This window comes from Mesorhizobium sp. UC74_2 (assembly GCF_042701485.1).
Lineage (GTDB): Bacteria > Pseudomonadota > Alphaproteobacteria > Rhizobiales > Rhizobiaceae > Mesorhizobium.
On the sequence record NZ_CP170562.1, the window covers coordinates 906,396 to 1,133,552 of the forward strand.

202 protein-coding genes, 1 tRNA gene and 9 pseudogenes (2 of these 212 running past the window's edge) are annotated in these 227,157 nt (G+C 62.2%); 138 read left to right on the forward strand and 74 right to left on the reverse strand.

Annotation, left to right across the window (positions count from 1 at the left end; all coding sequences use genetic code 11):
• On the forward strand, nt 1–689 hold the 3' portion of the coding sequence (locus tag ACFJIU_RS04260) for a LysR family transcriptional regulator (RefSeq protein ID WP_101937785.1). Its footprint begins 208 nt before the window's first position; only the last 689 of its 897 coding nucleotides appear in the window; the start codon falls outside the window, past its left edge; its stop codon occupies nt 687–689.
• A gap of 58 nt (nt 690–747) precedes the next feature.
• Here ACFJIU_RS04260 and ACFJIU_RS04265 read toward each other — a convergent pair whose 3' ends face one another.
• Together ACFJIU_RS04265 and ACFJIU_RS04270 are read right to left on the reverse strand one after the other, a co-directional pair.
• A complete protein-coding gene (locus ACFJIU_RS04265) occupies nt 748–1,251 on the reverse strand; it encodes a methyltransferase family protein (protein WP_379067815.1) in 504 nt (167 codons plus the stop codon).
• A 762-nt stretch (nt 1,252–2,013) separates the two neighbouring features.
• Nucleotides 2,014–4,065: an elongation factor G gene (locus ACFJIU_RS04270; RefSeq protein WP_379067818.1), complete on the reverse strand. Its 2,052-nt coding sequence runs from the start codon at nt 4,063–4,065 to the stop codon at nt 2,014–2,016.
• A 189-nt stretch (nt 4,066–4,254) separates the two neighbouring features.
• Between ACFJIU_RS04270 and ACFJIU_RS04275 the strand changes: the two genes are divergently transcribed.
• The gene (locus ACFJIU_RS04275; protein ID WP_379067821.1) at nt 4,255–4,650 is read left to right on the forward strand and encodes a cupin domain-containing protein; all 396 of its coding nucleotides are present in this window, start codon (nt 4,255–4,257) and stop codon (nt 4,648–4,650) included.
• Between the two features lie 68 nt (nt 4,651–4,718).
• On the opposite strand, the gene ACFJIU_RS04280 is transcribed toward ACFJIU_RS04275, so the two are convergent.
• Entirely contained in the window at nt 4,719–5,921 is a 1,203-nt protein-coding gene (locus tag ACFJIU_RS04280) for a pyridoxal phosphate-dependent aminotransferase (protein WP_379067824.1), read from the reverse strand.
• A 194-nt stretch (nt 5,922–6,115) separates the two neighbouring features.
• On the opposite strand from ACFJIU_RS04280, the gene ACFJIU_RS04285 reads away from it, so the two are divergent.
• The 3 genes from ACFJIU_RS04285 (at nt 6,116) to ACFJIU_RS04295 (ending at nt 8,510) form a co-directional block, all read left to right on the forward strand.
• Entirely contained in the window at nt 6,116–7,018 is a 903-nt protein-coding gene (locus ACFJIU_RS04285; protein WP_379067827.1) for an EAL domain-containing protein, read from the forward strand.
• A 209-nt stretch (nt 7,019–7,227) separates the two neighbouring features.
• Nucleotides 7,228–7,839: a glutathione S-transferase family protein gene (locus tag ACFJIU_RS04290; RefSeq protein WP_379067830.1), complete on the forward strand. Its 612-nt coding sequence runs from the start codon at nt 7,228–7,230 to the stop codon at nt 7,837–7,839.
• Nucleotides 7,840–7,883: 44 nt separating this feature from the next.
• A complete protein-coding gene (locus ACFJIU_RS04295) occupies nt 7,884–8,510 on the forward strand; it encodes a glutathione S-transferase family protein (protein WP_379067832.1) in 627 nt (208 codons plus the stop codon).
• Between the two features lie 234 nt (nt 8,511–8,744).
• Here the strand turns inward: ACFJIU_RS04295 and ACFJIU_RS04300 are convergent, their stop codons facing one another.
• Complete coding sequence (locus ACFJIU_RS04300) at nt 8,745–8,954, reverse strand: cold-shock protein (RefSeq protein ID WP_024925349.1); 210 nt, start codon at nt 8,952–8,954, stop codon at nt 8,745–8,747.
• Between the two features lie 270 nt (nt 8,955–9,224).
• On the opposite strand from ACFJIU_RS04300, the gene ACFJIU_RS04305 reads away from it, so the two are divergent.
• Nucleotides 9,225–9,551 (forward strand): hypothetical protein, encoded by a 327-nt coding sequence (locus tag ACFJIU_RS04305; protein ID WP_379067835.1) that lies wholly within the window; start codon nt 9,225–9,227, stop codon nt 9,549–9,551.
• 39 nt (nt 9,552–9,590) lie between these two features.
• Here ACFJIU_RS04305 and ACFJIU_RS04310 read toward each other — a convergent pair whose 3' ends face one another.
• Complete coding sequence (locus ACFJIU_RS04310) at nt 9,591–10,112, reverse strand: methylated-DNA--[protein]-cysteine S-methyltransferase (RefSeq protein ID WP_379072952.1); 522 nt, start codon at nt 10,110–10,112, stop codon at nt 9,591–9,593.
• Nucleotides 10,113–10,381: 269 nt separating this feature from the next.
• On the opposite strand from ACFJIU_RS04310, the gene ACFJIU_RS04315 reads away from it, so the two are divergent.
• The 4 genes from ACFJIU_RS04315 (at nt 10,382) to ACFJIU_RS04330 (ending at nt 14,121) form a co-directional block, all read left to right on the forward strand.
• Entirely contained in the window at nt 10,382–11,521 is a 1,140-nt protein-coding gene (locus ACFJIU_RS04315) for a transglycosylase SLT domain-containing protein (RefSeq protein WP_379067838.1), read from the forward strand.
• A 31-nt stretch (nt 11,522–11,552) separates the two neighbouring features.
• Entirely contained in the window at nt 11,553–12,044 is a 492-nt protein-coding gene (locus ACFJIU_RS04320) for a GNAT family N-acetyltransferase (RefSeq protein ID WP_379067842.1), read from the forward strand.
• Nucleotides 12,045–12,083: 39 nt separating this feature from the next.
• Nucleotides 12,084–13,484: an alanine/glycine:cation symporter family protein gene (locus ACFJIU_RS04325; RefSeq protein WP_379072954.1), complete on the forward strand. Its 1,401-nt coding sequence runs from the start codon at nt 12,084–12,086 to the stop codon at nt 13,482–13,484.
• Between the two features lie 184 nt (nt 13,485–13,668).
• Nucleotides 13,669–14,121, forward strand: a complete 453-nt coding sequence (locus tag ACFJIU_RS04330; RefSeq protein ID WP_379067845.1) for a GFA family protein — start codon at nt 13,669–13,671, stop codon at nt 14,119–14,121.
• 56 nt (nt 14,122–14,177) lie between these two features.
• Here the strand turns inward: ACFJIU_RS04330 and carB are convergent, their stop codons facing one another.
• Entirely contained in the window at nt 14,178–17,666 is a 3,489-nt protein-coding gene (gene carB / locus ACFJIU_RS04335) for a carbamoyl-phosphate synthase large subunit (RefSeq protein ID WP_379067848.1), read from the reverse strand.
• A gap of 477 nt (nt 17,667–18,143) precedes the next feature.
• Here carB and ACFJIU_RS04340 point away from each other — a divergent pair, with 477 nt between their 5' ends.
• Both ACFJIU_RS04340 and ACFJIU_RS04345 read left to right on the forward strand, forming a co-directional pair.
• Complete coding sequence (locus ACFJIU_RS04340) at nt 18,144–19,355, forward strand: S8 family serine peptidase (RefSeq protein WP_379067851.1); 1,212 nt, start codon at nt 18,144–18,146, stop codon at nt 19,353–19,355.
• Between the two features lie 99 nt (nt 19,356–19,454).
• The gene (locus ACFJIU_RS04345; RefSeq protein WP_379067854.1) at nt 19,455–19,721 is read left to right on the forward strand and encodes a hypothetical protein; all 267 of its coding nucleotides are present in this window, start codon (nt 19,455–19,457) and stop codon (nt 19,719–19,721) included.
• Nucleotides 19,722–19,788: 67 nt separating this feature from the next.
• Here ACFJIU_RS04345 and ACFJIU_RS04350 read toward each other — a convergent pair whose 3' ends face one another.
• The 4 genes and pseudogenes from ACFJIU_RS04350 to ACFJIU_RS04365 all read right to left on the reverse strand — a co-directional run.
• Entirely contained in the window at nt 19,789–21,096 is a 1,308-nt protein-coding gene (locus ACFJIU_RS04350) for a tetratricopeptide repeat protein (RefSeq protein ID WP_379067856.1), read from the reverse strand.
• Nucleotides 21,097–21,292: 196 nt separating this feature from the next.
• Entirely contained in the window at nt 21,293–21,955 is a 663-nt protein-coding gene (locus ACFJIU_RS04355; protein WP_379067859.1) for a dihydrofolate reductase family protein, read from the reverse strand.
• A 151-nt stretch (nt 21,956–22,106) separates the two neighbouring features.
• A complete protein-coding gene (locus tag ACFJIU_RS04360) occupies nt 22,107–22,634 on the reverse strand; it encodes a zinc-binding dehydrogenase (protein WP_379067862.1) in 528 nt (175 codons plus the stop codon).
• Between the two features lie 203 nt (nt 22,635–22,837).
• Nucleotides 22,838–23,116 (reverse strand): annotated as a pseudogene (locus tag ACFJIU_RS04365) (NADP-dependent oxidoreductase); the annotation flags it as partial.
• Nucleotides 23,117–23,227: 111 nt separating this feature from the next.
• Here ACFJIU_RS04365 and ACFJIU_RS04370 point away from each other — a divergent pair.
• The 4 genes from ACFJIU_RS04370 (at nt 23,228) to ACFJIU_RS04385 (ending at nt 25,169) form a co-directional block, all read left to right on the forward strand.
• Nucleotides 23,228–23,824: a TetR/AcrR family transcriptional regulator gene (locus ACFJIU_RS04370; RefSeq protein ID WP_379067865.1), complete on the forward strand. Its 597-nt coding sequence runs from the start codon at nt 23,228–23,230 to the stop codon at nt 23,822–23,824.
• A 115-nt stretch (nt 23,825–23,939) separates the two neighbouring features.
• Nucleotides 23,940–24,371 (forward strand): hypothetical protein, encoded by a 432-nt coding sequence (locus ACFJIU_RS04375; RefSeq protein WP_379067868.1) that lies wholly within the window; start codon nt 23,940–23,942, stop codon nt 24,369–24,371.
• A gap of 131 nt (nt 24,372–24,502) precedes the next feature.
• Nucleotides 24,503–24,784 (forward strand): DUF982 domain-containing protein, encoded by a 282-nt coding sequence (locus ACFJIU_RS04380; RefSeq protein ID WP_379067871.1) that lies wholly within the window; start codon nt 24,503–24,505, stop codon nt 24,782–24,784.
• Between the two features lie 133 nt (nt 24,785–24,917).
• Complete coding sequence (locus tag ACFJIU_RS04385) at nt 24,918–25,169, forward strand: hypothetical protein (RefSeq protein WP_379067873.1); 252 nt, start codon at nt 24,918–24,920, stop codon at nt 25,167–25,169.
• Between the two features lie 223 nt (nt 25,170–25,392).
• On the opposite strand, the gene ACFJIU_RS04390 is transcribed toward ACFJIU_RS04385, so the two are convergent.
• From ACFJIU_RS04390 to ACFJIU_RS04405, 4 genes are all read right to left on the reverse strand, one after another.
• Nucleotides 25,393–25,689 carry a hypothetical protein gene (locus ACFJIU_RS04390; RefSeq protein ID WP_379067875.1) on the reverse strand — a complete coding sequence of 99 codons (297 nt, stop codon included), beginning with the start codon at nt 25,687–25,689 and terminating at the stop codon, nt 25,393–25,395.
• Between the two features lie 177 nt (nt 25,690–25,866).
• On the reverse strand, nt 25,867–26,502 hold the full coding sequence (locus ACFJIU_RS04395; protein WP_379067878.1) for a hypothetical protein: 636 nt from the start codon (nt 26,500–26,502) through the stop codon (nt 25,867–25,869).
• A gap of 35 nt (nt 26,503–26,537) precedes the next feature.
• Nucleotides 26,538–27,188, reverse strand: coding sequence for a hypothetical protein (locus tag ACFJIU_RS04400; RefSeq protein ID WP_379067879.1), 651 nt, complete (start codon nt 27,186–27,188; stop codon nt 26,538–26,540).
• 204 nt (nt 27,189–27,392) lie between these two features.
• Complete coding sequence (locus ACFJIU_RS04405; protein WP_379067880.1) at nt 27,393–28,466, reverse strand: ABC transporter substrate-binding protein; 1,074 nt, start codon at nt 28,464–28,466, stop codon at nt 27,393–27,395.
• A 194-nt stretch (nt 28,467–28,660) separates the two neighbouring features.
• On the opposite strand from ACFJIU_RS04405, the gene ACFJIU_RS04410 reads away from it, so the two are divergent.
• The 5 genes from ACFJIU_RS04410 to ACFJIU_RS04430 all read left to right on the forward strand — a co-directional run bounded on the left by ACFJIU_RS04410 (nt 28,661) and on the right by ACFJIU_RS04430 (nt 31,354).
• Entirely contained in the window at nt 28,661–29,026 is a 366-nt protein-coding gene (locus ACFJIU_RS04410) for a hypothetical protein (RefSeq protein WP_379067882.1), read from the forward strand.
• Between the two features lie 110 nt (nt 29,027–29,136).
• A complete protein-coding gene (locus ACFJIU_RS04415) occupies nt 29,137–30,243 on the forward strand; it encodes an OmpA family protein (protein WP_379067884.1) in 1,107 nt (368 codons plus the stop codon).
• Nucleotides 30,244–30,310: 67 nt separating this feature from the next.
• Complete coding sequence (locus tag ACFJIU_RS04420; RefSeq protein WP_379067887.1) at nt 30,311–30,745, forward strand: tetratricopeptide repeat protein; 435 nt, start codon at nt 30,311–30,313, stop codon at nt 30,743–30,745.
• Between the two features lie 95 nt (nt 30,746–30,840).
• Nucleotides 30,841–31,038, forward strand: coding sequence for a hypothetical protein (locus tag ACFJIU_RS04425; protein ID WP_379067890.1), 198 nt, complete (start codon nt 30,841–30,843; stop codon nt 31,036–31,038).
• A gap of 46 nt (nt 31,039–31,084) precedes the next feature.
• The gene (locus ACFJIU_RS04430) at nt 31,085–31,354 is read left to right on the forward strand and encodes a hypothetical protein (protein ID WP_379067893.1); all 270 of its coding nucleotides are present in this window, start codon (nt 31,085–31,087) and stop codon (nt 31,352–31,354) included.
• Between the two features lie 184 nt (nt 31,355–31,538).
• Here the strand turns inward: ACFJIU_RS04430 and ACFJIU_RS04435 are convergent, their stop codons facing one another.
• Nucleotides 31,539–31,892: an ArsR/SmtB family transcription factor gene (locus ACFJIU_RS04435; protein ID WP_379067896.1), complete on the reverse strand. Its 354-nt coding sequence runs from the start codon at nt 31,890–31,892 to the stop codon at nt 31,539–31,541.
• A 234-nt stretch (nt 31,893–32,126) separates the two neighbouring features.
• Here ACFJIU_RS04435 and ACFJIU_RS04440 point away from each other — a divergent pair, with 234 nt between their 5' ends.
• On the forward strand, nt 32,127–33,302 hold the full coding sequence (locus ACFJIU_RS04440; protein WP_379067898.1) for an MFS transporter: 1,176 nt from the start codon (nt 32,127–32,129) through the stop codon (nt 33,300–33,302).
• A 2-nt stretch (nt 33,303–33,304) separates the two neighbouring features.
• Here ACFJIU_RS04440 and ACFJIU_RS04445 read toward each other — a convergent pair whose 3' ends face one another.
• Both ACFJIU_RS04445 and ACFJIU_RS04450 read right to left on the reverse strand, forming a co-directional pair.
• Entirely contained in the window at nt 33,305–34,171 is an 867-nt protein-coding gene (locus ACFJIU_RS04445; RefSeq protein ID WP_379067900.1) for a protein-L-isoaspartate O-methyltransferase, read from the reverse strand.
• A 92-nt stretch (nt 34,172–34,263) separates the two neighbouring features.
• Nucleotides 34,264–35,631, reverse strand: coding sequence for an Nramp family divalent metal transporter (locus ACFJIU_RS04450; RefSeq protein WP_379067903.1), 1,368 nt, complete (start codon nt 35,629–35,631; stop codon nt 34,264–34,266).
• A 280-nt stretch (nt 35,632–35,911) separates the two neighbouring features.
• Here ACFJIU_RS04450 and mntR point away from each other — a divergent pair, with 280 nt between their 5' ends.
• From mntR to ACFJIU_RS04475, 5 genes are all read left to right on the forward strand, one after another.
• A complete protein-coding gene (gene mntR / locus ACFJIU_RS04455) occupies nt 35,912–36,367 on the forward strand; it encodes a manganese-binding transcriptional regulator MntR (protein ID WP_379067905.1) in 456 nt (151 codons plus the stop codon).
• 83 nt (nt 36,368–36,450) lie between these two features.
• Entirely contained in the window at nt 36,451–37,656 is a 1,206-nt protein-coding gene (locus tag ACFJIU_RS04460; protein WP_379067908.1) for an MFS transporter, read from the forward strand.
• A gap of 117 nt (nt 37,657–37,773) precedes the next feature.
• Nucleotides 37,774–38,709, forward strand: coding sequence for a neutral zinc metallopeptidase (locus tag ACFJIU_RS04465; RefSeq protein ID WP_379067911.1), 936 nt, complete (start codon nt 37,774–37,776; stop codon nt 38,707–38,709).
• A gap of 12 nt (nt 38,710–38,721) precedes the next feature.
• Complete coding sequence (locus tag ACFJIU_RS04470; protein WP_379067914.1) at nt 38,722–39,639, forward strand: aldo/keto reductase family oxidoreductase; 918 nt, start codon at nt 38,722–38,724, stop codon at nt 39,637–39,639.
• A 186-nt stretch (nt 39,640–39,825) separates the two neighbouring features.
• Nucleotides 39,826–41,094, forward strand: coding sequence for a TCR/Tet family MFS transporter (locus tag ACFJIU_RS04475; protein WP_379067917.1), 1,269 nt, complete (start codon nt 39,826–39,828; stop codon nt 41,092–41,094).
• Between the two features lie 50 nt (nt 41,095–41,144).
• Here ACFJIU_RS04475 and carA read toward each other — a convergent pair whose 3' ends face one another.
• On the reverse strand, nt 41,145–42,347 hold the full coding sequence (gene carA, locus ACFJIU_RS04480; protein ID WP_379067920.1) for a glutamine-hydrolyzing carbamoyl-phosphate synthase small subunit: 1,203 nt from the start codon (nt 42,345–42,347) through the stop codon (nt 41,145–41,147).
• Between the two features lie 238 nt (nt 42,348–42,585).
• Here carA and ACFJIU_RS04485 point away from each other — a divergent pair, with 238 nt between their 5' ends.
• From ACFJIU_RS04485 to ACFJIU_RS04495, 3 genes are all read left to right on the forward strand, one after another.
• On the forward strand, nt 42,586–43,038 hold the full coding sequence (locus ACFJIU_RS04485; protein WP_379067923.1) for a GatB/YqeY domain-containing protein: 453 nt from the start codon (nt 42,586–42,588) through the stop codon (nt 43,036–43,038).
• A 145-nt stretch (nt 43,039–43,183) separates the two neighbouring features.
• Complete coding sequence (locus ACFJIU_RS04490) at nt 43,184–43,558, forward strand: YciI family protein (RefSeq protein WP_379067926.1); 375 nt, start codon at nt 43,184–43,186, stop codon at nt 43,556–43,558.
• Nucleotides 43,559–44,797: an RNA polymerase sigma factor gene (locus tag ACFJIU_RS04495; RefSeq protein WP_379067928.1), complete on the forward strand. Its 1,239-nt coding sequence runs from the start codon at nt 43,559–43,561 to the stop codon at nt 44,795–44,797.
• An 82-nt stretch (nt 44,798–44,879) separates the two neighbouring features.
• On the opposite strand, the gene ACFJIU_RS04500 is transcribed toward ACFJIU_RS04495, so the two are convergent.
• Nucleotides 44,880–45,884 carry a polysaccharide deacetylase family protein gene (locus ACFJIU_RS04500; RefSeq protein WP_379067931.1) on the reverse strand — a complete coding sequence of 335 codons (1,005 nt, stop codon included), beginning with the start codon at nt 45,882–45,884 and terminating at the stop codon, nt 44,880–44,882.
• Between the two features lie 88 nt (nt 45,885–45,972).
• On the opposite strand from ACFJIU_RS04500, the gene ACFJIU_RS04505 reads away from it, so the two are divergent.
• The 5 genes from ACFJIU_RS04505 to ACFJIU_RS04525 all read left to right on the forward strand — a co-directional run bounded on the left by ACFJIU_RS04505 (nt 45,973) and on the right by ACFJIU_RS04525 (nt 50,567).
• Nucleotides 45,973–46,443 carry a GNAT family N-acetyltransferase gene (locus tag ACFJIU_RS04505; RefSeq protein ID WP_379067935.1) on the forward strand — a complete coding sequence of 157 codons (471 nt, stop codon included), beginning with the start codon at nt 45,973–45,975 and terminating at the stop codon, nt 46,441–46,443.
• 186 nt (nt 46,444–46,629) lie between these two features.
• Complete coding sequence (locus ACFJIU_RS04510; protein ID WP_379067938.1) at nt 46,630–47,685, forward strand: TRAP transporter substrate-binding protein; 1,056 nt, start codon at nt 46,630–46,632, stop codon at nt 47,683–47,685.
• A 145-nt stretch (nt 47,686–47,830) separates the two neighbouring features.
• Nucleotides 47,831–48,334, forward strand: a complete 504-nt coding sequence (locus ACFJIU_RS04515; protein ID WP_379067941.1) for a TRAP transporter small permease — start codon at nt 47,831–47,833, stop codon at nt 48,332–48,334.
• Nucleotides 48,331–49,770: a TRAP transporter large permease gene (locus ACFJIU_RS04520; protein ID WP_379067944.1), complete on the forward strand. Its 1,440-nt coding sequence runs from the start codon at nt 48,331–48,333 to the stop codon at nt 49,768–49,770. The genes ACFJIU_RS04515 and ACFJIU_RS04520 overlap by 4 nt, the downstream gene beginning before the upstream one ends.
• A gap of 128 nt (nt 49,771–49,898) precedes the next feature.
• Nucleotides 49,899–50,567, forward strand: coding sequence for a methyltransferase family protein (locus ACFJIU_RS04525; protein ID WP_379067947.1), 669 nt, complete (start codon nt 49,899–49,901; stop codon nt 50,565–50,567).
• A gap of 17 nt (nt 50,568–50,584) precedes the next feature.
• Here ACFJIU_RS04525 and ACFJIU_RS04530 read toward each other — a convergent pair whose 3' ends face one another.
• Nucleotides 50,585–51,772: an MFS transporter gene (locus tag ACFJIU_RS04530; protein ID WP_379072956.1), complete on the reverse strand. Its 1,188-nt coding sequence runs from the start codon at nt 51,770–51,772 to the stop codon at nt 50,585–50,587.
• Nucleotides 51,773–51,882: 110 nt separating this feature from the next.
• Nucleotides 51,883–53,547: a Na/Pi cotransporter family protein gene (locus tag ACFJIU_RS04535; protein WP_379067950.1), complete on the reverse strand. Its 1,665-nt coding sequence runs from the start codon at nt 53,545–53,547 to the stop codon at nt 51,883–51,885.
• A 438-nt stretch (nt 53,548–53,985) separates the two neighbouring features.
• On the opposite strand from ACFJIU_RS04535, the gene ACFJIU_RS04540 reads away from it, so the two are divergent.
• From ACFJIU_RS04540 to ACFJIU_RS04555, 4 genes are all read left to right on the forward strand, one after another.
• A complete protein-coding gene (locus tag ACFJIU_RS04540) occupies nt 53,986–54,414 on the forward strand; it encodes an RcnB family protein (RefSeq protein WP_379067953.1) in 429 nt (142 codons plus the stop codon).
• 131 nt (nt 54,415–54,545) lie between these two features.
• Complete coding sequence (gene dnaG / locus ACFJIU_RS04545; RefSeq protein ID WP_379072958.1) at nt 54,546–56,486, forward strand: DNA primase; 1,941 nt, start codon at nt 54,546–54,548, stop codon at nt 56,484–56,486.
• A gap of 299 nt (nt 56,487–56,785) precedes the next feature.
• Nucleotides 56,786–58,813 carry an RNA polymerase sigma factor RpoD gene (rpoD, locus tag ACFJIU_RS04550; RefSeq protein ID WP_379067956.1) on the forward strand — a complete coding sequence of 676 codons (2,028 nt, stop codon included), beginning with the start codon at nt 56,786–56,788 and terminating at the stop codon, nt 58,811–58,813.
• Nucleotides 58,814–58,923: 110 nt separating this feature from the next.
• Entirely contained in the window at nt 58,924–59,175 is a 252-nt protein-coding gene (locus ACFJIU_RS04555; protein ID WP_379067959.1) for a DUF333 domain-containing protein, read from the forward strand.
• A 38-nt stretch (nt 59,176–59,213) separates the two neighbouring features.
• Here the strand turns inward: ACFJIU_RS04555 and ACFJIU_RS04560 are convergent, their stop codons facing one another.
• From ACFJIU_RS04560 to ACFJIU_RS04570, 3 genes are all read right to left on the reverse strand, one after another.
• Nucleotides 59,214–61,382 (reverse strand): right-handed parallel beta-helix repeat-containing protein, encoded by a 2,169-nt coding sequence (locus ACFJIU_RS04560; protein ID WP_379067962.1) that lies wholly within the window; start codon nt 61,380–61,382, stop codon nt 59,214–59,216.
• Nucleotides 61,383–61,552: 170 nt separating this feature from the next.
• Complete coding sequence (locus ACFJIU_RS04565) at nt 61,553–62,299, reverse strand: DUF930 domain-containing protein (RefSeq protein WP_379067964.1); 747 nt, start codon at nt 62,297–62,299, stop codon at nt 61,553–61,555.
• A 210-nt stretch (nt 62,300–62,509) separates the two neighbouring features.
• On the reverse strand, nt 62,510–63,340 hold the full coding sequence (locus ACFJIU_RS04570) for an N-acyl homoserine lactonase family protein (protein WP_379067967.1): 831 nt from the start codon (nt 63,338–63,340) through the stop codon (nt 62,510–62,512).
• A gap of 137 nt (nt 63,341–63,477) precedes the next feature.
• Here ACFJIU_RS04570 and ACFJIU_RS04575 point away from each other — a divergent pair, with 137 nt between their 5' ends.
• From ACFJIU_RS04575 to ACFJIU_RS04585, 3 genes are read left to right on the forward strand one after another with little or no spacing between them, the layout of a single operon-like run.
• Nucleotides 63,478–64,371 (forward strand): helix-turn-helix domain-containing protein, encoded by an 894-nt coding sequence (locus tag ACFJIU_RS04575; RefSeq protein ID WP_379067970.1) that lies wholly within the window; start codon nt 63,478–63,480, stop codon nt 64,369–64,371.
• 9 nt (nt 64,372–64,380) lie between these two features.
• Nucleotides 64,381–64,995, forward strand: coding sequence for a LysE family translocator (locus tag ACFJIU_RS04580; protein ID WP_379067972.1), 615 nt, complete (start codon nt 64,381–64,383; stop codon nt 64,993–64,995).
• 14 nt (nt 64,996–65,009) lie between these two features.
• Nucleotides 65,010–65,435, forward strand: a complete 426-nt coding sequence (locus ACFJIU_RS04585) for a secondary thiamine-phosphate synthase enzyme YjbQ (RefSeq protein WP_379072960.1) — start codon at nt 65,010–65,012, stop codon at nt 65,433–65,435.
• A gap of 27 nt (nt 65,436–65,462) precedes the next feature.
• Here the strand turns inward: ACFJIU_RS04585 and ACFJIU_RS04590 are convergent, their stop codons facing one another.
• Nucleotides 65,463–65,720, reverse strand: a complete 258-nt coding sequence (locus tag ACFJIU_RS04590) for a DUF2798 domain-containing protein (RefSeq protein WP_379067975.1) — start codon at nt 65,718–65,720, stop codon at nt 65,463–65,465.
• Between the two features lie 264 nt (nt 65,721–65,984).
• On the opposite strand from ACFJIU_RS04590, the gene ACFJIU_RS04595 reads away from it, so the two are divergent.
• Together ACFJIU_RS04595 and ACFJIU_RS04600 are read left to right on the forward strand one after the other, a co-directional pair.
• A complete protein-coding gene (locus tag ACFJIU_RS04595) occupies nt 65,985–66,641 on the forward strand; it encodes a PadR family transcriptional regulator (RefSeq protein WP_379067978.1) in 657 nt (218 codons plus the stop codon).
• Nucleotides 66,642–66,780: 139 nt separating this feature from the next.
• Entirely contained in the window at nt 66,781–67,077 is a 297-nt protein-coding gene (locus tag ACFJIU_RS04600) for an HlyU family transcriptional regulator (protein WP_379067980.1), read from the forward strand.
• A gap of 71 nt (nt 67,078–67,148) precedes the next feature.
• Here ACFJIU_RS04600 and ACFJIU_RS04605 read toward each other — a convergent pair whose 3' ends face one another.
• Complete coding sequence (locus ACFJIU_RS04605; RefSeq protein ID WP_379067983.1) at nt 67,149–67,796, reverse strand: FMN-dependent NADH-azoreductase; 648 nt, start codon at nt 67,794–67,796, stop codon at nt 67,149–67,151.
• 120 nt (nt 67,797–67,916) lie between these two features.
• Here ACFJIU_RS04605 and ACFJIU_RS04610 point away from each other — a divergent pair, with 120 nt between their 5' ends.
• Nucleotides 67,917–68,918, forward strand: a complete 1,002-nt coding sequence (locus ACFJIU_RS04610) for a LysR family transcriptional regulator (RefSeq protein ID WP_379067986.1) — start codon at nt 67,917–67,919, stop codon at nt 68,916–68,918.
• Here the strand turns inward: ACFJIU_RS04610 and ACFJIU_RS04615 are convergent.
• Nucleotides 68,861–69,463 carry a TetR/AcrR family transcriptional regulator gene (locus ACFJIU_RS04615; protein WP_379067989.1) on the reverse strand — a complete coding sequence of 201 codons (603 nt, stop codon included), beginning with the start codon at nt 69,461–69,463 and terminating at the stop codon, nt 68,861–68,863. The two genes, ACFJIU_RS04610 and ACFJIU_RS04615, sit on opposite strands and share 58 nt — an antisense overlap.
• 68 nt (nt 69,464–69,531) lie before the next feature.
• On the opposite strand from ACFJIU_RS04615, the gene ACFJIU_RS04620 reads away from it, so the two are divergent.
• Together ACFJIU_RS04620 and ACFJIU_RS04625 are read left to right on the forward strand one after the other, a co-directional pair.
• On the forward strand, nt 69,532–69,957 hold the full coding sequence (locus tag ACFJIU_RS04620; RefSeq protein WP_379067992.1) for a VOC family protein: 426 nt from the start codon (nt 69,532–69,534) through the stop codon (nt 69,955–69,957).
• Nucleotides 69,958–70,069: 112 nt separating this feature from the next.
• Nucleotides 70,070–70,978 (forward strand): arginase family protein, encoded by a 909-nt coding sequence (locus ACFJIU_RS04625; protein WP_379067995.1) that lies wholly within the window; start codon nt 70,070–70,072, stop codon nt 70,976–70,978.
• A 24-nt stretch (nt 70,979–71,002) separates the two neighbouring features.
• Here the strand turns inward: ACFJIU_RS04625 and ACFJIU_RS04630 are convergent, their stop codons facing one another.
• Entirely contained in the window at nt 71,003–71,386 is a 384-nt protein-coding gene (locus ACFJIU_RS04630; RefSeq protein ID WP_379067998.1) for a winged helix-turn-helix transcriptional regulator, read from the reverse strand.
• An 87-nt stretch (nt 71,387–71,473) separates the two neighbouring features.
• Here ACFJIU_RS04630 and ACFJIU_RS04635 point away from each other — a divergent pair, with 87 nt between their 5' ends.
• A complete protein-coding gene (locus tag ACFJIU_RS04635; protein ID WP_379068001.1) occupies nt 71,474–72,487 on the forward strand; it encodes a zinc-binding alcohol dehydrogenase family protein in 1,014 nt (337 codons plus the stop codon).
• Nucleotides 72,488–72,489: 2 nt separating this feature from the next.
• On the opposite strand, the gene ACFJIU_RS04640 is transcribed toward ACFJIU_RS04635, so the two are convergent.
• Complete coding sequence (locus tag ACFJIU_RS04640) at nt 72,490–73,443, reverse strand: S1C family serine protease (RefSeq protein ID WP_379068004.1); 954 nt, start codon at nt 73,441–73,443, stop codon at nt 72,490–72,492.
• A 168-nt stretch (nt 73,444–73,611) separates the two neighbouring features.
• Here ACFJIU_RS04640 and ACFJIU_RS04645 point away from each other — a divergent pair, with 168 nt between their 5' ends.
• From ACFJIU_RS04645 to ACFJIU_RS04655, 3 genes are all read left to right on the forward strand, one after another.
• A complete protein-coding gene (locus ACFJIU_RS04645) occupies nt 73,612–74,481 on the forward strand; it encodes a S1C family serine protease (RefSeq protein WP_379068007.1) in 870 nt (289 codons plus the stop codon).
• An 8-nt stretch (nt 74,482–74,489) separates the two neighbouring features.
• Nucleotides 74,490–75,074 (forward strand): response regulator transcription factor, encoded by a 585-nt coding sequence (locus ACFJIU_RS04650; RefSeq protein WP_379068010.1) that lies wholly within the window; start codon nt 74,490–74,492, stop codon nt 75,072–75,074.
• A 102-nt stretch (nt 75,075–75,176) separates the two neighbouring features.
• A complete protein-coding gene (locus ACFJIU_RS04655) occupies nt 75,177–76,043 on the forward strand; it encodes an SDR family oxidoreductase (protein WP_379068013.1) in 867 nt (288 codons plus the stop codon).
• Nucleotides 76,044–76,069: 26 nt separating this feature from the next.
• Here ACFJIU_RS04655 and ACFJIU_RS04660 read toward each other — a convergent pair whose 3' ends face one another.
• The gene (locus ACFJIU_RS04660) at nt 76,070–76,585 is read right to left on the reverse strand and encodes a TIGR00645 family protein (RefSeq protein WP_379068016.1); all 516 of its coding nucleotides are present in this window, start codon (nt 76,583–76,585) and stop codon (nt 76,070–76,072) included.
• A gap of 338 nt (nt 76,586–76,923) precedes the next feature.
• The gene (locus tag ACFJIU_RS04665; RefSeq protein ID WP_379068019.1) at nt 76,924–79,209 is read right to left on the reverse strand and encodes an OmpA family protein; all 2,286 of its coding nucleotides are present in this window, start codon (nt 79,207–79,209) and stop codon (nt 76,924–76,926) included.
• A 149-nt stretch (nt 79,210–79,358) separates the two neighbouring features.
• On the opposite strand from ACFJIU_RS04665, the gene ACFJIU_RS04670 reads away from it, so the two are divergent.
• Both ACFJIU_RS04670 and ACFJIU_RS04675 read left to right on the forward strand, forming a co-directional pair.
• Entirely contained in the window at nt 79,359–79,817 is a 459-nt protein-coding gene (locus tag ACFJIU_RS04670) for a YcgN family cysteine cluster protein (protein ID WP_379068022.1), read from the forward strand.
• A 195-nt stretch (nt 79,818–80,012) separates the two neighbouring features.
• Nucleotides 80,013–80,393: a hypothetical protein gene (locus ACFJIU_RS04675; protein ID WP_379068025.1), complete on the forward strand. Its 381-nt coding sequence runs from the start codon at nt 80,013–80,015 to the stop codon at nt 80,391–80,393.
• A gap of 115 nt (nt 80,394–80,508) precedes the next feature.
• On the opposite strand, the gene ACFJIU_RS04680 is transcribed toward ACFJIU_RS04675, so the two are convergent.
• Nucleotides 80,509–81,219 (reverse strand): SIMPL domain-containing protein, encoded by a 711-nt coding sequence (locus ACFJIU_RS04680; protein WP_379068028.1) that lies wholly within the window; start codon nt 81,217–81,219, stop codon nt 80,509–80,511.
• 131 nt (nt 81,220–81,350) lie between these two features.
• Between ACFJIU_RS04680 and ACFJIU_RS04685 the strand changes: the two genes are divergently transcribed.
• A tRNA-Ile gene (locus ACFJIU_RS04685) sits at nt 81,351–81,426 on the forward strand.
• Between the two features lie 748 nt (nt 81,427–82,174).
• On the opposite strand, the gene ACFJIU_RS04690 is transcribed toward ACFJIU_RS04685, so the two are convergent.
• Nucleotides 82,175–82,594, reverse strand: coding sequence for an Imm26 family immunity protein (locus ACFJIU_RS04690; RefSeq protein ID WP_379068031.1), 420 nt, complete (start codon nt 82,592–82,594; stop codon nt 82,175–82,177).
• Between the two features lie 308 nt (nt 82,595–82,902).
• Between ACFJIU_RS04690 and ftsZ the strand changes: the two genes are divergently transcribed.
• The 3 genes and pseudogenes from ftsZ to ACFJIU_RS04705 all read left to right on the forward strand — a co-directional run bounded on the left by ftsZ (nt 82,903) and on the right by ACFJIU_RS04705 (nt 86,332).
• Entirely contained in the window at nt 82,903–83,895 is a 993-nt protein-coding gene (gene ftsZ / locus ACFJIU_RS04695) for a cell division protein FtsZ (protein WP_379068034.1), read from the forward strand.
• Nucleotides 83,896–84,082: 187 nt separating this feature from the next.
• Nucleotides 84,083–85,015, forward strand: a complete 933-nt coding sequence (locus ACFJIU_RS04700; RefSeq protein ID WP_379068037.1) for a DMT family transporter — start codon at nt 84,083–84,085, stop codon at nt 85,013–85,015.
• Between the two features lie 65 nt (nt 85,016–85,080).
• Nucleotides 85,081–86,332 (forward strand): annotated as a pseudogene (locus ACFJIU_RS04705) (flavin-dependent oxidoreductase).
• Here the strand turns inward: ACFJIU_RS04705 and ACFJIU_RS04710 are convergent.
• Nucleotides 86,333–87,013 (reverse strand): GntR family transcriptional regulator, encoded by a 681-nt coding sequence (locus ACFJIU_RS04710; protein WP_379068040.1) that lies wholly within the window; start codon nt 87,011–87,013, stop codon nt 86,333–86,335. It lies immediately after the preceding pseudogene.
• A 136-nt stretch (nt 87,014–87,149) separates the two neighbouring features.
• Here ACFJIU_RS04710 and ACFJIU_RS04715 point away from each other — a divergent pair, with 136 nt between their 5' ends.
• From ACFJIU_RS04715 to ACFJIU_RS04765, 11 genes are all read left to right on the forward strand, one after another.
• The gene (locus ACFJIU_RS04715) at nt 87,150–88,271 is read left to right on the forward strand and encodes a cupin domain-containing protein (RefSeq protein WP_379068042.1); all 1,122 of its coding nucleotides are present in this window, start codon (nt 87,150–87,152) and stop codon (nt 88,269–88,271) included.
• 10 nt (nt 88,272–88,281) lie between these two features.
• On the forward strand, nt 88,282–89,202 hold the full coding sequence (locus tag ACFJIU_RS04720) for a fumarylacetoacetate hydrolase family protein (protein WP_379068045.1): 921 nt from the start codon (nt 88,282–88,284) through the stop codon (nt 89,200–89,202).
• A 6-nt stretch (nt 89,203–89,208) separates the two neighbouring features.
• Entirely contained in the window at nt 89,209–90,138 is a 930-nt protein-coding gene (locus ACFJIU_RS04725) for a carbon-nitrogen hydrolase family protein (RefSeq protein ID WP_379068046.1), read from the forward strand.
• On the forward strand, nt 90,138–90,791 hold the full coding sequence (locus ACFJIU_RS04730) for a flavin reductase family protein (RefSeq protein WP_379068049.1): 654 nt from the start codon (nt 90,138–90,140) through the stop codon (nt 90,789–90,791). The genes ACFJIU_RS04725 and ACFJIU_RS04730 overlap by 1 nt, the downstream gene beginning before the upstream one ends.
• 99 nt (nt 90,792–90,890) lie before the next feature.
• On the forward strand, nt 90,891–91,943 hold the full coding sequence (locus ACFJIU_RS04735) for a peptidase M29 (protein ID WP_379068052.1): 1,053 nt from the start codon (nt 90,891–90,893) through the stop codon (nt 91,941–91,943).
• A gap of 22 nt (nt 91,944–91,965) precedes the next feature.
• Nucleotides 91,966–93,279, forward strand: a complete 1,314-nt coding sequence (locus ACFJIU_RS04740; RefSeq protein WP_379068055.1) for an acyl-CoA dehydrogenase family protein — start codon at nt 91,966–91,968, stop codon at nt 93,277–93,279.
• A gap of 5 nt (nt 93,280–93,284) precedes the next feature.
• On the forward strand, nt 93,285–94,577 hold the full coding sequence (locus ACFJIU_RS04745; protein ID WP_379068057.1) for an alpha/beta fold hydrolase: 1,293 nt from the start codon (nt 93,285–93,287) through the stop codon (nt 94,575–94,577).
• The gene (locus ACFJIU_RS04750) at nt 94,574–95,263 is read left to right on the forward strand and encodes a TetR/AcrR family transcriptional regulator (protein WP_379068060.1); all 690 of its coding nucleotides are present in this window, start codon (nt 94,574–94,576) and stop codon (nt 95,261–95,263) included. The genes ACFJIU_RS04745 and ACFJIU_RS04750 overlap by 4 nt, the downstream gene beginning before the upstream one ends.
• On the forward strand, nt 95,253–96,593 hold the full coding sequence (locus ACFJIU_RS04755; protein WP_379068062.1) for a glutamine synthetase family protein: 1,341 nt from the start codon (nt 95,253–95,255) through the stop codon (nt 96,591–96,593). Before ACFJIU_RS04750 ends, ACFJIU_RS04755 begins: the two co-directional genes overlap by 11 nt.
• Nucleotides 96,594–96,598: 5 nt before the next feature.
• Nucleotides 96,599–97,789, forward strand: coding sequence for a LysR substrate-binding domain-containing protein (locus ACFJIU_RS04760; protein WP_379068065.1), 1,191 nt, complete (start codon nt 96,599–96,601; stop codon nt 97,787–97,789).
• Nucleotide 97,790: 1 nt separating this feature from the next.
• Nucleotides 97,791–99,248, forward strand: a complete 1,458-nt coding sequence (locus tag ACFJIU_RS04765; RefSeq protein ID WP_379068068.1) for an APC family permease — start codon at nt 97,791–97,793, stop codon at nt 99,246–99,248.
• A gap of 52 nt (nt 99,249–99,300) precedes the next feature.
• Here the strand turns inward: ACFJIU_RS04765 and ACFJIU_RS04770 are convergent, their stop codons facing one another.
• Nucleotides 99,301–99,759, reverse strand: a complete 459-nt coding sequence (locus ACFJIU_RS04770; RefSeq protein WP_379068071.1) for a MarR family winged helix-turn-helix transcriptional regulator — start codon at nt 99,757–99,759, stop codon at nt 99,301–99,303.
• A gap of 125 nt (nt 99,760–99,884) precedes the next feature.
• Between ACFJIU_RS04770 and ACFJIU_RS04775 the strand changes: the two genes are divergently transcribed.
• The 5 genes from ACFJIU_RS04775 to ACFJIU_RS04795 are packed head-to-tail and all read left to right on the forward strand — an operon-like array spanning nt 99,885 to nt 104,919.
• Complete coding sequence (locus ACFJIU_RS04775; protein WP_379068074.1) at nt 99,885–100,871, forward strand: ABC transporter substrate-binding protein; 987 nt, start codon at nt 99,885–99,887, stop codon at nt 100,869–100,871.
• Nucleotides 100,872–100,913: 42 nt separating this feature from the next.
• Nucleotides 100,914–101,702 (forward strand): ABC transporter ATP-binding protein, encoded by a 789-nt coding sequence (locus ACFJIU_RS04780; RefSeq protein WP_379072962.1) that lies wholly within the window; start codon nt 100,914–100,916, stop codon nt 101,700–101,702.
• A 29-nt stretch (nt 101,703–101,731) separates the two neighbouring features.
• Complete coding sequence (locus ACFJIU_RS04785) at nt 101,732–102,493, forward strand: ABC transporter permease (protein ID WP_379068077.1); 762 nt, start codon at nt 101,732–101,734, stop codon at nt 102,491–102,493.
• On the forward strand, nt 102,490–103,260 hold the full coding sequence (locus tag ACFJIU_RS04790) for an ABC transporter permease (RefSeq protein WP_379068080.1): 771 nt from the start codon (nt 102,490–102,492) through the stop codon (nt 103,258–103,260). Before ACFJIU_RS04785 ends, ACFJIU_RS04790 begins: the two co-directional genes overlap by 4 nt.
• A gap of 3 nt (nt 103,261–103,263) precedes the next feature.
• Complete coding sequence (locus ACFJIU_RS04795) at nt 103,264–104,919, forward strand: alkaline phosphatase family protein (protein ID WP_379068083.1); 1,656 nt, start codon at nt 103,264–103,266, stop codon at nt 104,917–104,919.
• 121 nt (nt 104,920–105,040) lie between these two features.
• Here ACFJIU_RS04795 and ACFJIU_RS04800 read toward each other — a convergent pair whose 3' ends face one another.
• Complete coding sequence (locus tag ACFJIU_RS04800; protein WP_379068086.1) at nt 105,041–106,795, reverse strand: amidohydrolase; 1,755 nt, start codon at nt 106,793–106,795, stop codon at nt 105,041–105,043.
• 220 nt (nt 106,796–107,015) lie between these two features.
• The gene (locus tag ACFJIU_RS04805) at nt 107,016–107,768 is read right to left on the reverse strand and encodes an IclR family transcriptional regulator (protein ID WP_379068088.1); all 753 of its coding nucleotides are present in this window, start codon (nt 107,766–107,768) and stop codon (nt 107,016–107,018) included.
• A 109-nt stretch (nt 107,769–107,877) separates the two neighbouring features.
• On the opposite strand from ACFJIU_RS04805, the gene ACFJIU_RS04810 reads away from it, so the two are divergent.
• From ACFJIU_RS04810 to ACFJIU_RS04895, 18 genes are all read left to right on the forward strand, one after another.
• Nucleotides 107,878–108,912: a cupin domain-containing protein gene (locus ACFJIU_RS04810; protein ID WP_379068091.1), complete on the forward strand. Its 1,035-nt coding sequence runs from the start codon at nt 107,878–107,880 to the stop codon at nt 108,910–108,912.
• A 2-nt stretch (nt 108,913–108,914) separates the two neighbouring features.
• The gene (locus ACFJIU_RS04815; RefSeq protein WP_379068094.1) at nt 108,915–109,637 is read left to right on the forward strand and encodes a fumarylacetoacetate hydrolase family protein; all 723 of its coding nucleotides are present in this window, start codon (nt 108,915–108,917) and stop codon (nt 109,635–109,637) included.
• 23 nt (nt 109,638–109,660) lie between these two features.
• Complete coding sequence (gene maiA, locus ACFJIU_RS04820; RefSeq protein WP_379068097.1) at nt 109,661–110,353, forward strand: maleylacetoacetate isomerase; 693 nt, start codon at nt 109,661–109,663, stop codon at nt 110,351–110,353.
• 42 nt (nt 110,354–110,395) lie between these two features.
• Nucleotides 110,396–111,421 (forward strand): TRAP transporter substrate-binding protein, encoded by a 1,026-nt coding sequence (locus ACFJIU_RS04825; RefSeq protein WP_379068100.1) that lies wholly within the window; start codon nt 110,396–110,398, stop codon nt 111,419–111,421.
• A gap of 13 nt (nt 111,422–111,434) precedes the next feature.
• Entirely contained in the window at nt 111,435–111,977 is a 543-nt protein-coding gene (locus ACFJIU_RS04830; RefSeq protein ID WP_379068103.1) for a TRAP transporter small permease, read from the forward strand.
• Nucleotides 111,977–113,278, forward strand: coding sequence for a TRAP transporter large permease (locus ACFJIU_RS04835; protein ID WP_379068106.1), 1,302 nt, complete (start codon nt 111,977–111,979; stop codon nt 113,276–113,278). The genes ACFJIU_RS04830 and ACFJIU_RS04835 overlap by 1 nt, the downstream gene beginning before the upstream one ends.
• Nucleotides 113,279–113,566: 288 nt before the next feature.
• The gene (locus ACFJIU_RS04840; RefSeq protein ID WP_379068109.1) at nt 113,567–114,106 is read left to right on the forward strand and encodes a sigma-70 family RNA polymerase sigma factor; all 540 of its coding nucleotides are present in this window, start codon (nt 113,567–113,569) and stop codon (nt 114,104–114,106) included.
• Nucleotides 114,103–114,957, forward strand: coding sequence for an anti-sigma factor family protein (locus ACFJIU_RS04845; RefSeq protein ID WP_379068112.1), 855 nt, complete (start codon nt 114,103–114,105; stop codon nt 114,955–114,957). The genes ACFJIU_RS04840 and ACFJIU_RS04845 overlap by 4 nt, the downstream gene beginning before the upstream one ends.
• 246 nt (nt 114,958–115,203) lie before the next feature.
• Nucleotides 115,204–115,434, forward strand: coding sequence for a hypothetical protein (locus tag ACFJIU_RS04850; protein WP_379068114.1), 231 nt, complete (start codon nt 115,204–115,206; stop codon nt 115,432–115,434).
• 199 nt (nt 115,435–115,633) lie between these two features.
• The gene (locus ACFJIU_RS04855) at nt 115,634–116,608 is read left to right on the forward strand and encodes an MBL fold metallo-hydrolase (RefSeq protein ID WP_379068116.1); all 975 of its coding nucleotides are present in this window, start codon (nt 115,634–115,636) and stop codon (nt 116,606–116,608) included.
• Between the two features lie 24 nt (nt 116,609–116,632).
• Nucleotides 116,633–117,091: a tetratricopeptide repeat protein gene (locus ACFJIU_RS04860; RefSeq protein WP_379068119.1), complete on the forward strand. Its 459-nt coding sequence runs from the start codon at nt 116,633–116,635 to the stop codon at nt 117,089–117,091.
• Nucleotides 117,092–117,138: 47 nt separating this feature from the next.
• Nucleotides 117,139–117,600, forward strand: a complete 462-nt coding sequence (locus tag ACFJIU_RS04865; protein WP_379068121.1) for a DoxX family protein — start codon at nt 117,139–117,141, stop codon at nt 117,598–117,600.
• A gap of 191 nt (nt 117,601–117,791) precedes the next feature.
• The gene (locus tag ACFJIU_RS04870) at nt 117,792–118,778 is read left to right on the forward strand and encodes a helix-turn-helix domain-containing protein (protein WP_379068124.1); all 987 of its coding nucleotides are present in this window, start codon (nt 117,792–117,794) and stop codon (nt 118,776–118,778) included.
• 305 nt (nt 118,779–119,083) lie between these two features.
• Complete coding sequence (locus ACFJIU_RS04875) at nt 119,084–120,580, forward strand: ABC transporter substrate-binding protein (protein ID WP_379068127.1); 1,497 nt, start codon at nt 119,084–119,086, stop codon at nt 120,578–120,580.
• Between the two features lie 49 nt (nt 120,581–120,629).
• Nucleotides 120,630–121,634: an ABC transporter permease gene (locus tag ACFJIU_RS04880; RefSeq protein WP_379068130.1), complete on the forward strand. Its 1,005-nt coding sequence runs from the start codon at nt 120,630–120,632 to the stop codon at nt 121,632–121,634.
• A complete protein-coding gene (locus ACFJIU_RS04885; RefSeq protein WP_379068133.1) occupies nt 121,631–122,515 on the forward strand; it encodes an ABC transporter permease in 885 nt (294 codons plus the stop codon). The genes ACFJIU_RS04880 and ACFJIU_RS04885 overlap by 4 nt, the downstream gene beginning before the upstream one ends.
• A complete protein-coding gene (locus tag ACFJIU_RS04890; RefSeq protein ID WP_379068136.1) occupies nt 122,512–124,320 on the forward strand; it encodes an ABC transporter ATP-binding protein in 1,809 nt (602 codons plus the stop codon). Before ACFJIU_RS04885 ends, ACFJIU_RS04890 begins: the two co-directional genes overlap by 4 nt.
• 26 nt (nt 124,321–124,346) lie before the next feature.
• Nucleotides 124,347–124,802, forward strand: coding sequence for a hypothetical protein (locus tag ACFJIU_RS04895; protein ID WP_379068139.1), 456 nt, complete (start codon nt 124,347–124,349; stop codon nt 124,800–124,802).
• A 55-nt stretch (nt 124,803–124,857) separates the two neighbouring features.
• Here ACFJIU_RS04895 and ACFJIU_RS04900 read toward each other — a convergent pair whose 3' ends face one another.
• From ACFJIU_RS04900 to ACFJIU_RS04910, 3 genes are all read right to left on the reverse strand, one after another.
• On the reverse strand, nt 124,858–125,343 hold the full coding sequence (locus ACFJIU_RS04900; RefSeq protein WP_379068142.1) for a heme-binding protein: 486 nt from the start codon (nt 125,341–125,343) through the stop codon (nt 124,858–124,860).
• A gap of 87 nt (nt 125,344–125,430) precedes the next feature.
• Nucleotides 125,431–126,039, reverse strand: a complete 609-nt coding sequence (locus tag ACFJIU_RS04905; RefSeq protein WP_379068144.1) for a response regulator transcription factor — start codon at nt 126,037–126,039, stop codon at nt 125,431–125,433.
• A complete protein-coding gene (locus ACFJIU_RS04910) occupies nt 126,036–127,577 on the reverse strand; it encodes a sensor histidine kinase (protein ID WP_379068147.1) in 1,542 nt (513 codons plus the stop codon). The genes ACFJIU_RS04905 and ACFJIU_RS04910 overlap by 4 nt, the downstream gene beginning before the upstream one ends.
• A 203-nt stretch (nt 127,578–127,780) precedes the next feature.
• Here ACFJIU_RS04910 and ACFJIU_RS04915 point away from each other — a divergent pair, with 203 nt between their 5' ends.
• The 4 genes from ACFJIU_RS04915 (at nt 127,781) to ACFJIU_RS04930 (ending at nt 132,564) form a co-directional block, all read left to right on the forward strand.
• A complete protein-coding gene (locus tag ACFJIU_RS04915; protein WP_379068150.1) occupies nt 127,781–128,809 on the forward strand; it encodes an amino acid ABC transporter substrate-binding protein in 1,029 nt (342 codons plus the stop codon).
• Between the two features lie 77 nt (nt 128,810–128,886).
• Nucleotides 128,887–130,050 carry an amino acid ABC transporter permease gene (locus ACFJIU_RS04920; RefSeq protein ID WP_379068153.1) on the forward strand — a complete coding sequence of 388 codons (1,164 nt, stop codon included), beginning with the start codon at nt 128,887–128,889 and terminating at the stop codon, nt 130,048–130,050.
• Nucleotides 130,047–131,129, forward strand: coding sequence for an amino acid ABC transporter permease (locus ACFJIU_RS04925; protein WP_379068156.1), 1,083 nt, complete (start codon nt 130,047–130,049; stop codon nt 131,127–131,129). Before ACFJIU_RS04920 ends, ACFJIU_RS04925 begins: the two co-directional genes overlap by 4 nt.
• The gene (locus ACFJIU_RS04930) at nt 131,122–132,564 is read left to right on the forward strand and encodes an amidohydrolase family protein (RefSeq protein WP_379068159.1); all 1,443 of its coding nucleotides are present in this window, start codon (nt 131,122–131,124) and stop codon (nt 132,562–132,564) included. The genes ACFJIU_RS04925 and ACFJIU_RS04930 overlap by 8 nt, the downstream gene beginning before the upstream one ends.
• A gap of 256 nt (nt 132,565–132,820) precedes the next feature.
• On the opposite strand, the gene ACFJIU_RS04935 is transcribed toward ACFJIU_RS04930, so the two are convergent.
• Complete coding sequence (locus tag ACFJIU_RS04935) at nt 132,821–134,386, reverse strand: ABC transporter substrate-binding protein (RefSeq protein ID WP_379068162.1); 1,566 nt, start codon at nt 134,384–134,386, stop codon at nt 132,821–132,823.
• Nucleotides 134,387–134,519: 133 nt separating this feature from the next.
• Here ACFJIU_RS04935 and ACFJIU_RS04940 point away from each other — a divergent pair, with 133 nt between their 5' ends.
• Entirely contained in the window at nt 134,520–135,992 is a 1,473-nt protein-coding gene (locus tag ACFJIU_RS04940; RefSeq protein ID WP_379068164.1) for an amidohydrolase family protein, read from the forward strand.
• Between the two features lie 145 nt (nt 135,993–136,137).
• Here ACFJIU_RS04940 and ACFJIU_RS04945 read toward each other — a convergent pair whose 3' ends face one another.
• On the reverse strand, nt 136,138–136,884 hold the full coding sequence (locus ACFJIU_RS04945) for an aspartate/glutamate racemase family protein (RefSeq protein WP_379068167.1): 747 nt from the start codon (nt 136,882–136,884) through the stop codon (nt 136,138–136,140).
• A gap of 1 nt (nt 136,885) precedes the next feature.
• Entirely contained in the window at nt 136,886–137,524 is a 639-nt protein-coding gene (locus ACFJIU_RS04950) for a flavin reductase family protein (protein ID WP_379068169.1), read from the reverse strand.
• A gap of 136 nt (nt 137,525–137,660) precedes the next feature.
• Between ACFJIU_RS04950 and ACFJIU_RS04955 the strand changes: the two genes are divergently transcribed.
• Entirely contained in the window at nt 137,661–138,338 is a 678-nt protein-coding gene (locus ACFJIU_RS04955) for a GntR family transcriptional regulator (RefSeq protein ID WP_379068172.1), read from the forward strand.
• A gap of 10 nt (nt 138,339–138,348) precedes the next feature.
• On the opposite strand, the pseudogene ACFJIU_RS04960 reads toward ACFJIU_RS04955, so the two are convergent.
• The 7 genes and pseudogenes from ACFJIU_RS04960 to ACFJIU_RS04990 all read right to left on the reverse strand — a co-directional run bounded on the left by ACFJIU_RS04960 (nt 138,349) and on the right by ACFJIU_RS04990 (nt 146,144).
• A pseudogene (locus ACFJIU_RS04960) lies at nt 138,349–139,322 on the reverse strand (ABC transporter ATP-binding protein).
• Nucleotides 139,319–140,302, reverse strand: coding sequence for an ABC transporter ATP-binding protein (locus ACFJIU_RS04965; RefSeq protein WP_379068174.1), 984 nt, complete (start codon nt 140,300–140,302; stop codon nt 139,319–139,321). Before ACFJIU_RS04965 ends, ACFJIU_RS04960 begins: the two are co-directional and overlap by 4 nt.
• The gene (locus tag ACFJIU_RS04970) at nt 140,295–141,791 is read right to left on the reverse strand and encodes an amidohydrolase family protein (protein ID WP_379068177.1); all 1,497 of its coding nucleotides are present in this window, start codon (nt 141,789–141,791) and stop codon (nt 140,295–140,297) included. Before ACFJIU_RS04970 ends, ACFJIU_RS04965 begins: the two co-directional genes overlap by 8 nt.
• Nucleotides 141,788–142,981, reverse strand: coding sequence for an amidohydrolase family protein (locus ACFJIU_RS04975; protein ID WP_379068180.1), 1,194 nt, complete (start codon nt 142,979–142,981; stop codon nt 141,788–141,790). The genes ACFJIU_RS04970 and ACFJIU_RS04975 overlap by 4 nt, the downstream gene beginning before the upstream one ends.
• A gap of 4 nt (nt 142,982–142,985) precedes the next feature.
• A complete protein-coding gene (locus ACFJIU_RS04980) occupies nt 142,986–143,936 on the reverse strand; it encodes an ABC transporter permease (protein WP_379068183.1) in 951 nt (316 codons plus the stop codon).
• 12 nt (nt 143,937–143,948) lie between these two features.
• A pseudogene (locus ACFJIU_RS04985) lies at nt 143,949–144,918 on the reverse strand (ABC transporter permease).
• Between the two features lie 398 nt (nt 144,919–145,316).
• Nucleotides 145,317–146,144 carry an AraC family transcriptional regulator gene (locus ACFJIU_RS04990; protein WP_379068186.1) on the reverse strand — a complete coding sequence of 276 codons (828 nt, stop codon included), beginning with the start codon at nt 146,142–146,144 and terminating at the stop codon, nt 145,317–145,319.
• A 111-nt stretch (nt 146,145–146,255) separates the two neighbouring features.
• On the opposite strand from ACFJIU_RS04990, the gene ACFJIU_RS04995 reads away from it, so the two are divergent.
• The 5 genes from ACFJIU_RS04995 (at nt 146,256) to ACFJIU_RS05015 (ending at nt 151,837) form a co-directional block, all read left to right on the forward strand.
• On the forward strand, nt 146,256–147,431 hold the full coding sequence (locus ACFJIU_RS04995) for an amidohydrolase (protein WP_379068188.1): 1,176 nt from the start codon (nt 146,256–146,258) through the stop codon (nt 147,429–147,431).
• 219 nt (nt 147,432–147,650) lie between these two features.
• Entirely contained in the window at nt 147,651–148,907 is a 1,257-nt protein-coding gene (locus ACFJIU_RS05000) for an ABC transporter substrate-binding protein (protein WP_379072964.1), read from the forward strand.
• A 65-nt stretch (nt 148,908–148,972) separates the two neighbouring features.
• Complete coding sequence (locus ACFJIU_RS05005; RefSeq protein ID WP_379068191.1) at nt 148,973–149,884, forward strand: carbohydrate ABC transporter permease; 912 nt, start codon at nt 148,973–148,975, stop codon at nt 149,882–149,884.
• 4 nt (nt 149,885–149,888) lie between these two features.
• On the forward strand, nt 149,889–150,731 hold the full coding sequence (locus tag ACFJIU_RS05010) for a carbohydrate ABC transporter permease (protein ID WP_379068194.1): 843 nt from the start codon (nt 149,889–149,891) through the stop codon (nt 150,729–150,731).
• 20 nt (nt 150,732–150,751) lie between these two features.
• Complete coding sequence (locus tag ACFJIU_RS05015; protein WP_379068197.1) at nt 150,752–151,837, forward strand: ABC transporter ATP-binding protein; 1,086 nt, start codon at nt 150,752–150,754, stop codon at nt 151,835–151,837.
• 73 nt (nt 151,838–151,910) lie between these two features.
• On the opposite strand, the gene ACFJIU_RS05020 is transcribed toward ACFJIU_RS05015, so the two are convergent.
• The 4 genes from ACFJIU_RS05020 to ACFJIU_RS05035 all read right to left on the reverse strand — a co-directional run bounded on the left by ACFJIU_RS05020 (nt 151,911) and on the right by ACFJIU_RS05035 (nt 154,114).
• Nucleotides 151,911–152,315 carry a VOC family protein gene (locus ACFJIU_RS05020; RefSeq protein ID WP_379068200.1) on the reverse strand — a complete coding sequence of 135 codons (405 nt, stop codon included), beginning with the start codon at nt 152,313–152,315 and terminating at the stop codon, nt 151,911–151,913.
• A gap of 51 nt (nt 152,316–152,366) precedes the next feature.
• Nucleotides 152,367–152,750: a RidA family protein gene (locus tag ACFJIU_RS05025; protein WP_379068203.1), complete on the reverse strand. Its 384-nt coding sequence runs from the start codon at nt 152,748–152,750 to the stop codon at nt 152,367–152,369.
• Nucleotides 152,751–152,819: 69 nt separating this feature from the next.
• A complete protein-coding gene (locus ACFJIU_RS05030; RefSeq protein ID WP_379068206.1) occupies nt 152,820–153,515 on the reverse strand; it encodes a GntR family transcriptional regulator in 696 nt (231 codons plus the stop codon).
• 191 nt (nt 153,516–153,706) lie between these two features.
• Nucleotides 153,707–154,114 carry a VOC family protein gene (locus ACFJIU_RS05035; protein ID WP_379068209.1) on the reverse strand — a complete coding sequence of 136 codons (408 nt, stop codon included), beginning with the start codon at nt 154,112–154,114 and terminating at the stop codon, nt 153,707–153,709.
• Nucleotides 154,115–154,312: 198 nt separating this feature from the next.
• Between ACFJIU_RS05035 and ACFJIU_RS05040 the strand changes: the two genes are divergently transcribed.
• Together ACFJIU_RS05040 and iaaH are read left to right on the forward strand one after the other, a co-directional pair.
• Complete coding sequence (locus ACFJIU_RS05040; protein WP_379068212.1) at nt 154,313–155,038, forward strand: LuxR C-terminal-related transcriptional regulator; 726 nt, start codon at nt 154,313–154,315, stop codon at nt 155,036–155,038.
• Between the two features lie 86 nt (nt 155,039–155,124).
• A complete protein-coding gene (gene iaaH / locus ACFJIU_RS05045; protein WP_379068215.1) occupies nt 155,125–156,561 on the forward strand; it encodes an indoleacetamide hydrolase in 1,437 nt (478 codons plus the stop codon).
• A gap of 24 nt (nt 156,562–156,585) precedes the next feature.
• Here iaaH and ACFJIU_RS05050 read toward each other — a convergent pair whose 3' ends face one another.
• From ACFJIU_RS05050 to pcaD, 5 genes are read right to left on the reverse strand one after another with little or no spacing between them, the layout of a single operon-like run.
• The gene (locus ACFJIU_RS05050) at nt 156,586–157,644 is read right to left on the reverse strand and encodes a 3-carboxy-cis,cis-muconate cycloisomerase (protein WP_379068218.1); all 1,059 of its coding nucleotides are present in this window, start codon (nt 157,642–157,644) and stop codon (nt 156,586–156,588) included.
• Between the two features lie 5 nt (nt 157,645–157,649).
• Nucleotides 157,650–158,267, reverse strand: coding sequence for a protocatechuate 3,4-dioxygenase subunit alpha (pcaG, locus tag ACFJIU_RS05055; protein ID WP_379072965.1), 618 nt, complete (start codon nt 158,265–158,267; stop codon nt 157,650–157,652).
• Between the two features lie 56 nt (nt 158,268–158,323).
• On the reverse strand, nt 158,324–159,064 hold the full coding sequence (pcaH, locus tag ACFJIU_RS05060; RefSeq protein ID WP_379068221.1) for a protocatechuate 3,4-dioxygenase subunit beta: 741 nt from the start codon (nt 159,062–159,064) through the stop codon (nt 158,324–158,326).
• Nucleotides 159,061–159,471, reverse strand: coding sequence for a 4-carboxymuconolactone decarboxylase (gene pcaC, locus ACFJIU_RS05065; RefSeq protein ID WP_379068224.1), 411 nt, complete (start codon nt 159,469–159,471; stop codon nt 159,061–159,063). Before pcaC ends, pcaH begins: the two co-directional genes overlap by 4 nt.
• A gap of 1 nt (nt 159,472) precedes the next feature.
• Nucleotides 159,473–160,273, reverse strand: coding sequence for a 3-oxoadipate enol-lactonase (pcaD, locus tag ACFJIU_RS05070; RefSeq protein WP_379068227.1), 801 nt, complete (start codon nt 160,271–160,273; stop codon nt 159,473–159,475).
• An 89-nt stretch (nt 160,274–160,362) separates the two neighbouring features.
• On the opposite strand from pcaD, the gene pcaQ reads away from it, so the two are divergent.
• Entirely contained in the window at nt 160,363–161,283 is a 921-nt protein-coding gene (pcaQ, locus tag ACFJIU_RS05075; protein ID WP_379068230.1) for a pca operon transcription factor PcaQ, read from the forward strand.
• Between the two features lie 31 nt (nt 161,284–161,314).
• Here the strand turns inward: pcaQ and pobA are convergent, their stop codons facing one another.
• A complete protein-coding gene (gene pobA / locus ACFJIU_RS05080) occupies nt 161,315–162,484 on the reverse strand; it encodes a 4-hydroxybenzoate 3-monooxygenase (protein ID WP_379068233.1) in 1,170 nt (389 codons plus the stop codon).
• Nucleotides 162,485–163,052: 568 nt separating this feature from the next.
• Here pobA and ACFJIU_RS05085 point away from each other — a divergent pair.
• The 14 genes and pseudogenes from ACFJIU_RS05085 to ACFJIU_RS05150 all read left to right on the forward strand — a co-directional run bounded on the left by ACFJIU_RS05085 (nt 163,053) and on the right by ACFJIU_RS05150 (nt 179,403).
• On the forward strand, nt 163,053–163,937 hold the full coding sequence (locus tag ACFJIU_RS05085) for a helix-turn-helix domain-containing protein (protein ID WP_379068236.1): 885 nt from the start codon (nt 163,053–163,055) through the stop codon (nt 163,935–163,937).
• A gap of 234 nt (nt 163,938–164,171) precedes the next feature.
• Nucleotides 164,172–165,233: a sugar ABC transporter substrate-binding protein gene (locus ACFJIU_RS05090; protein WP_379068239.1), complete on the forward strand. Its 1,062-nt coding sequence runs from the start codon at nt 164,172–164,174 to the stop codon at nt 165,231–165,233.
• 80 nt (nt 165,234–165,313) lie between these two features.
• A complete protein-coding gene (locus ACFJIU_RS05095; protein WP_379068242.1) occupies nt 165,314–166,123 on the forward strand; it encodes an ATP-binding cassette domain-containing protein in 810 nt (269 codons plus the stop codon).
• The gene (locus ACFJIU_RS05100; RefSeq protein WP_379068245.1) at nt 166,120–167,379 is read left to right on the forward strand and encodes a sugar ABC transporter permease; all 1,260 of its coding nucleotides are present in this window, start codon (nt 166,120–166,122) and stop codon (nt 167,377–167,379) included. The genes ACFJIU_RS05095 and ACFJIU_RS05100 overlap by 4 nt, the downstream gene beginning before the upstream one ends.
• Nucleotides 167,380–167,517: 138 nt before the next feature.
• The gene (locus tag ACFJIU_RS05105; protein WP_379068248.1) at nt 167,518–168,246 is read left to right on the forward strand and encodes an SDR family oxidoreductase; all 729 of its coding nucleotides are present in this window, start codon (nt 167,518–167,520) and stop codon (nt 168,244–168,246) included.
• Nucleotides 168,247–168,310: 64 nt separating this feature from the next.
• A complete protein-coding gene (locus ACFJIU_RS05110; protein ID WP_379068251.1) occupies nt 168,311–169,927 on the forward strand; it encodes an FGGY-family carbohydrate kinase in 1,617 nt (538 codons plus the stop codon).
• A 178-nt stretch (nt 169,928–170,105) separates the two neighbouring features.
• Entirely contained in the window at nt 170,106–170,891 is a 786-nt protein-coding gene (locus ACFJIU_RS05115; protein WP_379068254.1) for a SapC family protein, read from the forward strand.
• Between the two features lie 538 nt (nt 170,892–171,429).
• Nucleotides 171,430–172,997, forward strand: a pseudogene (locus ACFJIU_RS05120) (ABC transporter substrate-binding protein).
• A gap of 30 nt (nt 172,998–173,027) precedes the next feature.
• The gene (locus tag ACFJIU_RS05125) at nt 173,028–174,011 is read left to right on the forward strand and encodes an ABC transporter permease (RefSeq protein WP_379068257.1); all 984 of its coding nucleotides are present in this window, start codon (nt 173,028–173,030) and stop codon (nt 174,009–174,011) included.
• Nucleotides 174,008–174,910, forward strand: coding sequence for an ABC transporter permease (locus ACFJIU_RS05130; RefSeq protein ID WP_379068260.1), 903 nt, complete (start codon nt 174,008–174,010; stop codon nt 174,908–174,910). Before ACFJIU_RS05125 ends, ACFJIU_RS05130 begins: the two co-directional genes overlap by 4 nt.
• Nucleotides 174,907–175,710, forward strand: a complete 804-nt coding sequence (locus ACFJIU_RS05135; protein WP_379068263.1) for an ABC transporter ATP-binding protein — start codon at nt 174,907–174,909, stop codon at nt 175,708–175,710. The genes ACFJIU_RS05130 and ACFJIU_RS05135 overlap by 4 nt, the downstream gene beginning before the upstream one ends.
• Nucleotides 175,707–176,645, forward strand: coding sequence for an ABC transporter ATP-binding protein (locus ACFJIU_RS05140; protein ID WP_379068266.1), 939 nt, complete (start codon nt 175,707–175,709; stop codon nt 176,643–176,645). Before ACFJIU_RS05135 ends, ACFJIU_RS05140 begins: the two co-directional genes overlap by 4 nt.
• A gap of 120 nt (nt 176,646–176,765) precedes the next feature.
• Nucleotides 176,766–177,251, forward strand: coding sequence for a GNAT family N-acetyltransferase (locus tag ACFJIU_RS05145; protein WP_379068269.1), 486 nt, complete (start codon nt 176,766–176,768; stop codon nt 177,249–177,251).
• 127 nt (nt 177,252–177,378) lie between these two features.
• Entirely contained in the window at nt 177,379–179,403 is a 2,025-nt protein-coding gene (locus ACFJIU_RS05150) for a beta-N-acetylhexosaminidase (protein ID WP_379072967.1), read from the forward strand.
• A 53-nt stretch (nt 179,404–179,456) separates the two neighbouring features.
• On the opposite strand, the gene ACFJIU_RS05155 is transcribed toward ACFJIU_RS05150, so the two are convergent.
• From ACFJIU_RS05155 to ACFJIU_RS05170, 4 genes are all read right to left on the reverse strand, one after another.
• Nucleotides 179,457–180,392, reverse strand: coding sequence for a cyclase family protein (locus tag ACFJIU_RS05155; protein ID WP_379068272.1), 936 nt, complete (start codon nt 180,390–180,392; stop codon nt 179,457–179,459).
• Between the two features lie 423 nt (nt 180,393–180,815).
• Nucleotides 180,816–181,121, reverse strand: coding sequence for a hypothetical protein (locus tag ACFJIU_RS05160; protein ID WP_379068275.1), 306 nt, complete (start codon nt 181,119–181,121; stop codon nt 180,816–180,818).
• Nucleotides 181,118–181,303: a hypothetical protein gene (locus tag ACFJIU_RS05165; RefSeq protein WP_379068278.1), complete on the reverse strand. Its 186-nt coding sequence runs from the start codon at nt 181,301–181,303 to the stop codon at nt 181,118–181,120. The genes ACFJIU_RS05160 and ACFJIU_RS05165 overlap by 4 nt, the downstream gene beginning before the upstream one ends.
• Complete coding sequence (locus tag ACFJIU_RS05170; protein WP_379068281.1) at nt 181,300–182,505, reverse strand: ROK family transcriptional regulator; 1,206 nt, start codon at nt 182,503–182,505, stop codon at nt 181,300–181,302. Before ACFJIU_RS05170 ends, ACFJIU_RS05165 begins: the two co-directional genes overlap by 4 nt.
• Before the next feature lie 137 nt (nt 182,506–182,642).
• Here ACFJIU_RS05170 and ACFJIU_RS05175 point away from each other — a divergent pair, with 137 nt between their 5' ends.
• The 8 genes from ACFJIU_RS05175 to ACFJIU_RS05210 all read left to right on the forward strand — a co-directional run bounded on the left by ACFJIU_RS05175 (nt 182,643) and on the right by ACFJIU_RS05210 (nt 191,378).
• Nucleotides 182,643–183,890 (forward strand): extracellular solute-binding protein, encoded by a 1,248-nt coding sequence (locus ACFJIU_RS05175; RefSeq protein ID WP_379068284.1) that lies wholly within the window; start codon nt 182,643–182,645, stop codon nt 183,888–183,890.
• A 34-nt stretch (nt 183,891–183,924) separates the two neighbouring features.
• Nucleotides 183,925–184,812, forward strand: coding sequence for a carbohydrate ABC transporter permease (locus tag ACFJIU_RS05180; protein ID WP_379068287.1), 888 nt, complete (start codon nt 183,925–183,927; stop codon nt 184,810–184,812).
• Nucleotides 184,809–185,651 carry a carbohydrate ABC transporter permease gene (locus tag ACFJIU_RS05185; RefSeq protein WP_379068289.1) on the forward strand — a complete coding sequence of 281 codons (843 nt, stop codon included), beginning with the start codon at nt 184,809–184,811 and terminating at the stop codon, nt 185,649–185,651. The genes ACFJIU_RS05180 and ACFJIU_RS05185 overlap by 4 nt, the downstream gene beginning before the upstream one ends.
• Nucleotides 185,652–185,653: 2 nt before the next feature.
• Nucleotides 185,654–186,682, forward strand: coding sequence for an SIS domain-containing protein (locus ACFJIU_RS05190; protein ID WP_379068292.1), 1,029 nt, complete (start codon nt 185,654–185,656; stop codon nt 186,680–186,682).
• A complete protein-coding gene (locus ACFJIU_RS05195) occupies nt 186,672–187,619 on the forward strand; it encodes a carbohydrate kinase family protein (protein WP_379068295.1) in 948 nt (315 codons plus the stop codon). Before ACFJIU_RS05190 ends, ACFJIU_RS05195 begins: the two co-directional genes overlap by 11 nt.
• Before the next feature lie 83 nt (nt 187,620–187,702).
• Nucleotides 187,703–188,476, forward strand: a complete 774-nt coding sequence (locus ACFJIU_RS05200) for a FadR/GntR family transcriptional regulator (protein WP_379068298.1) — start codon at nt 187,703–187,705, stop codon at nt 188,474–188,476.
• Nucleotides 188,477–188,486: 10 nt separating this feature from the next.
• Nucleotides 188,487–190,034, forward strand: a complete 1,548-nt coding sequence (locus tag ACFJIU_RS05205; RefSeq protein WP_379068301.1) for an alkaline phosphatase family protein — start codon at nt 188,487–188,489, stop codon at nt 190,032–190,034.
• 102 nt (nt 190,035–190,136) lie between these two features.
• Nucleotides 190,137–191,378, forward strand: a complete 1,242-nt coding sequence (locus ACFJIU_RS05210; RefSeq protein WP_379068304.1) for an MFS transporter — start codon at nt 190,137–190,139, stop codon at nt 191,376–191,378.
• Nucleotides 191,379–191,412: 34 nt separating this feature from the next.
• On the opposite strand, the gene ACFJIU_RS05215 is transcribed toward ACFJIU_RS05210, so the two are convergent.
• The 8 genes and pseudogenes from ACFJIU_RS05215 to ACFJIU_RS05250 form a co-directional block, all read right to left on the reverse strand.
• Nucleotides 191,413–191,865 (reverse strand): RrF2 family transcriptional regulator, encoded by a 453-nt coding sequence (locus ACFJIU_RS05215; protein WP_379068307.1) that lies wholly within the window; start codon nt 191,863–191,865, stop codon nt 191,413–191,415.
• A 253-nt stretch (nt 191,866–192,118) separates the two neighbouring features.
• Nucleotides 192,119–193,105, reverse strand: coding sequence for a sulfate ABC transporter substrate-binding protein (locus ACFJIU_RS05220; RefSeq protein WP_379068310.1), 987 nt, complete (start codon nt 193,103–193,105; stop codon nt 192,119–192,121).
• A gap of 170 nt (nt 193,106–193,275) precedes the next feature.
• Nucleotides 193,276–194,328: a sulfate/molybdate ABC transporter ATP-binding protein gene (locus ACFJIU_RS05225; protein WP_379068312.1), complete on the reverse strand. Its 1,053-nt coding sequence runs from the start codon at nt 194,326–194,328 to the stop codon at nt 193,276–193,278.
• A gap of 13 nt (nt 194,329–194,341) precedes the next feature.
• Entirely contained in the window at nt 194,342–195,226 is an 885-nt protein-coding gene (gene cysW / locus ACFJIU_RS05230) for a sulfate ABC transporter permease subunit CysW (protein ID WP_379068315.1), read from the reverse strand.
• A complete protein-coding gene (cysT, locus tag ACFJIU_RS05235) occupies nt 195,219–196,070 on the reverse strand; it encodes a sulfate ABC transporter permease subunit CysT (RefSeq protein WP_326896004.1) in 852 nt (283 codons plus the stop codon). The genes cysW and cysT overlap by 8 nt, the downstream gene beginning before the upstream one ends.
• 159 nt (nt 196,071–196,229) lie before the next feature.
• Nucleotides 196,230–197,258 (reverse strand): sulfate ABC transporter substrate-binding protein, encoded by a 1,029-nt coding sequence (locus tag ACFJIU_RS05240; protein WP_379068318.1) that lies wholly within the window; start codon nt 197,256–197,258, stop codon nt 196,230–196,232.
• A gap of 174 nt (nt 197,259–197,432) precedes the next feature.
• Nucleotides 197,433–199,491, reverse strand: a pseudogene (gene pbpC, locus ACFJIU_RS05245) (penicillin-binding protein 1C).
• Between the two features lie 75 nt (nt 199,492–199,566).
• Nucleotides 199,567–205,041: an alpha-2-macroglobulin family protein gene (locus ACFJIU_RS05250; protein ID WP_379068321.1), complete on the reverse strand. Its 5,475-nt coding sequence runs from the start codon at nt 205,039–205,041 to the stop codon at nt 199,567–199,569.
• Nucleotides 205,042–205,362: 321 nt separating this feature from the next.
• Between ACFJIU_RS05250 and ACFJIU_RS05255 the strand changes: the two genes are divergently transcribed.
• From ACFJIU_RS05255 to ACFJIU_RS05280, 6 genes and pseudogenes are all read left to right on the forward strand, one after another.
• Nucleotides 205,363–207,291 carry an autotransporter assembly complex family protein gene (locus ACFJIU_RS05255; RefSeq protein WP_379068324.1) on the forward strand — a complete coding sequence of 643 codons (1,929 nt, stop codon included), beginning with the start codon at nt 205,363–205,365 and terminating at the stop codon, nt 207,289–207,291.
• A gap of 4 nt (nt 207,292–207,295) precedes the next feature.
• Nucleotides 207,296–211,480: a translocation/assembly module TamB domain-containing protein gene (locus ACFJIU_RS05260; protein ID WP_379068327.1), complete on the forward strand. Its 4,185-nt coding sequence runs from the start codon at nt 207,296–207,298 to the stop codon at nt 211,478–211,480.
• 290 nt (nt 211,481–211,770) lie between these two features.
• Nucleotides 211,771–213,426, forward strand: coding sequence for an ABC transporter substrate-binding protein (locus tag ACFJIU_RS05265; protein WP_379068330.1), 1,656 nt, complete (start codon nt 211,771–211,773; stop codon nt 213,424–213,426).
• A gap of 152 nt (nt 213,427–213,578) precedes the next feature.
• The gene (locus ACFJIU_RS05270; protein WP_379068333.1) at nt 213,579–214,613 is read left to right on the forward strand and encodes an ABC transporter permease; all 1,035 of its coding nucleotides are present in this window, start codon (nt 213,579–213,581) and stop codon (nt 214,611–214,613) included.
• Between the two features lie 12 nt (nt 214,614–214,625).
• Nucleotides 214,626–215,783, forward strand: coding sequence for an ABC transporter permease (locus tag ACFJIU_RS05275; protein ID WP_379068336.1), 1,158 nt, complete (start codon nt 214,626–214,628; stop codon nt 215,781–215,783).
• A 14-nt stretch (nt 215,784–215,797) separates the two neighbouring features.
• Nucleotides 215,798–217,942: pseudogene (locus tag ACFJIU_RS05280) on the forward strand (dipeptide ABC transporter ATP-binding protein); the annotation flags it as partial.
• A gap of 599 nt (nt 217,943–218,541) precedes the next feature.
• On the opposite strand, the gene ACFJIU_RS05285 reads toward ACFJIU_RS05280, so the two are convergent.
• Nucleotides 218,542–219,132 carry a transglycosylase SLT domain-containing protein gene (locus ACFJIU_RS05285; protein WP_379068339.1) on the reverse strand — a complete coding sequence of 197 codons (591 nt, stop codon included), beginning with the start codon at nt 219,130–219,132 and terminating at the stop codon, nt 218,542–218,544.
• Nucleotides 219,133–219,348: 216 nt separating this feature from the next.
• Here ACFJIU_RS05285 and ACFJIU_RS05290 point away from each other — a divergent pair, with 216 nt between their 5' ends.
• Both ACFJIU_RS05290 and ACFJIU_RS05295 read left to right on the forward strand, forming a co-directional pair.
• Entirely contained in the window at nt 219,349–220,887 is a 1,539-nt protein-coding gene (locus tag ACFJIU_RS05290) for a trimethylamine methyltransferase family protein (protein ID WP_379068342.1), read from the forward strand.
• Between the two features lie 87 nt (nt 220,888–220,974).
• Nucleotides 220,975–223,417, forward strand: a pseudogene (locus ACFJIU_RS05295) (FAD-dependent oxidoreductase).
• Nucleotides 223,418–223,462: 45 nt separating this feature from the next.
• Here the strand turns inward: ACFJIU_RS05295 and ACFJIU_RS05300 are convergent.
• Nucleotides 223,463–224,239 (reverse strand): annotated as a pseudogene (locus ACFJIU_RS05300) (VOC family protein).
• A gap of 265 nt (nt 224,240–224,504) precedes the next feature.
• Here ACFJIU_RS05300 and ACFJIU_RS05305 point away from each other — a divergent pair.
• The 3 genes in view from ACFJIU_RS05305 to preA are tightly spaced (at most 6 nt apart) and all read left to right on the forward strand, a layout consistent with a single transcriptional unit that may run on beyond the window.
• Nucleotides 224,505–225,860: an NAD(P)-dependent oxidoreductase gene (locus tag ACFJIU_RS05305; protein WP_379068345.1), complete on the forward strand. Its 1,356-nt coding sequence runs from the start codon at nt 224,505–224,507 to the stop codon at nt 225,858–225,860.
• Between the two features lie 2 nt (nt 225,861–225,862).
• Nucleotides 225,863–226,168, forward strand: coding sequence for a hypothetical protein (locus ACFJIU_RS05310; protein WP_379068348.1), 306 nt, complete (start codon nt 225,863–225,865; stop codon nt 226,166–226,168).
• Nucleotides 226,169–226,174: 6 nt separating this feature from the next.
• On the forward strand, nt 226,175–227,157 hold the 5' portion of the coding sequence (gene preA, locus ACFJIU_RS05315) for an NAD-dependent dihydropyrimidine dehydrogenase subunit PreA (protein WP_379068351.1). The gene runs 331 nt beyond the window's last position; only the first 983 of its 1,314 coding nucleotides appear in the window; its start codon is at nt 226,175–226,177; its stop codon lies off the right edge, out of view.

Below are 227,157 nucleotides of genomic sequence, written 5' to 3' on the forward strand. Positions count from 1 at the left end.
CGCATGACGTGCTGATGAAACTGGAGTCGATCAAGACGCGGCTGGCCGAATCCAAGGATCGGCCGTCGGGCATCCTGCGCGTGACGACCACGGTGGGCCTTGGCGCTGGCTGGCTGACCGATCGGGTACAGGAGTTCATCGACCTCTATCCTGAAATCCATCTGCAGCTCATCCTCGCCAATGAGGAACTGGACCTCACCATGCGCCAGGCCGACTGCGCGATCCGGTTGAGGCAGCCGCAACAGCCGGATCTGATCCAGCGTCGTCTGTTCACGGTGCACTTCCACCTCTATGCGTCGCCCGCCTATGTGAACAAGTTCGGCAAGCCGGCGACGGTGGCTGAACTGAAGAACCATCGCATCGTGACGTTCGGCGTGCCGGTACCGACGCATCTGTCGGAGCTCAACTGGCTGGAGACGGTTGGCGATTTCGAAAGCGGGCAGCGCGTGCCGACCCTGCAGATCAATGACATCCTGTCGATCAAGCGCGCAGTTCAGGGGGGCGCCGGCATCGCCATGCTGCCCGACTATGTCGTCGGCAAGGATGCCGGCCTGGTGCAGCTTCTGCCGGAAACCGAGGTACCGTCCTTCGACACCTACTTCGCTTATCCCGACGCAATGAAGAACCAGGCGAAGCTGCACGTCTTCCGCGACTTCATCATCGCCAAGGCTCGCAACTGGTCATATTGACCCTTGCGCTCACGGAGCTGGCACGGCGCTCGTTCCCAACCGTGATCGCGTGCTGCGGCTATGCGCCGTGCCATGGCGTCAGCCGCGGCAGCCAGCCCGGCACGGCGCGCCGATAGGTTTCATACTCGACGCCATAGCGCCGCACGAGCGTCGGCTCTTCGTAGAAGTGTACGAACGCTGCCATGGCGACGCCCATTACCACCCCGTAGAGAAGTACCGCCCAGCTCGCGAACAGCAGCGCCTGGCCGGCGATGATCGAAAGCACCGCGACATACATCGGGTTGCGGACATGGCGATAGATGCCGCCCACCACAAGCTTCTCGGTGGGTGCAACCGGTGCCGGAGTGCCCAGTCCCTCGAGCGCGAAGCGGGCAAAGGAATGCAGGAGAACCAGGACCGCCACCGCGATCAGGATGCAGCCGATCACGATACACGCCAAAGACATCGAGAGGGGGAGACGGTAACGATCCAGGATCAGCCAGGGCAGCAGGCCCGCGACGACGCAGGGTGCCATCAGGAAGAAAACCGCGCTGCCGAGAATTGCCGAGGTCCTGGTCTTCATGGCGATCCCTCAATCGTCCCGTTGAAGAAAATGGGTGCCGCCCCTTGCCTTGTTTGTCGGCAGGCCTTGATCCTTCGTCCGCCTATGAATGCATCGATTTGCGGTGCAGCATGCCGGCTCCGGGGCAATATGCCTGCTTTTCTGGCCCTATGGCCAAGAAATGTACGTTGGACCACAGCCTATGCCTTTTTGCATGTGTGCGTTGCAAAATAGGTGCTTGTTTGTTGGGCAGGATGCGCCCATATATCAGTCATCTCCTGGGCGCGTTCTCCTCCCATTAGCGCCCTCGAGTGTTCCCCTCTGGAGGTTTAGCCCTAACGGGCACTTCCATTCAACTTAGCCGGGTCTTCTTGATCCGGCTTTTTTGTTGCCTTTTCGTGAGGCGGCCGGGTGGCTTGAGAGATCATTCGGAACCGTGGGCCATCTGTCTGAAAATGGGTGTTCGTGACGCCACCGTCCGTACCGTCGAACGTTAGCTTTCCATCATGTAACGGTCACGTGTAACCCTAAGTAACATGCAGAACGCCCGAATTAGCGCGTATGCATTTGATCAGGACGCGGTCAGAATCGTTCGAGGGATGGGGGCATCTCACGCTCGATCGGGCTCTGGCAACGACCGCGTCCAGCCTTATTCTTCCGGTTGAGGTGACGACACCTGGATTGGATACATGCGGCGGACCTGAGCTCTTTTCTCCCAAGAAAGCGGTCCGCGAAAACGGCGTCCGGTGAACCGGACGCCGTTTTGCTTTTTGCCATCAGCCGTCAGGCAGCCTTGCCATTGGCGTTCATCACGTCGTCGGCGAGACGGCCGGTCAATTCCGCCATGTGATCGAAACTTGCCCGGTAGCTGGCAACACCCGCCGTCGCCGACCGCAGCTCGATGATCAGGTCGCTGATCTCGGCTTGCGGCATGGTTGCCTCGACGACGTCCCAACCCGGCCAATCGGTGCGGGCGTCATAACCAAGGATCTGTCCGCGCCTTTGTGGAATGAGCGCGATGATCCTGGCGGTCGCGTCGGACGGGGTGACGATCTCGACCTTCATCACCGGCTCCAGAAGTACCGGCGAACAGGTTGCCATGCCTTCCTTCATGGCGAGCTTGGCCGCCATCTGGAACGCCATGTCGGATGAATCGACCGAATGGTAGGAGCCGTCTGACAGATTGACGGCGACGTCGACGACGGGGAAGCCGAGCGGGCCGCATTTCAGATAATCCCGAGCGCCTGTCTCCACCGACTGGATATAGGTCTTTGGCACGACGCCGCCGGTGATGGTGTCGGTGAACTGGAAGCCGGTGCCGCGTGGCAGCGGCTTGATCTCCAGAACGACGTCGCCGAACTGGCCGTGACCGCCGGACTGTTTCTTGTGGCGGCCGCGTTGCTGCACCGATTTGCGGATGGTCTCGCGATAGGGCACCGCTGGCGCATGTCCTTCCACCGGGATCTGGTTCTTGCCCTCCAGCCGCTCGCGTACCACGCGCAGATGCATCTCGCCGTGACCCGACAGCACGGTCTCGGCCGAGTCCTGGTTGTGCTTGAGGCTGAGCGAAGGATCCTCCTCGGCAAGGCGCTGGATGGCTGCCGACATCTTGACGTCGTCCTTGCGTTCTTTCGGCCGCAAGGCAAAAGCGAACACCGGTTGCGGCGGAGCGAGATCGGCGAGTGGCTCGATGCCTCCTTTTGCCGACGTCAGGGTCTGGCCGGTGCGGACCTCGTCCAGCTTGCCGAGCGCGACGGTCTCACCGACCTTTGCCGTGGCGAGCTTCGACTGGTCCTTGCCGAGCATGCGGTAGATGCCGGACACCTTCGCGCTGTTGCCGTCGGGCAGGAACAGCTCGGTGCCGTCGTTGATCTGGCCTGAAAGAATGCGGGAAACCGAAAGCTTGCCGCCATGCGGCGTGTGGATGGTCTTCATCACCTGCACGACGGTGGTCGAGCCAGCTGGTGCACCTAGGCGCTTGCGCGTGGCTTCAATGTCGGGTGCATCGTGGCGGATCGTCTTCAGGAGACGGAGTACGCCGTTGCCTTTCTCGGCCGTGCCGATGAGCACCGGCGTCACCGTGCCGGCACGCAGGTCAGCCGCAAGGTCGTCGAAGATGGCGTCCTTCGGCGGCTCGATCTCCTCCAGCAACTGTTCCATGAGCTGGTCGTCATGATCGGCAAGAGTTTCCAGCATCGAGAACCGTGCCTCGATCTCGCGCGCCTTGTCGTCGCCCGGTATTTCGGCGACTTCGCTCTCGGCGTATTCGCGGTAGATGTAGGCGCGCTCGAGCGCGAGGTCGATCGAGCCGATGACGACGCCATCCTTGCGCAGCGGGATCTGGCGCAGCAGCAGCGGCACGGAGCTGGTCGGCTGCAACATCTTCAGTGTCTCACGCACACCGGCGATTGCCTTGTCGACCTTGTTGAGAAACAGGATGCGCGGCACGCCGAGATCGTCCAGCTTGCGCATGATCAGCTGCAGCGCGGGAATCTTCTTCTCATCCGCCTCCGCCACCACGACGGCCATGTCGCAACCCGCCAGGACAGGTTCCGCCTCGAAGGCGAATTCGATGGAGCCGGGACAATCGATGAAGGTGAATTCGTCACCCATGAATTCGGTAGTGGCAATGGTTGCTTCCACGCTCATGGCGTGGGCGCGGGCTTCCGCGGAATGGTCCGATACGGTGTTGCCGGACGAAACCGGGTTTTGTCGAGGAATGGCGCCCGTCCGGGCGAGAATGGCTTCGAGAAGTGTCGTCTTACCGCTTGCGAAGGGACCGACTATGGCAATGCATTTCGGTCCCGAGCGTCGTCCTCCGGCGCGATTACCCATGCTGACCTCCACTCAGGCATTCCGCTGAGAGCGGCGGCCGGCCTGTTCGGCCGTCGCGGGTCGAAAGCGTTTGCCAGCAACCCGGAAACATCGAAACATGGGTTCGAAAGCAGGGCAAGGAAAATAGATGACGAGCGCCAAAGCTTGGTCGACAAAGGGCTCGATTTGCAGAAACGGAAGGAGAATTCGATGAAGATCATCGCCTGCGGCAGCGTGCCGACCATCATCGCCTCGGACGCCTATTTCACCGGACGGGTGACGCAGAACCCGATCATCGAGGCGGAGTCGCCGGCACGGCTGAGAGCCACTTCGGTAAGCTTCGAGGCGGGCGCGCGTACGCATTGGCATACACATCCGCTCGGCCAGACGATCCATGTCGTCTCGGGCGCCGGGCTGGCGCAGAGCTGGGGCGGACCGATCCAGGAGATCAGGGCCGGGGACACCGTCTGGTTCGAGCCCGACGAAAAGCACTGGCATGGTGCTGCCCAAAAGACGGCGATGACCCATATCGCCATGCAGGAGGCGCTCAACGGTTCGCCCGTCGACTGGCTGGAGCCGGTCAGCGACGAACAGTATCAGGGATGAACGGAGCCGCCTTCCGACGAAAAAAGCCCGGTCTCGACCGGGCTTTTTTGTGCGAGATTCTCTGCGGATCAGCTGAGACTTCCCGTGAAGCGCTGGATGCGGGTGCAGGCTTCCTCCAGAAGCTTCTCGGACGTCGCGTAGGAAATGCGGAAGTTCGGGCCGAGGCCAAAAGCCGAACCGAACACCACCGCCACGCCTTCGGCTTCGAGCAGTTCGGAGCAGAAGGTCTCGTCGGAATCGATCACCTTGCCGCCCTGCGTCTTCTTTCCGATCAGCTGGGCGCAGGACGGATAGACATAGAAGGCGCCCTCGGGCGACGGGCAGGTGATACCGCGCGCCTGGTTCAGCATCGATACGACGAGGTCGCGGCGGGCCTGGAAGATCGCCTTGTTCTTCTTCACGAAGTCCTGCGGGCCGTTCAGCGCTTCCACCGATGCCCATTGCGCGATCGTGCAGGCGCCGGAGGTCTGCTGGCCCTGGATCATGTCCATGGCCTTGATCAGCGGCAGCGGGCCGGCGGCATAGCCGATGCGCCAGCCGGTCATGGCATAGGCCTTGGACACGCCGTTCATGGTGAGCGTGCGCTCATAGAGGCGCGGCTCAACCTCGGCGATCGTCCTGAAGACGAAGTCGCCATAGGTGAGGTGTTCATACATGTCGTCGGTCAGGATCCAGACCTGGGGGTGTTTCAGCAGCACCTCGGCCAGCGCCTTGAGCTCGGCCTCCGTATAAGCGGCGCCGGACGGGTTGGACGGCGAGTTCATCACCAGCCATTTGGTCTTCGGCGTGATGACTTTCTCCAGGCCTTCCGCCGTCAGCTTGAAGCCATTGTCGATGCTGGTCTCGGCAAAGGTCGCCGTGCCGCCGCAGATCGCCACCATCTCCGGGTAGCTCACCCAATAGGGGCGGGGGATGACGACTTCGTCGCCGGGGTTCAGCGTTGCCATGAAGGCGTTGAACAGGATCTGCTTGCCGCCGGTGCCGACGATGGTCTGCTCCGGCTTGTAGTCGAGATTGTTCTCGCGCTTGAATTTTTTGGCGATGGCGTCGCGCAGCGGGGCGATGCCGGAGACGGGCGGATACTTGGTTTCGCCGCGACGGATCGCTTCGATGGCCGCGTTCTTGACATTGTCCGGCGTATCGAAATCCGGCTCGCCGGCGCCGAGGCCGATGATGTCACGGCCGGCATTTTTCAGCTCGCGCGCTTTCTGCGTGACCGCGATGGTCGCGGAAGGCTTTACGCGGGAAAGGGCGTCGGCGAGGAAGGCCATGACAAATCTCCATAGAGGCAGCTGCCAAACCCGGCAGCGGCGTCTCTATTGTCGTATCGGCAAAACAAGCGCAAGCTTCGTTTGCTGAGCCAGTGGCTCGGTTTTGGCTCCGCAGGGCCAATCGGATCATTAACGCGCGGTAAAACCTTGGCCGATAGATTTGCCTGGTTTAGCACGCGACGAAGCGAGGGACAGTGTCGCGCAGCATCGGGCTCGCCCATATCATCCGTCACGATGATGGCACCTCGACCGGGGTGTGGGGCCTGTACACGCTGAAGAGCGCGTTTCAGCCGATCTTCGCCTTTCAGGACGGCAAGCTCTCCATTGCGGCTTTCGAGGGACTGATCCGGCCGTTTCGCGATGGCGAACCGCAACCGCCGGGCCAGTTCTTCGCCACCTGTCCGCCGGCCGACAGATTGCATATCGAGGCGCTGACGCGAACGCTGCATCTGCTCAATGCAGGCGCCTGCCTGCCGGAGGACGCCAGCATCTTCATCAATTTCGATCCGTCCGTCTTCATCGACCGGGCCGTGTCGGACAATGCATTGCGCGAAATGCGCCTGGTGCTGCACGAGGCTGGCATCGATCCGAAGCGGGTAGTCTGCGAAGTGACGGAACAACGCTCGGCCTCCAAGGCTGCACTCAGCGATTTCGTCGAGGCGCTGAGGGCAAACGGGTTCCGGATCGCGGTCGATGACTACGGTGCCGATGAGTCCGACATCAACCGGATCAAGGAGCTGAAGCCGGACATCGTGAAGTTCGACGCCCACTGGATCACCCAGCTGATGGAGTCCGGTGCCGGTTTCGCCTTGCTGATGACAATGGTGGCGGCCTTCGAGGGACGGGGCATCCGGACGGTTTTCGAAGGCATAGAGGAGAGCTGGCAGCTCGATCTCGCCGAAAAATCCGGTGCGTCCATGGTGCAGGGCTACGTTCTGGCCAGGCCCGAGATCGCGCCGACCAGTTTCCGCAGTTATGCCAGGGCCGTGCATATGCCCGAACCGGGGCCGCAGGCCGGTCAAGATCTTGGCAGCGGCATCTCCGCCCAGCACTCGAGCCGCCCGGCGAGGACTTTCGGAAAACGGATCGTCCAGTGAGGGCGTGACGGAGCGGCCAGCCCGTCGCTCCAGCTCTTCGTTTGTCCGGATTCGGGTGGCCGCATCGTCGCGGGCATGCTGTCGATGACCGAACGCGCCCATCGGAGCGGCATGGACCTATCAACGGCGTTTATCGGTACTCACAAAAAGAAATCGCTGGATGCCTGGGGGCTGCTCGGGCAAACGGACGCTTCAAGGGAGGAGCCAGCATGACCATTCTCTACAGCATGATCGACAGCGGCAACTGCTACAAGCCGCGGCTGCTGATGGCCAAGCTCGGTCAGTCCTTCACCAATGTCGAGGTGTCTTCCCACAACGGGGCAACGCGCACTCCGGAATATGTGGCCAAGAACCCGAACGCCATGGTGCCCATGCTGGAACTGGACGATGGCCGTCGCATCGCCGAATCCAACGCCATCCTGCTCTATCTTGCCGAGGGTACACGCTTCCTGCCTGCCGACCGCTATCAGCGCGGTCTGGTCTATCAGTGGCTTTTCTTCGAGCAATACAGCCACGAACCGAACATTGCCGTGCGCAAGGCGCTGCTGACCTTTCCCGAAAGAGCCAGGGATGCCACGCCGGAACGCCTCGCAACGACGCTGGAGCGCGGCAACAAGGCGCTCGGCGTCATGGAGCACAGGCTCGTGCAGAGCCCGTTCTTCGCGGGAGATAGCTACAGCATCGCCGACATCGCGCTCTACGCCTATACGCACACCGCAGAGTTCGGTGGCTTCGATCTCAAGGCCTTCCCGGCCATCGGTGCGTGGTTGAAGCGGGTGGAGACGGACCCCGGTCACGTGCCGATCGAATGGCTGCCGTGATCCGGATCACAGACAGTTGCGGAAACTGGTCACAAGGATGACGCATGATCCTCATCGGGCAATATGATTCACCCTTTGTCAGGCGAGTCGGCATAGCGCTGACGCTTTACGGGATTTCCTTCGAACAGAAGCCCTGGTCGACCTTTGGCGATGCCGACAGGATCCGCCCCTACAATCCACTGACCCGTGTGCCGACGCTGGTGCTGGATGACGGCGAGGTGCTGATCGAGAGCCATCTCATGCTCGACTATCTCGACAGCCTGGTTCCGGCCGGGCAGGCGATGTTCCCGCGCGCCGAGCCCTTGCGACACAAGGCGTTGAAGGTTGCCGCGCTGGCCACCGGCATGGCCGACAAGGCGGTGAGCCTGTTCTACGAGCAGCGCCTGCACAGCAAAATGTCCGATATGTGGGCCGATCGATGCCGGACGCAGATCGCCACGGTGCTGGATGTGCTGGAGAAAGACCGTGCCGGACAGGTGAGCGAATTCTGGTTCGGAGATCGGATCGGTCATGCCGACATCGCCGTGGCTGCGGCACTGCGCTTCCTCAACGACGCGCATCCCGGGCTGGTCGATATGTCCGGGTTTCCGGCCATCGCCCAACATGCCGCGAAGCTGGAAGCGTTGCCGGTCTTCAAGCTCATCGCGCAGGAGTTCGTGGCGCCCGCTTGAGCAGGGACGTCGAGCCATCCCAAGGCAAAGGAAGAAAAACAAAAAGGCGGGAAAAATCCCGCCTTTCGTTAAGTCTGCTAGCCTGACCCGGAGCGTCTCTGGTGGTGCCGGTGGCAATCTGCCACTTCGGCGGTCCTTCCGTTTCCGCTCCGGCGCGCTTCTCGCGCGACCGTCAGTACATCCGTGACTTGCCGCGCGCCCCAGGTAGATGCCCGGCGCGCGCCTTGCGCCAAATCAGGCTGCCGACAGAGATCCAGCCGACGACTTGCCAGTGCGGCGGTCCTGCTCGATCTCGTAGCTGATCTTCTGGCCATCAGCCAGGGTGGTGAGACCAGCGCGCTGCACAGCGGAGATGTGGACGAAAACGTCCGCGCCGCCGGCGTCAGGCTGGATGAAACCGAAGCCCTTGGTGGCGTTGAACCACTTGACCGTTCCAGTTGCCATATCAATGTTCCTTCACATTCACTTGCGTTTTCTTCAGACCGGACCCTATCCGGCCTTTGGTATCGAGATTTTGGAGAAAGACGGAGCAAACGCGAAGATCGCGAGGCGTGGGGTCAATCGGCCCAAATATCAACGCAACGCATATAGGCGACTTTTTCACTAAAAACAAGCTGGTGTTGTTTGATCCTGACGCGAGACACTGCACGGCTGGCAAGGTGCGGGGCGTCGGCGTAATCTATGATCAAAGGATGCTTCGCGCTGGAGGAAGCCATGAGAAAGACGATCCTGCTTGCCGCATGCCTTTCGCTTGTCGCGGCCGAAGCGCAGGCAATTTCGCGCTATGATCCGACACGTATGAGCTGCGAACGCGTGCAGAGGCTGGTCGACCGCGAAGGCGCCGTGATCCTGCGCTATCGGTCGCCGCGCAATCCACGCCTCACGCTTTATGACCGCTATGTCGCCAGTGTTGAATTCTGCGACATGGGCGAATTGCGCAGCCGCGCATCGGTACCGAGCGCCGACACCGGCTCATGCCCTGTGTACAGATGCAAGCGCCCCGATTTCGATCGCCGACGCTTCATCCTGCCATTCGACTGAACGGTGCATCGGTTGCACCGACGCAACCGCGCCGGTCGCTCAGAATCCGAACGAAGCCTGCTTCGAGGGAGGTGGGCCGACCCGAACGCCTTCCATCGCCAGCATCTTTTCCTTGGTCGCCGAGCCGCCGGGCGCCGAGAAGCCGCCTATCTTGCCGCCGACCGCGGTGATGCGGTGGCAGGGAATGACCAGCGGTACCGGATTGGCGCCGAGGGCCGCACCCGTCTCGCGCGCAAGCCCGGTGTGGCCCGCACGTCTGGCGAGTTCGCCATAGGTGGTGGTTTCGCCGAAGGCCAGCTTGCGCGCGGCGTCATAAATGGCGAGTCGAAAATCGTCGACGCCGTCGAGGTCGACCGGCACGGTGGAGAAGTCGACGGTTTCACCGGCGGTATAGGCCTTGATCGCCGCGACCAGTTCACCCACCCAGCCGGGGGCGGTGCCGTCCTCGAAACGTTTGCCGGGTACGCTCTCCAGCCGAAGCAGGCGCCGCTCCAGGCTCTCGGCGCTCGATTGCGGCAGGCACAGGCGGATCAGCCCGCGCTCGTTCCAGGCGATGCCCATGAAGCCGAGCGCCGTGGAGAAAATGGTGTGGCCCGGCACGACGCCGAGATTTTTTTCGTCATTTTTTTCAATGGCGGTCTGCATGGTCAGGCTCCTTCCATTCCGACACCGGTTTCCAGCAAAGCCAACGGTGTCTTCAAGTACAAATCATGAACGATTCTGCATGTTTTGCGGCGTTTCGCCACCCGAAAACCGATAATCGGCCATGTTGCCCGACCAAAAGTGGTGGTGTAAGGAGCATTTAACGATTTGCACGAACAGAGCGCGGCTTGCGAACAACAACCCACACCCTGTCGATCGGCATTCTTCTGGCTGCGGCCGGTGTTTCCGGTTGCACCTCAACGACTGCCGTCAAGCCGTCCCTGGCTCCCGCCACGACCACGGTGAGCGAGTCTGATGCCGGCTTTGCCCTGGCGCTGCCCGAGGCTGTCTCGGTGCTGCCGGAGTCGTCCGGCCTGGCACCCGTCCAGTTCGCGGCACTTCCGGCTGAAGCCGCCGGCAATGCCTTTGCCGGCGCGACCCCGCAACAGCATGCCGAGAACCCTGCCACACTGGCGACGACGCCAGGCACCAGCGCGCGGCTCGCCAACAACTCGTCCTTTGTCGCGCCCGCACCAGTGCAGCCGGGTGGTGCGACCGTTGCTCCGGCAACTGTTGCGGCCAACGGCAAAGCGGCAACGGTACAGCCGGTGGCCCAGGGCCAGCAAACCGCGCAAGCCGCCACTGCCCAGGCTGCGACGGCTCAGGCAGCCGTAGCTCAGCCGCAGGCCGCCACAACCACCCAGACCGGCGCGCGCGTCAGCACCCTGTCGGCCCGCATGGGCGGTGACCTGCCGACGCCGAAGCCGAAACCGGTGGTCGTTGCTTCCGCCGCCACCAGCCTGGTGTTCCCGGCAGCTCCCGCCGCTCCGAAGGCGATCGCATCGCTGCCCGGCGTTCAGCCCATCGCCTATTCCGGCCCGGTGCCGACCTATCTGATGATCCCCGAACCGGAGGCCGAGAGGCCAGGACCGGTCAGCGCCGGCCGCGGCGAGGTCGATCGCCTGATCGCCAAATATGCCACGCTTTACGAAGTGCCGGTGGAACTGGTGCGCTCGGTGGTCAAGCGCGAGTCGACCTTCAATCCGCTCGCCTACAACAACGGCCATTGGGGCCTGATGCAGATCAAGCATGCCACCGCGCGCGGCATGGGTTATGGCGGTTCGCCCAAGGGGCTGTTCGATGCCGAGACCAACCTGAAATACGCGGTGAAATATCTGCGCGGCGCCTTCCTGGTGGCCAATGGCGACTACAAGCGCGCCGACCGCCTCTACCAGACCGGTTATTATTACGACGCCAAGCGCAAGGGTCTGCTCGAGGAAACCGGGCTCGGCCGCGATCGCAAGCGCAAATCGGCTCCCGACGCCTGAGCCGGGCGCGGCCTGACGCAGGGGGACACCGATGACGCAGACCGAGGCCGGATCGGCCGACGATATCAGCATCCGTCTGCGACGTTCGCTTGCCGGCGACCTGCCGGCTCCCGTCTGGGCCGACGGTTTCACGATGCGGACGTTCCAGCCCGCCGACGCACGCGCCGTGCACAAGCTGCTCACCCAGACCCTGCAGAAGGAAGAGAAGAACTTCGACCTCTGGTGGGCGCAGCATTCCGACGATGCCGAATACGACCCCGCGCTGTGGTTCGTGGTGGAGGATGCCGAGGGCCAACTGGTCGCGGTGGCACTGTGCTGGACCAGCGATTACCTCAAATATCTCGCCGTGCATCCGAGCGCGCGGCGCAACGGACTGGCGGAAGCCCTGCTGCTGCATGTGTTCGCGGTGTTCAAGGCACGTGGCGCCAGCCGTGTCGATCTCAAGACCAAGGTGGTCGAAAACGCCAATGCCATCCGCCTCTACAGGCGTCACGGCATGGTCGAGGTCGACTGGAACGGCTGAGGCGGCCCGGCTGGAACGAGGGGAACCTGCATGAGCGCGTTGAACGCAGTCATCGATTTCCTGAACACGATCTTCTGGGGCTATGTGCTGATCTATGGCCTGATCGCGGTCGGCATCTATTTCACGCTGCGGCTCCGCTTCATCCAGATCAGGCATTTTCCGGAACTGTTCCGCTCGGTGATGCGGGTACCGCAGAACGACACCAGCGGCATCACGCCGTTCCAGGCGTTGTGCACCAGCCTGGCCTCGCGCGTCGGCACCGGCAATCTCGCCGGCGTCGCCGTCGCGCTCTATCTCGGCGGACCGGGCGCGCTGTTCTGGATGTGGGTGGTGGCCGCTGTCGGCATGGCCACGGCCTATTCGGAAAGCGCGCTCGCCCAGCTCTACAAGATCACCGACCACAACGGCCAGTACCGCGGCGGGCCGGCCTTCTACATCTCGAAAGGGCTGAACGCGCCCTGGGCGGGCGTGCTCTTCTCCATCTGCCTGATCGTCGTCTTCGGTCTGGTCTTCAATGCCGTGCAGGCGAACTCGATCGCCGATGCCATGCAGGGCGCCTTCGGCGTCGACAAGCTGTGGGTCGGCTTCGCGCTGGCGGCGCTGACGGCGGTGGTGATTTTCGGCGGCATCCGCCAGATCGCGCAGGTGGCCGAGTATGTCGTGCCGTTCATGGCGATCGCCTATCTCGGCATGGCGCTCTATGTGGTGCTTGCCAACATCACGGCAGTGCCCGGCGTGCTGGCGCTGATCGTCAAGAGCGCGTTCGGCATCGAGCAGGCGGCCGGCGGCGTCGCCGGCGCCATGCTGAACGGGGTCAAGCGCGGGCTCTTCTCGAACGAAGCCGGCATGGGCTCGGCGCCCAACATCGCCGCCGTGGCGACGCCGTCGCCGCATCATCCGGCCAGCCAGGGTTTCGTGCAGGCGCTGGGCGTGTTCATCGACACGCTGCTGATCTGTACCGCCACGGGCATCATGATCCTGTTGTCCGGCGTGATGACGCCAGGTTCGGAACTGACCGGAACGCCTTTGACCCAGGAGGCGATGGTCGCCCATATCGGCGAGGCCGGGCGCTATTTCATCGCCGTTGCGATCTTCTTCTTCGCTTTCACGTCCATCATCGGCAACTACGCCTATTCAGAAAATGCCTTGGTGTTCCTGAAGGTTGACAACAAGGGCACGTTGAGCGCGCTGCGTGTCGGCGTGCTGTTGATGGTGGTCTGGGGCGCCTATACGTCGGTGGCTGTGGTGTTCAATGCGGCCGATGCCACCATGGGCCTGATGGCCTCGGTCAATCTCGTCGCGATCATGCTGCTGTCCGGCACGGTAGCGAAGCTGACGAAAGACTATTTCGACCAGAAGAAGACCGGCGTGCCACGCTTCGATCCGGACGCCTATCCGGAGCTGAAGGGCAAGATCGAATATTCGATCTGGAAGGGTTAAAACCGGAGCGTTTCGGTCTTTTTCGCAAAGGCAAGAACGCATCCGGTTTTCTGGAGTTGCCACGCAGCGGCGACGGAGAGGGGATCTTTGGCGCCATAAGCAATTGCTTTGGCCAGCGCGGCGAGCTGCCACGCTTGCCTGCCGCCATCGTCCGCTTATCCTGTGACAAGCACAGGAGAAGGCGATGGACTGGAAACTGCCGAGACAGGGTGCGTGCCGCTGCGGGCGCGTGAGGATCGAAGTACGCGCGGCACCTCTGGTGACCATGGCCTGCCACTGCACCGGCTGCCAGAAGATGAGCTCTTCCGCCTATTCGCTCTCGGCCGCCGTCCCGGCCGAAGGTTTTGCGGTGACCGAAGGCGAGCCGGTGATCGGCGGCCTGCACGGGCCCGACGCGCACCATTATTTCTGCCCGCACTGCATGACGTGGATGTTCACCAGGGCCGAGGGCATGGACTGGTTCGTCAATGTGCGCCCGACGCTGCTGGAAGGGGCCGGCGACTTCGCGCCCTATATCGAGACATGGATCGGCGAAAAGCTGCCTTTCGCCGAAACCGGAGCGGTGAAGAGTTACGCCGCCCTTCCGCCGATGGAGGATTATGAGGGGCTGATGGCGGAGTTCAGGGAACGGAGGTGAAGGGCGAGGCGCTAGTGGCTCGCTCGAGCGCCCCAACGACCGCTCCTCTCAAGTCCTCAAAAATACTCCTGCAGCGGCCTGACTTCCAGCGAGCCCGCGCGTAGTGCCGCGATCGCTTCGGCCACCGCGCCCATGCCGGCCAGCGTGGTGTAATAAGGCACCTTCTGCATCAGCGTGGCGCGGCGCAGCGACTTGGAGTCCGAGACCGCCTTCTGGCCATCGGTGGTGTTGAAGACGATCTGCACCTGACGATTGCGGATGGCGTCCTCGATGTGCGGGCGGCCTTCCAGCACCTTGTTGATCTTCTCGGCCTCGACGCCGTTTTCCCTGAGGTAGCGTGCGGTGCCGGAGGTTGCCAGCACCTTGAAGCCCTGGCCAGCCAGGCGCTTCACCGCCGGCAGCGCGCCGGCCTTGTCCTCGTCGCGCACCGAAATGAACAGCGTGCCCGAGCGTGGCAGGTCGACGCCGGCGCCAAGCTGGCTCTTGGCGAAGGCCATGGCGAAGTCGCGGTCGAGGCCCATGACCTCGCCGGTCGACTTCATTTCCGGCCCGAGCAGGATGTCGACGCCGGGGAAGCGGGAGAAGGGGAACACGGCTTCCTTGACCGCGACATGGCCGGGCCGGCGCGGGTCCGGCTTGTCGCCGTAATGGGCAAAGGCGCCGTCGAGGTTTTCGCCGGACATGATGCGTGCCGCGATCTTGGCGATCGGCTTGCCGACGGTCTTGGCGACGAACGGCACGGTACGCGAGGCGCGCGGGTTGACTTCCAGCACGTAGATGACGCCATCCTTGATGGCGTATTGCACGTTCATCAGGCCGCCGACATTGAGCGCCCTGGCCAGCGCCGACGTCTGCCGCTCCAGCTCGTCGACCAGTTCGGTCGGCAGCGAATAGACCGGCAGCGAGCAGGCCGAGTCGCCCGAATGGATGCCGGCCTCCTCGATGTGCTCCATGATGCCGGAGACGAAGGTTGCCTTGCCGTCGCACAGACAGTCGACGTCGACCTCGATCGCGCCCGACAGATAGGTGTCGAACAGAAGCGGGTTCTTGCCGAGCAGCGTGTTGATCTGGCCGGTCTTGTCGTTGGGGTATTTCTGCTTGATGTCCTCGGGCACGAGACCCGGCACCGTGTCGAGCAGGTAGGTCTGCAGCATGCCTTCGTCGTGGATGATCTGCATGGCGCGGCCGCCGAGCACATAGGACGGGCGCACGACCAGCGGAAAACCGAGCTCGCCGGCGACGGTGCGGGCCTGCTCGACCGAATAGGCGATGCCGTTCTTCGGCTGCTTCAGGTCGAGCTTGTGCAAGAGCTTCTGGAAGCGGTCGCGGTCCTCGGCAAGGTCGATGGCGTCGGGCGAGGTGCCGAGGATCGGGATGCCGGCGCGTTCCAGCGCGTCCGCGAGCTTCAGCGGGGTCTGGCCGCCGAACTGCACGATGACGCCGTGCAAGGTACCGGCTGCCTGTTCGGCGCGCAGGATCTCCAGCACGTCTTCGGCGGTCAGCGGTTCGAAATAGAGGCGGTCGGAGGTGTCGTAGTCGGTCGAGACCGTCTCCGGGTTGCAGTTGATCATGATCGATTCATAACCTGCCTCGCGCAGCGCATAGGCGGCGTGCACGCAGCAATAGTCGAACTCGATGCCCTGGCCGATGCGGTTGGGGCCGCCGCCGAGGATGACGACCTTCCTGGCCGACGAAACCTTGGCCTCGTCGGCGAGGCTGCCTGCGAAAGGCGTCTCGTAGGTCGAATACATATAGGCCGTCGGCGAGGCGAATTCGGCGGCACAGGTGTCGATGCGCTTGTAGACCGGATGCACGCCGAGCGCCGTGCGGCGCTTGGCGACCGCATCGCTGTCCTGGCCCGTCAGCGATGCCAGGCGGGCGTCGGAGAAGCCCATCGACTTCAGCATGCGCAGGTTGGCGGCGTCCTGCGGCAGGCCATGCTCGCGCACGCGCGCTTCCATGGCGATGATGGCGCCGATCTGCTCGAGAAACCACGGGTCGATCTTGGAGATGGCGTGCACTTCCTCCAGCGAGGTGCCCATGCGGATTGCCTGCGCCACCATGCGCAGCCGGTCCGGCGTCGGCGTGCCGAGCGCCGCACGGATGGCGTTCTTGTCGTCGGCGCCGCCATTGCCGCCGAGGCCGGGGATCTCGATCTCGTCGAGGCCGGTGAGGCCGGTTTCCAGGCCGCGCAGCGCCTTCTGCAGCGATTCCTGGAAGGTGCGGCCGATGGCCATCACTTCGCCGACCGATTTCATGGCGGTGGTCAGCACCGGCGAGGCGCCGGGGAATTTCTCGAAGGCGAAGCGCGGGATCTTGGTGACGACATAGTCGATCGACGGCTCGAACGAAGCCGGAGTGGCGCCGCCGGTGATGTCGTTCTCCAGCTCGTCCAGCGTATAGCCGACGGCCAGCTTGGCGGCGATCTTGGCGATCGGGAAGCCGGTCGCCTTGGAGGCGAGCGCCGAGGAGCGCGAGACGCGCGGGTTCATCTCGATGACGACGAGGCGGCCATCGGCCGGGTTGACGGCGAACTGCACGTTGGAGCCGCCGGTTTCGACGCCGATCTCGCGCAGCACCGCGATCGAGGCGTTGCGCATGATCTGGTATTCCTTGTCGGTCAAGGTCAGCGCCGGGGCGACGGTGATGGAGTCACCGGTGTGCACGCCCATCGGGTCGATGTTCTCGATCGAGCAGACGATGATGCAGTTGTCGGCGCGGTCGCGCACGACTTCCATCTCGTATTCCTTCCAGCCAAGCACCGATTCCTCGATCAGCACTTCGGTGGTCGGGGAGGCGTCGAGGCCGGAGCCGACGATCTCGAAGAACTCGGTGCGGTTGTAGGCAATGCCGCCGCCGGTGCCGCCCATGGTGAAGGACGGACGGATGATGGCCGGCAGGCCGACATGGTCGAGTGCCTGGGCGGCGATCGCCATGGCGTGGTTGATGTAGCGCTGCTTGCGGTCGCCTTCGCCGAGGTTCCACTGGGTTTCGAGCGCATCGAGCGCGGCGTCGAGATTGTCGGCACCCGAGGCCTTCAGCGCGGCGCGCTCGGCCTCATGCTTCTTGCGATCCTCGTCCTTGACGGCCGACGCATTGGCCAGCATCGAACGCGGCGTCTCCAGGCCGATCTTGGCCATGGCCTCGCGAAACAGCGAACGATCCTCGGCCTTGTCGATGGCATGCGCATCCGCGCCGATCATTTCGACATTGTAGCGCTCGAGCACGCCCATGCGGCGCAGCGAAAGGGCCGTGTTCAGCGCGGTCTGGCCGCCCATGGTCGGCAGCAGCGCGTCCGGCCGCTCCTTGGCGATGATCTTGGCCACCACTTCCGGCGTGATCGGCTCGATGTAGGTGGCGTCCGCCAGCTCCGGATCGGTCATGATCGTGGCCGGGTTGGAGTTGACCAGGATGACGCGGTAGCCTTCCTGCCTGAGCGCCTTGCACGCCTGGGTGCCGGAGTAGTCGAACTCGCAGGCCTGGCCGATGACGATGGGGCCGGCACCGATGATCAGGATGGACTTGATGTCGGTGCGTCTTGGCATGGGTTCGGTCCGTTCATTCTAGCCTGCGCGGAAGACCCGGGGCGGGGGATTCTCCGTTTCGCATGACGATGCGTCGCAGAGGCCCGGCCAGGGTGCGCAGGATGGATTCTTGTATCAGGCTAGGCGGGCCTTATAGGGGAGAGTTTTCGCCGATGTAACCCCGAAAATGCACGATACCGTTGCCGTTTTGCCGCGCCGATCCGCTTGTTTGCCGGATGGCCACAAAACGCCGGCCTTTGGTGCCGTTGCAGGAGGTGTCGCACCACGCCTCGACGGCAGGCATGTGTCAGCATGTGAGCCCAAGTTTACTCCACGCCCCATTGGCCTGTGTTAGGGTCGGTACAACGAGGAGGCCCATGTCATGCGCGTGTCCGTCATCGTCACCATTCCGGCCAAGGCGTTCGTGCGGGAGAGCAGCCAGCTAGCTTTCTCAAGGGAACGCTACGACCCGATCGCTGCCCCGACGGGAAGGGCGGGTTGCTGGTCGATCCCGGCTTTCCACCGCTGCCGATCGCGGCGCGCACGCCGGGCAAGGTGCGGCTGGCGGCCTCGCATATCGAGAAGGCGCCGGTCTTTGCCGTGCGCGGCACGATCGAGGCCAACCGCATCGACGATGTGCGCAGCTCCGGCCGCGGCGTACAGATCTTCGCCGACCCGCAGATCGGCATGTTCAAGGACCCTTATTGCGGCGTGGATGCCGTCGGCACGCGTGAAGACGTCGCCCGGCTGCTCAGGCTCGACAAGCTCAAGGACAAGGGGCTGCAGGGCAAGGATGTCGCGCTCGCCATCATGGACACCGGCATCAACATCAGGCACCTGAAGGCGCAGGGACTGGCGCCGAAGCTCGACAGGAAGATCTCCTGGGCACCGTCCAACATCAGGAACACGCCCGGCGACTATGCGGTCGACCACGGCACGATGTGTGCCTATGACGCGCTGATCGCGGCACCTGCCTGCAGCCTGCTCGATTTCCCGATCCTGCAGTCGGAGACGCCGGGCGGCAGCGTCATGGCCGGTTTCCTGAGCGATGCGCTGCTGGCCTTCTCCTACCTGCACCAGCAGTTCACCGGTCCGGACTGGAAATACAAGGCGCTGGTCATCAACAACAGCTGGGGCATGTATCATCCGAGCTGGGATTTCCCGCCCGGCCATCCCGGCCGCTACGCCGACAATCCGAACCACCCGTTCAACATCATGGTCGGCACGATCGCGCGGGCAGGTGCCGACGTGCTGTTCGCCGCGGGCAACTGCGGCGCCGATTGCCCGAGCGGCCGCTGCCAGGGCGTGACGCGCCACTCGATCAGCGGTGCCAACGCGCATCCCGACGTGCTCACCCTTGCCGCCTGCGACATCGATGGCACGCGCCTCGGCTATTCCAGCCAGGGGCCGGCCATTCCCGGCATGGCGCGCGAAAAACCCGATCTCACGAGCTACAGCCATTTCCTGGGTTCGCAGGCCTTCGGCGAAGGCTCGCCGGATACCGGCACGTCGACGGCGAGCCCGGTCGCGGCGGGCTGCGTCGCGGCGATCCGCAGCGGCCTGTCGCGTGGCAAAGTCTCGCCGCGCGACCTATTTGACCGTATAAAGGCAGAGGCGCGGAAGCAGCCCTGGCCGAAGTCCGGATGGAACAACGATTACGGTGCAGGGATCATCGATCCGTTGTCGGTGGCCGAGCATTTCGGGCTGTAGGCCGGCGCCGGTGCGTGATCCGCGAACCCAATGGTCTGCAAGGCATAATTGCAGGCTCTTCGGGCGAAGATCGGCCGGCAGACGAGAGATGAAGACGGAATGTCCCGTGACATGGTGCTCATGACCATTGCCTGTCCCGAAGGCGAGCCCGGTCTCGATCGGGCCGCCGAACTGCTCGGCGTGCCTGCCGCCGAGATGGACAAGGGGTTCGGCGTGGTCGTGCTCGATCCGCAAAAGGGGCTCTATGCCGTGCAGGTCCACGAAACCGCCATCAGGGAACGCCCGACCGCTGACACCGGCAACGGGGCGGTGCAGGGTCCGTTTTCCAACCCGCGCATCGCGCCGTTCGGCCCGACGCGGAAGTAGGCAGGTCTGCTATCTTGCGAACACCGTCGTCCTTGTGCCGAGACGGTATGACAGGCCGGGAGGAGCCTTACTTCTTGTTGCCGCTTTTCAACCCCTCCAGCTCCTGTTTTGCCTCGCTGAAGTGCGGCATCAGGTGCAGCGCCTTCTTCAGGTCCGCCCTCGCTTTGGCAGTCTCGCCCTTCTGCTTGTAGGCCACACCGCGACGATAGAAGACCTCGGGATCCGTGGACCGCAGCTTCTCCGCCTCGTTGTAGTCGGCGATCGCTTCGGCGAGACGTCCCTTCGTGGCGTATATCGCGCCGCGGTTGACGTGGGCCTTGAACTGTTTCGGATTGAGGTCGATGGCTTTGTCCAGGTCGGCGATCGCCTTGTCGGACTGCCCAAGCAGAAACAGCACCGTTCCGCGGGAATTGTAGATGTCGGCATCGCCGGGATCGAGGAAGATCGCTTTGTCCATGTCGGCCAGAGCGCGGTCGAACTGCTTGAGCGCCGCATAGATGGCGCCGCGACCGCCGAAGGCCATGGCGATACTCGGATCGATCTCGATCGCCTTGTCGAAGTCGGCGATCGCGGCCTCGGAGTGACCGGAAAAAGCGTAGGCGTTGCCTCGCGCGACATAGATGATCGCGTGACCCTTCACCCGCTGGCCGCCGATCCGTTCGATAGCCTGGTTGAAATCGGCGATGGCTTCATCCTGGCGGTTGAGCTGTGCGTAGGCCTTGCCGCGGGTGAAAAGGGCCTGGATGTTTGCCGGGTCGAGAGCCACTGCCTTGCCGAGATCGGCTACAGCCTTGTCGGGCTGATTCACCCGGAACCAGGCGTCGCCCCTTCCTTCATAGAAGACAGGGTTGTTCGGGGCGAGCTTTATGGCCTTGTCGTAGTCCGGGAAGGCGCGGCCGAATTGCCCTTGCCGCGCAAAGGCCATGGCGCGGTTGCCGATCGCGTCTGCATCGTTGGGGTTGGCCTGCAGCGCCTTGTCGAGGTCAGCGAAGGCAAGTTCGTATCTGTTCATCCGCGTATAGGCAGCTCCGCGACCGCTGTAGGCACGGACGTAGCCAAGTTCGATCGAACGGCTGTAGTCCGCGACCGCCTTGTCGAGCTCATCCATGCGCAGATAGGCGGTGGCACGATTGTTGTAACTCTGGGCGTGTTGCGGCAGCAGCCGGATCACCTCGTCGAGATCGGTGATCGCCTTCTTGTTGTCACCCTTGCTGAACCAGATCGAAGCGCGTCTTTGATGAGCAACGACATCGTTGGGGTCGAGGCGGAGACGCATGTTCTCCTGTTCGAGCTGGCTGTCGAGGTCAGCCTGCTGCGCAAGGGCAGAGGATGCGAAGAGTGCCAGCGCCAGAAGCGCCAGACCTGGCCATCTCATTGTCGCGATCTCCCATCGATCGGCGAACGCTCCTCCCGCATCCGTCAGCAGGCACGGAGAGGCTCGTGAAATCAAGCCGAAAGCGATCCTGACGATGACCTAGTACATCGCGCAAACGCAGCGCTTCCAATGGAAACGCTGCGTTTTGGGAGGATGCCCGAGCGGATTGCCGGCCTGGAGGCAAGGCAGTCCGACTTCAACCCAGGTTTCTGCGGCGCTCCAGCTCGGCCTCGGACGGCTCACCCAGCGAAAAATCGCCCGTCTTGACGTCGCCGTCCGGCACGTAGTTGGCCACGATCACGCCGCTCGGATAGGACTTCGCCTTCACCAGCTTGAGGCCGGATGGAGCGACGCTGTCGCCGAACAGTCTCTTGCCCTTGCCAAGCAGGACCGGGAAGGTCAGGACGCTGAGCTCGTCGACCAGGCCATGCTTCCACAAGGTCTGCAGGAAATCGCCGGAGCCTTGCACCAAAAGGTCGGGGCCGTCTTCGGCCTTGAGTTTCCTCAGCGCCGCGACGACATCGGAACCGAGCAACTGGCTTCTCTGCCAGGCAAGCTTTGGCGTCGAGCGCGAGGCGACATATTTGGTGATGCTGTTGAAGCTGTCGGCGATCGCCTGGTCCGGGCCGTCCTTCATGAAAGGCCAGTGCGCGGCGAAGATGTCGTAGGTCTTGCGGCCGAGCAAAAGATCATAGGGCCGGCCGAAGATTTCACCCAGCGCCGCTCCCAACTCCTCGTCGAAATGCGAGGCGACCCAGCCGCCGAATTTGAAGCCGCCAGTCGGGTCTTCCTGCGGGCCGCCCGGCGCCTGCATGACGCCGTCGAGGCTGACGAAGGTGGCGACGATGATCTTTCTCATGATGGTCTCCAGGATCTTTTCCTCGGCCAATTCCGAAGTCGGCCCTAGGACGGATGGGCAGATGGCGCTCCTACATGGAAGCGGAAAAAATCGCCGATGAATGATTGGAGGGCCGCCCGGCCAACGAGGCCGGACGGCAGGCTGACAGACCCTATCGATCGGCGAGCTTGACCAGCATCTTGCCCGTGTTGTCGCCGCTGAACAGGCCAAGGAATGCCTTCGGCGCATTGTCGAGGCCGTCATAGACGGTGTCGCGCGACTGAACCTTGCCGTCTTTCAGCCAGCCGATCATCGCGGCGGAGAATTCCGGATAGAGATCGTAGTGGTCGAGCACGATGAAGCCGCGCACCGACAGCCGCTTGATGATGATGGCGGACAGGTGGTGCATGGTCTCGGAGGGCTGCTCGTCATTGTAGCCCGCGATCATGCCGCAGATAACGATGCGGGCGGAGTCCTTGGCGGCCGCGAGGGCCGCGTCCAGATGGCTGCCGCCGACATTGTCGAAATAGACGTCGATGCCCTCCGGGGCGGCCTTGCGCAGCGCGGCAGTCAGATCCTGGGTTGTCTTGTAGTTGATGACTTCATCGGCGCCGAGTTGGCGAACCCAGGCGACCTTGTCGTCGCTGCCCGCGGAGGCGATGACGCGAGCGCCCTTGGCCTTGGCGATCTGGACTGCCATCGAGCCGACCGCGCCGGCCGCGGCCGAGATGAAGACGGTTTCCCCTGCCTTGAGCGCGCCGAAGCGTTCGAGGCCGACAAAGGCGGTGAAACAGGAACGCCGAGCGGTCCGAGCCAGGCCTCTGCGGGTGCGGCGGCGAGATCGACTTTGGTGGCAGTCTGGGCGTCGATCAGCGCATGGTCACGCCAGCCAGAGAAATGGCTCACCACATCACCCTTGGCGAAGCCCTCGGTCCGTGATTCCTCGACGACGCCGACGGCAGCCCCCTCGAGTGCCTCGCCGACCTGGAAAGGTGCGATGTAGCTCGGCTGATCGCGCATGCGGCCACGCATATAGGGGTCGACTGACATCCACAGTGTCCGCACAAGCAACTGGCCATCGCCGGTGGCAGGCAGGGGACGCGTGGCTGAACGGAACGTATCGAGGGTAGGGGCACCGGTGGGACGGCTGTTCAAGAGAATTTCCTGGGCTACAACAGACATCGTGTCTCTCCTATATTACCAACAGTAAGCTACCTATCGTAACTTACTGTTGGTAACATAAGTGGCCGGATATGCCGTTCAAGCAGGTCGCGAAAAGAATTCGGTGCAGAAATGAACCAGACGAAAAGGCTTGCCAAGGCAGACCGGCGCCAGCAATTGCTGGAGACGGCGCGCCACGTCATCGGTAACGAAGGCACCGAGGCGCTGACGCTTGGCCATCTGGCTGAGCAGGCCGGTGTTTCCAAACCGATCGCCTACGAGCACTTCGGCACGCGCGCGGGCCTGCTGATCGCGCTGTGCGACGAGTACAATGACCGGCAGCTCGCGGCACAGGCCAGGGTACTCGACGCCGGTGGCGATTCCGTCGAAGCGGTGGCGCAGATATTCGCCTCGACCTATGTCGGCTGCGTGCTCGACATGGGGCCTGAAATGGGCGCCACCTTTGCCGCTCTTGCCGCGACGGAGGAGACGGCAGCCTTCCGCCAGGCGCTGCGTGACGGCTATGTCGAACGTTACCGCCGGGCCTTCGGCAGGCTGATCGATCTCGATTCCGCAATGGCCGGCGCGCTTTACAAAGGCCTGCTCGGAGCCGCTGAAGCCCTGGCCCAGGATGCCGCGACAGGCCGCCTGCCGCGCCAGGAGGCGGTAACGGCGCTCACGCGCATCTTCTCGACGACGCTGAAGCCGTATGAGAAAAAATCCGCCTGAGCTGGTCAGGTGGACCAATCTGTCGGCATCCGCCGACTATCCCTGCTGCGGCCAATTGTGAGTTGCCCGGCGGCACCCTGGCGGGTAGCGTCGCCGCTCCCAGAAGGAGTGAGCAATGGATTATCGAACAGCGACCCCTGCCGATCTTGCCGAGATCTTTCGCAATCTCTCCCTGCGCATGGCTGACCAGTACACCGCAGCCGGGCTCAACATCGCAGACGCCAAGGACGAATTCCTGATGAGTTTGAAGGAGGGGCGGGCCCACACGTTGCTGGATAGCGGAAACCCTGTTGCGATCATCGCCTGGCGGGAAACCGGCGATGCCGCGCAGACGGCGTTCGCTGCGCATGAGAGCTTTTTCGCGCGTGGCAGCGTCCGATTCTGCAAGGCGCATATCCGGCGCATCCAGGCGCTCTGCGGCAATCTGCCGATCGATTCGTTCAGCTGGTCCGATCGCCCCGAGATCGCCAAATGGTTCCGGGTCCTCGGTTTCCGGGAAAAGGGCAAGGAGAATGGATATACCGTCTATGAACTGGACCGCGCCTGACGCTTGTCGCGATTTTTCAGGGTTGCCTTCTCACGAACTCTGATGCCGGTTCTTCATTTGTGACGACGGCAAACCAGTTCTCGCCCGTTTCTCATAGTGGAATGAAAGCCCACTTGAGGAGCACATGCAAAATGGCGAACCCGGAATTCGACCGTCCCGTGCCCATCCGCATCGATGATCCGCGCGATGTGCAGACCGCACGGGACGCCTATGAAGTCCTGATCCACTGGCAAGGCATCCCGGACCTTGATCATACCGGCGCCATCGCGGTCTGCCGCAAGGCACTGAAGGGGCAACGCACCGGCAAGGAAGCCCGGCAGGCGTTCCAGCGCTTTGCCCATAACAATCGCATCCTGGCGGACGATCCGGCGGGCAGCGCGTTGCGCCAGAGCAATTCCAGGAAAAGTGCGTAGCGGTTTTGCGCCCGGAATTGCGTAGAAACACGGAGATAGAGGTTTCCGCGTTTCCGCTGAAGCGGAAACGCTCTGGCGCGCGCCCTGGCCGCGCTGATGGTGTCAATCGCCCTGGTGCGATGGAGACACGCTCATGATCGAATTGACGGAGAAGGAACAGCGCTTCCTCAAGCGCGTGCACAAGGTCACCCACTTCCCCTGGACGAACAAGGTGAAAGCCGTGGACGGCTACGGCAAGGCGATGCGGTTGTCGCGGGCGACATTCGAGCGGCTGCGCGATGACGGCATCCTCATCCGCTCTTCCAGCGGCCTCACCTCCAACACCTACAAACCGATCAACGCTCCCGTCACGCCGGAGGTGGAGGAAGTGCTGTCCGACGCCTGAAACGAGCCTTCGAAAGACATGGCGGGACGCAGTTTCTTGGAACGGCTGTCTGCATTCGCCGTTCACCGTTCTCATAAGGGGAACATGACAATGTCCGTCAAACTCTACTGGACAATCTACACGAGTTGCCTGGTGGTCGGCATGAGCCTTGCGACGGTGATGGTGGTGGCCTGGTGATCGGTTGACGGATCGCCGCGCAGCCGTAGCCGTTCGATCGATGTCTCTAGCGGGCGCGGATCAGGCGGGCTGTTCGCCGGCGGTGCTGCAGCCAGAGCAGGCCGATGTTGAGTGCAAAACCGGCAGTGAGGCCGGCAAGCCAGATGCCGGTGACGATGCGGGCGAGAGCCTGCGCGGCGTCGTTGCCGCCGTAGCGGTACTCTTGCCAGACCCAGAAACATGAGATGACAAAGGCCAGAACGGCGACAGCGAGCAAGCTGGTCAGCCAGTTCCGCATCGCCAGCGTACCGACAAACGGGATGAGAAGGATCACGGTTCCCGCTATCCAGAACATTGGTTCCATGGCCCGCCTCCGTGACCTATCCCATCCCGACCCCAGCCGGCGGTGTTTCATGCATGAACACGGTCCACGCCCCGCCAGGGCATGCTTTGTGTACAGCAAGGCCAGAAAGCCGGATGTGAACCGTTTCACCGTCGGTGCGGGGTTTTTGCCGGAAGCAGCCGACCCGACCTATCCGACCTAGCGGTCGGGGCAGGTCTCCGGCAGGCCGTTCAGACCTTGCTTCGCGGTCTGGAACGTCGCGGTGGTTTCGCCGTCCTTGCGGGTGAGCCGCACGACATAGATGCCGTCGAAATCATCGCCTTGCCATTTGGGCACGGCGTCGGGATCGCCTTCGTGGTCCTTCATCATCTTGCGCGCCAGCTTGACCAGTTGCTTATGCTCCCAGGCGACGACAACAAGCGCATTTGCATACGCCTTGTCTTCCAGCCTGTCCTTGAGCCTGGAAATGTCCTCGACGCCGATGCCGGCGTTGACAGGCAGCCCGAAGCTGACGGCCATCGGCTCGACCGTGGCAAGCGGCCGGACATAATCATAGGCTGTGCCCTTGTCTGTCTTCTGGTCTGCCGGATTGGGGGCAAAGATGGCGGCGGGAACCCCGAAACGGGCCTTGATCACGCTGGGCAGCCGCAAGGACCGGTTGAGGCCCTGGCAGTTGAGCTGGCCGAGCCCTTGCGGCGGCTTTTCGCCATGACGGATCAGGACGATGGTCTCGACGCTTTCGGCTGCGTTGGCCGCTCCCGTCGAGAGCGGGAGCAGACCTGCCAGGCCGGCGTTGACGGCCAGAACAATCAGACGAGCGACATTCGAATGCATTGTGGTTCCCGCATTACCTTGTGAAGGCTCATGGGCTACAGACGCGCCCGGTTGATGGTCGATGCCTCGCGGGCCTGCTGCAACACGTAGAAAGCAAGCAGGATCGCCGCGTCAAGCTCGAAGACTTCCTCCATCGCCGAAAGGGCATGCGAGGACGATGCCGAGATGTCGATGACTTGAGCCAATCCGATGCAGGCAACATGTGCGAAAAACAGCGTGTGGCCCGAGAGATGTTTCAGATCGCCTCGGAATCCCTTCAGCAGCTGCGTCGCGACAAAACCCGCGACTGCGATGGAGCTGGCAAGCAGCAAACCCACCAGGAGCCAGGACAGAAGCGGGCTCAGATCACGCGCCAGGCGAAAGACGACGACGAGCAGGTCGTGGAAGCCATCCAGCTGCCCGCCACCATAAAGCGGTGGCGGCTGGAAGCCGAGCAGGCGCGAACCGAAACTGGTTTCGTCCATCAGCTCGGCGAAGCCGACCAGTCCCGCCAGCAGCAGCGGGAGCTGCATCCCCCACATTGTCAGGGAAGCGGCGGCACCGAACGCCGCCAATGCGAAGAAGACCGCGGTGGCCATTTCGACGATACCGTCTTCCTGCAGAAGCAAGGGCCGAAGATCCGGCGCCTCGACGGCGACGAAGGCCGCCGCCACGGTCACGACGCCGACAACCAGAAACGCTCCCATCAGGAGCCCGAACCGATCCGTCCCGCTGGGAAGATCGATGTTGGCGGAGTGACCGCCCCGGAGATCTCTCGCCACAACACCTCGCTGTCGCAAAACAGTCATGGAATCGTCACGTAGGGCCAGTTTCAGGCGAAGGAGGGGCGGGATTGTGCGCGGCCGAGCACATCATGATGCAGCCTGTAACGTTCGATGAGACGGGCCGGCTCAGCCGATATGGAGAACCCGAAGGCGGTCGGGGTCTGCCGGGTGCCGTTCCGCGACCTGGATTGGCGGCCAGCTCCATTGCCAGACGCTGATCCCCGGCGCGCGGGAGAACCGGATTTGCCCTCGGGTACCCTCGACGGCGATGGTCGGCCAGGCTCGGGCGATGCGATCCCGATCCGCACCGCAAGAATGCAGTATCTGTGCGAGGACGGCGATCGTGTCGTACCCTTCGAAGGCGACGAAGGATGGCGTCTCCGACAGCCTGTCGCGAAGGTCCGCCTCGACGCGTGCGCCAAGGGCGCTGAGGTGTTCGGGCAGGTAGCGCAGGAATGGGATGGCGGCACCTCCCGGCATTGCCGCGAATTCAGCAAATTCCGGTTGCCCCGCCGGTGCGCCGATCAGGATCCCGGGCAGGCGCCTGCGGACGGCTTTGACAAGGGATAATGCCGGTTCCGGGTAGCCGGCCAGAAGCAGCAGTGCTGTCGCGCGATTGCTGACGAGCTCGTCGCACAGCGCTTCTGGGCTTGGGGCGCGCGCATCAAGCTCGATGACGGCACCACCATGCCGGCCGACACAGTCCCGCAGAATGCGGGCGCCGGATGTCCAATAGACGCTCTGGTCGAGCGCCAGAGCAATGCGGCTGTGGCCGACGGCCCGCAGGAAGTCCGCATAGACACGCCAGCCGCGGGACTGCGCCGGAGCAAGCCGCGCTACCCATTGCGTTGGCTGCTCGGTGAGCATGTCGATCACCGCCGACGAGCAGAGGAACGGCAGGCGAAGGGCGTCAGCCCTGGCCGCGGCAGCGCAGGCAACGACGCTGTGATATTCACCCGCCAGGACGGCGACGCCGAGGCTTGCGAGCTCTTCCACTGCCGCCTCGGCCTTTCGAGGATCAGCGGCGGTGTCCCGGACCACGAGCTGAAGCGGCCTTCCGGCGATGCCACCGATGTCGTTGACCTCGCTTACGCCCAACTGAAGCCCGGCGAGCAGGTGCCGGCCTGCCTGAACCCAGCCCGGCGGTGTCAGCGGAGCCAGGACGCCGATCCGGATGGGGGACATGTCAATCGTGCTCATGCGTTGCTGTCTAGGGGAGGCTCTGCCGGGGTGGACAGGGACAGTGCGGAGCAGATTCGACAATCTGTACGGGTCTACCGGCCGATACAGTTACCCTTGGGCGCTTCTCACGCATTTCGTGCTTTTCCTTGCGGGCGGTGCGCTGTTTCGGCATCAGGTGGCCATGCAAACGTTCGAAAACGGCGAGCCGACACATGACCAAGGATGAAGTGGCGAAAGATTACCTGGACTTCCTGAGAACCGCCTTGACCGTCTTCACCTGGACGGCGCTCTGCGCGGCTGTAACGGTCTTTGCGTGGAGCCCGGAAATATTGGAGTATGGGGTCCTGGCAAAACTGTTGGCGGCAATCGTTACGTTCGTGGCCCTTACAACCACGATCGGAGGTGCATACAGCCTGATCCTGTCAGCCTATGCCCTGCGCAAGAAAATCATACGTCACGCACCGTGGGCCATTCTCCTGCCGGTTGCGTTCTTCGGGCCTGTTGCCCTGTGGCTGTTCGGGCTGGCTGCGGTGTCGATCTTCTTGGTGCCTATGCTCAAGAACATCGCCCAGTATTAGCGGGCAACCAGGGTTCGCCTGTGGATGATGGAGACGCAGCGGGCTGCTTGTCGGTTAGCGCGCGGTGTGATTTCCTGCCCCCGGTCCGTTTTCATCGTTTTGGGGGAAGCATGAACACCCGGATTTTCACCCGCATTGCCGCTCTTTCCGTTGCCGTGGTCTCGGCTCTCGTCGTCACCGCCACTTCAGGCCTCGCCGACGCCACCAATCCAACGGCCGATATCGACGGCGCTTCAGACAATGCACTGGTCAAAAGATATGACGGCTCCTTCATCGTCTCCTACGAGAAGCTCGCCTACACGGATTTCACCCTACCGCTCTCGGCGCTGAAGCCCAGCGAGGACCCGGACGCCCGTGACAAGAACAACAACCGGAAGTTCGCGCCTGAGAAAAAGGTCGAGGCTGAAGGCGCCCTCACGCGTATAGCCTACGTCCTGCCGCCGGATCGCTCGCCGCTCGAAGTGCTGCGCAACTACCAGGATGTGATCGCCCAGAAGAGCGGCGAGGTGTTGTTCGAGTGCAGGAAGGAGGAATGCGGCGGGGCCGCCGATCGCTCCTCCAGCGGTGGCGGCAACGACATGAGTCTGACGATGTTCTTCTTCCACGACAGCGATCTCAAGGACGCCGACTTCAGCAACGGCAAATGCGCGCTGACGTCGACGATCACGGACCAACGCTATTTCACGGCCAAAGTGCCAGAGGATGGTGGTGACGCCTATGTCGCGGTGCAGACCTACACCATGATCGACGACCTCTATTGCAAGGAACTGAACGGCCGCACGGTGGCGGTTGTCCAGGTCCTGGAGCCCAAGGCGCGAGACAAGAAAATGGTCGTCGTCGAAGCCGCAAAGATGAATGAATCGCTTTCGGCCACAGGGTCGATTTCACTCTACGGCATCTATTTCGATACCGACAAGGCCGACATAAAGCCGGAGTCCGACCCCACGCTGAAAGAGATTGCAACCCTGCTGAAGAACGACCCGAAAATGGCCGTGCTCGTGGTTGGTCATACGGACAGCGAAGGCAGCTTCGATCACAACATCGACCTTTCGTCGCGCCGCGCGCAGGCGGTCAAGGCGGCATTGGCGTCAAAGTATGAAATCGACGAGAAGCGGCTTACGGCAGCGGGAGCCGGCATGATGGCGCCCATCGCTTCCAACGACAATGACGAGGGCCGCGCCAAGAACCGACGCGTGGTTCTGGTCAAGGCGAACTGAACGCAATCTTTCGTCCAGTTCGTCTTCAGCCTGCATCATCTGATACCCGCCGCCCTCGCGAGGAAAGATGTTCAAGTTACTGGCAAGTATAGGCAAGCTGATCTCATGGTTGCGGGCTTCGCCACCCATAGACGAAGCCGATGAACCCTTTCGCTTTACGCCCGAACTCGTTTCTCAGGCGGAACAAGGAGACGCTGTCGCGCAAACGATGCTGGCCACCGCCTACCATGAGGGATTGGGAGTAAAACGAGATCCGGAATCGGCTTATCGCTGGTTCCGCGCTGCGGCGGATCAGGGACACGCAGGGGCGGCGGCGATAGTGGCTGTATCCTATGATTTGGGTATTGTCGTGGAACGCGACCCCGTTATGGCCAGCTATTGGGCAGCACGAAGCAAAGCCGCCGGAAACCAGCTGGGTGATGCACTCTTTGTGTCTTGTGTGGAGAAACTGAATGATGACGAAAGAGCGCGGTTGAAGGAACTTCTTACGCAGTCTGCGTGAGGGCGGTGAACACACGTGACGCGACAGGACGAGCCTGTCGAAAGCTTCCGTGGCTGTCCCGCTCCGATCGTTTGACGGAGAGCAGGAGTGCAAAGATGATCGCCGACTACATTGATCAGTTCATCATGTTCTGCGCGGGGCTCTGGATGTCCGGCGTAGGATTTGGGCTGCTTGCTTTTCCCATCCAGGCCAATCCCGGGCAGCCGGGGTGGTTGGAACATCTCATCGGACATTTCAAGTGGATGGGCCCGCTGCTTGTGGTGATTGCCATCGTGCTGGCTGTTGCCAGGTAGGACGTGTCCGGCTGGACAAATTCCCGCTTGTTCGTATTGTCGCGATATGGGTGGAGCGGGCATTTCGATCGAGCTGAGCGACAAGGAAAAACGCTTCCTGAAGCGTGTCGCGACCATCACCCATTTCCCCTGGTCGAACAAAGTCGCAGCGGCCGATGCAAAGGGCAAATCCATGCGCATTTCCCGCGCCACTTTCGAGCGGTTCAAGGAAGAGCGCATCATCATCCGCACCGGCAGCGGCCTGACGTCCAATTCTTACTCGGTCAATCCGTTTCCCATCGCTCCCGAGGTTGAGGAGATCAACCTTTCGTCCTGACAATCCAATACGCGCAGGCTTCGCGCTAAACGGACAAGGTCAGACGCGATGCCATAGAGGATACCGAATCTTGCGCTGACGGGACCTCTGTGTTCTGCACGGGCGATCGAGTTTATTGCTCGGCATCGGTCACGGTCCAACAGGGTCTCGGACCGTGTCGATTCCGTTGCCATGGCCGACGGACCTATGCCACTTCGAGCGTGTCCTCGAGCTTGGGGAGCCCCGCGTGTTCGGCCCCGGCAACGATGCTGTCGAGCAGGCCGGGGAAGCGCTGGTCGAGATCGTCCCGGCGCAGCGTGAGAAAGCGCTGCGTGCCGACCGCTTCGGTGCGGGTGACGCCCGCTTCGCGCAGCTTGGCCAGATGGTAGCTGAGATTGGTCTTCGATCCCAACGCCAGGAAGCGGCTGCAGCTCATCCGCCCCTTGCCGCCTTCGCGGCGGGCGAGGTGGGCGACGATGGCCAGCCTTGTCGGATCACCCAGCACGGAAAGCACCAGCGGCAGGCTGATCTGATCGGGGGTCGGGTGGGGCAGGGTCATCGACATGCGTTCAAAGGTAGGGCCGTTTTCGGCCTGATTCAATGCGCCGGCAAACCGCGCGCCTGGACGGTCCGCTGACATGATGCTGGCAGGAGTGTTGTGCCATGGAATTGAAAAACCGCCAAGCCTTGTTCAAATATTCAATGTTTTTTGAACAAAGGCCTCGTTGCGGACGATTGACAAATCGCCAGGGCAGGTTCAATTGTTCAATAATCTTTGAACTAAGGACATCCCATGGACAAGCGCCTCTACTGGCTCGCGCTCGGCTCGTTCACCATTTCGACCGAGGGCTTTGTCATTTCCGCCCTGCTGCCGGAGATCGCAGCAGATGCCGGCATCTCGGTGCCTGTGGCGGGGGTTCTGATCACCGCTTTCGCGCTGGCCTATGCCGTCGGTGCGCCGGTGCTGGCGACACTGACTGGCGACTGGGATCGTCGCCGCATCATTCTGTGGACGCTGGCTTTCTTCGTGCTCGGCAACATCGTGGCCGGACTTTCGTCTTCCTTCGCGGTGCTGCTTGCAGCGCGCATCGTCATGGCGCTGGCGTCGGGTCTCTTTGCCGCCACCGCCCAGGCAACGGCAGTCGCGCTGGTCGACGCGCATCACCGTGCGCGCGCCATCTCCGTGGTGGTCGGCGGGACGACCGTGGCGGTGGCGGTGGGAGCACCGCTCGGGGCGCTTTTGGGAACCTTCGCCGGCTGGCGCGGCACCTTCTTTGCGGTGGCGGCGCTTGGAACGCTGGCGGGGCTTGTCCTGGCCTGGCGCCTGCCGCGCGGGCTGGTTGGTACCCGGCTGCCACTCAGTGAGCGGCTGCGCGCGGCACTGCGCCCTGGCATTCTGCCGATCCTTGTCCAGACCCTGCTGATCCTGACCGGTGCCTTCACGGTCTTCTCCTACATCGCACCGCTCGCAATCGAAGGGGCAGGTCTAAACGAACTCGCCTTGCCGGGCCTGCTGCTCGCCTTTGGCATCGGTGCGGTTCTCGGCAACATCACAGGCGGGCAGATGGCGGATCGCTTTGGTGCCACGCGCACCGTTGCGTGGTCGTTCGGACTGGTCACCATCGTTCTGGCGCTGATCTCGGCCGTCCCGGTCCTGCCGCGTCCGTTCGCGGGGCCTGCGCTGTTCGCGCTGATCGCTGCCTGGGGCCTGATCGGCTGGGCTTTCCCGCCGGCGCAGGCCAGCCGCATCGTGAAGCTGGCGCCGGATGCCGCGCCGATCGTGCTCTCGCTCAATGCATCGGCGCTTTATCTCGGCGTCGCGCTGGGAGCGGTGGTCGGTGGCGTAGTGCTGCAATATGGCAGCACGGTCGATCTCGGTATCGCCGCGGCCCTGTTCCCGCTCGTCGGGCTCGTCTTGCTGCTGCTCAGCCTGCGCGTCGCAAGGCTGACGGCGATGCCCGCCGAATAGGCTCAGACAGGCCGTCGGCCATCAGGGCTCTTCGACGAGAACCAGACATCGCCGAAGATGGCGGTGGCGGTTGCGTCGGGAGCCCTGTCTTTCGTGATGAAGACGGAACGGCTGTGTTTTGCCTCATCTGAAGTCGGTATCTTGATGGACGCACCGTCCGGTCCAAGGGCTGAGGCACCGACGCAAGGGATGAACCACGAACGCATGAAGGGCTGGCAGGCAAAACCTTTTTCCTGTCGCGTCACCATGACGGCAAGGCCGATCTTTTCCGCCGGGCGCCAGGGAAAGACAAGCCGTCCTCCGGGTTTCAACGCCTGCAGCCAGGAAGCGGGCGGAGCAATGGCGCCGGCATTGACATAGATGACGTCCGACGGTTGCAGTTCGGCATGCACGGCGTCGCCGTGTACCACGCTCACATGATCATAGGCCGTGAGATTGGCGGTCGCACGGGCGGCGAGATGCGCCTCATACTCATAGGCTGTCACCTTGCCGCCGGGAGCCACGAGCCTGGACAGGATCGCGCTGTAGTAGCCGGTGCCGGCGCCGATATGGGTAATGTGCTCGCCAGGCTTCGGCGCTATCTTTGTCATCCACATGGTGTGCAGCAACGGTTCGCCGTTGTTGATGCCCTTGTCGCGGTCCAGCGCCACAAGATGGTTCTGGTAGAGATGGACCGGATCGGCGCTCGGTGTTTCGATGGCACGACGGCCGGATGTCCAGGGAATGACGATCACCGTCCAGGGACCTGGACCGAGAAAATCCTCGCGTGGGACGGTGGCAAGGGCCTCTTCCAGGCGCGGATCCTGCGCGCCGGCATTCGCGGCAAGCAGCCGGGCATAGAAGCAACGGGCTTCGGCGACACGGGTCATGGGTCTTTTGAAAACCTTGCGGCGGTGTGGACACGATATCCGCACAGCCGCAAGCATAGCCTATTTTTGAAGTCGGCGTATCCGCTGCCGCTTCAAGCGACGCCAGTGAAGATGTCGTAGAGCAGCTTGAAGTTGAGCGAGAGGATCAGCGCGGCGACGATCCAGGCCAGCACTGCGACCCATCTGGAGATCGCAAATGAACCCATCTTGTTGCGGTCCGATACGAATTGGACAAGAGGGACCACGGCAAAGGGAAGCTGCATCGACAGGATCACCTGGCTGAGCACCAGGAGTTCGGCCGTGCCCTTTTCACCATACAGCGCGGTGACGAACACGACCGGGATGATGGCGAGACCGCGGGTGAGCAGACGACGTGCCCAGTGCGGGATGCGAAGGTGCAGGAAGCCCTCCATCACGATCTGGCCGGCCAGCGTCGCCGTCACCGTCGAGTTGAGGCCCGAGGCGAGCAGGGCAATGGCGAACAGTGTCGAGGCAATGCCGAGGCCAAGCAGCGGCGAGAGAAGTTCGTAGGCCTGGCCGATCTCGGCGACATTCTGGTTGCCGCTGCCGTGGAACGCAACGGCCGAAACGATGAGGATGGCGGCGTTGACGAACAGTGCCAGCATCAGCGCGATGGTGGAGTCCAGCGTCGCCCACTTGATGGCGTCGCGCTTGCCGGACTCCGTGCGTGGATAGGCGCGGGTCTGCACGATCGATGAGTGCAGATAGAGGTTATGCGGCATCACCGTCGCGCCGATGATGCCCATGGCGATGTAGAGCATGGCCGGGTTGGTGACGATCTCGGACGACGGCACGAACAGGCCGTGCAGGATCGAGCCGGGCTCGGGCGCTGCCGCGAAGATCTGGATGGCAAAGCAACCGAAGATGATGATGAGCAAGGCGACAACGAAGGCTTCGAGATAGCGGAAGCCCTTGTTCATCAACAGAAGCACCAGGAAGGCGTCGAGCGCGGTAATCAGCGCGCCGCCAATGAGCGGGATGCCGAACAGAAGATTGAGGGCGATGGCCGTGCCGATAACTTCGGCAAGATCACAGGCGATGATGGCGAGTTCGCAGGCCACCCACAGGGCGTAGGCGACCGGCTTTGGGTAGTAAGCGCGACAGGCCTGGGCGAGATCGCGGCTGGTGGCGATGCCGAGGCGGGCGGCCAGTGCCTGCAGGAGGATCGCCATCAGGTTGGACAGCATGATGACGAAGAGCAGCGTGTAGCCGAATTGCGCGCCGCCGGCGAGATCGGTCGCCCAGTTGCCGGGGTCCATATAACCGACCGAGACCATGTAGCCCGGTCCCATGAAGGCAAACAGACGTCGGAACCATGTGCCGGTTGTGGGGACGGCGATGGAGGAATTGACTTCCGGGAGGCTCGGTCGCCCATCGCCCATCGGCCGGAAGAAGGCCCGTTGGGAAGGCATCGTTTCGGTGGCGCCCGCGTCTTGCATGCGAAGTCCTGCTGGAGTCTGGAGGGTTTACCCCCTGAATCTATGCCGCTGCTCAACATTATGCAATATGCTATATTTCATTGTCTCGGCTTTTTGATTGCACGCCGGTTTTCGCCTAAAGGCGATGTAATGTACCCGATTGAATCGCCTGCCGCGCACCGGAACTACAGGGTTCCCGGCCTTGGGAGCCGAAAACATAAAAGGTCCTGAAAAATCAGAGCCTGTGCTATAAATGCGAAAGGCCGGATCAAACCGGCAGCAAAACATCGAGGAGAAACGATTGGCGTCGAGACCGAGATCCGTCCCGCGCGATGAGCCGCTGCCGGATGCCGAAGTGCATTCGGAAGGCTTCCGGCATACCCGCGAAGCACGCCGCAGCGCGCTGGTGGAGGACTATGTCGAGTTGATTGCCGACCTGATCGAGGATGGCAACGAGGCGCGCCAGGTCGATATTGCTGCCCGGCTCGGTGTGGCCCAGCCGACGGTCGCGAAGATGCTGACCAGGCTTTGCGCCGACGGGCTGGTGTCGCGGAAGCCCTATCGTGGCGTGTTCCTGACGGAAGCTGGGCGCAAGGTGGCCGACGAAAGCCGTATCCGCCACCAGACGGTGGAAGCTTTCCTGCGCGCGCTCGGCGTCAGCGCCGAAACCGCGCGCATCGATGCGGAAGGCATCGAGCACCATGTCAGCGCGGAAACGCTGGAAGCAATCCAGCGTGCCATGGCGAAGGGCCTGTAGATCGTTTCCACCGATGGCCGCGGCCGTCATCGATCTGAAATCGAAGGCGGCTAAGCGAGGGGCTTGATCGTCGAAATTGCCCCATGCCTTTCTTTCGCCTCCCAGGACACAACATTCGGCTCCTTGCTGTACTGGCGATCGCACAGATAGCCGGCTGGGGCACTGTCGGATTGCTGGCGGTGACCGGCTCGAAAATAGCCGCCGAACTTCAGCTGAGTTTGCCGACCATTTTTGCCGGGACCTCGGTGCTGTACGCGTCGATGGGACTTTGTGGACCCGCGCTTGCTCCTGTTTTCACGCGCTGCGGCGCGCGCAAGGTGATGATTTCGGGCTCGATGCTTGCTGCGCCGGGCTTTGGCCTGCTTGCCGTTTCGCAAGGGCCGGTTTCCTATTTCGCTGCCTGGGCGATCCTTGGCATAGCGGGAGCCGGGATGCTGTCGACAGCAGCCTACATCTATCTCAACGAAGTGCTCGGCCGGGAAGCCAAAGGCGCGATCAGCGCCCTGATGCTCATGACCGGCTTGTCCAGCAGTATCTTCTGGCCGCTGACGGCGTTTCTGGTCGAGCACCTCGGCTGGCGTTCGAGCTGCCTTATCTTCGCCTGTGTCATGGTTTTCGTCTGCCTGCCGCTGTACGGACTCGGCCTTCCGGCTCGACCTCCCGCACACCTTGCCTTGGCGCCGACGGCGCCAGGCCGCGGGCGTACTGCTGTCGGAGGCCGAACTTTCTACCTGATCGCGTCGGCGATCGCGTTGAATGCCTTCGTCACCTACGGCCTGTCGGCCGTCCTGATAGAGCTCCTCAAGGCGCGGGGGCTTCCGTTGACGGAAGCTGTGGGCCTGGCATCGATGCTGGGCATCGTCCAGGTCGCGGCGCGCGGCCTCGACTTCCTGGGTGGTGGGCGCTGGGACGGAATTACCACCGCCATTGTTGCCGGCGCGGCTCTGCCGCTGGCGCTGATGCTGCTGATCCTTGGCGGCAACGGCTATGCAAGTGTCCTTGTCTTCATCATCGTCTATGGTCTTGCCAGCGGCGCGCTTGCGGTGGCACGCGCGACCATTCCGCTGGCCTTCTACGACAAGGCGGATTACGCACGGGCGGCATCACGCATCGCGCTGCCGCTCAATCTGCTTTCGGCGTCATCTCCGCCGATCCTGGCGGCGCTTCTCAGCCACTTCAACGGCAACGCGGTGCTCGCATTGACGGCCGTATGCTCGGCGCTGGCATGGACAATCCTGGTCTTGCTCAGCAAGCGACGTCCGGCACCCTCGGTGATTGGTCGGTGCTGATTTGCAGTCCGGCGGGCATGCTCGCGGAACGAAAAATCCTGTGACTTGCCGCAACCGTTGCGATAACACTGCTATCGTTCGGCCTTGCGGCCGAAGCGAATTATGCGAGGAGTTGCCATGCTCTGGAAGGGTCGCCGGCAGAGTGACAACATCGAGGACAACCGCACCGACGGCGGTGGTGGTTTGCCGGGTGGTCTCGGTGGCGGTCCCGGCCAGTTCCGCATCCCTATCGGTGGCCGCGCCGGCGGTGGTGGGCTGTCGACCATCATCATCCTGGTGGTGCTCTATTTCGGGCTGAAGTTCCTCGGCATCGATCCGATGCAGGTCCTGGGCGGCGGTGGCGGCGGGTTACTGCCCGGCGACGACACGCAGATCAGCCAGTCCGGCCAGCCGAGCCAGAATAGTGCGCAGGCCAATGACGAGATGAAGCAGTTCGTCGCGACAATCCTTGCCGAAACGGAAGACGTCTGGACCGGTATCTTTCAGGCCAATGGCCTGACTTATGAACAGCCGAAGCTGGTGCTGTTCTCCGGCCAGATCCGCTCTGCCTGCGGTTTTGCCAGTTCCGCATCAGGGCCGTTCTACTGCCCGAGCGATCACAAGGTCTATCTGGACACGGCCTTCTTCGACCAACTGTCGCGGCAGTTCGGTGCCTCGGGCGATTTCGCCGAGGCCTATGTGATCGCGCACGAAGTCGGTCACCATGTGCAGAACCTCACCGGCGTCCTGCCCAAGTTCAACCAGATGCGGCAGCGCATGAGCGAGGCCGACGCCAACCAGATGTCGATGCGGGTCGAACTGCAGGCCGACTGCTTCGCCGGGGTCTGGGGCCGCTTCACTGCACAGAAGGGTATTCTGGAGCAGGGCGATCTGGAAGAAGCGCTGAACGCGGCCAAGCAGATCGGCGACGACACGCTGCAGAAGAAGATGCAGGGCTATGTCGTGCCGGAAAGCTTCAACCACGGCACCTCGGCGCAGCGCCAGCGTTGGTTCAAGGCTGGCTTCGATTCAGGCAAGCTGTCGTCCTGCGATACCTTCAACAACCCGATCTGACGGCTGTCCGGCATGGCGACCGAGAAGCGCATCGCGCTTGACGCGCAGCTTTCGCTGTCGCGGCTGGTTTTCGGGGCATGGCGGCTGCTCGACGCGCCGGAGCGCCCCGATGCACTGGCCGTGGCGCGCCTTGTCGGCACGGCCGTCGATCTTGGTCTGACCAGTTTCGACCATGCCGACATCTATGGCGATCACGGCGTCGAGGCAGCCTTCGGTGCTGGCCTCGCTGCCTGGAAGGGCAGGCGCGAGAACATCCAGCTCGTCACCAAATGCGATATCATGCTGGTCTCGCAGAGCCGTCCGGACAACTGGATCACGCACTACAACACCAGCGCAGCGCATATCGCGGCGTCGGTGGAGCGATCGCTTGCCAATCTCGGCACCGACTATCTGGATCTCCTGCTTCTGCATCGACCGGACCCGCTGATGCATGCCGACGAAACGGCACGGGGCCTGGAAAACATGGTGCGCTCGGGCAAGGTGCGGGCGGTGGGGGTGTCCAACTTCACGCCCTCGCAGATCGATCTGCTTGCCTCGCGGCTGCCGGTTCCGGTCGTCACCAATCAGATCGAGCATTCCGTTCTGGAAACGTCCGCGCTGTATGATGGGCGGCTCGACCATGCGCAGCGGCTAAGCTATGCGCCGATGATCTGGTCGCCGCTTGGTGGCGGGGCACTGTTCACCGGCGAGGGCGAGCGTGAGGAACGGGTGCGGAAGGCGCTGGCCAGGGCAGCGGATGCGTATGGCACAGGCGACATCTCGGCGGTCGCGATCGCCTGGCTGTTGCGCCACCCGGCAAGACTGATCCCGGTATTGGGCACGATGAAACCGGAGCGGCTCGCCCAACTGGCCAAGGCACTCGACATCGAGCTCGACCGCCAGCACTGGTTCGCGATCCTGGAAGCCAGCGAGGGCAGGCCGGTGCCATAGTTTGGCAGCAATGAAGCGTCTGTCAGCCGATCGACCAGTGTTCGACAGATTGCCTCGCAAAACCGGCCCTGTCCTGACGGCTGCTGTCAGGAGAAAGTTCAGGCGGTCGTTCTTTCATTGTTCCTATGGCAAGCTTCGCCTATAAGAACCGTCCGCCGCAGACCGGCGGATGAGGGAAGAGCCACCATGTTGGAAGCCAAGACGGCCAGACGGGGCCTGATCCTCGTCTTCACCACGCTTTTGCTCGATATCATCGGTTTCGGCATCATCATGCCGGTGCTGCCGGCCTATCTGCAGGAGCTGACCGGTGTCAGTGTCAGCGAGGCAGCCATCGAAGGCGGGTGGCTGTTCTTTGTCTACGCCGCCATGCAGTTCGTATTCGCGCCGATCATCGGCGGCCTCAGCGACCGCTTCGGCCGTCGTCCCGTGTTGCTTGCCTCGGTGCTGACCTTCTCTATCGACAATCTGATCTGCGCCATCGCCTGGTCCTACCCGATGCTGTTCATCGGGCGGGTGCTTGCAGGCATCTCCGGAGCCAGTTATTCGACCACTTCGGCCTTCATCGCCGATATCTCGACCGACGAGAACCGAGCCAAGAATTTCGGTTTGCTCGGCATCGCTTTCGGCGTCGGCTTCGTCATCGGCCCTGTGCTCGGCGGCCTGCTCGGCACATTCGGGCCACGCGTGCCCTTCTACTTTGCAGCCGGGCTTGCACTGCTCAATTTCATCATCGGGTACTTCCTGTTGCCCGAAACGCTGGAGAAGAAACATCGCCGCCGCTTCGAGTGGAAGCGTGCCAACCCGGTTGGAACGCTCATGCAGATGCGCAACTATGAAGGTATTGGCTGGATCGGGCTGGTGTTCTTCCTGATGACGCTCGGCCACATGGTCTATCCGGCGGTGTGGTCGTTCGTTTCCACCTATCGCTACGGCTGGAGCGAACAACAGATCGGCTTCTCGCTTGGCGCCTTCGGCCTGTGTGGCGCCATCATCATGGCAACGGTCCTGCCACGTGTCATTCCCGCGCTCGGCGAATGGCGCACGGCAGCGATCGGGTTGACGTTCACCGCGGCCAGTGCCGTTGGCTATGCTTTCGCCATGCAGGGCTGGATGATCTACGCCGTTATCGTGGCGGGCTGCCTGGAGGCGCTCGCGGACCCGCCGCTACGCAGTCTCGCCGCAGCCAAAGTGCCGCCTTCGGCGCAGGGCGAATTGCAGGGAGCGATGACCTCGATCTTCTCGATCACCTCCATCATCACGCCGTTGCTCTACACAGCGATCTTCTCGTGGTTCACCGGGCCCAACGCACCCGTTTTGTTCGGCGGCGCTCCCTACCTGCTGGCCGCGTTTTTCCTGGCCATGTCGGTACTTGTGTTTGTCACCAAGGTAGCGAAACCGACGCCGAGGGAGGTCGAGCATATGCATGCGCAGGAGGGCGCGGCCGGCGGTCATTGACATGAAGAAGGCGGCCAGGGCCGCCTTTTTCATTTACCGAATTGGAAACGTCAGCCCCGCTCGGGCAGTGCCGGTTCGCCCTTCCTCGCACGGATCAGGTTGGCAAAGCGGCGGAACAGATAGTGCGAATCCTGTGGGCCTGGGGAGGCTTCAGGGTGGTGTTGCACTGAGAAAACCGGACGGCCTTTCAGCGTGATGCCGCAGTTCGAGCCGTCGAACAACGAAGTGTGGGTCTCATCGACGCCTTCCGGAAGCGATTTGGAATCGACCGCGAAGCCGTGGTTCATGGACACGATCTCGACCTTGCCGGTGGTGTGATCCTTGACCGGATGGTTGGCACCGTGATGGCCCTGGTGCATCTTCTCGGTCTTGCCGCCGAGCGCCAGCGCCAGCATCTGGTGGCCGAGGCAGATGCCGAACACCGGGATATCGGTCTTGAGCAGGTCCTTGATGACCGGGACGGCATACTCGCCTGTTGCAGCCGGATCGCCGGGGCCGTTTGACAGGAAGATGCCGTCCGGCTTCATGGCCAGGATCTCGTCGGCGCCCGTCTTGGCCGGCACCACGGTGACCTTTGCGCCAAGGCCCGCGAGCAGGCGCAGGATGTTACGCTTCACGCCGTAGTCGATTGCCACCACGTGCATGGTGGGTTCTGCCTGTTCACCATAACCTTCGTTCCAGGCCGAGGGCATTTCCTTCCAGACCGAGGATTGCCCGGATGTGACCTCCTTCGCGAGGTCGAGACCGACGAGGCCGGACCACGCGGCGGCGCGGCGCTTCAGATCGTCGATGTCGAACTTGCCGTCGGGAGCATGCGCTATGACGGCATTGGGCATGCCCTTCTCGCGGATCAGCGCGGTGAGCGCGCGTGTGTCGATGCCGGACAAAGCGACGATACCGCGACGCTTCAGCCACTGGTCGAGATGGCCGGCGGCGCGGAAGCTGGACGGGTCGGTGACATCGGCCTTGAAAATGGCGCCGACCGCGCCGGCACGCGCGGCCGGGTTGAGGTCCTCGATGTCTTCGTCATTGGTGCCGACATTGCCGATATGGGGAAAGGTGAAGGTGACGATCTGGCCGGCATAGGATGGGTCGGTGAGGATTTCCTCGTAGCCGGTGAGCGCAGTGTTGAAGCAGACTTCGGCGACGGCTGAACCCGAGGCGCCCAGGCCACGCCCTTCGATGACCGTGCCATCGGCCAGCACCAGCAGGGCTGTCGGCGTTTCAGTGGTCCAGGGGGCAGTGGCGGCCATGGCGGCTCTCCATCAAGAGGCGAACAAATGGCAACCGTTCCGGTCACAGACTGCGCGCCAAAAAGCGCCGGGCAGCTTTGCCCGCGCCAATCCATGTAACCAGTCTGGTTGCAAGGCCCTCCCTTAAGTGAAGGGGCGGGCACGGTCAATCGTTGGGGGCATGAGGAGGCAGGATTTGTGACGCAAGCTTGTGATTTCGACCGAAATGCCATTTATCAGGTCAAAACCAAGGAGCAGGATGATGCGCGATAAGGTCACCGAAGAGGTCAAGGCAGCCATGAAGGCGGGCGACAAGCCGCGGCTCACCACGCTGCGGCTGATCCAGTCGGCGATCAAGGACCGCGACATCGCCAACCGAGGCAATGCCAAGGACGCCGCCAGCGACGATGAAATCCTGCAGATCCTCGCCAAGATGGTGAAGCAGCGCGAGGAATCGGCCAAGGCTTTCGAGGATGGCGGCCGGCCGGAGCTAGCCGCCAATGAACGTGCCGAGATCGACATCATTCGCGATTTCCTGCCCAAGCAGATGGATGCCGCCGAGACCGAAGCCGCGATCCGCGCCGTCATCGCCGAGACGGGCTCGGCCGGTGTCAAGGACATGGGCAAGGTCATGGCTGCGTTGCGCGAAAAATTCGCCGGGCAGATGGATTTCGGCAAGGCCAGCGGCGTGGTGAAGGGCCTGCTGGGTTAGAATAGCCGAGCAGGGCAGGGAAGGCGACGGTTCGGCCGCCTTCCCTAGGATTGGAAGTTTTTCCAAGATTTTTTTCGAGCGATGTCGAATCCATGTCGGGCCATTCGACAAGGGGTGTCAACAACGCACCGCAAGGAGATAACCCGTGCGCTATATCTGCCTGATCTACTATGATGCAAGAAAGCTGTTCGACGGCAGCGCCGAATCCAACGCCGCGCTCGCCGAATGCGCCAACCACGATGAGAAGCTTAAGGAAAGCGGCCATTTCGTCGCCGGCGAGGCGCTCGAATTGCCAAGCAGCGCCATGACAGTTCAGGTGCGCGACGGCAAGATGTCGTCCACCGATGGACCCTTCATGGAAACCCGCGAGATGCTGGGCGGCATCATCGTCATCGATGCCCACGACCTCAACGAAGCGGCGCGGGTTGCCAGCACCCACCCGCTGGCCCGCATCGGCTCGATCGAAGTGCGGCCTGCGGTGGATTTCTCGACGCCGCCTCCCACACTGGCCGATCTCTGAGTGACCGAAGCCGGGGCACGCGCTGCCGTCGAGGCGGTTTACCGCACCGAAAAGCGGCGCGTGCTGGCAACGCTGATCCGGTTGCTCGGCGGATTCGAGGCGGCGGAAGAGGCCTTGCATGAGGCCTTTGCCGCCGCCACGCAGCGCTGGCCAGTCGATGGCGTGCCGGCCAATCCTTACTCCTGGCTGGTTTCGACCGGCCGCTTCAAGACCGTTGATCGCTGGCGTCGTCAGGCAAGGCTCGCCGCGGCCGTACCGGCTCTGACCGCCCTGGCCGACACGACTGTTGAAACTGTGTTGCCAGAGACAATCCACGACGATGAACTGAGGCTGATCTTCACCTGCTGCCACCCCGCGCTGGCACCGGACGCGCGCATCGCGCTGACATTGCGCGAGGTCGCCGGGCTGACCACGGAAGAAATTGCCCGCGCCTACCTGGCGCCGGCACCGACGATCGCGCAGCGCATCGTGCGAGCGAAGGCGAAGATCCGCGACGAGGCGATCCCCTATGAAGTGCCCGACCGCGCCGAATTGCCGGCCCGCATCGAAAGCGTGCTGAAGGTGATCTACCTCGTCTTCAACGAAGGCTATGCCGCCACCGACGGACCGGAACTGACCCGGGCCGACCTGGGTGCAGAGGCGATACGGCTTGGACGGCTGGTGGTGGAGCTGCTGGAGGAACCGGAGGCGCTTGGTCTGCTGGCGCTGATGCTGTTGCATGAATCCAGGCGGGCAGCACGCGTTGATGCCGCGGGCGACCTTGTGCTGCTGGAGAACCAGGACCGTTCACGGTGGAGCAGGGAACTGATCACGGAAGCCCTTGGCCTTATCGAACGTGGCTTCGCCATGCGGCACGTGGGGCCTTATCTGCTGCAGGCGGCGATCGCGTCCGTTCATGCGGGAGCTGCCAGCATCGACGACACCGACTGGACGCAGATCGTTGGCCTCTATGACACGCTGCTGCGTGTCGACCCTTCGCCGGTCGTGTCGCTCAATCGTGCCGTGGCCATCGGCATGCGCGATGGGCCGACGACAGGACTGACGGCGGTAGAAGCGGTGCTGAGTACGGGTGCTCTCGACGACTATCATCTGGCGCATGCGGCACGCGCAGACATGCTGCGCAGGCTTGGGCAGACCGGGGCCGCCCGGAGTTCCTACATGCATGCGCTGGAATTGGCGCGGCAGCCGGCCGAGCGCCGTTTCCTGGAGGCGCGGCTGGCCGAGATCGATAGCGGCTGAGCTAGCGCAATTCCACGGCTTTTCGTCCGGAATTCCGTAAAACAAACAGTGCTTCCGCGTTTCCGTAAGAAACGGAAACTCTCTAGCGACCGTATTGCACGACCCAGTCGGGCGGCTCCTTCTCGGCGCTGCCGTTGACCTTGACGTCGTATTGCCTCGCCCACCGGTAACCCCACATCGGACCAAACTTGGTCGCAGTCGTCAGCGGCTTCTGATAGACGGGATCGGCCTGGGCCGCTTCCAGCGTGGTGAAGCGATATCCGGCTTCTTCGAACAGGATCAGGATACGGTCGAGGGTAACGGCATTCAGGCTGTTCACATGCAAAAGCATGATAGCCGGCGGTTCATGTCCCAGGACCTGACGATTGAGATCCGCATAATAGGCGATCTGCTCCCTGGTGTGCTCGAGATAGGCGGCAGTGATCCGCTCGGCCTTGGCCGCATCTTTCGCAGCGACGGCCTTTTCATAGGCGCGGTCGAAAAGGTAGTCGGACGTGTCGATGGTGGAAGCGGCAAGGGTGTAGCCGTGTTTCGCGGCCACGGCCGCGATCGCCAGCTGCTTCTCTGGCGTGTTGCCAACATGGTTGTAGGGCAAGCGCAGGAAACGTGGCGTCGCGATCGCCGACCGGAACAGGTATGGGCCGATGCTGCGTTCGCCGTCGACGATTTCCTTTTCGATGGCATCGATGTCCAGCCCGTTGCTGTCGGCGTGGGAATAGGTGTGGTTGCCGAGACCGAGCCCGGCGTCGCCCCAGTCCTTCAGAACATCCTTGCCGAGCGGGCCAAGCTGCTCCACGCGCTTTTCGACGACGAAGCCGGTTGCTGGCACGGCATGTGACTTCAGCACGCCGAGAATGTCGCGGTTCACTTGTCGAACGGCATCGAGCGTCAGCGGCACCGGTGCTTCCGGATTGGCCGCGTTCACATGCGGCAGGTCGTCAAAGGTGATCGCAACGGTTCGCGCCGCGGTCGATTCAGCGGCCTGCAACCCGACCGGACCACATTGGGAAAACAGTGCAAGGCCCGTGAGGACTGTGGCCACTGCGGCAAGCCTGCCTTGGGCAATGGTCTTTCTGATCTGGGTCATTTTCGCTTCAAGGCACTGTGGTCATCTGGCGTCTTGTTCGGGCATGTTCATTGCGTCTGCATTGCGGAGAGGATCAAAAAGCACGGTCGTGGAAGAGAAAACAGCCTCCATCGTTCTACGCGACGCTTATCCAGCCGAGCGTCGCTCCCTCGAGGAACTGCAATGGCGGGCCTCATTGGTGCATCCGGCCTATCGCGATGCCCTGTTCGAGAATAGAAGCATCGTGCATCTGCCCGCAGAGCATCTTTCCGACGGCGGCGGTATCGTGGCGGAGATCGACGGCAAGGTGGTGGGTTTCGCCATCATGCTGCCGGTCGTAGGCGGAGAATCAGAACTTGATGGTCTCTTCGTCGAGCCGGAAATGGCAGGACACGGCGTCGGCAGGGCGTTGGTCGAGGAAGCAAGACGGCGTGCCGGGCGTTCAGGTGCCGTACTGCTTAAGGTCGTCGCCGCGCTGGAAGCGGAGGGGTTCTATCACCGCTGCGGTTTTGAGTTGCTTGGCGAGACGGAAACCTTGCTCGGCAAGGCATTGGTCATGGAACTGCGCCTGCGTGGCTGACGGCACAAGTCGGTGGAGGTGGATCGTTCACCGCTCTTCACGGCATTGGCTTCTGCGATGAAGGACGCTACCAATTTCATATTGTGAAATTTCTGGCTGGCATTTGCTTGACAAGGCCCGGCACAGCCTACAAGTTCCGCATTGTAGATAACGCGTTAACTATCGACTGTTCCAGGGAGGATGGGAATGGCCATTTCGCGTCGTAAATTCATGCAGGGTTCCGCTTCGCTTCTGGCGGCGCCGACGCTGCTCGGCAGTACGGGTGCCCGCGCGCAGGACACCGTGACGCTCAAGCTGCATCACTTCCTGCCGCCCGTATCCAACGTGCATTCCAAATTGCTGGAGCCATGGGCGAAGCAGGTGGCCGCCGACAGCGGCGACAAGCTGAAGATCGAGATCTATCCAGCCATGCAGCTCGGCGGCAAGCCGCCGCAGCTTTATGACCAGGCGCGCAACGGCGTCGTCGATATCGTCTGGACATTGCCTGGCAATACGCCCGGACGATTCCCATCGACCGAAGTGTTCGAACTGCCCTTTGTCGCGGCGTCGAAGGCCACAGCCAATGCACCGGCGGCGCAGGAATATGGCGAAGCCAACCTGGCCAAGGAAACCGCAGACGTCAAACTGCTGTCATTCTGGGCGCATGACCAGGGCCTGATCCACACCAACAAACCGATCGCCAAGATGGAGGATCTTGCCGGCCTCAAGCTGCGGAACCCGACCAGGCTGGCCGGCGAGGCGCTTTCGGCGCTCGGCGCGGTCTCGGTGTCGATGCCCGTTCCGCAGACGCCGGAAGCCTTGGCGCAGAAGGTGATCGACGGCGCGGTGATCCCCTGGGAAGTCGTGCCTTCGATCAAGGTCGATGAACTGACCAAGTACCATACTTCGGTTCCCGGCACGCCGACGCTCTATACGGCCACCTTCTTCCTGGCCATGAACAAGGATCGTTATGCCGGGTTGCCGGACGATCTGAAGGCGGTGCTCGACAAGAACTCGGGCATGACCTTTGCCAAGCTGGCCGGCAGGATGTGGGACGATGTCGGCACGCAAGTGGCCGAGAAGGTGAAGGCCAGCGGCAAGAATACTGTTTCCGAGATCAGCGAAGAGGAGAAAGCCCGCTGGGTCGAGGCGACGAAGCCCGTCCGCGACAAATGGGTCGAGGACATGAAGGGCAAGGGTCTCGATGGTGCTGCGCTGCTTGAACAGGCCAAGACGCTGATCACCAAATACAGCGCGGCTTGATGTCTGGAGCGTCTTTCACGGAAACGCGGAAACGCTCTGGTTCTTTGTTGCGCAATTCCGGACGGAACACCGTTGCACACTTTTTCCGGAATTGCTCTGGCGTGGTCGGCTGCGCCTTTGCATTGATCCGCATGAGGGAGGTCTGATGGAGGCGCAATCGGGATCGCCGGGGCGCTTCGCCCTTGTCGCTGAAAAGATAGCGGCCGCCGTGGCGATTGCAGGCGGCCTGCTGATCCTGATCGTCGCAGGGCTCGTTACCACAAGTGTGGTCGGTCGCTGGCTGTTCAGCAAGCCGATCCCGGCCGACTATGAATTTGTCGAGATCGGCATCGGCGTAGCAGTCTTCGCCTTCCTGCCCTACACGCAGATGCGAAACGGCCACATAGCGGTCGATACTTTCACGCAGCGCCTCCCGGCCAGGGTGAATGCCAGGATCGATGCGGTTTGGGATCTCGTGCTCGCCGCCTTCCTCGGCTTTTTCGCCTGGGGGCTGGTTTCCGGCGCACAGGAGTCCTTCCAGTACAATGAAACCATGGTTCAGATCTCCTGGCCGATCTGGCCGGTCTACGCCGTTTGTGCGGTCCTTGCTGCCGTGGCCTTTCTTGGTGCATTGGCGGTTGCCGTGCTGAAGTTCGGAGGCCGTACGTGAGCGGCGTCCAACTTGCCCTTCTCGGTTTCGCGGCGATGCTGGTGCTGATCGCCATCCGCATGCCGATCGCGCTTGCCATGCTGGTGGTCGGGGCAGGGGGCTATGCCTATCTCTCCGGCTGGAATGCGCTGTTCTACTACCTGCAGACCAATACCTACCGGCAGTTCGCCTCCTATACGCTTTCGGTCATTCCGCTGTTCATCCTGATGGGGGCGCTGGCCGAGCGTTCCGGTATGGCCGCGACGCTGTTCCAGGCAGCGGAGCGGCGGCTGGGCAAGACACGCGGCGGTCTGCCGATGGCAGTCATCCTTGCCTGTACCGGTTTTGGCGCCATCTGCGGTTCCTCGGTTGCGACCACCGCGACATTCGGGCGCGCGGCGATGCCGGAACTGCGGCGAGCCAAAGTCGACCTCGGCCTCGCCACGGGCACGATTGCGGCAGGCGGCACGCTGGGCATCCTCATCCCGCCCTCGGTCATCCTGGTCATTTATGCCATCACCGCCGAGCAGAACATCGCCAAGCTGTTCCAGGCGGCGCTCATTCCCGGCCTGCTGGCTGCTGCCTTCTACTGCATCGCGATTGCCGTCGTCGTGCGGCGGCGGCCGGAATTGGCCCCGCCTGTCGAACGTGAGGTCGAACGCCTGCCACAACCGGCGTGGGCGCGCCCGGCGGGTGGCCTGGTTGCATTGGCTGCCATCGGCGCGGGGTTCTTCGGGCTGGTCAGCATAACAGTCGCGGTGCTGGCGGCGATCATCGGGCTGGTGCTGCTGGTAGCCGATTTCGCGCTGGTGCCCGCTGCTGCCGTCGCGGTCATCGTCGTGGGCGGCATATATGGCGGTGTCTTCACCCCGACCGAGGGAGCGGCGGTCGGTGTCATCGTCATGCTTGTCTTCGGGCTCGCGCAGCGCAAGCTCGATGTCGGCAACATGCGCGAGGCGCTGCTGCAGACGGCCGAGACCTCGGGCATGATCTTCCTGATCCTGCTTGGCGCGGAAGTGTTCGGTGCTTTCCTGGCACTGACGCGCATGCCTTCCACCGTTGCCGAGATGATCGGCAATTCCGGCATGGCTCCCTATGCGGTGCTGGTCGGCATGCTGCTGGTCTATATCGTGCTGGGCGCGGTCATGGACGAACTGGCGATGATCCTGCTTACCCTGCCGGTCTTCGTGCCGATCGTGCTGGCGCTGGATTTCGGCATGAGCGCGGAGGATGTGGCGATCTGGTTCGGCATCCTCGTGCTGGTGGTGGTCGGCATCGGGCTCGCCGCGCCGCCGATCGGTCTCAATGTCTTCATCATCAACAAGATCGCCGGCGATGTGCCGATCACCCGCACCTATCGCGGAGTGATGCCCTTCGTCATCGCCGACGTGATCAGGCTGGCGCTGCTGACGGCGTTGCCAGTGCTCTCGCTATGGCTGGTGCGTGTGCTGAACTAAGCTCAAGCAGCCTTGTTGCGAGGGCGGCGCTTATTGATCGCAGCATGAAGTCCATTGCAGCGCTGCCAGCGAAATTGACGCGGGCCATGAGGCGGCCGAATATCTCTGCACGTCGAAGCGAGGCGGCCATGATCCGCTATTATCTGCAATTGATTGTCTGGATGCTGTTCATGGCGGGGATCACCTTTCTCGCCGCCGGCACGCTCGCCTATCCAGCCGGATGGACGATGATCATCCTGTTTGGTGGCGGTGGCATTGCGATGATTGCCTGGCTTGCACACCGTAGCCCGCAATTGCTGCGGGAACGGATGGCGTCGCCGATCCAGAAGGACCAGGAGGGCTGGGACAAGATCTGGCTGTCGCTGTTCACGCTCGCCTTCTTTGCGTGGTTCGCGTTCATGCCGTGGGATGCGGCACGGTCGAACTTCATGGCCGTGCCCATGTGGCTCCAGATCACCGGCGGCCTTCTGATTCTCGCGAATTACGCAGGTTGCTTCTGGACCTTCAACGAGAACACCTTCGCGGCGCCCGTGGTGAAGATCCAGGAAGGCCAGACGGTGATCGACACCGGACCCTACGCGCTGGTGCGCCACCCGATGTATTCGAGCGCGCTGCTTCTGTTCTTCGGCATGCCGCTGCTGCTCGGTTCGTGGAGCGGTCTCTGGGGTTCGCTGGTGCTCAGCCTCGCTTTGGCATGGCGTTCCGTGAACGAGGAAAAGGCGCTGCGGCGTCAGTTCGTCGACTATGGCGACTACAGCCAACGCGTGCGCTATCGGCTGATCCCGTATCTCTGGTAGGGCGCACGCTTTCGGGATTACTCAGCTGCACTCGCCGGCATGGGTGGCCGCAGGCCGCTGCGGCGCTCGGCGGCGTAGGAGATGACCGCTACGGCAAACGCCACGACCATGGCGACGATGCCGAGCACGGGCAGGATGCGATAGCCGTAGCCGGCGCTGAGGATCATGGCACCGACTGAAGAGGCGAGCGCAATGCCGATGTTGAAGCCTGACGGGATCAGCGACGAGGCAAGGTTGGAGGCGTCGGCTGTCCAGGACAGGATACGGGCCTGGATCGGAGCACCGATGGAGAAGTTGAGTGCTCCCCACAGGGTGATCGCCACGACCATCGGCAGCGGGTAAGGACTGACCAGATAGACGATCGTCAGCATCACCGCCTGCAGCGCGAACATGGTGATGAGTGACGGCATCAGCTTCCAGTCCGCCAATCGCCCGCCGACGAAAACGCCGATCGTGGCGCCGACGCCGTTGAGCAGGAGAACCCACGGCACCTGCGCCTTGGTCAGCCCTGTGACTTCCTCGAGAAATGGGGTGATGTAGGTATAGAGCGTCATCTGGCCCATCATCAGCATCAACATCAGGATGAGCGAGGTCCATACCTGCTGGCGGCCCAGAGCCCGCACTTCATGCGCCAGCCCGGCCGGTCTCGCGGAGGCTCCGGTGGCGCGGGGGAGGAGAACCGCCATGGCCAGCAGGGAGGCGACACCCAGCAGGCTCATCACCCAGAAAGTGGCGCGCCAGCCCCAGAGATTGCCGATCGCGGTGCCGACCGGTACGCCGATGATGTTGGAAACAGTCAGGCCGGACAGGACCAGCGCGATCGCCATGCCGCGCTGTTCGGGGCGAACCAGGCCGACGGCAACCACCATGGCGACGCCGAAATAGGCGCCATGTGCAACTGCGACTGCCACGCGCAGCGCCAGCATCGACAGGAAATCGGGTGCTACGGCGCAGGCGACCTGGCCGATGGTGAAGGCAACGGCAAGGGCAATCAGCAACGTCTTGCGCGAGACCCTCGACGTGGCGAGCGTCAGCAGCGGACCGCCGATGGCGATGCCGAGTGCATAGCCGGAAACGAGGTAGCCGGCGCTCGGAATGGAGACACTCAGACCTTCCGCCACCTGTGGCAGCACGCCGGCGATGACGAACTCGGTCGTGCCGAAAGCAAAAGCGGCAAGGAAAAGGGCAATCAGGGGAAGCGGCATCATATTGCTCAAAAGGCCTATGAAACGGCCTCAGAACACGATCGCGTCTGTCAGGCAATCCAGAAATCGTGGACCACGGTTTAGTTTTTCTGGATAGCCATCCGTTGCGGTCAGCTGGCGCGCAGGCGGGAATCGCTGAGCAGGCCACGCTTTTCCAGCACCGGATAGGCGATGGAGGCGAGCAGCGAGTTGATCTGTTTCAGGTCGCGAATGGTGTCGAGATGGATGCTGCTGGTTTCGATGCTGTTGGGCGAGCCATCGCGCAAACGCAGGAAATGCGCCTGGCTGGTCTGCTTCTCATGGTCGCGCAACCGGTCCTTTTCCTCAACGATCTGACGAGCGGTCTCGGCGTCGCTGGAAACCAGCACGTTGAAGGCCAGCCTTGCGTTGGCAAGCACCGAAGCGTGGAAGGCGGTGAGTTCCCGCCAGCCCTCGGGTGTGAATTCCAGTCCGCGCTCCATCTTCTTGCGCACCAGGGGCAGCATATTGCGCACGATGATGTCGCCAACCTGTTCGAGCTTGACGCAGGCACCGATCAGTTCCTGGCAACGCAAGGCCTCGTCCTCGGTGAGCGAGTTCTTGGTCACCTTGGCGAGGTAGAGCTTTATGGCGGCGTGCTTCTGGTCGACCCGGTCGTCAAGGGCTGCGAGCGCCTTGATCTTGTCTTCGTCGGCCTGTTCATAGAGGTCGATGACGCGCTTCAGCATGATCTCGACGGTTTCGCAAACGCGCACGACTTCGCGGGTGGCGTTGCCGAGCGCCTGCGACGGCACGTTGAGCGCCGCTTCATTGAGTGCCGACAGTTCGGTGACCTGGAAGGGGTCCGCCGGAGCTTCCTTGGCGCCCATTGCCACGATCTTCTGGGAGGCCCTGTAGACGAGCCCGGCCAAAGGCAGGCCTGCCAGCAGGACGATGACGTTGAACAGGATATGCGCGTTGACGATCTGGTCCGGCCCGGTGTTGCCGAGGAACGTCACCGGTGGTTTGAGGGCAAGGAATAGGGTCAGCATCAGCAGCGAGCCGAGCCCGCGCATCAGAAGGTTGCCAAGCGGCACGACACGCACGGCCGGCTCGGCGTTGCGGGTTAGCAGGGGTGCTATGATCGACGAGCCGAGATTGACGCCCAGCACCAGGACGATACCGAGATCCGGCGGGATGAAGCCGCGCCCGGCCAGCGTGGTCATCAGGAGCACTGCGGCGATGCTCGACTGGAACAACCAGGTGGCAAGCGCCGCCAGAAGATAGGCGGTAACGGGGTCGCCCTTGAAATAGTCGATGATGACGGGCAGCAACTGGCTCTCGCGCAGCGGCTCGGAGGCCTGGCCGATCATCTCCAGCGACAGGAGGAGAAGGCCGACGCCGATGAGGATGCGGCCGATCTGGCGCCAGTCGCGCCGTTCGGTGGCCATGAACATGATCGTGCCGGTGATCAGGCAGATCGGCACGATCAGCGTCAGATCGAAGGTGAGCAGCTTGACGACCAGCGCCGAGCCGATTTCGGCGCCGCGCACCGCGAGCTGTCCGGCCATGCCGGAGACAATGCCGGCACCGGCAAAGGAGCCGACCAGCAGCGTGACAGCCGTCGAACTCTGCAGTGCGATCGCCAGCGCGGTTCCCGTCAGCACCGCCAGCAGCGGGTTCTTCATGGTGCCGCGCAGCTTCAACCGCAACACATCGCCATAGGCGCGCTCGACACCGGTCTTCACCATCCGGGTGGCAAACAGCATCAGCGCCACGGCACCGGCCAGATGCAGGAGCACGACCGAGCCGCTCATGGACGCAGCCTCGATACGCAGCGCACGGCATGCCGCAATCCGTCAGGATTTGCGGCTGGACGCTTGGCCGGTGGAGCCAAACTGGCGTCGGCCTGATTTGAAACAGAGTTCATCATGAAAGCTACATATAGGGCAAAAGAGCCGATTCTTACATTAGCCGGATAATAATTTGCTGTTGATGTCGCCATGCTTCGACGAGCGGCGGCCGGTGTCGGATTTGGACATGGACGGCCATGCCGTGTCGTTGGTCGATATGAAACGCATGGACGGGTCAGCTGTTGCAAAGCGCTGGGTCAAAGAGACAGGATTATTCTTCGGGAAGGTTCGGAAAGTCTTCTAACCATCAGTGTTCATTACAAAATTGTAATGCTGCCATTCAGTTTTGGTTCATGTTGTGAACTCTATTTCCGTCGTGTGTACAAACGAGGAGTTACACCCATGAAACGTCTTGTTCTCTCGGCCATGGCCGTTTCGATGCTGGCGGCATCGACCCTGCAAGGCTTCGCAGCACCAGTCGCGACGATCTCCGTGCCGCAGTCGAATGTCACCCAGGTCCAGTGGCAGGAGCCGATCCGCAAGGATCGTCGTTACGAAGAGCGGCGCCATGGCGACCGGCGTTACGACAACCGCTACGACCGTCGCACAGTCGAAAAGCGCGTGATCATCCGCAGGGAAGTGGTGCGTGAGCCGCACTGGAAAGCTGGCCAGCGTTATCGGGAATGGAAGCGCTATCAGGGCATTCGCGACTATGATCGCTACGGGCTGCGCCGCCCGGGTACCGGCCAACAGTGGATCCGCGTTGGCGATCAATATCTGCTTGTCGGTATTGCCACCGGCCTGATCGCCGGCGCACTTGCCGCGCGCTGAGTCGGAATTCTTCCGAGAAAAAAAAGCGGTCCATCGGGGCCGCTTTTTTCGTTGTCGTCACCGTCTGTGAAAACCGGGCATTGCCAGCGATTACGATAGCCAGTTCCGGCGGTCGTGCTTATATGATCGCCATGCGCTTTCCCCCGACCTTCCTCGACGAGATACGCGACCGCGTGCCGATCTCCTCGCTGATCGGCCTGCGCGTGGCCTGGGACAGGAAGAAGACCAATGCGCCGCGCGGCGACTATTGGGGGTGCTGCCCGTTCCACGGCGAAAAGACGCCATCGTTCCATTGCGAGGACAAGAAGGGGCGCTACCACTGTTTCGGCTGTGGTGTTTCGGGCGACCATTTCCGCTTTCTCACCGAGCTGGACGGCATGAGCTTCCCCGAGGCGGTCGAGCGCGTTGCCGAGATGGCCGGCGTGCCGATGCCTGCGCGTGACGAACAGGCGGAGCAGCGCGAAAAGCAGCGCGCCAGCCTTACCGATGTCATGGAGATGGCGACTGCCTTCTTCCAGGAGCGGCTGCAGGGTTCCGAAGGGGCCAGGGCGCGCGCTTACCTGCGCGAACGCGGCCTGACGCCGGCGACACAGCAGTCGTTCCGGTTGGGTTTCGCGCCGGACAGCCGCAACGCGCTGAAGGAGTTCCTGGCCTCGAAGGGGGTCGAGAAGGCGCAGATCGAGGCCTGCGGGCTGGTGGTGTTCGGCGACGATATCCCGGTCTCCTACGATCGTTTCCGCGACCGCATCATGTTTCCGATCCCGGATTCGCGCGGGCGCATCATCGCCTTTGGCGGGCGCGCCATGTCGGCGGACGTTTCGGCGAAATACCTGAACTCTCCCGAGACCGAGCTCTTCCACAAGGGCAATGTGCTCTACAATTTTGCGCGTGCCCGCAAGGATGTGGCGCGCGGCGGCACGGTGATCGCCGTCGAAGGTTATATGGATGTGATCGCACTGGCGCAGGCCGGTTTCGAGAACGCAGTGGCACCGCTCGGCACGGCGCTCACCGAAAACCAGATGGAGTTGCTCTGGCGCATGTCGGCTGAGCCGGTCTTGTGTTTCGACGGCGATGGCGCCGGCCTCAAGGCCGCCTGGCGAGCGGCCGACCTGATCCTGCCGTCGGTCCAGTCCGGACGCACCGCGCGTTTCGCGCTTCTGCCCGAAGGCAAGGACCCCGACGACCTGGTCAAGGCTGACGGCCCGGACGCCTTTCGTGCGGTGCTTGCAGAAGCACGGCCGCTGGCGGACCTGATCTGGACGCGTGAAACCGGGGGCAAAATCTTCGAGACACCGGAGCGCCGCGCCGAACTCGAAAAGACGCTGCGCGAGATCACCAGCCGGATCCGCGACGAAAGCGTCCGCTATCACTACCAGCAGGAGATGCGCGAACGCGTACAAAGCTTCTTTGCGCCGCAACGCGGAGGACGTCCTCCGCGGACCGGTGAACGTGGCGAACGAGGCCAGGGCAACCGGCAGGGCGGGCAATGGTCGCGCGGGGCTGGCGCTGCCGGGCGCAATGCGATCACCGAAAGCCTCGGCCGCTCGGCACTGGTGAAACGCGCTGGTGACGTGATGTCGGTGCGTGAGGCAACCGTCATGGTGGCGCTCGTCAACCACCCGGCACTGATCGACGAGAATTTCGAGCATGTCGAGTTCCTTGACCTCGCCAACAGCGACCTGCGCCGGCTGCATGCCGCGCTGCTGGATGCGCTGGCGCATGACCAGGCGAGCGACCGCGACACCATCATCGAGGCGATCGACCGCATTGGCTGTCGGGAGATATGGGAGCGGGCAGTGGCGCTGATCCGCCGCACCAGACAGTGGCCGGCGCTGGAAAGTGCTGCGACCGACGATGCACGCGACGCCTTCAACCAGGTGCTGCACTTGCACCGCAGCCAACGCACATTACATAGGGAGCTGAAGCAGGCCGAAGCGGCGCTCGCCAGTGATCCCACCGATGAGAATTACCGGCATCTGGTCGAAATCCAGGCGCAGTTCCGCGACGTGCAGGCAACAGAAGCATTGATCGAAGGGTTTGGCGTATCCTCCGGCCGGGCGGGCAGGGCATAGCCGACCAATCAGGCGCGCCTAATTGATTCGCTTTTTTAAGGCGAATCATGCGAGAGGCGCTTGACCTTCTGGCAGAATGACGGAATCAGAACGATTCGAAACGTTAACCCATGCCCGGCATCGGCGCTAAATGACGATGTATGCACTGGACGGGAAGGGAAACCCGCCACAGATATCAGGGTTAATCTGGACTTAAGTGAGAAGCAGGTACTGGCATGACTGGCGCGTTTGTGAACGAGCGCAACTGATTTGTCAGCAGCGAAGCGGCCCCTTGGACGGCCGCCTGGAGAAGACTTAGAATGGCGACTAAGGAAAAGGAAGAGGTCGAAACCGAACGCGAGGGCACGACTGACGGCCCGTTGCTCGACCTTTCCGACGATGCTGTCAAGAAGATGATCAAGGCCGCGAAGAAACGCGGCTATGTCACGCTTGACGAGCTGAATGCGGTGCTGCCGTCGGAAGAGACGGACCCCGACCGCATCGAAGATATCAATGCGATGCTCAACGACATGGGCATCAACGTCGTCGAGGATGACGAACAGAGCGACGACGCCGAGGGCGAGAGCGCCGATTCGTCTGAAGATGACGCCAACGAGCTTGCCGAACAGACCGGCACTGCCGTTGCCACCGTCGCCAAGAAGGAGCCGACCGACCGCACCGACGACCCCGTGCGCATGTATCTGCGCGAGATGGGTTCGGTGGAGTTGCTGTCGCGCGAAGGCGAAATCGCCATCGCCAAGCGCATCGAGGCTGGCCGCGAGACCATGATCGCGGGCCTGTGCGAAAGCCCGCTGACCTTCCAGGCCATCATCATCTGGCGTGACGAGCTCAACGAAGCCAAGATCCTGCTGCGCGAGATCATCGACCTCGAAGCCACCTATGCCGGCCCCGAGGGCAAGCAGGCGCCGGTCGTCGAGCGTGTCGAGGAAGACGCCAAGCCGAAGGAAGAGCCTAAGGCTGGGCGCCGCCGCGGCGGCGACGACGAGGACGACATCACCAATGTCGGCGGCGATACCCGCGGCCTCGAGGAGGACGAAGAGGACGAGGACGAGGCGAGCCTGTCGCTGGCGGCGATGGAAGCGGAGCTTCGCCCGCAGGTGATGGAGACGCTGGACGTCATCGCCGACACCTACAAGAAGCTGCGCAAGCTGCAGGATCAGCAGGTCGAAAACCGTCTCGCTGCCGCGGGCACGCTTTCGCCGAGCCAGGATCGGCGCCTGAAGGAGCTGAAGGACGAACTGATCACGGCGGTGAAGTCGCTGTCGCTCAACCAGGCTCGCATCGAGGCTCTGGTCGAGCAGCTCTACGACATCAACAAGCGCCTGGTGCAGAATGAAGGCAAGCTTCTTCGTCTCGCTGAAAGCTATGGCGTGCGCCGCGAGGAATTCCTCAAGGAATACCAGGGTTCCGAGCTGGACCCGAACTGGACCCGGAACATCGCCAACCTGACGACGCGCGGTTGGAAGGAGTTCACCAAGAACGAGCAGAACGCGATCCAGGACCTGCGCTCCGAGATCCAGAATCTCGCTACCGAGACGGCGATCTCGATCCTGGAATTCCGCAAGATCGTGAACCAGGTGCAGAAGGGCGAGCGCGAAGCAGCGATCGCCAAGAAGGAGATGGTGGAAGCGAACCTTCGCCTCGTCATCTCGATCGCGAAAAAGTACACGAACCGCGGCCTGCAGTTCCTGGATCTGATCCAGGAAGGCAATATCGGCCTGATGAAGGCGGTCGACAAGTTCGAGTACCGTCGCGGCTACAAGTTCTCGACCTACGCGACCTGGTGGATCCGGCAGGCGATCACCCGTTCGATCGCCGATCAGGCCCGTACCATCCGTATCCCGGTGCACATGATCGAGACGATCAACAAGATCGTACGCACCTCGCGCCAGATGCTGCACGAGATCGGCCGCGAGCCGACGCCGGAAGAGCTGGCTGAAAAGCTGGCCATGCCGCTGGAAAAGGTGCGCAAGGTGCTGAAGATCGCCAAGGAGCCGATCTCGCTCGAGACGCCGGTGGGCGACGAGGAGGATTCGCATCTCGGCGATTTCATCGAGGACAAGGGCGCGATCCTGCCGATCGATGCCGCGATCCAGGCAAACCTGCGCGAGACCACCACGCGGGTGCTGGCTTCGCTGACGCCGCGCGAAGAGCGCGTGCTGCGCATGCGCTTCGGCATCGGCATGAACACCGACCATACGCTGGAAGAAGTCGGCCAGCAGTTCTCGGTGACGCGTGAACGTATCCGTCAGATCGAGGCCAAGGCTCTGCGCAAGCTCAAGCATCCAAGCCGCAGCCGCAAGCTGAGAAGCTTCCTCGACAGCTAAGACAAAGAAGCCCGGGCACGTCCCGGGCTTCTTCTTTTGAGCAAGTCCAGCAAGAGTTGAAGCGTTTCCTCATTCCCGGCAAAAAGCGGAAAACGCTCTGGAGGTCACCGATGCGTAACATCCTGATGACAATCGTCTGCCTTGCGGCCCTGCCGTTCATGGCGATCGAAGACGCGCAAGCCGCAAAGAAGATCGGCATGGCCAACCCAGCTTCGCTTCATTGCTTGAAGATCGGCGGCAAGCTGAAAATCCGCACTGACGCCAATGGCAATCAGTCCGGTTACTGCCGCATGCCGAATGGCCGCCTCTGCGAGGAATGGGCGCTGTTCCGCGACAAGAAATGCGTAAGGCCAAAAGGCTGAAAAGTGGCCCCGCGACGATGCGAGGGCCACAACCCGGATCACAGGCAGCTGGGTTTGAAGTTGCCGGCGTTGAGCTCACGGCCGTTGATCAGCAGCGACGTGCCGGGTGACTGCGTCAGCGAACCGTTCACATAGGAACCGAAGCTCGACACCAGGCAATTGCGCGGTGTGCCTTTGATCGTGACATCGCCGCCGACATCGACGGCCGGTCCCATGAAGTAGAGGCCGGATTTGGCGGCATTCTCGATGCGCATGTTCTTGAAGGTGATGTTTTTCACCGGCCCGCCGAGGAAGTCCCAGTCGCTGCCATAGATGAAGGCGCCATAGGTGCCGGCATTGGTGATCACCACGTCCTCGAGATGAATGTCGGAGACCGGGTTGAAGAAGATGCCGGCGTTGCGGGTGCTGTCGATCGACAGCCCGTTGACGCGTACGTTGGTGGTCCTGGCTTCCTCGGGCAGGGTCGATGCGGTGACCAGCATCAAGCCATTGATGCCGCCCTTCAGCGTCATGTTGGTGATGGCGACGTTGGACGTGCCCTGCAGCACGACGAGGTCCATGTCGAGGCCTTGCGCGGAATTGTCGACCGTCACCTTGTTCATGGTCACGTCTTTTGCCGCGACCAGCAGCACGCCCTCGCGGCGTGACTTGCTGATTGTCACGTTGTCGAGCGTGATGCCATTCGCCGCATGGGTGATGACCGGCGGCCAGTCGGTGTCGTCGATGCGGCTGCCGGCAAAAATGCCGTAGGTGACGCTGTCGATGGTCGTGTCGCGCACGGTAAGCCCGCTGGTGCCAAGCGCGCTGATCGCGGCATGAGGGGCCCGGTTCGGGTTGCCGACCGCGAACTCGCAATCCGAATTGTTGTTGCAGATGTAGAGGTCGCGGATCGAGGTCTTTTCGACGAGTGCACCCGTGACATTGTCGAGGCGGATACCGTCGCCGGCGGTCTTGCTGATCTGGACGTCGCGAACCGTGATCCCGGATGCCCCGTTACTGGCGATGGCACTCAGGCCGCCGCTGATGACGAGATGGTCGATGGTGCTGCCGGAGGCCATGGCAACGACGTTTGCGAGCGGATTTGAGCCGCTCAGGCGCGTTGCAGCGCCCTCGTTGCGGAAGGCGGCCTCGAAGCGGCTGCTGGTGCCCCGCACCCCGATGACGCCGCCGCCGCCAAGCATGTACTGCCCGACGCCGAGCTGCAGTGTCTGGCCAAGCGTGATATCGCCACTGGCCAGGACAAGGGCGTCCTTGCCGGCGGCGGTCAACGTCGCATTGATGGCCTTGGCGTCGCTTGCGGCCGAGACATTGACCACCTTGCCGATCTTGCGACCATTCGAGACGAATTCCGCTGCTTCCACGGCGCCAGTTGCGCCGGCATAGGTGCGGATGAAATCGGCGCGTTCGACGTGCTGATACATCGGGTCGAAGGCAGCCTGGCCGACCCGGTTCGACCTGCCGAGCGGAACACGCAGGCGTGCGGTGAAGGCGAACTCGGTACGATCCTGCTTGTCGTATGAGACAGAAGCGCCGAGCGCCAGTGTCGAACCCGAAACACCGGGGAGACCGGCGAAGCTTAGCTCCGCCCGAGCCTTTACACCGAGCGTGTCGTCAATCGCTCCCTTGCCGTCATACCAATAGGTGCTGCCGAAGATCTTCATCTGGGCTGCCATGTCTTCCGGGAACAGCGGCAGCCGAACACCTGCTTCCGCGTCGAAACCGCCACGGGCGATTTCGCCACCGGCACGGAATTTCAGCTCGTCACCCGTGATGAAGACGCGACTGAGGCTGGCGATGGCCTTCTCGTCGGTCAGCGGCAGATAGACGTTGGCGCGTGCCTCGTAGAGCGGCCCAAGTGCCTCCGCGCCGAAGGACAACTGCTTGAAGTTGTGGCCGTATTCACTGTTGAAGCTGTCGAAATAGCCGTAGGCGCCATAGACCCAGTCATTCGCGGCGCGATGGCGATAGCCGAGCCCGAAGGAGCCCTGACGGGCTGAGCCTTCGACGAAGCTGCCACTGACGTCGAAGAAGGCGGCATTGCCGTTGTCGAGTTGCCAGGGCAGGAACAGGCCGATGCCGCCGGTACCGTTGCCGTAGGCGAGATTGCCGTCGACTTCCAGGATCGGTTGCTGGACTTGCGAAAAGGCATGGCTTGAGAGGGCGGTGCCGCTGATCAGCGCCGCTGCGAACAGGCTTGGGAATTTCATGACAGGCTTTTGGATTCCGATTGAACGGCGTTCGGATATTATACTTGATTAAAAGAGTCTAGTTATATCCGAAGATGTGCAAAGCCCATGGTAAGGCCCGTTTCACGCACGAATTCAACGGGTTGTATGGTAGGCCTGTGTGTTAGCCCAGAGGCGGGGCGCATGTTGGTTCAATCGGCAGGGCCGTCGTCCAGGGGCAGATCGAGGTCTGCCCATTGATCTCGTGGAATCTCGGCACCAAGCAGGAATTCGAAGGCGACGACGGTCTTGAGGTCCGGTGCCACCTCGCAATTGAACGCGAGCCCGTACCAATGCTTCCTGCTGCGCATCGCAGCACCTCCTGCTTCGAGCCTGCGGCCTGTCACCTTTGCGTCCTTTATCGCGTATGGAACGACCAGGTCGGGCTGGAAGCCGGTTCCCTGTCGGCGCAGTTGCGCCAGGGCTTCTATGTTGCAGAGCTGGATGACCCGTTCCTGCGGCGCCAGTTGCGGCAGAGCCTTGCGCGCGCCGCGGCTGCGCGGATCGGCAAGAACCTGCGCGGAATAGAGCTTCTCGGCCTTGACCATCGGTTGCCGGGCAGGGGCTGCGAGCGGTGCCTGAAAGGCCGGCTGCGCTGCGGGAGCATTTGGCACCGCTTTGGGTGTTGAGGCCGCTTCACCTCGCTGCACCGGTTCCGGTGGCTTCGGCGCCGGCACGAAATCGACCTTGATGCTTTCGATCGGGGGTAGGCGCAGTGCTTGCGGGACGGGCAGCAACATCACACCGGCCAGGAGCAACAGATGCAGCAGGCAGGACGCGCCGACGCTGAGGCGTACATCGGCATTCGCGCCCTGTGACGCTGAAAGCACCGAGGCGGACACAACACCAGCGCCTCTTGCGGCAGCGATTGGCTCGATCGTGACAAGTGGAGGGCGCAAGGAAGGGTTTCGTCAAAAACGCGAGGACAACGACACCCAAGACCCAAGGGCAACAGTGCGGCAGTTTGGTGATGAATGGAAGTAACGCTCTTGCAAAGCGCGGGGCTGTTGATCGGCAGCAATCCTATCGGAGAAACTGATTCAACGCGTTCGGGAACAGATTCGGAAAACCCGGCCAAGTCATTGGCCGGGTTTTCCTTTCGGTCTGGTTTATCTCGCACTTGCCGGGAAGGTTGGCAGCTTGGCGGTATCATCGGGGTCGTGCTGGACGATCAGGGTCGCACCAAGCGTCCTGGCCATCGACTGCAGCCGCGTCATCGAAGCAAGGCTGTCGGCGCGGTTGGTGTTGAAGGGTGGGACACCGCCTGTTTCGAACTGTTTTTCGAAGTGAGCGACGTCACCGCTCAGCAGAACAGGTCCTTTCTCGGCGAGCCGTACCAACAATGCGTGACTGCCGGGTGTATGGCCGGGCGTGGACAGCATCACAACCGAGCCGTCGCCGAAGACATCCTTGTCGCCTTCAACAGCGTCGACCGGCGCGCCACCGCCGAGCCAGGGCGCAAGCAAGGAAGGTTCCGCACCGAACGGCACCGGCCTCGACTTCAGCGCTTCCAGATCGGCTTTGCCGATCATCAGGCGTGCCTTCGGGAAGCCGGCGGCCTGGCCGACATGGTCGAAGTGATAATGGCTGATTCCGATCAGGCCGATGGTCTCCGGTTTCACGGCGATCTCCCGGAGCTGATCCTGGACCGTGCGGTCGAGCGTCGGTGCCAGCACTTCGTTGGCCGCCAGCGGCTTGCCGAGCAGGGCAGCGGGCAGGCCGGTATCCCACAGCATGTAGTCGTTGCCGTGCCTGACGACGTAGCAACTGTCGGTGAGTGTCTTTTTTTCACCGGCATAGGCGAAGGTATCGGAAAAGACGCTGAGATCGCCGACCGCGATGCGACCGCAATCGAGGCGCCAGAGTTCAACCTGCGGTGCGGCATTTGCGGTGCCTGCGTTGGCGGCGATGGTCGCTGCGAACATGAAATTTCTGAACATCGTCGTTGGATCCTGTGTTGACGGTGGATCAGGGTTTACGATCTGTCGTCGTGCGAGTGGTGCCGGAAGCGCTTGAATTATGTGCCGGAAACGCTCATCATGTTGCGCGATACTCTGCGGCAGACTAAGCTCGGTGAATGAACGACACGAAATCGTCCCGGCTCGCCGAGCGTCTGTTGCAGGCTTTGCGGCCACTCGCGCTCGACCCGGCCCGGCCGCAAAAACAACCTGGAATGCACCTGCACGGACGGCAGCTGTTCAGCTATTGCTGCTTTACGGCCGAGCGGCTTGCCCGCATCAGCAACGAGAAGCCACTTATCGGCATCGTCCTCAGCGGTTCGAAGGAAATCTGGCTGGGCGACGCCGGGCAGCGTTTCGAAGAAGGTGACGTGTTCGTCTTTCCGCACGGTCGGGCCTTCGACGTGGTCAATGTGCCGGCCGAGACAAGCGGCATCTATGAGTCCCTCATCGTCGAAGTGGACCATGTCCCGGAATCCGTGCGTCGCCTTGGCAGGCCGCCCGGAGTCCCCGCTGCCGGGCTTGATCTGCGCGTGCCGCTGACGGAAGATCTGGTTGCAGCACTTTCCCACGCAGCGCCGGTACTCGCTGCATCGGGTCACGCGGCGCTGTTGGCCGAGCACAGACTGGCTGAAGTGCTGCTCCTGCTGCGCAACGTGCCGGCTGCGGCCTGGCTGTTCGAAGTCTCCCTGCCGGAACGTGTTGCCCTGCTGGTCGCCTCGGCACCCGCACGGCGCTGGACGGCCGAGATGCTTGGTCAGGCGCTTGGCATGGGTGCCTCGACATTGCGGCGGCAACTGGCCGATGAAGATACCTCGCTTAGAGCGGTGCTTTCCACCACGCGCATGAAGCTTGCCCATGATGTCCTTGCCAGGGGCGAGGGCAATGTCATGGCTGCGGTCAGCGCGGCCGGCTATGCCTCGCGCTCGCATTTCGGCCGCCAGTTCCGCGGTCTTTATGGCGCGTCGCCAAGTGTGGTACGTCAAAAGGGTTCAATCGAACAGTCCAGGTGAAGAACGCCCATGTCGCCCGAATTCCTGCTCACCACTTTGATCATCGTCGCTTCGCCGGGCACCGGCGTCGTCTACACGCTTGCCGCGGGGCTTTCGCGCGGCGGACGGGCGAGTGTGCTGGCGGCGTTCGCCTGCACGCTGGGCATCGTGCCACATCTGGTCGCCGCATTGACCGGACTGGCGGCGCTGCTGCATGCCAGCGCCATCGCCTTCGAGATCGTGAAATATGCCGGCGTCGCCTATCTGCTCTACATGGCCTGGCAGAGCCTGCGCGAGCATGGCGCACTGAAGGTGGAGACAAAGCCCGATGCCCGCAGCGTCCGTCAGGTCCTGGTCGACGGTGTGCTCATCAACCTGCTCAATCCGAAGCTGTCGATCTTCTTCGTGGCCTTCCTGCCGCAGTTCATCGCGCCCAACGAACCCAATGTTCTGGCACGCATGCTGGAGTTGTCGGGCGTATTCATGGCGGCAACCTTCATCATCTTCGCCATCTATGGCCTGTGTGCGGCCTCGGTGCGTGACCGCATCGTCGGCAGCGTGCGCGTGATGACTTGGCTGAGGCGCAGCTTTGCCGCCGCCTTCGTAGCGCTCAGCGCAAAGCTGGCTTTGACGACGCAGCAATAGAGGTTCTGGGAAAACTGGCTGGAACGCAGAAGCAGCTTGTCATCGCGACCAATGGGGCGGGACTCTATGAATTCACCGATCAGGTCGCACGGTGGATTGCTGGCACCTCGGTGGAGACAGGCCTGCTGACTGCCTTTGTAAGGCATACGTCCTGCTCGCTTATCATCCAAGAGAATGCCGACCCGGATGTGAGGCGCGACCTGGAAGCCTTCTTCCACAGGCTGGTGCCGCCGGCGGATGATCCGTCCATGGACTACCTTGTCCATCGCTTCGAGGGGGCGGACGACATGCCTGCGCACATCAAGAGCGCGCTGACGCTGGTCTCGATATCGATCCCCGTCGTCGGTGGCCGTCTCGGGCTCGGCACATGGCAAGGCATTTATCTTTTCGAGCATCGCAGCCTTCCGCACCGGCGGGAGGTGCTGCTTCATCTGGCCTGAAAAGGGGAGGTGCCGAAGCACCTCCGCTCAACGTGCCGGCTCGCAGACCATGCCGACGACGCGGCGCACGATCGGCAGCACGACGAGCAAGGTTGGAAAAGCGACCAGCCACGACAGGCCCCAGGCGACCATCCAGATGCCGGGCATGGATGGGTGGAGGCCGAGGCTCTTCAGCGTCGAGATCAGCGAGACGATGAAGGTCATCAGCAGCGAGAGGACAAGCGGGCTGATGATGGCGGCATAACGCGCAGGCAGCTTCCTGCGACGCGTGACATTGCTTGTCATGGGAGTTTTCCGAAAAAGGTCCGGTTCATGGCAGGGCATCCTTGGCCTCATGGGCTCAGCCCGGATGAACCGGGATTGGATGCGTTGCTTGACGTCAGACGCTTACGGAGAGGCGATTGCCTTCGCCGCTCATATAGCGGCGGCGCGCCGGTAAATCAACATTCGCTTCAAATCGCATAAGATGCATCGTAAGATATATCTTGACTCATCGAAGATGCGCTCCTAATTAAGATATATCGTAAGACATAACGTAAGGAGTTATCAATGCACAGACATCATTCATTCGGGGAGCGTGCCGAGCGTGCGTTCTGGCACATGGCCGGCCGTTTCGGCGGTGGGCGCGGCGGTCAGGGTCCCTTCGGTCACGGCCGGCGCGGTCATGGCGGACCCGGCGAAATGCTGAGAGCCGGCCGCATGTTCGGCGACGGCGACCTCAAGCTGATTGTTCTTTCCTTGCTGTCGGACGCGCCGCGCCACGGCTACGACATCATCAAGGCGCTCGAGGAACGGTCTTCGGGCATCTACAGCCCGAGCCCCGGCGTGGTGTATCCGACGCTGACTTTCCTGGAAGAGGCGGGCTATGCCGTCTCGTCCACCGAAGGCGCCAAGAAGGTGTTTTCCATCACGGAGGCCGGCGAGGCGCATCTGGAGGAAAACCGCGACATGGTCGAGCGTGCGCTCGAACACCTCGAGCGGGTCAGCGAGAAGATGGCCAAGGCGCGCGAATGGTTCGGCTGGGACGACGATCGCGAGCGGCGGCATGACCGCGACGAGCGGCGCAACCCCGAACTCAAGCTGCTGCGCCGCCGGCTGCGTGCCGCGCTCGCAGAGATACTCGAAGCGCCTGCCGACAAGCAGGCTGAAGCGGCCAGCATCCTGAAGGATGCCGCCGAGGCGCTGGAAACGCTGGTCAAGCGCTAAGCGCCAAGAGCACAAGGCAAGGGGCAGGCCGGTGGAGCCCACCGCGCTTGCCCCTTGCTGTCAGGACGGCTACTGAACGGTTGGAAATCGCGCTGGCTACCCCTGAGCCGCTGCGTTGCTGAATCGGTGGAGGTCGCCCATGTCCTTTTTTAAACGTCTGTTCGGCGGCGGTGGCGGCAGCGAACCGGAAACACCCGGCAAAGCCAAACCAGCCAAGGAAATCGAGCACAAGGGTTTCACCATCGCCGCCACGCCTTACAAGGCGGATGGGCAGTACCAGACCTGCGGTGTCATCTCCAAGGAGATCGACGGCGTGATGAAGGAGCATCGTTTCATTCGCGCCGACCGTTTTGCCGGGCTTGATGATGCCGTCGACATCACGCTGAAAAAGGGCGTTCAGCTCATTGATGAGCAGGGTGAGCGTATTTTCGGTTAAGTCGTTTGATTTCAAGCAAAAACACAACAGCCGCCGTGACGACACGGCGGCTGTTGCTTTGGTCGACTGGCTCAGGCCGCGACAGCCCGGAGAGCTGATCCGGCTACCGAGGCGGCAAGCGTGTCGACCTGTTTTGCGGCCTTGGCGAGCGCGGCATTCAGGGCGTCCTCACCCTTTGCTGCGCCTTCCACGCGAATGATTTCCACGTCGGTCATGCCGTTGAAGGCCAGCACGCTTTTCAAGTAGGGGACGGCGAAGTCCATCACGGCACCGGGGCCTTCGGAATAGATGCCGCCAGAAGCCAGCACCACATAGACCTTTCTGCCTGTAACCAGACCTTGTGGGCCGTTCGCACCGTAGGAGAACGTGCGGCCGGAACGCATGATGTGGTCGATCCATGATTTCAGCGTCGAGGAAATCGAGAAATTGATGAAGCCGGTGGCCAGTATGATGTGATCGGCTGCAAGCAGTTCATCAACGGCGGCATCGGAAACACAGACGACCTCGGTCTGGCGCGGCGTGCGTGCCTCCGCCGGCGTGAAGATACCGCTGGCATAATCCGGCTCGATATGCGGCAGCGGGTTGGCAACGAGATCGCGCCTGGTCAGCGTGGATCCGGGCAGCGCAGCCTGCAGCTTGTCGGCCAGCTCGGTGGCGACCCGGGTGGAATGCGAAGCCTCGCCACGTGGGCTCGAGGTCACGAGAAGGATGTTGGACATTTCAGCTCTCCGTTGGTGATGGCGGGCGACCGCCTGATTTCGGGGAGATAGATAACGCTCGACATTGATCTAAAAAATTGGGAAAATGTCTATCGAATATATCTATAAAATGGATAAGCCATGCTGGCGAACCCGACCCTCGACCAATTGCAGGTGTTCCTGGCAGTGGCTGAAACCGGGAGCTTCTCCGGTGCAGCGCGCCGTCTCAACCGCGCACAATCGGTGATCAGCTACGCCATCGCCAATCTGGAGGCGCAGCTCGAACTCAAGCTCTTCACCCGCGAAGGCACACGTGAGCCTATACTCACCGTGGAAGGCAAGGCGATGCTGGCCGATGCGCGTCGCATGGTCGGCGTGCTGCAGGATATCCGCGCTCGCGCCGATGCGCTGAAACGCGGGCTGGAGGCTGAACTGACGATCGCCGTCGATGTGACAGTGCCTTCGCCGGCCCTGGTCAGGGCGCTGGCGGCTTTCGAGGCCGAATTCCCATCCGTATCGCTGAAACTCAATGTCGGCGCGCTCGGCGTGATATGGGAGCAGCTTGCGCGGCGGCTCAGCGATCTGAGCTTCGGCGGATCGCCGCGTGATCTCGGCGACGATCTGGTGTCGGTGCGTATCGGCGAAGCTTCGATGGTGCCGGTCGCTGCGCCAGGCCACCCGCTGGCAATGTACAAAGGCAGGGTGCCGCTGTCTTTTGTGCGCGAGCATATCCAGCTCGTCGTCTCCGACGTCAGCAAGGTCACCGAGGGTAAGGAATTCAGCGTTTTTGCCTATCGCACCTGGCGCATGACGGACATGTCGACGAAAAGGGACCTGATCCTGTCCGGTCTCGGCTGGGGCGGGCTGCCGACATGGATGATCCTGGAAGACGTTCGGCTGGGGCGCTTGAAGGTGCTCGATCTCGAGCCGTATCCAGAGCGGCCTTACCCTCTGCATGCCTTCTACAGGGCAGATTCACCGCCGGGGCCGGCTGGCGCCTGGCTGATCGAACGGTTCAGCCAGGAACTGCCGAATGTCTGTTCGAAGCTGGAGCACATGACCGACGAAGCGCGCAGAAAAGAGGGTCAGGAACGATCCTTGCGCAGCAGTCCGTCGATGACGGCAGCAAGCACCACACGATAGTCGTCCGCGGAAGCACCTGCATCGACCGCGAGCGCGGCACGGTCGAATGCTGCTCCCAAAAGGGATGTCAGCGCTTCCAGCGGCAGCTTGGGCAAGTCGCCTGCACGCATCGTCGCTGCCAGTCCTTCGCGCAGGGTGCGGTTGCCATGCCGGCCATCGATGTCGTCCATCTCGGCCCGTCCGAGTACCGCCGGCCCGTCGAGCAGCAGCAGTCGCGTGCGGCCGGGCAGGCCCATGGCCGCGACATAGGCCTCGCCGCCGGCCAGCAGTGCGTCTCGCGCTGAAAGTGTGCGCGGAGCGGCCTGTTCGATCGTTTTCGCGACCGCTGCTGCCTCGGCCTCCACCACGGCTCGGAACAGCGCCTGCTTGTCGGCGAAGTGATGATAGAGCGCGCCGCGCGTGACGCCGGCAGCGGCCACGATTTCCGGCGTGCCGGTCTCCGCATAGGATTTCTCGGTGAAAAGCCGCCGCGCGGCGGCGACCAGTTCGCCGCGCGTGGCCTCGGTGCGGTCGCGGTTGGACCGGCGCGAATTCGCCTCTTGCATACATGCAGCCTGTATGTTAATGCATTCTACATGCAGACTGTATGTTTATTTCGAGAGGAAGGAAAGCCATGAAAACCACCAGCTATTACCCCGTGCTGATGACCGGCGATGTCGCCGGCACCACTGCCTTCTATGTCGAGCATTTCCGCTTCAAGCCGCTGTTCGAAAGCGACTGGTATGTGCACCTGCAGTCGTCCGAGGACAAACGTGTCAATCTGGGCGTCGTGCAGGGCGACCACGAGACCATCCCGGCAGAGGGACGAGGCCGTGCGTCCGGGCTGCTCATCAACTTCGAGGTGAAGGATGTCGATGCCGTACACGAGCGGGTCGCGGCGGCTGGATTGCCGATCCTGCGTTCGCTGCGCGACGAGCCATTTGGTCAGCGCCATTTCATCACCCGCGATCCGAACGGCGTTCTGATCGACGTGATCAAGCCGATCCCACCGAGCGAGGAGTTCCTGGCACAGTTCGCGCCCGAGGCAGTCGGCAAATAGCAGGCAGGTCAACTGACAGAACCTGTCGGTAGTGAACCGGAAGACTACCCGCACGCGATGGCGCCGACGTTGCACGCAACCTATGCTGGGCCCGTTGAACCGGGCCCATTCCATGCGTGACATCAATCTTATCCGAGCTCCCTTCAATCTTGGTTTGCGTCCACTCCGGCCCGGCCATGAGCCAGGTACCTGGCGGGCGCCGCAGGCGTTGACGGAGGCTGGACTGGTCGAAGCGTTGGTGCCGGCGCGGATCATCGATCTGCAACGCCCTTCGTACAGCACCGAACCACAACCTGACACGAAATTGCGCAATGGCCCGGCGATCCGCAGCTTCAACCTGCGATTGGCCGATCTGGTCGCCGATACGATCGGGCGAGGGGCGTTTCCGCTCGTCATCGGCGGCGACTGCACGATCCTGCTCGGCGCCCTGGCAGGGGCGCGATGCTCGGGGCCGTTGTCGCTGGTTCATGTCGACGGCCACAGCGACTTCCGTCATCCAGGCAATGACGACGACAATCTGCCGCTTGGCTCGGCCGCCGGCATGGATCTGGCGGCTGCGACGGGGCGCGGCGAAACACTGCTCACCGACTGGCCGGGCATAGCGGGACCTTTGCTCCGCGACGATCAGGTGATCCAGATCGGCGAGCGTGAGAACCGCGATGCCGACTACGCCTGGCGTGACATCGAAGCCACGGATATCACACAGGTCGATGTATTCGCCGCGCGCGAGCTTGGCGCGGCAGGCGTTCTTGCCAAAAGCGAGCCTGTGCTGACGGGCAACGGCCGTCACTGGCTGCATTTCGACGTCGATGCGCTCGATCAGTCTGTCATGCCGGCGGTCGATTCTCCTGGCAGTCCGGGGATCGATCCGGATGAGCTCATTGCCATCCTGGCCGCACTGGTCGCCAGACCGGGTTGCGTCGGCATGGATGTGACGATCTTCGACCCGGACCTGGATCAGACCGGTGAACTGGCGGTCTGGCTGGTGAATTTCCTGCGCAGGGTGTTTGACGGCTTCTAACCCACCCGCGCGAACATAAGATCGCTAGCAGTTGCCCGGCGCGACGTAACCCGTGGCGAGAATGTTGTCGTCACCCCAGCGCTTCAGCGCCAGAATGATCGGCTCCAACGACCGCCCACGTTCGGTCAGTGAATATTCGACCTTGGGCGGCACCTCCGCATAGACCTTGCGATCGATCAGGCCGCTCGTCTCCAGTTCGCGCAACTGATTGGTCAGCATGCGCTGGGTGACCGTCATCTTGCGGCGCAATTCGTTGAAGCGAAGTGTACCCTGTTGGATGAGGTGGTAGAGGATGACACCTTTCCACTTGCCGCCGATGAGTTCCAACGTGCCCTCCACGGGGCATGCGGGTGAATTGCGCAGATCTTGATGACGGATGCGGCCCACGGGATTACTCCACGGTATCATTTTCGACACTATATACAATAAATGTGCATTCTTGCGGAAACAGCACATAGAGCACATCTGGCATGTACGCAAAACAGGAGACATGCCATGCGTGCCATTGGGTATCTGGAACCACAGCCGATTTCGGCCCCTTCATCCCTCGTCGACATAGAGCTGCTGCGCCCAAAGGCTCTTGGCCGGGACATACTGGTCGAGGTGAGGGCCGTTTCGGTCAATCCCGTCGACACCAAGGTGCGTGCCGCTGCGAAGCCGGCTGAAGGCCAGCACAGGGTGCTCGGCTGGGACGCCGCCGGCGTGGTTGTTGAAACCGGTCCCGAAGCGAGCCTGTTCAAGCCCGGCGACGAGGTCTTTTACGCGGGGGCCATCAACCGGCCCGGCTCGAACGCCGAATTCCATCTCGTGGACGAGCGGATCGCGGCGCTGAAGCCGCGCTCCCTGGATTTTGCGGCGGCAGCCGCCCTGCCGCTGACGACGATCACCGCCTATGAGGCGCTGTTCGATCGGCTCGACGTGACCCGGCCCGTCGCTGGTGCGGCCAACGCCATCGTCATCGTCGGCGCCGCAGGTGGCGTCGGCTCGATCGCCATCCAGCTTCTGCGTGCCCTGACCGATCTGACGGTCATTGCCACTGCATCGCGACCCGAAACGGTCGAATGGGTGAAGGCGCGCGGCGCGCATCATGTGATCGACCACAACAAGGCGATGGCGGAACAGGTGGCCGCACTTGGTATCGGGGCGCCAGCTTTCGTGTTTTCACTGACCCATAGCGATGCCCATGCCGGCGAGATCGCAAAACTGATCGCGCCGCAGGGCAGGGTGGCGCTGATCGACGACCCTAAATCCTTCGACATCATGCTGTTCAAATCGAAGGCGCTGTCGCTGCACTGGGAAATGATGTTCGCGCGACCTGTACACCAGACAGCGGATGTCATCCGGCAGCACGAGCTTCTGACCAAGGTTGCCGGACTGGTCGATGCCGGCAAGGTCAGCTCGACCATCACCGACAACTACGGAAAAATCTCGGCGGCGAACCTGAGGCGCGCCCACGCCCAGATCGAATCCGGCACCACGCTGGGCAAGATCGTGCTTGCCGGCTGGTAATCTCAGCCGGCTCTTGCCACCGGCGTCACCGCGATGCGGCTGATGCCGGTGCGGCGCAGCACCGTGCAGACCGTCTCGCAGCCGATGCGCTCGGCATCCAGCATCCGGACCAGATCGTCGACGCCGGTCACCGGCCGCCCGTCGATGGCAGCGATGATATCGCCCTCTTTCAAACCGGCCTTTGCCGCGGGACCACCCGGCTCGATGCTGCGCAGCCGCACTGCGGTACTGCTGGTGACCTGCGAAAGCAGGGCGGCTCGACGCGGCAGGTTGGTCGTATCGGCGGAAATGCCGATGAAGGCGCGGCGCACACGGCCGAAGCGGATGATTTCGGAGATGACAAAGTTGGCCGTGTTGGAGGCCACAGCGAAGGCGATGCCTTGCGCACCGGGGATCATGGCAGTGTTGACGCCGATGACTTCGCCTGCGGAAGACACCAGCGGCCCGCCGGAATTGCCTGGATTGAGCGCGGCGTCGGTCTGGATGACGTCATCGATCAGGCGACCCGTCGTGGCACGCATGGAGCGACCGAGCGCCGAGACGACACCGGTGGTGATCGTCCACTCGAATCCCAGTGGATTGCCGATGGCGATTGCGATCTGGCCGCGCCTGAGCCGTTTGGAATCGCCGAGCGGTGCGACATTGGCGAAGGAGCCGCCAGCGCGCACCAATGCGATGTCGGTGTCCGGATCGGCACCGAGCACACGTCCCTCATCGACGGTGCCGTCGGGCATGGCGACACGCACGGCACGCGCGTCGCCGACGACGTGGAAGTTGGTGACGATCAAGCCGTCCGGCGAAATGACGAAACCCGAACCGTGCCCTCCGCGTCCGCCGATCCGCTCTATCCGGCAGACGGCAGGGCCGATACGGTCGACGGCGTCGGCGACCGTGGTGGAATAGGCATCGAGCAGAATGTCGTCCCGGGGAGCTGGATCGAGAGCTGGCAGCGCCATGGCAGGCTTCCCATGTGAAAACGTGGATCGATGCCTATATGTGCGGAGCGTGAGCTTTCGCCGCGACCTGACCAGATGGCCAGCAGCCGGTCTTCCTAGCCGTCAGGCGAGTATCATTGCCGGCGCCAGCCAGCGATATCTGGGGAACCAACAATCCCGGAGGTCATCATGAGCGACTTCAATCTTGGCGCCTTCTCGGACGCCATCGCCGATATCGCGGAAGGCGCGGCACCTGTCGTCGCCAGTCTCGACGCGCACCATGGCCGCACCACCTCAGCCTTCCACTGGGGGGCTGGCTACTTCGTCGCCGCCGAGGAGGTTCTCGATGCCGACGATGAAATCGAATTGACACTCGGCTCCGGCGAACGAGCCAAGGCGACGCTCACCGGCCGCGATCCCTCGACGGGCATCGCGTTGCTGAAGACCGAGCGAATCGATCTGCCGGTGTTGGCGCGCGCCTCAACTGTGCGGCCAGGCAACATCGCGATCGCCACGGGCAACAGCGAAGGCGCGGCCCTTGCGGTGCTTGGAACGGTCGGTGAAGCAGGCCCAGCCTGGCGTTCGATGCGGGGCGGAACGATCGACCGTCGTATCAACCTTGCCGTCGGCGCCGGCAGCCGTTTCGAAGGCGGCCCGGTGCTGGATTCCGGAGGCGCGCTGATCGGCATGCTTCTGTTCGGGCCACGCCGCCGCGCGCTGGTCATTCCGTTCGAAACCATCGAACGCACCGTGGCAGTCCTGAGGGAAAAGGGCCATGTCGTGCGCGGTTATCTGGGGGCTGCCCTGCATCCCGCCCGTGACGGCGACACCGCCGGTGCCATGGTGATGGGATTGGACGAAAGCGGTCCCGCCAAGGCGGCCGGTTTGCATGTCGGCGACATCATCGTGGCCTGGAACGGCGAGCCGGTGGAAGGGCCGCGCGGCCTGATGCGCAGGCTGGGGCCGGACAGTGCCGGCAGTGAGGTCGAACTCGGCATCCTGCGTGGCGGCGGCCGCAGCGAGGTTACCGTGACGATCGGCGAAAAGCCGCTGAACTGAGAGGATCGATGACAGGCAGGCGACTGACAGTGCTGATCGCACTCGGCGATGCCGGGCGGGCCGAGCGGCTGTCGGCATCTCTGGCTGCCGGGGAGGAGTTCGCGCCTGTTCCGGCGGGCAGTGTGTCAGGCTTCGACGTCGCCATCGTCGACAATGCCACCCTCCAGCTGGACGCGCCGCTGGTGCTGTTGTCGCCTCGTCCGGTTGCCGCCGTCAACGGCAGTGCGGGCCGTGTCTTCGCTGTCTTGCCACCGAACGCCGAGGACGGGCTGATCGGCGCCGCGGCGCGACTGGCAGCGGCGGGATATCACGCGGTGCGCGATGAAGAGGCCCTGGACGCCGGTTTCCCGGCCGAGGCAGGCGATCATCCCGGCGAACACGAGGTCGTGGCGCGGCCATCGCTGTCTCCGCGTGAGGCAGAGGTGCTGGCCCTGCTTGCCGAAGGCGCACCCAACAAGGTGATCGCCCGCCGACTCGACATTTCCGTGCATACCGCCAAGTTCCATGTCGCGGCGATCCTGACCAAGCTCGGAGCTGCCAACCGCACCGACGCGATCGCGATCGCTATGCGACAAGGCCTGGTGCTGGTCTAAAGACCGGGCACTCCGCACTGTCATCATCGTCAAGGGCTATCGCACCTTGCATCCCAGTCCTGCCCGGGCAAGGATCGGCGATTGCTGCAAGGAGGCCGATGCATGTCGCTCAAGGGAAAAACACTGTTCATTTCCGGCGGGTCGCGCGGCATCGGGCTGGCGATCGCCTTGCGCGCCGCCCGCGATGGCGCCAACGTCACCATCGCGGCCAAGACCGACACGCCGCATCCCAAGCTGCCCGGTACCATCCACACAGCAGTAGAAGAGATCGAAAAGGCTGGTGGCAAGGGGCTCCCGGTTCTGTGCGACATCCGCGAGGAAACACAGGTTGCACAAGCCGTCGCCAGGACGGTCGAGCGTTTCGGTGGCATCGACATCTGCATCAACAATGCCAGCGCCATCCAGCTCACCGGTACGCTCGAAACCGACATGAAGCGCTACGATCTGATGCATCAGATCAATACGCGCGGCACATTCCTTGTTTCCAAAATGTGCATTGCGCACCTGAAGTTGGCGTCGAACCCTCATATTTTGAATCTGGCGCCGCCACTCGACATGAAAGCCAAATGGTTCAAGGGCCACGTCGCCTACACGATGGCGAAGTTCGGCATGTCGATGTGCACGCTGGGCATGAGCGCGGAGTTTTCTTCGGCGGGCATTGCGGTCAATTCGCTGTGGCCGTTGACGGCGATCGACACGGCGGCGGTCCGCAATCTTCTCGGCGGTGAGACGGTTGCGTCAATGAGCCGTTCGCCCGAGATCATGGCCGATGCGGCACATGCGATCCTGACGCGGCCGTCGCGCGAGGCGACCGGCAATTTCTACATCGACGAAGAGGTGCTGCGCGCCCAAGGGGTCAGCGATTTCTCGAAGTATGCGCCGGGCGCGAAGGGTGCACTCGCCGGCGATTTCTTCGTGCCCGACGAGGTGTTCGCCAGGACGGACACCAAGGTCACGGGCCTGTTCTGAGGCGGGTACCCGGCTGATTGCGCGGGTCAGTCCGGCGACTTGTCGCCTTTTCCATGACCCATCAGACGGTCGATGTATGCCAACATCAGCGCCGACAGCACGAAGGTGAGGTGGATGATGGTCAGCCACATCAACTGGTCGGTGGAGTAGGACGAGGAGTTCAGGAACACCTGCAGCAGATGGATTGACGAGATCGCGACGATGGTCGAGGCAACCTTGACCTTAAGCGAGCCGACATCGATCGTGCCCAGCCAATGCACCTTGCCTTCATGCTCGTCGAAACGGCTGACGAAGTTCTCGTAGCCGGAGATGATGACCATGACCACGAGCGAGGCGACGAGGGCGGCATCGATGAGGCCGAGAATCTTCAGGATCGTATCCGTGTCGCCCAGCACCATGACGGTGCTCACAAACTCGTAGAGTTTCTTGGCGAACGAGAGCGCATAGATGGCAAGCGCCAGGCCAAGCCCGAGATAGAACACCACCAGAAGCCAGCGCGAGGCCAGGATGATGGATTCGATGGCGAGTTCGAGGCGTTTCATAAGATGCGTCCGTGCTTCCAGTCGGCGTCGTTCTAGAGCAATTCCAGAAAAAGTGTGTAGCGGTTTTTCGTCCGGAATTGCGCAAAAGCAAAAGTCAGAGCGTTTCCGCGTTTCCGTGAAAAACGGAAACGCTCTGGTGAGCGGCGCGGTCTTGGCAAGACACGAAATGCGCCATGCCGGATCCGTTGATGCCAAATGATCCTAACAAAAGACCCGGTCGGTGGAGTAAGCCGGCCGGGCCTCTTGACGTCCCGTTCAGGACGGGACGGGGCAGGGAACCCCGTTAATATCTGGGGCTCCCATTGTGGCGAATCAATGCCCTAGCGGGGGCGTCGCGCCTATTTTGCACTTGCCACCGGTGCCACCAGCGGGGTGATACGGCGGATGGCGACGCGCCGGTTCTCGCGTTCCGGCTTCTGTGTTTTCACCTTCAGGTAGCGTTCGCCGTAGCCCTGCGTGCTCAGATTCTCCGGCGGGACGTCGAAGACGCTGCTCAGCGCATTGGCGACGGCCTCGGCGCGGCGGTCGGACAGCGCCAGGTTGGCGACGTCCGAGCCGACGGCATCGGTGTGGCCCTCGATCAGGAAGGTCTCGGCAGGGTTCTTGGCCAGCAGCTTCTGCATGGCATCGGCCACGCCTTGCAGCTTCTCGACCTCGCTTTCGGGAATGGTTGCCGAACCGAACTCGAAATTCAGCGTGTCGAGATCGATGCGGCGGGCTATGTCGCGCACGCGTGCCGAGCGCTTGACCTCGTCGATCGAATAGAGGCGCTTGACCTTCTCCACCGGCGGTCGTTCCAGGAAGACATAATAGTCTTCGGGGCTTTGGACGTACTCCGATTCCAGGATGTATTCCCGGCGCGGAATGTCGATGTAGATCGGCGGCAGCTCGTCGCCTGGGTCGCGCCACTCGCTGATGTCTTCGTAATAACGCTCGTCAACATAGCTCAGCACATATTCGCGGCCGTCCGGCGTGATGCGAGACCGCCTGATGATATCGCCATTGCGATTGCGGATGGTGATGATCTGGTTGCCATTGTCGCGCACGATGGTCTCGCGGGTGCGGCCGCGCGGCAGGTCCTCGTAGTAGACGTCCTGCGCGTCACGGGTGATGCGGGGACGGTCGTTGCTTTCGACGATGATCTGGTTGTTGAACTGGATGATCGTGCGATCGCCGTAGTTCTTGACGATATCGGCCCCTTCAGGACGCGGACGCCGGCGTACGTCGAAATCCGGTGCGCGTTCGAGCCGCGTGCCTTTCTCCTCCGTCACCGGGGCGATTTTTTCCGGCTGGATCGTCACCTGTGCCGCCTTGTCGTCCTTGGGGGGCGGCACCTTTTCCGTCGGCTGCTGAACTGGTTGGGCGGGCTGTGTCACCGGCTGCCCGGCTGGTGTCTGGCCAGGCTGCGGCTGGACGCTGTCGCCCTTCTGGCCGCTGACCGGAGGCTGGGCATCCTTCTGGCTGTCGAAGATCGGCGCGGCGTTAGGGTTGGCCGGCGTGTCGATCTGCTGCCCCGCTGGCTTTTGTTCCCCGGCTGCCGGTAGCTGGCCGCCATCGGCCGGAGCCGGCGGTTGTCCGCCTTGTGCCGGCTGCGTCGCATCACCGGGTTTCGGCTGTTCGCCGGGCTGAGGTTCACCGGCAGGCTTGGTGGACGCGTCACCCTGACCGGCAGGCTTTTGCTCGCCAGTCGCCGGTTTTTCGCCGCCTTGCGCTGGCTGCTCAGTCGGCTTTGCCTCCGGCTCAACCGGTTTATCGACAGGCTTCGCCTCTTCCGGCCTATCGGACGGTTTTGCCTGGGTTGGTTCTTCCTTGGCTGCGGGCTCTTCCTTGGCTGGCTTGCTTTCAGCCGGCTTCTGTTCCGGTTCAGCCGGTTTCTGCTCGGGTTCTGCGGGTTTCGCGTCCGGCGCCTTTTCGACAGGCGCCGGCTGCTCGGCCGCAGGTTCGGCCTGCTCCTTCCTGGGCTTCCTGCGTGGCTGCTCCGGCTCCACGGCTGGAGTTTCCTGCTGGGCGGGAGCGGCTTCAGCGGGCGCGGGTTGTTCTGCCGGAGCGGGTTCAGCCTGTTCCTCGCTCTGCTTGCGCTTCTTGCGTGGCTGTTCCGGCTCGGCGGCGGGCGCTTCCTGCTGGACAGGGGCAGCTTCCGCTGGTGCCGGTTGTTCTGCCGGCGCCGGCTCGGCCTGTTCCTCGCTCTGCTTGCGTTTCTTGCGCGGCTGTTCAGGCTCGGCAGGTGGTTCTGCCGCTGGTTCCTGCTGCGCCTGTATCGGAGTTGCTTCCGGAGCAGGGGCCTGCTCGACGGCTGGCGCGGGTTCCGGTGCCGCCACGGGTTCCGGTGCGGCAACCGGTTCCGGTTGTGGTTCCGGAGCAGGGGGCTGTTCAATTGCCGGTGCAGGTTCGGGTGCTGCCACCGGTTCAGGCGCAGCAGCCGGTTCGGGCTGTGGTTCGGGAGCGGCCTGCTCCACCGGCGGCTGGCTGTTCTCGGCAGAGCCGTCACCTTCCGCCTGGGCCAGGATCAGCAGGGATGGCGTGCCCGCTGCAAGGTCGTTCTTGAGTGGCAGGGCAGCAAGCGGCGACGAGGCCATCAGCAGCCCGAGAGCGGTTCCAGTCAGGATCCGTTGTTGGCGTTTCATATCGAATCTCCTTTGCGGGGACGCTGCCGAGGCCCGTAGGCGCGGTCGGTTCGACCGGCAAGAGCTGCAGCGGTGAGAGTAGGGGTATCGAACGGGCGTTTTGATGACGCTGGCCGGATACGCTTGACGTCGCGGCCGCGGCGCGCCACATGCGCCGGATGGAAAGCGAACCCTTCTGGAAGGCCAAGACGCTGGAGGAGATGTCTCCCGCGGAGTGGGAATCGCTGTGCGACGGGTGCGGCAAATGCTGCCTGTCGAAGCTCGAGGACGAGGACACCGGCGAAATCTACTGGACGAGCGTCGCCTGTCGCCTGTTCGACGCCGGCACCTGCCGTTGCCACGACTACAGCAACCGCCTGGCCAAGGTGCCCGACTGCGTCGGTCTCACGCCGCAGAATGTCCGCACCATCAGCTGGCTGCCGTCGACCTGCGCCTATCGGCTCGTCGCTGAAGGGCATGATCTCTACTGGTGGCACCGCCTGCTCTCCGGCAGCGCGGAGACTGTGCACGAGGCAGGCATCTCGATGCGTGGCCGGGTACGCGCCAGCGAGACGGATCTCGCTGAGCCTGAAGACTATTTCGACTATGTGCTCGACGAGGAGCCCTGAAACAGGGCGAGCCGTCGAACAGGCATGTATGCGGCCACGCCGCCATTCCTTTTCCATGCCCGACTATGGTCATCAGCGAAATGAACCTTGCATGAACGAGCGGTTCCCGTTCGGTTCAGCCATGTCCCGCTAGGGTCACATTATCGCTTCGGCGAACAGGGTTCACAGCAAACAGGCTTCCACAAGGAGAAGATCATGTTGACCAAGATCAAGGCTGCCGCACTTTCGGCTTTCGTCGCTTTTGGCGCTCTCGCTGCCGTTCCTGCCACCGCGCAGGCCGACGGCATCTATCTGAACCTCGGCAGCGGCGAGCCGCGCTTCGGCGTCTACGCCGGTGACCGCGACCAGCGCGACTGGCGCGGGGATCGCTGGGATCGCCGCGACCGTGGCTGGGACCGCGATCGTCCCGGCTGCTCGCCGGAATGGGCGCTGAACAAGGCCGAGCGCATGGGTGTCTGGCGGGCTCGCATCGTGGACGTGAACCGTCGCGTCATCAAGGTTGCCGGCCGCCAGGACGGCGAACGCACCATGGTCGTGTTCGGCCGCGAGCGCGGCTGCCCAGTGCTTTACCGCTAAGACACCGCCGGGCTGCAAAGTCCAAAGAGAAGGCCCCGGAGGAGCGATCCTCCGGGGCCTTCTCTTTTACGACCCAACAGACTGGTGCCTGATATCAGGCACCAGTCCTACCACATCATTTCAGCTCGAAGGTGACGTTGACCATGACCTTGTAGGCGTTCTCGCCGGCCTGTACGGGCACCGAAGCGCCGGCGGCATCATAGGCCTTGGCGTTCATCGGCATCGGCGGAGGCGCGTAGCTCTGGTCGGTGATTTCCAAGACTTTGCCGACGCTGACGCCGGCGGCTTCCGCAAGCGTCTTGGCCTTGGCGATTGCATCGGCCACGGCCTTCTTGCGCGCTTCGGTGACGACGGCTGCGGGATTCTCGTTGGTGAAGGAGATGCCGCCACCCTGATTGACGCCGAGCGACACGGCCTTGTCGAGGATTTCACCAGTCTTGGAGATGTCACGCACACGCACCGACAGCGTGTTGGTGACCTGGTAGGCGATCAGCTCCGCCTCCTGGTTGCCGTCGGGCTTGTTGGTGTAGTTGTAGCGCGGGTTGATCTGGATGCCGGCCGTCTGCAGGTCGCGCTCGGCAATGCCGGCTGCCTTCATAGCGGCAATCACGGCAGCCATGGCGTCATTGTTGGCGTTGAGCGCCTCACGTGCGGTCTTGGCTTCGCGCATGACGCTGAGCGACAGCAGGGCGAGATCGGGCGCGACGGTGGCTTCGCCTTCGCCGGACACGATGATGCGTGGCGGCTGTGGGGTTTCGGCTGCGCTGGCGATCGCAGGCATTGCGACGGCGGCGGCGAGGGCGAGGGGCAAAAAGGCTCTGGTCATCGAAAAACTCCGTTGTTCGCCAGTGGCGATGGCCCGATTAGGCGCCGAATATGGATTGATTTGGGCGATGTTGGCGAGTGTGCTCGTAAAGCCTTGTGTGGCGCCACGAAAAACACTATCCAGCCCGCGTGGGGCCTGTAGCTCAATGGTTAGAGCCGGCGGCTCATAACCGCTTGGTTGGGGGTTCGAGTCCCTCCGGGCCCACCAATATACTATTTTACCTTTGAATTTACGGCGCTTTTCCCCGAACCTGAGTTTTTGTTTCGGGATATTATGTTCTCCATCTGATCGATCACACGGCCTGATTATTTGACGCCGAGGCATTTTCTGTCGGCCTTCCGAACATACTCTTCCGCCGCTGGACTTTGAGCCAGCCGAATTGTGCCATCATTTCGTCCATCGGCGCTTGCTCCATCATCTGCGGCCAAGGTTGCAGCAACCTTGCGCGGGCCATGCGCAGAAGCCCGCTGGCGAATGGGTGGCAGCCTGCGGCCAGTCATGTGCGATGCCTATGAGGGAGCGCCGGCAACGGCTGTGTTGCCCGACGACAAGAAAGCAATGCGAGAGGGCGGCGTCCATCACCTAACGAGCTCTCCCAGCCCGCCACCATCGGAAGACCTGCCAGGCTGCGACGCATACCAGAAGTGCTGATGCGCCGACTAGAACCAGACCGAGGGCAAAGAGCGCGCTACGCCAGCCTTCATACGGCTCATTGCACTGGAAGCCGCCGAAACCGAAGGCGCAGTGGGTGCTCGTCACCTCTTCAACCCAAAACGTCGCCACTAGAGCAGCAACGAGGATAATCAGGCTGATGTAGGGAAACCGGCGCATCGCCTGCACATAGCATCTCAAGCCAGTTCTCAGCCATCCGCACTTGGCTTATGGACACCTCGCCTGGCTAGGCACTTTCGCCGGGGCGATGGCTAAACTGTCGACCCACTTGTTCGGGCGTCCATCAGCGAGAGCACGAAGTCTGTCCTCGATGTGCCGGGTCCCCAACGGCAGCGCACTCTAACCTTTCGCATTCGGAAAGCATCGCTGGCCTTTCATAGTTGGTCGCCGCGAAAGTCGAATGATACAGCACCAGACGACCGCAGAAGGCGTCCTGCTTGAAGAAGTATGGCTCAACAGCGTTTTCTGGGGCGACGTCATACTTTCCGAGATAGCGCCAGCCGCCTTTGGTGAGTGCGTACTTCATCGTCCAAAGCTTGAACGCGACCGGCAACACGGGAATGCGATCGAGTGCGATCTCATCACGATGTGTGCCGGCGAAGAATACGATCAAAGTCGCGTTGGCGACCTGGCAGTAACAGTGCCGATCGGGATCAATATCGTTCCTAAATATGTTGCCGACTTCCCATATCGATTTTGCCATCGCCGACTTCTGCGTCCGAACGCGCGACTGTCTTATCATCGCCCAACCGCCCTTCTGAAAGGCAACCCCGCAACTGAAAGGAAAGACCGATGACGGTGACAACCGCCTCAGGCCAATGCGCCATGCGCCCGTCGCACTAAAGCCGCCCTGGCGGTGCACAAATGAACGTGAAGGCCAGTGCCAGCCTCAGCTCGATCTTGTAGCAAGGCGTCTCCTCTGATTCCCTAGGAGCGGGGGAATCGTCTGATTCGTATGCTCGTTGCTCGGTTTTGCGCGGCGTAGCGGGTGCTTTTCGTAGAGGGACCACAATGACCGCCAAGCCTGAAATACTGGAGATGAAGCCAAAGATTACGGTCTTCGGGGTCGGCGGGGCTGGTGGGAATGCCATCAACAATATGATCGCCGAGGGCTTGCAAGGCGTGGAGTTCGTCGCTGCCAACACCGATGCCCAGGCGCTGACCATGTCGAAGTCCTCGCGACTGATCCAGCTGGGCGCGCATGTGACCGAAGGCTTGGGCGCCGGCTCCATCCCCCAGGTTGGCGGCGCGGCAGCGGAAGAATCCATCGATGAAGTCATGGATCATCTGGCAGGAACCCACATGTGTTTCATCACGGCCGGGATGGGTGGCGGCACGGGAACGGGTGCGGCGCCAGTTATTGCACGCGCCGCACGCGATGCCGGCATCTTGACGGTGGCCGTCGTCACCAAGCCCTTCACCTTTGAAGGCCGGCGCAGGATGCAGGCAGCCGAGGAAGGCATAGAGCGCCTTCGAGAGAGTGCGGATACAGTGATCGTCATCCCGAACCAGAACCTGTTCAGGATCGCCGACGCCAAGACCACGTTTGCCGACGCATTCGTGATGGCTGACGGCGTGCTCAACGCGGGTGTCCGGTGCATCACCGATCTCATCGTCAAGGAAGGCCTGATCAATCTTGACTTCGCGGACGTAAGGTCGGTGATGAAAGACATGGGGCGTGCGATGATGGGGACAGGCGAAGCCACCGGAGAAGGGCGTTCAAGGGCGGCAGCGGAAGCTGCAATCGCCAATCCGCTCCTCGACGAGGCCTCGATGACAGGCGCCAGGGGCCTGCTCGTGTCCATATGCGGCGGCACCGACATGACGCTGTTCGAGGTCGATGAGGCGGCGACAAGGATACGGGAAGAGGTCGATGCCGATGCCGACATCATCGTCGGTGCCATCTTCGATCCGGCCTTGTCGGGAAAATTCCGGGTCTCAGTCGTTGCGACCGGCCTGCGCAACACTGTCGATATGGCACAGCTTCAGCAACGGATTGCGTGAAGCATCCCGATGCATCGTTTTGTGCCGGAGATCGGCTCCGAGGTCAGCGATCGCGGCGTGCGAGCGGATCTGAACGTCGGGTTCTGGCCAGGCAACGGCTGGCCGGCTCAGCCGTTGTTCATGCGCAGCTTGTGCTGATGACCGGCCTTGGCTCGCACCGTTCGGGCAGCCATGTTAGGCTCTGGTAATGAACGTTGCCACGCCGTCCCTGCTTCTCGGCCTCGATACGCTCCTTGAACGCTTGCCGCCCTTCGGTCCGCAGGCGCGGGCCGCCGGTCTCGCGCTCGGCGCAGTGTTGTTGTGGTCAACATGGCCGACGCTGGCCACCGTGGCGAACCCGGCGCCGCCGTTCCTTATATTCGGCCTGGCCGCGGCCGTCGGCTTCGTCATTTCGTTCGGCGTCTCGACGGCCCAGGGCAAAACAGCAGATTTTTTCGCAACGTCACCTCGAACACTCGCCATCGTGACGATCGGCCTGCTGGCCAACAACATTCTCTATCTGCTGGCCATACGCAGGATCGGACCGGCGGAAGCCAATGTGATTTCCTATCTCTGGCCCGTGCTGCTCGTCGCGATCATGGCACGGCTTCGGAGGCAGCTGCTTGGACGTGTGCAGGGCCTCGGCATTGCGGGTGCTTTCATCGGAGCGGCTGTTGCGATCGGGCCTGCCTTCGACAACGGTTTTGACGCCACCGGTATCCTGCTTGCCTTCTTCAGCGGTCTCATCTTTGCCATCTACGCCGCCGTCCGCTCGTATGGGCGCGAGACGCATGATGTGGTGGGGCCTTCCATGGGGCTGCTTGCGGTTCTGGCACTCGGTTTTCATTGGGCCTTCGAGCCATCTGCGAGCCTCTCGCTCCCTCAGGGACTGGCCATCGCGGGGATCGGCATCGCACCGCTGACGCTTTCCAACGCGTTATGGGATCGTGCGGTCCGGACGGGTTGTACGGCGATGATCTCAGGCATCGCCTATCTGACGCCGTTGGCTTCCCTTGTCCTGCTCGCCGTTTTCGGTGTCGGGACCGTGTCAACCACTGTTGCGGCGGGGGCGCTGTTGGTCGTTATCGGTGCATTGGCCGCATCCGGGTTCCTGCCGGGTAGCGGGAAAACTCGCGCTTAAAGGTCAATCGGAAACATCATCACCAAACCAAGCCGGGGGCCGAACTCGAACAGGAAGAGGCGCGGATGAAAATCTTGATTGCGGGTGGAGGCATAGGCGGGCTCGTAACCGCGCTTTGCCTGCATGCGGCCGGTATCGAGGCAGACGTGTTCGAACAGGCTCCGTCCGTGCGCGAGCTCGGTGTCGGCATCAATGTGCTGCCGCATGCAATCAAGGCGTTGGCGACACTTGGTCTCCTGCCGGCTCTGGATGAAGCGGGCATCAGAACCCGCGAACTGATCTACGCCAATCGCCTTGGCCAGACAGTCTGGCAGGAATTGCGGGGCATGGATGCGGGCTATGACACACCGCAGCTGAGCATCCATCGCGGCAAGTTGCTGCAGGTGCTTTTCCAGGCCGCAATGGAGCGGCTGGGCCCGGCGCACATCCATGTCGATCACAAGCTCGTTGGCTTCCAGGAACGCGGCGATCGCGTGGCGGCGCGGTTCGAACGGACCGAGGGGGCCGGATCGATGGAGGCGGACGGTGACGCGCTGATCGGCGCAGATGGCATCCATTCCAGGGTTCGCTCCACTCTCTATCCCGATCAGGGCCAGCCGGTCTGGAGCGGTATCATGATCTGGAGAGGAGCGGTTGAATGGCCCGTCTATCAGGATGGGCGCACGATGGTCATCGCCGGCAGCAACACCTCCAAATTCGTATTCTATCCGATCCATGCGGATCCCGCGAAACCGGACAGGCGCTTGACCAACTGGGCTGTCATGGCACGCACCGATGCGGGCAAAGTGCCATCGGGACGGGGTGACTGGAATCGCCCGGGACGTCTCGAAGAAGCGCTGACCTTCGTGCGCGACAAGTTCCGGCTCGGATTCATCGACCCAGTAAGCCTGATCGAAGCCACGGGGCCTTTCTATGAATACCCCAACTGCGACCGGGATCCTGTGGCGCGCTGGTCGTTCGGAAGGGTAAGCCTGCTCGGTGACGCTGCCCATCCGATGTATCCGGTCGGTTCAAATGGCGCCAGCCAGGCGGTTCTCGATGCGATCTGCCTGCGCCAGGCATCTGAGCGGTGCCGCCTCGATCCAGGATGGGCTGAGTGCCTACGATACGGAACGCCGTACAGCGACGAGCGAAATCGTGCTGGCCAATCGCAAGGGTGGACCCGAGGGCGTCATCGATATGATCGAAACGCGCGCTCCTCACGGCTTCGACGACATCGAGCAGGTCGCGACCTACCAGGAACGCGAGGCCATCGTGCGCGGCTATGCGTCGATGGCCGGCTTCTCCAGGGAGCAGGTCAATCGGAAAAAGCGGTAGTTAGACTGCAACTGCCATGCCGTTTGGATTATCCGTGCTGAAGACACTGCTCAGATGGTCCGCGGTTTTTCGGTAATGCGCCTCCAGCAGGGCTGTCGCCTTGTCGGCGTCACGCGCCAGGGTCGCCTCGGCCAATGCACTGTGTTCCGCCTGGACATCGCGTCCGGCCGGGTGGGTCGCTGCCAGCAGCGTTGGAATTCGATAACGCTCGGTTGCGGCGTAAAGGCGCTCGAAGAACTCCAGCGTCCAGGGTGAATTGCAGGCTGCCAGCAGGGCGCGGTGGAAGGCATAGTGCCGGGCTTCGAGCGCCCAGATATCGGCGTCCGGGCCAGCACGAGCAACCTGCAGGTTGAGCGCGTAAAGAGCTGATACGATGCCTGCCGCCCAGTTGTCGTCGCCAAGCTCCATCGAAGCGCGGAGCGCGTCGCATTCGACCTTGATGCGTACGTTCACGGCATCATGCAACTCATCGAGCGAGAGCGGTGCGACGCGGAAGCCACGCAGGGATTCCGCCGTCACCAGGCGCTCGGCGTGCAGCCGGTTTAGCGCCTCGCGCAGGGGCGAGAAACCCATGTCATAACGCTCGCTGAGGTCGGAAAGGCGCAGCGGTCGCCCTGGGGTCAGTTCGCCGCGAATGATGTCGTGACGCAGGGCGTCATAGGCCTTCTCGGCAAGAGTCATGACTGGATCCTTTGCTGTGACTCTAGCGTAGAGGTCTGTTTGTCGGCAATTCCAAAGATTTTCGAAAATAATTATTGCTTTCGAAAAAGTGATCGCCCATGCTGACAGTCGATAGGGTTGCGAACAGGAGGGTTCGATGACGAAATCGCACGAAAACCATCGGGAGGATGTCGTCGGGCGGGCGAATGTCGAGGATACGCCTGAGTTGCTGGCGTATTACGGGGACCTCGGGCGTTTCAGTGCCGGTGCGCTTTGGACGGTGGCGAACAAGATCGAGCCATGGGAGCCGAAATCGCAATCGGTCCCGGTCGTCTGGCGCTATCGCGACCTGCGCGAACACGTCCTGCGTTCGGTGCAACTGGTCACGCCGGAAAAAGCGGGCCGTAGGGTGATCTATCTGAACAATCCCGGCCGAACCGAATTCGCGGCGGCCGTCGGCTGGCTCTATGCCGGGCTGCAAGTGATGAACCCAGGCGAAGTCGCCAGCGCGCATCGCCATTCGGCCTCCGCGATCCGTTTCATCATGGAAGGTTCCGGTGCCTATACAGTCGTCGACGGCCACAAGATGACGCTGGGCGCGAATGACTTCGTGCTGACGCCGAACGGCACCTGGCACGAACATGGTGTCGAGGCCACCGGCTCGCCATGCATCTGGCAGGACGGGCTGGACATTCCGTTCGTCAATGCGATGGAGGCGAACTTCTACGAAGTGCATCCGGACCTGCGCCAGGCGGTTGGATTTGCAGTCGACGACATGACCAAGACCTGGGGCAATCCTGGGCTGAAGCCGACGGGGCAGGGCTGGGACAAGGGCTACAGCCCGATGTTCAAATATGAATGGGCGCCGACGTACGAAGCGCTGACGAAATACTCGGCCTGCACGGAAGGCTCGTCATTCGATGGCGTGCTGATGGAATATGTGAACCCGGTTACGCAAGGACCCGTCATGCAGACCATGGGAGCAAGCATGCAGATGCTGCGCCCGGGCGAGCACACAAAGGCCCACCGTCATACCGGCAGCGGCCTCTATCACGTCGCCAAGGGCGAGGGCCATTCCGTCATCAACGGCAAGCGTTACGACTGGCAGGAACACGACATCTTCTGCGTGCCGTCCTGGGCATGGCACGAGCATATCAACGGTTCAGACAAGGAGGACGCCTGCCTGTTCTGCCTGTCGGACCTTCCGGTGATGCGGGCGCTCGGCCTCTACCGCGAGCAGGCATTCGGTGACAATGGCGGCTTCCAGCCGCTCCTCTAAGGAAAACAAGATGAAACTCGTGACCTATCGCGCTTCAGTCGAGGCGGCGGCGCGGCTTGGCGTGATCGTCGATGACCTGGTGGTCGACGTTGCAGCCCTGGCTGACGCGGCCGGCAAAAACCTGCCCGCGAGCATGCTGGAGCTGATCGATGCCGGCCGGCCCGGTATCGAGACATTGCGCGATTGCCTTGCCGACGCCAATGGCCGCTTCCCGACGGGAACGGCCGTGGCGCTGGCCAATGTGAAGCTGCTGGCGCCGATCCCCAGGCCACGCAAGAACATCTTCGGCATCGGTCTGAACTATGTCGAGCATGTCGCTGAAAGCGCCAAGTCGCTCGACACGTCGAAGGATCTGCCCAAGCAGCCGGTGATCTTCTCAAAGCCGCCGACGACGGTCGTCGGGCCGGGCGAAGGGATCGAGCACAACGGCAAGATCACCCAGCAGCTCGACTGGGAGGTGGAATTGGCGGTGATCATCGGCACCACGGCCAGGAGGGTCGGCAAGCAGGATGCGCTGCGCCATGTCTTCGGTTATTCGGTGATGATCGACGTTTCGGCTCGCGACAATCGGCGGGCGGGACAGTGGATCTTCTCCAAGGGCCAGGACAGCTATGCTCCCTTCGGTCCCTGCATCGTCACCGCGGACGAGATCCCGGATCCCCAGACACTCGATCTCTGGCTTACAGTAAACGGCGTGGAGAAACAGCGCTCGAACACGCGCCATATGCTGTTCAAAGTCGACGACCTGATTGCGGACATATCCTCGGGCATCACCCTGGAGCCGGGAGATATCATTGCCTCGGGCACGCCTGAAGGTGTCGGCGCGGGGCGCAGTCCGCAGGAATGGATGTGGCCGGGTGACACCATCGTTGCCTGCGTGGAAGGCATTGGTTCGCTGCGGCATCCCGTCGTCGACGCAACACCGGAGTAGAAGTCCATGACCCAGACATTCAAAGCGGCTGTCGTTCAGATGGCCTCCGTGCCGGACAATGCCCGCGCGACCGCTGAAGCCGCGGCTGGGCGCTTGCGCGAAGCGGCGGCGAACGGAGCGAAGCTCGTCGTCTTCCCTGAAGCACTGGTCGGAGGCTATCCCAAGGGAGCAAGCTTCGGCGCACCCATCGGCATGAGGAAGCCTGAGGGGCGGGCCGCGTTTGCCCACTACCACGCCGGTGCGATCGACCTCGATGGAGAGGAGGTGGCGATACTGGCTGAAGCCGCGGCGGAAACCGGGGCTTTCGCTGTGGTCGGCGTCATCGAACGCGACGGCGCCACACTCTATTGCACAGTGCTTTATTTCGACGGCGAGCGAGGGCTTGTCGGCAAGCATCGCAAGCTGATGCCGACGGCTGGAGAGCGATTGATCTGGGGGTTCGGCGATGGCTCCACCATGCCGGTGTTTCGCACCGATATCGGCACCATCGGCGCGGTGATCTGCTGGGAAAACTACATGCCTGGCTTGCGCATGCACATGTACCACCAGGGCGTGACGCTCTATTGTGCACCCACCGCGGACGACCGCGACACCTGGCTGCCGAGCATGCAGCATATCGCCCTGGAGGGGCGTACCTTCGTGCTCACTGCCTGTCAGTACATCATGCGCGCGGCGTTCGGCCCCGATCATGAGAGCGCTTTGGGTGACGATCCGGGTCTGGTGATGATGCGGGGCGGCTCCGCCATCATCAGCCCGCTGGGCAAGGTGCTTGCGGGTCCCGATTTCGCCGGCGAGACGATCCTTTATGCGGAGATCGATCCTGGCGAAGTCATGCGTGCCAAGTTCGACTTCGATGTCACGGGTCACTATGCGAGACCGGATGTCTTCAGCCTCGTCGTCGATACGCGGGCAAAACCGGCCGTCCGCGAGGTCTGATGCGTTTCGACCTCGAGGATGTCGGCACGCAGAACGCCTACAAGCTGCTTGCGGCTACCGTCATGCCGCGGCCGATCGCCTGGGTGGTGACCCAGGATGTCGAAGGGCGCGTGAATGCCGCGCCCTATAGCTTTTTCAATGTCATGGGGTCAGCGCCGCCGACCATAGCGCTCGGCATCCTTGCCAGCCCCGACCGGGGCTTCAAGGACACGGCCCGCAACATCCTCGATACTGGCGAGTTCGTGGTGAACCTTGTGCCCGAGCGGCTCGTGCGGGCCATGAACATCACCTCGATCGATGCGCCGGCGGGGATCGAGGAATTGAAGCTCGCGGAACTGCAAACCCTGCCGTCGGACAGAATAGGCCCGCCCCGCATTGCCGAAAGCCCCGTCGCCTTCGAGTGCGTTTCCCTGTCGACCGTCGAAACGGGGCCGACGCAGCTTGTCGTCATCGGCCATGTACGAACCGTGCACATAGCCGACGAATTCGTGCTCGATCCTGAGCGAGCCCATATCGACACTCCGAAACTCGATCTCGTGGCCCGCTCCTACGGCAGCGACTATGTGCGCAGCCGCGACACTTTCAGCCTGGTGCGCCCGACCTGGCGTGACCATCAGGCCGCCTTTGCCGGAATTCTGTCGGACAAGCCATAATTTTCGAAAATCCTATTGACAAATTGCGCGTGCCGATAAAACTTAACTGACAAGTAAAGAAAATCGCAAAAACAGCGATACATCAATGGGAAGGACGCGATGCTGCAAGAGCGCATCGAAGGGAAGTGGCTTGCCTGCTTCCGGCGGGTTTTCGCACTCAACGCCATCGGCGCGGGCACCAGGGTGGCCGTGTTGTCCGAAACGCAGTCGCGTCCGGTGCTGATCCATCTGTCGGATCTGGCGCTGCATGATCTCGGTGCCGAATACTGCATGATCCAGATGCCGACTCCGCGCCAGACGGCGCCGGTTCCGGTGAAGTCAACCGGCACGTCCTGGGCCATTCAGCAGAACCGCGCCGTCATCGAAGCGCTGAAGCGCGTCGAGGTCATCGTCGACTGCACGGTGGAGGGGCTGATCCACGCTCCGGAATGGCCGGAGATCGAGGAAGCCGGCAATACGCGCCTGCTGGTGGTCTGCAACGAACATCCTGAAATCCTCGAGCGCACCGAGCCGATGGCCGAGCTCGGCCCGAAGGTGGCCCTGGGCGTGCAGATGCTGCGCGAGGCGAAGGAGATGCGCGTCACCTCCGCCGCCGGCACGGATCTCGTCATTGACCTTCGCGGTGCGCCTTGCGGCGGTACGCCTGGTTTCGGCACCAGGCCGGGCGATGTCGCGCATTGGCCGGGCGGCCTTTGCCTGGCCTTCCCGGGACAGAACAGCGTCAACGGCCGCATCGTCATGGACGTCGGCGACATGAACCTGACGTTCAAGAGCACGCTGACCAGCCGCATCGACTTCACGGTCGAGAACGACTTCGTGACGGCCATCAAAGGCGACGGCATCGATGCCATCCATTTCCGCGAATACATGGAAGCCTGGGAAGACCGTAACGCCTACGGCATGAGCCATGTCGGCTGGGGCATGCATCCGCGCGCGCGCTGGGTATCGGCTGCGATGTACGACAAGCGCGACATGCAGGCGGTCGAGTTTCGTGCTCTGGCGGGGTCGTTCCTCTGGTCGACGGGGGCCAACCAATATGCCGGGCGCTATACGCTCGGCCATTTCGATCTGCCGATGCGCAACTGCACGATCACGCTCGACGGAACGGTCGTCGTCAAGCACGGCGTCCTGCAGGGCGAACTGGCGCTTTGACGCCGCTGGAGAAAGACCGAGAATGAGCGAAATTTCCGACTATTACGACCTGTCGCGCATCCGGCCGCAGGTCCAGAAGGTCCTCAACCGCGTCAACGAGCTGGGCCGCGAGCGCTTCGCCGGTCGTGCCAAGGGGGTGGACGACGATGCTTCGTTCCCGGTCGAAAACTACAGGGACCTCGCCGAAGAAGGCTTCCTCGGGCTGTGCATCCCGGAGGAGTTTGGCGGCTGGGGCTTTTCGATGTTCGAATATGCCATGGTCGGCGCCGAGATCGGCAAATATTGCGGCGCCACCGCATTGACCTTCAACATGCACAATTCCTCCATGGCATGGTCGCGTTTCATGTTCGAAATGCCGAACCTGACGGCTGAGGAGAAGGCGATCTTCGCGCCGCTGCGCGAGCGCCAATTCCGCCGCGCCGTTGCCGAGAAGGCGATCTTCTCCCAGCCGATCTCCGAAGGTGGCCAGAACTGGACCTCGAAGCCCAACCAGACCCAGTGCCGCAAGGTGGATGGCGGCTGGATGATCAACGGCTTCAAGAAATTCGCTTCGCTTGCCGGCTATTGCGACTACTACACCATCGTCTGCACCGAGGTGTTCGAAGGCCAGGAGCCACGGCACGAGGACACCATGCTGTTCGTCGTCCACAAGGATACGCCGGGCCTGTCAGTCAAGGGTGACTGGGATCCGCTCGGCATGCGCGGCACCAACAGTCGTGACCTGATCCTGAAGGACGTCTTCGTTCGCGCCGACGATCTGTTGATGCCACGCGGCATCTTCAACAAGACGCTGCCCAACTGGCCGCACATGATGATCACGCTCTCGCCCACCTATATGGGCGTGGCGCAGGGCGCCTACGATTTCATGGTGGACTACCTCAGGGGCAAGATCCCCGGCCAGCCTCCGGTCGACCGCCGCATGTATGCCACCAAGCGCATCGCCGTCGGCAAGATGTATGCGCGGCTCGCCAACATGCGCGCGCTGTGGTGGCAGGCCTTCAGCGAATCGAAGGGCTTCCCCAACAAGGCGGAAGTGCAGCGCATGTATGCCGCCCAGTACAACGTGATGGAAGGCGCCGCCGAGATGACCTCGATGGCGATCCGCACATGCGGTGGCCAGTCGATGCTGAAGTCGCTGCCGCTGGAGCGCATGTATCGCGACAGCCGTTGCGGCGCGTTGATGCTGCCGTTCACCTCCGAAATCATGGAGGATTATCTCGGCGTACTGTCCCTCTATGAAATGGATGAGCTCGATCATGCTCCCGGCGACGAGGGCGGCGCCCGAACCTCGCTGTGGCGGGGTGACAGCGGCAGCGGTGCCCGCGCGGTCCGGTAGCTGTCATGGCGCGCGATCAGGTCCAGGTCATCGGTCACAGTCCTGCCTCGCCGGAGGCGGTGTGGACTGTCGCCCGCGATTTCTGCGGCCATTGGCATCCGGGGGTTGCAACGATCCGCGCCGAGCGCGATGCGCGAGGATCGCTGGTTCGTGCGTTCACGGCACATGGCGAGGACACGCTTTATCGAGAGCGCCTGACCTTTCTCAGCGACAGCGACCGTTCGCTTGCCTACAGCCATCTGGACGGGATAGCGGGCATTGACAGTTATGATGCCCGCTTCACGGTCTCATCGGCCGAGGAAGGCGGCAGCACCATCGAGTGGGTTGCCGAGGTGGAAGCACCGGACGCCGAGCGTGCCGCCTCGGTTTGCCTGGGAACAAAGCCGATTTTCGAAGCTGGGATCGATGCGCTTTTCAAGCAGGTCGGGCGTCGGAGCGAAACCGAGGCCAGCGCAACGTTTTCGTCGATCGAAGGCGAGAATTTGAGCCTCGGCGAGACGCCGCGCCTGGCATTGACGGTCACACCAAGAAAACAGGGGCCTCTTTGCCTGTTCCTGCACGGCATTGGCGGCGGACGTACCAATTGGCTGCCGCAATTGTCTGCTGCCGGAAACCTCATGTCGGCGGCAGCACTTGATTTGCGCGGATATGGCGACAGCACGCTCGGGCCAAACCAATCCACCGTCGACGATTATTGTACCGACATCCTGCATATTCGAGAGATGCTGGGTGCGGACAGGTTGGTGCTGATCGGCCTTTCCTACGGTTCTTGGATCGCTACATCCTTTGCCATGCGTCATCCGGATCTGTTGGCCGGCCTGGTGCTCTCCGGTGGCTGTACCGGCATGTCCGAGGCAGGAGTGGAGGAACGGGAAGCTTTTCGCGTCAGCCGGCTGGTGCCGATCGATGCCGGCCAGACGCCGGCGGACTTTGCACCATCGGTGGTGAAGGTGCTGGCCGGCCCAAACGCGTCGCACGCGATCAGGATGCAGTTGCTGCAGTCCATGGCAGCGATACCGACCACGACCTATCGCGACGCGCTCATGTGTTTCACGAACCCGCTGGAGCGGTTCGATTTAGCGCGCCTGAGCATGCCCGTCCTCATGATGACCGGCGAACATGACCGGCTGGCTCCGCCGGCGGAAATCCGCGGTGTCGCGCACCGCATCCTGGCTCGGGCCTCGACACCCGACGTGCGCTACGAAACCATCGTGGACGCCGGGCACGTCTGCAATGTGGAGCAGCCGGCGGCTTACAACCGCATCCTGCTGGAATTCCTTGGGAAGCTGCCGAAATGACCATTCTTCCGCGTCGTCAGCAGAACCGGATCATTCGCGAGCGTCGCATCCTGGATGCTGCCCTGAAGGTGTTTTCCGAAACCGGTTATTCGGGCGCAACCATGGATGCGGTCGCCGTCCAGGCCGGCCTGTCGAAGCCGACGCTCTATCAGTATTTTGAATCCAAGGAGGCGCTGTTCTCGGCCATGCTGCTGGGCGAGCGCGACCTGATGCTGGAGTTCTTCCAGCATCCGTCCGGCGACGGCATGGTGGCCGATCTGCTGGGCTTCGCGTGGGATTATGCCGATACGGTCCTGCGTCCCGATCTGCTGTCGCTTGCCCGCCTCATCATCGGCGAAGTGCACCGTTTCCCCGAGATCGGTCACGCCTACCAGGAGTCCGGACCCGACCGGCTGCTGCGCGGCATCATGGAATATCTCGAGGGCCGTCGCGCGCACGGCCAGCTCGATTTCGAAGATACGGAACTGGCAGCGCAGGATCTCTGGGGCCTGATCCTGTCGGCACCCAGAAACCAGGCCCTCTATATGCCGGATCGTCTGCCGAGCCGGGCCGAAATCGAACGCTACATAAACAACGGTTTGCGCGTCTTCCTGAAGGCCTATTCGACACGGCCAGCGGAGGACGTCGCCACACTAGAAGCGCTCAAAAGCGCCCATTCCCTGCAGCAGGTGGAACATGACAGTTGATGAATATCTGGCCGATCCGACCAGCCGGTTCGCCACGGTTGCGATGGTCGATACAAATGGCCTTCTGCGCGGACAGATGGTTTCTGCCGGCAGCCTGAAAGGCATCGCAAAAAGTGGCATGGGCATGTCGCCGGTCACCTTGGCGCTCGATCCGACCGACGTGATCCAGCTCGTCCCTGGGGTCACAGACGGCACTTCGGATTTCCACGACGATCCGCTTGTCCTCGACACGTCGACGACGCGCCGTTTGCCTTGGTCAAAGCCTGGGCACGACCTGCTGGTATTGTCCAATTACTCCGGCGAAACAGCGCAGCTCTGCCCGCGTTCAATCCTGAAGCGGGTTCTCGATCGCGTGGGCGATGCCGGATATGTGCCCCGCTACGGCATGGAGCTCGAATACACGCTGTTCGACGAGACGACGGAGAGTGCGCGCGCCAAGGGCTATCGCAATCTCAGGACCGCGACGCATCACAACAGCCACGATCTCGTGCTCTACCAGGTTGAACAGACGGAATGGTACGAAGCAGTGGCTGCGATGTGCGAGCCGCTGCGCATTGATCTCGCCAAGATGCATGAGGAAATCGGCGGCGGCTTCCTCGAGGCCTGCATCGCTGCGGGCGAGGGGCTTGAGCCGGCGGACCAGCTGGTGCTGCTGAAGAACTTCCTGCGCGCTCTGGCACAGCGGCAGGGCAAATGCGTTACCTTCATGCCGCGCTGGACCGAAGCGGCCGACAGCCAGTCGATCCATGTCCACGTCTCACTGAAGGATCGCGACGGGAAGTCGGTCTTGCACGACCCGTCCCAGAAGAATGCCGTGTCGCAGACCTTCCGTCATTTCCTGGGCGGCCTGCAGACCTACATCGGCGACATGACGCTGCTGTTCCAGCCGACGGTCAACTCCTATCGCCGGTTTGCTCCGGGCACGTTCGCGCCGCCCGGCCTGAGCTGGGGTTACGAAAACCGCACCACCTGCTTCCGCATCGTCGGTCACGACGCAGGTTCGCTCCGGGTCGAGAACCGTCTGCCAGGCGCCGACACCAATCCGTATCTCACGGTTGCCGCAACCGTCGCCGCGGGCGTGGCTGGTATCCTGGAAAAGATCGAACCCGAGCCCGAGACAATTGGCAATGGTTACAGCCAGGAACCGGCGCGCGATTTTGCACGCTCCATGCCCGAGGCGATCGAACGACTGCGCGGATCCGCCTTTGCCAAGGACTGGTTCGGAACGCGCTTCGTCGAAGCGTTTTCCTCGACGCGCGAAAGCCAGCACAACGAGTTCCGGCGCAAGATTCCCGACGTGGAGCTGGAACGTTTCTTCGACCTGGGGTGAACGTCATGGATACGGACCTGCGTGCCCATTTCCTGGAAGGCATGAGCCGTGTCGCCTCCGCCGTCACCGTGGTGACGACGGACGGGGACGCAGGGCGGTTCGGCGTCACCGTTTCATCGATGACGTCTGTCTCGGCAGACACGACACGGCCATCTCTTTTGGTCAGCATCCATCATCTCAGCCCTGCCGGCGAGGCGATCAGAAAGAACCGTCGGTTTTGCGCCAATGTGCTCAGCGGCAATCAGAGTTTTGTCTCGGACCTGTTTTCCGGCCGTCTCAAGCATCTCAATGATGACAGGTTCAGCGCGATCCCCTGGCATGGAGGTGCAACCGGGGCGCCGATCATCGATGGCGCCATCGTCTCGCTGGACTGCGAACTGAAGACCGCCTTGCTCTGGGGCACGCATTTCATCCTTATCGGCGAGGTCGAGCAGATCGAGCTGTCCAGGCAACGCTCGCCGCTTGTCTATGCCAACCGGGGCTATCGCCGCGCCGTTCCGATCGCGCCTGACGATCACCAGACGCACAGCCCCGAGACCCAGCTGCGTGTCGGCTTCTTCATCACGCTTGGCCCGGAGTTCGTGCCTTCCCTCGTCGCGGACTTTGCCAATCAGTCGCCGGCTGTCGATCTCAGTCTGATGGAGGCGGATCACGACGACCTTGTCGAGCAGATGCGCTCCGGCAAGATCGAGGCCGCCATCACTTTCGGGACCGTCGACGAGCCGGAACTTGAAACCGAAGTGCTATGTCCTCCGGCGCCTCACGTGCTGTTGAACACCGATCATCCGCTTGCAACAAGGACCAGCCTGCGGCTGGCCGATGTCGCCGGTCTGCCGATGATCCTGTTGGATTATCCTTCCGTCCGAAGCGCCGTCACCGCCTTTTTCGAACGCAGCCAATTGAAGCCGCAGATCCGGCTGCAGTCGCCCTCCCTGGCGATGGTGCGTGGATTGGTAGCGCAGGGCCTGGGCTACTCGATCGTTCCGCAGGAACCTCAGAACAAAACCGCGTCGGACGGCACCGAGCTCCGGGCCATACCGCTCGACGAGGATTTCCCGGAAGGCGCCGTCGTCGCGGTTGCAAAGCGCGCGGACTGCCGGAGCGGGCTGGCGATGGATTTCATTTCGAAGTGCAGGCAGTCGTTTCGACGAACATCACAACAAACGCCGGCAAACGGTGACAAATGGGAGAGGTAACATGGCTCAGGAAGAGGCTATCGACATCAACAGCGGAGGGAGCAATCAGCTCCGCAAGAATTCGCTGGGGCTGATTGCAGTCACCTTCATGGTGATCTCCGCGGCGGCCCCGTTGACCGGTGTCGCCGGAGCGATGCCGCTGGCGTTCATGCTGGGGAACGGCACAGGTGTTCCAGCGACCTTCATCTTCGTAACCCTGGTGATGCTGGCTTTTGCCGCCGGCTATGTCGCCATGTCGCGTCATGTCACCAATGCAGGCGCCTTCTATGCCTATGCGGCGCGTGGGCTGGGCGGGCGTGTCGCCGGCGCGGTGGCGGTCACCGCGCTCGTTGCCTACAACGCCATGCAGTTTGGGCTGATCGGTCTGTTCGGTGGCATTGCCAGCGGTATCTTCGGGCAGTTCGGCTTGATGCTGCCCTGGTGGGGGTGGAGCCTTCTTGCCCTTCTGCTGGTCGGCTTTCTGGGGTACCGGCAAGTGGACCTGTCGGCCAAGGTCCTCGTCTTCGTGGTGGCGCTGGAATATCTGGTGGTGCTGATCGTCGACTTCGCCATCCTGGGCAAGGGTGGGGCGAATGGGCTCTCAATGAATTTCTTCGACCAGAACGCGATCTTCTCGGGTTCGCTGACGGCGGCGATCCTGTTTTGCATGGGCTGCTTCATCGGTTTCGAGGCGACGACGATCTATGCCGAGGAGGCGCGCGACCCGGAAAAGACGATACCGCGGGCGACCTATCTGTCGGTGCTGATGATTGGCATCTTCTTCATCTTCACGACATGGCTGCTGATCGTCGGTGTCGGCGCCGACAAGCTTGTTCCGACGATCCAGGCTTTGCCCGATCCTTCCATCTTCTTCTTCGATCTGGCTGGCCAATATGCCGGCGGCCCGGTGGCGACCATTGCCGGCATCCTGCTGGTATCCAGCTTGTTTGCGGCACTCTCCGCCTTCCACAATTACATCGCGCGCTACAGCTATGTGGCGGGCCGCGAAGGCCTGTTGCCGGCGGTGTTCGGCCAGACGCACGATACGCATCAGAGCCCGCATGTCGGTTCGGTGGTACAGACCGCCGGAGCGTTGATCGTGCTGGCGCTGTTTGCCGGGCTGGGGCTGGATCCGGTTCTCAACATGTTCACCTGGATCAGCCAGGTGGGCACGCTGGGCGTGCTGGCGATGATGACCGTGACCTCGGTCGCGGTGATCGCCTTTTTCCGCCGTACAGGTCACAAGGGCTCCGCCCTGACCACATTCATCCTGCCGCTGGTGTCGGGCCTGGTGATGGCCGGACTGTTTGTCTACATCTTTCTGCATTTCGGCGATCTGACCGGAACGACGGGTGGCGCGCTCGGCATCATTCTGCCATCGCTGATCCCGGCTGCCGCCATCGTGGGCTACATCCTTGCCTTGCGGCTGCAGCGCGCCGATCCGGCTCGCTTCGCCCGCATGGGTTTCAACCGGGACTGAGATCACATCGCTGTCGGGGCGCCACCGGGTGACGAGATCCGGTCGGCGTCCCTCAGCGATTGATTGACTGGAACAGCTTGTCGAGGAGTTTGATCAGCGTCTGCTGTTCTCGCTTGGAGAGGTCGACAAACATGTCGCGGTTCAATCTCCAGGCAAAATCCATGACCTCGGCATAGAGTTTCTCTGCCGAGGTCGTGAGCGCCAGAAGGATCGATCGGCGATCTTCGGTGCTTGTCGTCTTTGTCAACAAGTCCCGCTTGATCAAGCCGGCTACGTAACGGCTGACCTGCGCCTCATCCTGCTGCGTCGCGTGCGCCACCGCGCGAACGGACGGTTTGTCCAGATAGTGAACCGCGGCCAGCGTTCGCCACTCGCCCAATGTCAGTTTGTAGTCGCTCATCAGCATCGCATGGGCCTGGCGATCGTTGACCTTCGTCAACAGCGCCAGCCGATATGAGAACAGGTCGCGGATATCGCGCGGGTAAACCCATGGCGCCGGCGTGGCGTCCATTTCATCATCATATCGCTCTAGATTATTAGTTGACATTGTCAGGTAATTATCCTTGATATTATCAAATAAAAATGTGCCACGAAAACTGGCTCCCCGCAAGAAGGGACCCATGGAGGAGAAACAGCATGCCGACATTTTTCGGAAGACGCTTCGGCTGCAGGATTGCGGCCGTTCTTGTTGCCGGGGCTGCCCTGGTCGCGAGCATCGGCGTGGCTGGTGCGGAAAACGTCAAGCTCAGGTTTGCCTACCTGCTCGCCGATTCCGACCTGCCCATTCTTGTCGCGCAGAAGAACGGAGACTTCGCCAAGGCCGGGCTGGATGTCGAACTGACGGAAGTCCAGGGCGGGCCTGCCGTGGTTGCCGCAATCGCATCCGGTTCCGCTGACGTCGGTTACGCTTCGCCGGTGCCGCCGATCAACGCCCGTATCAACGGCATCAACGTCAAGATGGTGATGGCGCTGGGGCACGAGGTCGACCCTGACAAGAAATTCTCCTGGCTGGTGGCTTCGAAGGCTTCGGCCATCGCAGATCTTGCCGGCCTGAAGGGCAAGAAGGTCGCCGTCAACGCGAATGGCTCGCTGTGCGTGCTGACGCTGAGCGATCATATGGCCAAGGCCGGTCTCAAAATGGAGGATGTCGAACTGGTCGTGCTGCCGTTCCCGCAGCAGGAAGCGGCTCTCGAGCAGGGGGCGATCGACGCGACATGTACCGTCAATCCTTTCTTTTCCTCGATCGCCAAGAACCAGGCCGTCGGCGTCAAGATTCTCGCAGAGGGCGTGCTTGCCGATGAGCGCGAACCGGTGCTGAACGATGTCGTTTTCGCCACGGACGACTTCATTGCCAAGAACCCGGAGACGCTGAAGACCTTTGGCAAGGTCATCTTCGACACCCGCCAGAAACTGCTGGCCGACAGGGGAGCTATGGAAGCCGCGGCAACCGAGTTCCTCGGTCTGACGCCCGAGGCCGCGAGAGATTTCAAACTGCCCGTGGTCAAGCCCGAATTGACCATCTCCGAGGCCGAGGTCCAGGTCCTGCTCGATGCCATGAAGCGCGCCGGCATGCTCACGCAGGAGGTGCCGGTCAAGGACATGGTCTCCAACATGGCTCCCTGAAGGGAGCGGGAACTGCTGCCGAGGGAGGGAACTGTGGACGTGATGTTGGAAGCTCGGCAACTGGCGAAAGCTTACGGCGTGGGCAGAGATGCGCTTCAGGTGCTGGGCGGTATCTCGTTCGCTGTCGGCAGGGGCGAATTCGTCTCGATCGTCGGCCCCTCTGGATGCGGCAAGACGACCTTGTTGTTCGCTCTTGCCGGATTGCAGAGGGCGAGTTCTGGCACGGTGACCTTTAATGGGCGGCCCGTGACCGCGCCGCCGCGCGGGGTGGCGGTGGTGTTCCAGGACTATTCGCGTTCGCTTTTTCCCTGGAAAAGCAATCGTGACAATGTGGCCTTCGGCATGGTGCGGGTGGATGGCCTGTCTGCGGCTCAGAAGCGCGACAAGGCCCAGGAGATGCTGGAGGCAGTCGGCCTGCAGGGCTTTGAAGACAAATATCCCTGGCAGTTGTCGGGAGGCATGCAGCAGCGGGTTGCCATTGCACGCGGGTTAGCGTCGCAAAGCGAACTCCTGTTGCTGGATGAGCCGCTGGCTGCCGTCGATGCACAGACGCGCGCCGATATGCAGGACCTCCTCCTCGATCTCGCGGCGCGTTTCCAGCAGACCTGCCTGCTGGTGACGCATGACGTCGAGGAAGCTGTCTACATGGCCGACCGCGTCGTGGTGCTGACGCGACGCCCGACAGTCGTCGACCATGAAATAGCCATCGACCTCGGCAAGCGGCGCGACCAGATCACCACGCGCGAAGATCACAGGTTTCTTGCAGCACGCCACGACGTCATGACGAGCATCCGCTCATCGCGCACCGCCGCAGCGGCCACGGCAGCCTGACTATGAGGTCTTTCCGGCTTCTGGAGATTTTGGCCGGGTTTCGCGCCATCATCTCGTTCCTGATCATCATCATGATCTGGCAGTCCATCGCCTTGCTCGGCTTGGTGCCGGAAAAGTACTTTCCCAGCATCGTCGCAATCGCCGCCGGCTTTCGCGACATGATGATCTCGGGCGAGCTTGTTTCCGCTGAATTGCGCACGCTCTCGCGTGCCCTGCTCGGCATCGCAGCCGCGTCGATATTGGGCATCGGCCTTGCGGTTCTGGGCGACCTGTTTCCGTCCTTTCGTCGCGGCTTCGCGCCCATCGCCGCGCTGGTACAGCCCATTCCACCCGCAGCCCTCGTGCCGATGGCTGTCTTCATGCTCGGACTGGGACCCAAGCTCTATGCCTTCATCGTTGTCCTGGTCACGGTCTGGCCGCCTTACTTCAACGGCGTGTCAGCGCTCGCTGGCGTGTCGGATGTTCAAATCCGTACCGGCCAGATGCTGGGGCTGAGCCGGTGGCAGATCCTGCGGCAAATCAAACTCCCCGCTGCCATGCCGGAGATATTCGCTGGCATCCGCTACGCATCGAGCATCAGCTTGATCGCGGTTGTCGTTGCCGAGATGCTCGCCGGTCACGACGGCCTGGGTTTCCTGCTCATCCGCAAGGCCTTCGCCATTCGTATCCCTGAAGTCTACGCGCTGATGTTTGTCTGTGCCGCGAACGGCCTGATCATGAACACGGTCGTCAACGGATTGCGCTGGAAATTCGCCGGCTGGCAATTGCTCATGACGGGGCAGGCGGCATGAGCATTCTACGCAGTCGCCAAGGCTACAGTGCTCTCGTGCTGCCTGTCGTTCTGCTGCTTGCCTGGCAGGTGCTGGCGTGGCGTGCATCCACACCGTTGTTTCCCGGTCCCTGGCAGGTGGCTGTCTCCATCTGGCGGCTTTATCCGCAGATCGTCGGGCAGATCGGCTACACCTTGATGCGCGCCGCAGCAGGCTTCCTGCTCGCTGCGCTCGTGATGATCCCTCTGGGCATCCTGCTGGGTCGCCTGAAGACGGTTGGGTCTTTGCTCGAGCCGATCCTGGACATGCTGGCGACATTGCCGCCACCGGCTGTTGTCCCGATCGTGATGCTCTTTGCCGGAACCGGCGATGCCGCAAAAATCGCGGTCATCGCCTACGCTGCCGGCATTCCGCTGATCATGAACACCTATGAGGCGTCCAAGACACTGCACCCGATGGCCACGCTCGTGGCACGCTCCCTGCGCCTGCGTCGTCTCGAAACGATGATGTTCATCGACCTGCCGGCGTCGCTGCCGATGATCGCCACGGGTGTCCGGCTGGCTGTTGCCTCGGCTTTGCTGGTCAGTGTCACGGCCGAAATGCTGCTTGCCACCAACGGCATTGGGGTCTTCCTGCAGCGGCAGCAGGAGAATTTCCAGATCGCCAATGGATTGGCGGCCATCGCTTTCATTTCCATCGTCGGCCTGATCGTCAACGATCTCGTCCAGCGACTGGAGCGACGTCTGCTCTTTTGGCACTACCGCCTAGACCTGCACAATGAGAGGTGACCGATGCGTCGCAATGTCCTGTTCATCATGTGCGACCAGCTGCGCTTCGACTATCTGAGCTGCGCCGGGCACAAGACTTTGGCCACGCCGAACATCGACCGTCTCGCCAGCCGTGGCGTGCGTTTCACCAACGCCTATGTGCAGTCGACGGTTTGCGGTCCCTCACGCATGAGCGCTTATACAGGCCGCTACATGCGTTCGCATGGTTCGACCCAGAACGGCGTTCCGCTGCGTGTGGGCGAGCCGACACTTGGCGATCACCTGCGTGAGATCGGTGTCCGCTGCGCGCTGATCGGCAAGACACATATGACGGCAGACCTTGAGGGGATGGAGCGTCTCGGCATCAGTGCCGATTCCATCATCGGCGTCCATCTTTCCGAATGCGGCTTCGAGCCCTATGAGCGCGATGACGGGCTGCATCCGTCGAGCAGCTACGATCCCGACCCGACTTATGACGCCTATCTGCGGGAGCAGGGGTTCGATGCCGAGAACCCATGGGAACATTGGGCCAATTCCGGCGAAGGCGAGCAGGGCGAGAGCCTCAATGGCTGGCTGCTGGTCCATGCGGACAAGGCCGCACGCATCCCGGAGGAGCATTCCGAGACACCCTACATGACGCGTCGCGCAATGCGTTTCATCGAGGAGGCGGAAGCCGCGGGTCAGTCATGGTGCGCGCATCTCTCCTACATCAAGCCGCATTGGCCCTATATCGTGCCGGCGCCTTACCATGCCATGTACGACAAGGGCGACGTGCAACCTGCGGTCCGCAGTGAAGCCGAGCGCGTCGCGCCAAATCCGGTCTATGAGGCATTCCAGCAGGAGCGTTATTCTCGAAATTTCTCCCGGGACGAGGTCAGGGAGAAGGTAATCCCCTGCTACATGGCGCTGATCAAGCAGATCGACGATCAGCTTGGTCATTTGTTCGCCTTCATGGAGGAGCGCGGCCTGTTCGAAAACACGATGATCGTCTTCACATCGGATCATGGCGATTATCTCGGCGACCATTGGCTCGGCGAGAAGTACATGTTCCACGACGTTTCGGTCAAAGTGCCGATGATTGTCTACGATCCGTCCGGGGAGGCCGACAGCACCCGCGGCACGACCTCTGAAGCGCTGGTGGAGATGATCGACCTGGCGCCGACCTTCCTCGATCATTTCGGCGGCAGACAGAAATCCCACATTCTGGAGGGAAGGTCCCTGGCGCCATTGCTGCATGGGCCAAAGCCGAAAAACTGGCGGCGTTACGCGATCAGCGAATATGACTATGGCGCCGACCTGGCGAGGTTGAAGCTCAACCTCCCGCTCAGCGACTGCCGCCTCTTCATGATCACGGACGGGCGCTACAAGCTGATCCACGGCGAGGGCGTGCCGCCCATGCTGTTCGATCGCGCGGAAGATCCGCATGAGCTCAGCGACCTGGGCCAGAAAACAGAATTCGCGGATGTCGTCGCGACCTTGCGGGGAGCCTTGTTCCACTGGCTGGTTACGCCGAAGAACCGCATCACCGTGGAAGATCGATGGCTCACAGGGGACGACGACAAGCTGCGCCATTTCGATCCCGCCATCGTGCCTGGAATATTGATCGGCTACTGGGACGAAGCCGAACTCGCCGACGAGCATGAGGCGCGAAATGAATGGTTGAACAGGCAGGGTATCTGACGGCTCGTCGTTCTCGCGCTGAAGCGGAATGCAAGCTCGATCCCGGCGCACTGTGTTTGTCAAAAGCCCGCCAAGAGCATCGCTTTCGGCGGGCGTTTGCGCTTCGTATGGAAGCAGACCGCTATTTGTCGGCCTGGAATACTTTCTTTCCGCCGAACATGGTCCACAGCACCTTGGTGTCTGCGATCTCGGCAGGCGCAACGGCAAGGAGATCGCGATCGACCAGCACCAGATCGGCGGCCTTGCCGGGCTCGATCGAGCCGATACGGTCTGCACGCCGCACAGCCTGGGCGGCGTTGCGCGTATAGGCATAAAGCATTTGCTCAGCCGTCATCGCTTCTTCAGGGTTGAGTACCCCCTTGGTGCCTTGCCGAGTGATCGCGACGGTCATCGCCAGGAACGGATTTGGCGAGGTGACGGGCCAATCGCTGGCACCGGCGACGATGGCGCCGGCGTCTGCCAGCGAACGAGCCGGGTAGAGCGTTTTCGAGAGGCTTTCGTCCAGGTAGGGCTTGACCAGGTCGGTGGTGTATTCGTCTGCGCCGGACCACAGCAATTGCATGGAGGCGATGACGCCGAGCGCCTTGAAGCGTGATCTGTCCTCAGGCTTGACGACTTCCAGATGCGTGATCGTGTGAGGGATGCCGCTGTCGCCATTGGCCCGGCGGGCCGCCTCGATTGCGTCGAGCGCATCAGTTGTGGCGCGGTCACCGATGGCATGGATATGGACCAGCGCGCCGCGCCTGTCGGCTGCGGCCACCAGTGCCTTGAATTTGTCGGTTCCAATGACTTCCGGTCCCGGTGTGCCGAGATTCTTGTAGGGCAGGGAGAGCGATGCTGTCTGCGCCGGATATTCGATGACGCCATCGGCTAGGATCTTGATGCCTCCCACCATCAGGTTGGGTGTCCTGGGGAATTTTGCTGCCAGAGCGTCATAGACTTCCAGCGCCTCCGGGCCGCTCTTGGAGTTCAAAAGCACCATGCCCGTGACATGGGCGGTCAATTCACCAGCATCGGAAAGTGCCTTGTAGGCCGGCAGTACACCGAGGTCGTTCCGGGTCGGCACCATGTCGAAAAGCGGTGCGGCGGGGCGGCCATTCGATATCGGATCGAGCCAGGCGGTGACGCCGTTGCTGTTCATCACCTTCACTGCGCTGCGCGCCGACTCGACCATGGTCTGCTGCGAGACCGGCGGCACCGCCCCCATCACCTTGTCCCAGCCGGTGTCGGCACTGAAGCCATTCGGCGTGAAGTCCTGCGCGTGGCCGAAATACTTGCGTTCGGCTTCACTCAAGCCGGCGATGAAGTCCCGGGTTACCCCGGCTCTCTGCAGCAGGACCTTGTTGGCCCAGCCGGTATGAGCATCGGAGCCGGCGAGGATGACGGGCGTGTCGGCAAAGGGCGGTGCGTTGAACACCTTGTCCAGTGCCGTGACATCGTCCCAGTAGGCCGAGGTCAGATTGCCGATGCGCAGCGTGTCACCAATCATGCCGCGTCCGCTCTTCATCGAATCGGCAGCAAACCCTGCCAGTCGCTCCACGGAGGCATCACCCTGGGGCAATTCCGCGGCCACCAGGGTGAAACCTGCGAAGACCGCATGCACGTGGCTGTCGATCAATCCAGGCAGCAGCATCTTGCCGCCGAGGTCTTCGATCGCATAGCCGGGCTCCAGTGTCTTTTCGACGTCGGCCCGGCTGCCGACGGCGAGGATCGTGCCATCGCGCAACGCGACGGCCTCCGCGCCTGGTGACGCCGGATTCGCGGTGAATATCCTGCCGTTGACCAACAGAGTGTCTGCGGCAGACGCAGGCGCTCCGAGCGTAAGACTGACTACAGCGCCGAAAACGACGCTTCGGCGTTTGAGTGATGAGAACATGCTTTCTCCCCTTTCGACTTCGATGGCGAAGTCGAAAGGATTTTGGCCAGATATTTACGTATAAGGCAATAAATTTATCTATTTGTAATTTTGTGAGCGTCGTCGACCGCGGGCAATGTCCAGCGAGGAGCCGGCTGCACAGGCAGCGCAAACCGCAGATATTCATCTGACGTGATCTCGGAGCGGCAGCCGTAACTGGGGAACCACACGCCGGCGGCGGTCAGCCTTTGATGCTGTTCGCGGCCGCAGCGAGTTCGTGCGCGATCGCGCTGTCGGCGCCGTCCTTGCCAAACGCGCCGTCAAGCGCGGTCGCGGTCAAGGCGCAGGCCAGTGACCCGTCGAAGTCGAAGACCGGGACAGATAGCGCCGCCAGTCCCGGAATGACGGTGCCGTCGACGAAACCGACGCCTCGGATCCGGGTGTCTTCGACCTTCCTGTTGAGAAGATCCTTGTCCGTCGCTGCATTCGCTTCGCGGCGGGCAATCGGCGCCGTTGCGACCTCAGGCAGGAAAGCCATGAAAACGAGCCCGGTGGCAGAGCGTGTAATGGGCAGGACGCGGCCGAGGCCCAGGCTTGTCACCAGCGGGACGCCGCCGTGATGGGTCCGCACGATGACCGGACCCTGTTCCCCCCAGACACTGAGATGACCGGTCAGGCCATGTCGGTCGAGCAGATCGTTGAGCACTTTCTCGGCCTCGTCGATGACACTGCGGCGCGCCATCGCTGCAAGGCCAAGGCGGATCGCCAGGGGACCGAGATCGTACTTCCCATCCTTCTCGTGCTGCGAGGCCAGGCCGATGCGGATAAGGCTGGTGAGATAGCGGTGCAGCTTTGCCGCTGGCACGCCCGTGTCGATGCTCAATGTCTTGAGGTTGAGCGGTCCTGGGGCGGCCGCCAAAGCGCGCAGTACCTTGCCGACGAAATCGATCGACTGGATGCCGCGCCGATCATCCCCGTTTTCCTGGTCGTCCATTCGATACCTCGCTGAGGGCTTCATATCGTCAGCCTGCAAAAATCACAAATTCACTATTGCGTAATTAATTACGAAATGTAAAAACCGAAAAATCGCAATGGAGGAAACGATGGCGGCTTCGCAACCTGACGACTTTCGTGGGCGGCTTGGGCAGGAGGGCGTGTCGCCTTTGTGGGACGTGCTGGATGCGCTCGTGACGCCGAGACCAGCTCCACGGACAACATCCGCGGCATGGCGCTACGACACGTTGCGACCGCTTCTGGTCGAGGCAGGGGATCTGATCACCGCACGTGAGGCCGAACGGCGTGTCCTTATCCTCCAGAACCCTGCCATTCCCGGCCAGCATCGGACGACGGATACGCTCTACACCGGTCTGCAACTTGTCTTGCCCGGAGAAATCGCGCCGGCACACCGCCATACGCAGTCAGCGCTGCGTCTCGTCCTGGAGAGTGACGGCGCATGGACCGCGGTCGATGGCGAGCGGGTCGAGATGTCAAATTTCGACCTGGTACTGACGCCCAACTGGCGCTGGCACGAACATGGCAATGACGGGGCGACACCAGCCATCTGGCTCGACGGACTGGATATCCCCATCGTTTCGGCCTTTGCCGGAGGTTTCGCGGAGCATCTCGGCAACAATCCGCCGCCACCTGTCGTCCCTGCGGGCGACAGCAGGACACGCTACGGTTCAACCTTGAAGCCAGTAGCCGGCACTGCGGCAGATCGTGCGGCAAGCGACTATCCACTGTTTCACTATCCTTATGCCCAGTGGCGGAAAGCACTGGAGGATACGGCTGCCGCCAGCGATCCGGATCCGCATTTCGGTTGTGTCATGGAGTTCGCAAACCCGCTCGATGGCGCATCGGTGATGGGAACGATCTCGGCTTTCGTGCAACTCCTGCGTGCAGGCACGATGACGCGTCCGCGCCGCCAGAGCGCCAGTGCCGTCTATGTCGGTATCGAGGGGCATGCGGTGCTGACAGTGGACGGAAAGCGTTTCGAGATCGGCCCGCGCGATGTGGTGGCTGTGCCGTCCTGGGGTGAGGTGGCGATCGAAGCGGGCGCGTCGGATGCAGTCCTGTTCAGCTATTCGGACCGTGTCTGCATGGAAAAGCTCGGGCTTTGGCGCGAGCAGCGGGGGTGAACATGCCGGTTGCATTCGAACCCTGTCGCCCCACGCTGTTGGAAACCACGACTGCTGTCAGCTATCCGGTACGCCGTGTCTTCTGTGTTGGCCGCAACTATGAAGCCCATGCCCGAGAGATGGGACGTGACCCCGATCGGGAGCCTCCGTTCTTCTTCACCAAATGGGCCGAGACGGTCGTCAATGCCGATCCACAGGATGCCTGCCATATCGCCTATCCGCCCGAAACGCATAACTTCCATTTCGAGGTCGAACTGGTCGTAGCCATCGGTGCAGCGGGATTTCGGATCGACACCGCACAGGCGGAGCAGGCGATCTGGGGTTACGCGGTCGGGCTCGACATGACGCGCCGTGACCTGCAGCTCGAAGCCAGGGATCTCGGTCGTCCCTGGGACACCGGCAAGAATGTCGAGCGGTCCTCGCCAATGGGACGTCTGGTCGCAAAGGATGCATCCAGGGCGAACGGTTTCGATCCCGGGGCGGGGCGGATCACACTGTCGGTCGACGGTATCGCCAAGCAGGACGCCGACCTCGCGGAACTGATCTGGCCGGTCGAAGACATCGTCGCCCACATTTCGCGCTTCTATCGGCTGGCACCCGGCGACCTGATTTTCACGGGAACGCCGGCAGGCGTTGGTGCCGTCGTCCCGGGCAACCGATTGCTTGGTGAGATTGCAGGGCTGCCGCCGCTTGAGATCACCATCGCTCCGCCTGCCGGCAGTTGACTTTCCACAGCATCGGCCAAGCCATGTCTCTCGACACAGCCAGCAACAACAAGGAGCTCGAAGCGGGGCAACTACCCAACTTCACCTTCTACAACTACTTCCGCTCGTCGGCGGCCTACAGAGTGCGCATCGCCCTCAATCTCAAGGGGATAGTACCGGCTCGCACCGTCGACCTCGACATCAGGCGGGGCGAGCAGAAGGCAGGCGCATTCGGCGACGTGATCCCGCACGGTCTCGTTCCGGCCTTCTCCTGGGAGGGCGGGTTTCTGACCCAGTCCATCGCCATGATCGAATGGCTCGATGCATTGACGCCGCACCTGCCGCGGCTGGTTCCGGCTGATCCGTTCAAGGCATCGCAGGCGCGCGAGATCGCGCTTGCCGTAGCCTGCGACATCCATCCGCTGAACAACCTGCGGGTGCTCAGCTACCTGGGGCATCGGCTGGAGCTCTCGGAGGATGCGCGCCTGCAATGGTACCGGCATTGGGTCGAAGACGGATTTGCCGCCGTTGAGCGCATCCTTCGACTGAGGCGCCGGGAAGGACCGTTCGCCCTGGGCCTGCAGCCCACGCTGGCCGATGTGTGCCTGATACCGCAGGTCTTCAACGCACGGCGTTTCGATGTGCCACTTTCGACGTTCCCGCTGATCAACGAAGTGGTGGATCGGTGCGAGGCATTGGACGCATTCAGGAAAGCGAGCCCGGAGGCGGCTGTTTGAAGAAACGCCGGCAAAACCGGCGATCAAGGGAGGAGACATTCGATGCTTGGGAAAATGACCCGTCTTGCCGCGTTCGCCGCAGGCCTGCTGTGGTGCTGCTCGCTACAAGCGGCTGAAATAACACTGAAAATCAGCCATTATCTGCCTCCGGCGCACGGCTTTCAGGCCGATTTCCTCGGGCCGTGGACCAAGGAGCTGGAAGAGCGTACCGGCGGCAAGGTCAAGGCAGAGATCTTCGGGGCCGGTTCGGCCTATGGCGAGGCGGCGCGACAGTCTGACCAGGTCAAGGCGGGTGTCGTGGACATCGCGCTGGGACTTGCCGGCATTCCGCGCGGTCGCTTTCCGGCAACCTCGATCATCGAGTTGCCCTTCATGGTCGACAGGGCCGGTCCGGGCTCGCGGGCGCTGTGGGAACTCTACAAGGAAGGCGCGCTCGGCAAGGAGTACGATGACTTCAAGGTGCTGGCGCTTTTCGTCCATCACGGCGGTCTTTTTCACACGGTCAATCGTCCGGTTCGTTCGCTCGATGACCTGAAGGGGCTGCGTCTGCGCACGCCCAGCCCTGCGGTCTCGGCCATGCTGGAAGCATTGGGTGCCTCACCCGTCGGCATGCCGCCGGCGCAGATCTATGAAAGCCTCGAACGTGGCGTGCTCGATGGAGTGGTGACGACCTGGGATCTCGTCAGTGCCATCAAGCTCAACGAGACGCTGAAGTATCATACCGATGCACGCTCCTATGCGGCGGCTTTCTATGTCGTTATGAACAAGCAGAAGTACGATACGCTGCCCGAGGATGTCCGCAAGGTCATCGATGAGATGTCCGGTGACGCGCTGGTGGCGAAGTTCGGCCCCTGGTGGGACAAATGGGAGGCACGCGGCAAGGAGGATGCTGTCCGGCGCAAGCAGGAGATCATCGAGGTCGATGATGCGACGCGTGCGGCCTGGGCAAAACAGCTCCAGCCTATGACGGATGCCTATCTGGAAACGCTGGCTGGGGAGGGCGTCGCCGATCCCAAGGCGCTCTACCAGAAAGCAAAGGACCTCGTGGCGAAATATTCGGCCGAATAGTCGGGAGTTGCCAGTGTCCGATCTCTCCAGGGAAACCGGTGGCCGCGAGGCCGGGGTGCTCGCTCTCGTCAACGGCATAGAACGCCTTATGGCAGCCATGGCGATCGTCGGCATCGTCATGCTTGCCGGCGCGATAGCTCTGGTCGTCATCGACATCGTTCGACGACGACTGTTCGGTGGATCCGTGATCGGGGTCATCGACATCACCCAGCTTTGCGTGATGGCGGCCGCCTTCTGGTCGATCCCCTATGCATTCAGCAAAAAGGCCCACGTCGCGGTCGACTTCCTGGCAACGGACAAGTCGCCTGGACTGCGGATATTCGTCGCAATCGTCTCGACGCTGCTCAGCATCGGTTTGCTGGGCCTGATCCTGTCGCTCGCCTGGGTGCGGGCGATGGACACCTGGAACAACGGCGACATTTCGCAAGATCTCGGCATTCCGATGATCTGGTACTGGGGCTTCCTGCTCTCCGGGCTGGTGGCGGCCCTTGTTGCCGTCGCCGCTGTATTCCTGCGCGAGATGATCGAAGTCCACACGTCGAAGGGGGGCGAGTGATGACAAGTTATTGGGGTATTGCCGGTTTTGCCGCGGTGCTGCTGCTGTGCGGCCTGCGCGTGCCGATCGCAATTGCGATGGGGATAGTCGGCGCAGTTGGCTCCATCGCCCTGATGGGGTGGGCACCTTCCGCATTCCTGATGTCCAATCTGGCCTTCGAAGCTGTGTTTCCATATGGGCTATCGGTCATTCCGCTGTTCGTCTTCATGGGCGTTTTCGCTTCCTATTCCGGCCTTTCCCAGAACCTCTATGCCGGCATCAATGCCTTCGTTGGTCACCGCCGCGGCGGCCTGGCTGCGGCGACCGTTGGCGCCTGCGCCGTGTTTGGCGCGATCTGTGGTTCGTCGCTGGCGACATGCGCCACGCTCGGGCGTGTCGCATTGCCGGAAATGGACAAGCGCGGATATTCGCCGGCCTTTGCCGGGGCGACCGTTGCCGCCGGTGGAACCCTCGGCGTGCTCATCCCTCCATCCATCATTCTCGTGATCTATGGGTTGCTGACCCAGCAATCGATCGGTGCGTTGTTCGCAGCGGCCATGATTCCGGGCCTCATCGCGACGCTGCTCTACATGGCGGCGATCTGGTATCAGGTGAGGCGCAACCCGGCCCTCGCGCCGGCCGGGCCGCGCACGTCGCGGCGTGACTGGCTGAAGGCGATCGTGGGCATGTGGGACGCCCTGGTCCTTATCCTGCTGGTCATTGGCGGCATCTACAGCAAGGTCTTTTCACCGACCGAAGCAGCGGCCGTCGGCGCTGGCGCAGCCGTCGCCATCACCGCGCTGAAGCGCAGGCTGACGCTCGGGGTGTTCACGGTCGGTATTTCCGAGACCGCGCAGATGACCGGCATGATCTTCCTGATCCTGATCGGTGCGGCGCTTTTCAATCTTTTTATCGAGGCCAGCCGCCTGCCGGAGATGCTGGTTACCGTGATCGGTGCATCAGGGCTGCCGGCGCCGGCGATCGTGGCGATCATCATCGTGTTCTATGTCGTGCTGGGCTGCTTCATGGACAGCTTGTCGATGGTACTGCTCACCGTCACCCCGGTCTATGCGATCATCACGCAACTCGGTCTCGATCCGATCTGGTTCGGCGTCGTGCTGGTGACGGTTGCGGAGATCGGCCTGATCACGCCGCCAATCGGAATGAACCTGTTCGTCATCAAGTCGATCTCGCCCGGGCTGGCGCTTGCCGACCTGTGGCGAGGCATCCTGCCGTTCATTGGAGCCGACCTGGTCCGCGTCGTCGTCATCGCCTCCTTGCCGATGCTGTCTTTGTGGCTTCCCCGCCTGCTCGGGTTTTGAGCGAACGGAGGGATAAAGCGCACGACAGTCGGACGGCCACGAACTCCACTTGTCTGAAAAATGCGTCCCGGTTCGGGAATAATCTGCCCTGTCGCGTGGTCTTCTGCACGAATTGTCCGCGCGACAGGAAGGTTTTCATGTGCCACAGCCGTCTCGATCAGACTTACGCCAGCGTTTTCGGCGTTGCGAATAGCAGGGGCTTTTCTTCCAAAACAGGATTATCGTCGATCCGCTTCATGGTTTCTGCGCGAACGCTGGAAGGTCGCGAGGGATGCGTGTGATGTCGCCATGTTGAACGGTGAGGCGCAGGCGCGATTCAGCCAGGTGGTCATGCCCCATCTCGGCGATGCCCTTGCCCTGGCGCGGTGGCTCACGGGCAGTGCTGCCGATGCCGAGGATGTCGTGCAGGACGCCTGCATGAAGGCCTATGCGGGGATCGGCGGTTATGCCGGCGGAAACGCGAGGGCCTGGCTTTTGACGATCGTGCGCAACGCCTCCTACACATGGCTGGCCCGCAACCGTCCTCGTGGCATCGTCGCGGTTGGCGACTTGAACGATCTCGACGACATGAGCGCGGGACATCGGGAGCAGTATCCAGACGATGATAGTCCGGAAGCCAAACTGATCGCCAAAGCCGATCTGGCGGCGCTGGAGATTGCGATTGCGACCCTGCCGGAACCGTTTCGCGAAACGCTCGTGCTGCGTGACATCAACGGCCTGAGCTATCGCGACATTGCCGCCATGCTCGACGTGCCGATCGGCACCGTGATGTCTCGGCTGGCGCGTGCGCGCGGCCAGTTGATGTCTGACCTTGGGAGAGCGCGATGACTGCGCACAAAGATGGATTGCCTGAGGACAAGGCGGAAATGAAGATGATGGTCCACGCGCTGATCGATGGGGAGCTCGATGCGGCCATGGCACTGGCGATGGAGAGGCGCATCGCTGCCGACCCTGAACTTGCCGCGGAGCATGCACGGATCACGGCTTTGCGCATGGCGATGGGCAACCTGCCAAAAACGCAACCGACGCAGGCCTTTCTGGCTCGCATTCAGGCTATCGGAAGTGCCGATACCGAGCAGGTGGCGCAGACATCCGTGCTGCCTTTCCGCACGCAGTCGTCTCAATCCGGAACTGAGCGACGGCATCGGGGATGGTCAGCACGTTCCGCGACTTTCGACTGGCGTGCCCTGGCCGCATCGATCGCCATCACCGCGGTGGTGGCGAGCGGTGCTACGCAATGGGCAATGACAGGTGGCTCGGATGATTTTGCCGCAGCCGTGGCGAGTGGTCATCGCCGCAGCCTGCTGGCTGCCAATCCGGTCGATGTCGTCTCGTCAGACCGGCATACGGTCAAACCATGGCTTGATGGCCGGCTTGGCATGTCGCCGCCGGCCCCCGACCTTGCCAAGGAGGGATTTGCGCTTGTTGGTGGCCGGGTGGAGGTTGTTGATGGACAACCCATTCCTGCGCTGGTCTACCGCCACAACGAACATCTGATCACGCTTGTTGCTCAACCCCGGAATGGTGGCGCGGCGAGCAACCCTGTCGACCGTTCGGCGGACGGTTTTTCAATGGTGAGCTGGAGCGACCGCGCTTTCGCCTATTGGGCAATCACCGACATGGAACGATCCGGGCTCGATGAATTCGTCACCCGTTTTCGGGCTGCGGCTGCGATCTGATCCGGTGCTCGCCTGCGGCAGCAAAGCTGAGCAAATAGGGATGACGTTCATGGGTGACGGCCGTGCGAGCCGCGGCTTTCGGGCCGATTTCGCATGATCGCGTTGATGCCCGGCACGCAACTCCAGAGACAGGGCACCAATCTAAGGAAAGTGATCAAAAAGCGGGAATAAGATCAGGGCAATCAAGGTCTTGTCTGTAGCGGCGCCGGGAAGGCCCGCGTCAAAATCAGGTCAAGGAATAGTGACATGATCAAGGTTGTTCTCACCACGCTTGGCATCGTTGTTGCCTCAAGCGCTGCCTTTGCGGGCAGCGACCACTACAACGCCGGCAGCATGCCGACGACCGCAGTCGATCACTCGACGACTGCTTCGGTCCCTAAACTCCGTCAGAACGTCGACGTCAGCATCAAGACCGGCGCCCCCGGCAAGGCCAAGGTCGACGCGATGGACTTCGGTCACGATCTCTGGGGCAATTGATTGATCGCCGTCCGTTCGAGGGGCGATCGAAATTCCGCTCCTCGAACAACTCTTCCCTTGAGTGGAGCAAGCGTTTCGCCGGTCGCCCGAAAAAGATTTCGGCGGCGGGAATAAATCCGGACTGCGGCAGGTCTTGTCATCAGGGTGAATGAAACGCCCGACCGCTTTCAAATCGTCGCATCAGACAAGAGAGATCACGATGTTCAACATGACACGTCGCATGGTGCTCGGATCCGCGGCTGCTGCCGCGGCTTTCGGAGTTGCCGGAAAACTCGAATTCATCGCTCCCGCGTCGGCTGCCGCCCCGGTAGAGCCGACTGTTGGCTTCTACCGCTACAAGGTCGGATCGCTTGAGGTCACGGCCATCTATGATGGTATCTGGCGCAAGCCGCACGATCCGGCTTTCATCGCCAATGCATCGGTCGACGATACCAAGGCGGCACTGGCAAAAGCCGGCCTGCCGACCGATTTCATGCCGATCCCGCTCACCGTCGTCGTGCTCAGGTTCGGCGACAAGCTGATCATGATGGATGCGGGATCGGGCGTCGGCCAGTGGCAGGCGAATGCCACCCATCTGCCGGCCAACATGGCTGCCGCCGGCATCGACTATAAGGCGATCGATACCATCATGATCTCGCATTTCCATCCGGACCATGTCTGGGGGCTGATGGAAAAGGGGAGCAATGACCCGGTGTTCCCCAATGCCGAGCTGATCGTCAATGCCAAGGAATACAAGTGGTGGACGGATCCTGGCCGCGTCGAGCAACTGCCCGCGGGTCGCAAGCCCGCCGGGAAGCGCATCGCCGAGAATTTCCCGAAATGGAAGAACTGGAAGCTGGTCGAGGACGGAGCGGAAGTCGCTCCGGGGATACAACTGATCGCGGCTCCCGGACATACGCCTGGCCATTCGGTGTTCCTGGTTGGCTCGGATGATGAGCAGTTCCTTGTTTCAGCCGACACCATGTACGTACCTGCGCTGCTTGCTCCGCATCCGGAATGGCAAGGCAGTTATGACCAGGACGGCCCGACTGCGATCGCCACCCGCCACAAGCTCATCGACCGGGTGATAGCCGACAAGATCAGGATCAGCGGCTCCCATTTCCCGTTCCCGGGGACCGGATCCTTCGTCAAGGACGGCAACGCCTATGGCTTCACGCCGACCGTCCAGAGCTGACCACAAACCGAAGAGAGCAAGACAATGACCAAGTTTCTCGGAATGCTGGGCGCCATCTGCCTGATGGCAGCCGCCAGCGGGCTGATGCTTCCGCCAGCCTACGCCGTCGACGATATTGAATCGACGGATGCCCCGGACCTGACCGCCGTCAGGGCGAAGATTGATGCCAAGGACTATCAGGGCGCGCTGGCGGAACTGCGCGATCTCGCCCAGGACACGCAGCAGCCTGACGTCTACAATCTGCTTGGCTTCACGCTGCGCAAGACGGGCGACTACACAACCGCACTTACCTATTACAACAAGGCGCTCGAACTGAAGCCTGATCACAAGGCGGCGCGGGAGTATCTTGGCGAACTCTATGTCGAAACAGGTGACATGGCGAAGGCCAGGGAACAGTTGGCCTCGCTGCAGAAGCTCTGTCCGACTGGCTGCGAGGAACTGGAAGACCTGCAGCAGGCGATCCAGACCAAGGTAACCAAATGAGGTAGGCGCGGAAGTGCCTGACCTTTTCATCCTGGATGGAGTTGGCCATGCCGGTCGTACCAAACAGCTGGATTGTTCATCTGTCGGATTTCGTTCTGCTGGCAGGCCGTCTGCTGCTCGCCCTGATCTTCGTGCATGAGGGGGTTGCCCTGGCCCTGCATTTCGATGGCACGGTGAAAGCAATGGCGCAGCTCGGGATCGGTGTTCCGCTCGTCGTCGCGACCATCGCGCTTCAGATCGCGGCAGGCTTGTCCCTGGGGCTGGGTTTCCTCACACGCCTCGGTGCAGTCGCACTCGGCCTTTTCTGCGTCGCCACGGCGGCGTTGTTTCACACGAACTTCGCCAACCACAATGAATTGCTGCATTTCGAAAAGGATCTCGCCATCGCAGGCGGCATGTTCACGCTTACAATCGCGGGCGCCGGTCGGTTTTCCCTGGATATGTTGGTTCCGCATATGCTGATGGGACGCATGTGGATCTTGCCATCATCTCGCGGACCTGGCCGTTAAGATCGCCTTGCGCTTTTGGCGAGCATTTCGCGCACCGCTCGTGAAAACTTGACGTCGCTGTTGCGGCGGGCGCGTTTGCTGACGTGAGGCGGCTTGGGGGCGAGCACCGGCAAAGGTCCGTTCTTGTTGGGCGTTTCAATATCTGTTACTTAACATGATAAGTTATCTGTCGGCATCGGCGTGAGGCGGCGTTGGAACTGTTGAGCTCAGTAGGTTTGCTTCACAAGGACCGGATACGGACGCCTTTCAGCCGCTGGGTCGACGATCTCCATTACACCTGCGGCAGTTTCCGCCCCCGTGCCATGGATACGAGCCTCGACATTCGTGGCGAAGCCCGGCGCATCAATGCCTGTGGCATGGAGTTTTCGCATATTTCGAACGACCTCGACCGTGTCGATCACGATTGGGATGATGTCCGGCGGGATGCCATCGAGCAGCTTTTCCTGCTCGTTCAGCTCGAAGGCTCCTGTGGCGTGGAACACAATGGCCGGCATAGCGCCTTGAATGTGGGTGACTGTATCCTGGTCGATTCCACGAAGCCGACGACGTTCCATTTCGGAGGCAAGTTCAGCAACCACCTCTCGCTCAACCTGCCCAGGCAGCTCATCTATTTCCATGGTGGCGACAAGCTCGACGTGGCGCAGACGCTGGAAGCCGCCGATCCGATGGCCGTCACGTTGCGGGCACTGCTGGCCAAGGTGCTGTCGACACCCGAGAGCGATGTCCACGCGGCGAACCTGCGCCAGTTGATGCTCGATGCGACCCGGCAGGCTTTCGTTTCCGACGGACACAATTCCCTATCGTTCGATTCGCTCAGCGACCTGGCGTCGAGGCGATTGCAGATGATCGATGTCCTGATCGACCAGCACCTGACCAGCCCATATCTTTCGGCGCAGTGGCTGGCGAAGCGCGTCGGCGTGTCGATGCGGGTGCTGCAACTGCATTTCCGCGACCTGGGCATGACCTGCACCACCTTCATTCGCGACAAACGCTTGCGTTTCGCGCATGAAAGGATCAAGCAGCTGCACTATCAGCACGGCACGCAGACCATCGCGGATGTGGCCTATTCTGCTGGCTTCAATGATCTCTCCTATTTCAACCGGTGCTTCAAGGAACTGTTCGCCTGTGCTCCGAGCGAACTTCTGAGATCGACGCCGCACAGAAAAGGGGTGCATTAGCGCCCGTCCGATATCTTTGCCACGGCTTGCTTCGACCAAGCCGAACGACTTCTTGAGCCGTTGCGGAATGGCGTACGTGCTTGATTTTCATGCAAGTTTTTCAAGGTGACGGGAAGGCGCGGAAGCGTTGGCCGTCCAAAACCCTGACATCGATTTTACGCTCAAGTCCGTTTCGGATTTCGTTTCACTCCAAGACACAGCCACCCCGCAGGTGTTGGTTGTGACGGTACGGTCGCCAAAGAAGAACCCGCACGAAGGTTGGGGCAGGGGCGCGAGCCGGCACATCTGGAGGAGAAACGACGGCTATGATTCCGGTGAAATTCAGTCGCGCTATCGCGGTCGCGGTGCTGACCGCCACGACAGCTCTGGCGACACACACGTTTGCGCAGGCGCAGGAGCTCGTACTCGGCGTCATCGGCAACAGCAAGGATCAGGTGCAGCCTTATACGCCGACAAGCTCGGCGTCCGCTGGCTCCTTGTACAACCAGCTTTATGACGGCCTGACGGCTTACGATTCCAAGGGCGCGGTGGTGATGGAACTCGCCGAGTCCATGACGCCGAACGCTACGTTGGACGTCTGGGCCGTCAAGCTGCGCCCGAACGTCAAGCGTCATGACGGCAAGCCGTTCACGGCCGACGATGTCATAGCCAGCATCAAACACATGATTGACCCGGCGAACAACTTCGTCGTCTCCAGCCAGATCGACTTCGTCGACCCGGCCAAAATCCGCAAGATCGATGACCTGACGATGGAGTTCACTCTCAAGCGTCCATTCGGCCTGTTTGCCAACGCCTTCGCCGACGAGGATTTCAGAATCCGCGCCATTTCGGATGATGGCTCGGTGACCGGAACCGGGCCGTTCAAGCTCGATTCCTTCACGCCTGGCCAGGAAGCACGGCTGAGCCGCTTCGACGACTACTGGGGTGAGAAGCCCGGCTTCGACAAGCTACGCATCATCGGCTTCCGTGATCAGCAGGCGGTGACCAACGCATTGCGCGGTGGCCAGATCGACGTTGCTTATTCGGTGCCCTACACCGACGTGCCGGCACTGACCAAGGATCCGAAACTGAAGACCGTGGTCAGCGGCACGACGACCTATCCGATCATCTCCGTGCGCGTCGACACGCCGCCTTTCAATGATCAGAAGGTCCTGGAAGCGCTCAAGCTGGTGGTCGACCGCCAGCAGATCGTCGACAACGCTTTCGGCGGTTTTGGCGCGATCGCCAACGACTATCTCGGCAACAACACGGCCTGCCCGGCACCATCCGAACCGCAGCGCGTGCAGGATATCGCCAAGGCAAAGCAGCTTCTCGCTGAAGCCGGCAAAAGCAACCTCAAGCTTGAACTGGTGACCGACGGCGCCTTCGCGGGCATGATGGAAATGGCGCAGCTCTACGCGCAGCAGGCAGCCCAGGCAGGCATATCCATCAAGGTGCGCCGGCTCGATCCGGCCACCTTCCTGAACCGGTGGCGCGAATGGCCGTTCCTGATCAGCCTGACCAGCGGGCCTTATGAAACCGCTGCCCTTGCAGCGCTTCTGCCGGGGCAGGGCGAGAATGCCACGCATTTCGACGACGCTGAATACAATGATCTTGCCAAGAAGCTGCAGAGCACCGGCGATTTGGCCGAGCAATGCAAGCTGGTCACCCAGCTGCAGGCGATCGAATACAAGCGCAGCGGTGACATCGTTGCTGCCTATCCCGAGAACATCACCGTCTATCGGGATACGGTCAGCGGGCTGAAGCCTGACCTCTACGGCCGCACAGCGATCCTGTTCGGCGGGGTCACCGTCAAGAAGTGACGGTTCTCCGCCACTCATGATCAGTCCAAGGCGCGGGGAAGAGCGTTCGATGACAGTCGATAGCCAGAGCGACAACGCAACAATCGGGGTTTTTGCCCGGCTGCAGCCATTGCTTGCACGATTGCTGCAAGGGGTGCTGACGCTGCTTGCGGTGTCATTGCTGATCTTCCTCGCGGCTCGCGCCTTGCCGGGTGACGTCGCCAACATGATCCTCGGCCAGAGCGCAACGCAGGAGCAGCTGGATTCGCTTCGTGTCCAGCTTGGGCTCGACCAGCCGCTATGGTGGCAATACCTGATCTGGCTGGGCGGTATCCTGCGCGGCGACTGGGGAACGTCCCTCTCCAACGGGCAGCCGGTGGCGGACCTGCTCGCGCTCGGGGTTCGCAATTCGGCGACCCTGAGTGGGGTTGCTCTCGCCGTCATGCTGCCGTTGTCGCTGCTGGTCGGGGTGATAGCCGCTCAGTTTCGCGACGGCTTTGTCGACAAGCTCTTCCTCGGCATGTCGATGGTTGCCAATGCCGTTCCCGACTTCGTCACCGGCACGGTGCTGGTCGCGCTTTTCGCGACAACAATACTGCATGTTCTGCCGGCGGTTTCGTTCATCCCGCCGGGAGATTCGCCGTTTTCCTACCCTGATGCGCTGGTGCTGCCGGCGACGACGGTGATCATTCCGGGTGTGATGTACCTCGCCAGGCTGGTGCGCGTTGCGGTCATCGACGTGATGGCGACCGAGTACATCCAGACTGCCGAGCTGAAAGGTCTGTCACCGGGCCGAATCCTGTTTCGGCATGCCCTGCCCAACGCGGTGGCGCCGATCATCCCGGCGGCCAGTCTTGTCGCGGCCTTCACGGTCGGCGGGGTTGTCGTGGTGGAATACCTGTTCGCGTATCCCGGCGTCGGCAGCGCTCTGGTCGACGCCGTCACCAACCGCGACCTGCCGGTCATCCAGGCCAATGTCCTGGTGATCGCCTCGGCCTATTTCATCTTCAATCTGATTGCCGACTCGCTTGCCCAGCGGGACGAGGCGGCCGGCCAGAGGCAGTCCAAGGCGTGAGTACCGACGTGGAAATGACACTGACGACACATCAACCGGTTCGCCGGCGTCCAGCCAGCGGCTGGTGGCGGCTTTGGGCATCCGCCCAGGTACGCTGGGGTGTGATCCTGCTGGCAGCGATGACCGCGCTGGTCGTCATCGGCCCCATTGTCGCGCCATACGATCCGGCCGCGCCGGTGGGCAAACCCTATGATGCGCCTTCGGCGGCGGCCTGGCTCGGCACCGACAACCTTGGACGCGATGTGCTGTCGCGTGTGCTTTCGGGTGGCGTGTACCTCGCCTGGATGGCTCCGGTCTCAGCCCTGCTCAGTGTCGTGATCGGCACTGCCGTTGCCCTGGTGACGGCCTATTATCGCGGCTGGACCGATCTGGTGCTGATGCGGTCGCTGGATGTGCTGCTGGCCTTCCCGGGCATTCTCCTGACCCTTCTGTGCGTCTCGGTGTTCGGGCCGCAGCCTATCCTGCTGGTGGGGCTGGTGGTTCTGACCCTGATGCCGGGCGTTGCCCGCGTCATCCGAGGTGCTGCCATTCCGCTTCTCGACCGGGAGTATGTGCTGTGGGCCAAGGCCGTTGGCACGCCGGGTTCCGTGATCATCCTGCGCGAATTGCTGCCCAACGTTTCTTCGCCGCTGCTGGTCGAACTGGGTCTCAGGCTGAGCTGGTCGGTTGGCATCCTCTCTTCGATGAGTTTCATAGGCTACGGCATCCAGCCACCGGCGGCCGACTGGGGGCTGATGGTCAGTGAAAACGGCACCGGCCTCGGTACCCAGCCCTTTGCCGTGCTCGCGCCGATCCTGATGATCATCCTTTACACGATCGGCGGTGGGCTGATCGCCGAAGGCGCTGCGCGGGTGATGGCCCGGACGGAAGGCAAGGCATGACGACGGTATTGAAAGCCGCGGGGCTGACCGTCGAGCGCACCGACGGCGCGCCGATCATCGAGGACGTTTCCCTGAGCCTCGAGCAGGGCGAAGTGATGGGCATCGTTGGCGAATCCGGTTCCGGAAAATCGACGCTGGCGTTGGCGCTGCTTGCCTATGCGCGGCGTGGCGTGCGCATCTCGGGTGGTTCGGTGCGCGTGGCCGACACCGACATGCTGCAACTCGACACAGCAAGCCTGCGCAAGGCGCGGCGCGAGGTCGTCGCCTATGTCGCGCAGGATCCCGGCGCGGCACTGAACCCGATGCTTTCGCTCGGCACGCTGCTGACCGAGGGGTTGGCAGGCAGCAAGGCCGAAAAGACAATCCGTGCGCGGGAGATATTGCGCAAGGTCGGCCTGCCCGATGACGCGGCTTTCCTGCAGCGCCGTCCGCGGCAGCTCTCAGGTGGGCAGCAGCAGCGCATCGCGATCGCCATGGCGGTGATCGCCAAGCCCAGGCTGATCATCCTCGACGAGCCGACAACCGGGCTCGACGTCTCGACTCGCGCCAAGGTGCTGGACCTGATCCGCCAGCTTTGCATTTCGGATGACCTGACCGCGATCTATGTCAGCCACGATCTCGCGGTGATCGCCAATGTCGCCGACCACGTCACGGTGATGTATGGCGGCCAGGTGGTCGAACAGGGCAGGATGACGGAGGTTCTGGCGGCGCCACGCCATCCTTACACGCGTGCCTTGCTGGACGCCGTTCCTTCGCTACAGGTGCGCCAGGCGTTGCGGCCGATCCGCGGACGCGTGCCGGCGGTCGGCGAGGCACCCGATGGCTGCATCTTTTCGGACCGTTGCGACCACGTTGTCGAGGCCTGCAATATCCGGCCAGCGCTGCGGCTGGTTGGCGGCACTCAGGTGCGATGCGTTCGCTCCGACCTGGCTGGGACATTCGAGATACGCCCGCCAAGCATTGGTCATTCCGACAAGCAGGTTGCGAACAACTCGGCGGTGCTGCAGGCGGACGGCGTCAACGCCTTCTACGGCCATCGCCAGATCCTGTTCGACGTCGGCCTCAAGGTGGAACCGGGCCGGTGCCTGGCAGTGGTTGGCGAGTCCGGCAGCGGCAAGTCGACCCTGTCGCGCTGCCTGATCGGGCTGCACGGCAACGTCCGAGGTGAATTCCGCCTCGACGGCAAGCCGTTGCCGCTCACTGTCGGCGAGCGCGACCGGCACGCCCGCCAGCGGCTGCAATACATTTTCCAGAACCCGAACGCTTCGCTCAATCCGCGCCGCACGATCGGCCAGAGCCTGATGGCCGCGTTGGCCAACAGACCGGAGGCAGGTGGCGACCGGTCTGGCGCTACAATCGCAGAGGCGCTTGAACGGGTCGGCATCTCGCCCGATCTTGCCATGCGCTATCCGGCCGAGCTTTCGGGCGGTCAGCGCCAGCGCGTGGCCATTGCCCGTGCGCTGGTCGCCAATCCCGGCGTGCTGCTGTGCGACGAGGTGACGTCGTCACTCGACGTATCGGTGCAGGCCTCGGTGATCGAGTTGTTGCGTAGTCTGCTCGCCGACGGTCTCGGCATGCTCTTTGTCACGCATGACCTGGCGGTGGTGCGCAACATCGCCGACACCGTCGCCGTGCTCAGCGCCGGTCGCGTCGTCGAACAGGGTGAGGCTGGCAGGGTCCTGAGTGCGCCCAGCCATCCCTACACTCAATCGCTGCTTGCCAACACACTGCAATTGCCGACCGAAGCCGCCGATCTCGACATCATCGCGCCGAAGCAATCCGCAGCCGGCTCGCGGCGAATGTGAGGATTTCCGTTCATCAAGAGGAGAAGATGATGAGCCATTTTGACGGTCTGCTCAACGACACGCTGCCGTTGCTGCAGGTAGACTTTACCGCCGAGGGAGCACTCGCCGATCTCGAGAATCCACCGAATACGGGTGGCTTCGAGCTGGTCGGCACACTGGTGCAGCCCAACGCGAAGATCCACATGACCCATATCTGGATTACGCCGTTCAACCGCCACCTGCATTGGGTGTCGGAGCATGTCCATGACTATGACGAGGTCCTGATATGGACCGGCAACGACCCGGAAAACCCGCAGGACCTCGGCGCCGAACTCTATATCGACATCGAAGGCGAGCGCCGCATCATCAACAAGTCGGGCTCGATCTACATCCCGGCCGGCGTCAGGCACTGTCCGCTCGGCTTCCACTATGTGAACCGGCCCTTCCTGTTCCACGCACTGTCGCTGGATTCGGAATACAAGGCGAAGGTCCAGAAGTCATAACTGAACGGTCACTGCCGGCGGGCGACCCGCCGGCAGTGTTTTCGGTATCCGGATATTACTCGGCTGCGCCTATTGCCTTCAGCCCGGCCGCCGCACACTTCGCGTCGATGTCGCCTGAGGGAGCGCCACCCACACCGATGCCGCCGACCAGGGCCTTGCCGAACTTGACCGGCAGGCCGCCAGCCTGGATCACCATGCGACTGTCCATATCGCGCATGCCTTCATTGGCCGGCTTGCCGGCGATGAATTCCGCCAGCCCTGCCGTGTCGCGGCCGAGTGCTGCCGACGTGAAGGCCTTGCCCTGCGCACTTGCACCGGTGTGCGGGCCGGAATTGTCCCCCTTCAGCAGGATCTTGGTTGCACCGTCGCGCGCCACGATGGCGACGCTGACATTGTGGCCCTCGGCAACGCAGGCCTTGAGCGCCGCGTCAGCGGCCTTGGTCGCCAGGTTGAGCGGCAGGTAAGGGGTCGTCGGCAGTTCCTGCGCGGTGGCGGCAAGCGGGGCGACGAGGGCTGCTGCAAGTACGAGAGTGCGGATCATCTTGGTCTCCTGTCCAGTTGATGTGGAAAAGATACCGTTCGATCGGTGCAGCCGGTATTCGTAGGGCTTGCGGCGATCTCCGTAGTTCTACGGAGTTTCACGCCCTTCCAGCCACAGCCTGGTCATCTCGGCCTGCGATGTCGTGCCGAGCTTGGCGCCGATCGCTGCGCGATGGCTCTCCACGGTGCGCGGCGACAGGCCAAGCCCCTCGGCGATCTGCCGGGTGGTGAAACCGGAGGCGATACGGTCGAGCACCTCGCTTTCCCGCGCCGTCAGCGCGGCCAGCAAGGTGATCGTCTCGGCCGTTTCGGCACGTCTTCGCAAGGTACGCTCCAGAACCTGCTGGCCTTTCTGGATCGCGTCGATCAGATCCTGCTCGTCGATGGGTTTCGACAGGAAATCGACGGCGCCGTTGCGGAAGGCGCGCCGGCAGGCCTCGATGTCGCCATGGCCGGAAATGACGATGGTGGGCCAGTCCACACCCTGTTCCGTCAGTTTTTCCTGCAGCTTCAACCCAGAGATGACCGGCATGCGGATATCCAGGATGAGGCAGCCAGGCTCAAGCCGGGCGACCTGTGCCAGGAATGCCTGCGGATCGGCGAAGCCGGTAACGGTCACGCCCACCGTGGAAAGCAGCAGGCCAAGGGCCCTGCGAACGGCTTCGTCGTCGTCGACCAGATAGACGGGACTGCTCATTGGGCTGCCTCCGCGTTTTCCTTTTTGCGCGGCAGCACGACCCTGAAAGTCGCACCCGGACCGTTGTCGACCAACGCAATTTCGCCATTGGCGCGCTCGACCAGGCGTTGGCTGAGCGCCAGGCCCAGGCCGGTGCCATCGGCCCGGGTCGTGGCGAAGGGGGTGAACAGCCTCGACTGCATTGTTTCCGGCACGCCAGGACCGTTGTCGCTGACTTCAAAGACGGCTCGGGAACCGTCGTCTTTCAAGCGCATCGTCACGCGTCCCGTATCTCTTCGCTCCTGATCCAGAGCGTCCATCGCGTTGCGTACGAGATTGAATGCGACCTGTTCCATTTCGACGGGGTCCGCAAGCACGACCACCGGCCTGTCGGGGACATCGACATCGAGCTGGATACCGCGCGATGCGGCGTCCGGCTCCAACAATGTCTGCACGTTGGTCAGAGCCTGGCGCAGATCGAATGTTTCCGCCAAGGTCTTCTGAGGCCGTGACCAGTTGCGAAAGCGCTCCAGGATGGCGGAAGCGCGCTTCGCCTGGGTGATGGTATCCTCCAGAATCGGCTCAAGTGCGGCAGCGTCGCCTCGGCCGGCCAGCCGACGCCCGGCCTGCGCCTGCGCCAGGATCGCGGTAAGCGGTTGCGTCAGCTCATGCGCCATGCCGCTGGCCATTTCGCCGAGCGCATTGACGCGGGAGGCATGGGAAAGGCGCGATTCCAGGGCGGCAAGACGCGCCTGTTCAACTGCGGCGCGTGTGCGTGCGCGCTGACGCAACCCGGCCAGCGCTGCAAGGCAGGCGAGGCTTACGACAAGCAGCACCAGACCCGTGCGCAGAGGAGGGAGCAGATCGCCGATGCCGATCTCCATGCCCGTCTCCAGGGTCAGAGGCTGCGAGGCGCTGCCGAGTGGCCTGGAGAAACGGACGGCGGTTGGCTGAGCCGATGGGCCGACCAGAGCATGACCACCGGGCAGGGATAGCTGAATGGTCACGCCGGGCCGTGACCAGAAGGGCGCCTCGTCGCCGATCAGCTTGCCGGCGTCGATACCCAGCATCAGTCCGTAGCGCGCGGCGTCACTGTTGGGGCTGCGCTTCACCATGATGTAATGATCGGGCTGACCAGGGTGCGGCAGCAGCATTATCTGGCCGGTTGAGGTCCTGGCTGCGGCGCGGATGCGTTCAGCCGTGACTGGATCGAGCGGTGCCGTGCCAACGATCGCGGCCCGCGGGTCCAGCGGAACGAGCTGGATCTCGTCGATGCGCGGGTAAAAGCGCGCGATGGTCGATGCCACGTCGAGGAACAGGTCGAAGCTGCGCCCGTCGGATGCGACCGCGATGGCGGAAAGTGCCGTCATATGGGCATCGTGCTGGTCGGCTCGCTGCGATGCGAGCCTGTGCAGCGCGAAACTCTCCTGCTCGAGTTCTGCGACAAGCGTCCGATATTGCCACGCTGCCAGTGCTCCGGCTGTGATGAACAGCAGCAGGCACCAGATGGCGATCAGGGCGGCAGGCCTCTCCAGGATCGGACGTTGGCTGGGTGTCATCGGACCATTGTGGCAGTTTGCGCGGCATAGCTAAAGGAACAACTGGCCATCGCCCGGGCTGGAGCCCGGTTTCAGGGTTTCCGCGATTGATTACAATTATTGTCGATTATTTTGTTGAAGAATTGTCGGCAATTTGGTTGGATCGTCGCGTTGAAAAAGGTGACGGTCGACGGAGATTCCGTCAGACCGCTTGGGAGGACAAAATGGCACTATTTCGGACGGCACGCCGCGTCGCGGCTGCCGCGCTGCTTTTGGGCACTTCCGTTGTCGCAGCACAGGCTGCGTCAACGCTGGAGACGGTGAAAGCACGCGGCAAACTCATCTGCGGCGTTTCGATGGGTACGACCGGCTTTGCGTTGGCCGATGCGCAGGGCAAGTTTGCGGGTTTTGACGTCGACGTGTGTCGCGCCGTGGCGAGCGCCGTGTTCGGAGATCCGAACAAGGTCGACTTCGTGATGACCAACATCAACACGCGTTTCCAGGTGCTGCAGTCGGGTGAGATCGACATTCTGTCGCGCCAGACGACGATGACCTACTCACGCGAAGCCTCGCTCGGCATCGATTTCGGCCCCACGGTGTTCTATGACGGCCAGGGCTTGATGGTGGCAAAGAGCCTCGGCATCAACAGCGCCAAGGAACTCGACGGCGCGGCGATCTGTACCTTGCCGGGCACCACAACGGCGCAGAACCTGGCCGACTTCTTCCGTACGACCGGCAAGAAGTTCGAACTGGTGGTGTTCGAGAACCCGGACGAAAACAACAACGCCTTCTTCTCCGGCCGTTGCGATGCCGTCTCTTCGGACCGGTCCGATCTCGCTTCCATCCGTGCCGGTTCGAAGAGCCCGGGCGATTACGTGATCCTGCCGGAGACGATCTCGAAGGAGCCGCTGGCACCGGCCGTGCGCCAGAATGATTCAAACTGGCGCGATATCGTCTCCTGGTCGATCTGGATGATGATGGCCGCCGAGGAAAAGGGCATCACGCAGGCCAATGTCGACGAACAGGCAAAAAGTGCGGATCCGGAAATCCAGCGCATGCTGGGCGGAACAGACGACCTTGGCCCGATGCTCGGCCTCGACAAGAAGTGGGGCTACAATGTCATCAAGCAGGTCGGCAACTATGCCGAAGTCTTCGACCGCAACCTTGGCGAGAAGACCGCGCTCGGCCTGAGCCGCGGCCCGAACATGTTGTGGAACCAGGGCGGCCTGCTCTATCCGCCGCCCTTCCGGTAAGCCGATCACCTGACATGGCGCATGTCCATCGACATGCGCCATACTTCTCAACCAGACCTTCCGAAGGGGAACACGGCGTGTCGCCCATTGTTCTGCTGCGAAACCGGCGCGTCCGTGAGCTCGCTTATCAGGTCATCTGCGTGGCGGCGGTCATTGCCGTCGGCTGGTACCTGCTCAGCAATGCGCTCGCCAATCTCGCCAAGCAGGACATAGCGACCGGTTTCGGCTATCTCAGCCGCGAGGCCGGCTTCGTCATCAGCGAAACACCGATCACCTACGAACCATCGGACAGCTATGCGCGAGCGCTGCTCGTCGGTCTGCTCAACACAGTCAAGGTCGCGCTGCTCGCCATCGTCTTCAGCACCATTATCGGTACGCTGGTCGGCATCGCGCGGCTGTCCAGCAACCCGCTTCTGTCGCGGCTGATGCTGTTTTACGTCGAAGCGCTGCGCAACGTGCCGCTGCTGCTTTATCTTTTCCTCTGGTACTCGGTCATCATCTTCACGCTGCCGCCAGTCAGGCAAGCCATCACGCTGCTGCCCGGCGTCTATGTCTCGAACAGCGGCCTGGTCGTGCCGGCCATTATCTGGAATTCCGGTTTCTGGGTCGCCGCGGCCGCGTTCGCCATCGGCATTGCCGCTGCCATCGTCTGGTTCAAGGTCGTGCGCCACAGGCGCATCACGACGGGCAGGGCGCTTCCTGGCTGGCCGGTGGCCGTCGCGCTGCTGGTGCTGCCGGTTGTTGCTGCCGCACTGCTTTTCGACATCAGCGGCGAGGTCGACTGGCCAGTGCTGGGCAAATTTCGCCTGACCGGCGGGGCACATCTGAAGCCTGAGTTCGTCGCGTTGCTTGTCGGCCTCGCGCTCAGTGCCTCCGCCAGCGTCGCCGAGATCGTGCGCAGCGGCATCCTGGCGATCCGCAAGGGGCAGCGCGAGGCGGCCAAGTCGCTCGGTCTCTCGGACGGCCAGGCGATGCGGCTCGTTATCCTGCCGCAAGCACTCAGGGTCATCGTGCCGCCGCTGACCAACATCTACGTGACGACCTTCAAGAACAGTTCGCTGGCGATCGCGATCGGCTATCCCGACCTTGTGATGGTCTCCAACACCATCATGAACCAGACCGGACAGGCGATCGAGCCGATTGCCCTGTTCATGCTGACTTATCTGATCCTCTCGCTCATCACCTCGGTCGTCATGAACTGGTACAACGGACATGTCGCGCTCAAGGAGCGTCAGTCATGAGCGAGCAATCCATGACCGCAAGCGATCTGCCCGCTCCGCACCGCCGAAGCGGCAGGCTGCAGCCCTATTTCGGCACGCCCGGCAATTCGGCGGTGACACTGATCTGTCTGGCCGTCTTCGCCTTGGCCGCCAAGGCTGCGATCACCTGGCTGCTGGTCAATGCGGTGTTCATCGGCACGCCGGAGGACTGCAAGGTCGCCGCCGGGGCCTGCTGGCCGTATCTCGCCGACAAGCTGCGCTACATGCTTTTCGGGATCTATCCGTTCGACGAGCAGTGGCGGCCGCTGGCCGCGACGCTGCTGTTCATCGCAGCCATGGCCATTTCCGGCATCCCACGCCTGTGGGGCCGCGCCTTGATCGTCGGCTGGATCGTGCTTTTGCCGCTGCTGTTCGTGCTGATGGCGGGTGGTGCATTCGGGCTGACGTCCGTGCCGACGTCGCAATGGGGCGGACTGCCGCTCTCCTTCATGCTGACATTCATCGGGCTCGTGCTGGCACTGCCGCTCGGTATCCTGCTCGCGCTGGCGCGGCTGTCCAATCTGCCGGCCATCCGTATTCTGGCGATAACCTTCATTGAACTGGTGCGCGGCGTGCCGCTGATCAGCATCCTGTTCATGGCGTCGGTGATGTTGCCTCTGTTCATGCCGGAAGGCGTGACAATCGACAAACTGCTGCGGGCCCAGGTCGCGATCATCCTGTTTGCCGCCGCCTATATCGCCGAGATCGTGCGCGCCGGGCTTCAGGCGCTGCCGCGTGGCCAGACCGAAGCCGCCCAGGCGCTCGGGCTGCATTATTGGCAATACACCTTCCTGGTGATCATTCCCCAGGCGCTGAAGACCGTCATCCCTCCGCTGGTTTCGCTGTTCATCGGCTTCTTCCAGGACACGACGCTTGTCACCATCGTCGGCCTGCTGGATTTCCTGAACACTGTCCGCACCGCGCTGCGCGATCCCAACTGGCAAGGCATTGCGGTCCTGGAAGGTTATCTCTTCGCGGCCGTCGTCTACTTCGTCTTCAGTGCCCTGATGGGCGCTTACAGCCGCTTTCTCGAAAAACGCTTCAGGGTAGGTCATGACTGAGATCACGGTCATCCGCGACGTCGACACCATCATTGCCTATGACCCGGCCAATGATCGGCAGGTCTATCGTCACGGTGGCGACGTCGCATTCGACAAAACCGGTCTGCTCTGCGTCGGCGAGCGGTTCGAGGGGCAGGCGACCACCGAATTATCCGGCAAGGCGCGCATGGTCATGCCGGGACTGATCGATATCCATTGCCATTCGCATGACGAACCCATGGTGAAGAGCATCTTCGAGGATGTCGGCACCGCCGCCCTGTGGGGGCAGGCCATGTACGAATATTCCTCGGTGATCGACGGCGGGGCGGATGCCCGTGCGGCCTGCCTGACCATCATGCTCGGCGATCTGATGCGTTCCGGCGCGACCACGGTGCTCGATATTGCCGGCATCCATGATGCCTGGCTCGATATCGCGGCGCAAAGCGGCGTGCGTGGCTATCTTGCGCCCGGCTTTCGCCAGGCCGACTGGGTGGTCCACGACAGCCATCGCCTTGACTTCGAATGGGATGACCAGGCTGGCCGTGATGCATTTGCGCAGGCGCTGGACTTCGTCGACCAGGCCAGAGCCCATCCCAGCGGCCGGCTGGATGGCGTCGTCTCGCCGTCGCAGGTCGAGACCTGCCGGCCGGATCTGCTGGTCGATGCCGCCGATGGGGCGCGCAAGCGCGGCGTGCGGCTCACTGTCCATGCCGCGCAGACCATGGCCGAGCACGAGGAACTGCTGCGCCGCACCGGCCTGACCGCCGTGCAATATCTCGACCAGCTCGGTGTGCTTGGGCCGGACGTCATCATCGGACACTGCATCTTCACCGACCATCATTCCTGGACGCGGCAGCGCACGCGTGCCGATCTGGTGACCTTGGCGGAGCGCAGCACCAGTGTGGCGCATTGCCCGGTCACCTTCGCGCGCAGCGGCATGGCGCTGGAGACGCTGGGCTCCTACCGCCGCGCCGGCGTCAACGTCGCCATCGGCACCGACAGCTATCCATTCAACATGCTGGAGGAGATGCGGCAGGCGCTGATCTGTTCGCGGCTCGGCGGCGGGACCGTCTTCGATCTCTCGACTGGCGATGTTTTCGAGGCCGCGACGCTGGCCGGTGCTCGCGCGCTGGGCCGCACTGACATTGGCAGGTTGAGCGTCGGTGCCAAGGCGGACCTGGTCGTGATCGATCTCGATGCGCCGACTATGCGTCCGGTCTACGACCCGCTGCGCAGCCTGCTCCACTGTGCAGCCGAACGCGCCGTGCGGCGTGTCTATGTCGACGGGCAGTTGACAGTCGATGAGGGCCGGTTGACCGGGATCGACTATGAGGGTGCATTGCGCGAAATGCAGGCGCTGCAGGATTGGGCTTGTTCGCGGGCAGGCCTTTTCGATCCGCGCGGCCGCGTTATAGGCGAACTGGCACCCAAGTCCCTGCCGGTGATCCAGGGCTGACCCGGCTCTCCTTCAAGATCCGACCGGGCTCAAAGAGCGATGCGCGGATTGATCAGTCGTGTCCGCTACCGAGCGCGACCTACGGATGCCAAAAGAAAATGGCGCTTCACCAGCATTTTGTAGCCAAGTGGAATCACTTGGCGTTACAAAAATGCGACGAAAAAACTTAGAGCGTTTCCGCGTTTCCGTGAAAAACGGAAACGCTCTAGGGGTGAAGCGCCAAGAGTTTGAAGCTAGGGTCTCTTGATGGACCGGATCACTTGCCCATCTGCGTCAGCCAGTGGCGAGGTTTGTTGTCGGCCCGGAAGTCGACACTCTTGACCTTGGCCTGCATGGCCCAGGCGATGGGCTGCTGGTGAAGGGGGATCAGGATCGTGTCGTCCTTGGCTATCTTGAGCGCGGCCTCCTCGAGTTGCAGCCGCTTGGCATTGTCCGGTTCCTGGACCGCCTGCTCGACCAGCTTGTCGAGTTCGGGATAAGACCAGCCGCCATAGTTGGAGACGCCGACCTTGCCGGTCTTGGTCTCGAGAACCTGGGCGAGCAGGGAATAGGCATCGAGGGTTGGCTCGTTTGCCCAGCTCAGATTGAATACGTCGGCCTTGCCGTTCGAACGCTTCGGCGACTGCACGGCGCGCGGCGCGATGTCGATTGTCGGATCAAAGCCGGCGCGCTTCAGCATGTTGGTGATGCCGGCGCAGAAATCCTCTTCGTTGATGCTCTCGTCGTTCGTGCACATGTAGGTGAATTTCAGGCCTTCCTTGCCGGCTTCCGCGAGAAGCTTCTTGGCAAGCGCCGGATCGGCTGGGCTGTACGTATCGAGCGACTTGGCGTAGCCGGCGATTTCGGGAGCGATCAAAGAGCCCGAAGGGCGCGCCAGCCCTCGCATCACCTTCTTGTTGATCAGGTCGCGGTCGATGGCTGCTTCAAAAGCCTGTCGCACGCGCAGATCGTTGAAGGGGTTCTCGCGACCGTCTTCCAGCTTTTCCTTGCGGTTGAAGCCGATGAAGACGGTGCGCAATTCGGTGCGTTTGTTCACGGTGATGCCGGGCGAGGATTCGAGGCGAGGCAGATCCTGGATCGGCGCGGAGTCGACCAGATCGACCTCGCCGGAGAGCAGGGCGGCTACGCGCGTGGCCGGCGAAGCGATCGGCAGGAACTCGATGCGGTCGATGTTGTGCTTCTTCTGATCCCACCACTTGTCGTTGACCACGAGGATGGTCTTGCTGTCCGGCGTGCGGCTCTCCAGCTTGAACGGGCCGGTGCCGTTGGTGTTGTGGGTAGCATAACCCTCGCTCTTGGTCGCGACGTCGGTCGGCTTTTCGGTATTGTTGTCCTTCAGCCATTTCGCGCTGAACATGAAGATGTTGGTCATGTCGTTGAGGAACAGCGATGTCGGCGCCGAAACCTCGACATCGACGGTGTAGTCGTCAACCTTGGTGCTGTTCACATAGAGCGGGATGTTGCCGCGCAGGGGAGATGTCGGGTCGCTGACGCGCTTGAGCGAAGCGATGACATCGTCGGCAGTGAAGTCGGTGCCGTCGTGGAACTTCACGCCCTTGCGCAGGGTGAAGCGCCACGTCTTGTTGTCGATCAGCTTCCATTCCGTAGCGAGCGCCGGCTCGATCTTGAAGTTGGTGTCGTAGCGGACCAGCCCTTCGTAGATGTGGTTGAGGAAGGCCAGATTGGCGGTCGAGGGCACCGAGTCCGGATCCAGCGAATAGATGTCGGCGCGGCTGCCCCAGCGCAGCGTTTCCGCATTGGCTGATGCCGTCAGGGCCACCACGGCCACTGCGCCGACCAACAAGCTTTTCAAGCAGGACATGTTCACCTCCCAGGTTCCTCACTCGGTTTTCACAATCATCATGATCAACAAAATTGTCAACAATATTGTTGACGTAAATTGCATGAATGGGTAGCAAAATACCTAAGGTCGGGAGCGCCTTGGAGGAGAAAACGTGAACGGACTGCTGTTGCTTCACGGAACCATTGTCACCGTCGATGCCGACCGGCGTGTGATCGAAAATGGTGCCGTTGCTATCCTGGGCGACAGGATTGTCGACATCGGGACCGCGGAGGATCTCGAACCTCGGCATCTGGACAAGAAGATCGTCGATTGCCGCGGCAAGCTCATCATTCCAGGCATCATTGATGCGCACGGCCATGCCGGTCATGCGTTGATCCGTTCGATAGCCGCCGACACCTATTCGCTGTGGATGCGGATCGTCACGCCGACCTACTACCATCATGCAACCCGCGACTATTGGTACGCGGACGGGCTGGTGGGCGGACTGGAGCGCTTGCGGGCCGGCGTTACCACCGGGGTCAGCATCATTTCGTCGATGCCGCGCAGTGACGATCCGGTCTTCGCCACCAACCACGCCAGGGCCTATTCAGAGATCGGCTTGCGGGAGGTGGTCTGCGTCGGCCCGGCAGGGCTGCCCTGGCCGCACGCGGTCACTCGGTGGGAGAGCGGCGCGCCTCAGGGGCGGCAGGTTTCCTTCGAGGAGATGATCGAGGGAACCGAAGCGACAATCGAGGCGCTCAACGGCAGTGCCGACGGGCGCATCGATGTGTTTGTGACGCCGTTCACGATCGTCCCGTCTCTCGACCCATCGAATCCGACGACGCCGGATCTTGCGGTCAGGCTGACGGAAGATGATCGCATGCAGGCGCGAAGGGTGCGTGAAACCGCACGCAAATGGGGCGTTCGCATTCATTCCGACGCCTTTGCCGGTCAGATCCGCATGGCCTTCCAGGACAAGGAAAACGCGCTGCTCGGTCCGGATGTGCACCTTCAGCACTGCTGGGGCATTTCGCACGAAGAGGTTGATATCCTGGCTGCAACCGGAACACATGTGACGCATGCGCCGCCCGGCCGCGCCGTGCCGCTGCTGGACATGATGTCGAAAGGCGTGCCGGTGGCGATCACTTCGGATGGCGTTTCGCCCAGCCGACATTTCGACATGTTCCAGATCGCGCGTCTCGCGCAATTCACGCAGCATCTGCTCAACAACAACGACCGCTACCTGCTGCCACCGGGCAAGGTGCTCGAAATGATCACGATCGACGCCGCCAGGGCACTCGGCAAGGCGCACGAGATCGGTTCGCTGGAAGTCGGCAAGAAGGCGGACGTCGCCATCATCAACATGCGCCAGCCGCATCTCGCGCCGAACTGGATGGTGGTGCACCGGCTCATTCATCAGGTTGTCGGCAGCGATGTCGATACGGTGATCGTCGATGGCAAGGTCCTGATGAGGGAGGGACGTGTGTTGACAGTGGATGTCGATCAAGCCCTCGATTTCGGCGAACGCGAAGCGCAGGCGATGGTGGATCGCGCCGGCCTCAAGGCGCATATGCATGATCCGGGCTGGGGGCAGATCAGCCGGACGTTCCGCGAACCGATCGTGCTGCCCGATCCTGGCGCCTGACGGCGCCATTCGCTTTTGCCGGACACGCGCTCATTCATCGATGGAGGCCGCCAGCTGGCCTCCCGATCAATCCGGAAACTTCAGAGGCTGAATCGTGAAGGCGCCATAACGCTTTGTGTTTGCATGATTTCAGCTGGTAGGTGCCTTAGACGCTTGCCCTTATCGGCGCGTTTTCCATGCGTTCCGCGAATTGCCCTTTTGGACGCGGGTAGTTGTAGGTGCTGACCTTGGAGGTCGCATAACCCGCGCCGACGAGGGCTTCGGCGATCTTCAACGCGGCAGTAACGCCGTCGATCACCGGCACGCCGGTTGCGGCCGACAGCCGGTCGCACAGGCTCGACATGCCTGCGCAGCCCAGGATGATCGCCTCCGCGCGATCCTCTATCTTGGCCCGCTCAATCGTCTCCAGCAGCAGCCGTTCAGCGGTTTCGGGATCTTCCTCCAGTCCCAGCACGGGCAGGTCGATGGAATGCACTGCGCGGCAATGATGACCGGCGCCATAAGCCTGCACGATGTCCTCGATGATCGGGACCGAGCGGGGCAGGGTAGTGACGACGGAAAAGCGCCGGCTGATCGTCATGGCCACCTGCACGGCCGCCTGGCAGATGCCGATCACCGGTCCCCTCGCGATTTCACGGGCAGCGTGCAGACCAGGGTCGTCGAAGCAGGCAATCACATAGGCGTCGACGCCTTGTGTCTCGCCCTTGCGGATTTCCTGCAGCATGGCCGGCACGGACAGGGCTTCGTCGGCGGAGCCTTCGATGCTCACCGGTGTTCCGACCGGGTTGACTGCGGTCACGCGCGTGCCCGCGCTAGCGACTTTCAGCGCGCTGTCCAGTGCTTGCGCGGTCATGGAAGCCGTCGAATTGGGATTGATCAGGTGAATATGCACTTTACTGGCCCACGCGTTTGGCTGTGTTGAGGACTTCAGAGATCGGAGGCGCCTTGAGCACGAACTGGCGGTCGGAAGTGATGTAGTTGTCGGCGTGCAACCGGGCTATCGGCTGATAGGTCTCGGGATTCACGTAGCGGCCGGCTTCGTCGAGGCAATCGCGCTGTACATGCATGTGCACGACCTGCCCCAGAACCAGCACACGGCGTGGATATTCGATCAGCCGTTCCACCCGGCATTCGAAGGCACAGGGCGAACTGGCGGCGAAGTCGACATCAATCTGCCGGCAAGGGGCCGTGGGAAGTCCGGATATCTCCAGTTCATCGACATCTGTCTCGAATGCCAGTCCGCACACGAGCATCTGTTGCGACAACGCCATATCGACCATGTTGATCGCAAACTCGCCGGTGCGACGGATATTGGCGACAGTGTCCTTGTCTTCGCCGGACAGACGCGGCTGTATGCCCAGCACGACAATGGGTGGCTCGTGCGAGAAGACGTTGAAGAAACTCATCGGCGCGGCATTGCTGCGCCCGGTTGCAGAGCGCGTGGTCACCAGCGCGATCGGGCGCGGGCCGACAAAATTGGTCAGCAGGCGATAACGCCCCTCCGCCTCCATCTCTGTGAAGTTGAATTCCATTCGAGTCTCCCGTCCATGCAGAATATTGTAGACAATTTTTGAATGTATTATCTACAAAAAAAGCTCATGGACCAATGCAAATATTGACTTTTTGTCAGCCTTGGCGGATGTCGGTTAGACAGCGGGAAAGAGAGTCATGACCGAGCAGGCAGGCATTTCGATACAGCAGATCGTCGAAAAGGTGTGGCTCTCGATCGCTGAGCGCCGGTTGCGCCCAGGCGTGCAGCTCAAGGAAGGCCAGATGGCCGCGATCTTCGATGTCAGCCGCGCGCGTATCCGCCAGGCGCTGGCCGCGCTTGAGCGCGAGGGCCTTGTGACCATCATCCCCAATCGCGGTGCTTTCGTGTGCCAGCCGACGGTGGACGAGGCGAGAGACGTCTTCACCATTCGCCGCTCCGTGGAAAGTCGCGTCGTTGCCCGCATCGGCGCCTCTGTGACGAAGGCCGATCTGGCGCGGCTGCGCGCCCATGTCACCCAGGAGCGGACCGCCAACGCCAACGACGCGACCACCGATATCATCAAGCTGTCCGGCGGTTTCCATCTTCTGCTTGCCGAGATCTCCGGCTCCGACTTCCTCTTCGGCATGATGCGCGACCTGATCTCGCGCACCTCGCTGATCACGGCCGTGTATCGGAACACAGCCCGCTTCAACTGCGGGCCGGACGAGCACGCCGAGATCGTCGATGCGATCGCCGCGGGCGACCTCAAGAAGGCTTCTGGGCTGATGGAACATCATCTGGAGCATGTGGAGTCCGAATTGGACCTGAGGGAAGTGCGCGACATGTCTCATGATCTGCGTGCCGCGCTGGCCTAAACCCGCAACTCTACGCATCCTCCGCAAGATGGCAGGCTACCCGCGTGCCGTTTGAGAACGTACGCACCTCAGGCAATTCCAACGAGCAATGCGCCGTCGCGATCGGACATCTTGGATGGAAGGGGCAGCCTGACGGCGGCTTGAGCGGGCTTGGAACCTCGCCTCCGGCGACGACACGGTCCCGATGCGGCTTTTCGATGTTCGGGATCGTCTGCAGCAGCAATTGCGTGTAGGGGTGTCGTGGCCTGGCGAACAGCGCTTCCGTCTCGCCTTCTTCGACGATGCGGCCGAGATACATCACCGCGATGCGGTCCGACATGTGCCGTACAACACTCATGTCATGGCTGATGAACAGATAGGTCAGGCCGAACTGATCCTGCAGGCGCCGCATCAGGTTGAGCACCTGCGCCTGAACGGAAACGTCGAGCGCCGAGGTCGGCTCGTCGCAGACGCGAATTCGGGCTCGCTGGCGAGTGCCCGCGCGATCGAGATGCGTTGGCGCTGGCCCCCCGAGAACTCGTGTGGGAACTTGTCGCCATCGGAAGCTGAAAGGCCGACCGTCTTCAGCAGTTCAACCACGCGGTCGTCGATTTCGGCTTTGGTCTCGCGCAGTTTCAGTTCGCGGATAGGCTCGGCGATGATGTTCCTCACGCGCCAGCGCGGGTTCAGCGAGGCATAGGGATCCTGGAAGATCATCTGAGCAGACAGCGGCTTGCCGTCCTGGCCCGGTGCGAAACGCATTTCGCCACCGTTCGGCTTGTATAGACCCGTCACCAGCCGCGCGACGGTGGACTTGCCGCAACCGCTTTCGCCGACAAGGCTCAGGCATCCCCCAAGGGGAACGTCGAAGCTGATGTCGCTGACGGCCTGCAGGAACTGCTGCGGCTTGCGTTCGACGACACGGTTGAGCCAGGGCGCGGAGACATCGAATGTCTTGACCAGCCGGCTGACGCAGAGGGCCGTCTTCTGAGTCATCGCGGTCATGCGGTTCCTCCCGCGTTCAGCCAGCATGCGCTGGAGCCGGCACCAGCTGGCGCCAGACCTGGCCGCTCCCGCGTGCAGCGCGGGCCAGCCTCCTTGCAGCGCGGGTTGAAAGCACAACCCGGCGGGATGGCGTCGAGGCGTGGCATCGAGCCGTCGATCTGGTTGAGCCGTTCGACGCGGGCACCGAGCGCAGGGATCGAGGCCATCAGTCCGCGCGTGTAGGGGTGTTTTGGAGCGCGCAGCACCTGCTCGACCGGGCCGACCTCGATGAGGCGGCCGGCATAGAGGACAGCGACGCGGTCCGCGGTTTCGGCAATGACCCCCATGTCGTGGGTCACCAGCATCACCGCCGTGCCTTTCTCCTTGCAGAGCTTGCGCAGGAGCGAAGTGATCTGTGCCTGGATCGACACATCGAGCGCCGTGGTTGGCTCATCGGCGATGATCAGCTTCGGCGAAGCAGCAAGCGCCAGCGCAATCACGACGCGCTGGCGCATGCCACCGGAGAACTGATGCGGGTATTGGTTGACGCGTTCTTCGGGTGAGGGGATGCCGACATCTTTCAGCAGCGAAATCGCTCGCGCCTTGGCCTCGGCCTTGCCCATGCCGAGATGCTGCCGGATCGTTTCGGTCAATTGTGCGCCGACCGTGAACAGCGGGTTGAGCGAGGTCAGCGGGTCCTGGAAGATGGCGCCGATCTCGCGGCCACGGATCTTCTCCATCTCGCGATCGCCGAGATTGTCGATGCGTCGATCTTTCAGCCAGATTTCGCCTTCGGCGATGTGTCCCGGACGTTCGAGCAGCCCCTGGATGGCAAGACCGGTCATCGACTTGCCGGCACCGGATTCTCCGACCACGCCGAGGATCTCGCCGGGGCGGATTGAAAGGCTCACATCCGAGAGAGCCGTGGCGATGCCGCGGCGGCCGGGGAATTCAACCTTGAGGCCACGAACCTCGAGCACGGCTTGCTGGGTTTCAGCCATTGGCGTCTACCTCGATGGGATAGCTTGGCGGGAAGATATCCGAAACCGGCGGGTGGCCCCAGCTGCGGTCCGGATATTTGGCGATCAGGCCGTCATATTGCTGCTGAGCACGCTCGCGCGCCGCCTTCATGTCAATGCCGGCCACCTCACCGAAACGCATGGACAGCCGCCCGTCGACGAACACGGCCTGCGTGACCTTGCCCGAACCGCCTGTGACCAGCGTGGTGATCGGGTCCACGGACGGCGCCATGACAGCATCGTCGAGGCCGAAAACGGCGATGTCGGCGCGCGCGCCGGCCATCAGCCGGCCGAGATCGTCGCGGCCGAGCGCCTTCGCGCCTCCCAGCGTCGCCGCATCGAACAGGTCGGCGGAGCGCACGCGGTCCGAAGCCTTGTCGGCGATGCGGCAAGTGATCAGGCTGATCAGCAGGTTCATCAGCATGTCGGCCGGGGTAGTGTCGGTTCCCATCGCAATGTTGATGCTGCGCTCACGGCATTTGGAGAACGAGTTCAGGATGCTGCCGCTGCGCGCCGACACCAGCGAGCAATGCACGATCGAGACGCCATGGTCGGCGTAGAGGTCGAGATCCTCGTCGGTGGCGTTGGTGGCATGCGGTGCGATCAGCCGGTCGTTGAGCAGCCCGGCGCGCGCCAGCCAGACAGGAGCGGTCGTGCCATGCAATTTGCGAACGGTATCGACCTCCATCGAGCCCTGCGCCATGTGCAGGCGGATCTTGCAGCCGAGCTCGGCTGCCGCCGCCTGGGTCTGGCGCAGCAGCTCCTCGGTGCAGGTTTCGACGCGGTCAGGCGCCAGCAGGCCGCGCACAAGGTCGCCGTGGCGGCCGTTCTGCCTGCCGATATAATCGACCGCATCGCGCAGCCCGGCCAGGCCGCATTGTTCGTCGAACACCGGCACCATCTTGCCGGGGCCTTCCAGCACCATGCCGCCGGCGCGGTAGGCGGGGCTGAGATAGACCCTGAGGCCAAGGTCTCCGGCGGCATCGGCAGCCGCATCAAACTCGGCGACTGTTTCGCCCCATTCACGGTAAAACAGCGAGGCGATGGGCGCTGCCGTCGTGATGCCGTTGAGCAGCAATTGCCCGAAGGCAAAGCGCTTCTGAAACGCCAGTTCCTCCTGGCTGTACATCTCATAAGGGCCTGCCTCGACGTAAGAGCGCGGCCACACACGGCCCTTGGCCCAGCCCGGCTGGTTGTCGATGCCGAGGATTGTGGTGTCGAGATCGGAGAGCGCATCAAGGTCGACGAAACCCGGGCTGACCAGCGCATTGCCGAAATCGATGCGTCTTGCGGCCTCACCCGGGAAGGTCGTACCGACGAAAACGACTTCTCCGCCGTCGATGACGACTTCGCCATTCGGGATCAGCCGGTGTCCGCCGTCGCGATTGCCAAGCACCCAGGCCGCGGTGATCAGCGTGCGACCCTCGGGGCGCTTGCCGAGTTCGAGTGAACCCAGGATCTGTCGTGTCATGGCATGTCCACCGTCGGCTGGCCGTTGCGCGCGGTGACGCGTCCGCCCTTGACGACAAGGGGGCGTGGCGCGACGTCGACCACCGCATGAGCGAGCGTCTCGCCGGTCAGGAGCGTCAGGTCTGCATTGCAGCCCTCTGCCAGGCCGTAGCCTTCGATGCGCATGACGTCAGCTCCGCCTTGTGAGACGATGTGCAGGACGTGTGCCAGGTCGTTGTCGGAGCGCAGGCCGTTCTTCATGCCGACCACCTTGGCGCGATCGAGCATGTCGGGCTGGCCCCAGGGGCCCCAAGTGTCGCGGATGCCGTCACAGCCGGCGCCGACCCGGATACCGGCTTCCTTCAGCCGCATGATCGACGGCACCGTAGCCGAGGGTGCGCCGGTGGTCAGGATGGCGACGTCGAGTTCGGCGATCTGTTCGATGAGCTGGCCGACGCGCAGATAGTCGTTCATGCCCAGCGCGAAGGCGTGGCTGATCGCCACCTTGCCCTGCATGCCATTGACGCGGATGCGCTCGAACATCAGCTCCATGGTGAAGGCGCCGAGATCACCCGTCTCATGCAAATGGATGTCGATCGGTTTCTGGTGCTTCACCGCAAGCGCGAAGATCGCATCGAGCTGGCCCTTGGGATCGCGGTCGATGCCGCATGGGTCGATGCCGCCAAGAACTTCGCAGCCTTGCGCCAGTGCTTCGTCGAGCAGTTCCACAGTGCCGGGCATCACCATGACGCCCGATTGCGGGAAAGCGACGATTTCGATGTCGATGATGTCTTTCAGCTTCTCGCGGGTTTCCATGATGCCGTCGACGATCGAAAGCCTGTGCGTCGGATCGATGTCGACATGGCTGCGGATATGGGTCGCGCCATGCGCGGCGAGGCCAATGGCATGACGCATCGACTGGCGGTGCGGGTCGATGCCGATGGCGAGGCGGTTTTCGCGTTCGAAGTCGATGCGCTCGCGCAGCACCGCGCGCCGGTTGTTTTCGTGCCAGGGCATGCCCCAGGTGGTCTTGTCGAGGTGGGTGTGCGCGTCGATCAAGCCCGAAATGGCGATGGCGCCACCGCCGTCCTCGACAGGCATGCCGGCTTCCGGCTCGAAATGACCGATCCCGGCAATGCGCCCGTCGCGGATCAGCAGATCGCTGACGGCGCCTCCATAAGGCCGGACGTTGCGGAGCAGCAGATTGGTCATGCACTTACCTCAGTTTCGGATTGAGCACGTCGCGCAGCCAGTCTCCCAGCACATTGACGACGACGACGAGCAGGCAGAGCTGGATCACCGGAAACAGGACGATCCACCACGAGCCGGAGAACAGGAACTGGTTGCCGATGCGGATCAGCGTGCCGAGCGACGGCTGGCCGGGCGGCATGCCGATGCCGAGGAAGGAGAGTGTCGCTTCCGTCAGGATCGCCATGCCGAAATTCAGCGTGGCGGCGACCAGCACCGGGGTCAGCGTGTTGGGCAGGATGTGGTGCGCCAGGATCCGGCGGGCCGGCACTTTCAGCAGCCGGGCCGCCTGCACATATTCCTTGCTGCGTTCGACGATGGTCTGCGCACGCACCGTGCGTGCATATTGCACCCAGGAGGAAAGTGCGATCGCCAGTACCAGCACTGCGGATGCTCCGATCTCACGCAGATCCGAGGGCAGCAGCTGGCGCACCACAGTCGAGACGAGGATGGCAATCAGGATCGTCGGGATCGACAGGGTGATGTCGCCGATGCGCATCAGAATGTTCTCGATGAAGCCGCCGAAGAAACCGGCAACCAAGCCGGCGGTCATGCCGATCAGCAACGACAGCGCGACGGAAGCAAGGCCGATGACCATCGAGATGCGCGTGCCGTAGAGGATGGCCGACAGCATGTCGCGACCCTGCGTGTCAGTGCCCAGTAGGTAAGGCCATTCGCCGCCTTCCTGCCATACCGGGGGCAGCTCGGCCTTCCACATGTCGAGCTGTGCGGCGTCGTAAGGGTTCTGCGGCGCGAACAAGGGCGCGAACACCGCCGTCGCGATCAGGATGGCGAAGATCGCAGCAGCCAGCATGGCGGCTTTCGAATGCGTGAACGACCACCAGATATCGCTGTCGCGCCAGCGCTGCAGCGCGGATTGAGGTTTTGCCGGAGCTGCCTTCGAAGTGTCGAGCGTCATCGAACGGCCTCCTTAGTGCGAGGCGCGCAGGCGCGGATCGATCACGGCATAGGTGATGTCGACCAGCGTGTTCAGCGCGACGAAAATGAAGGAGATGATGCACAGATACGCTGCCATCACCGGGATATCGAGGAAGGTGACTGCCTGGATGAACAGCATGCCCATACCTGGCCACTGGAAGACGGTTTCGGTGATCAGCGCGAAGGCGATCAGCGAGCCGACATTCATGGCGGTCATCGTCACCACGGGCATCAGGCAGTTGCGCAGGGCATGTCGGAAGTAGATGCGCCAGCGCGGAATGCCGCGGGCCCGGGCGAATTTCACATAGTCGGAGCGCAGCACTTCCAGCATTTCGGCGCGTACCAGTCGCATGATCAAAGTGATCTGGTAGAGCGACAGCGCAATGGCTGGCAGGATGAGCGCCGCGCGTCCGGACGGCGTCAGCAGGCCGGTCGACCACCAGCCGATCTGCACGACCTCGCCGCGTCCGAAAGACGGCGACCAGCCAAGAATGACCGAAAAGACGCAGGATGAGCAGGATGCCGACCACGAAGCTCGGCAGCGAAACGCCGATGATCGACAGGAATTGCAGGGATTCCGTATACCATCGCCCTCGCTTGATGGCGGTGAGAACGCCGAGGGGCAGCCCGACGATCAGTGAAATCAGCGTCGCCACCAGCACGAGTTCGAGCGTTGCCGGGAAACGCTCGCCGATCAGCGTCAGCACATCCTGGCCGTTGCGGTAGGAAACGCCGAAGTCGCCGCGCGCGGCATTGGCGACGAAGCGCACGAATTGCGTCAAGGTGCCGTCGTTCAGGCCGAGCCGTTCGCGCAGCGCATCGCGATCTTCCTGGGTCATCTGCTCGCCGGCCATCATCTCGACCGGATCGCCGGCGAGGCGGAAGATCAGGAAAGCGAGCATGGCGACGGCCAGCATGACCATGATGGCGTTGGCGAGACGGCTTATGGTGAAGACCAGCATGGGGAACCTCGTCGGGCCGACCTTTGCGGGAAATACGGAATGCGCTTCAGAGGCTCAGCAGCCTCCGGCGTCGACGTTCAACGATTGTTGCCCGATTGTCCGGCGCGTGCTGGTCGATCATGAAACATCCTCCCGATGTCACAGCGACGATCTTTGATGCCGTCGTTCGCAATATGGCATCGGATATTCAGCATGCTGGCATTATTGTCAACTATTTTGTCGACAATTTTGATGTCATTGGGCGACAGTGCACGGAGATGCCTGGTTGTGCCGGCCTCCAGGGATGCCAAGCGGTACGTTATCGTTCGGTGAGAAACCGCATTGGTTGGGGCATCACACGCCATCCAGATGCCCTGTATCGGCGATATCCGGCTCCAGCCGAAGGTGGTCGCGGCGGCTCAACCCGCTTCGCGAAATGCTCCAGGCGATACGCCGCGCATGGATTTGAACTGCCGGGTGAGGTGGCTCTGGTCTGCAAAGCCGGTGTCGAAGGCGATTTCAGCCAGGGGTTTGCTGGTTCGCATCAGTGCAGAAGCGGCGCGAATGCGGCAGTCGCGCAGATATTGGCCGGGCGTCATGCCGGCAACGCGTTTGAAGTCACGGATCACCTGGAAGCGGGTTACGCCCGCCACCTCGGCGAGGTCGCCCAGCTCGAAGGCGCCGGTGAGATCAGCTTCGACGAGATCACGGTAGCGCCGAAATCGCCTTGCTGCCGCGCTGTCGTTGGCTGGAAGGTCGCGGCCGCCACGGTCCGCGAAGCACCTGGTCAGTTCGCGCAATGCCGTCAGCATCGCTGTTTCCGCTTCCATAGATTTGCCGGCGACGGCAAGGCGGTGGGCCTGCACAAAATCGCCGGCGAGGTCCGGGGCCTCGAGAATACCCTGGCTGAACATCGGCAAATGGCCAAGCTCGAGATCTTCCGCGACCTCGCGCATCAGCTCGGCACGCGGGTAGCAGGTGCGATAGGCCCAGCCGGCCTCGCAGCCCTTCTCGCCATCATGCGGGTCCTCGGGATTGACGACGATGATCGAGCCGGCAGGAGCCAGATAGGCCTGGCGGTTGATGCGCAGCTTTTCGGCGCCGGCAACCACGACGCCGAATACGTAGCTGTCATGCGTGTGCAGCGCATAGGCGTGGTTGCGGTAACGGGCGGTCAGCAATTCGAGATCGCCAAGCCCCGCATGCCGCGTCAACCGCGCTTCCTCGCATTCATTGGCATCGTTCATCAGTGGCAGCCTTCCGGAAACCGGCCCGGCGGTCAATCCCGTTCAAGACGGAGCCGCTGCCCGCATTTAGGGTCACCGACATCACGAGAAAAGCGAGCTGCGAGACAATCCATGCCCACCAACGACAGAGTTGCCGAAATCGCGCCAGAGGTCATCGCCTGGCGCAAGCACATCCATGCCAATCCCGAGCTCGGCTTTGCCGAGCATGAAACCGCCGCTTTCATCGCCGCAAAACTCGCGGCATTCGGCCTTGCCGTGCATACCGACGTCAGCCAGACCGCCGTCGTTGCAACCTTGACCAAGGGAAGCGGCAAACGGGCGATTGCGCTGCGCGCCGAGCTCGATGCGCTGCCGATCGAAGAGATGGCAGATGTCGACTATGTGTCGAAGAACAAAGGCGTCATGCATGCCTGCGGCCATGACGGCCACGCCGCAATCCTTCTGGGTGCCGCCAAACTGCTCTCCGAGACCGGAGGTTTCGACGGCACGGTCGTCTTCATCTTCCAGCCGGCTGAAGAGGTAGTCGGCGGCGGCAAGAAGATGATCGAGGATGGGTTGCTGAAGCGCTTCCCGGTCGAGAAAGTGTTTGCCATTCACAACTGGCCGGGTTTCCCGAAGGGGCAGATCGGTGTTTTGAGCGGCCCGCAGATGGCTGCTGTCGACGATTTCGAGATCCGCTTCCACGGCAGCGGCTGTCATGCGGCGATGCCGCATCTCGGTGACGATCCGGTGTTGGCTGCGGCCAGCTTTGTCACCGCGGTGCAGCGCGTGGTCAGCCGCAGCATTGATCCGCTTGTCGCAGCCGTACTCTCGGTCACGCAGATCCATGGTGGACGGTTCAACAATTTCGTGCCGACGGAAGCCAGGGTCGAGGGTACCTGTCGGTTTTATGATCCGGCCCTGTCGGACCATTGCGCTCAAGAGATCGAGCGGGTCGCGCAAGCGGTCGCGGCCATGCATGGTGTGACGGCCGAACTCGACTACAAGCGCGGCTATCCGCCGGTGGTCAATCCCACAGCCGGCGCCGCGCTAGCGGCTCTTGCCGGGCAGGATACGGTTGGCGCCGAGCACGTCAGCACCGATTTCCAGCCGAGCATGGGCTGCGAGGACTTTGCTTTCCTGCTGCGCGACGTTGGCGACGGTGCCTATGCCTGGATCGGCGCAGGCGATGTCGGCCCCGGCGAGGGGCTGCACGGGGATCGTTTCGTCTTCGATGACGATGTCGTGCCGATCGCCATGCGCTACTTCCTGAATATCGTCCACCGCGCCTTGCCGCACGCTGGCTGAAGTTTCCTGGGCCGTTTGGTTGTGGCTTGCGAGTTCGGACTGGAGGTCACCGAGAAGCTTTTCGTATCTCTTGATCAAAAGATCTAATGATGTAATCTATCCATCGTAGTGCCAAGCGATCGTCAACAAATCGATCCGACATAGGCCAGCCTGGGAGAGCTGTTCCTGTCCAGAGATCGAGGTGATTTGCCGGGGCATCCATGGGGAGGGAATATCGTGATCAAGAAACTGCTTCTGGCGGGGACGACTGTCGTCATGCTTGCCGCACCTGCGCTTGCCGAGACGACGCTACGGTTTGTCCAGACCAATACGAGCGATGAGTCTCTGGCCGTCCTCAACGGGGTGATCAAGACGTTCGAAGCGGAAAACCCCGGCGTGAAGGTCGAGCTCATCTCGATCCCGTGGGACAATTCCTTCGAGAAATTCGCCACGATGATTGCCGCGGGCGACATTCCAGACGTGGCGGAAATGCCCGACAACTGGGTAGCTCTCTATGCCAATTCCGGGCATCTTGAGAGCCTCGAACCTTATCTCGAGACATGGGAGCACAAGGCCGACCTGAATCCGCGTGCGCTGGAACTCGCACGCAAGGTCAAGGACACGGCCTATGTGCTTCCTTACGGTCTTTTCGTGAAGTCGCTCTACTACAACAAGAAGCTGTTTGCTGAGGCTGGCGTTGCCGGGCCGCCGAAGACCATCGACGAGTTCATGGATGCCGCCAAGAAGGTATCCGCGCTTCCCGGCAAGTATGGCTACTGCCTTCGCGGCGGCTCAGGCACCTTCAATGCCCGGGCCATGATGGGTGCAGCCACCAATGGCGATAACGCGTTCTTCGACAAGGACGGCAAGTCGACGCTCGATCAACCCGGCTGGGTCGCCGGCTTCCAGAACCAGATCGACATCTACAAGAATGGCTGGGCGCCGAAGGACAGCGTCAATTGGGGTTACAAGGAGACCGTCGCCGGCTTCTACACCGGAACCTGCGCCATGCTCGACCAGGATGCCGACGTGCTGGCGCCGACGTCAGAGCACATGGCGCAGGACGATTTCGGTGTCGTGCCGATGCCGAAGGGCAAGGGCGGCAAGGCATTCCCGGTGCTGAGCTACGGTTCCTGGGGGATCATGTCGGCGAGCCAGCACAAGGATCTGGCCTGGAAGTTCCTGACCATGCTCGATGGTCCGAAATCCGATCCGCAGTGGACGAAAGCGGTGGGCGCACTGCCCATCTTCAAGAGCGCGGAGAAAGATCCGACCTATGCGGATCCAAAGTACCGGGCCTGGTTCGACTCCCTTGATGACAAGGATATCGTCCCCACCGTCACTCCCGGCTATTTGCCGGAATACAGCCTTTTCGCGGGCTCGACGGCGGTGAAGCTCGCTCAGCAGGCGCTGCTTGGCCAGATCTCGGCCGAGGACCTCGGCAAGCAATTTGCAGGCATCCTCACCAAAGCCCAGCAGAAATTCCTGGCGAAGTAATTGGCTTTACCTCGACGGCAACGAAGCCGGACGCATCGTTGCCGTCATGACAATCCGGGCCGAGCATGACCGTACCCTATCTCTCCACGACCGGACGGCGGCGTCTGGCTGCGCTTGAGCCTTATCTCTACAGCGCTCCAGCGCTGTTGCTGATTACAGTGACGACGCTGGTTCCGATCGTCATCGGAATCTCCTACGCCTTCCGCAATGTCATGTTGCTCGACCCGACATCGGGCGGATTTGTCGGCCTCGACAACTTCCGTGACCTGATGCGTGACAGCAGTTTCTGGGGCGCGCTGAAAAACACGGTCACCTGGACGGTGAGCTGCGTTGCATTCCAGTTTGTCTTCGGCCTGATCCTGGCGCTGCTGCTCAACCGGCCTTTCCCAGGCCGGTCGATCATCCAGCCCATCGTGTTCCTGCCCTGGGCTATTCCCACGTTCCTCATCGGCATGAACTGGTCCTGGCTTTTCAATCCGGCGATCGGACCGCTGCCGCACTGGGCTTATGCGCTTGGCCTGATGAGCGCGCCAGACAACATTCTCTCCGATCCGCAGCATGCGCTGCTTGGGCCTATCATCGCCAGCATCTGGTGGGGCACGCCGTTCTTCGCGATCACGCTGCTCGCCGCGCTGCAAGCGATCCCCAGCGAGATCTATGAAGCCGCGGAGATCGATGGCGCCGGCAGTTTCGAACGCTTCCGCTCGATCACGTTGCCGTTCCTGGCGCCGACCATCGTCGTCACGGTGATGCTGCGCACGATCTGGATTGCCAACTCGTCCGAGCTCATCGTGGTGATGACAAAGGGCGGCCCGGCCGATTCCTCGCAGATCGTCGCCAGCTATGTCTTCACCCAGGCCTATCAGGGGCTGAATTTCGGCTATGCCTCGGCGGTCGCGACGGCACTTGTGGTCCTGCTCCTCATCTATGCGCTTCTGCTGATATCGATCCGGCAGATGATGCTGGGCTCAAGGTGACAGCATGCGCGGCTCTTTTCAAATCCGGACGACGAAATGGGCGCTACACTACGGCGTGCTGCTCATCTATGTCCTCGCGGCGCTGTTTCCCCTGTACTGGCTCGTCAAGGTTTCGATCACGCCCAACGATATCCTTTACAAGCAAGGCACCGATCTGCTGCCTTCCAAGGTAAGCTTCGAACACTACGCGACGGTGATCGGCAAAAGCGACTTCCTGCTGTTCTTCCGCAATTCCATCATTGTTTCAGGCGTCACCGCGATCGTGTCGACCTTGCTTGCCACGGCGTCGGGCTACGCGTTTTCGCGCTTTGCCTTCAAAGGCAAGTTCTGGATCGTCGGCCTGATGCTGGTGACCCAGATGTTCCCGCTCGTCATCGTGATCACGCCGATCTTCAGCATTTTCGGCACGCTGGGGCTGACCAACAGCCTGACCGGCCTGATCATCATCTACACCGCGTTCAACATCCCTTTCGCCACCTTCCTGATGCAGTCGTTCTTCGACGGCATCCCGAAGGATCTCGAGGAGGCGGCGATGATTGACGGCGCTACGCGCTTCAAGGCGTTCGTGCAGATCATCGCGCCGCTGACGCTGCCCGGTATCGTGGCCACAGCGGGCTTCTGCTTCACGGGTGCATGGGGTGAGATCCTGTTCGCATTGCTGCTCAATTCATCGGCTTCGGCCAGCACGTTCCCGGTGGGGCTGCTTCTTTATTCGACCCGCGCGACGATCGAGTACGGGCCGATGATGGCGGCAGGCGTGTTGGCCCTTGTCCCGGTTTGCATCTTCTTCTTCCTGATCCAGCGTTATCTCGTCCAGGGCCTGACGGCCGGCGCGGTGAAGGGCTGAAACGAAAGGGTGTTCGGCAAATGGCTTCGATCGCTATCGATGGCGTGCGCAAGGACTATGGCGCGATCCCGGTCCTGAGGGGGGTGGATCTGACGATCTCTTCGGGCGAATTCGTCGTCCTCGTCGGGCCGTCCGGTTGCGGCAAGTCGACCTTGCTGCGCATCATCGCCGGACTGGAAGATCTCAGCGCCGGTGAAATCCGTATCGGCGACATACGGGTGAACGACCTGGCACCACGCGACCGCGATATTGCAATGGTGTTCCAATCCTACGCGCTCTATCCGCATATGAGTGTGCGCGACAACATGAGCTACAGCCTGAAGCTGAAGCGCACGCCGACTGAACGTATCGCCGAGGCAGTCAAGCGAGCGGGCGACAAGCTGGGGCTCGAGGCGCTGCAGGACCGCAGGCCGCGCGCACTGTCAGGTGGGCAGCGCCAGCGCGTCGCCATGGGACGGGCGATCGTGCGCAATCCGAAGGCATTCCTGTTCGATGAGCCGCTGTCCAACCTCGACGCGCGGTTGCGCGAACAGATGCGTTTCGAGATCCGCAAACTGCATCGCGATATCGGGGCGACATCGGTCTATGTCACGCATGACCAGATCGAGGCCATGACCATGAGCGATCGTATCGTCGCCATGAACGGCGGCGTCATCCAGCAGGTCGGCGCACCACTGGAACTCTACGACAACCCGGCGAACATTTTCGTCGCCGGTTTCATCGGTTCTCCCGCCATGAACTTCATCAAGGCGCGAGCGGTGCGCGAGGACAATGGAATCGACCTGCGGATTGGCGCTGCCAAGCTTTTGGCCATGCCGGCTCCCGATAAACTGCCCGATAATGGCGAGGTGATTGCCGGCATTCGTCCGGAGCGGATCGGGCTGATGCCGGCCAGCGAAGCCGGTGTCGCGGCGACTGTCGAACTTGTCGAGCCGACGGGTGTAGCCACGGTGGTGCATGTGAACATCGCTGGCCAGCAGCTCAAGCTTTTTTCCACGGAGCGGTTGCAGCTTGCCGGTGGGCAGCCCGTGTCGCTGGCGATCAAGCCTGCCGACGTCTGCCTGTTCGACCCGGCCGACGGAGAACGGCTGCGCTTACCGAAATGACAGCGCGCAGCCGCCAAGGATGTGAGGCAATTCCAAAAGGAAGCAGCACGTTCCCGAAATTGCCCTGGAGCGCTCAATCGCGCTTGTTGAAGCGGAAGAACTCGACGCTGTAGCCGCCGGGATCACGCATCAGGAAGGTGGAAACCATCTGCTCGGCAGCGTTGGCCGGATCGTAGTGAACGACGATCTCGGCACCGCTACCTTTCATGCGCTCGTACCAGGCTTCGAGTTCCGGCGTTTCCATGCTGACCATGACGGCTTTGGCGTCGGATGCCTTATGGTGTCCCTTCGCTTCGTCGACGAGGCCGACATAAGAATGGGCGGTGATGCGGAAGAACTTGACCCAGCCCTTGTCGAAGGTCTTCTCGAAGCCCAGCTGCCCTCCATAAAAATGCTCAGGTGCGGCGAGGTCCTTGTAGTAGAGGAAGGTGACCTGCGCGTTGACCGGCAGCGTCCCCGTCTTTGTCTGCGTGTTCATTTTCTCTCCCCTTCACAAATATGGCCCGGTGTCGAACATCTTCGGTTTGGGTCAGCGGCGCCTGAGCGCAGTCATCTCCAGCTCGACCTTGATCTCTTCGGCCGGGAAACCGCAGATGATGGTGGTATTGGTCGGGCGAGGCGCCGTGAAAGTCTCACCCAGGATCTTCGACACCGTCATCACGTCGGCGCGGTCGGCCAGATAGACGCGTACCCGCACCACGTCGGCGACACTTGCGTCGGCTTCAGCGAGCGCCGCTGAAATGACAGCCAGGGCGCGCCGTGCCTGTTGGGCGGTATCCGGCGAGAAGCTGCCATCGGCTTCCGACCCCGCCGTGGCCGAGACGAAGATCCATTCACCGTCGACAACGGCGCGGGAATAACCCGCCAGCTCCTCGAATTTCGACCCGGATGAAATCGCTTGTCTTTCAGACATGTTCGTTCTCGTTGATTAATTGATCAAATTGCATCGCGAGCATGTTCGATAGAGCATACAGTCCTTGACTTAGGATTGGTCTTCCGCGGTCAATTCACGCAGCAGGTCGCGGGTCGCTTCAATGTCGGCGATGATGGCAGTGCGGGCCGCGTCGGCATTCCTGGCCTTGAGCGCCGCAACCATCTCATGGTGATGCACGGAATAGGTGCCGCTGTCGTCGGACTTCAGCAGGGGTTCGATATGGCGCGTCAGCAGCCGCATATAGGGGCCGAACCGCAGCCACAACGTCTCGATGAGCTGGATAAGCACTTCCGATTGCGATGCCGCGTAGAGGTGGAAGTGAAATTCCTGGTTCTTGCCGAGCATGGCGTAGACGCTGTCGCTACGCCCGATCGTTTCGTGCTCGTGGATGATCCCCTCGAGCTGAACAATGTCGCGGGCGGTGATGTTGGGGACGGCCAGTTCGGTCGCCAGGCTCTCGACGGCGATGCGTGCACGGCAGAGATCGTCAAGCCTGGCGCGGCTTGTGGCAGGTATTCGAGCCGAGCCATTCGCCGCCACCTCAAGCGCATTTTCTGCAGCAAGACGACGCAGGGCCTCTCGCACCGGCATGTGACTGGTGCCAAACGAATCCGACAGCGACGCGATCGTCAGCGTCTGGCCCGGATCGAACCGTCCTGTCATCAAGGCGTGCCTGAGCTGGCGGTAGACACCGTCCTGGATGGTGCTGCGCGACGCTATCGGTGCAAAGACGTCGACTGCCACGATATGATCCCTTGTTCGAAGGACGGTTGCGACTGGATCGCTCCAATCTTCAACTGTCGTAGTCATCCTTGATGCTGGAGACAAGAGCTGGGCTTCGCTGGCTCAGTTCCGGCATGATCTGCCTCGTTCGCGATCGAGACTCCCGGACGTGGCCGCTTGACGCGAGGCGCCCGCGGCCATCGACGGGCTCCTCATTGCGCCTTGTGCGGCCAGCCTTCGGCCCGCATCTCCAGCACTTCAACCGTGTAGCCGTCCGGATCGGTGACATAGAGGATGTAGATGCCGAATTCCGGCTTGAAGATCGGCGGCCCCTTCGTCTCGATGCCGAGTTCGGCGAGGCGTTTCGACCAGTCATCGACATCGGAGGAGACAAGCGTGATGGCGCCCATGCGCGGCTGGTCCGCCGGCAGTTCGCCTTTGACGAAACCGAAGAAGCTCTCTCCCGTGGCTTGCAGGATCAGCACCTTGCCGTCGCGCTCAAAGACAAGGCGCAAGCCGAAAGCCCTTTCGTAGAAGGCGCGGGTGCGCTGGAGATCGCTGACGCGAAAGAAACTGATCGTCTGGTTGATCGGTGGATAGGTCTGGGCAGAGACTGTCATGGTGAAGCGGATTCCCCCGGTTCGGATCGCCATTGGATCTGGCCGGAAGATTGCATCATTCGATCTTTTGATCAAGGAACGGCGTTAGCTTTCGGAAACTTCCGCGCCCTGTTCATTTCGTCGACTGACGAGATGGACAGGGCACGATCGCCAATTATAGTCCGCATCCGCGAGCCTGTTGCTGGGGAGGAGCGGGTCATGGGCGTTGTGATGAGGGACATCACGTCCGACGAAATCCGCCTGTATGGCGATATCGTCGCACGCCTCGAACGTGTCGGTCCGGGCGCCGACGCCCGCGGCGATATGCTGGCAGACATCATTCGGCTGACGCGCTCGGATTTCGGCGCTTCTTATGTCTGGAATGAAGGCAAGGGGATTTTCGAGTATTCTCGCGCCTACCGGATGAGCGAGGACAATCTCAGGGCCTATGACGACTGGTTTCAGTTCCGCGATCCGATGACGCAACAGTTGCGTGCACGCAAACGGGCGACGCCGGTCGAACTCGTTATTCCGCACCGCAGGCTCGAACACACGGAATTCTTCAACGATTTCCTGTCTCGCGATGGCATGCATCACGGCATCAATTTGTTCGTCTTCGACAATGGCAAGGACCTTGGTGACCTGCGCATCTGGCGCGCCAAGGCGCGGCCTGAATTCGAGGAACGCGACGTCGTGCTGCTCGACATGCTGGAGCCGTTCCTGAGGCGTGCACTGCTGCGGGCTTCGCTGCACGGTGACGATCTGACGCCGCGTGAACGTGATGTTGCCGTTCTGGTGGCGCGCGGCTGCACCGATCGCGATATAGCCCGGCTGCTCGGCATCGGCTTCGCCACGGTGCGCACGCATCTTTCGCATGCCATGGAAAAGCGCGGTTGCGCCAACCGCGCGGAGCTGGCGGCCACCGTTTCCCGCTTGGACGGTTAAGCCGGGCGCATCCGCATTTCTGCTGATACCCGCGGTGAGCTCGTGCCTCTAGAATTCGCTTCGCGCGATCGGGTGAGGAGGACTGGATGGCTGAGTTGCATGAGCTCGGCGTTGCGGCTGCGGCGAAAGCCATTCGCGACGGCGAGGTGAGCACCGAGCATCTTGTCGAGACATTTCTCGACCGCGGTGCGACCTACACGTATCTCAATGCTTTCGTTTCACTTGATGCGGATGCTTCGCTTCAAGCCGCTCGCGCAGTGGATCAGGTGCGCAGCGGCGGCGAGGCGCTCGGACCTCTTGCCGGCGTGCCGCTCGGCATCAAGGACAACATCGACATTGCCGGCCAGGAATGCTGCGCCGGCACGCCCAGCCTTGCCGGCCATCGCCCGAAGAAGGATGCTCCGGTCGCGGCTGCCCTGCGCAATGCCGGCGCCATTTTTCTGGGTCGGACCGGCATGCATGAGCTGGCCTTCGGCATCACCAACAACAACGCCTTTTCCGGCGCGATCCGCAATCCCTATGATCCCCTGATGATCCCAGGCGGGTCATCGGGCGGTGCCGGTGCCTCCTGTGCGGCACGCCTAACCCCAGGTGGCATCGGCACCGACACAGGAGGCTCGGTGCGGGTGCCGGCCGCCCTGTGCGGCATCGCTTCTCTGCGCCCCTCCGCCGGGCGCTGGCCAGCACGCCGCATCGTACCGATTTCGTCGACGCGCGACACGCCTGGTCCTATGGCGCGTTGTGTCGCCGATCTCGAGTTGATGGACCGGGTCGTCACCGGCAGCGCCGACATTTCTGCCGATCGGTCGCTGGACGGACTGCGCCTCGGCGTGCCGCGCGGCTATTTCTGGGACGATCTGGACCCCGAAACGGAGCGGGTCTGCCTGCAGGCGCTGACATTGCTGAAGGCGGCCGGCGTGACGCTGGTGGAGGCCGATGTTGCGGACCTTGCCGCGCTCAATGCCGCCGCCAGCAACATCATCGCCTTCTACGAGCCGGGTCGAGACATCGTGGCCTATCTGGCGGAAAGCGGCGCGGCGGTACGATTCGACGACATCGTGGGGAAGGCCGCTAGCCCGGACGTGCAGGGCATCATGCGCCTCCTCAGCGATCCGGCCACCATGGTTCCGAGGGCTGTCTATCAGGAGGCGATGGATGTCCATCGGCCGCGGCTGATCCAGGCCTATCGCGATCATTTCAGGGTGCACGGCATCGATGCGCTGGTGTTTCCGACGACGCCGTTGCCCGCCCGTCCGATCGGTGAGGATGTCGATGTCGAACTCAACGGCCGGCGCGTACCGACCTTCCAGACCTTCATCCGCAACACCGATCCCGGCAGTGTTGCCGGCCTGCCGGGCATCAGCCTGCCGGTTGGATTGACGGACCGGGGATTGCCTGTGGGGCTGGCCCTGGACGGGCTACCTGGCACGGATCGGGTGCTGCTGGCGATCGCGGCTTCGATCGAGACGCTTTTTCCGGCGCTTCCGGCGCCGATGCTCAAATCGGCGACCAAATACGCCTAGCGACGAGCAACAAAACGAAAGCACTTATGTCGTGCCGCCCAGCCGCCGGATGCTGGCGGTGAGCTCGGTGGCCAGCCTTGTGGCGGTTGCGGTGGCAACAATCATCTGCGGCAGCAGCATCCATTCCAGCGTCCAGGCGGCTCCCGATCGTTCCTGCTCGTGCACCAGTGCGGCATGCATGCCAGCAAGCTGTGCGGCGTTGAAACGGGCCAATGTCACCAGCACTTCGGCATAGATCGGGTTCTGCTTGTGCGGCATGGCCGAAGAGCCGCCGCCACCGGCGAGTTCGATGGCGTCCCCCGCGAGTGCCATGAGGCTGATGTCCTGACCGAACTTGCCGAGGCTTCCCGAGATCAATGACAAAACGGAAGCCAGGTCGGCGATGCGGTCGCGCTGGCTGTGCCATTGCGGGCGATCGGCCAGCCCGAGTTCGCCTGCAAGCGCCGAGCGCACCTCGCTCGCCCTGTCGCCGAGCTTATCGAGCGTTCCGGCTGCACCCCCGAACTGCAGGGCGAACCCGTCCGCCATCCATGCACGCAGCCGCTCGAGATTGCGCTCGGCCGGTCCGTGCCAGCTCTCGATGCGGTCGCCCGCCGGGATCGGGATTGCGGGCTGCATGCGCGTCGCGGCCAACAGGACGCGCTTGCCATCACGCTTTTCGAGACTGTCGAGCGTACGCAGGAAAATAACGAGACGCTGTTCGATGATGGCAAGCACCGGTTTCAGGCGCAGCATCAGGACGCTGTCGACGACATCCTGGCTGGTGGCGCCGAAATGGACATGGGATGCGGCCTTGCCGCCGACCGCTTCGCGCAGCTGCCGCACCAGCTCCGGCACGACAACGCCATCTATCGAGACCGCAATACGCAGTCGGTCAATGTCGGGCTCGAAGGTGGTGATTGCGTCGATGATGGCGGCCGCCGACTCTCCCGGTATCAAGCCGGCCTTCGCTTCGATGGAGGCCAGCGCTGCCTCAAACGCAAGCATCGCCTTCATTTCCGCCTCGACGGAAAAATAGGCGGCAATCTCTTCGTCGCCGAGAAGGCTGCCAAGGATGGGATGATCGAAAGGGCAAACGCTCATCGGGCTCAGATATCCAGGAAGACGGTCTCCCGCTCGCCTTGCAAATGGATGTCAAACCGATAGCCGTCAGTGGTCTCGGCCTGTGCGATCATGGTCTTGACGCGGTCGCGGTGTTCGAGGCGCAGAAGCAGCGGATCCGCCGCATTTGCCTGCTCTTCCTCAGGGAAATACATGCGTGTGTGCAGGCCAAGATTGATGCCGCGGGCGACGATCCAGAAGGTGACGTGCGGCGCCATCAACCGACCATCCTTGAACGGTATTCGGCCAGGCTTGATGGTGTGGAAGGTGAACTCACCGTCGTCGCCGTCGCATGCACAGCGGCCCCAGCCGGTGAAATCCGGATCGGCCTGCCCACGGGGCTCACCGGGGCTGTTGTGGAGGCCAGCCGCATCCGCCTGCCAGATCTCGACCAGGCCATCGCGCAACGGCGCGCCTGCGCCGTCGATGACGCGGCCACGGATGGTGATCCGGGTTCCCTTTGTTCGGTCGTTCACCATCGCCGCGCCGAGGTCGGTCGGATATACGCCGCTGATGCCGGAGGCATTCGGTGTCAGGCCGATATGCACATAAGGGCCCGCCGTCTGCGAAGCGGTCTCCTTCAGATAGCTGAGATCCTGCGTCATGGCGGTCGTGAACCCGTTGCCGTTTCCGATGTCGTCTCGATCTTGATGGTTCACGCCTAATTGCCGTCCAGGCGGTTTTCAAAAAGCGTCGAGCGCCTGCCGCGCAGGACAATATCGAATTTGTAGGCGCGCGCGTCCATGGGAATGGTGTTGGCCATGTCGAGCGGCGCGATCAGCAGTTCCACAGCGCGTCGATCGGGAATGGTGCGCACGATCGGGCAACGCCAGATCAGCGGATCGCCCTCGAAATACATCTGCGTGATCAGCCGCTGGCCGAAGCCGTGGCCAAAGACGGAAAAATGGATGTGCGCGGGGCGCCAGTCGTTGGGGCCGTTCGGCCAGGGGTAGGGGCCAGGCTTCACCGTGCGGAAACGGTAGTTGCCATTCTCGTCGGTGATGCAGCGCCCACAGCCGCCGAAATTGGGGTCGAGCGCCGCCAGATAGCCTTCCTTCTTGTGACGGTAGCGACCTCCGGCATTGGCCTGCCACACTTCGATCAGCGCTCCCGGCACACCGCGTCCGCTTTCGTCCAGGACCCGGCCATGGACGATGATGCGTTCGCCGATCGCGGCTTCGCCAGAGCGGGCGAAATTATGGATGAGGTCGTTGTCCAGATCGCCGAGGATCGCGTGGCCGAAGACCGGGCCGGTGATCTCGGAGAGCGTGTTGTCCAGAGCCAGCAGTGCCCGCTGCGGCGAACGCAGCACCGAAGTCTTGTAGTCGGGCGTATAGGCAGGCGGGTGCCAGGTGCGGTCGCGCGTGAAGAAGGCGCCAGTGTCGGGGTTGCGGTCCGTCATGGTCTGGCTTCCCTTTCGGCGTCGAGCGTCTCATAGACCTGTTTGGCGATGCGGATCGCGCGGTTGGCCGCCGGTACGCCGGCATAGATCGCGACATGCAGCATGGCCTCGGTTATGTCCTCGCGTGTCGCCCCAGTATTGGCGGTGGCGCGCACATGCATGGCCACTTCCTCGTCATGTCCAAGGGCCGCCAGCAGCGCGATGGTGACGATGGAACGTTCGCGGGCCGTCCAGGTGGGGCGCGCCCACACCGCGCCCCACGCTGCTTCGGTGATCAGTTCCTGAAAGGGGCGATCGAAATCGGTGGTTGCACGCTCCGCTCTGTCGACATGGACATCGCCAAGCACTGCGCGGCGGGTTTTTGTCCCCTGCCTGTAGCGTTCCGACGTCGTCTCGGTTTTGGCCATGTCAGCGTCCCGGTGTTTGCGAGCGGATGAAGGCGCTGATCAGTGCGGTGAAGGTTTCAGGCTGCTCGACGCACGGGATGTGCCCCGCGCCTTCGATAACCTCATAGCGTGCACCGGGCACGAGATCAGCGAGGGATCGCACGAGTGCCGGCGGTGTCGAACCGTCCTGGTCGCCGACGATGCACAGTGCCGGAACCGAAATTTTTCTTGCAGTCTCGGTGAGGTCGGCACCAGCGAGTGCCTTGCAGGCAGCGACATAGCCGGTGACAGGCTGGCGGGTCAGCATGTTGCGGTAGCTGGATAGCTCGTCGGCCCGCCCGCTATGGAAGGCCGGGGTGAACCATTTTTCCATCACGCCGTCGGCAAAGGCGGCGATGCCGCTGGTTTCGGCGATCCCGATGCGTTCGTTCCACGATTGCGCTGTGCCGATCTTGTGGGCGGTGTTGCTGAGGATCACCGCCTGCACGAGGTCAGGACGACTGGCATAGAGCTCCAGCGTGATGAGGCCGCCGATCGAAAGCCCGCAAATGATCGCGCGTTTGATGGCGAGATGGTCGAGCAGGGTGGCAAGGTCCGCGGCATGGGTGGCGATGCTTGGCCGGGCGTTACCGAGATCCGAAAGGCCGTGGCCGCGCTTGTCGTAGACGAGCGTGGCGCATTGGCCTGCCAGGCGAGCCACGGTCTCGTCCCAGATGCGGAAATCGGTGCCGAGCGAATTGATGAATACGACGACCGGGTCGTCGGACGGGGCACCCGTCAGGCGGTGATGCAGGACGATATCATTGATCCGTGTCGCTCGCATGCACACCTCCCTTGCTGTTGTTGCCCTTTCGTTTGGTTAAGTAAAATAATAAATTGCGCCGGTTCGTTAACTGGTAGGTTATGGGCGGCATGATCGATCAACGCATCAAGTTCCGACATCTGCAGACATTCGTCGAGGTCGCACGTCAGAAAAGCGTGATGAAGGCTGCCGAAATGCTGCATGTCAGCCAACCTGCGGTGACCAAGACCATCCGCGAGCTGGAGGACGCGCTCGGCGTGCGTGTCCTGGAGCGCGACGGTCGCGGCATTCGTGTCACGCGTCTCGGTGAAGTGTTCCTGCGTCACGCGGGCGCCGCCATCTCGGCGCTGCGGCAGGGCGTGGATTCCATCGCAGCGGATGGACTGGGCAACGCCGATCCGGTGCGGATCGGTGCATTGCCGACGGTCTCCACGCGCATAATGCCACGCGCCATGGCGCTGTTTCTTGGTGAAAACACCGGCAGCCGCGTCAAGATCGTCACCGGCGAGAACGCCGTGCTGCTCGGCCAGTTGCGCGTCGGTGATCTCGACATCGTTGTCGGGCGGTTGGCGGCGCCGGAGCAGATGACCGGCTTTTCGTTCGAACATCTCTATTCGGAAGAGGTGCGTTTCGTGGTGCGTGCCGGCCATCCTCTTTTGGCCCGCGGCGCCTTCGATTTTGCCGACCTCACCCGCTACGTAGCACTGATGCCGACACGGACTTCGATCATCCGTCCCTTCGTGGAGCGGTTGCTGATCGCCAACGGCGTGCCGAGTTGGCCGACCCAGATAGAAACGGTGTCACATGCCTTCGGCCGCGCCTTCGTGCGCTCGAACGATGCTGTCTGGGTGATTTCCGAAGGGGTGGTGACTGCCGATGTCGAAGATGGAGTGCTGGCAATATTGCCGATCGATACCAGCGAAACCAAGGGGCCGGTCGGGCTCACCATCCGCGCGGACCAGCAACCGACGCTGGCTTTGAGCCTGCTGATGCAGACGCTGCGCGAAGCGGCAAGGGAGTTGTCACAATAACCGTGCTCCGTCCCCTGCAGTGCATCAGCCGTCAATACGGCAAGCCGACATAGTTCTCCGCGAGTGCGGTCGCCGCAGCATGAGAATGCGTCAGGTAGTCGAGCTCGGCGTCCTGGATGCGGTGCTCGAAATCAGTGCGGCCGGGGAAGCGGTGGAGCAGGGTGGTCATCCACCAGGAGAAGCGCACTGCCTTCCATACCCTGGCCAATGCGCGTCCGGAGTAAGCATCGATGCCGGCCATGGATCTGTCGAGGAAGAACTCGCGCAGGCCGTTGAACAGGTAGTGCACGTCGCTGGCTGCAAGGTTCAGTCCCTTGGCGCCGGTTGGCGGGACGATGTGGGCGGCGTCACCGACGAGAAAGAGACGACCGAAGCGCAACGGCTCCGCCACGAAGGAGCGCAGCGGCGCGATCGATTTCTCGAAGGATGGCCCAGTGGTCACGGCCTCGGCATGGTGACGGGGCAGCCGGCTGCGCAATTCATCCCAGAAGCGATCATCGCTCCAGTTTTCGATCTGCTCGTCGGCGGGCACTTGCACATAATAACGCGAACGCGTCGTCGAGCGCATCGAGCAGAGCGCGAAGCCACGTTCGTGGCTGGCATAGACCAGTTCGTCGCTTACCGGCGGCACCTCGGCAAGTAAACCCAGCCAGCCGAACGGGTAGGCGCGTTCGAAGGTTCGTATGGCGCCCGCCGGGACGCTACGGCGGCTGATCCCGTGGAAGCCGTCGCAGCCAGCGATGACGTCGCAATCGATCCGCTCGGCGACGCCGTCCTTGGCGTAGGTGACGTAAGGGTTGTCGGTATCGAAATCCTGCAAGGCGAGATTCTCGACTTCATAGAAGGTCGATGGGCCCGAGGCCTCGCGCGCGGCCATCAGGTCGCGCGTCATTTCGGTCTGGCCATAGACGGTGACATGGTTGCTGGTGAGGGCAGCAAGATCGATGCGATGGTCGCGTCCGTCGAAAGCGATGGAAAAGCCGTCATGCGTAATGCTCTCAGCACGCAGGCGCGCGTCGGCGCCGGCTCTGCGCACCAGCTCGACTGTGCCTTGTTCCAGCACGCCGGCGCGGACACGGCCGAGGATGTAGTCCTTGCCGACCCGGTCGAGAATGACGTTGTCTATGCCTGCTCCAGTCAGGAGCTGGCCAAGCAGCAGGCCCGAGGGGCCGGAACCAACAATGACGACCTGTGTTCGCATCCGGTGCTCGAAACGATGGCGCGGCCGGGGACCTATCCAGCCGGAAGGCAGCACCATCGCCCAACCTGGGGGGGTGGTAAAATGATATCTGAAGCCGATCTCATATGCGGATCGTTATGAAAGAGGGGCGGAGAGATCACGGCGAATTGCCCGAAGAGGGTGATCGGACCCATCACGGCCCAGAGCAACCGTGTTGCCCGAGTCCGCCATGAGCCGTTTGTGCGATGAGCCCGACCGATCTCGGGGCTATTCGACTCGAAGCGCCGAAGCGAAACGTTTCGTTTCGACAACCACAGCCGCCGCCTGCGTTGGTAAATCAATGCTTAATGAAATGATGCCGGGACTGCTGAGGACCATGTGAGCGGTGGGCGATCGGCAACAGTTCTGGCCACTCCTGCAGATATTTACCGGTAAAGGTCAAAAAAGTATCATTGCGAATGACCAAACGTGGTGGCGCCGTCGTGGCGTGGGGACTAGCGTTTGTTTCGATGGTCAGAGCTGGAGCGCATCCAGCCGATTGGGAAAGGGCCGCAGCGGCAAGACCGTCTCGTGCCTGGAGGAAACGAACATGGGTCCGGACCTGGAAGTCGTCCAGATTCGCCAAGGCGAGTCGTTCAAGGCCTGGTCGCACGGCTATCCGTTCCACACGGTGCGCTGGCATTTCCATCCCGAATACGAACTTCATCTCGTGGTCGCCACCGCCGGGCGATACTTCGTCGGCGATTTCATCGGTGAATTCGAACCCGGCAATCTGGTGCTGACTGGTCCCAACCTGCCGCACAACTGGGTGAGTGACATTCCTGCCGGATCGACCATCCCGCTGCGTTGCCGCATCCTGCAGTTCAATGAAGGCTTCATCGGCGACACCATGCGGGTGCTGCCGGAACTCGCTGCCCTGGCACCCGTGCTGGAACAGTCACGGCGTGGTGTGATGTTTTCGGCCGAGACCAGCCGGCAGGTCGCGCCGGTGATGGAAGAGTTGATGCGGGCGCAAGGCGTGCGTCGCATCGAGTTGTTTATGGCAATCGCGGGCCTGCTCAGCCGCGGCCACGGCGCGCACATGCTGGCGAGCCCGAACTACCTGCCGGATCCGTCCGGATATATGTCAGCGGGCATCAACAAGGCACTCAACTATCTGCGCGAAAACCTGACCAATCCGTTCAGCGAGGCGGATCTGGCGGGCATCGCCGGGCAGTCGACCTCGGCCTTTTCGCGCGCCTTCCGCCGCCATACCGGCATGACGCTGGTGCAATATGTGAAGCGGCTGCGCATCAATCTCGCCTGCCAGATCCTGACCAGCGACGAAGAGGCGCCGATCACCGATATCTGCTTCGAGGTCGGCTTCAACAACCTGTCGAATTTCAACCGCCAGTTCCTGGCTGAAAAGGGCATGACGCCGTCACGCTTCCGGCGGCTGACGATCGACCACATCAACGCGGCAAAAGCCGCCTGAGCAAACGCGGCCGAGGCCGCCCAAGAAGGAGGGGCAGGGAGGAACACCAGCGGAAGAAATGAACAACGTGAGCGGTCGTTTGCCGCTCGCGAGGGGAAAGCCTTGTCCTTCGGTCAGCTTCGGTGCCGTGGCGGGATCGCCGCGCAGGCCCGATTGGACCCGACGGATCCACGCTGCCTGGGAGGGCAGCTCTTCAGATCACTCATTGTCATATCGTTCAAGGGAGAAGATGCAATGAAACATTCATGGAAAACGACCGGCCTGGCGATGCTGGCCCTGTCCCTCGCTTCGGGCTCGGCACTCGCCCAGAGCGCCGACGGCGCCACCGTTGCCTTCCTGATGCCGGACCAGGCTTCGACCCGCTACGAGGAGCACGACTATCCGGGCTTCAAGGCCGAAATGGAGAAGCTCTGCGCGTCCTGCAAGGTGCTCTACCAGAACGCCGACGCCGATGCAGCACGCCAGCAGCAGCAATTCAACTCGATGATCTCGCAGGGCGCCAAGGTTATCGTCATCGATCCGGTCGATTCCACCGCTGCCGCCTCGCTGGTGAAGCAGGCGCAGGCGCAAGGCGTGAAGGTCATCGCCTATGACCGGCCGATCCCCGATGCCAAGGCCGACTTCTATGTTTCCTTCGACAATGAAGCCATCGGCAAGTCGATCGCCGACTCGCTGGTCAAACATCTGAAGGACAAGGGCGTGAAGGCCGGCGAGGGCACTGGTGTCTTGCAGATCAACGGTTCGCCGACCGATGCTGCGGCCGGCCTGATCAAGAAGGGCATCCATGCCGGCCTCGACAACAGCGGCTATCCGATCCTGGCCGAATACGACACGCCGGAATGGGCGCCGCCGAAGGCCCAGCAGTGGGCGAGCGGCCAGATCACCCGCTTCGACAAGAACATCCTGGGTGTCGTCGCCGCCAATGACGGTACCGCCGGTGGCGCCATCGCGGCGTTCAAGGCCGGTGGTTTCAACCCGGTTCCGCCGATTACCGGCAATGACGCCACGCTGGCGGCACTGCAGCTGATCATCGCAGGCGACCAGTACAACACCATCAACAAGCCAAGCGAGATCGTCGCTGCCGCGGCAGCGAACATCGCCGTCCAGCTGGTCAAGGGTGAAACGCCGAAGGCCGAGACGACGCTGTTCAACACGCCGTCGCAGCTGTTCGTTCCGGTGGTCGTCACCCAGGAAAACCTGAAGGCAGAGATCATCGACAAGAAGATCGCCACCGCCGAGCAGCTCTGCGTCGACCGCTATGCCGAGGGCTGCAAGAAGCTCGGCATTACCCAATAAGCCACTGATCGCGACTGCCCCGCCGCGTGCGGCGGGGCAGCATTGCCCATCTGGGCGAAATTCTTGGGAAGGCTTGCATCATGACAGGAACATCACAGGGGCCTGCCTCGGCACGTGAGCTTGTGCTCAGCCTGCGCGGCATCTCCAAGCAATTCGGCGCCGTGTCGGCGCTCACCGATATCGACCTCGACGTCCATGCCGGCGAAGTCGTCGCCCTTGTCGGCGACAACGGTGCCGGCAAGTCGACCCTGGTCAAGGTCCTCGCCGGCGTGCATCAGCCGACGTCGGGGACCATCACCTTCAAGGGCGAACCCGTGGCATTGTCCGATCCGGCGACAGCCCTCGGCCTCGGCATCGCCACCGTCTTCCAGGATTTGGCTTTGTGCGAGAACCTGGATGTCGTCGCCAACATCTTCCTCGGCAAGGAACTCAGCCCGATGCGGCTGGACGAAGTGTCGATGGAGATCAAGGCCTGGAAGCTGCTCAACGAACTTTCGGCGCGCATTCCCAGCGTGCGTGAACCGATCGCTTCGCTGTCGGGCGGTCAGCGCCAGACGGTGGCCATCGCCCGCTCGCTGCTGCTCGACCCGAAACTGATCATGCTCGATCAGCCGACGGCGGCCCTGGGTGTCGCCCAGACCGCCGAGGTGCTCGATCTGATCGAGCGTGTGCGCGAACGCGGCCTCGGCGTGATCATGATCAGTCACAACATGGAGGACGTCCGCGCCGTCGCCGACCGGATCGTGGTGCTGAGGCTCGGCAAGAACAACGGCGTCTTCCTTCCCGATGCGTCCAACCAGGAACTGGTCAGCGCGATCACCGGTGCCGAGAACAATTCCGTTTCCCGCCGGGCCAGCCGCCGCGCGCAAGCTCAGGAGAGCCAGCCATGACCGACAAAGCCACGCAGAATGCGCCCAAAGCGCAGCTTCTCGATCGCGCCGACGTGCGCGTGAAACATGCCGAGGGACTTGTCGGCACGATCGGTGCCTTTTTCGACCGCGTTCGGTCGGGCGACCTCGGCTCGCTGCCGGTCATCGTTGGGCTCGCCATCATCTGGACGGTGTTCCAGAGCCTGAACCCGGTGTTCCTGTCGGCGAACAATCTGGTCAATCTTCTGTTCGATTGTTCGACGGTCGGCGTCATCTCACTCGGCATCGTCTGCATCCTGATGCTCGGAGAGATCGACCTGTCGGTCGGCTCCGTCAGCGGTTTTGCTTCGGCGCTGGTCGGGGTGCTGTGGGTGAACCAGGGCTGGCCCGTCGGTTTCGCCATCGTCACTGCCATGGCGGCAGGCGCGGTTATCGGATCGGTCTATGCCTTGCTGCTCAACCGTTTCGGCATGCCGAGCTTCGTTTCGACGCTGGCCGGCCTGCTCGCAGTGCTCGGCCTCCAGCTTTATCTGCTCGGTTCGACCGGCTCGATCAATCTGCCCTATGAGTCGCCTTTGGTGAATTTCGGTCAGTTGATGGTGATGCCCGCCTGGGTTTCCTACGGGCTTGCCGCGATTGCCGGTATCGCCCTTTTCTGGACGGGATACCGCGAAGCGTCGCGGCGTCGCGAGGCAGGCCTGTCGGCACAGTCGGTGGCTGGCATCGTCGCGCGCGCCGGCGTCATCACCGTCGTGCTCGAGGCGATCGTCTTCTATCTCAACAGCTCGCGCGGTATTCCATGGATGTTCGGGCTGTTCGTCGGCCTTGTCGTGGCGATGAACTATGCGCTCAAGCGCACCAAATGGGGCCGTTCGATGCACGCCGTCGGCGGCAACCGCGAAGCGGCCCGCCGCGCCGGCATCAACGTGCGCTATATCTACACCACTGCCTTCATGCTGTGCTCGACCCTGGCAGCGACCGGCGGCATCCTGGCTGCGTCGCGCCTTGCCTCATCCAGCCAGCAGGCAGGCACCGGTGACGTCAACCTCAATGCCATCGCGGCGGCGGTCATCGGCGGCACCAGCCTGTTCGGCGGTCGCGGCAGCGCCTATTCGGCCCTGCTCGGCATCATCGTCATCCAGTCGATCGCCAGCGGATTGACGTTGCTCGATCTGTCGTCGTCGCTTCGATACATGATCACCGGTGCCGTCCTGGCGATCGCCGTGATCGTCGACTCGCTGGCACGCAGGTCGCGTGTCTCGCACGGCCGCGCCTGATCTGGAGCGTTTCCGTTTTCACGGAAACGCGGAAACGCTCCAGCTTTGTCTTACGCAATTCCGGACGGAAAACCGCTACGCACTTTTCCTGGAATTGCTCGAATTTCCAAGCAATACCAAGCAAAAGCAGAGGCAGAAATGGCTCAGGACCTTACCGGACAAGTCGCGGCGATCACCGGCGCCGCATCGGGCATCGGCCTGGAATGCGCCAGGCACCTGGTGGCGGCAGGCGTACGGGTCGCGCTCGTCGATCGCAACGAGGATGCGCTGACCGCCGTTTGCGAGGACCTTGGGCCGCAGGCATTCCCCGTTGTGGTCGACCTGATGGACCCGAAGAGCGTGGCCGGCATGATGCCGCAGATCCTGGAGAAGGCCGGCCAGCTCGACATCTTCCACGCCAATGCCGGCTCCTATGTCGGCGGCGAGGTCGTGGAAGGGGATCCGGATGCCTGGGATCGTATGCTGAACCTCAACATCAATGCGGCGTTCCGGTCCATCCATGCGGTGTTGCCGCATATGGTCGAGCGCAAGACCGGTGACATTGTCGTCACGAGCTCGATCGCCGGTCTTGTGCCTGTGGTTTGGGAGCCGATCTACACGGCTTCCAAGCACGCTATCCAGGCCTTCGTGCATACGTTGCGCCGTCAGGTGGTCAGGCACGGCCTGCGTGTCGGCGCGGTTGCGCCAGGCCCGGTGGTGACGGCGCTGATCAGCGACTGGCCGAAGCAGAAACTGGAGGATGAACTCGCCGCGGGTGGGCTGATGCAGCCAGTTGAGGTGGCGGAGGCGGTGATGTTCATGCTGACCAGGCCGCGCAACATCACCATCCGCGATCTGGTGATTCTGCCGCAGAGCAACGATCTTTGATTTCCAACGCCGCCGGCTTGCTCGGCGGCGACGTTCTTCCTCTCTCGTTTTTGCGGGTGATCGCATGATTTCGGCAAAACATTTTATCGGCATCGATGTCGGCACCGGCAGTGCCCGTGCGGGCGTGTTCGACGCCAATGGAACCATGCTTGCGTCTGCCAGGCGCGACATCGCGCTGTTTCGCGAAGCCGGAGACATCGTCGAGCAATCGAGCAACGATATCTGGCAGGCGGTCGCCGCAAGCACGCGCGAAGCCGTCGCCAAATCAGGCGTCCCGGCAGCGTCGATCGCCGGCATCGGCTACGACGCGACCTGTTCGCTTGTCGTGCTGGGCGAGGGCGGACGGCCGCTTGGCGTCGGGCCGACCAGCGAGGCCGATCGCAACATCATCGTGTGGATGGATCATCGCGCCACCGCGCAGGCCGCGCGCATCAACCGCACCGGCGAAGCAGTGCTGAATTATGTCGGCGGCGCGATCTCGCCGGAGATGGAAACGCCGAAACTGCTGTGGCTGGCCGAGCACAAGCCGGAGACTTTCGCCAACGCATGGCAGTTCATGGACCTGACCGATTTCCTGACCTGGAAGTCGACAGGCAGCCTTGCGCGTTCCGTCTGCACGGTGACGTGCAAGTGGACCTACCTGGCGCATGAGCAGCGCTGGGACGAGCATTATTTCCGCGCCATCGGACTTGGCGCGCTGGCAGACGAGCAGTTCCGTCGCATCGGCACCGAAGTCGTGCCTGCCGGCACGGCGCTCGGCAGCGGGCTGACAGCCGACGCTGCGCGTGACCTGGGTCTCATGGAAGGCACGCCGGTGGCTGCCGGCCTCATCGATGCTCACGCCGGTGGTATCGGCACCGTGGGGGCGCGAGGCGCTGCCGGAAGCGTGCTGACGCGCATGGCCTATGTCTTCGGCACATCGGCCTGCACCATGTCGACCACCGCCGCCCCGGCATTCGTGGACGGCGTATGGGGGCCGTATTTCTCGGCCATGGTGCCGGGGTTCTGGTTGAACGAAGGCGGCCAGTCTGCCGCGGGCGCCGCGATCGATCATCTGGTGCGTATGCATCCGGCGTCAGCCGAAGCGGCTGCGCGGGCTGACAAGGACGGCATGAGCCTGAGCCAGTGGCTGGCGATTGAGGCCGGCAGACATGGCGGCGCGGGAAGCGCGCCTGAACTGATCGGCAAGCTGCATGTCGTGCCGGAATTCCTCGGCAATCGCGCGCCTTTTGCTGATCCAGGGGCGCTTGGCCTGATCGCCGGCATCGGCATGGATACGAGCCTCGATGGGCTGGTCGGCCTTTATCTCGCCGGAGTCTGTGGCCTCGGATATGGTGCGCGCCAGATTGTCGGTGTCCAGGCCGCGAAAGGTGTTTTGACGGATACCATCGTGGTCAGCGGCGGCGCCGGCCAGAGTCCGCTGGTGCGCCAACTTCTGGCCGACACGACCGGGCTGGTCGTGGCAGCCTCGACCTCGCCGGAACCTGTCCTGCTTGGTTCAGCCATACTCGGCGCCGTTGCCGCAGGTCATTTCCCGGATATGGCATCGGCCATGGGTGCGATGTCGGAACTTGGCGAAACCTACCAGCCCGATGCGGCACATGCCGGTTGGCACGCAAACCGGTTCCACGCGTTCGAGCTGCTGCAGAAAGCGGGCAGGGCAGTTCGCGGCGACGCATAACCTCGTCTCCCCCGGCAGAAGGAGGGGTAGCGCCTGACCATTCTTGGGTCTATTCCGGTCTCATCGATATGCTGCGGATGGACTTTTTCCCGGCCGATGGCGTAAGACGCTGCCGGACGGAGATGCGCGGCGAAGGCAAAAGTCGCCATCGACATGTGCTGGTTTCGGGGGACAAGGCATGACTGCAGAGAATGGCAAGGCAACCGCTCAAGCCGCGGATGCGCTACCGCTCTTCTACGCGAACCCCGAGGCCATGAATCCCGACCGGCATGGTTCGCTCGGTCTCGCTGCGCGGGTTGATTTCTCGTTTACGCGTGCCGCGCATGCGCTGCCGGTTGTGACGGGCGAGATGCCGGCAGCCATGCGGTCCTACCCGATCGTCTTTGTCGGCCCGGCCAACCAGCCGGTCGTCATCACCGGTCTGCGGCAGGGCGAGAACCTGTTCGTGGACAAGGATGGCCAGTGGGCAAAGCCGCATTATGTTCCCGCCTATGTGCGCCGTTATCCGTTCATCCTCGCCGATGACGGCGGGCAGGGCAGCGGGCGGCTGGCGCTCTGCGTCGATCGGGCCAGCGACCGGGTGGTCGAACAGGTCGTGGCGGCCGCGCGCGGTGACAAGGTGCTGCCATTCTTCGCAGGTACCGAGGCGACAGAAGCCACCAAGCAGGCACTGGCCTTCTGCAACCAGTACCAGATGGACTTTGCCGCCACGCGCGCGATGGTCGACAAGATCGATGCACACGGCCTCTTCGCCGAGCGTCGCAGCACCGTGACACTGGAGAATGGCGAGGTGCTCAACCTCACCGACTTCAAGATCATCGACGAGGATGCCTTCAACAAGCTGGGTGACGAGGCTTTTCTCGATCTCAGGAAGTCAGGCGCGCTGACGCTGGTTTATTGTCATCTCGCATCGACCAACAGCTGGAGCTCGCTGATCCATCAGGCGGCCTTGCAGAAGGCCTGACGGCCGGCGCGCCTGTACCGCTTCGCCCTTCGTTCGGGCAGGCCCACACTCTCCCGGCGATGCTTCAAGGATCGGCTGGAACGGTCCTGGCATTTGAATTCAGATGTCGGCCCAAGGGTTTTTCGTTCGCTGTACGCGGGTGAAGCAACCCTCAAACCACCCAAATTAAGCCATTCTGCATACTGGGATTTTTGGCTTGAAAGCCCGAATTGCCAGGCCATTGGGCGCGCCCACATTTCCCGCAAGCCATTATGTTAAAACGATTTTTTCGTCGATACGACCTTTTTCGCGGTTGACGAAGAGCCACTTCGCTCATACCCATAAATCAAATTGATTTATTCTATCCGCCAACAAGAGCGGAAGGGTCGATTCCAACCGGGGAACCAAAACCATGCGTGCCAAAAGGACGAATCCGTCTTCTTTCCACCGGGCTGTGTCATTGCGGCGTCTGTTCGCCGGCGCAGCTTTCGCAGCGTTGTCCGCGGCGGCCGGGTTGACCGCCCAATCGACGCCCGCCTTCGCGGAAGCGGTGCTCTCCATGCATATCGAGGAGCAGACCAGCTGGGTACAGAACTTCAATCCGTTCGACCTCGGCGGCCGTCGCCAGAGCACGATGGATTTCATCTACGAGCCGCTGGTCATCTTCAACGATTATGACGGGGGCAAGCCGATCTGGCGTCTCGCAACGGCGTACAAGTTTTCCGATGACCTGAAGTCGATCACCTACACGCTGCGTGACGGCGTGAAATGGTCGGACGGCAAGCCACTGACCTCGGCGGACATGAAATTCACGCTGGAGATGATGTTGAAGAACCCGGCGGTCGACACAGTCGGCGTCGGTGAAACCGTCGCCTCCGTGGAAACGCCATCGCCGACCGAGGTCAAGATCAACCTCAAGGCCGTCGACACGCATTTCCCCGAGACACTGGCCGATTTCCCGGTGGTGCCGGAGCACATCTGGAAGGACGTGAACGATCCGCTCGCCTTCAAGAACGAAAAGCCGGTTGGTTCCGGACCGATGACCGAAGTTCGCCGCTTCACGCCGCAGGTCTATGAACAGTGCCGCAATCCGAATTATTGGGACGCCGCCAGTCTGAAGGTGGATTGCCTGAAGTTGCCGCAGATCTCCGGCAACGACCAGATGCTGGCACTGTTGCCCGAAGGCACGATGGACTGGATCGGCTCGTTCATTCCGCAGATCGACAAGACCTATGTCGCGCTCGATCCGAAGAACAATGGCTACTGGCAGCCGCCCGCCGAAACGGTGGCTTTCCAGATGAACTTCAAGACGAAGAATCCCGGCAATGCCGAGGCCTTCGCCGACATCAATTTCCGCCATGCCTTCTCGCTGGCCATGGACCGCACGTCGATGGTCGACATTGCCGGCTTCGGTTATCCGGTGGTGAACCTGCATGCGTCCGGCCTGCCGCCACGTTTCGAATCCTGGCGCAACAAGGCTGCAGAGGGCGAGCACGACGCATGGATGGCCTATGACGTCGACAAGGCCAACAAAGTACTCGACGATGCCGGCTACAAGAAAGGCGCCGACGGCTTCCGCGCCACGCCCAAAGGGCAGCCGATTGCCTTCTCCATCGCAGTGCCGAACGGCTGGACAGACTGGATCGATGCCGTGCAGATCGCTGTCGAGGGGCTGCGCAAGATCGGCGTCAACGCCTCAGTGGCGACCCCGGAATACGAACAGTGGCAGAAGCAGATTCTCGACGGTACGCTGGATGCCGTCATGAATTCGCGCGCTGATGGGCCGACGCCGTTCCGCGGCTACTACCAGTCGCTGTCGACGCCTTTCGCCGGTCGCATCACCTCGGCGCCGTCGCGCTATTCCAATCCGGAACTCGACAAGGTCTTCGACGCCTATCGCAAGGCGACTTCGGAAGAAGAGCGCCACAAACTGTTCGACCAGGTGCAGTTGATCGTGGCCAAGGAATTCCCGGTGGTACCGGTGTTCAACGGGCCTACCGGTTCCAGTATTCGACCAAGCGCTTCACCGGCTGGGTGACGAAGGACGAACCAGTGATGAACCCGGAGGATCACGACAACAACCGCCTGCGGCTCGTGCATCTGCTGCGGTTGAAGCCAGTGCAATAATCAGGAGGGATCGGCGACGGGATAGTGGCGATGCGGATACCTCTTCGACGGCTCGGGGTCTATCTGGCCGCCTTCCTGTTTGCCATCGTGGTCAACTTCACGCTTCCCCGGCTGATGCCGGGGAGCCCGGTCGACAGCATGATCGCCCAGCTCGGGCCACGTGCCACACCGGCGGCGATCGAAGCGATCAAGGCTCGCTTCGGCGCCGTCGAGCAGCCGATATGGCTGCAGTTCGTCGATTATCTGAAGGGGCTGGCCACTTTCGATCTCGGCGTATCGGTCAAATATTATCCGCAGACCGTCACCGAAGTGCTGGCCCGTTCGGCCGGCTGGACCGCATTCCTGGTGGTTACGGCCGTCATTTTCTCCCTCTGCGTCGGCGTCTCCCTCGGCGCAGTGGCAGCCTGGCGGCGAGGCGGGCGCTTCGATGCGTTCGTCTCGCCCTTTTCTGTCGTGCTGATCGCGGTACCGCCGGTCATCATCGCGCTCGCCACGCTGTTCACCTTCGGTGTGACGTTGAGATGGTTCCCCGTGGGCTACGCGTATGACCCCAGCCTCGATCCCGGGATCAACTTTACCTTCTTCGGTTCGGTGTTCTGGCACGCCATCATGCCTGTACTGACGCTTTCGCCCTACATGATCGGCGAATTCCAGACGACGATGCGCTCCTCGATGATCTCTGTACTGGGTGAGGATTACGTCACCATGGGACGGGCCAAGGGTCTCAGCAACACGGCGGTCATGTTCAGCTACGCAGCCCGCAACGCCATGCTGCCGGTGATGACCAATCTGGCACTCATGCTGGGTGCCGTGTTCGGCGGTTCGATCGTCACCGAGATCGTCTTCAACTATCCGGGTCTTGGCCTGACCCTGTTCACAGCAAGCGTGGCGCGCGACTATCCAGTCATCCAAGGCCAGCTGCTGCTGATGACGATGGCCACGCTTGGCGCCAACCTGCTGGTCGATATCCTCTACGGCGTGGTCGATCCCAGGGTGCAGGAGGGACGGACATGAGCTCGGGTCTCAGATTGTTCCTGCGCCAGAAGAAGGCCGTGGCAGGTTTTGTCATTATCGTAGCCCTCTGCCTGATGGCCCTGCTGGCACCGGTGCTGGCACCGGGCGATCCAGCCCAGCGCGTCGGCCGTTCACATCAGCCACCGACAGCAGAGCATGTCTTCGGCACCACCAAGATGGGCCGCGACGTCTATTCGCAGTTCGTCTGGGGTGCGCGACCTTCGCTGGCGGTCGGCTTCGCGACGGGGCTGGCGATCACGGCGATCGGGACAGCGATTGGCCTGATTGCCGGATATTTCGGTGGCCGCACCGACGCGGTGCTGGACCTGACCACCAATGCGGTGCTGGTCATCCCCAACATTCCGCTGCTTATCCTGCTCGCATCCTTCGCCGGCACCGTTGGGCCAATGGCGATCATGGCCATCATCGCGCTGACGTCCTGGCCCTGGGGTGCGCGCATGACGCGGGCGCAGACCTTGTCGCTGAAGAACCGTGAGTTCATCGTTGCCGCGCGCATGGTGGGTGAACCCTGGTGGCGCATCGTCTTCGTCGAAATCCTGCCCAATCTGGTGCCGTTGATCGGCATCAATCTGGTCGGCTCGATCATCTATGCGATCGTGGCGCAGACGACACTGGAATATCTCGGTTTCGGCGATCCGCTGAATGTCACCTGGGGTACCATGCTCTACAATGCCCAGAATTCTTCGGCGATCATCGTCGGCGCCTGGTGGGATATCGGCGCGCCAGCGCTTGGCATCGCCATCGTCGGGCTGGGGCTGGCATTGCTGAACTTCACCTTCGACGAGATCGCCAATCCGCAACTTCGCTCCGGTCCGGCGCTGAGCCGCTGGCTGCGGCTCAACCGGCTGCGTGCCCGCGAATTGAGGGCCGTCCGATGAACACGCCGCTGCTTCGAATCCAGAACCTCGACGTCGACTACCTGACCGACGGTGGCGCATTCCGCGCCGTCAAGAATGTGTCCTTCGACATTGGCCGTGGTGAATTGTTCGGGCTTGCCGGTGAATCCGGCTGCGGCAAGAGCACCATTGCCTACGCCATCACGAGGCTGTCGAAGCCGCCGGCCTGGGTGGCGGGCGGCCAGGTGCTGCTCGATGATCAGGACCTCTTGAAACTGCCGGAGGCGGCGCTGCAGAAGGTGCGCTGGCGGCGCATCGGCATGGTCTTCCAGAGTGCGATGAATTCACTCAATCCGCTGATGCGGGTGGCGGCGCAATTCCATGATGTGCTGGCCCGCCATACCGGTGCGACCGGGGCACAGTCGCGCGCTCGCGCCGAGGAGATGTTCAAGCTGGTCGGCATTTCGCCAACAAGGCTGGACGACTACCCCTATCAGTTCTCCGGCGGCATGCGGCAGCGTATCGTCATTGCGATCTGCCTCGCCTTGCGGCCGGAACTGATCATCATGGACGAGCCGACGACGGCACTCGATGTGGTGGTGCAGCGCGAGATCCTGGAACAGGTCATCGACCTGCAGCGCAGCCACGGTTTCTCGGTGCTCTTCATCACCCACGACCTGCATCTGATGGCGCAGCTCTGTCACCGGGTCGGCGTGATGCTGAAAGGCGAATTGGTCGAAGTTGGCGATGTGCGACAGGTCAGTCGTGCGCCGGCACACGAATATACGCGCAAACTGTGGGGTTCGATCCCGCAATTGCCGGGACATGGAGCGGCGGCATGAATGCGCAGCCGAGCCTTTCCGTCGACGGCGCCGAGGCGCTGACCGAACCTGTGGTGAGGCTCGAGAATATCGAGCGCAGTTTTGGCGTCGTCCAGGCGTTGCGTGGCATTTCATTGGCGCTGAAGCCGGGGCGTGCATTGGCGTTGGTGGGCGAGTCCGGCTGCGGCAAGACAACCTGCGCGCGCATCATCGCCCGGATGGACGAACCGACGGCCGGCAAGATGTATTTCCGCGGTCGCGATATCACCCATCCAGGCGACAGGGCGGGTGAGGCCGCCTACAGGCGGGCCGCACAGATGGTTTTCCAGGATCCGTTCGCTTCGCTCAACCCCGTATTTTCGATACAGCACCACCTGGCGCGGCCATTGAAGCTGCATGGACATGCCCGCAGCAAGGCCGAAGAGGTTTCAGGCGTCGCCAGGCTGCTCGCCTCGGTGGGATTGGATCCGGCCGTGACGGCCGCGAAGTTTCCGCATGAGCTTTCCGGTGGCCAACGCCAGCGCGTCAACATCGCGCGTGCCCTTGCCGTGCGGCCGGACGTGCTGGTGGCAGACGAACCAACCTCCATGCTCGACGTATCGATCCGGCTGGGAATTCTTGAACTGCTGTCAAACATCAAGCGCGAAAGACAGCTTGCGCTACTCTACATCACCCATGACATTGCGACTGCGGCGCATGTCGCGGAAGAGGTGATCGTGATGTTCGCCGGCCAGATGGTGGAGTGGGGTGATACCGAGACAGTGATCCGGAACGCCAGGCATCCCTATACCAAGCTGTTGCTATCGGCGGTGCCGGATCCGGACCGGCCTTTCGTACCGGGCGACAGCGCGCGCTTCCTCAGGCATGCCGAAGAGGTCCGCCGCATCAGCCGACCGGCTTCCAACATCGTCGAGCAGGTTGGTCCGAACCATTTCATCCGCGCACTCGGCGCTTGAAAAGGAGATTTCAAAGAATGATTCAATCGATCGGTCGATGGCCAACTATACGTTAAGCGAGACTTCCGGGTCAAAATCGATGCAACCATTCTTCCAAATCTCCTGAAGCGGCAGAACAATATGGATTACCTCGTCAATCTTTCCCTCTTGAAACCGGAGCCGGCGCTGGACGAGCGTATGCAGAAGGCCGGGATAACGATCCGCAGGGCTCTGGCGCCCGAGCTCGAGCTGGTCACCACCTGGGTGCGCAAGACCTTTGGTGCCGGCTGGTCGAGCGAGACAGCCATCGCCATCATGCGCCAGCCGCCGACCTGCTTCCTGGCAACACGCGAAGAGAAGTTGATCGGTTTTTCCTGCCATGAATCGATCGCACGCGGCTTCTTCGGCCCGACGGGCGTCGACGAGGCGGCAAGGGGATTGGGTATTGGCCATGCGTTGCTGCTTGCTTCGCTGCTCGATCTCAAGACGATGGGCTACGGCTACGCCATCATCGGCGATGTCGGCCCTTCGGAATTCTACGAGCGCACGGTGGGGGCGACGATGATCCCCAACTCCGAACCCGGCATTTATGCCGGGCTGTTGAAATCACCATCGCCTGATGATTGATGCGCCGGCTCGCCGAAGGGCGGGCAAGGCAGGTGCCGGAAGCCTCTGTTCTTCGAGGGGAGGGGCCGGTCGGGGGATGCAAGTGCCAGAAACCTACAATGCAACGTTTGCCAGACGAAAGTTCGACATGACCATCCAGCCGAAATCAGCCCTCCGCCTGCAGACCCATTGGACCCCCGCTGCTGACGGCGAGAGCCTTGCCTATTCGCTGACGCTGACCAATCTCTCGGCCCGACCTGTTTCCGGTTTCAAGCTTTGCGTCAGTGGTCCTGCCCGCATTGATCCCGCGGCAGCAGTCGAGGGAGGCATGCTGACCGCGCGGCTTTCCAACCACTCCGAACTGTCGCCCCCGGACGGGTTCGTCCTGGAGCCCGGGGCGTCATGGACAGTGACCGCGCGTGGACTGTCCTATCCGCTGCGTCATTGGACGGATGGCGCCAACACCGCCTATGTCGCTTTCGCCGATGGGACAACGGTTCCAGTATCGGCGGCTCCGACCCAGGCCAAGGGAGATAACGCACCGCTGAAGCGTGGCGCTGAAATCTATCCCGTGCCGCATGTGGCACCGGTGCAGGTGTCGGTCGTGCCGTGGCCGAACAGCGTTTCCGTGTCGGGCCGCGCTGCGGTGCCGCAAGGCCTGTCGATCGAGGCAAAAGGCGACGAGGCCAAGGCAGCTGCGTCCGCCTTTGCCGAATTGGTCGAAGGGCTGTTTCCGGTTGAAGGCATCGTGCGGCCGGAAGGAGAGGGCGGCTTACCGGTCTCCCTTGTGCTCGCCGATGATTTTGCCCCGGAGGCCTATGTGATCCGCTTCGGCGGTGGACGGGTGATGATTTCGGCAGCGACACGCACCGGTCTGCTTTACGGGCTGATCACACTGGGTCAGATCCTGCGCGGTGCGCGTCATCATCCGGAGACCTTTCTGTTCCCGCTTGAAGGCGAGATCAAGGACGAGCCGTCGCTCGGCTGGCGTGGCACGCATCTCGACGTGGCCCGCCAGTTCTATGGCACGGCAGAGGTCAGCCGCTTCCTCAGGGTCCTGGCCTGGAACAAGCTCAACCGTTTCCACTGGCACCTGTCCGATGACGAGGCATGGCGCCTGGAGATCGACGCCTACCCTGAACTGACACGCATTGGCGCCTGGCGTGGCCACGGTCTGCCGCTGCCGCCGTTGCTGGGTTCCGGGCCTGAGCGCACAGGTGGCTACTACAGCAAGGCTTCGGTGCGTGAAATCGTTGCGTTGGCGGGCCGTCTCGGTATCGAGGTGATACCGGAGATCGACGTTCCCGGCCATTGCTACGCCATGCTGCAGGCGATCCCGGAACTACGCGATCCGGCAGAGCACGGCGTCTACTATTCGGTGCAGGGTTTCCCCAACAACTGCCTCAACCCGGCACGCGAGGAAACCTACCGGGTTCTCGAGACCATCCTGGATGAGGTGATCGCGCTGTTCCCGTACAAACGCATCCATGTCGGTGCAGACGAGGTGCCGATCGGCGCCTGGTCCGGTTCGCCCGAAGCACTGGCAAGACTTACCGAACTCGCTGGTCTCGATGTCGCAGCCGCTCATGCCAAGCGCGTCAATGTCGTCACCAACCATCATGGCGCCGACGAGATCGATGGTTCGGGCGCTGCCGTACTGCAGGCGCAGTTCCTTGCGCGCATCCAGAAGTTCCTGGCGTCGCGGGGCTGCATCACCGGCGGCTGGGAAGAAGCCGCGCATGGCGATATCATCGACAAGGACAAGAGCTTCCTGAACGGCTGGCGTTCAGTGGAGATATCGGCCGCCCTTGCCGGTCGCGGCTATGACATCGTGGTCTGCCCCGGCCAGGTCTATTATCTCGACATGGCCAACAGCCCGGCCTGGTCGGAGCCGGGCGCTGCCTGGGCCGGCTGGTCGGAACCGGAGACACTTTATGGATTTGATCCCATTGAGGGCTGGACCGAGGAACAGAAGAAGCACTTCCTCGGCATACAGTGCTGCATCTGGTCAGAGCCGATGACCGATCGTGGCGTGTTCGACCGGCTGGTCTTCCCGCGCATCTCCGCCCTGGCCGAGACAGGCTGGACGAAACCGGAGCGCAAGTCATGGGAGCGCTTCAAGGCGCTGGCCGGCTTGATGCCGATTCTCTACGGCATCACCGCGGCGACATAAGGCTCCAGCCTCCATCTTCTCCAGAAGACGGAGGCTGCGCAATCCTGCGATTGCTACGGTGTCGGGCGGAAGACACCGTCCTTGTCACGTTTCAGCGGGGCAGTCTGCTCGGGTAGCGGGGCGCCGGGCGCGTCGTTGACAGAAACACCCTGCGGCCAGTCGGCGGGTGCGATCGCGATGTAGCGTGCATAGCCACCCGAACCGCCTTGCGGCTTGGCGAAGCCGATCGTCACCAGCGCGCCAGCCTCGGGGACCTTGTCGAGGTTGGCCACGCCTTCGGCCTGCACGAAGTTGTTGTGCATGAGCCAGTATTCGCCTTCGAGGGTCGGCGTGGTGTCGGTGTCGAGCGGCTCGTGGCCGTGAAACAGGATCTTGCGCTCCAGATGCAGGAACTTGAGCGCGTCGAGACTTACGCCTGGAAACGGCGCCTTGGCGAAGCGTTCCGGCTCATTCCATTTCTTGTACCAATCGGAGCGCACGAATACCACGGAGCCTTCGGGGATGCGGCCGTGCTTCTTCTCCCATTCCTCGATGTCGGCGACCTTGAGGTGATATCCCTCGTCGGTCTTCGCCTTGCCGCTGATGTCGATCACCACAAGCGGTCTCACCGCGAATGTCGGGGGCAGGTCGCTGATGGTGGCGCCCTTGGGATTCCAATGCGAGGGCGGGTCGAGCTGGGTTCCGTACTGGTCTGTGGTCAGGTCATAGGCGCTGGCGACGAAACCATGCTTCTCATAGGTGAACTCCTCACCCTTCTTGACGTAACCTTCGATATCGGCGCCGGCGACTGCCGGCTTGAATTTGGCTGGTCCGAAGCCCGGCCAGACAGGTTGCACCGGCGCAAAGGCATGGGTGAGGTCGATGTATTTCGCAGACTTCAGGGATTGTTCGTAGAATTTCCAGAATGCCGGTTCTTCCGCTGATGCGGCGCTGCTTGCGGCAAGCACCGCACCAAGCGCGACGAGCCGCACAAAGCTCATTGCCTTCATGATCCTCTCCTGTCGATTTGACAGGCAACGATCATGCAATCCTGCCGGCACGGCAAGCATCGCGATTGCGCCTTTCCTGGCCGTTGCGCAAAAACACTGGCGTTGCCGACGGAGAACTTTCATTTCGAGTTTTCAGACAGTCCACGGGAGGACCGTGGCGGAGGGCGTTCACCCTATGATGGATTTTGCGCCGGCGTGAAGCGCGACGCCCAGATGGATTGCCGGGATCAGCAGAACAAGACCGCCGAGGAAAAAGAGAGGAAACGGACTGTCCGATCCGAAGTTGCCCGACGCGAATGCCAGGGAGCCCAGGATTGCCATCGGTATCGCCCCGTAGAAGACTCCACGCCAGTATTTCCGACGGGCCTGCGGCGATGCCTCCAACCTTCCTCGCATGTAGTCAAACGAGAGACTTACGAATATTCAAAATGACATGAGGCCGAAAACAGCCAGGCCGAAACCGATTCCCCCGAAGACTGCCATCTGCACGTCTTCTTTCCCGCCGGCCAAGAGGGCAGACGGTGTGCCAACCAGGAAAGCCCCGCCGCTGACAACGCCGAGTACCATGGCCAGATATCCCAGAACGATAGTAGCGGGCGCTGCCAGGATAATAAATTCAACGAGGTAGACACCTCGCAGCAGGGGTGACGACATCCATCTCTCTCCGGCTTCGTGCCGGTGGCTGGCCGCCGGGGAAGCGACTTCGTCGTGTCTTTCTTTATCTGTCATCGGGCAATCAACTTTTCGCGCAATGCCTCTTTGATACTCTGCATAGCCTCGCGCTTGCTCTGTGGGCCGAATTTTTGCGATGACGCAACGAGCATGCAATGCTGGTGGACGGCAAGCATTGCATCAAGTGCTCCTTGTGCGAAATCGCTGGCGCAGCCGCTGTCCGCTGCGGCTTCTTTCAATCGAGCGGCTTCTGCAGCACATCGAACTGCGGGTTGGTTTCGGAGAAGATCGGCAGCGCCGCGGCGCCGAGAACGGAAGTGTCCTTGCCTGCCGCGCCGATGAGGACGCGTGGCACGGTGCGTGCGTGCGTCGAGGAAACCGACAGATGCAGCGGCTCAAGCCGGCTCGCCAGCAGCTCGATGACGGCAAGCGGCATGAAACCACCGAGCACCACGGTCTCCGGATCAAAGGCGAGCTCGAGGACATCGATGGCCTGCCTCAATGGGGCGGCTGCCTGGTCCGCCCAGGCAAGCAGGCGCTCGTCGCCGGCAGCCAGCAACTCATCGAGCCTCTCAGGGGAAGCGTGATCTGGATCCGGTATTTCGAGGCAATCATAGGCGGCGCGCAGCGAGACGTAACGTTCCAGGCAGCCATGCTTGCCACAGAAACAGGCGAGCCCGCCCGGCTTGACGATCATGTGACCGATCTCGCCGGCATTGTGACGGCTGCCCTTGTAGAGATGGCCGTCGAGGAAAAGACCGGCGCCGAGGCCCGTGCCGATGAAGAGATAGACGAAGCTGTTGAGATTCCGGGCGACGCCATAAAGCCGTTCGCCGATGGCAGCGGCGGTGGCGTCGTTCTCGAAGGTCACGGGAAGACCGGTCAGGCGTTCCAGTTCGGCCGCCACCGGAAAATCCTGCCAGCCGGGCAGGGCGGTCGGGCCGACCGATGTCATGCCCTCGACATCGAAGGGGCCCGGCATCGCCATGCCGACGCCAAGCAGGCGGCTGCGGTCGAAACGGAAGGAACGCACGAGCTCGTCGGTCATCGCCGCGAGCAAAGGCATCGCTTCTGCCGGTGTCGGCCGGTCGACCATGCGCTCGATGCGTGCGCGTAGCGTGCCTGACAGGTCGGTGACGACGCCGACCGCCGTCTGATGGTCGAGCTGCAGGCCGATCGAATAACCCCCGTTGGGGTCGATCGAATAGGGCACTGCTGGCTGCCCTCGCGCGCCCTTCTGCGTCGCCTCGGCGCGCAGCAGACCTGCCCGTTCCAATTCGTCGACGATGTTGGAAATCGTCTGTGAACTCAGGGCGGTAAGTCGTGCGATCTGGGCGCGTGAGAGGGCGCCATTGGTCCTGATCGCCTCGATGACAACGCGGCGATTGTGCGACTTGGCTTGTTCGAGATTGGTGCCGGCGACAGGTCTCTTCAGGGTCATGTAAACTCTCTACGCGAGTTCCATCGATTATGAAGGAAAATATAAGCCAATCAACTTGATTTAATTAATTTCACATGGTCTAGTCGGCGCGGCTGTCGGGTTGCACAGGCCGGACAGTCGCCAATCGGGAGGAATCAATGAACAGCTTCTTCAAGGGCGCGGCCTGCGGGCTTGCGCTGCTGATCCATCAGTCGCTTCCGGCTTTCGCCGAGGACGTGACGCTCAACGCGATTTTCATGAAGCAGGCCGCTTATAGCGAGGACGACACCAAGGCTATGGCCAAGGCGTTCGAGGCGGCCAATCCGGGCCTCAAGGTCAATCTGGAGTTCGTGCCCTACGAGGCGCTGCACGACAAGATCGTGGCGGCCCAGGGCGCCGGCTCCTCCGGCTACGACGTTGTCCTGTTCGACGTGATCTGGCCGCCGGAATTCGCTACCAAGGGCTTTCTGCAGGATGTCACCGCCCGCGTCCCGAAAGGCGACAGGGACAAGGTGTTCGACGGCGCGTGGACCACGGTGGACTATGACGGCAAGATCTGGGGCATGCCCTGGATCCTCGACACCAAGTACCTGTTCTACAATGAGGAGATGCTGAAGCAGGCGGGTATTTCCGCTCCGCCCAAGACCTTCGAGGAACTGGCCGAGCAGGCCAAGATCATCAAGGACAAGGGCATCGCCAAATATCCGATCGTCTGGAGCTGGAGCCAGGCTGAGGCGCTGATCTGCGACTACACGTCGATGGTCGGCGGCGCCAAGGGTTCCTTCACCCAGGACGGCAAGCTGTCCTTCGACACGGGCGGTTCGGTCGAAGCCGTCAACTACATGAAAAAGACGCTCGACGACGGAGTCACCAACCCGAATTCGCGCGAATATCTGGAAGAGGACGTGCGCAAGGTGTTCTCGGCAGGGGAAGCCGCGTTCGCGATGAACTGGACCTATATGTTCAACATGGCCAACGACCCTAAGGAGAGCAAGGTCGCCGGCAAGGTGGGTATCGTCCCGGCCCCTGGCTTCAAGGGCAAGGCCGAAGCCTCCGCTATCAACGGTTCGATGGGGCTGGGCATCTCCGCCGGCTCCAAGCATCCCGATGAGGCCTGGAAGTTCATCAGCTTCATGACCTCGCAGGAAACCCAGAACAAATACGCCAAACTCAGCCTGCCGATCTGGAAATCGTCCTATGAGGATCCGGCGGTGACGAAAGGGCAGGAAAAGCTGATCGATGCCGCCAAGGTCTCACTCGGCGTGATGTTCGCTCGTCCGATGACGCCTTCCTATCCGGAACTGTCGTCGATCCTGCAGAAGAACATCCAGCAGGTGCTGCTTGGCCAGGCTTCGACGGACGACGCCATGAAGGCGGCGACCAAGGCCGCCGGACGGCTGCGTTAAGCCACCGGCGCTTCGAGGGGAGAGCACAGCCGTCATGGCCCCAGCCCAACAGGACCGTACGGCTTGGCTTTTGCTGACGCCCATGATTGCGATCATGGTCCTGGTGACGGCCTTTCCGCTCCTCAACACCTTGTGGCTGGCGTTCACCGACGCCAGCCTCACCGGCCAGGGCTATGTGTGGCAATGGATCGGGCTGGAGAACTTCGCCTACATTCTCGATGACAGCGACTTTCGTGCTGCCGTCGGTCACACCGCCTATTTCACCGTGCTGTCGGTTTCAGCCGAAGTGGTGCTCGGCGTGCTGGTTGCGCTGCTGCTCAACCAGGAATTCAAGGGTCGAACCCTGGTGCGGGCACTGCTGATCCTGCCCTGGGCGCTGCCCACCATCGTCAATGCCGTGATGTGGCGCCTCATCTACAATCCCGAATATGGCAGCCTGAATGCCTTGCTCACGCAGGTTGGCCTGCTCGATGCCTATCGTTCCTGGCTGGGCGATCCCGCCACGGCGATGAACATGGTGATCCTCGCCGACATCTGGAAGAACTATCCGCTGATCGCGCTGATCGCATTGGCCGGCCTGCAGACGGTGCCGAAGGACCTCTACGAGGCCGCGATCATGGATGGGGCCAATGCCTGGACGCGGTTCTGGAAGATCACGCTGCCGGGCATCATCGGCTCACTCAGCGTCGCGATGGTGCTGCGCGCGATCGAGGCCTTCAAGGTGTTCGACATCTTCTATGTGATGACGCGCGGCGGACCGGCCGATTCCACCAAGACGGTGTCCTTCTTCGTCTACCAGGAATCCTTCACCTATCTGCGCGCCGGCAGCGGTGCCGCCTATGCGCTGACCGTAACCGCGATGAGTGCGCTGATGATTTCGATCTATGTCGTCATGCTGGTACGGCGGGAGAAACGCTCGTGAGACGCAGCCTGACCGCCACCATCCTAGTCTATGTCGCCGTGGCTGTTTTCGTGGCCTCCATTCTGGCGCCGGTGGCGTGGCTGTTCATCATGAGCATTTCCGACGCCAACGATCTCACCACCATTCCGTTGCGCTGGATTCCCGAGCAGCCGGATTTCTCGCGCTACGCGCGGCTGTTTTCGCTGGAGGAAGGATCGGCCGGACTGGCATTCCTGTCGGCGCTGCGCAATTCGGTTGTCGTCGCGCTCAGCGCCACCGCGATCGCGCTCGCTGCCGGCATTCCAGCCGCTTACTCTTTCTCGCGTTTCCCCGGTCGCATGCCGCTGCTCTATGCGGTGATCGTCACCTACATGATGCCGCCGGTGGCGCTGATCCTGCCGCTCTACAAGGTGTTTTCGGCGCTCGGCCTGCTCAACAACGTCACCTCGCTGATCATCGTCTATTGCACCATCCTTCTGCCCTTCGTGACCTGGCTGATGAAGTCGGGCTTCGACAGCGTGCCGGTGGAGATCGAACAGGCCGCATCGATCGACGGGGCAAACCTGTTCCAGATCATGACCCGCATCACGCTGCCGGTCGCGGCCGCCTCGACAGGCGCCGCCGCACTGTTTGCGCTGCTGCTTGCCTGGGACGAATTCTTCTACGCGCTGCTCTACACAAGCGATACGCGCGCCAAGACCCTGCCGGTGGCGATTGCTGACTTCGCTGCCGGTCGCGCCACCGACTACGGACTGATCTCGGCAGTGGGGCTGCTGGCGGCGTTGCCGCCGGTCATGATCGGCTTCTTCCTGCAAAAATCGCTGCTTTCCGGCCTCTCTGCCGGCAGCGTGAAAGGCTGACCATGGCGACGGAGGCAACAAGCGGCAAGGGGCTTGCGCTGCTGCAGGCCGAGATGGCGCGGCAAGGCGCGGATGCGGCCGCCTCGCTGTCATCGAATGGAACAATGGCGGCTGAGCTGGCCGCGAGCATCGGGCGTACCGGCCGGCTGGTCCTGATCGGCATGGGCGCGTCGCACTATGCCAATCGCATGGTTGAGACATCCTGGCGCCGGCTCGGTGTCGATTGTCGGGCAGAAACGGCGGGGGATGTGCTGCTGCAGGAATTGCCGCTGCTGCCGCAAACGATCGTGTTGATCTCGCAATCCGGTGAATCCGGAGAGATCCTGCAGTTGCTGGATCTGCTGCCTCGTGGCGCAGACCTTTTTGGCATGACGCTGGCGCCACAGAGCACGCTCGGGCGCAGCTTGCGGTGTCTCGTTGGCATCGGCGGCCAGGAGGTGGCCTTCGCTGCGACGCGCAGCCTCACCGTCACGCTGGCCCTGCATGCGACAGTCCTGGCGGCGGCAGGCGGTGAAATCGGCAGCTTTGCTGCCGCCCTTGCCGCATCGCCTCAGTTCGCGTTGGATGAAGCCGTTGAGGCGTTGGCACGGAAAAATTCGGTCATCATCGCCGGGCGCGGCGAATTGCGAGGGCTGGCGGAAGCCAATGGCCTGATGCTGATGGAGCTGGCCCGCATTCCGGCGTTCGGCTTCGAATTCGGCCAGTTCCGTCACGGCCCGCTCGAGGCACTGGCGCCTGATCTTGGCGTGCTCCTGCTGCGCGGGGCTGGTGCGCTCGGCGCGGGTACGGCTACGCTCGCCAAGGCAGCGCTCGGTGCCGGCACTGTACCGGTGATCTTCGATTGCAGCGGTGAAGCGCCGATCGAAGGCGGGGTGACCGTCGCATTTCCACGCAGCGAGGGGCTCTCCGCAGTCGCAGTTATGCTGCCCGCCTTGCAAAAGCTCATCATTGCCGTTTCCGGCCGCAAGGTTGCGGGCGTCGGCGAACCGGTGCGCTCGTCTAAGATAACCGGAATTGACCATGAAGCATGAACGCCCACACCGGCCCGACGGGCCATCCATCCACGTCATTGGCGGCGTCATGGTCGATCTGATCATGGGGCCGGTGACGCCCTGGCCACGTCCCGGAACCGAGACCTTCGTCGACCATTCGGAGCTGCGCGCAGGTGGGCCAGCGGGTAACACGGGGTTGGCGCTCAAGGCGCTGGGTGTACCGCACCACATCGTCTGCAACGTCGGTAACGACATGTTCGGCGCCTGGCTGACCGAAACATTCGGTGAGGTTGCTCGCAACTGGCCCCAGGTGGCAACCCCCACCGCGCTATCGGTCGGTGTCGAGCATCCAGGTGGCGAGCGATCGTTTCTCACCACGGCAGGCAATCTTGCCGTGCAGACCCCGGAGAGCATGCTGGCCATGCTGCCGGAGGAAGCAACTGCCGGTGACATTGCGCTGCTGACAGGTTCCTTTCTCTATCTCGACCTGATCGACGCTTTCGCGACGATGCTGGGCGCCGTCTCGGCGCGAGGTTTTGCAGTTGCCCTCGATACCGGCTGGCCTTCGGACGGCTGGACCGATGCGATCAAGGCGTCCACCGTGGCTTGCCTCGCACATTGCGACCATGTCCTGCTGAACGAGATTGAAAGCCTTTCGCTGTCCGGTGAACAGACCGTGGAAGCTGCCGCCGGATGGCTCACGAACCGCGCCAAGCCCGGTGCCATCGTCGTCGTCAAACGCGGGGGCGACGGCGCTTCCGCCTGGCACGACGGCAAGGTGACACATGTGCCGGCACCTGCCGTCGCGGTGATCGATACCACCGGTGCCGGCGATACCTTCAACGCCGGTTATCTTGGCGCTCTGCTGGATGAGGCTACCCTGGAGGATGCACTGCGTGCCGGCGTCGCGGTGGCTTCCGCGGCTATCGCTTCCTCACCGCGGCGCTACGTTTCGCTCGACGTGGCGCTGCGCTGAAATTCTTCTCATTGTTGACGCCTTGACATGCCGTCCAAGCCCAGACTTGTTGGGCAGGTGATGCGGGCCCGCTTGTTGGCCTGGTGCCGACAAGGAAAAGCATGCGCGCGGCCAAGGGGAAGGCAAAAAGCGACAACGGTGCCGAAAAGCCGATGCCTGCGGTGCGTCGGGCCGGCTCCAGCGTGCACGCGCATGTCGCCAACGAGATCGGCCTTGCCATCGTGCGTGGCGACTACCCGCCTGGCAGCATCCTCCCCAACGAAACGAAATGGGCGGAAACCTTCAACGTCAGCCGTTCTGCAGTGCGCGAAGCCATCAAGATGCTGATGGCCAAGAGCCTGCTTGCGTCTCGCCCCAAAGTCGGCAGCAGGGTCGAGCCGCGCGAACGCTGGAACCTGCTCGACCGGGACGTGCTGGGCTGGTACGCAACGTCGCCCGATCGCGGCGCTTTCCTGCGCACGGTGCAGGAGTTTCGCCACCTGATCGAGCCGGAGGCGACGGCGTTCGCCGCCATGCGCCGGACGGAAGAGCAGATGGAGGAGATTTCCCGCGCCTGCCGCGACATGAACAATGCCGCAACGCTGGAAGAGCGCACGCGTGCCGACACGCGTTTTCATCTTGCCATACTGCGCGCGTCCGGCAACGACCTTCTGGTGCCGCTTGGTGTTCTGATCGAACAGGCTTTCGACCATTTGTTCGTGCATGTGACGCGTGAGGGTGACGATCTCGAGACCGCCCAGAAGCTGCATGAACTGGTCGAGAAGAACATCCGCCTGCAGCGTCCAGATGCAGCGCGCGCCGCGGTGCGCAAGCTGCTTGCCAACACCGACAAGGTGGTGGGACGCGAACCTGAATGAGCCTCATGATATGACACAACGCCCGAATGTGCTTCTCATCTGCGCAGACCAGTGGCGCGGCGACTGCCTGTCGGCACTTGGCCATCCCAATGTGCGAACGCCGAACCTCGACGCACTGGCGGCAGATGGGATGCTGTTTCGCAAGCATTTCGGTCAGTGCACGCCTTGCGGTCCCTCGCGCACCAGCCTGCTGACCGGGCTCTATCTGATGAACCATCGCTCCGGCCGCAACGGCACGCCGCTCGATGCGCGTCACACCAACATAGCCCTGGAGGCGCGCAAGGCAGGCTATCGGCCCGCCTTGTTCGGTTACACGGACACCAGTGCCGATCCGCGCGATTTCGACGCCAACGATCCGTCGCTTAAGACCTATGAAAGCGTGATGCCGGGGTTCGAGGCGGCGCTGCATCTGCCTGACGAGATGGAGGAATGGATCGCCGACCTTCTCGACAAGGGTTACGACCTGCCCGGCGGCCGAGCCGACGTCTTCCGCCCCAAGGCGGGTTTCGACAAACCCGACGATCGTGGCTTCCGCTATATTCCGACGATCTATCCGGCCGAACACAGCGAAGCTGCGTTCCTGACCGATGCGTTCCTGAAATGGCTTTCGGTGCGGCGCGACAGTCCATGGTTCGCGCATTTCGTGTTTCTGCGGCCGCATCCGCCGCTGATCGCGCCGGAGCCTTACAACGCCCTGGTCGACCCGGCGGACGTGACCTTGCCGGGGCGAGCGGTGAGCCTTGCCGAGGAAAAGCTGCAGCACCCGATGCTTGCCTACGAACTGGATCGGGTGAGCGTGCCCGGCGGTTACGACGAGCACAGCCCGTTCGATCCGGTTTCGGCCAACGAACTGGAAATCCGGCAGATGCGGGCGACCTATTACGGGTTGATCGCCGAAGTCGATCATCATCTCGGCCGCATCATCGAGCACCTGAAGCGAACCGGCGAATATGACCGCACGCTGATCATCGTCACCAGCGATCATGCCGAAATGCTGGGCGAGCATCACGCATGGGGCAAGGAGGTCTATTTCGACGGCGCTTTCCATCTGCCGCTGGTCATCCGTGATCCGCGCGCCGACGCGGATGCTGCGCGTGGCAGCACCGTGGAGGCCTTTACCGAAGCTGTCGACGTCATGCCGACCATTCTCGACTGGATGGGACTTGAAAAGCCGCGCGCCTGCGACGGCCGTTCGCTGTTGCCGCTGCTGCATGGCGACACACCGGACGACTGGCGCAACGCTATCTTCTTCGAACATGATTTCCGCACCGTGGCGACACAGAAGGCGGAGGTGACGCTCGGGATCAACTCCGATCAGTGCAGCTATGCGCTCATCCGCGACGACCGCTACAAATACGTGCATTTCGCCGCTTTGCCGCCGCTGCTGTTCGATCTCGTCGAGGATCCATACGAGACGACCAATCTGGCCCAACGCCCGGAAATGGCATCGACCGTGCTGCGTTATGCGCAGAAGATGCTCGACTGGCGGCTGACTCATGCCGAGCGCACCCTGACCAACATGATGATTACCCAGGCCGGCGTGGTGTCACGGCCTTGAGGCAATCACGCTGGTCTTAAATTTTGATCCAGCTTGGTGCTGCCGGCTCGTGGGGCGGCAAGGATAAGGGTGGGGTGCCGAAGATGGAGCCTGCATCCCGACATGAACCAGCACCCCATCCCGTCGGGGAACAAAGTCTCCGTCATTGACGGCCGCGAGGCCTGGCTGAGACTTGCCGTTTCCGTCGTGCTGGGCACGATTGGTGCTGTCGGTATGTGGGCGGTGGTTGTCGTGCTGCCCGCCGTGCAGGCCGAGTTCGGCGTCGACCGTGCCGATGCGTCGTTGCCATATACCGCCACGATGATCGGCTTTGCCGCCGGCAATGTGCTGGTAGGGCGCGCGGTCGACCGCATGGGCTACTGGATACCGGCGCTATTGTCGTCGCTGACGCTCGCGGCGGGCATGATCCTGGCATCTTTCGCCGGTTCGATCCTGCAGTTCTCGCTGGCGCAGGGAATTCTCGTCGGCTTCGGCACCGCGGCGATCTTCGGGCCGCTGGTCGCCGACATTTCGCACTGGTTCAACCGTCGCCGCGGTGTCGCGGTCGCAGCCGCTGCCTGCGGCAACTACCTGGCTGGCGCGTTGTGGCCGGTGGTGATGCCGCCGGTGATCGCTGCCGAAGGATGGCGCTTCACCTATCTGGTTATCGGCATCTTCTGCCTCGTCACCATGATCCCGCTGGTGCTGATGATGAGGCAGCCCGCGCCACGCGAAGCTTTCGCGGCCTCGTCCTCCTCGACATCTCGCCGCGTGCAGCCGATCGCGCTGTCACCCGCAACCCTGCAAGGCCTGCTGATCGTCGCCGGTTTCGGCTGCTGCATGGCGATGGCGATGCCTCAGGTGCACATCGTCGCCTATTGCATGGATCTCGGCTACGGCGTGGCGCGCGGTGCCGAGATGCTGTCGCTCATGCTTGCCGGCGGCGTTGTCAGCCGGCTGGTTTCCGGCTTCGTTGCCGATCGGATCGGCGGCATCAAGACGCTTTTGATCGGATCGGCGCTGCAGTGCCTGTCACTGCTGTTCTACATTCCTTTCGACGGGCTGGCATCGCTTTACATCGTCTCGCTGGTGTTTGGCCTTTCCCAGGGCGGCATCGTGCCCTGCTACGCGATCATCGTGCGTGAATATATGCCGGCGGCCGAGGCCGGCCAGCGCGTTGGCCTGGTCATCATGGCGACCATCATCGGCATGGCCGTGGGGGGCTGGAGTTCGGGCTGGATCAACGATCTTACCGGTTCCTACGCCGCCGCATTCCTCAACGGTATCGCATGGAACGTGGTGAACCTGGCTGTGATGCTGCTGGTGCTGTGGCGAGTGGGGCGGCCGCAGTTGGCGGTGTCATAGCCTCTGAAGCAAGCGCCAAGCAGACCTCTCGTTCTCAGTTGGACTGAGAAGACATCTCCAGCGGATAGTCGTCATTGTCGGCGTCACGCATCGCCGCCAGGCTGCGGTTGTCCAGCACGTCGGCGATCGCCTGGCGCACTTCCAGCATCATGTGGCGGACTTCGCAGGTTTCTTCGTTGCAGTCCTCGCAGCGCTGGTATTGCGTGCGGCTGGCGCAAGGGATCGGCGCCAGCGGGCCGTCGAGCACACGCACCACATGGCCGATCTTGATCTCTGCTGCCGGCCGGGCGAGGCGATAGCCACCGTCCTTACCCTTGCGGCTCTGCACGAAACCGGCATTGCGCAACTCGCCAAGGATGGCGTCGAGGAACTTCTTCGGGATATTGTTGGCGACGGCGATGTCGTTGACGAAGGCCAGTTGTCCGGCCGGCATCCGCGACAGATGCACAAGGGCCTTGAGCCCGTACTTGCCTTTTTTGGTGAGCATGCCTGTCACTGCCTGAGCCGCAATCCCGTCAGCCGTTTGCCGGCTGTTTGTGCGCAAATCATGGCAAAACACTCGACCAGGACGCACGAACAGAGAATAGAGTCCAGTTTGTCGATATACAATGAAAAGAGCGTTGATTCTTCGGGCGTTTTCAAAACGCTACGACGTTGTGCTACAAAAATGGCACGCTTGCCTTCGTGAAAATGAAAAAGCCGGCTGGCGCCGGCTTCTTCTTCATTGTCTGCCAGGCAGGTCAGCGGTTGCCGTAGATCTCGTCCAGCAGCGCACCCTCGCCGAAGTGATCTTTCTGGACTTTTTCCCAACCACCGAACGCGTCTTCGACCGTGACAAGCCGGACTTCGGGGAACTTGTCCTTGAATTCGGCAGCGACCTTTTCGTCGCGCACGCGCAGGCCGTTCTCCGCCTCGATCTTCTGGCCTTCCGGCGTATAGAGGAAGTCGAGATAGGTCTTGGCGAGCTCGCGGGTGCCATGCTCATCGGCAACCTTGTCAACGATGGCGACCGGGAATTCGGCCAGCAGACTGACCGACGGGACGACCTGCTGATATTTGTCGGTGCCGTATTCGCGAGCGATGCCCTGCGTCTCGGATTCGAAGGTGATCAGCACGTCGCCGATACCGCGTTCGGCAAAAGTGGTGGTTGCAGCGCGGCCGCCGGTATCGAACACCGGCACGTTGTTGAAGATCTTGGAGACGAACTCCTTGACCTGGGCGGGATCACCCTTGAACTTCTCGTTGGCGTAGGCGGTGGCTGCCAGATAGGTATAGCGTGCGTTGCCGGAGGTCTTTGGATTAGGGAAGATCACCTGGACGCCGTCGCGGGCGAGATCATCCCAGTCCTTGATGTTCTTGGGATTGCCGGCTCTCACCAGGAAGGAGGGCAGGGAATAGAAGGGCGAGGCATTGTTGGCGAAATCCTTCTGCCAGTCAGCGGAGACAAAGCCCTGCTTGACCAGAAAGTCGACGTCCGGAACCTGGTTGAAGGTCACCACGTCGGCACCGAGGCCTTCGACGATCGAACGGGCCAGCTTCGAGGTGCCGGCATGCGACTGGTCGATGGTGACGCCGGGATGTTTTTCGATGAAAGCCTTGTTGACCTGAACGAAGAGTTCGCGGCCAACGTCATAGGAAGCGTTGAGCAGCTTCTCGGCGGCAGAGGCGGGCGCTGCTGCGAGGATCAGGCCAGCCAGCGCAACACCGGCAAGCAAAAGGCGTTTCATGAAAAGACTCCGTTGGAAAAATTTACTGCGGAAGTCCGTACATTAGAACCTGATACCACAAAGACGAGGAATGCCGGTCTGTAGCCGTATTCGTAAATAGAAAAACCATCCCGGAAAGCGATGTTTTCAGAACGGTTTTTCTGTGTCGCGCGCCAGACGTCTGTGCGGTCCTAGTTTCCTGCTGCTTTTGCGGGAAACAGCTTCCAACGGCTCGGCCGGAAAGCGATGCGGCTCTTCTGGGTCGCGATATGATCGACAGGCAGTTCGATCTCGACGCGCTGGCGCTCGCCGCCGATCTCCAGTTCAACACGGCGGGTACCGGCGACGCGGCGGCTGGCGACCACCGTGCCGGCGATGCAGCCGCTGCAGCCGTCGAGCAGTTCGATATCGTGCGGGCGGAAGTAGAGCAGGGCATCGCCGGGCGGATGGTTCGGTGCCGAAAGTCCGATCGGCCGATCGGCGATCCAGACCTGACCGTCGGTGATCCTGACCGGCAGCGAGCTCGATTCGCCGATGAAACCGAAGACGAAGGGGGAGTTCGGCGTGTCATAGACCTCGTCGGCGGTTCCGATCTGCTCGATCTGGCCCTGGCTCATCACTACGACGCGGTCGGCGAGTTCGAGTGCTTCTTCCTGGTCATGCGTGACAAAGACGGTGGTATGGCCGGTGGTATCGTGGATCTCGCGCAGCCAGCGGCGCAATTCACGACGCACCTGCGCATCGAGTGCGCCGAAAGGTTCGTCGAGCAGAAGCACTTTCGGCTCGATCGCCATGGCGCGGGCAAGCGCGACGCGCTGGCGTTGGCCGCCGGAGAGCTGCGCGGGATAACGCTTCTCCAGCCCGGAAAGCTGGACAAGATTGAGCAGTTCCGAGGCACGGCCGCGGATTTCTTCCTTCGACGGGCGGGTGGCGCCAGGGCGTACCTTGAGGCCGAAGCCGATATTATCGGCCACCGTCATATGCCGGAACAGCGCGTAATGCTGGAAGACGAAGCCGACATTGCGCTCCTGGATGGTCTTGCCCGACGCATCCTCGTCGCCGAAGAAGATCTTTCCGGCTGTCGGCCGCTCCAGTCCGGCGATCAGTCTGAGCAAGGTGGTCTTGCCCGAGCCGGAAGGTCCGAGCAGCGCGATCAGCTCGCCGGAGCGGATGTCGAGCGAGACGTCCCGAAGTGCCGGAAACCGGTCGAATTCCTTGCGTACATTGGCAACGCGAACTTCCATTCAAATGTCCCTGTCAATGTCCGCGTGTCGCGGCGAGTTCGGCGCCGTAGCGCATCTCGAGAACGGTTTTCAAGATCAGAGTGACCAGCGCGAGGCCGGCCAGAAGCGAGGCCACGGCAAAAGCGCCGACGGCATTGTATTCATTGTAGAGGATCTCGACATGCAGCGGCATGGTGTTGGTCATGCCGCGGATATGGCCCGAAACCACCGACACGGCACCGAACTCGCCCATGGCGCGGGCGTTGCACAGCAGCACGCCGTAGAGCAGGCCCCATTTGATGTTGGGCAGGGTGACATACCAGAACACCTGCCAGCCGTTGGCGCCGAGCGACAGTGCGGCCTCCTCGTCCCCGGTTCCCTGTTCCTGCATCAGCGGGATCAGTTCGCGCGCGACGAAAGGAAAGGTGACGAAGACAGTGGCGAGCACAATGCCCGGCACGGCGAAGAGGATTTCGATGCCGTGCGATTTCAGCCATGGGCCGAGCATTGCCTGGGCGCCGAACAGCAGCACATAGACCAGGCCGGAAATGACCGGCGAGACCGAGAAGGGCAGGTCGATCAGGGTGGTGAGAAAGGCCTTGCCCTTGAATTCGAATTTGGCGATCGCCCAGGCGGCAGCAATGCCGAAGACGACATTGAGCGGCACGGCGATCAGCGCCACCGTCAGGGTGAGGCGAATGGCCGACAGCGTGTCGCGGTCGTTCAGCGAGGTGAGGTAGGCGCCGACGCCTTTGGCGAAGGCTTCCTTGAAGACGATGACCAGCGGCAGCAGCAGGAAGATGCCGAGGAAGGCGAAAGCGATCGCCATCAGCGTCGCGCGCGCCGAGCGACTTTCGGTGATGGCTGCCGAGACATTGTCGTGTACCGGCTCGTAGGACTTGATCTCCGGATCAGCCATAGCGCTTGCGACTCCATGCCTGCAGGAGATTGATGACGAGCAGCATGGCGAAAGATATGGCCAGCATCACCGCGGCAATGGCGGTGGCGGCCGCATAGTTGAACTCCTCCAGCCGGATGACGATGAGCAGCGGGGCGATTTCCGTCACCTTGGGCAGGTTGCCGGCAATGAAGATGACCGAACCATATTCACCGACACCGCGTGCGAAAGCCAGAGCGAAGCCGGTGATGATGGCTGGCGCCAATCCCGGAAAAAGCACGCGGGTGATTGTCTGGAAGCGGCTGGCGCCGAGTGTGGCGGCGGCTTCCTCGACCTCCTTGTCGATCTCCTCGATAATCGGTTCGACGGTGCGCACCACGAAAGGCAGGCTGACGAAGACCAGCGCGACAATGATGCCGAGCGGCGTATAGGCGACCTTGATGCCAAGTGGCATCAGCAGGCTGCCCAGCCAGCCGTTCGGGGCATAGAGCGTGGTCAGCGCGATGCCGGCAACCGCGGTCGGCAGGGCGAAGGGAAGGTCGACCATGGCGTCGACCACGCGCCGACCGGGAAACTTGTAGCGCACCAGAACCCAGGCGACGATCGTGCCGAACACGACATTGACAAGGGCTGCAATGAGTGCGGTGCCGAAGCTGATCTCCAGGGCTTTCAAGGTACGATCGGCGGTGACGATGCGCCAGAAATCGACCCATCCGAGGGAGGCGGAACGCCAGACCAGCCCAGCCAGCGGGATGAGAATGATGAGGGTGAGGTAGACAAGCGAGAAGCCGAGCGTCAGTCCGAAACCCGGAATGACGCTCGGCTGCTTGAACCGCCACCCCGCCTGCGCGGGTGCTGTGGTCATGTTGTTGTTAACCCGTCCCTTCTCGTTCCCTGGAGCGAATGCATTGGCATCCGCCCTGTCTCCTTGTTTGTTGCATGATCTCCGTCCGAAAAGTCCGCAACTTTTCGAGATCACACCAGCCGGTTGCGCCCCGACAATTTCGGGGCGTCACCGCAGCCCTCACTGCGCCGGCTTGTAGACCTGGTCGAATATACCACCGTCGGCGAAATGATAAGGCTGTGCCTTCTTCCAGCCGCCGAATTGCGGATCATCGATCGTCACCAGCTTGATCTCGGGCAGCTTGGCAAGGTCCTCTGCCGGGACGAGTTCGGGCTTTGCGGGACGGTAATGGTTCTTGGCGATGATCGTCTGGCCCTCTTTCGAATAGAGGTACTTCAGATAGGCTTCCGCTACCTTGCGCGTTCCCTTTGTGTCGACATTGCCATCGACGACGGCGACTGGCGGCTCGGCGAGGATGGATGTGGGTGGGTAGACGACATCGAATTTGTCGGCGCCGAATTCGTCAAGCGCGAGATAGGCCTCGTTTTCCCAGGCAAGCAACACATCGCCAAGATCCTTTTGCGCGAAGGTCACAGTCGAACCACGGGCACCGGTATCGAGCACCGGAACGTGTGAATAAAGATTGGAGATGAATTCCTTGGTCTTGGCCTCATCGCCGCCGTTCTGCGCGTTTGCATAGGCCCAGGCAGCGAGATAGTTCCAGCGCGCGCCACCGGAGGTCTTCGGGTTCGGCGTGATGACCTGGACGCCGTCCTTCACCAGGTCGTTCCAGTCCTTGATGCCCTTGGGGTTGCCCTTGCGGACAAGGAAAATAATGGTCGAGGTATAAGGGGCGGAATTGTGCTCGAATTTGGTGCGCCAGTCGGGATTGATCTTCTTTGATTTCTCGACAATGGCATTGATGTCGCTTTCAAGTGCCAGCGTGACCACGTCGGCTTCAAGGCCATCGATGACAGCACGTGCCTGCTTGCCGGAACCACCATGCGACTGCTGTACGGTCACGGTCTCGCCGCTCTCTTTTTTCCAGTAGGCGGCAAAGGCCTCGTCGAACTGCTTGTAGAGTTCGCGCGTCGGGTCATACGACACGTTGAGGATCGTCGTATCAGCGAATGCGAAACCGAGCGCACCGAACTGGACAGAGCCGGCGATAAGGATGCCGAGCAGTTTCTTGAAGTGAGGTTTGGTCATTTCCGCCTCCGTTGAACTGTATTCTACTCTATCGAAATTGTAGAATTTGGGTGCGGCGAAAGTTGCCTTTTTCGGGCTTGCGAAGAAAAGTTCCAGCGATTTGGCGGTCAGGCAAGAAAATTCTACCTCACCGAGGAGGGAGGTCGATCATAAATGGAGTCAAGCTCGGCAGGCCTATTCGACGAAGACCTTGACGCTGGTGGCGCGACCGGCGGCGTCGATGACTGTCAGCGTCGAATAGCCCGTCCCATCCGGCAGCCAGGTTGCGGTGCGGCGACGGTCGATGCCGGCCAGCGGCTTGCCGTTGGCGAGCCAGCGGAACGGCGCCCGGCCGCCCTGCAGTTTCAGCACCAGCGGTGTCGCCTCGGCCCCTGATAAGCCAAGGTCGACACGGGCACCGTCTGGCGGGAAAACGATCCGCGGAGCGGGCTCGGTGACGGCAACGCCAGACTGGGGTTCATTGCCTGTCCCGAAGCGGGCGAGCGTGACCGGCAAGTCCTCGCGTCTCGGCCGAAGCACGCCGGCTGGCTGGCTGGGCAAAGCGACAGCGGCAAGGCCCGAGCGGACAAAACCCTCGAACAGGATGGGGGCTGCCGACACGTAGCCCGAGAGGCCGGGCACCGCGCTGGCGTCGGCGCGGCCGACCCAGACGCCAAGGACGTAGCGGCCGTCGAAGCCGATCGCCCAAGCATCACGGTAGCCGTAGGATGTGCCGGTCTTGTAGGCGATGCCGCGTTGCGGCGCGCCTTCCGGGGGGCGTACGCCGGCGAGGATATCGGTGATCTGCCAGTTGGCCTGCTCGTCCAGAATGGTGGTGGCGGTGCCGGTCACGGGCACGGCCTCGGTGCCGTCGCGCAGCGGATGCACCTTTCCACCGTTGGCCAGGCCCGTATAGAGCTGAACCAGGTCGCGCAGGCTGGTGCCGACGCCGCCCAGACCGATGGCGAGGCCTGGCGGCTGGTTGGTCGGCAGCAGCGGGGATACGCCGGCCTGACGGAAACGGGCGGTCAGGCGAGCCGGCCCGACCGCATCCAAGACGCGGATGGCGGGCACATTCAAGGAAAGCTGCAATGCCTGGCGTATCGAGACGTCACCTTGATATCCCATGTCGAAATTCTTCGGCCGGTAGCCGGAAAAGTCTGCCGGGCTGTCCTCTATCATCGTTTCCTGCGCGACCATGCCCTGTTCGAAGGCCAGCCCGTAGATGAAGGGTTTCAGCGTCGAACCCGGTGAGCGTACGGTACGGGTCATGTCGATCCAGCCCGCCCGGCTGGAATCGAAGAAAGATGCCGAGCCGACGCTGCCCAGAATGTCGCCCGTACGGGAATCGGCCAGCACCATGGCGACCGAGAGTTTTGGTCCGAGCCGGGTTGCCGCTTCGCGTGCAACGGTCTCGAGCCCTTCCTGGACGCCTTTGCGCAAAGTGAGTTTGAGCGGAGCGCCGGCTTCCGCCTTGCGCAACAGCGTATTGGCGGTGTGCGCGGCAAAGGCAGGCAATTGACGCCGCAGGTTGGCGACGACGTCGAGAGCGGCGCGGTGCGCTTCGCGTTCGCCAATCAGTCCGGCGGTGACCATGCGGTTGAGCACGCGGTCGCGCGCTGCCTGCGCAATGGCTGGGCTCTTGTCCGGACGGCGGCGCTCCGGCAATTGCGGCAGTGCAACCAGGAGGGCGGCTTCCGAAACCGTGAGACGGCGCGGTTCCTTGCCGAAATAGGCGAGCGAAGCGGCGCGGACGCCTTCGAGGTTGCCACCATAGGGCGCAAGCGTCAGGTACTGTTCCAGGATCTGGCGCTTCGTCAGTCGTCGCTCGATCTGCAGTGCGCGCAGCATCTGTTTCAGCTTCGAGCCGACCGAGCGGCTCTCGCGCGGCTCGATCAGGCGGGCCAACTGCATGGACAGCGTCGAGCCGCCGGAGACGATGCGGCGGTTGCCGGCGAGTTGTGTCGCTGCCCGCCCCAATGCCAGCAGGTCGATGCCTTCATGGTCCCAGAAGCGTTTGTCCTCGTAGGCGACCAGCATGTCGACGAAGTTCCTGTCGACCTGGTCGAGGCTCACCGGCAGACGCCAATAGCCATCCCTGGTGGCGAAGGCACGCAGCAATGCGCCGTCACGGTCGAGGACTTCGGCCGATACGGCCAGCGGGTCGGGCAGAGGCGGCGGAAAGGCACGGGTCGAGCATCCACAACCCACCGACGGCAATTGCCGCAAAACCGGCCGCCGCGCCGGCGAACATCGCAACGCGCCGCAGCCCCTTGCGAGCCGGAGAAGGCGTGAGAGTGTCACTCATGACCACCTTGTGGCGCCGGCCTTACGGCGCCTTCACCTCCATCATGCCGGTGGCGGTCCGCGCCGAATATTGCGGCCGGTACATGTCCTCGACGCTGGCCGCCGGATGCGCATAGACGCCGGGCGTCACCGCCCGCACCACATAGGCCAGGGTCTTGGTACGGTCGCCATCCTCCGCCGCTGGATCGAAAGCAGCGACGAAACGGTCATTGCGGAATTCGAGATGCGCGGCGTTGGTCTGCGCCAGCCAGGAGAAGTTGGAAAGCTGGGCCGAAGAAACGAGACCCGGATTGTCGATCTCGAAGCCCGCGGGCAGCAGGTCGGTGATCAGCACGCGTTGTGGCCAGTCGTTCAGCTCCGTCACCTTCAGGACGACGACATAGCGCTCGTTCTGCCTGGCTTCGCTCACATTCGCCTCACTGCCGTCGAGTGTGTAATAGGTGCGCTCGATGGTAAAGCCTTCGCCGCCAGCCGGCAGCGGCTGGGCCGGTGCGGCAACGGTGGTGACCACCGCCTGCAGGCCGTTCTTGCCGGCATTGGCGACGGTCAACGGGCTGTCGATCAAGGTCTCGCCGGTCATCTCGGTCGAATAGGCACCGCTGTGCGGCTGACCGTTGATGGTGAGCTTGATGGTGTCGTTGCCATTCTTCAGCGCACGCGCTGCCAGCAGCATCCGGGCATTGTCCTGGGTGCTCGTCCATCGCTGCGCTGCGCGTTGCCTCTCCACCTGCCTGATCAGTTCCGGCAGCACCGAGGGTGTCGGTTTGGATTCGGCGGCAAGCGCCAGCATTGCAGAGGCATCACGGACCGCCGAGCCATAATCGGAACGGTACCAGTCATAGTTCTTGGTGCTCCTGGCAAGCGTCAGTGCGGCCTGGAACGTCGATTCCGATCGCTGCGCATCGCCATAGAGCGCCAGGGCAGCAGCGAGCTGCGCCACCGCCATCGGACTGGAGAAAGCCTCCAGCTTGGTGTCGGCATAATAACGCAGGTCTCCGACCGAAGCCTTCTTGTTGCGGGCCAGGACATAGAGCGCATAAGCGATCTGCGAGCCACGGTCTTCGACGCTCTGATCGTAGCCGAGCGAATTCTGCAGGTTGCTCAATGCCTGCGAGATCGCCTGGGCCGGCACTTCGTATTTGGCCTCACGCGCTCTCGTCAGGAAGTCAGTGACGTAGGAATCCAGCCACAGGTCGCCCGAGCCCGGTCCCCACAGGCCGAAGCTGCCGCCGGAAGCCTGATAGCTCAGCACCCGGTAGATCGCCTCCTGCACCCGATCGTGCAGGCCGGGATCGTCCGGGATGCCGTAGCCCTTCGACATTTCGCTCATGTAAAGCAGCGGCAGCGCGCGGCTGGTGGTCTGTTCGGCGCAACCATAGGGATAGCGATCGAGCGACAGGATCAACGACGGCACGTCAAGCGCGGCCGACTGCGATACGCCGACGCTGACGGACGAGCCCTGCAGCGTGCTTTCCGCCAGGAGTTGCTGATCCACACGCAGCGATGCGCCATTCTTCAAGTCGACGACGAGGCGGACCGGAACCGGAAGCTGAGCCGGACGCACGGGCAGGAACAATGTCTGTTCCGCCGAAGGTCCACCATCCCTGGCCAATTTCACCGTGATGGTGGCATCGCTCGGTGAAACGCCGATCAAGGGCACACTCAACGTCTGTCGCTTGCCTTCAGCCAGGGTGAGCTTGGCCGGCACGGCCTCACTGCCGATGGTGATGTCGCCAGTGGTCTCGATGGCGAGCGCGTAGTCACCTGCCGGAGCATCGGTGTTGGCGAAATCAAGCCGCATGGTCGCGGCATCGCCAGGTGCCAGGAAGCGTGGCAGGCCGGCGGTGATGACGATGGGATCGCGCACGATCACGTCGCTCACGGCATGGCCGACGGCTTCCCTGGTCCAGGCCACGGCCATGACACGCGCGGTGCCATTGAACTGCGGCAGGTCGAAATTGACCGTTGCCTTGCCCTCGGCGTCCAGTTTGACGATGCCTGAGAAGAAGGCGACCAGCTTTTCGGTTGGCGGGCTGCCCTGACTCTGCAAGGCGTTGCCGTCGCCACCGGTGCGAAGCTTGCCGGTGGTGCCGAGCGAGCCGTCGATGAGGCGGCCGTAGAGGTCGCGCAGTTCCAGCCCCATCATGCGCTGGCCGAAGAACCAGTCTTCAGGGTCCGGCGCCTTGTAGTTGGTCAGGTTCAGGATGCCGACGTCGACGGCGGCCACCATGACGTAGGCATCGCTGCCAGGTGCCACCCCGGTCACCGAGACGGGCACCGAAAGCGTCTGCCGCGGTTCCATCTTGGCGGGCGGCGCAAGCACGACGCCGAGTTTCCTCGCGCCCGGATCGATCTTGAGCCATTTCACGCCGATGGCGCGGGCCGGCATGCGGCTCTGCTCGGCGTCGCCTGGCCTGTAAAGGGTGGCCGTGACATAGGCGCCAGCGCCCCAATCCTCGGCGACGGGGATGTCCACCGTGCCGCCGTCCTTGGGAATGCTGACATTGAAGGTCTTCAGCAGGCGGTCGGCGCCGATCGTCACCAGCAATTCGCCTGCATAATGCGGCGAGACTTTCAGCTTGGCGGTGTCACCAACGGCATAATCGTCCTTGTCGAGAGCGATCTCCAGTCCATCCGGTGTCTCGGTCGAGGTGGCACTGACGTACCAGCCGCCGTCGAACTCGTAGGAGGAGGCCGGACCGTCCGGATCGGCCGTTTCAACTTCCAGCCGGTAGCGTCCCCAATCGACGGGCAGCGATACCGTCGCTTCGCCGTCGGCAGCGATATCGACCTTGCCATTGGCAACAGCCTTGGTGAGGTTCACCGCTTCATAGGCCCAGGAGCCGCCATTGCGGTACCATTGATAGTTGCGCTCGACCCTGACCAGCGACCATTGCGCGCCGGAAAGCGCCTTGCGGTTTCCGTCACGATCGACTGCGATCAGGCTGAACCTGGCGGTACCTCCCTGCGGCACTTCGTCGTTTTCGAAATCGGGTCGGATACCGATCAGATCGCCTTGCGGGCGTACGGCCAGATTGAGGGAACGCTCGACGGCGCGGCCGCCGGTCTCGCGCATGCGCACGGTCACCTTGGCGTTCACCAGTTTGGTGGTGGCCGGCAACTGGTCGATCGTGACCGGGAAGGTTGCCTTGCCATCGTCGCCCACCACCGGCAGATCGGCCAAAGGTGTCACCGTCGGCTGCGCCGCCTGTTCATCGGCGAGACCGAAGGCAAAGCCCTTGAAACGGTCCCAGTCGCGGGTCACCGACAGCGTTGTCTCGCCTTCGAGCGCCAGGCCGGCAGCCGGTGCGCCATAAAGGAAGCGGCCATCGACGGTGACGTTGGCTGTCTCGGCCTGGGCGATCTCGGTCTTGTCAGCGCTGAGGTCGAACTCGATGCGGTCGGGCACGAAGTCCTCGACCAGGAACATCTGCGTCGCCACCGCCGCCTGCTTGGGGTCGGTATGGATCGATACCGTCCAGGTGCCACGCATGGCATTGGATTCCAGCGCCAGATCGACGGCATGGCCGCCGGCAGAGGCACCATCGCTGACGATACGGCGCGCCTCGACACCGTCCGGGCGCGTGAAGATGAAGGTCAACGGCAGGTTCTCGACCGCCTTGGAGGCATCGTCACGGGCAAGCGCCTGCACATGCACGTCTTCGCCGACCCGGTAGATGCCGCGTTCGGTCCAGGCATAGACGTCGAGCGCGCCCGGCGCGGCGCGGCCGGCGACACCACGATCCGAAAGATCAAAGCCGGCCTTGGCCATGTCGAGGAAGACGAAGTCCTGGTCACCCTGCTTGGCCATCAGCACTGCCGGTACCATGCCGCCTTCGCCGCGTGTAAGGCCTGGATTGAAGACGGCGCGGCCCTCTGCGTCCGTGGTCGCTGTTCCGAGGATCTCGTTGTTGCGGGCAAGCAGGGTCAACTCCGCGCCTTGGATCGGCTTGGCGCTTCCCAGTGAACGGGCGAAGACGTTGAGGCCGTCCTGGCCGGTATAGGTCGAAAGGCCGATGTCGGAGACGACGAACCATTGCGTGGCACGCGAATTGTACTCGTCGCTCTTGTCGTCCACCGGCTGTGCAGTGAGGATGTAGACGCCGAGCTTGCGCTGCGGCAGCGCTTCGTCGACCGGGAAGGAGGTGGTCACCTCCTTGTTGAGATCGCCGGCGATCTCCATGCGGCCTTCCCAGATTGGCTGCCCCATCTGCTCCTTGATGTTGGAGAGGTCATAGCCGTCGAGCTGGCGCAGGAACTGGTAGCCGGAGAGAAGCTGTGCCAACGACCGGTCGCCGATGCGGAAGAGCTTCATGTCGGCGGCATTCATGTTGACGGTGACGACCGGAATGCCGCGGCGCACGCCGGACGGCAGCACGAAACTGTCGCCCGTGAAGCGGGCGGACGGTGCCCGATCCTGCACATAGATCGACAGCGTGACGGGGGCGGCGGTTACTTCGCCGATCGCTGCGGGAATGCCGGCGCGGAAGACGACATCGTAGTGCTGGCCGTGCTCGAGACCTTCGACGCAGATCTGCTTGTCCTTGGCCTCGACCGCCTTGGGTGCTGCGCCGCCGATGGTGACGAACTGCGCATAGTCGACGCCGGTCTTGACCAGCTCCTCGGAGAACTGCGCGCAGATGCGCGGGCTGGAAGTGTCGGCATCGACCGTGTGTTCGACGACCCGGAAACCCTTGCGCGCCTTGAGGTCCTCATATTCGGCGCGGACCGCCGCCGAATTCTCGAGCGCCAGGCTTGCCTCGTAAGCCTGCAATGCCGGGCGATATTGTTCTCGGCGGTCGAGGCCGGCAGCGAGCAGCGCCAGGGTCTCGGCGCGAGCGGCGGCGGTGCGGGACAGCTTGTAGCCTAGATAGGCTGCGGAGGTGGCGTTGGATTGCAGTGTCGACTGGTTGTCGCTGGAAGCCGCAAGCGTGCCCAGAATCTCGCGAGCCAGCTTTGGCCAGAGCGCTGCGTCGTCCGGCATGACGGAAGCTGCGGCCTCGTATTTCTGCATCGCGGTGCGATGGTCGCCCGACAATGCCGCCTGTTCGGCTTCCTGTTCAAGGGTCGTCAGGCCGTCGCTGGGCTTGGTGTAGCCGGGCCCGGTCAGGTAATTGCGGTATTGCTGCGCCTGATCGGCCATCCAGGCCGGGAAATAGGTGAGTTCGGCCGGTGCGCCGATATCGGGGGCCGTGTCGATGGTGACGACCTTGCCGCCGACCGCGCCTGCAAACGGCTTCAGCGTGTTGAAGTCGGACTTGAGGAAGCACCACTTCGCCTTGGTGTTGTAGGTGAAGGCGCGACAAGCCGAATCGCCGAGGCAGGTCGTCTTGCACTGATCGAGGGTGACATTCTGCTCCGAACGCAGATCGAAACCGAAATAATCGGTGTTGTCCGTCGTCACGATACGCTTGGTTTCGGCGGCCTGTGCGGCGCCGAGCGAAGCTAGCAGGAAAAAGAACAGAACCGGCAGGAAACGAGCCGCGCGCGATGCCATCACACCCTCCTGGCACTTGATCGTCCCGGGCATGTTCCGTCTTCCACCTGGCTTGTCAACGTGCCAAATGCCGGTGAAACGACAGGACGACGCACAAAAGGATGCGCGTAAGTTATCTGTATCCTCTCGCTAATTTAGCCAAAGCAGAGATCACGTGATTTTGCGAAGGCACAAAAGGTGTGTATTCAAAATTCGTTGCAATTCGGACATTTGCAATGCAGCCGCAATGTTGGTTTACGAGGGCTTCACATGTTCATTCCAAGTTTACCTGTAGGGAGCATTGGGAGGTAGGGTCCGCGTATTGAGGGACAAGGCGAGTTGATGCCTGTACAGGAGAGGCGCTGTTGGAGAGCAAGCACGTGCTGGCGTGCGCTTTCGCGCGCCCTGTTTTTGTCCGTCCTTGGTTTCTCTGCCGTCGTGGCTGAAAGCCACCGGGCAACAGCCTTCGAATTGTTCGGGATCAAGCTCTGGGGCTCCGACGAGAAGGCCGACGAGGCAATCACCGATCCGTTGAACTATACGGTCACAATCGAAGTGCCGGACGCAGACGACGACCTGAAGGAAAAACTGGAGAATGTCTCCAGCCTGAAGAATGACGAGGAGCGTCCGGTTTCGGGTTCGCTCGGCCTGATGACCAAGGCGCGCGGCGACCGCGAGCAACTGGTAGCCGCACTCTACGAAGATGCCCGCTACGAAGGCGTCGTCGATATCGCCATTGCCGGCAAATCGCTTGACGATCTGCCGCCAGACGCCGAGTTCAAGGGACAACAACCCGTTCCGGTGACCATCACCATAAGACCTGGCCAGAAATTCACGCTCGGCGACATCCGTTTGAAGGGCGACGCCGCGGGGATGGCAAGCGCGGATTTTGGCCTGATCTCCGGTGGCGACGCAGGCTCCGGCGCGGTGCTCAAGGCCGAAGCGCGGCTCGTCAAGGCACTGAAGGACGAGGGCAGGCCGCTGGCCAAGGTCACCGATCGCGAGGTCGTGGCCGACCATGACAACGGACGGCTGGACGTGACGCTGACTGTCGAGGCCGGTCCGGTCGCGGGCATTGGTCAGACCACCGTCGAAGGCACCGAGGCGGTGGACCGCGAGTTCACCGAGTACATGACAGGTTTGAAGCGCGGCGAGCGCTATTCGCCGAAACAGATCGAGGATGCCCGTGATCGCCTGCTCGGGCTGGAAGTCTTCAACAGCGTCTCGCTGAAGGAAGGCGAAAAACTCGATGTGGATGGGAACATTCCGATCGGTGTCGAGGTCAGCGAACGCAAGCCACGCTATTTCGGTGTCGGCGGGACCTTCTCCAACACGGAAGGGCTTGGCCTGGAAGGCTATTGGGGGCATCGCAACCTGTTCGGCCGCGCCGAGAAGCTGCGCATTGAAGGCAAGATCAGTGGCATCGGCGCCAATGCCTTGGGCGAGCTCAACTACAATGCCGGCATCATGTTCGAGAAGCCAGGCGTGGTCGGGCCGGCATCGAAGTTCTTCGCCAACCTGAAGACGGTCTACGAACATCCCGACGCCTATGACCGTTTCTCGACCAAGGGCGGCGTGGGACTGTCCTATGAGCTCGACAAACGGCAGACTGTCTCGGCTGAGGTTTCGCTCGATTATTCGAAGATAACCGACAGTTTCGGCAAGCATGACTATCTGATTGCCAGCGTGCCGCTGCAGTATGTCTTTGACAATCGCGACAACAAACTGAACCCGAAGAGCGGGTTCAGGCTGCTCGCCTATGCCGAGCCAAGTTATGACCTCCTGAACGGCGCCACGTTCGTGAAACTGCGCGGCGAGGGCAGCGCCTACCAGGCAATCGACACCGGAGGGCGGTTCGTGCTTGCTGGTCGCGTCGCCCTTGGCTCGATCGTCGGCGCGGGCCTGCAGGACGTTCCCGCCGATCGGCGCTTCTATTCGGGCGGCGGCGGTTCGGTGCGCGGCTATGCCTACCAGGGCATCGGCCCGAAGGATATCAATGGCAAGCCGACTGGCGGCCTGTCCTATTTCGAGACCTCGGCTGAAATGCGCATAGGCATCACCGACACCATCGGCATCGTGCCCTTCGTCGATGCCGGCACGGTTTCAACCAGTCAGTTTCCCGACTTCTCCAATGTGAAGGTGGGTGCCGGCGTCGGCCTGCGTTACATCACGCCGTTCGGGCCGCTGCGCATCGATGGTGCCGTGCCGCTCAACCGCGAGCCCGGCGATCCGCGTTTCGGCATCTATGCCGGCATCGGCCAGGCGTTCTGACGGCATGGCGAAGTTGTTGAAACGGGCATTGCGGATCTTCTTCTACCTGGCGGCAGTTGTCGTTGCGGCTGCGCTGGGGGCGTTGATCGTCTTCACCACGACGGAGCGCGGGCGCGACAATCTGGCCGGCCTGATCTCCTCGATGGCTTCGACGCCGGGAAGCAAGGTCACCGTTGCCGGCATAGACGGCATCTGGTCGGGCGCGCTGAGGATCGATCATGTCGTGCTGGAAGACAGCAAGGGTCCGTGGCTGGTGCTGCGCCAGGTCGCGGTGGACTGGTCGCCATTTCCGTTGCTGACCAAGACATTCAGCGCCGATCGCGTCGCGGTCGGGCGCATCGAGGCGGCGCGGCTGCCGGTGTCTGAAGGCGAGCCGAAGCGCGACACCGAAGCTGGTTTCAACCTGCCGGTGTCGCTAGACATCAAGGCGATCGACCTGCCCAACATCGCGCTCGGCGAAGCCCTGGCCGGCGCAGGCATCGCGGAACTGGCGGCCAAAGGGTCGGTGAAGGCCGACGCTTCGCCGCTTGCCGTGGCAGCCAGGCTCAACGTGGCGCGAAATGACGGCAAGCAGGGTACCGTCGACGCGACCGTCGATTTCGCGCCGGCCGACAACAAGCTCGACCTGGATGTGAAGGCTTCGGAGCCTGCGGGCGGAATCCTCGCCAATCTCTTGCAACTGCCTGGAGATCCATCGGTCGATATCACGCTGGCTGGAAAAGGTTCGTTGGCCGACTGGAATGGCACGGGTAATTTCAGCGTCGACGGCCAGGTGGTCACGCAACTGACCGGTCGAAACCAGCAGACCGAAAAGGGCAACCGCATAGAGGCGAAAGGCGACGGCGATTTCGCACGTTTCCTGCCGGACCGCTTCAAACCGCTGCTCGCCGGCAAAACGGATTTTGCCTTCACCGGTACCGCGACCAAGACGGGCGGCGTGGAAATCGAGCAGGCGCAGATCAACAGCGACGCCTTACGTGCCACGGCTGCTGGCCACGTTGAGCCCAAAGGCTCCACGGATTTTTCGATGCAGTTCAATTCGGTCGGTCCGACATTGCCGCTGGCGCTCGGCAGCAAGGAGAGTCCGATCGATATCGAGATGAAGTCTGCGGCGCTGCGCGCTTTCGGCGAAGGCAGCACACCGACGCTCGACATCGGCGCCTCACTGGCGAAAGTGACGACGACCGTCACCAAGTTCGAGAACATCGACCTGATGATCCATTCGAACAATTTCGACATTGCCAACCGGGTCGGGCCGATGACGGGTTCACTGACCGTCGACAAGATCGGGTTGGACAACCCTACCATTGCGCCGCTTATCGCCGGCAAGATCAGGGCCGATGTTGCTGGCAGCCTGGCCAAGGAAACCATCAATGTCGACAAGGGGTCGATCCGCTCGGATACGCTCGTAGGCGATTTCAACGGCAAGATGGCCCTGGTCGACGGATCGATCGAGTTGAACGTCAAGGCTGATGCTGCTTCTTCGGCATTGCCTGCCGCCGCACGCCCGGTGCTTGGCGAACGCGCCGTGCTCTCGGCGGCGATCCGACGCGATTCCAAGGGCACTGTGACGGCTGATTCCATTGCGCTGGATTCGGGCGCCGTGTCTGCCAGCGGCAGCGCCAGCCTGCACGAGGGCCAGATCGTGGCCGAACTCAAGGGTGCACTCGCCGATCTGTCGCTGCTTTCGAAAGAGGCCAAGGGCTCGGTCGGCCTTTCGGTCACTGCGAAAGGTGTCATGGTCGCTCCCGATGTTTCGGTGTCGCTGAGCGGCGACAAGCTGGAGGTTGCGGGGCGCGCGATCAACGGATTGAATCTCTCGGCCACCGGCCGGGCCGATGTCGCCAACCCTGCCGCGGACGTCACACTGTCCGCCACGGTTGCCGGGCAACCGCTTCAGGGCAAGGCGGTGCTAAAGACCGACAACGGCCAGCGGCGCATCGATGGGCTAAAACTGGCGCTCGGCAACAATGGCGTGGCCGGCGATCTCGTCCTCGACGAGGCCTTCCTTCCGGAAGGTACAGTGACGATCGATCTGCCGGATATCGGGCCGCTGGCGGCGCTGGCTTTGGAAAAAGCGGAAGGCGATGTGCGCGGCACGGTGCGCTTCGCCAAGCGCGACGGCGTGCCTGAAGTGGCTTTGCAGGCCAAGGCCGGCATCAAGCGCGGTGATCTGATCGCCAAAAATGTCGCCATCGACGCGCTGGTGGCCAATTATGCTGCCGCGCCTGCGGTTTCCGGCACGGTGCGGGCCGACGCGGTTACCTCCGGCACGACGACAATTACCGGTATCGCAGTCGATCTGAAACGCGATGGCGAATGGACCGGCTTTTCCGGTGGCGCCACGGTCAAGGACATTCCCGCCAAGGCGGTCGGCCGTGTGAAATCGACAGGCGGCGTGACCACGCTCGAACTTGCTTCCGGCCAGGCCGTGATCCGTGGTCTCAAGGCCGTGATACCCGAACTTTCGACCATCACGGTGGCCAATGGCACGACGACAATCCAGAAACTGGTGGTCGGCGTCGATAGCGGCCGCGCGACGATCACGGGTACGGCGGGGAAGGCTCTCGACATCGATGTAAACCTCGCCAACCTGCCGGTGGCTGCGGCCAATACATTCTCGCCGGGACTTGGCGCTGCCGGCACCGTCTCCGGCACCGCCAAGGTGACCGGCGCTGCGTCCGCGCCCTCGGTCACCTACAACATCAAGGCCAGCGGGCTTGGGGTGGCGGCAACCCGCGATGCCGGCATCGGCGCCATCAACATCGCGTCCGGCGGTACCTTCGTGGCCAACAAGCTCACTTTCAATGCCGATATCGGCGGTGGTGCCGGACTGGCGCTTAAGGGCGGTGGCTCCGTGACCACCGCCGGCACGCCAAACCTTTCGGTCGACATCGCCGGCAACGTGCCGTTTGAGCTCTTGTCGCGCAAGCTGGCGGAGCAGGGGCTTTCGCTGACCGGTGGGGCCAACGTTTCGGTGCAGGTGCGCGGCCCCGCGACCAAGCCGGTGATCGCCGGCTCCGTGCGCTCTTCTGGAGCGCGGCTCCTCGACGCGAAGTCGGGGCTTGGGGTCAAGGACATCACGCTTGATATCGGCATGGCCAATGGCATTGCCACCATCAACCGGCTGACCGGTACATTGTCGACCCGTGGTACGCTGTCGGCCGGCGGCACGGTCGCCATCGATGCCGCCAGAGGGTTCCCGGCGGATCTGTCGATCAAGCTGGTCGACGGCCGTTACACCGATGGCCGCATCGTAACCGCCAACCTTGGCGGCGATCTCACCATCAAGGGGCCATTGGCAACAGCGCCCGCAATTGCGGGTACGATCAACCTCGGCAAGGTCGTCGTCACCGTGCCGGAACGCTTGCCGACCTCGCTGTCGACCCTGAACATCAAGCGCAAGGATGCGCCTGCGGCTGTGAAGGCACAGGACAAGGCGCTGCGTCCTTCCGGTGCCAGCAGCAGCGGTGGCAGCGGAAGCGGCGGGCTGACGCTCGACGTCACCGTCAACGCCCCCAACCAGATCTTCGTGATGGGACGTGGTCTCGATGCCGAGCTCGGCGGCAATCTGCGGCTGACCGGTCCGGCTTCCGCGCCGCAGGCTGTCGGCAAGTTCACGCTGCAGCGTGGACGGCTTTCCATCCTCGGCAAACGGCTGACCTTCACCGAAGGCACGCTGACCTTCTCGGGTTCGCTGGTGCCGTATCTCAACATGGTGGCGGAATCGACGGCTGGCGACGCGACGGTGAACATCACCGTTTCCGGCGAGGCGACCAATCCTAAGTTCACGTTCTCTTCGGTGCCTGCATTGCCCGAGGATGAGGTTCTGGCCCGTCTGATATTCGGCCGGTCGATGTCCAACCTGTCGCCGCTGCAGATTGCCCAGCTCGCAGAGGCGGCGGCGCAGCTCAGTGGCGTCGGCGGCTCGACGTCGCTGCTGGAAAAGCTGCGCGGCAAGCTCGGCGTCGACGATCTCGACGTCACCACCGACGAACAGGGCGGGACGGCGGTGTCGGCCGGCAAATATCTCAACGATCGCACCTATCTGAACATCCAGAAGGGCGAGAAGCCTGGCTCAGGCAAGGCGCGCATCGACTTCAATGTCGGCAAGGGGGTCAAGCTGCGTGGCGAGGCCTCCGACGATGGCGAGGCCAAGGGCGGCATTTTCTACGAGAAAGAATACTAGGCCGCAGCTTCGGGTGTGGCAGTCCAGGTGGACCGACATTGTGCGGCAACTGGCGCTGCCACAGCAGCGCTGATTGTATCATGACAGAAATGCACGCGGTTTACGCAGAACCGGTGACCGTCTGTTTTTTGCCCTCGATAGCAAATTTCCGCCAAGATTGTCGCTATCGCGCCAACTGCTCCCATTTCAAAGTTGCACTCTTGCTGCGAGTTCTCACGCTGGCCGTTCTTTGACAACGGCGGTCAGGTGCGGAATGTTAAAAGGCGAAAAGCCAATAATGGGAGCTAGTCATGACAACATATGAAAGCAATGGCGATCGCGTTCCGGATCATATCCTGGCGATGGCCGAACAGGTCAAGTCAGGTGGCATTGATCGTCGCGAGTTCCTGGCGATGGCCAGCATTTTCGGCGCGTCGACGGCGATGGCCTATGGCCTGCTGGGTATCGCTGCACCAACACCCGCCCAGGCTCAGGAAACGCCGAAGAAGGGCGGTGTCCTGAAGGTGGCGATGAACGTCAAGGACCCCAAGGATCCGCGTACCGCCGACTGGTCGGAAATCTCCAATGCCGAGCGCCAGGCGCTTGAGCCGCTGGTGAAGTACACCAAACAATACACCTTCGAGCCCTATCTCCTGGAGAAGTGGGAAATCAACGACGACGCTACCGAATACACGCTGCATGTGCGTCCTGGCGTCGAGTGGAACAATGGCGACAAGTTCACCGCCGATGACGTGATCTACAATCTGACTCGCTGGGCCGACAAGGCCGCGGAAGGCAACTCGATGCCGGGTCGCCTCGGTAGCCTTGTCGATGAAAAGACCAAGAAGCTGCGTGAGGGTTCGGTCGAAAAGGTCGACGATATGACGGTCAAGCTGAAGCTGACCAGCCCGGATATCGCCATCATCGCCAACATGACCGACTACCCTGCGCTCATCGTGCACAAGACGTTCGACGAGAAGGGCGCCAATTTCAAAAACTGCCCGATCGGCACCGGCCCATTCGAGCTGGTCTCCTACGATGTTGGCCAGAAAGTGGTGTACAAGCGCCGCGAAACCGGCAAGTGGTGGGGTGGCGAGGCGCTGCTCGATGGCGTCGAGTTCATCGACTACGGTACCGACCCAGCAGCTACCGTTGCGGCGTTCGAGTCGGGTGAAGTGCACACCAACCACGAAACGACCGCGGACTACATCAAGATCATCGCTGATGTCGGCGCGCCGGCTTCGGAAGTGGTGACTGCCGCGACCGTGTGCTCCCGCTTCAACGTCAAGGCGAAGCCTTATGACAACCAGAAGGTGCGTCAGGCGATGTGCCTTGCGGTCGACAACGCGACCGTGCTGCAGCTTGGCTACGGCAATGCCGGCACGCCCGGCGAGAACCACCATGTTGCGCCGATCCATCCGGAATATGTGGAGCTGCCCAAGGTCAAGCGCGACATCGCCAAGGCCAAGCAGATGCTGCAGGAAGCCGGCGCGCTCGACTTCGAGCACGAGTTGATCAGCAACGACGAGGACTATCACAAGAACACCACCGACGCGATCGCAGCACAGCTGCGCGAGGCGGGCATCAAGGTGAAACGTACGGTCCTGCCGAGCTCGACCTTCTGGAATGACTGGACGAAGTATCCGTTCTCGGAAACCAACTGGAACATGCGTCCACTGGGTATCCAGGTCATAGCGATCGCCTATCGCAGCGGCGAAGCCTGGAACGAAACGGCTTACGCCAATCCGGATTTCGACAAGAAGGTGAACGAGGCACTGTCGATCGCCGATGCCGAGAAGCGCAAGGTGGTGATGAAGGATATCGAGCAGACGCTGCAGGATTCCGGAATCATTATCCAGCCTTACTGGCGCAAGCTCTACATCAACATCAAACCCGAGGTTAAGAACCACTCGATGCACCCGACCTACGAGCACGACTTCGGCAAGGTCTGGCTCGAGCAGGCTTGATCGATCGTTCGGCGGGCATGGGGGACGGCGTCTCCCATGCCCGTGGCATCGCCGGCGCGACGCCCCTTGTCGTGGCGGCCCTAAATCCAAAAAAAGATTTTTGACACAGGGTTGATCGCTTTAGACCCCAACCCGGCCGGCAGGGGGACGCAATGCTCTCATTCATAGCCAGACGTATCGGCACCATTCTTCTGACCATGCTGTGCCTGACGCTGGTCGTTTTCTTTCTGGTGAACCTCGAACCCAACCTGAAGAAACTGGCGATCAGCCAGACCGAGATGCACACGCCGCCAGAACAGCTGGAAAGCTGGCTGGTCAATCATGGCTACCGGCAGAATTTCTTCGTCCGTTACGGCCATTGGCTGGGCGTCCTGAAGATGGAGCCAATCGTCGATCCGGCGACCGGCAAGGCTTCACAGCGGTTCTCCTTCTGCAACGATCCGATCGAGCCTGCCTATTCCGGGGTGCTGCAAGGCAATTTCGGCTGTTCGACAAAATTCAAGACCACGGTTGCCGCCAAGCTGTTTCCGGCGTTGCGCGCAACAGGCATCCTGATGTTCTGGGTGCTGGTGGTGATGGTGCCGGTGTCGCTGTTGATAGGCATCCTTGCGGGCATGCGGGAGGGGTCGCGCACAGATCGAATATTGTCGGTCGCGTCCATCGCGACGACAGCCACGCCTGAATATGTCTCGGGCGTTATTTTCACCGTCATCTTCGCGTCCTGGCTCGGCTGGTTGAACGGCTCCGCGGCGTCGGCGGCGCAAGGCATCACCTTCTACAATTTCACGCTGCCGGTGATCACGCTTGCGATCTACGGCATCGGATACATCGCGCGCATGACGCGGGCCTCGATGGTCGAGGTGATGACGCAACAGTACATCCGCACGGCGCGGCTGAAAGGCCTGTCCTTCTCCAATGTGGTCGTCAAGCACGCGCTGCGCAACGCGCTGATCGCGCCTTTCACCGTCATCATGCTGCAGTTTCCATGGCTTTTGACCGGTGTCGTCATCGTCGAGACGATGTTCCGCTACCAGGGCTTCGGCTACACGCTGGTGGAAGCCGCCGGCAACAATGACATCGACCTTCTGCTTGGCTGCTCGCTGGTCTCGGTGTTCATCGTGCTGATCACGCAGCTGATCTCCGATGTCGGCTATGCGTACCTCAATCCGCGCATCCGCGTGCAGTAGGGAGGGCGAGCGATGCAGATCGAATTTATCGGTGCCTTCAACATCATTGTCGGCGTTCTGGTGCGGTTCTGGCCGGTGTGGCTGGCACTGGCCATCGTGCTGGGTTTGAGTTTCACCTACAAGAAACGACTTGGCCTCTACGGCCAGCTCTTCGACAGCAGCGTCGGCATAGCCGGTGTCGTCATCTGCCTGTTCTGGCTGTTCACGGCGATCTTCGCGTCAACCGTGGCGCCTTTCGACCCGCTCAGTCAGATACCGGTGATGAAAGATGCACTGCCCGGAGCCATCGAGCCGGCCTCCAAGGGCGTGTACCTGTTCGGTGGCGACAAGCTGGCGCGCGATATCTTCTCGCGCATGGTCTATGGCAGCCAGATCGTCTTGATCATCGCGCCGGCGGCCACCGGCTTTGCCTTGATGGTCGGCATCACGCTCGGCCTGCCTGCCGGTTATTATGGCGGCAAGATCGACACGGTGCTGTCGTTCCTGGCCAATCTGGTGCTGGCGTTCCCGGTGATCCTGCTGTTCTACCTGCTGGTCACGCCGGGCATCATGGACACGCCGATCCCCTATGCGATGGCCGGCCTGTTCTTCCTATTCCCGATCATCTTCTTCTGCGTGCTGTTCTGGACCCGCTACAAGAACAGGCCAGACCGGCTTTACTGGCTCATGGGGCTCACTCTGGTGCTGGGCGGCTGGATCTATATCGGCCTGGTGTTCGACGCCGACCCGCTGCGGATCGTCCACATCGAGCCGAACCAGTTGAACATCTTCGTGGCGGTGGTGTTCGCGTCCTCGCCCGGTGTGTTCCGCATCGTGCGCGGCCTGACCATGGACATCAAGACACGCGACTACGTGGCGGCGGCGCAGACACGCGGCGAGACCCCCTGGTACATCATGCTGTGGGAAATCCTGCCCAACGCGCGCGGGCCACTGATCGTCGATGCCTGCCTGCGTATCGGCTACACCACCATCCTGCTGGGCACGCTGGGTTATTTCGGTCTCGGTCTCGCGCCGGAAAGCCCGGACTGGGGAACGGCGATCAAGGATGCCAGCCGTTTGCTGCGCTCCTTCATCCACCCGGCGCTGCCGCCGACGATCGCACTGATGTCGTTCGTGCTGGGACTGAACCTGCTCGCCGACTCGCTGCGTGAACAATCAATGAAAGACTAGTGGAGGGCGACGCCATGAACGAAGCCGTAAAAGCCACGAACACCGCCAATGCCCAGCCGATCATCGAGATCGAGAACCTGTCGATCTCGTTCTTCACCCGCAAGGGCGAGATACCGGCGGTGATGGATTTTTCCTGCACGGTGATGCCGGGCGAAGCGATGGGCATCGTCGGTGAGAGCGGTTGCGGCAAGTCGACCGTGTCGCTCGGCATCATGCGGGACTTGTCCAACGTCGGCAGGATCGTCGGCGGACGCATCAAGTTCCAGGGCAAGGATATGGGCGAGATGACCGAGGAGGAGCTTCGCTCCATCCGCGGCAACAAGATCGCCATGATCTATCAGGAGCCGATGGCCTCGCTGAACCCGGCCATGAAGATCGGCCAGCAGCTGATGGAAGTGCCGCTCATCCACGACAAGGTGTCGAAGGACGAGGCCTACAAGCGTTCGCTGGAAATGGTGCGTGCGGTCAAGCTGCCCGACCCGGAACGCATGATGCGCTCCTATCCGCACCAGCTTTCCGGCGGCCAGCAGCAGCGCATCGTCATCGCCATGGCGTTGTTGTCCAAGCCGGCACTGCTTTTGCTCGACGAGCCGACCACCGCGCTCGACGTGACGGTGGAGGCAGGCATCGTCGAACTGGTGAAGGGACTCGGGCAGCAGTTCGGCACCTCGATGATCTTCGTTTCGCACAATCTGGGGCTGATCCTGGAAACCTGCGACAAGATCACGGTGATGTATTCGGGTGAAGCGGTCGAAACAGGCAAGATCGAGGACGTGTTCGACCGCATGCGGCACCCCTATACGCAAGGGTTGTTCCGTTCGATCCCGCTGCCCGGTGCTGACAAGAATGAACGGCCGCTCATCGCCATTCCCGGCCAGTTGCCGCTGCCGCACGAACGCCCGAAGGGCTGCAATTTCGGACCGCGCTGCCACCACTTCGTCGAAGGCGTGTGCAATGCTGCCGAAATCCCGATGATCGATGTCGAGGGCCACGAAGGGCATTTCTCACGCTGCGTGCGCTTCAACGAGATCGACTGGGCGGCATTGCCACCAGGCGCGAAGAAATCCGCGGAGCCGGTCAAGCCGGGCGCGCCGGTCCTCAAGATAGACGACCTCAAGAAGTATTATCACGTCGGTGCCGGCGGTGTGTTCGGTGGTGGCGAGGGCCGTACGGTCAAGGCCAACGAGACGATCAGCTTCGAGGCACGCGAAAGCGAAACCGTGGCCATCGTCGGCGAAAGCGGCTGCGGAAAGTCGACACTGGCCAAGGTCCTGCTCGGCCTGGAGACGGCAAGCTCCGGCAAGGTGACGCTCGGCAACAGCGAGATTCAGTCCACCGGCATCGAGAAGCGTAACGTCGACACGGTGTCGGCCATCCAGATGGTGTTCCAGAATCCGTTCGACACGCTGAACCCCAGCCACACGGTCGGTTCGCAGATCATCCGCACGCTGGAGAAGTTCAAGGTCGGCAAGACAGTCGCCGATCGCAAGCAGCGTATGCTCGAACTGCTCGATCTCGTGAAGCTGCCGAGGGCGTTCGCCGAGCGCAAGCCGCGACAGCTTTCCGGCGGACAGAAACAGCGCATCGGCGTGGCGCGTGCCTTTGCCGGTTCAGCCAGGGTTGTGGTGGCGGATGAGCCCGTCTCCGCGCTCGACGTTTCGGTTCAGGCTGCCGTCACCGAACTTTTGATGGACATCCAGCGCAAGAACAAGACGACGATGCTGTTCATCAGCCACGACCTGTCTGTCGTGCGCTACATCGCCGACCGTGTCGTCGTCATGTATCTCGGCCACATCGTCGAGCAGGGCACGACCGACCAGATATTCTCGCCGCCCTATCATCCCTACACCGAGGCGCTGCTGTCGGCGATTCCCATCGCCGACACTTCGGTGGTGAAAAAACATATCGTGCTGGAGGGCGATATCCCCTCTGCCATGAACCCGCCAACCGGGTGTCCTTTCCAGACGCGCTGCCGCTACAAACACCTGGTGGCCAATGGTCGCTGCGAGAAGGAAGTGCCGCCGTTGAAGGATCTTGGCGATGGGCACAGGAGCCTCTGCTGGCTGTCCGATGAAGTCCTGGCAACCATGGAGCCGGTGATCCGTTTCGACAAGGAACATGCGGCGCTCGAAGGCGTCCCGGACGATGCCGTGGGGGGTGTCGACGCTGCCGCGGCGGCCAGGGGCAACAAGCCAGTCCGCAAGGCTGCCGTTGCTCGTAAGTCCACCACGACGGTGAAGAAGGCGGAGGCCGCCAACGTTCCGGCAGAACCGACTGCCGAGAAAAAGCCGGCAAGCAGGAAAGCCGCCACCAAGGCGACTGAAACGCCGAAGAAGGCAAGCCCGGCAAAGAGTGCCAAAGCAAAGGCTGGGTCAGCCAAGCCGGCAAAAGCCGCAAGCAAGTCGGTTGTATCAGCGCCCGTCGAAACTCCGGCTGAACCGATCGATCCTGCCGATGTCGGCCGACCGGCCGGCATGGCGCGACCTGCCGAGCCCGACGATCTCAAGCTGATCGTCGGCATCGGGCCGCAGATCGAGATCGTTCTGAATGATTTTGGCGTCTATCGCTTTGCGCAGATCGCCGGCTGGTCTGAAGCCGAGCGGGAGTGGGTCGACAAGCGCCTGATGTTGCTGGGCCGCTCCGAACGTGACGAGTGGATCAAGCAGGCCAAGGCGCTCGCCGATGGCGGCGAAGAGGAATATGTGCGGGTGTTTGGCCGGAAGCCCAGATAACTGCTCCTGTTAGCGGGCGGCCAGGCTCAACGACAGCTCTGCAACTGGCCACGGTAGCGGTCGGCCATCGCAGCAGTGTCGCGCGCATAGCGCTGGATGCCGCTGTTGCCGCGCCAGTCTCCGCGCTTGTAGGCACCCCAGCCCATGTAATAGGCGAGGTAAAGGTTGTAGGTGTCATCGCGCGCCACGCCATAGGTATCGACTGTCTTGGTGTGGTACCAGCCGACGAAATCGACGGCGTCGGCGAAATTGGTGCGGCTTGCAGTGAAGTTGCCGCTTTCGCGCCGGTACTGGCTCCAGGTGCCGTCGAGCGCCTGTGAATAGCCATAGGCGCTGGAGACACGTGTCCAGGGGATGAAGCCGAGCAGTTTGGTGCGAGGCGGGCGTGCGTTGCCGTTGAAGCCGGATTCCTTGCGCACGGTTGCCATCAGCACATGCACCGGAATGCCATATTTCCGCTGCGTGCGTTCTGCGGAGGAGCGCCAATCGTTGAACCAGCCGTCACGCTGGTCAAACACCGCGCACACATCGTTGATGCGGTTTGGTGCCGTCGCGCAGGCGCCAAGCACCAGCACGAAACCGACCGCTAAAACTCGACTAAAACTGTACGCACGCATGGCGAAAGCATTAGTCGCAAATCATAAAAGGAGTCTTGCCGCGCTTCTTAACCTGTTGGGCGGATACAAGGCAAAAAACGTACTGTTATTTTTTCGACCAAATTATGTCGTTTTTATTTTATTATGATCGGAATGAATGACGCTTTAGATAAAATCTCGTCCAGAAATGACGTATTATTGATAGTGGAGGGCGCCGAATAGCGCTCTGATGAGAGCATGACTGCACTTCGCGCCAGACGCAGCGCCGAACGCGTCCATTCGAGAGCCGGGGCCTCGATCCCGCAATTGCCGACGCGTCGTGTGGAAAATCCTTATCCACCGATGGCGCTGCTCTCCGCCGATCAGGTCGAAGCGATCCATCACGCATCGCTGCATATCCTGGAAAACCTGGGCATCGAGCTCATGAACCGGCGCGCGCTCGGGGTGTTTCAAAATGCCGGAGCGGATGTCGATCATGAAACCATGACGGTGCGGCTCGATCGGGGTCTGATAGCCGAGGCGCTCAAGACAGCGCCGTCGTCCTACAAGCTGGCTTCGCGCAATCCCGCTCGCGACCTGACATTCGGCGGCAACATCATCAATTTCACGCTCGTGGCCGGGCCGCCCAATGTGCATGACTTCGAGCGTGGCCGCCGTGCAGGCAATCTGCGCGACTATCATGAGCTGGTCAGCCTTGCTCAACATTTCAACTGCATTCACATGCTGGGCAACCAGGTCTGCGCGCCGATCGAATTGCCGGCGAACACGCGTCATCTCGATACCTACTTCGCCAATCTGACGCTGACCGACAAGCCGTTCCACGTCTCGGCCATCGGTCGGGGCAGGGCGCTGGACGGCATCACCATGATGGCGATCTCGCGCGGGCTCTCTCTCGAGCAGGTCGCCGATGATCCCGGTGTCGGTACCGTCATCTCGGTCAATTCACCGCGGCGCTTCGACGAGATGATGGCGGAAGGGCTGATGACCATGGCCGAGTTCGGCCAATCCGCTTGCGTGACCCCGTTCACCCTGATGGGCGCGATGAGCCCGGTGACGCTGGCCGGAGCGTTGGCGCAACAGAACGCCGAGGCCCTGTTCGGGATCACACTTGCGCAACTGGTTCGACCCGGCTGCCCGGTGGTGTATGGCGCCTTTACTTCCAATGTCGACATGCGCTCCGGCGCGCCAGCCTTCGGCACGCCGGAAAACACCAAGGCCAACATCGCTTCAGGACAGTTGGCGCGACGATACAACCTGCCTTACCGAACCACGCCGGGCTCCGCCTCCAACGCCGCCGATGCGCAGGGTGCATACGAGACGCTGATGGCATTGTGGGGCGCTGTGCTGGGTCACGGCAATCTCGTCTACCACGCTGCGGGCTGGCAGGAGGGCGGCCTGACTGCTTCCTATGAGAAGTTCATCATCGATATCGAGATGATCCAGCATATGATGGAATTTCTTCGGCCCATTGCCGTCGACGATGGTGAACTGGCGCTGGACGCGCTGGCGGGCGTGCCGACCGGCGGGCATTTCTTTGGCGAGCCGCATACGCTGGAGCGCTATGCCACCGCCTTTTACCAGCCGCTGCTGTCCAACTGGCAGAACTATGAAGCGTGGACTGAGGCCGGCGCTCTCGACGCGACGCAGCGTGCGACCGGGCTGTGGAAGAAGGCACTGGCCGAATATGTGCAGCCACCGATGGATTCCGCCCGGCGCGAGGCTCTGGAGGCCTATATGGCCAAGCGCAAGGAAGGGATCGGAGCCGGAGAACCGTGATCGCGCATCGACTTCCGGAACGGATTCAACTTCCTCCCGCGAAGATTCTCCAACTCCCTACAACCTGTTGAATTGTCAGGAAGAGCAATGAAGTCGCATGCAAGGGTCGTGGTCATCGGCGGCGGTGTCGTCGGCTGCTCGGTGCTGTTCCATCTGGCACGGGCCGGCTGGACCGATATCGTGCTTCTCGAACGCGACGAGCTGACGTCCGGCTCCACATGGCACGCCGCCGGTGGCATGCACACGATCAACGGGGACCCCAACGTCGCCAAGCTGCAGAAATACACGATCAGCCTCTACAAGGAGATCGAGGAACTGTCCGGGCAGGCGACCGGCGTGCATCTCACCGGCGGCGTGTTCCTTGCCGCCACCGAGGCGCGCATGGACTGGCTGCGCAACATGGTGGCAAAGGGCCGCTACCTCGGCATCGAGCTTGAGGAGATCTCGCCCCGGGAAGCGGCCGAGCTGATGCCGCTGATCGATCCCGGCCAGTTCGTGGGCGCCATCCACAACAAGGAAGATGGCCATCTCGATCCCTCCGGTGTCACTCACGCCTATGCCAAGGCAGCGCGCAACCTGGGAGCGGCGATCGAACGGTTCACCAAGGTCGAGGACATCGTGCGCCAGCCGGACGGCATGTGGCGCGTCATCACCAACAAGGGTGAGGTGTTGACCGAACATGTCGTCAATGCCGGTGGCCTGTGGGCGCGCGAGGTCGGCCGGATGGTCGGGCTCGAACTTCCCGTGCTCGCCATGGAGCATATGTATCTCATCACCGAGGACATGCCCGAGGTCGCGGCCTGGAACAAGAAGACCGGCACCGAGATCATGCATGCCGTCGATTTCGACGGCGAACTCTACCTGCGCCAGGAACGGGGCGGCATGCTGATGGGGACCTATGAGAAGGCTGGCAAGCCCTGCGTCGGAACGGGTTACGCCGTGGGACTTCGGCCACGAATTGCTGGAGCCCGATATCGACCGTATTGCGCCGTCGCTGGAAGTGGGGTTCCGGCATTTTCCGGCGTTCCAGAACACCGGAATCAAGCAGATCATCAACGGCCCATTCACTTTCGCACCCGATGGCAATCCACTTGTCGGTCCGGTGCGCGGATTGCCGGGCTTCTGGGCCGCCTGTGGCGTCATGGCAGGGTTCAGCCAGGGTGGTGGTGTCGGCCTGGCCCTCGCGAACTGGATGATGCATGGCGACCCTGGTGCCGACATCTTTGCCATGGATGTCGCGCGCTATGGCGATTGGGCTTCGATGGCCTATACGAACGCCAAGGTGCGCGAGAATTATTCGCGCCGCTTCTCCATTCGTTTCCCAAATGAGGAATTGCCGGGAGCGCGTCGGCTGAAGACGACGCCGATCTACGATCAGCTCGCCTTGCAGGGTGCTCAGTTCGGCGCTGCCTATGGGCTGGAAGTGCCACTCTGGTACGCGCCGGAGGGCGTGCGCGATGAATTCTCCTGGCGGCGTTCGACCGACTTCGTACATGTTGCTGCAGAGGTGAGGACTGTGCGCCAGCGCGTCGGTCTGTGCGAGATCTCGTCCTTCGCCAAATATCGGGTGACAGGCGTGGGAGCTGGAACCTGGCTCGATACACTGCTTGCCTGCAAGTTGCCCGCGGCGGGACGCATCACGCTTGCGCCGATGCTGAAGGAAGACGGCAAGCTGATCGGCGATTTTTCACTCGCCAATCTGGGCGCGGGCCACGGGGGTGATCGAGAATGGTTCATCGCTGGATCGGGCGTGGCAGAACAATATCATATGCGCTGGTTCGAACGGCATCTGCCCGGTGATGGCTCGGTGCGGATCGAAGCTCTCGGATTGAGCCGTGTCGGCGTGTCGATCGCCGGACCATTCGCGCGGGACGTGCTGGCCAAGGTTACCCGCGCCGATGTGTCGTCTGCTGCTTTCAAATTCATGGACATCAGGCACATCGATATCGGCATGGCACCATGTCTGGTCGGTCGTGTGAGTTACACCGGCGATCTCGGCTACGAAATCTGGATGGCGCCCGAATACCAGCGCCATGTTTTTGAAACGCTGCTGTCGGCTGGTGAGGAATTCGGCATCGGTCTGTTTGGTTCGCGAGCGCTCAATGCGCTGCGGCTGGAGAAGAACTATGGATCGTGGGCACGTGAGTACCGGCCAATCTATGGACCTCTGGAGGCTGGGCTCGACCGCTTCGTCGCCTATTCGAAACCTGCCGAGTTCATCGGCAAGAAAGCCGCCGCCGCTGAGCGTGCGTCCGGTGGAAAGTTGAGGCTGCGGAGCTTTGTCGTGGATGCCGTCGATGCGGATGTGATCGGCGACGAGCCGATCTGGCATGGCGGTGCAGTTCGCGGGTGGGTGACTTCCGGAGGCTACGCCCACCATTCCGGCGTGTCGGTGGCGATGGGCTATGTACCGAAGGAGATCGCGGACGAAAGCGACGGCTTCGAGATTGAATATCTGGGCCGTCGTCATGCCGCACGCATGCAGCCTGTGCCGCTGTTCGACGGCAATCAGGAACGACTGCGCGGATAGCCATGTCGGCAGCAGGCGTGATGCGCCTCCTCCCGGCGTTGCCGCTCAGCGTTTCGGCGCCAGGAGCGCGAAATAAGCGCCCTGCGGATCCGTGCATTGCACGATCCATGCCCATTGGGCACTTCCATCGGGTTCATGACCACTTTGCCGCCGTTGTCGGTCACGCGTTTGGCGGCGGCGTCAATGGCATCGACGTTGAAGTAGAACAACCAGACCGGAACGGGAATCTGTTCGGGCTTGTTCATCATGCCGCCCGTGCGTTCGCCATCGACTGAAAAGAGCTGATAGATGCCCATGGGACCCATGTCGAAGGGCTCATCCTTCACCCAGCCGAACTGGCTCGAATAGAAGTCGAAGGCCTTCTGCCAATCGCTCGTATAGAGTTCATGCCAGCCGACATGGCCTGGAGTGTTGAGCGGAACGGCCTCCTGCGTCGGGGCCGTTAGGCTCGAGAAACATGAAAGCCGCCCCTTGCGGATCGGCGACCACGGCAAAACGACCGACGCCTGGGATGTCGTCGACAGGGCGATGGATGGCACCCCCGGCGCCTTTCAAGGCCTCGATCGAGGCATCGATATCCTTGGTGGGAAAATAACCCATCCAGGCTGTCGGAACGCCCATCCTGGCGGCCTCTTCCGGCAATGTCATCAGGCCGCCGACACCGCGGTCACCTGCATTGACGACGATATAACGCGGCGATTCCGGTGCTTTGTCGAACGGTTCGGCGCGCCAGCCGACCACGGCGGTGTAGAAGGCCGCCGCCGCGTCGAGGTCGGTCGTCATCAGTTCGTACCAGAAGAAGGATTTCGCTGAAGCTGGCATGTCATTCTCCCTTGCGTTCCCGGCTGTTTGTGCCGGCTTTCGGATCATGATTTTGCTGCCGGCAATCATAAGACGAAGACGCGGGCGCAATTTCGACAGCAGCCAAGAAATTTTTCGCAGCGCAGCAAATATTCGAGATAAATCATGACAATAAAAGTCATGTTATTTTCGAGCCTTTTCAGGCCTTTAACTCGAAAATTGACCAATTGATAAAAAAATAAAACGTGCTAGCCTTCCTCCAAAACCACAACAATGGGGAACCGGAATGACGACAGGTCATTTCAAGGAAGGCATAGCCGGTGGCCGGCTCTCGCCCGATGTCTATGCCGACAATTTTTCCGACCTGCATCCGCCGCTCGATCATCACGAAGCGCTGGTCGAATCCGATCGCTGCTACTTCTGCTATGACGCGCCGTGCATGCAGGCCTGCCCGACATCCATCGACATCCCGATGTTCATCCGCCAGATATCGACCGGCAATGCGCTCGGTTCGGCCAAGACCATCTTCGACCAGAATATCCTTGGCGGCATGTGTGCCCGCGTCTGCCCAACGGAGACGCTGTGCGAAGAAGTCTGCGTGCGCGAGACCGCCGAGGGCAAGCCGGTGCAGATCGGCCGGCTGCAACGCTACGCCACTGATGTGGCGATGGAAGAGGGCAAACAGTTCTATAGCCGCGCCAAGTCGACAGGCAGGAAAGTCGCTGTCGTCGGTGCCGGGCCAGCCGGGCTTGCAGCCGCACACCGGCTTGCGCGCCACGGCCATGAGGTGACCGTGCTCGAGGCGAAGCCGAAATCGGGTGGCCTGAATGAATATGGCATTGCCGCCTACAAGAGCGTCGACAATTTCGCCCAGGCCGAAGTCGACTACGTCACCGCGATAGGTGGCATCACGATCGAGAACGGCAAGGCATTGGGCCGCGACTATCAGCTTTCCGAGCTGACCAAGCAGTATGATGCCGTGTTCCTCGGCATGGGGCTGGGTGGGGTCAACGCGTTGCGGGCTGAAGGCGAGGACAGCGATGGTGTCGCCAATGCGGTCGACTTCATTGCCGAGCTGCGACAGGCAAGCGATCTCGGCAGCCTGCCGGTTGGTCGCCGTGTTGTTGTCATCGGCGGCGGCATGACCGCCGTGGACGCCGCCGTGCAGTCGAAACTGCTCGGCGCGGAGGAGGTGACGATCTGCTACCGCCGCGGCAAGGAAGACATGAACGCCTCGGAGTTCGAGCAGGATCTGGCCGCCGCAAACGGGGTCACCATCCGCCACTGGCTGCAGCCGAAGAAGGTCATCGCCGACGGCGGCAAGGCAACTGCGATCGAGCTCGAATACACCGCGATGAAGGGCGACAAGCTTGTCGGCACGGGCGAAACGCTGAGGCTCGCCGCCGATCAGGTGTTCAAGGCAATCGGTCAGTCTTTCGTGCCGGCGGCGCTGAACGGCAGCGGTCAGGCAATCGCGCTGGAGAATGGCCGCATCAAGGTCGATGGTGAGGGGCGCACTTCACTGTCCAACGTCTGGGCGGGCGGCGACTGTGTTATCGACAGCCGGGAGGACCTTACCGTCTCGGCTGTCGCCGCGGGACGCGACGCCGCCGAAAGCATCCACCGGACCCTGATGGGCTGACGATGAGCCAGCCGTTTCCCCGCAAGGCGAATTCCTTGGATCTGTGGGGCGACGGCGACGAGATCCAGATGATCGAGGCCATAGAACGGGCCTTCGCCATCAGGTTCGAAAATGCGGAAGCGGAGCAGCTCGTTACAATGGGACAGCTGTTTGATCTGATGAAATCGAAGCTCGGCAAACAAGGCGCCGAGGTGATCAGCGATGACGCGCTTTGGACCGAACTCGTCAAGCATGCCCGTGAGGCCGGCGCGGATCCGCGCCGTGCCGTCGATCGCAACACAACATTCTTTTCCCGAAACGCGGAGTAAGAAGCCATGGCGGACATCCGCAACAATTTCGTCGGCATCAAGTCACCCAATCCGTTCTGGCTGGCGTCCGCGCCACCAACCGACAAGGCCTACAATGTCGAGCGCGCCTTCAAGGCGGGCTGGGGCGGCGTGGTCTGGAAGACATTGGGCGAGGAAGGCCCGCCGGTGGTCAACGTCAACGGACCGCGTTATGGCGCGATCTGGGGCGCTGACCGCCGGTTGCTCGGCCTCAACAACATCGAACTGATCACCGACCGCGACCTGCAGACCAACCTGCGTGAGATGAAGCAGGTGAAGAAGAACTGGCCGGACCGTGCGCTGATCGCCTCGATCATGGTGCCTTGCGTCGAGGACAGCTGGAAGGCGATCCTGCCGCTCGTGGAAGAAACCGAAGCGGACGGCATCGAGCTCAATTTCGGCTGTCCGCATGGCATGAGCGAACGCGGCATGGGTGCCGCGGTCGGCCAGGTGCCGGAATACATCGAGATGGTGGTGCGCTGGTGCAAGCAGTACACGCGCATGCCGGTGATCACCAAGCTTACGCCCAACATCACCGACATCCGCAAGCCGGCGCGCGCAGCCAGATCAGGTGGCACCGACGCGGTGTCGCTCATCAACACCATCAACTCGATCACCTCGGTCAATCTCGACAATTTCTCGCCCGAGCCCTCAATCGACGGCAAGGGCAGCCATGGCGGCTATTGCGGCCCGGCGGTGAAACCGATCGCGCTCAACATGGTGGCCGAGATCGCGCGTGATCCGGAAACACATGGCCTGCCGATCTCCGGCATCGGTGGCATCACCACCTGGCGCGACGCGGCCGAGTTCCTGGCCTTGGGCGCCGGCAACGTGCAGGTCTGCACGGCGGCCATGACCTATGGTTTCAAGATCGTGCAGGAAATGATCGCCGGCCTGGAAAACTGGATGGACGAGAAGGGGCACCGCTCACTCGACGACATCATCGGGCGCGCGACACCCAATGTGAGCGA

Bases quoted from the DNA above. Each gene is read 5' to 3' on its own strand.
- ACFJIU_RS04265 (WP_379067815.1), bottom strand. From the start codon at position 1,251: ATGAAGACCAGGACCTCGGCAATTCTCGGCAGCGCGGTTTTCTTCCTG.
- ACFJIU_RS04270 (WP_379067818.1), bottom strand. From the start codon at position 4,065: ATGGGTAATCGCGCCGGAGGACGACGCTCGGGACCGAAATGCATTGCC.
- ACFJIU_RS04275 (WP_379067821.1), top strand. From the start codon at position 4,255: ATGAAGATCATCGCCTGCGGCAGCGTGCCGACCATCATCGCCTCGGAC.
- ACFJIU_RS04280 (WP_379067824.1), bottom strand. From the start codon at position 5,921: ATGGCCTTCCTCGCCGACGCCCTTTCCCGCGTAAAGCCTTCCGCGACC.
- ACFJIU_RS04290 (WP_379067830.1), top strand. From the start codon at position 7,228: ATGACCATTCTCTACAGCATGATCGACAGCGGCAACTGCTACAAGCCG.
- ACFJIU_RS04295 (WP_379067832.1), top strand. From the start codon at position 7,884: ATGATCCTCATCGGGCAATATGATTCACCCTTTGTCAGGCGAGTCGGC.
- ACFJIU_RS04300 (WP_024925349.1), bottom strand. From the start codon at position 8,954: ATGGCAACTGGAACGGTCAAGTGGTTCAACGCCACCAAGGGCTTCGGT.
- ACFJIU_RS04305 (WP_379067835.1), top strand. From the start codon at position 9,225: ATGAGAAAGACGATCCTGCTTGCCGCATGCCTTTCGCTTGTCGCGGCC.
- ACFJIU_RS04310 (WP_379072952.1), bottom strand. From the start codon at position 10,112: ATGGGCATCGCCTGGAACGAGCGCGGGCTGATCCGCCTGTGCCTGCCG.
- ACFJIU_RS04320 (WP_379067842.1), top strand. From the start codon at position 11,553: ATGACGCAGACCGAGGCCGGATCGGCCGACGATATCAGCATCCGTCTG.
- ACFJIU_RS04330 (WP_379067845.1), top strand. From the start codon at position 13,669: ATGGACTGGAAACTGCCGAGACAGGGTGCGTGCCGCTGCGGGCGCGTG.
- carB (WP_379067848.1), bottom strand. From the start codon at position 17,666: ATGCCAAGACGCACCGACATCAAGTCCATCCTGATCATCGGTGCCGGC.
- ACFJIU_RS04345 (WP_379067854.1), top strand. From the start codon at position 19,455: ATGTCCCGTGACATGGTGCTCATGACCATTGCCTGTCCCGAAGGCGAG.
- ACFJIU_RS04350 (WP_379067856.1), bottom strand. From the start codon at position 21,096: ATGAGATGGCCAGGTCTGGCGCTTCTGGCGCTGGCACTCTTCGCATCC.
- ACFJIU_RS04355 (WP_379067859.1), bottom strand. From the start codon at position 21,955: ATGAGAAAGATCATCGTCGCCACCTTCGTCAGCCTCGACGGCGTCATG.
- ACFJIU_RS04360 (WP_379067862.1), bottom strand. From the start codon at position 22,634: ATGGCAGTCCAGATCGCCAAGGCCAAGGGCGCTCGCGTCATCGCCTCC.
- ACFJIU_RS04370 (WP_379067865.1), top strand. From the start codon at position 23,228: ATGAACCAGACGAAAAGGCTTGCCAAGGCAGACCGGCGCCAGCAATTG.
- ACFJIU_RS04375 (WP_379067868.1), top strand. From the start codon at position 23,940: ATGGATTATCGAACAGCGACCCCTGCCGATCTTGCCGAGATCTTTCGC.
- ACFJIU_RS04380 (WP_379067871.1), top strand. From the start codon at position 24,503: ATGGCGAACCCGGAATTCGACCGTCCCGTGCCCATCCGCATCGATGAT.
- ACFJIU_RS04385 (WP_379067873.1), top strand. From the start codon at position 24,918: ATGATCGAATTGACGGAGAAGGAACAGCGCTTCCTCAAGCGCGTGCAC.
- ACFJIU_RS04390 (WP_379067875.1), bottom strand. From the start codon at position 25,689: ATGGAACCAATGTTCTGGATAGCGGGAACCGTGATCCTTCTCATCCCG.
- ACFJIU_RS04395 (WP_379067878.1), bottom strand. From the start codon at position 26,502: ATGCATTCGAATGTCGCTCGTCTGATTGTTCTGGCCGTCAACGCCGGC.
- ACFJIU_RS04400 (WP_379067879.1), bottom strand. From the start codon at position 27,188: ATGGGAGCGTTTCTGGTTGTCGGCGTCGTGACCGTGGCGGCGGCCTTC.
- ACFJIU_RS04405 (WP_379067880.1), bottom strand. From the start codon at position 28,466: ATGAGCACGATTGACATGTCCCCCATCCGGATCGGCGTCCTGGCTCCG.
- ACFJIU_RS04410 (WP_379067882.1), top strand. From the start codon at position 28,661: ATGACCAAGGATGAAGTGGCGAAAGATTACCTGGACTTCCTGAGAACC.
- ACFJIU_RS04415 (WP_379067884.1), top strand. From the start codon at position 29,137: ATGAACACCCGGATTTTCACCCGCATTGCCGCTCTTTCCGTTGCCGTG.
- ACFJIU_RS04420 (WP_379067887.1), top strand. From the start codon at position 30,311: ATGTTCAAGTTACTGGCAAGTATAGGCAAGCTGATCTCATGGTTGCGG.
- ACFJIU_RS04425 (WP_379067890.1), top strand. From the start codon at position 30,841: ATGATCGCCGACTACATTGATCAGTTCATCATGTTCTGCGCGGGGCTC.
- ACFJIU_RS04430 (WP_379067893.1), top strand. From the start codon at position 31,085: ATGGGTGGAGCGGGCATTTCGATCGAGCTGAGCGACAAGGAAAAACGC.
- ACFJIU_RS04435 (WP_379067896.1), bottom strand. From the start codon at position 31,892: ATGACCCTGCCCCACCCGACCCCCGATCAGATCAGCCTGCCGCTGGTG.
- ACFJIU_RS04440 (WP_379067898.1), top strand. From the start codon at position 32,127: ATGGACAAGCGCCTCTACTGGCTCGCGCTCGGCTCGTTCACCATTTCG.
- ACFJIU_RS04445 (WP_379067900.1), bottom strand. From the start codon at position 34,171: ATGACCCGTGTCGCCGAAGCCCGTTGCTTCTATGCCCGGCTGCTTGCC.
- ACFJIU_RS04450 (WP_379067903.1), bottom strand. From the start codon at position 35,631: ATGCAAGACGCGGGCGCCACCGAAACGATGCCTTCCCAACGGGCCTTC.
- ACFJIU_RS04460 (WP_379067908.1), top strand. From the start codon at position 36,451: ATGCCTTTCTTTCGCCTCCCAGGACACAACATTCGGCTCCTTGCTGTA.
- ACFJIU_RS04465 (WP_379067911.1), top strand. From the start codon at position 37,774: ATGCTCTGGAAGGGTCGCCGGCAGAGTGACAACATCGAGGACAACCGC.
- ACFJIU_RS04470 (WP_379067914.1), top strand. From the start codon at position 38,722: ATGGCGACCGAGAAGCGCATCGCGCTTGACGCGCAGCTTTCGCTGTCG.
- ACFJIU_RS04475 (WP_379067917.1), top strand. From the start codon at position 39,826: ATGTTGGAAGCCAAGACGGCCAGACGGGGCCTGATCCTCGTCTTCACC.
- carA (WP_379067920.1), bottom strand. From the start codon at position 42,347: ATGGCCGCCACTGCCCCCTGGACCACTGAAACGCCGACAGCCCTGCTG.
- ACFJIU_RS04485 (WP_379067923.1), top strand. From the start codon at position 42,586: ATGATGCGCGATAAGGTCACCGAAGAGGTCAAGGCAGCCATGAAGGCG.
- ACFJIU_RS04500 (WP_379067931.1), bottom strand. From the start codon at position 45,884: ATGACCCAGATCAGAAAGACCATTGCCCAAGGCAGGCTTGCCGCAGTG.
- ACFJIU_RS04510 (WP_379067938.1), top strand. From the start codon at position 46,630: ATGGCCATTTCGCGTCGTAAATTCATGCAGGGTTCCGCTTCGCTTCTG.
- ACFJIU_RS04515 (WP_379067941.1), top strand. From the start codon at position 47,831: ATGGAGGCGCAATCGGGATCGCCGGGGCGCTTCGCCCTTGTCGCTGAA.
- ACFJIU_RS04525 (WP_379067947.1), top strand. From the start codon at position 49,899: ATGATCCGCTATTATCTGCAATTGATTGTCTGGATGCTGTTCATGGCG.
- ACFJIU_RS04530 (WP_379072956.1), bottom strand. From the start codon at position 51,772: ATGCCGCTTCCCCTGATTGCCCTTTTCCTTGCCGCTTTTGCTTTCGGC.
- ACFJIU_RS04535 (WP_379067950.1), bottom strand. From the start codon at position 53,547: ATGAGCGGCTCGGTCGTGCTCCTGCATCTGGCCGGTGCCGTGGCGCTG.
- ACFJIU_RS04540 (WP_379067953.1), top strand. From the start codon at position 53,986: ATGAAACGTCTTGTTCTCTCGGCCATGGCCGTTTCGATGCTGGCGGCA.
- dnaG (WP_379072958.1), top strand. From the start codon at position 54,546: ATGCGCTTTCCCCCGACCTTCCTCGACGAGATACGCGACCGCGTGCCG.
- rpoD (WP_379067956.1), top strand. From the start codon at position 56,786: ATGGCGACTAAGGAAAAGGAAGAGGTCGAAACCGAACGCGAGGGCACG.
- ACFJIU_RS04555 (WP_379067959.1), top strand. From the start codon at position 58,924: ATGCGTAACATCCTGATGACAATCGTCTGCCTTGCGGCCCTGCCGTTC.
- ACFJIU_RS04560 (WP_379067962.1), bottom strand. From the start codon at position 61,382: ATGAAATTCCCAAGCCTGTTCGCAGCGGCGCTGATCAGCGGCACCGCC.
- ACFJIU_RS04570 (WP_379067967.1), bottom strand. From the start codon at position 63,340: ATGTTCAGAAATTTCATGTTCGCAGCGACCATCGCCGCCAACGCAGGC.
- ACFJIU_RS04575 (WP_379067970.1), top strand. From the start codon at position 63,478: ATGAACGACACGAAATCGTCCCGGCTCGCCGAGCGTCTGTTGCAGGCT.
- ACFJIU_RS04580 (WP_379067972.1), top strand. From the start codon at position 64,381: ATGTCGCCCGAATTCCTGCTCACCACTTTGATCATCGTCGCTTCGCCG.
- ACFJIU_RS04590 (WP_379067975.1), bottom strand. From the start codon at position 65,720: ATGACAAGCAATGTCACGCGTCGCAGGAAGCTGCCTGCGCGTTATGCC.
- ACFJIU_RS04595 (WP_379067978.1), top strand. From the start codon at position 65,985: ATGCACAGACATCATTCATTCGGGGAGCGTGCCGAGCGTGCGTTCTGG.
- ACFJIU_RS04600 (WP_379067980.1), top strand. From the start codon at position 66,781: ATGTCCTTTTTTAAACGTCTGTTCGGCGGCGGTGGCGGCAGCGAACCG.
- ACFJIU_RS04605 (WP_379067983.1), bottom strand. From the start codon at position 67,796: ATGTCCAACATCCTTCTCGTGACCTCGAGCCCACGTGGCGAGGCTTCG.
- ACFJIU_RS04610 (WP_379067986.1), top strand. From the start codon at position 67,917: ATGCTGGCGAACCCGACCCTCGACCAATTGCAGGTGTTCCTGGCAGTG.
- ACFJIU_RS04615 (WP_379067989.1), bottom strand. From the start codon at position 69,463: ATGCAAGAGGCGAATTCGCGCCGGTCCAACCGCGACCGCACCGAGGCC.
- ACFJIU_RS04620 (WP_379067992.1), top strand. From the start codon at position 69,532: ATGAAAACCACCAGCTATTACCCCGTGCTGATGACCGGCGATGTCGCC.
- ACFJIU_RS04625 (WP_379067995.1), top strand. From the start codon at position 70,070: ATGCGTGACATCAATCTTATCCGAGCTCCCTTCAATCTTGGTTTGCGT.
- ACFJIU_RS04630 (WP_379067998.1), bottom strand. From the start codon at position 71,386: ATGATACCGTGGAGTAATCCCGTGGGCCGCATCCGTCATCAAGATCTG.
- ACFJIU_RS04635 (WP_379068001.1), top strand. From the start codon at position 71,474: ATGCGTGCCATTGGGTATCTGGAACCACAGCCGATTTCGGCCCCTTCA.
- ACFJIU_RS04640 (WP_379068004.1), bottom strand. From the start codon at position 73,443: ATGGCGCTGCCAGCTCTCGATCCAGCTCCCCGGGACGACATTCTGCTC.
- ACFJIU_RS04645 (WP_379068007.1), top strand. From the start codon at position 73,612: ATGAGCGACTTCAATCTTGGCGCCTTCTCGGACGCCATCGCCGATATC.
- ACFJIU_RS04650 (WP_379068010.1), top strand. From the start codon at position 74,490: ATGACAGGCAGGCGACTGACAGTGCTGATCGCACTCGGCGATGCCGGG.
- ACFJIU_RS04655 (WP_379068013.1), top strand. From the start codon at position 75,177: ATGTCGCTCAAGGGAAAAACACTGTTCATTTCCGGCGGGTCGCGCGGC.
- ACFJIU_RS04660 (WP_379068016.1), bottom strand. From the start codon at position 76,585: ATGAAACGCCTCGAACTCGCCATCGAATCCATCATCCTGGCCTCGCGC.
- ACFJIU_RS04665 (WP_379068019.1), bottom strand. From the start codon at position 79,209: ATGAAACGCCAACAACGGATCCTGACTGGAACCGCTCTCGGGCTGCTG.
- ACFJIU_RS04670 (WP_379068022.1), top strand. From the start codon at position 79,359: ATGCGCCGGATGGAAAGCGAACCCTTCTGGAAGGCCAAGACGCTGGAG.
- ACFJIU_RS04675 (WP_379068025.1), top strand. From the start codon at position 80,013: ATGTTGACCAAGATCAAGGCTGCCGCACTTTCGGCTTTCGTCGCTTTT.
- ACFJIU_RS04680 (WP_379068028.1), bottom strand. From the start codon at position 81,219: ATGACCAGAGCCTTTTTGCCCCTCGCCCTCGCCGCCGCCGTCGCAATG.
- ACFJIU_RS04690 (WP_379068031.1), bottom strand. From the start codon at position 82,594: ATGGCAAAATCGATATGGGAAGTCGGCAACATATTTAGGAACGATATT.
- ftsZ (WP_379068034.1), top strand. From the start codon at position 82,903: ATGACCGCCAAGCCTGAAATACTGGAGATGAAGCCAAAGATTACGGTC.
- ACFJIU_RS04700 (WP_379068037.1), top strand. From the start codon at position 84,083: ATGAACGTTGCCACGCCGTCCCTGCTTCTCGGCCTCGATACGCTCCTT.
- ACFJIU_RS04710 (WP_379068040.1), bottom strand. From the start codon at position 87,013: ATGACTCTTGCCGAGAAGGCCTATGACGCCCTGCGTCACGACATCATT.
- ACFJIU_RS04715 (WP_379068042.1), top strand. From the start codon at position 87,150: ATGACGAAATCGCACGAAAACCATCGGGAGGATGTCGTCGGGCGGGCG.
- ACFJIU_RS04720 (WP_379068045.1), top strand. From the start codon at position 88,282: ATGAAACTCGTGACCTATCGCGCTTCAGTCGAGGCGGCGGCGCGGCTT.
- ACFJIU_RS04725 (WP_379068046.1), top strand. From the start codon at position 89,209: ATGACCCAGACATTCAAAGCGGCTGTCGTTCAGATGGCCTCCGTGCCG.
- ACFJIU_RS04730 (WP_379068049.1), top strand. From the start codon at position 90,138: ATGCGTTTCGACCTCGAGGATGTCGGCACGCAGAACGCCTACAAGCTG.
- ACFJIU_RS04735 (WP_379068052.1), top strand. From the start codon at position 90,891: ATGCTGCAAGAGCGCATCGAAGGGAAGTGGCTTGCCTGCTTCCGGCGG.
- ACFJIU_RS04740 (WP_379068055.1), top strand. From the start codon at position 91,966: ATGAGCGAAATTTCCGACTATTACGACCTGTCGCGCATCCGGCCGCAG.
- ACFJIU_RS04745 (WP_379068057.1), top strand. From the start codon at position 93,285: ATGGCGCGCGATCAGGTCCAGGTCATCGGTCACAGTCCTGCCTCGCCG.
- ACFJIU_RS04750 (WP_379068060.1), top strand. From the start codon at position 94,574: ATGACCATTCTTCCGCGTCGTCAGCAGAACCGGATCATTCGCGAGCGT.
- ACFJIU_RS04755 (WP_379068062.1), top strand. From the start codon at position 95,253: ATGACAGTTGATGAATATCTGGCCGATCCGACCAGCCGGTTCGCCACG.
- ACFJIU_RS04760 (WP_379068065.1), top strand. From the start codon at position 96,599: ATGGATACGGACCTGCGTGCCCATTTCCTGGAAGGCATGAGCCGTGTC.
- ACFJIU_RS04765 (WP_379068068.1), top strand. From the start codon at position 97,791: ATGGCTCAGGAAGAGGCTATCGACATCAACAGCGGAGGGAGCAATCAG.
- ACFJIU_RS04770 (WP_379068071.1), bottom strand. From the start codon at position 99,759: ATGGACGCCACGCCGGCGCCATGGGTTTACCCGCGCGATATCCGCGAC.
- ACFJIU_RS04775 (WP_379068074.1), top strand. From the start codon at position 99,885: ATGCCGACATTTTTCGGAAGACGCTTCGGCTGCAGGATTGCGGCCGTT.
- ACFJIU_RS04780 (WP_379072962.1), top strand. From the start codon at position 100,914: ATGTTGGAAGCTCGGCAACTGGCGAAAGCTTACGGCGTGGGCAGAGAT.
- ACFJIU_RS04790 (WP_379068080.1), top strand. From the start codon at position 102,490: ATGAGCATTCTACGCAGTCGCCAAGGCTACAGTGCTCTCGTGCTGCCT.
- ACFJIU_RS04795 (WP_379068083.1), top strand. From the start codon at position 103,264: ATGCGTCGCAATGTCCTGTTCATCATGTGCGACCAGCTGCGCTTCGAC.
- ACFJIU_RS04800 (WP_379068086.1), bottom strand. From the start codon at position 106,795: ATGTTCTCATCACTCAAACGCCGAAGCGTCGTTTTCGGCGCTGTAGTC.
- ACFJIU_RS04805 (WP_379068088.1), bottom strand. From the start codon at position 107,768: ATGGACGACCAGGAAAACGGGGATGATCGGCGCGGCATCCAGTCGATC.
- ACFJIU_RS04810 (WP_379068091.1), top strand. From the start codon at position 107,878: ATGGCGGCTTCGCAACCTGACGACTTTCGTGGGCGGCTTGGGCAGGAG.
- ACFJIU_RS04815 (WP_379068094.1), top strand. From the start codon at position 108,915: ATGCCGGTTGCATTCGAACCCTGTCGCCCCACGCTGTTGGAAACCACG.
- maiA (WP_379068097.1), top strand. From the start codon at position 109,661: ATGTCTCTCGACACAGCCAGCAACAACAAGGAGCTCGAAGCGGGGCAA.
- ACFJIU_RS04825 (WP_379068100.1), top strand. From the start codon at position 110,396: ATGCTTGGGAAAATGACCCGTCTTGCCGCGTTCGCCGCAGGCCTGCTG.
- ACFJIU_RS04835 (WP_379068106.1), top strand. From the start codon at position 111,977: ATGACAAGTTATTGGGGTATTGCCGGTTTTGCCGCGGTGCTGCTGCTG.
- ACFJIU_RS04840 (WP_379068109.1), top strand. From the start codon at position 113,567: ATGTTGAACGGTGAGGCGCAGGCGCGATTCAGCCAGGTGGTCATGCCC.
- ACFJIU_RS04845 (WP_379068112.1), top strand. From the start codon at position 114,103: ATGACTGCGCACAAAGATGGATTGCCTGAGGACAAGGCGGAAATGAAG.
- ACFJIU_RS04850 (WP_379068114.1), top strand. From the start codon at position 115,204: ATGATCAAGGTTGTTCTCACCACGCTTGGCATCGTTGTTGCCTCAAGC.
- ACFJIU_RS04855 (WP_379068116.1), top strand. From the start codon at position 115,634: ATGTTCAACATGACACGTCGCATGGTGCTCGGATCCGCGGCTGCTGCC.
- ACFJIU_RS04860 (WP_379068119.1), top strand. From the start codon at position 116,633: ATGACCAAGTTTCTCGGAATGCTGGGCGCCATCTGCCTGATGGCAGCC.
- ACFJIU_RS04865 (WP_379068121.1), top strand. From the start codon at position 117,139: ATGCCGGTCGTACCAAACAGCTGGATTGTTCATCTGTCGGATTTCGTT.
- ACFJIU_RS04875 (WP_379068127.1), top strand. From the start codon at position 119,084: ATGATTCCGGTGAAATTCAGTCGCGCTATCGCGGTCGCGGTGCTGACC.
- ACFJIU_RS04880 (WP_379068130.1), top strand. From the start codon at position 120,630: ATGACAGTCGATAGCCAGAGCGACAACGCAACAATCGGGGTTTTTGCC.
- ACFJIU_RS04890 (WP_379068136.1), top strand. From the start codon at position 122,512: ATGACGACGGTATTGAAAGCCGCGGGGCTGACCGTCGAGCGCACCGAC.
- ACFJIU_RS04895 (WP_379068139.1), top strand. From the start codon at position 124,347: ATGATGAGCCATTTTGACGGTCTGCTCAACGACACGCTGCCGTTGCTG.
- ACFJIU_RS04900 (WP_379068142.1), bottom strand. From the start codon at position 125,343: ATGATCCGCACTCTCGTACTTGCAGCAGCCCTCGTCGCCCCGCTTGCC.
- ACFJIU_RS04905 (WP_379068144.1), bottom strand. From the start codon at position 126,039: ATGAGCAGTCCCGTCTATCTGGTCGACGACGACGAAGCCGTTCGCAGG.
- ACFJIU_RS04910 (WP_379068147.1), bottom strand. From the start codon at position 127,577: ATGACACCCAGCCAACGTCCGATCCTGGAGAGGCCTGCCGCCCTGATC.
- ACFJIU_RS04915 (WP_379068150.1), top strand. From the start codon at position 127,781: ATGGCACTATTTCGGACGGCACGCCGCGTCGCGGCTGCCGCGCTGCTT.
- ACFJIU_RS04925 (WP_379068156.1), top strand. From the start codon at position 130,047: ATGAGCGAGCAATCCATGACCGCAAGCGATCTGCCCGCTCCGCACCGC.
- ACFJIU_RS04930 (WP_379068159.1), top strand. From the start codon at position 131,122: ATGACTGAGATCACGGTCATCCGCGACGTCGACACCATCATTGCCTAT.
- ACFJIU_RS04935 (WP_379068162.1), bottom strand. From the start codon at position 134,386: ATGTCCTGCTTGAAAAGCTTGTTGGTCGGCGCAGTGGCCGTGGTGGCC.
- ACFJIU_RS04950 (WP_379068169.1), bottom strand. From the start codon at position 137,524: ATGGAATTCAACTTCACAGAGATGGAGGCGGAGGGGCGTTATCGCCTG.
- ACFJIU_RS04955 (WP_379068172.1), top strand. From the start codon at position 137,661: ATGACCGAGCAGGCAGGCATTTCGATACAGCAGATCGTCGAAAAGGTG.
- ACFJIU_RS04965 (WP_379068174.1), bottom strand. From the start codon at position 140,302: ATGGCTGAAACCCAGCAAGCCGTGCTCGAGGTTCGTGGCCTCAAGGTT.
- ACFJIU_RS04970 (WP_379068177.1), bottom strand. From the start codon at position 141,791: ATGACACGACAGATCCTGGGTTCACTCGAACTCGGCAAGCGCCCCGAG.
- ACFJIU_RS04975 (WP_379068180.1), bottom strand. From the start codon at position 142,981: ATGACCAATCTGCTGCTCCGCAACGTCCGGCCTTATGGAGGCGCCGTC.
- ACFJIU_RS04980 (WP_379068183.1), bottom strand. From the start codon at position 143,936: ATGACGCTCGACACTTCGAAGGCAGCTCCGGCAAAACCTCAATCCGCG.
- ACFJIU_RS04990 (WP_379068186.1), bottom strand. From the start codon at position 146,144: ATGAACGATGCCAATGAATGCGAGGAAGCGCGGTTGACGCGGCATGCG.
- ACFJIU_RS04995 (WP_379068188.1), top strand. From the start codon at position 146,256: ATGCCCACCAACGACAGAGTTGCCGAAATCGCGCCAGAGGTCATCGCC.
- ACFJIU_RS05005 (WP_379068191.1), top strand. From the start codon at position 148,973: ATGACCGTACCCTATCTCTCCACGACCGGACGGCGGCGTCTGGCTGCG.
- ACFJIU_RS05010 (WP_379068194.1), top strand. From the start codon at position 149,889: ATGCGCGGCTCTTTTCAAATCCGGACGACGAAATGGGCGCTACACTAC.
- ACFJIU_RS05015 (WP_379068197.1), top strand. From the start codon at position 150,752: ATGGCTTCGATCGCTATCGATGGCGTGCGCAAGGACTATGGCGCGATC.
- ACFJIU_RS05020 (WP_379068200.1), bottom strand. From the start codon at position 152,315: ATGAACACGCAGACAAAGACGGGGACGCTGCCGGTCAACGCGCAGGTC.
- ACFJIU_RS05025 (WP_379068203.1), bottom strand. From the start codon at position 152,750: ATGTCTGAAAGACAAGCGATTTCATCCGGGTCGAAATTCGAGGAGCTG.
- ACFJIU_RS05035 (WP_379068209.1), bottom strand. From the start codon at position 154,114: ATGACAGTCTCTGCCCAGACCTATCCACCGATCAACCAGACGATCAGT.
- ACFJIU_RS05040 (WP_379068212.1), top strand. From the start codon at position 154,313: ATGGGCGTTGTGATGAGGGACATCACGTCCGACGAAATCCGCCTGTAT.
- iaaH (WP_379068215.1), top strand. From the start codon at position 155,125: ATGGCTGAGTTGCATGAGCTCGGCGTTGCGGCTGCGGCGAAAGCCATT.
- ACFJIU_RS05050 (WP_379068218.1), bottom strand. From the start codon at position 157,644: ATGAGCGTTTGCCCTTTCGATCATCCCATCCTTGGCAGCCTTCTCGGC.
- pcaG (WP_379072965.1), bottom strand. From the start codon at position 158,267: ATGACGCAGGATCTCAGCTATCTGAAGGAGACCGCTTCGCAGACGGCG.
- pcaH (WP_379068221.1), bottom strand. From the start codon at position 159,064: ATGACGGACCGCAACCCCGACACTGGCGCCTTCTTCACGCGCGACCGC.
- pcaC (WP_379068224.1), bottom strand. From the start codon at position 159,471: ATGGCCAAAACCGAGACGACGTCGGAACGCTACAGGCAGGGGACAAAA.
- pcaD (WP_379068227.1), bottom strand. From the start codon at position 160,273: ATGCGAGCGACACGGATCAATGATATCGTCCTGCATCACCGCCTGACG.
- pcaQ (WP_379068230.1), top strand. From the start codon at position 160,363: ATGATCGATCAACGCATCAAGTTCCGACATCTGCAGACATTCGTCGAG.
- pobA (WP_379068233.1), bottom strand. From the start codon at position 162,484: ATGCGAACACAGGTCGTCATTGTTGGTTCCGGCCCCTCGGGCCTGCTG.
- ACFJIU_RS05085 (WP_379068236.1), top strand. From the start codon at position 163,053: ATGGGTCCGGACCTGGAAGTCGTCCAGATTCGCCAAGGCGAGTCGTTC.
- ACFJIU_RS05090 (WP_379068239.1), top strand. From the start codon at position 164,172: ATGAAACATTCATGGAAAACGACCGGCCTGGCGATGCTGGCCCTGTCC.
- ACFJIU_RS05095 (WP_379068242.1), top strand. From the start codon at position 165,314: ATGACAGGAACATCACAGGGGCCTGCCTCGGCACGTGAGCTTGTGCTC.
- ACFJIU_RS05100 (WP_379068245.1), top strand. From the start codon at position 166,120: ATGACCGACAAAGCCACGCAGAATGCGCCCAAAGCGCAGCTTCTCGAT.
- ACFJIU_RS05105 (WP_379068248.1), top strand. From the start codon at position 167,518: ATGGCTCAGGACCTTACCGGACAAGTCGCGGCGATCACCGGCGCCGCA.
- ACFJIU_RS05110 (WP_379068251.1), top strand. From the start codon at position 168,311: ATGATTTCGGCAAAACATTTTATCGGCATCGATGTCGGCACCGGCAGT.
- ACFJIU_RS05115 (WP_379068254.1), top strand. From the start codon at position 170,106: ATGACTGCAGAGAATGGCAAGGCAACCGCTCAAGCCGCGGATGCGCTA.
- ACFJIU_RS05125 (WP_379068257.1), top strand. From the start codon at position 173,028: ATGCGGATACCTCTTCGACGGCTCGGGGTCTATCTGGCCGCCTTCCTG.
- ACFJIU_RS05130 (WP_379068260.1), top strand. From the start codon at position 174,008: ATGAGCTCGGGTCTCAGATTGTTCCTGCGCCAGAAGAAGGCCGTGGCA.
- ACFJIU_RS05135 (WP_379068263.1), top strand. From the start codon at position 174,907: ATGAACACGCCGCTGCTTCGAATCCAGAACCTCGACGTCGACTACCTG.
- ACFJIU_RS05140 (WP_379068266.1), top strand. From the start codon at position 175,707: ATGAATGCGCAGCCGAGCCTTTCCGTCGACGGCGCCGAGGCGCTGACC.
- ACFJIU_RS05145 (WP_379068269.1), top strand. From the start codon at position 176,766: ATGGATTACCTCGTCAATCTTTCCCTCTTGAAACCGGAGCCGGCGCTG.
- ACFJIU_RS05150 (WP_379072967.1), top strand. From the start codon at position 177,379: ATGACCATCCAGCCGAAATCAGCCCTCCGCCTGCAGACCCATTGGACC.
- ACFJIU_RS05155 (WP_379068272.1), bottom strand. From the start codon at position 180,392: ATGAAGGCAATGAGCTTTGTGCGGCTCGTCGCGCTTGGTGCGGTGCTT.
- ACFJIU_RS05160 (WP_379068275.1), bottom strand. From the start codon at position 181,121: ATGACAGATAAAGAAAGACACGACGAAGTCGCTTCCCCGGCGGCCAGC.
- ACFJIU_RS05170 (WP_379068281.1), bottom strand. From the start codon at position 182,505: ATGACCCTGAAGAGACCTGTCGCCGGCACCAATCTCGAACAAGCCAAG.
- ACFJIU_RS05175 (WP_379068284.1), top strand. From the start codon at position 182,643: ATGAACAGCTTCTTCAAGGGCGCGGCCTGCGGGCTTGCGCTGCTGATC.
- ACFJIU_RS05180 (WP_379068287.1), top strand. From the start codon at position 183,925: ATGGCCCCAGCCCAACAGGACCGTACGGCTTGGCTTTTGCTGACGCCC.
- ACFJIU_RS05190 (WP_379068292.1), top strand. From the start codon at position 185,654: ATGGCGACGGAGGCAACAAGCGGCAAGGGGCTTGCGCTGCTGCAGGCC.
- ACFJIU_RS05195 (WP_379068295.1), top strand. From the start codon at position 186,672: ATGAAGCATGAACGCCCACACCGGCCCGACGGGCCATCCATCCACGTC.
- ACFJIU_RS05205 (WP_379068301.1), top strand. From the start codon at position 188,487: ATGACACAACGCCCGAATGTGCTTCTCATCTGCGCAGACCAGTGGCGC.
- ACFJIU_RS05210 (WP_379068304.1), top strand. From the start codon at position 190,137: ATGAACCAGCACCCCATCCCGTCGGGGAACAAAGTCTCCGTCATTGAC.
- ACFJIU_RS05215 (WP_379068307.1), bottom strand. From the start codon at position 191,865: ATGCTCACCAAAAAAGGCAAGTACGGGCTCAAGGCCCTTGTGCATCTG.
- ACFJIU_RS05220 (WP_379068310.1), bottom strand. From the start codon at position 193,105: ATGAAACGCCTTTTGCTTGCCGGTGTTGCGCTGGCTGGCCTGATCCTC.
- ACFJIU_RS05225 (WP_379068312.1), bottom strand. From the start codon at position 194,328: ATGGAAGTTCGCGTTGCCAATGTACGCAAGGAATTCGACCGGTTTCCG.
- cysW (WP_379068315.1), bottom strand. From the start codon at position 195,226: ATGGCTGATCCGGAGATCAAGTCCTACGAGCCGGTACACGACAATGTC.
- cysT (WP_326896004.1), bottom strand. From the start codon at position 196,070: ATGACCACAGCACCCGCGCAGGCGGGGTGGCGGTTCAAGCAGCCGAGC.
- ACFJIU_RS05240 (WP_379068318.1), bottom strand. From the start codon at position 197,258: ATGACCAAACCTCACTTCAAGAAACTGCTCGGCATCCTTATCGCCGGC.
- ACFJIU_RS05250 (WP_379068321.1), bottom strand. From the start codon at position 205,041: ATGGCATCGCGCGCGGCTCGTTTCCTGCCGGTTCTGTTCTTTTTCCTG.
- ACFJIU_RS05255 (WP_379068324.1), top strand. From the start codon at position 205,363: ATGCCTGTACAGGAGAGGCGCTGTTGGAGAGCAAGCACGTGCTGGCGT.
- ACFJIU_RS05260 (WP_379068327.1), top strand. From the start codon at position 207,296: ATGGCGAAGTTGTTGAAACGGGCATTGCGGATCTTCTTCTACCTGGCG.
- ACFJIU_RS05265 (WP_379068330.1), top strand. From the start codon at position 211,771: ATGACAACATATGAAAGCAATGGCGATCGCGTTCCGGATCATATCCTG.
- ACFJIU_RS05270 (WP_379068333.1), top strand. From the start codon at position 213,579: ATGCTCTCATTCATAGCCAGACGTATCGGCACCATTCTTCTGACCATG.
- ACFJIU_RS05275 (WP_379068336.1), top strand. From the start codon at position 214,626: ATGCAGATCGAATTTATCGGTGCCTTCAACATCATTGTCGGCGTTCTG.
- ACFJIU_RS05285 (WP_379068339.1), bottom strand. From the start codon at position 219,132: ATGCGTGCGTACAGTTTTAGTCGAGTTTTAGCGGTCGGTTTCGTGCTG.
- ACFJIU_RS05290 (WP_379068342.1), top strand. From the start codon at position 219,349: ATGACTGCACTTCGCGCCAGACGCAGCGCCGAACGCGTCCATTCGAGA.
- ACFJIU_RS05305 (WP_379068345.1), top strand. From the start codon at position 224,505: ATGACGACAGGTCATTTCAAGGAAGGCATAGCCGGTGGCCGGCTCTCG.
- ACFJIU_RS05310 (WP_379068348.1), top strand. From the start codon at position 225,863: ATGAGCCAGCCGTTTCCCCGCAAGGCGAATTCCTTGGATCTGTGGGGC.